This window comes from Azospirillum sp. UENF 112521, assembly GCF_058780665.1.
In genome coordinates this window covers 232501-463186 of sequence record NZ_JBSNCI010000003.1, presented here as the reverse complement: position 1 = coordinate 463186, position 230686 = coordinate 232501, and the positions used below count along the sequence as shown (strand labels likewise).

The following is a 230686-nucleotide window of genomic DNA, read 5'->3' as shown; positions in this document are numbered from 1 at the left end:
GATCACCGACGCGGCGATCAACATCTACCCGACGCTGGAAGACAAGGTCCACATCGTCCAGAACGCCATCGGCCTCGCCAAGATCCTGGGCGTCGCCACCCCGCGCGTCGCCATCCTGTCGGCGGTCGAGACGATCAACCCGAAGATCAACACCACGCTGGAAGCTGCCGCACTGTGCAAGATGGCCGACCGCGGCCAGATCACCGGCGGCATCCTCGACGGCCCGCTGGCCTTCGACAACGCCATCTCCGCCGAGGCCGCCCGCACCAAGGGCATCGCTTCCCCGGTCGCCGGCCAGCCGGACATCCTGCTCGCCCCCGACCTGGAGGCCGGCAACATGCTGGTCAAGCAGCTCTCCTTCCTGGCCAACGCCGACCTCGCCGGCATCGTGCTGGGCGCCAAGGTGCCGGTCATCCTCACCAGCCGCGCCGACAATGTGCGGGCACGGCTCGCTTCCTGCGCCGTCGCCTCGCTGGTCGCCGCCGCTCAACGCCAGCCGAAGCTCGCTCTGGCCGCCGAATAGGACGTTTTCGTCATGGTCGCACTGTCAAACTCCAGCGAGGACGCCTGCCTCGTCATCAATGCAGGGTCCTCCAGCCTGAAATTCTGCGTCTTCCAGGGTGGCAGCGCCGCCGAGATCGCCCCGGTTGTCACCGGCCAGATCTCCGGCATCGGCACCGCCCCCCGCTTCGAGGCGAAGGACGCCGCCCGCAACAAGATCGCCGACCACAGCTGGGCCGCCGGTGAGAATCCGGGCCGTCCGGAGCTTCTGCACCATCTGCTCGACTGGATCGGCGGCACGCTGAAGGGCGCCACGCTGGTGGCCGCCGGCCATCGCGTCGTCCATGGCGGTACCCGCTTCTCCGCCCCCGTCCGCGTGACCCCGGCGGTGCTCGACCAGCTGGAGGAACTGATCCCGCTCGCTCCCCTGCATGAGCCGCACAACATCGCCGCCATGCGGGCGCTGGCCCAGGTCTACCCGTCGCTGCCGCAGGTCGCCTGCTTCGACACCGCCTTCCACCAGACCCAGCCCTGGCAGTCGCAGACCTTCGCCATCCCGCGCGAACTGACGGCGGAAGGCATCCGCCGCTACGGTTTCCATGGCCTGAGCTACGAGTACATCGCCCACCGCCTGCCCCAGGTGGCGCCGGAACTGGCGAACGCCCATGTGGTGGTCTGCCATCTCGGCAGCGGCGCCAGCCTGTGCGCCATGCGCGGCGGGCACAGCGTCGATACCACGATGGGATTTACCGCGCTGGACGGCGTGCCGATGGGCACCCGGCCGGGCACCATCGATCCCGGCGTGCTGATCTATCTGATGCGCGAGAAGGGCTACGGAGCCGACGAGCTGGAGACGCTGCTCTACCACAAGTCGGGCATGCTGGGCGTGTCGGGCCTCTCCAACGACATGCGTGACCTGGAGAATTCCGACCTGCCGGCCGCTGCCGAGGCGGTGGAGCTGTTCTGCCACAACGTCGCCAAGCAGGTGGCGGCTCTGGCCGGCTCGATGGGCGGGCTGGACGCGGTGGTGTTCACCGCCGGCGTCGGCGAGAACTCGACCCTGGTGCGGTCGCGGGTGGCGGAGAAGCTGTCCTGGCTCGGCGTCGCCATCGACCCGGCGGCCAACCGGGCGAAGGCGACCCGCATCTCCGCCCAGGAGAGCCGTGTGCCGGTCTTCATCATCCCGACCGACGAGGAACGGATGATCGCCCGCCACACGCTGGGCGTCATCGCCGCGGAGCAATTGAGCCGGGCGGCGTAAGCGCAGCAGACGCCGGCAGAATTCCCTCTCCCGCACCGGGAGAGGGAGACCTCCCCGGGGCAAGAAAGCGTCATCATGGAACAGATCCCCACACCACCAGCCACACGCCCGGCCGAAAACGTCCGGCTCGGCATCCTGTCGATGCTGCTGGCGATGGCCCTGATGACCATCATGAACGCACTCGCCAAGATCCTGGCGGAGAGCTATCCGCTGGGCGAGGTCACCTTCTTCCGCAACCTGTTCGCCCTGCTGCCGGCGGTCGCCATGGTCGCTGCGGCGGGCGGGCGGAGCTGCCTGCACACCGACCATTGGCAGGGGCATCTGTGGCGGGCCATCGTCGGGCTGGCATCGATGGTGCTGCTGTTCTGGGCCTATCACCTGATGCCGCTGGCCAATGCGGTGGCGATCTCCTACTCCGCCCCGCTGTTCCTCACCGCCCTCTCGGTGCCGCTGCTGGGGGAGAGGGTCGGCGCCTTCCGCTGGGGTGCGGTGGCGGTCGGCTTCGCCGGGGTGCTGATCATGGTCCAGCCCGGTGCCGAGATGATCGACCGCGGGTCGCTGGTGGCGCTGACAGCCGCGGTCTGCTACGCGTTGGCGATGATCGCCATGCGCCAGTTGGGCCGCACGGAAAAGCCGGTGACGACGGTCTTCTATTTCACAGTGGTCTCGACCCTGCTCAGCGCGCTGGCACTGCCGTTCGGCTGGACGACGCCGGACGGCCATGCACTGGCGCTGATGGCGGGGATGGGGATCGCCGGCGGTGGGGCACAGTATTTCAGCACGCGGGCCTATTCGCTGGCCCGGGCGGTGGTGGTCGGCCCCTTCAGCTATGCCAGCCTGATCTACGCGACGATCCTCGGCTGGCTGGTCTGGGGCGATGTGCCGGCCCCGCATGTGATCGTCGGCGCCACTGTGGTGATCGGCAGCGGACTGCTGATCCTCTACCGCGAAACCCGCCACGCCGCGGCGTCCCCATCGAAGCCTTGCACAACACCGTCGGGCGCCGGGCCGATCCGGACCGCCTGACCGGCAAAGAACGAACGACAAGACTGGTTCGAAGAAAAGGACAGGCATCATGCTTACGACCGATGTCCGAGGCAATTCGGCCCCCCGACCGACAGGCCGGCTGCATCTGATCACGGGTGGTCGTGATGCAGCCGACCCATCCCAGCCGACACTGTTCACCCCGGCCCGCAAGGCGGGACGGTCCGACCACGCGGTTTGCGCCATCGTCGGCGGTACCACCCTGTCCGCCAAGCTGGAGCTGCTGGGTCGGCTGGTGACGCGGGTCGACGTTCTGGCGCTGGGCGGCGGCGTCGCCAACACCGTCCTGGCGGCGACCGGCACCGACATGGGCGCCTCGCTGTGCGACTATGGGCTGATCGACGAGGCCCGCAAGCTGCTGGACCGGGCAAAGACCTGCGGCTGCGAGCTGCTGCTGCCGGTCGACGTGGTGGTGGCGAGCGATGCACGGAGCGGAACGGAGGACCGTATCGTCCCCTGCTCCGCCATCGGGCCGGAGGACATGGTGCTCGACATCGGTCCGGCAACCATTGCGCGGCTGACCGCCTGCGTCGAGGCCGCCAGGACCGTGGTGTGGACGGGGCCGCTCGGCGTCTATGAGATCGCCCCCTTCGACGGCGGCACCGACGCGCTGGCCTGGTTCATCGCCCGGCGCACCCGCGACGCCGGCCTGCGGTCGGTGGCTGCCGGTAACGACACCATCGCCGCGCTGACCGCGGCGGGGGTAGAGAACCGCTTCAGCGAACTGACCAGCCGCGACGCCCTGCCGGACTGGCTCGATGCAGCCACCCCGCGCGCCGTCCCCGCCTGATCGCGGGCTTGCGCGCCGATATCGGAATTCCTGCGGGTCGAAACCCGCCTTATGAACGACTGGAGCACATCATGGCTGTACGGGTAGCGATCAATGGGTTCGGCCGCATCGGCCGTCTGGTTCTGCGCGCCATCTACGAGAGCGGCCGCAAGGACGTGGAGGTCGTGGCGATCAACGACCTCGCCGATCTGAAGGCCAATGCGCATCTGCTGAAGTACGACAGCGTCCACGGCCGCTTCCCCGGCACCATCGAAACGGGTGACGGCGTCCTGATCGTCAACGGCCACTCCATCAAGGTCGTGCAGGAGCGTGACCCGGCCAAGCTGCCGTGGAAGGATCTCGGCATCGAGATCGCCATGGAATGCTCTGGCATCTTCACCAAGCGCGCCGACGCCGCCAAGCATCTGGAAGCCGGTGCGCAGAAGGTGCTGATCTCTGCTCCGGCCACCGACGAGGACATCACCGTCGTCTACGGCGTCAACCACGACAAGCTGACCGCCAAGCACCGGATCGTCTCCAACGCGTCCTGCACCACCAACTGCTTGGCCCCGGTGGCCTTCGTGCTGAACAACCTCGTCGGCATCGAAAAGGGCTTCATGACCACGATCCACTCCTACACGGGTGACCAGCGGATCGTCGACACCAACCACAAGGACCTGCACCGCGCCCGCGCTGCGGCGCTGAACATGATCCCGACCTCGACCGGTGCGGCCAAGGCGGTCGGCAAGGTCCTGCCGAAGCTGAAGGGCAAGCTGGACGGCACGGCCATGCGCGTTCCGACCCCGAACGTGTCGGTCGTCGACTTCAAGTTCACCGCCAAGCGCGCCACCTCGGTCGAAGAGATCGTCAAGGCGATCTCTGAGGCCGCCAACGGCCCGCTGAAGGGCGTTCTGGGCGCCTATGACGAGGAGCTGGTGTCGTCGGATTTCAACCACGATCCGCACAGCTCGACCTTCGCATGCAAGGAGACAAAGGTCGTCGACGGCAATTTCGTTCGCGTCATGGCATGGTACGATAACGAGTGGGGCTTCTCCAACCGGATGGCCGATACCGCCGTCGCGATGGCGAACGCCAAATAAGACCAACCAGCCCGACCCAGACCAGAAGGAGCCGGACGATGAGCAAGACGATCATGTGGGCCGAAACCGATGCCAAAGGCTTCGAGTCCGAGTGCCTGTTCAACGAGGACAGCCGCCAGTACGAAGTGATGGTCTGCGCCTCGGGTCGCCGGCTCTGCCGGTCGGAGTCCTTCCCGGCCCAGTCCGACCCCATGCAGGGCATGAGCGACGAGGACCGCCAGCAGGCGCTGCACTGCGCCGAACGGCTGGTGACCGAGATCGAACACGATCTGGGCGACCGCTGAACGCGCAAGCCCGGACATCGTGAAACGGCCAGGGCCGGCATCCTCGCGGTGCCGGCCCTTTCGTCGTCCGGCGTCAGTAGCCTACCGATGGGCGGCGAAGTCCGCCGTCCGTTCGACGAGGTCGTCCAGGTTGCGGCGGAACTGCTCCAGCGCGAAGCCGGTGCCGAACATCCGCCACAGCCAGTCGGTCGGCATGTCGCGCGTCCGCCTTTCCGCCCGCGTGCGGTCGATGCCGGCCCGGTAGCCTGTCAGCGCATCGGCGAGCGCCGTCGAACGGTCGGGCGGCTGGCCGGTGGCGAGGGCGTCGGCCAGACCGCGCAGGGTGGATGCGCCCGCCGCCGCGACCGGTGTCCAGTCGGGGCAGACGTCGCGGTCGGCAATATCCTGCCGGGGTTCCCCCACCGCCCGGCGCAGCATCACCACGTCGTGCCGCAGCCGCATCAGCGTGCGGAGCAGCGGATCGGGGTCGGGCATGTCGGCCAGCCGGCTCCGCCGCTCCCGCGCGGCCTCGCCCACCAGGGTTTCCAGCCGGGCCAGGGCTTGCCGGGTCCGCACCACCAGCCGGTTCATGACGGCCTGGGACGCGTCGTCGGCGACCGCCAATGCCTCCAACTGCTCCGCCATCAGCCGCGCCACCTCCGCTGCCGTGTCCAGCACCGAGCGCGAGGCGCGGGCCGGCACCACCAGCAGTGACACCAGGATGCCGACGATGCAGCCGAGCCCGACCTCCAGCATGCGGTCGGTGGCGAAACTGAGCGGGCCGAGGCTGGCCCCGGCGCTGCCCAGCAGCACGATGATCGCGGTGATCGGCGCGATGCGGAAGCCGGCCGACTTGGCGGCGAGGTAGGACAGCGGCGCCACCGCCGCAAGCAGTGCCGCGGCACGCGCCAGCCCGTCCGTATGCGGGACCAGCATGGCGATCACACCGCCATAGGCCACACCGACCAGCGATCCGAAGAAGCGGTCCAGCGCCGCCTTCAGCGAACCCCCGACATTGCTTTGGGTGACGATCAGCGCGGTTATGACGGCCCAGTAGCCCTGCGGCAGGCCCAGCATCTCCGCCAGCGCAAAGGTTGCGAGGGAGGAGGCGGTCATCCGCAAGGCATGCACCAGCTTGGACCGGTTGCGTGTTATCCACGACACCGGAACGCTCCGCCAATCGCTCATCCCATCAGTCCCGGGCCATCTCCAACTGATGCTCAGTGTCCACCATGACGACGCAGATCGCCAGAGACGGTGCGGCACATCCATCGTCCCGGAGAAAGGGCAGCGGCGGTCGGTTCGCCGCCGCTGCACCGCTCCGTTCAGTTCGCCTGGGCCAGTGTCTTGCGCACCTTCGCCACGTCCCCGGCGCTGACCGGCGGAGCGGCATTGCTCCAGCTGTTGCGGATGTAGGTGACGACCGCCGCCACGTCGGCATCGGTGAGCCGCCAGCCGAGCGGCGGCATCGCCGGGCCGGTCGGACGGCTGTCGGTCGCCACCGCGCGGGAGCCGTCCAGCACCAGCCGGATCAGCGTCGCCGGATCGTCGGCTTGCACCAGACCGCTGCCGGCCAAGGTCGGGAACAGGAAGGTCTGGCCCTTGCCGTCGCCGCCATGGCAGGCCATGCAGGTGTCGGTATAGACCGCCCCGCCCGTCCTCATCCGCACGTCATCCGCCGCCAGCGGCGCCGGCGCCTTCCCCTCGGGCGGCTTCTGGTCGAGCAGATAGGTCGCGATGGCCTTCAGATCGGCGTCGGTCATCTTGGAGCTGGAGTTCTGGATTTCCTCCGCCATCGGGCCGGAGGCGAGCGACTGGTGGTTCGCCCCGGTCTTCAGGTATGCGATCAGCTGGTCGACCGACCAGTTGCCGATGCCCTGCCGCTTGTCCGCGGTGATCGACGGGGCATACCAGGCCTGGAGATTGGCCCCCTGCAAGGCCCGGTCGTTGTCGTCGGCGCCGAGCGCGCTCTTCGGCGTGTGGCAGGTGCCGCAATGGCCCAGCGCCTGGACCAGATAGGCGCCACGGTTCCACTCCTCCGACTTCTGCGGGTCGGACTTGAAGCTCGAAGGCTCGAAGTTCAGCAGGTTCCAACCAGCCATGAGCAGCCGGATGTTGAAGGGGAAGGGCAGCTGATTGGCTTCCACCGCATTGCTCACCGGCTCCAGCGTCTGGAGATAGACCCACAGCGCATGGATATCGTCGTCGGTCATCCGGGTGTAGGCTGGATAGGGCATGGCGGGGTAGAGCCGCTTGCCGCCGCGGCCGATGCCCTCGCGCAGGGTTCGCCGCAGATCCTCTTCGGTCCAGTTGCCGATGCCGGTTTCGCGGTCCGGCGTGATGTTGGGGGCGACCAGCGTGCCGAACGGCGTCTGCAAGGCCGCTCCGCCGGCATAGGGCTTGCCGCCCGGCAGGCTGTGGCAGGCGACGCAGTCGGCGGCGGTGGTGACATAACGGCCGCGCTCGATCAGGGTGAAGTCCTGGTCGTCGGCGAGGGCTGGCGCCATGACGGCGGCAATGACGCTGCATGACGCCGTGACCAGCAGGGCCGCGGCGATGGCGAGACGGATCCTGGTCATGCGTGCACCAAGGGGCCGGGGGATTTCAGGTAGTGGCTGCGGATCGCATCCGCCGCGCGGAAGGCCAGCGCCCCCACCGTTCCGGTCGGGTTGAAGCCCGAATTCTGCGGGAAGACGTTCGCCCCGACGGTGAAGACGTTCGGCACGTCCCAGCTTTGCAGGAACGGGTTCACCACGCTGGTGGAGGGGTCGGCTCCCATCGCCGTGCCGCCGACCACATGGGTGGACTGGTAGGGCACCGTCGACCAGGGCCCGGTGCGCGGATATTCCACCGCCTGCTGGGCGCCCATGGCGCGGACGATCTCCCCCACCTTCTTGGTGACATAGGCCGACATCTTCACGTCGTTCTCGGGGAAGTCGAAGGTGATGCGCATCAGCGGCCGGCCGAGCCGGTCGGTATAGGTGGGGTCGAGGTCGAGGAAATTGCCGCGGTTGGCATAGCTGCTGGCCTCGCAGCCGACGCTGAGATTGCTGAGATAGCTGTCGCGCATCGCCTTCTTCCAGCCCGATCCCCAGGCCGGGGTGCCCGGCGGCGTCGGCCGCTTGGAGATCGGCTCCGCCCCGATGGGCGCGCAGCGCGTGCTGCCGCCGCCGAGGAAGCCCAGCGGCCCATGGTCGAAATTGTCGTTGTTCAGCTCGTCGATCGCCATGCCGGTGGCGCCGCCGCCGATGAAGTTGTTGAAATTGTATTTGGCGGGATCGAAGAAGCCGACGACCTGATTGGCCATCTGGTAGCAGAAATTCCGTCCCACAACGCCAGTGCCGGTGCTGGCGTCGTAAGGCTTGCCGATGCCGGACAGCAGCATCAGCCGCACATTGTCCAGCATGAAGGCGCAGAGGATCACCAGATCGGCCGTCTGCTCAAGCTCTTCGCCAGAAGTATCGACATAGGTGACGCCGGTCGCCTTCTTGCCGGTGGAATCCAGATTGACCTTCAGCACCTCGCACAGCGTGCGCAGCTCGAAGTTGGACTTGCGCATCAGCACCGGCAGCACCGTGGTCTGGGCGCTGGCCTTGGAATAGTTGGCGCAGCCGTAATTGGTGCAGAAACCGCAGAAGGTGCATTGCCCCATCGTCACGCCCAGCGGGTTGGTGTAGGTGCGCGACAGCAGGGAGGACGGGATCGGGAAGGGCTTGTAGCCCATCTTGGCGGCCGTCTCGGCGAACAGGGTCGGACCATAGGTCTGCGCCATCGGCGGGTTGGGGAACTCGCGCTTGCGCGGCCCCTCGAATGGATTGCCGCCCTCCTGGATCCGGCCGTTCAGGTTGCCGGCCTTGCCCGAGACGCCGGCCAGATACTCGAATTTGTCGTAATAGGGCTCCATGTCCTCATAGGTCAGGCCCCAGTCCTGGATCGTCATGTCATTCGGTATGGCCTGGGCGCCATAACGCTCGGTAAAATGAGAACGCAGCCGGAAGTCGGCGGGCGAGAAGCGCCAGGTGATGCCAGCCCAATGCACACCGGCGCCGCCGACGCCGTTGCCGGGATGGAAGGAGCCGAACTGCCGCATCGGCAGCGCCGTCTGGCCGGCGTTGTTGCGGGCGGTGACCGTCGTCTGCGCCGGGCGCAGCATCAGTTCCTGGCGCGAGTTGTAGCGCAGTTCGTCCGCGGCATAGCCGATGTTGAAGTCGGTGGCGGTATCGCGCCAGGGGCCGCGCTCCAGCGCCACCACGTCCAGCCCTTCGTCGCACAGCTCGTTCGCGATGATCGAGCCGGTCCAGCCGAGGCCGACGATCACCACATCCTTGTGGGGTAGTTTGCGCGCCATTCCTCAGCCCTTCCTGGCCCAGTCGCCGCGGCCGCCGATCGACACCGGCGGCAACGTGTATTTCTGATTGTGCTTCAGCACATGGTCCCGGTAGTCGTAACGGGTTCCGGGGAATCCGATCATCTTCCAGCTGACCATGTCGCGGTTGCCGCCATAGATCGGGTCGGCGAAGAACCCTTCCATGGTGTTCTGCAACAGCAGGCTGAAGAGGTTGCCGGAACCGACCGGACCGCCGAACGTCGCGTCGCCCGCTTCCATCGCCGCCAGCAGCTTGTCCTTCTGCTCCGGCGACAGGTCGGTGAAGCTCTTGCCGCCCATCGTCCGACGGCAATGGTCGTCCAGCGCCTTCAGACCCTGGCGGTACGTCTTCGCTGGGGTCAGGTCGGTCTGGTCGCCCTGGGTCGGCAGGCCGGGCTGGAACGGCCCCTTCATGTACAGCCGGTCGGAGGTGCCGTAATGGCCGGACAGCTGCCGGTCGATGAAGACGGCGCAGCCGGCATCCTTGCCGCTGACGCTGAGATCGTCCGCGGGGATCAGCCGTTCGACGATGGCCTCGACCAGTTCGCCCTCGCGCGGGGTGAAGAAGGTCCAGGGGCCGGGAAGGACTTGGCGGGGCGGCTCGATGGAACCGGAATCCCAGGGCAGCCCGGTGCCGAACAGGAGTTTCGCCCGGGCGCCGGAGGCGGTCAGCGCCACCAGCCCCATCGCCGTGGTGGCGAGGAAACGGCGGCGGCTGGTGTGGAACACGCTTGGCTGGCCCGTATTCGGGCTTTTGCTTGGCTTCATGTCTGGATCATCCCGGAATCGTCACAACCGCAGCCGGTGTCGCATTGCACAACAGATCAGCGGTGGAACGATAATTTCCAATGATCGAAAGACATACACCCGGGCTCAATGGCGCACGCCGTCATCATTGGGCGATGATCGAGCACAAACGGTCAGTGCAGGGGGCGCAAATGTAGTGTCCACCGGTGGTAACCGCAGGCGGACACTGACCTGTGGCGACGCAACCTTTCGGTGCCCTCCGTCACTCCTCTTCCTCGTCTTCCTCTTCCTCCGGGACCTCTTCGAAGACGATCCTGTCGCCTACGGCGTAGAGCATGCACTCGTGGTTGCCGCCGGACTGTTCGCACCGCTCCAACGCCGCGTCCTTCGCCTCTTCCTCGCTGTCGCGATCCCAGACGGTCGCCCAGCGCCCGGCCAGCGTCACCGCCAGCGCCTTGTGGCCGGGGTTGCGCTGGTAGTTCACCATGCCGACCTTGCGGGTGTGGTCGCTGACGAAGGGTACGCGCGCCGGATCGAAACGGCCGGCTCCGAGGATTTCCACCGGCATCGGCGTGAAGCCCTTGGCGTCCATCACGACGGCGTCGCCGACCGCATAGAGGGTGCAGGGTTCCTCCGCGCGATACTGGCAATATTGCAGGGCGCTGCGCTTGACGTCATCCTCGGTCCGGCTGTTCGATTTGTTGGAGAAATAGGCGTAATTGCCCTTGGTCGAGATCGCCAGCGCCTTGGGCGAGGGCAATCCGCTATAGATCGCCAGCGTTTGCCGCGACTTGGCGTTGAGATAGGGGATCGCCGCCACATCCAGTGGCCGGGCCAATGGTGCCGCCGGAGCCGGGATTGCCGAGGGGGCCGGGATCGGCGCCGGGGCAGGAGTTGGGCCGGGAATTGGAGCGGGAACCAGCGGGGCGGCGAGTGCCGCGACCGAAAGCTGGGCCCGCTCCGCTGGCACCGTCCCACCCAGTTCGGCGACGCGCGCCTCGGCGATGGGGGCGAAGGTGCCTTGCGGGAACTGCTTCAGATAGGCTTCGAACAAGCCGCGGTTGGAACTGCCCTTGATGCTGTCCCAGAACAGCGTCTCCTTGTCGGCGCTCGCCGCGGAGGCCGCAGGCGCTGCATCGGCGGCAGGCGCCGTCACCACCGTGGTCGGCCCCAGGAAATAGAAGCGCCCTTCGATGGGAGAGGCTGAAACCCAGGGCTGCTGCACCCCGCCGGAATTGCGCTTCACCGCGATGCCGACATCGTTGAAGATATCGAACACCGCCTCGCCCGGCTTCAGCATCGCCTTCGACAGCACCTCGGTATAGGGGCTGTTGGAGCCTGCGCCATCCGCCGCCACGGCGCCCGGCTGGGTCGCATAGGCGATGATGGTCCCGGCGGGGGCCTGCATCTGCGCCAGGCCCGGCAATGCCGCACGCATGCCGCGCCCGCCGAAGGGGTTGTTGCGGCAGGCGTCCAGGATGACGATGTTCAGCCGGCTTTCCGCCAGCGCCATCTCGTCAAGCACCATGGCGACGTCGATCAGTTCGTACCGGACGTCCGCTTCCTTCTCCAGGTTGGCGGAAACCGGCAGCAGGTAATTGGTGCCCCGCGCCTGCATGCCGTGCCCGGCATAGAAGAACAACCCGACATCGGCCCCGACCAGCTTGGCGCCGAAGCTGCGGATCGCCCGTTCCGTTCCCGCCCGGTCCAGATCGAGCTGCGGCGCCCCGCCGATCAGCTCGAAACCGGCCGCGCGCAGGGACTCGGCCATCGCCTTGGCGTCGTTGGTCGGGTTGGGAAGCCGCGGCGCAAAGCGGTAGTCGCTGTTGCCCAGCACCAGCGCCACCCGCCGTTCCGCCGCGGCCTCACCGGAGGCCGCCACCCAGACGAAAAGCGACAGGGCGAGCGCGACGGTGCGTCCCAGGATCTTCAAGGCCGATTTCCTTCGGATCGAAAGCAGTTCCGGCACTTTGCCCAGGCAACGGGGCGGGTTTCAAGGACGGCGACCATCTTCCTGCACCAAGTTGGCATCCACCTTGCCATCCGCCATCGACGCGGCGGTGCGAACCGCGTCGATGAAGGCCCGCAAGGCCGGGGGCATCTGCCTCTGGCGCGGATAGCACAGGAACCGGCCGGGAAAGGCGGCGGACCAATCCTCCAGCAGCGGAACCAGCTTCCCCGCAGCGATAGGACCGGCCACGGCATCCTCGACACAAAAGCCGATCCCGATTCCCCGGAGGGTCGCACGCAATGCCATGTCCTTGTCGTTGAAGATCAGCGGCCCCTCGACCGCGACCTCGAACCAGGACCCGTTTCCGAAGAACTCCCAGGCATAGGGCATCACATGGCCCGGCCAGCGCCAACGGATGCAACGATGGTCGACCAGATCGCGCGGATGTGCCGGGCTGCCATGGCGATCCAGATAGTCCGGCGACGCCACGGCGATCTGCCGCAGGTCCGGGCCGAGACGCACGGCGACCATGTCGCGGTCGATCACTTCGCCGATCCGGATGGCCGCATCGAAGCCACCGGCCACCAGATCCACCACGGCGTCATCCAGCGTGATGTCCAGCACCACATCCGGAAAGTCCCGTGCGAAGTCCACCAGCATCGGTTCGATGTAGCGTTCCGCCGCCGCGCGGAAACTGTGAACGCGCACGGTGCCGGCCGGACGCTCACGATATTGGCGCACCTGCCCGATGGCGTCGCCGAGTTCCGAGACGGCCGGCTGCACGCGCCGAAGCAGATTCTCGCCGGCATCGGTCAGCGCGACGCTGCGCGTGGTCCGGTTGAGCAGCCGCACCCCTACCCGCTCCTCGAACCCGCGCACCAGCTGGCTGAGCGCCGATGGGGAAACACCCAGCCGCTCCGCCGCCCGGCTGAAACTCAGCGTCTCGCCGACGGCGAGGAACGCGCGAAGCTGGTTGTAGTCGCTGCCGGAGAGCAAGGGGTCCATGGGCCGAAGAAAGCATTCTTCAGCCACGCTTACAAGTCTCATCAGAAATCCGGGCATTCTGTAATTCAGCGCTGGGACGTATCTCTGACTGCGAAAGGAGACTCTCCATGACCACATGGTTCATCACCGGCATCTCGCGCGGCCTTGGGCTGGCGCTCGCCAAGGCGGCCCTTGCGGAGGGCGACACCGTGATAGGCACCGTCCGCAGCGGCAGGCCGGACCTTCCCGCGGAACGTGGCACGCTGCATGTCCTCACCGTCGATCTCGCCGACGGCGAGGCGGCCGAGGCGGCGGTCGGTCAGGCCTTCGCTCTCGCCGGCCGCATCGAGGTGATCGTCAACAATGCGGGCTACGGCCTGCTGGGGGCGGTCGAGCAGGCCAGCGACGACGAGGTCGCCCGACTGTTCGCGGTCGACGTGTTCGCGCCCTTCCGCATCATCCGCGCCGCCCTGCCCCGCCTGCGCGCCCAGGGGGCCGGGCATATCGTCAACATCACCTCCATCGCCGGACGGGCACCCGGTGCCGCTTCCGGTCTCTATGCGGCGGCCAAGCACGCCTTGGAAGGATTGTCCTCCAGTCTCGCGCAGGAGGTCGGCCCGCTGGGCATCAAAGTGACGGCGGTGGCACCCGGCGCCTTTCGCACCGACTTCCTGTCCAGCCATTCGATCCGCAAGAGCAGGGCCGAAGACGTGGCCTATGCCGACAGCGTCGGACGCATGTCGTCGGCCTTCGACGGCATGGCCGGACGCCAGCTCGGCGATCCGGATCGCGCAGCACAGGCCATCCTGGCCGCCGTCCGTTCCGACACGCCGCCGCTCCATCTGCTGCTGGGGTCCGATGCGCTCAACCGCGCCCGGTCCAAGCTCGACGCCGTGATCGCGGAAATCGACGCCTGGGAAGCGGTGACCCGCAGCACCGACTTCACCGACCGGGGCTGAGGCGCGGGACGGGCCAAGGGACAGGCCAAGGGGCGGGAAGCTTTGCAAGGCCGGCAAACTCTCCCGCCCCCGGCGCCGACTCTCGAACAGGCATTCACATTCGGTCCGCAAACCGTTCATGACGCTGACTAAGGGCATTCAATGGAATTGCCGAGACTGCGCGCTCCCGCAGGCTGGCACGGGCCGGCCATAAAAAAACGCACTGGGAGAGGAACGCCGTGTTCAAGACCACCACCCGCACTGTGGGCCGCGCCATTGGCCGCAGCATGGGCCGCAAAGTGGCCGCCGCCGGACTTGCCGCGCTGCTGCTGAGCGGAACCGCGACCCATGCCGCCTTCGCCGATGACGGGCTGCCCAACGTCACCATCCTGGCGACCGGCGGCACCATCGCCGGCACCGGCGCCACCAGCACCACGACCGTCGGCTACACCGCAGCCAAGGTCGGCGTCGAGAAGCTGATCGAAGCGGTGCCGGAGTTGAAAAAGGTCGCCAACGTCAAGGGCGAGCAGGTCTTCCAGATCGCCAGCGAGAACATGACCAACGACCATTGGCTGAAGCTGGCCAAGCGGGTCAACGAACTGCTGGCGCAGAAGGACGTCGACGGCATCGTCATCACCCATGGCACCGACACCATCGAGGAAACCGCCTATTTCCTGAATTTGACGGTCAAGAGCACCAAGCCGGTGGTGATCGTCGGCGCCATGCGGCCGTCCACCGCCATCAGCGCGGACGGCCCGGTCAACCTCTACAACGCGGTGACGCTGGCCGGCTCCAAGGATGCCGTCGGCAAGGGCGTGCTGGTCTCGCTCAACGACCAGATCAACGCCGGCCGCGACGTGACCAAGACCAACACCTCGACCGCCGACACCTTCCGCACGCCGGAACTGGGCTTCCTCGGCTACATGCAGGACAACAAGGCGCACTTCTACCGGCAGGTCGTGCGCAAGCACACCGCCGAGGCGGAGTTCGACATCTCCAATCTCGACAGCCTTCCGCAGGTCGACATCGTCTATGGCTATGCCAACAACAACCGCACGGCACTCGACGCCTTGGTGAAGGCGGGGGCCAAGGGCATCGTCCATGCCGGCGTCGGTGACGGCAGCCTGTCCAACGCGATGAAGCCCGGCCTGATCGATGCCCGCAAGCAGGGGGTAGCGATCGTTCGCTCGTCCCGCGTCGGCAACGGCATCGTCGCGCGCAACGGCGAGGCCAACGACGACGAGCTGGATTTCGTCGCCAGCGACACCCTCAACCCGCAGAAGGCGCGCATCCTGCTGATGCTGGCTCTGACCAGGACGACCGACAGCAAGGCCATCCAGAAGATGTTCTACACCTACTGAGCCGGGACATGCAGACAGGGGCCGTCCGGCACTCTCCGGCGGCTCCCCTCCCGTGGCAAAGAATTCTGTCGGCAACAAGCACCCCGCATCGGGCGTTGAGCAGGAGGAAGCGGAAGCCGCACCACCGAGGGAGATGCCGATGCCTGCACCATGCCGCCGCAGCCTGATTGCCCTGTCCGCCGCGGCATTGCTTGCCGCCCTGGCCGGTGTATCTCCCGTCGCGGCACAGGACACGGCCGGCCTCATCGTGCTGATGCGCCATGCGGACGCACCCGGAACCGGCGATCCGGCCGGATTCACGCTGGACGACTGTGCGACCCAACGCAATCTCAGCGAGGATGGCCGCGCCCAGGCGGCGCGGATCGGCGGGCGGCTGCGGCAACTCGGCATCGACCAGGCGCGCGTGCTGTCCAGCCAATGGTGTCGCTGCCTGGAAACCGCCCGCCTGCTGGATCTCGGCGCGGTGAAGGAATTGCCGGTCCTCAACTCCTTCTTCGGCCAGCAGGACGAGGAGAAGGACAGGATCACCCAACTGCGCCAGTTCCTGGCCGATCTGCCGCGCGACGGCAAGCCGGTCGTGCTGGTCACCCATCAGGTCACCGTCACCGCCCTGACCGGCATCTTCCCGGCTTCGGGCGAAGCGGTGCTGCTGCGGGCGAACGGCACCCCCAACCCGGAGCAGGTGGACCGGTTGACCGTCCCCTGATCCGTGCGATCGGGGTGGGTGGTACCGCCCTTCGCGGCGGAGCTGGACATCTGCGCCGTTGACCGGACACCCGTCGTCGGTCTGGATAGGCCGCCCAACGCGGCTGATCGCCGGAAAGATGCCAGGAAAAGGACTGATGTTCGGTGGGCGAACCAAATATTCTTGCAATTCAGAACCGACCCATGATGGCGCATGGCGCCGGCTTTACCGGATCAGGCGGCTGCTTCTATTGAGCATCGTCGGGTTTGGACTGGCCGGCTGCTCGACGTCCCACGTCACCACCCCTGCCCGCTCCGCCACCGAACAGCTGCTGATTTCCACCGCGGCCGATCAGGCCGCCGAGCGCCTGGCCGGCAAGCTGGCGGTGCAGGGAAGCATCTATGTCGATTCCGCCGGTGTCGAAGGCTACGACACCAAATACGCCGTCTCGGCCGTGCGCGACGCGCTGCTGCGCCACGGCGCCGCCATGGCCGAGAACCGCGACAAGGCGGCCACCATCGTGGAGTTGCGGGTCGGCGCCCTGTCGGTGGACAGCGAAAGCTCGCTGCTCGGCATTCCCAGCATCGACATTCCGATGCCGGTCGGCGGCAGTTCTTCCACGCCGGAGATTTCTCTGTTCAAGAAGGAGCTGACCCAGGGCGTTGCCAAGATCGCCGCCACCGCCTACGACAGGAATTCCGGTACTCTGGTGTCCTCCAGCGGGCCGCAATACGGCTTCTCCAACCGGGCGGAATGGGTGCTGTTGTTGATGCTGAGCTGGGACACCAACGACCTGCTGCCGCCCGACACCCGGCCCGACCCGAAACCCTGGGACAACTGAACGCCTCGAAAAGCCGTAGCGTTGTCAATGTCGGTGAAATTCCCTTGGCTTGATGGCTGAAGGGAGCGTGGTATGGGCGGACAATCCGGTCCGTTCGATCTTCAGGAGCGCCACGCGGAACTGAGCAAGAGCGGGGATCCGCTGGGGCGTCTGTTGGCGGTGGTGGACTTCGAGCTTTTCCATCCGACGGTGGAGGTGGCGCCGGTGACGGCGGGTGCAATGTAAGGACCGCATATTTCCGCATTTTCAGCGAAAATCGGAGGTTTTTCCTCCAAAAACGCCGATTCTCCGTGCGCGCGGCCCTCTCCGGCCCTTTCGTCGCCCTCTAAGCGCGTGCAGTGGTGGTTTATTAAGGTATTCGACCGGCAAGCAGGACAGCCAGCAACAGGAACCAGTCCCGGTTTCCCGACGGACCTGCAACCGCCGCCTTCCCGAAGATGGGGTAGAGTTACCCGGAAGGCCGCGCCATTCCGGTCCTTACGCGGTGAAAGCGACGGCTGCGGTTGCGATTTCAAGTTACTCCGGACCTCTTTTGAGAGTTTGTTGGCAAAACAAACAAGATGCCATAATGCGGGCCGTGACCGACGCCGTGGCCGCAGCTATCCGGCCATCAATCATGCTGGAACGACATGCCCGCATGACCGCGACGGTCCTCCAATGATTTCAAAATCCATGGGAGAAAGCGGCGATGGGCATGTGGCAGGGGTCATCCCCGAAAATCAATCGCGTGCTGGTGGGCGAATCACTGGTCGGCGACGGCAACGAGGTCGCCCACATCGATCTGATCATGGGGCCGCGCGGCAGTGCGGCGGAAACCGCCTTCTGCAACGCGCTGACCAACAACAAGGATGGCTTCACCAGCCTTCTGGCGGTCATCGCCCCCAACCTGCAATGCAAGCCTTCCACCATCCTGTTCAACAAGGTCACGATCAAGGGGGCGGAACAGGCGGTGCAGATGTTCGGGCCGGCCCAGCATGGCGTCGCCAAGGCGGTGGCCGATTGTGTCGCCGCCGGCACCATCCCGCAGGATGAGATCGACAACATCTTCATCTGCGTCGGCGTCTTCATCCATTGGGAAGCCAAGGACAACGCCAAGATCCAGGACTACAACTACCGCGCCACCAAGGAAGCCATCGAACGCGCAGTGGCCGGCTATCCAACCCTCAAGGATTTGTTGAACCAGAAGGATTCGGCCAAGCATCCCTTCGCCGCCTGACGCCGGTTCCGGTGGCGTCCTGCCGGATGGCGGTGTCCGGATCACCGTCATCGGGCACGCCACCGGCCGCGTCCGGACCAGCGCGATAGGACCGGATACCGTCCATGCGCCGAACATCTCTTTGCCCGCAAATGGAGGAGAACAACACCTCCGATCATTGCTGGCACTTCATTTATATTTTTAACGAAATAATGTTTATTTTCAATTTTGCAGAAACTCAATGGGCGCCGCATAGATTTTTCTAATTCCAACACCAGGATTCACCCACAATTATTGCTGCATCGCAAAAAAATCTGGTACTTAAATTATTCCAGGACTATCCATTGGGATGATGGTCGACTTGCCGACTCACGGGTACAATTCCCCGGTGGGCTCCCGCGGCAATGTTGCCTGATCGCCCATTCCAGCGGAGGATGCGGACATGAAGACCTGGCGCAAGCCGACGATTGTCGAGATTTCGGTCGGCACCGAAATCAATGCCTACGCCTGCGCCGGTTTGTAACCGGCAAAGGTGATCCATCCCTCGAACATCCTTGCACGTCTTCAACTCAGGCCGGCAGCGGCTCGAAATGGGCGAAGAACTGCCCCGTATCGTCCGGCGTGCCCGCATCGTAGTGCAGCGCGCAGAGCCGCAGCCGGCCGGCATTCCCCAACTCCGGTCCCGACAGCATGGTATGGAAGCTCTCTCCACCGAGCAGGCGATGCGCAGTGGTGAGGTAAAGCCGTGAAAGCACCCGATCACGCAGCATGGTGTCGAGCATCCGCGGCCCCGTCAGCAGATAGATGCTGCGCAGCCCCCGGCTGCCGAGTTCGCGGACCAGAGCCCCACCCTCCACCAACGTGCCGGCACCGGCGACCAGCACCTCATAGCTGGCGCGCCGCCAGTGCGCGACCCGCTCGGGCGAAGCGCCTGCACCGGTGGCGACGATCACACGCTGACCATGCCTTGCAGGCGAGACCGGCATCGGGAAGTCCAGGCTGGCGCTGGCGATGACCACGGCAGGCTGGGGTGAAAGGCCGTTGTCTGCCCGCCACTGCGCCAGATCCCGCATGGCCGCCTGTCTGCCGATTTGCAGCACGTCGTCCAGTCGCCCTGCCGCAAGGTCGCGCAGGTAGCCGCCATGGGTGACCAGACAGTCCGCCTGCGCCTGAAGTTCGAGGAACAGCCGGAAGTCGTTGCCGCTGACCAGCCCGGCCGGCAGCAGGATTTCCCCGGTGGCGGGGTCGCGCAAGGCGATGCGCCCGTCCAGGCTGGCGACGAAGCTGGCATAGACTAACGGCGCGCCGGCACTCCCCTGCTCATGAAGGCGGTGGGCGAGATAGGCGCCGGACAGCGCGATGTCCTCAGGCGCCCCGGGATAGAGGCGCAGCAGGCGGGCGGTCATCGCGGTTCCCTCGATGCAACGGCATCGACCCGGCCCAGGAAATCGGCGGCCAGCGCATCGGCGATGTCGGTCTTGCTGACCGATTGCAGCCCCTGCCATGCCGGCATCGAATTGACCTCCAGCACTAGCCAGCGGTCGCCGTCTCCAGGATTGGCGATCAGGTCGACACCGGCATAATCCGCCCCCACGGCGGCGGCGGCGCGGACCGCCAGATCGGCGGCCGTGCCGTCCGGTGCCATAGCCTCGCAGCGGGCACCCTGATGCACATTGGTGATCCAGCCGCGGCCATGGCGGATCATCGCTGCCACCGCACGCCCTCCCACGACGAAAACTCGGCAATCGCGCCACTCGCCCTCCCGGCGCGGCGGCACGAAGGACTGAAGATAATAGACGCCGGCCACCGCCTCGGACTCCGGCACGTCGTCTGGGGTGGACAGGCGGCGCAGGCCACGTCCCTGGGCGCCGAACAGCGGCTTCAGCACGCAGTCCGGCGTGTTCTCCACCACGGCACGCGCGGTATTGACGGATTGAACGGCGACGGAGGGAGGCGTCGGCAGGCCGGACCGGGCCAGCAGGAAACTGGTGGTGCTCTTGTCCACACAGCGCTCGATGGCGCGGGCGGTGTTGTAGACTGGAACGCCCAGCCGGTCGAGCGCGTGAAGCACCCCTAAGCGCAGCGTGACCTGTTCGAAGCTGCCGTGACCGACCACCCTCACGAAAGCACCGGAGGGCAGGCTGTCGCCGAAACCCGGCAGCAGAAGATCGGTCAGTGTCCGTCCGACGGCGAAGCCGCAGGCGCTCAACGAAACGCGCCGGCATTCGACACCGCGGCGCGCGAATGCCCGCTCCAGGCGTGCGGCGTGCCAATCGGCTCCGTCGGTGAACAAGGCGACTGCGCCGCTCATGCCGCCTCCATCATGGTGAAGAGCGGGCACAGCGTCCGGCCATACCGGCCGGCAAGGCGCCGGGCCCCCAATACGTCGTCTGCGTCGGCAAGCACGGTGCAAAGCGGCGCTCCGGTCGGGACAAGCGCTGGCGTTTGCGGCCGGTCGGCTGTCCAGTCCGGCCAGCGCAAGCCCTCCGGCAAATGGACCGGAGCCGTGGCGTAGACGATCATGGCGGCGCGGCAGCCGGCAAGCGGTGGCAATGCGGCCGGCAGTTGCCCGGCGCAGGCCGCCAGATGCAGGCCGAACAGGCTGGGCATCGGCGGACGGTCGAACAGGTCGAGCGTCGCTCCCGGCCGCGGGTTTATTTCCAGCAGGCACCATCCGGCCGACCCAACCAGGAAATCGGCGCTGTTCAGCCCGACCAGCCCAACCGCTTCGGCGATCGTCGCCGCCGCATCGATCATCGCCGCGTCCATCCTTCCGCAAGGCGGCAACGGGCCGACCGCCCCGCCGTAACGGTAGGGCTGCCTGGGTGCCGGTGCCACCCATTGCCGGCTGAAGCCCACCGGCAGGATGCGACGGCCGTCGGCCAGGAACAGCAGGGACACCGGACGCCCGTCCATGCGGCGCTGGGCATAATGGCCGGCCGGCAGTCTGGAGGCCCGCCGGATGTGGCCGCCACCGCTGGCGCCGACGCGCTTAACCAGCCAACCGTTGCTGTCCGGCAGAGACAGCGAGACCTCCGGATGCGGAATGCCGAAACGGGCGAGCAGGGCTGCGAAAGCGAGAGGATCCTTCACCTGCGCCACCGCGTCCGCCCGGTTGCCGATCACCGGCCGGGCGCGGGCAAGCGCCGCCAGAAGATCGGGTTGTTCCTCGAACCCGGTGCCATAGACCAGCGGCAGCCCGTGCAAATCGGGCGAGGCCAGCGCCCGCCGCAATGCGCCGGCGGAAATGCGCAGCCGACGCGACGGCAGGGTCAGGCAGGGGCTGGCCTTGGCAGCCGTATCCGCATCGGCGAACTGATCGATGGCGGAGACGCTGCGCCCGCCGCGGCAGGCGCTGGCCGCCAGCGCCCGTGCCGACAGCGCTACCACGACGAATTCCGGAATTGCCGTCGGGGTCAAGCTCCACCCCCTCGGAAAAGCATCTTGAACAATCGTTTGCAATGCCAACAATCATGCGCGACCGCTCTCTTTGCAATGACCCTTCCGAAGCATGGCGACCGCCGCCCACCGGATTCGACTCCGGCATCGAACAGGGGCGTGTCCCGGGGAAGACAGGATGTACGAAGCCGCGATCCCTGCAGAGCCTCCGCCGATTCCTGCGATCCATGGCCCTCCCGCCCTGGCGGTGGAGGAATTGAGCCACAGTTTCGGCAAGCGCATGGCGCTGGACCGCGTGTCCTTCGCCGTGGCGCCCGGTGGCTTCACCATGCTGCTGGGCCTGAACGGGGCGGGAAAGACCACGCTGTTCTCGCTGATCACCCGGCTCTATTCCAACCGGACCGGCGCCATCCGCATCTTCGGCTTCGACCTGCGGCGGCAGCCGACCCGTGCGCTGGAGCGGATCGGCGTGGTGTTCCAGCAGCCGACACTCGACCTCGATCTCACCGTCCGGCAGAACCTGCGCTATCACGGCGGCCTGCATGGAATGTCGCCCTCCGACTGCGAAGCCCGAGCGCGGGAGGAACTGGCGCGCATCGGCCTTGCCGACCGCGGCGACGACAAGGTCCGCGCCCTGTCCGGCGGTCAGCGAAGGCGGGTGGAGATCGCCCGTGCGCTGCTGCACCGGCCGAGCCTGCTGCTGCTCGACGAACCGACGGTCGGTCTGGATGCGGACTCGCGCCGCCACATTCTGACCCATGTCCGCGCGCTGTGCCGGGAACAGGGCGTGGCTGTCCTGTGGGCCACCCATTTGATGGACGAGGCGGCCGACGAGGATTCCGTCGTCGTGCTGCACCAGGGTCGGCTGCGCGCCTGCGGCACGGTGCGGGCGGTCTGCACCGAAACCTCCACCGCCGGCCTGCCCGCCGCTTTCGCCGCCCTGACCACAGGGGAGGGCCGGCCATGAGCGCCACAACCTACTGGTACTGCCTGCGCAGCATCATCGTGCGCGAAGGCCTGCGTTTCCTGCACCAGCGCGAGCGCTTCTTCGCCGCCCTGGTCCGGCCGCTGGTCTGGCTGGCGATCTTTGCCGTCGGCTTCCGGGCCGTGCTGGGCGTGTCGATCATCCCGCCTTATGAAACATACATCCTCTATGACGAGTATGTGGTGCCGGGGCTGGTCGCGATGATCCAGCTGTTCAACGGCATGCAGAACTCGCTGTCGATGGTCTATGACCGTGAGATGGGCAGCATGCGGACGCTGTTGGTCAGTCCCCTGCCACGCTGGTACCTGCTGGTCGCCAAGCTGCTGGCGGGTGTCGCGGTGTCGATTGCCCAGGTCTATGTGTTTCTCGGCATCGCATGGCTGTGGGGGGTGGAACCGCCGCCGCTGGGCTATCTCGCGGCCTTGCCGGCGCTGCTGCTCAGCGGGCTGATGCTGGGTGCGCTCGGCCTGCTGCTGTCGTCCTTCGTCCGGCAGCTGGAGAATTTTGCCGGGGTGATGAACTTCGTGATCTTCCCGATGTTCTTCGCCTCTTCCGCCCTCTATCCGCTCTGGCGGATCAGGGAAGGCAGCCCGGCACTCTACCAGATCGCCGCCTGGAACCCCTTCACCCAGGCGGTGGAGCTGATCCGCTTCAGCCTGTATCTCCGAGTTGATGTCGGTGCCCTGCTGTGGGTAGCCGGCTGTCTCGCATTGTTCCTTGGTGCAGCGGTCCTTGCCTACGATCCAGGGCGCGGTTTCTGGGCACGGCGGGGTGGCCCCGCCGCAGAGGCCTGAGATCGGGAGCGTCAGCTTCGGCACTCCTGATCTTCCGGATTACCTATTCAGCCCCTTCCTACCCGTTATTCCGCCTCTTTAGAAAACTTTAGAACGGTGACGGAAAATAATCTTCACAGCCTATCTTTATTTGATCAAACTGATTGTCAGTATCGCCAACATAGTGCGGGGCAGTTTAGAACCCCGCCAACGGTCGTGTCCCGGCATTTAGGACCGGCACGCCTGCGATGCCAAAACAGTTCGAAATCTGAGCGCCGGTAAGCGAACCGCCCGACGTCTCTCAGTTCGACGTCACGCGTCCATCGTCGAGGGAGAACGCCCTCTCTGAAGATCGCCTTTCACGGAAGCCGCCGCCTGCCGCCGCACGAGTTTCTGGGACCACGGACGACCGCCGAAAAAACGGGAGGAAACACATGAACCCCTTTGTGCGCTGTCTGCTCGTCACCGCCGCGATCCAGGCGGCCACCGCCGCCATTCCCACCGGTGCTTTCGCCAACGATGACATTCTGAAGAACCAGAAAGACCCGTCCAACTGGGCATTGCAGCTCGGAAATTATGCCGGCCAGCGTTACAGCACGCTCGACCAGATCACCCGCGACAACGTGAAAAACCTGCGCCCGGTGTGGCAGTTCTCCACCGGCGTGCTTCGCGGCCACGAAGGCGGTCCCATCGTGGTGGGCGACACGATGTACATCTCGACGCCCTTCCCCAACAACGTCTATGCGCTCGATCTCAACGACAACGGCCGCATCAAGTGGAAGTATGAGCCGAGACAGGATTCGTCCGTCATCCCCGTGATGTGCTGCGACACCGTCACCCGCGGTGTTGCGGTCGCCGGCAACAAGCTGTTCCTGGGTCAGGCCGACAACACCCTGGTGGCGCTGGACACCGAAACCGGCAAGGTGCTGTGGTCGGCCAAGAACGGCGACGCCAGCAAGGGCGAGACGCTGACCGCCGCCCCGCTGGTGGTGAAGGACAAGGTCTATGTCGGCATCAGCGGCGGCGAGTTCGGCGTGCGCGGCCACCTGACCGCTTACGACATCAACTCCGGCAAGATGGTGTGGCGGGCCTATTCGACCGGCCCCGACAAGGACGTGATGATCGACCCGCAGAAGACGATGATGCTCGGCAAGCCGATCGGCGAGCCCGACCTCGGCATCAAAACCTGGCCGGCGGATCAGTGGAAGATCGGCGGCGGCACCACCTGGGGCTGGTACACCTACGATCCCGACCTGAACCTGATCTATTACGGCACCGGCAACCCGGGCACCTGGAACCCGGCGCAGCGCGCGGTCGACAAGGACCGGGCCAAGAGCGACAACAAATGGTCAATGACCATCTTCGCCCGCGATGCCGACACCGGACAGGCGAAATGGGTGTTCCAGAAGACGCCCTTCGACGAATGGGACTATGACGGCGTCAACGAGAACATCCTGGCCGACGTCACCGTCGGCGGGACCAAGCGCAAGGCGCTGATCAATTTCGACCGCAACGGCTTCGCCTATACCATCGACCGCACCAACGGCGAATTGCTGGTCGCACAGAAATACGATCCGTCCGTCAACTGGGCGAGCGAGATCGACATGAAGACCGGCCGGCCGAAGGTGAACGACAAGTACAGCACCTTCGCTCAGGGCGAGGATCACAACACCACCGGCGTCTGCCCGGCGGCGCTGGGCTCCAAGGACCAGCAGCCGGCCAGCTACTCGCCCGACAGCGGCCTGATCTATGTGCCGACCAATCACATCTGCATGGATTACGAGCCGTTCAAGGTGGAGTATTCCGCCGGCCAGCCCTATGTCGGCGCGACGCTCAGCATGTATCCGGCACCCGATTCCCATGGCGGCATGGGCAACTTCATCGCCTGGGATCCGTCCGCCGGCAAGATCGTCTGGTCGAAGCCCGAACGCTTCGCGGTGTGGAGCGGTGCCCTGTCGACCAAGGGCGGCGTCGGTTTCTATGGGACGCTGGAAGGCTATCTGAAGGCGTTCGACCTGAAGGACGGCAAGGACCTGTACAACTTCAAGACCTCGTCCGGCATCATCGGCAACGTCAACACCTACATGCACAAGGGCAAGCAATACATCGCCGTGCTGTCGGGTGTCGGCGGCTGGGCCGGCATCGGGCTGGCCGCCGGGCTGACCGGCGAGCAGGAAGGGCTGGGTGCGGTCGGCGCACACAAGGCGCTGGGCGAATACACCCAGTTGGGCGGCACGCTGACCGTCTTCGCTTTGCCGGACACTCAGTAAAGAACAAGCGTGCGCCGGTTCCCAAGGCTGGGGGCCGGCGCACGCACAATTTCCAGGCTGATGGCGCCTACGCATGAAGGCAGTGGGGAGAGAAAGCAAGATGCCCAAATACCTGATCGGGCTGTGCGCCGCCGTCGGGTTCACCGCAACCGTGACCCTCGGCACCGCATTCGGCCAGCAGGATGCAGCACAGAAACCGGAGCAGAGCCCAACACCGCCGAACCAGACGCAAACCGCTCAAACTCCGGCTACGCAAAGTCCAACCACCCAGGCTCCAACCGGCGGGAACGCAGCGCAGGAAGCGAAGGTCGCCGACCCGGAGGAACTGGTGGATGACCAGGGTGTGCCGCTCTATGCGGTGCGGGACGGAAAGGTGGACCAAGGGACCTACAACGGCTATCGGCGCTATGCCTCGTCCTGCCATGTCTGCCACGGGCCGGATGGGCTCGGTTCGTCCTTCGCGCCGGCGCTGGCCGATTCACTGAAGCGGATGGACTATTGGCAATTCACCGACGTGGTGACCAATGGCCGCAAGAACATGGGCGCCACCGGCGACAAGGTGATGCCGACCTTCGGGTCCGACCCCAACGTGATGCTCAACCTCGCCGACATCTACCGCTATCTGAAGGCGCGTTCGGACGACAAGATCGGCCGCGGACGGCCCGAGCGGTTCAAGGCGCCGTCGTGAGTCCGGCATGACCCGCCGGCTCTCCTTTTCCAGGCGTGTCCTGTATCTGGCCGTCGCGCTCTGCGCGGCGGCTGCGTCCAATGGCCAAACCGCCGCCAGTGCGACAGAGGGCATCCCCACCGAGGTGCTGCGCGTCTGCGCCGACGCCAGCCTGCTTCCCTTCTCCAACGATCGTCGCGAAGGCTTCGAGAACCGGATCGCCCAGCTGATCGCCGACGATCTGAAAGTGCCGCTCACCTTTACATGGTGGCCGCAGACCATCGGCTTCGTCCGCAACACGCTGCGCACCCGTCAATGCGATCTGGTGATGGGCACCGCGGTCGGTGAAGAGCTGATGCAGAACACCAATCCCTATTACCGGTCGACCTATGCGCTGATCTATCGGAAGGATTCCGGAATCACGGCGAAGAATCTGGCCGATCCGTCGCTGCAGGGTGCACGCATCGGCGTTGTCGCCCGCACGCCGCCCTCGGCGGTGATGCTGCGCCATGGGTTGATCAACATGGAGCCCTACCAGCTCGACACCGACACGCGCGCCCACCATCCGGCCCAGCAGGCGGTGGAGGACGTGGCGGCGGCACGCACTGATGCCGCCATTGTCTGGGGGCCGATTGCCGGCTATTTCGCCGCCCGGCAACAGGTGCCGCTGGCAATCGTGCCGCTGATGGACGAGCAGGGGGCTTCACCCTTTCAATACATGATCTCCATGGGTATCCGTCCGGACGAACCGGACTGGCGGCACTGGCTAAACGATTTCATCGTCCGTCGTCAGGGCGACATCGACCGTATCCTCGCCGAATACCATGTCCCGCTGGTCAATGCCGATGGAACCATCCGGGCAGAGGTGGCGGAGCCGGACAGCTATCGGATGGCCGATTACCGCTCCCCCACCCCGCTCGGCCTGCGCGGTGCCGAAACGGTGGGAGCGGTGGAGGTGGAACGGCTGGCGAAGGCCGGCGCCGTCCTGGTCGACGTGCTCCCGACGCCACCGAAACCGGCGGGTCTGGCGGCGGACAGCCGTTGGGTGCCGCCGCCGCATCGCAGCCTTCCCGGCGCCCATTGGCTGCCGAATGTCGGCTACGGTGCGCCGTCGGACGAACAGGAAGCCTATTTCCGCACCGGCCTGGAGGCCCTGACCGCAGGTGACCGCAAGCGTCCGCTGGTGGTGTTCTGCCAGCCCGACTGCTGGATGAGTTGGAATGCGGCCAAGCGCGCGGTCGCCCTGGGCTATCAGGCGGTCAAATGGTTCCCGGCCGGGACCGAAGGCTGGACGGCGGCGGGACACGAACTGGTCACGGTCGAACCGGAACCGAACCCTATATCCTCAAACTCAGCATCTAAGGTTGCAAATTGAGTGCTCCGCTCAGGACAGCAACGCCGTCAGCATCCGGGCGATCTGGCCGAGCCGCTGCTCGATCCGTGCCGGCTGCTCGCACACCGCGGTCTGCGACCGGCGGCGATCGTCGAGGATGCGGCGGTCCCAGGCAATAGCGTCCTTGATCTCCTTCGCGCGGGCCGCGTCGCCCGATGCGGCGTCGAGGTCGCGCAGGCTGGCGGCGATGCGGTCGCGCAAGGCCCGCTGGTGCTGGGCGTACCGCTCGATGGAGGCGATGGCGGCGGTGCGCTGACGATCCAGCGTCTGGAAGGTTCCGGCGAACACCAGGGCGAGCCTGCGGTCATGCTCCTGTTCAGCGCCCTGCTTAACCGGCCCCGCCAGCGTCTCGGCCTGCGCTTTCAGCGTCGCGGGATCGACGCTGTCGTCGGCGGCGCGCCGGACCAGGGTGGCGACCGCAGGGTCTCGTTGCCACTCGTCCATCAGGCCGTCGAGCGACGGGCCATCCCAGACCGAAGCCGGGGACAAGCTGGGAACAAGGATTTGCTGGCAGGGCCAGTCTGGGTTCTTCGGGTCCTGCGCAATGGCTGCAGCGGGCAATCCAGCGCCCACGGCGATGGCCAGAGCCGCGGCGAAGGCGGGTCCGAGGACGGAGGAATATCGTTGCATGGCAGGAATGATGGATCCGCCAACGATCCGGCGCAATCGGAACCGCTGCGCAAAAGGAGAAGCCCGATGGATCATGTGGGGAGGTGGGCCGCAGCCGCTATCATCGCCGGTGCGATGGTCACCTTTCCGGCATCGGCACGGACGCTGGTGTTGGATCTCGAACTGGAGGACAGCAGCGGCGAAGCCCCGTCCGCGGAGCATGCGGAGCGGTTGAAGCGGGTCAGCGCGGAATTGCGCCGTGCCCTCGATGCCAAGGGGTATGACGTGATCGGCGATGCGGCCACCGCAGGACTGGTCCCGCCGGGAACGGCGATCCGGTCCTGCAACGGCTGCGAGCGCGACATCGCGCGGGCGGCCGGGGCCGATCTGGTCGTTTTCGGCATCGTCCGCAAGGTCAGCAGCCTGATCCTGTGGATCGGCGTGGTCGTCGAAGACGTCGGCACCGGCCAAGCGGTGACAACGGCGCGCGGCGACATCCGCGGCGACACCGAGACCGCTTGGTCGCGCGGCGTCGGCTGGCTGGTCGATCATCGGCTGGCGGAGTATGCGCCGCAAAAGCGGTAAGCGGGCGGCGGGGAGGACCGAGGAATGCCGGACGAGTCTCAAAGCGGCTACAGCAGCATCATGAATGTTTTGCGACCGCCGCCGCCGCACACGGCGACCCTCATGCGCCGCTACGATCTGGTGCTGCGCGACTACGTCGGCGATTTCCGCATCGGCGTCTGGGACCATGAGAAGACCCGGACCCAGCGCGTGCGGGTCAGCCTGACCGTCACGGTGGAGGTGCCGAACCGGCCCTTCGTCGACGATCTCGACGCAGTCGTCTCCTACGAATACCTGATCAAGGGTGTCGAAGCCTTCACGCAAAGCCCGCACATCCAACTGCTGGAGGTGCTGGCGGAGAAACTGCTGGCACTGTGCCTGTCGCCGCCGCAGGCGGTCTTCGCCCGGGTGCAGGTGGAAAAGCTGGAGATCGTGCCGCAGGCCGCCGGGGTGGGCGTGGTGCTGACCGGCGCACGGGAGCAGCCGTGATGGCCCATCTTGCCGCACACCGCGCGAAGGAGGAGTCATGACCGGATGGCTGGCCAGCGTCGCCGATGCGGCGGAAATCGCCCTGATCCTGCCGGCGGCACCGGACATTCTGGACCTGAAGGATCCTGGTGCGGGGGCGCTCGGCGCCTGGGATGCCGTGGACATCGCCGCGGCGGTGCGGGATTCTGGCAAATCTACCGGGATGGCCGAAGTTGAGCGCCACCGTCGGCGACCACCCAATGCGGCCCGACGCCTTGGTGCCGGCGGTGCGCCGGGTCGCCGCCACCGGCGTCGATTTCGTCAAGATCGGCTTCCCGCCCGAGGGAGCGCCCGAGAAATGCATCGACGCGCTCGCCCCGCTGGCGGCGGAGGGGACGGCCCTGATCGCCGTGCTGTTCGCCGATCTGTGGCCAAGCGATCCCTGCTGCCTGCCCATCGACAGGCTCGCCGCCGCCGGCTTTCGCGGCGCGATGCTGGACACGGCGGGCAAGCGCCACGGCCTGCGCCATCATTGGCAGGACGCGCAGTTGAGTGCCTTCATATCCTGCACGAAAGCACACCGCCTGCTGACCGGGCTGGCCGGGTCGCTGCGGGTTGCAGACATCCCGGCCCTGACCGCCCTGTCGCCCGATTACCTCGGCTTCCGCGGCGCTCTGCGACGGGGAGCGCACCGCCAGCATCGACCCGCAAGCGGTATCGCGGGTCGCCGCCGCCATGGCCCGTTCTACTCCGCCGCCTCGGCCATCTGCGCCTTCTCGATCTTGATCGCGCAGTATTTGAACTCCGGGATCTTGCCGAAAGGATCGAGCTGCGGGTTGGTCAGCACATTCGCCGCCGCTTCCGCGTAGGCGAAGGGGATGAAGACCAGCCCCACCGGCATGCGGTCGTCGATACGCGCCTTCAGGCGGATCGTGCCACGACGGCTCGACACCAGCATGTAGTCGCCGGTCCTCATCCCGGCGCGGGTGAGGTCATGCGGGGAGACATAGGCGACCGCCTCCGGCTCCACCGCATCCAGCACGCTGGACCGGCGTGTCATCGACCCGGTGTGCCAATGCTCCAACTGGCGACCGGTGGTGAGCACCAGCGGGTAGTCGAGGTCGGGCGTCTCCGCCGGGTTGATCGGCCGCGCCGGCACGAAACGCCCGCGGCCCGTCTTCGTCGGGAAGCCGTTGCCAAAGACGATGTCGTGGCCGGGCTGGTCCGGACCGTCGACCGGATAGGTGACGGAGCCTTCGCGCTCGACCCGCTCCCAGCTGATGTTGGCGAGCGATGGCATCGCACCGACCATCTCGGCGAACACCTCCGACACGTGGGTATAGGTCCAGTTCAGGCCCAGCCCGCGCGCCATGTCCTGGATGATCCACAGATCCTGGCGCGCTTCGCCCGGCAGCGGCACCGCCGCACGGCCCATCTGAACCTGACGGTTGGTGTTGATGACGGTGCCGTCCTTCTCCGGCCAGGCCGATGCCGGCAGAACCACGTCGGCGTATTTGGCCGTCTCGGTCAGGAAGATGTCCTGCACAACCAGATGGTCGAGCATCGCCAGCGCCTCGCGGGCGTGGGTCACGTCCGGATCGGACATCGCCGGATTCTCGCCCTCGATATAGAGACCGTTGATGCGGCCGTCATGGATGGCGTCCATGATCTCGACCACCGTCAGGCCGCGCTTGCCGTCCAGCTTGGTCCCCCAATAATTTTCGTAGAAGGACTGGACCTCCGGATCCTCGACCGACTTGTAGTCGGGGTAGAACATCGGGATCAGGCCGGCGTCGGACGCGCCCTGGACGTTGTTCTGGCCGCGCAGCGGATGCAGGCCGGTGCCGGGACGGCCGATCTGCCCGGTGACCAGCGACAGCGCGATCAGGCAGCGGCTGTTGTCTGTGCCGTGGATGTGCTGCGACACGCCCATGCCCCAGAAGATGATCGACGCCTTGGACCGTGCGAACAGTCGGGCCACCGTGCGCAGGGTGGCGGCCGGGATGCCGCAAACCTTCTCCATCTCCTCCGGCGGATAGTCCTTCACCGTCTCGGCCAGCGCCTCGAAATCCTCGGTATTGGCCTGGACATACTGGCGGTCGTACAGCCCCTCCGCGATGATGGTGTGGAGGATGGCGTTCAGCATCGACACGTCGCGGCCCGGCGTGAACTGCAGCATGTGCGTGGCATGGCGCGCCATGGCGAGACCGCGCGGGTCCATGACGATCAGCTTGGCGCCGCGCTCCGCCGCGTTCTTGAAGAAGGTGGCGGCGACGGGGTGGTTCTCCGTCGGGTTGGCGCCGATGATGACGATGACCTCGGCATCCTCCGCCGCCATGAAGGGCGCCGACACTGCCCCCGACCCGACGCCCTCGATCAGCGCCGCGACCGACGAGGCATGACAGAGCCGCGTGCAATGATCGACATTGTTGGTGCCGAAGCCGGTGCGGACCAGCTTCTGGAACAGATAGGCCTCCTCGTTCGAGCCCTTGGCCGATCCGAAACCGGCCAGCGCGTTGCCGCCACGCTCGTCGCGGATCTTGCGCAGGCCGCCGGCGGCCACCGCCAGCGCCTCGTCCCAGCTCGCTTCGCGGAAATGGGTGAAGGGGTTCATCGGGTCGATGTCGACGTCGTACTTCGACACGCCCTCCTTGCGGATCAGCGGCACGGTCAGTCGGTCGCCGTGATGGGCGTAATCGAAACCGAAACGGCCCTTGACGCACAGGCGGTTCTGGTTCGACGGACCGTCCTTGCCGTCGACGGCGACGATCTTGTTGTCTTTGATCTTGTAGGTCAGCTGGCAGCCGACACCGCAGTACGGGCAGACGGAGTTGACTTCACGGTCTGGTGCGTTGGCGTAGACGCCCTTCTCGTCCACCAGGGTCGCCGGCATCAGCGCACCGGTCGGGCAGGCCTGCACACACTCGCCGCAGGCGACGCAGGTGGACTGGCCCATCGGGTCGTCGAAATCGAAGACGATCTTTTCCAGATGCCCGCGCGCCGCCATGCCGATGACGTCGTTGACCTGCACCTCGCGGCAGGCGCGGACGCACAGGTTGCAGTGGATGCAGGCGTCGAGCTGGACTGCCATCGCCGGATGCGACATGTCGTCGGTCTTGGTCGGCCGGTCCACGGCGGGAAAGCGGCTGCCGGCGATCTCGACCTTGTCGGCCCAGTTCCAGAAGGTGGAGTTGGGATCATGCGCGGTCTCCCGCTCCGGCTGGTCGGCCAGCAGCAGTTCGAAGACCAGCTTGCGCGATGCCTTGGCCCGCTCCGACGCGGTGCGCACGGTCATGCCGGGCTTGGGCTTGCGGATGCAGGAGGCGGCGAGCACGCGCTCCCCCTCGATCTCGACCATGCAGGCGCGGCAGTTGCCGTCCGGGCGGTAGCCCGGTTCCGGCCGGTGGCAGAGATGCGGGATCTCGGTGCCGAGCCGGGTCGCGACCTGCCAGATCGTCTCGCCGTTGCGTGCCTCGACCTCGGTGCCGTCCAGGGTGAACGTGATGCCGTTGGACATGTCGGTCTCCTTACCCCTGCGATCCGGTTGCGCCCTGGGCCGCACCTTGTGCCCTGCCCTGGCGCGACACGAAGTCGTCGCGGAAATGCTTCATCACCAGCTTGATCGGATTCATCGCCGCCTGACCCAGGCCACAGATCGAGGCATCGCCCATGACGGTGGCGAGGGCCGTCAGCAGTTCCTCGTCCCATTCCGGTTCGCCGATCAGGCGCACCGCCTTCTCGGTGCCGACCCGGCAAGGGGTGCATTGGCCGCAGCTCTCATCCTCGAAGAATTTCAGCAGGTTGAGCGCCACGTCTCGCATGTTGTCCTTGTCGGACAGCACGACGACGGCGGCTGAACCAATGAAGGAGCCGTGCGCCTCCAGCGTGCCGAAATCGAGCGGAATGTTCGCCATCGACGCCGGCAGGATGCCGCCCGACGGACCGCCGGGCAGGTATCCCTTCAGCGTGTGGCCGTCGGCCATGCCGCCGCAATACTGGTCGATCAGCTCCTGCAAGGTGATGCCGGCCGGGGCCAGCTTTACCCCCGGTTCCTTGACCCGGCCGGAGACCGAGAAGGTGCGCAGCCCCTTGCGGCCGTTCAGGCCATGGCTGGCGAACCAGGAACCGCCCTTCTCCAGGATCTCGCGGACCCAGAACACCGTCTCGATGTTGTTGATCAGCGTCGGGCGGCCGAACAGGCCGACCACCGATGGGAAGGGCGGCTTGTGCCGGGGCAGCCCGCGCTTGCCTTCGATGCTTTCCAGCATCGCCGACTCCTCGCCGCAGATGTAGGCGCCGGCACCGCGACGGAGATGGATGCGGGTGTGGCGGGCGAAACCGGCGGCCTCGACCTTCGGGATTTCGCGCAGCAGGATTTCCCGGCATTGCGGGTATTCGTCGCGCAGATAGATGTAGACGTCCGTCGCCTCGACCGTCCAGGCGCCGATCAGCATCCCTTCCAGGAAGCGGTGCGGATCGCGCTCCAGATGGAAGCGGTCCTTGAAGGTGCCGGGCTCGCCCTCGTCACCGTTGATCGCCATCATGCGCGGTCCCGGCTCCGCGCGGACATAGCGCCATTTCAGGCCGGTGGGAAAACCGGCGCCGCCCAGGCCGCGGATGCTGGAATCCTCCAGCCCCTTCAGCACGGCATCGACGTCGCGCGCACCGTTCAGGCATTCGGCCAGCATCTTGTAGCCGCCGCCGCGGATGTAGTCGTCGAAGCCCAGATAGTCGGGAATGTCCGGGTGGATATGGCCATGGGCCACGGCATCGAGCACGCTGTCGACCGTCGCGTTCTCGTGCGGGGCATGACCGATCGCCACGACGGGGGCATTGTTGCAGCCGCCCATGCAGGGTGCGCGCACGACGCGGACCTCGCGCTCGTCGACACCGGCCTTCAGCGCCTCGTGCAACTGCTCGGCCCCGGCCAGCGCGCAGCTCAGGGAGTCGCAGACACGGATGGTCAGTTTCGGCGGAGCCGGCTCTCCGTCCATCACGATGTCGAAATGGGCGTAGAAGGACGCCACTTCGAACACTTCGACCAGCGCCAGCTTCATCTCTTTCGCCAAGGCGGCGAGATGACGGGCATGCAGGCAGCCGTAATGGTCCTGAAGCAGGTGGAGATGCTCGATCAGCAGATCCGGCTGACGGGACCGGTCGCCGAGAAGCGCCCGTATCTCGTCAAGGCTGAGGGGATCGACCTGACGGCCCTTCTGCTGGTCGCGCGTCTTGCGGCGGCCGGAGCCGGGATGGATGCTGCGGGCGGGAACGCCGCCGGGCGGCGTCGCGCTGATGATCGGAGGGAATGCGGTCACGACGGTTCTGGCCTCTGCTGGGTGGTCCGCGCTTCTGGTTGTCGCGATCCCAAGTTCCTGGCGTTTCGTATACCAGATGCCACGTTAACCGATATTTTGCTGAATGTCAGCATTCTAAATTACTTCCGGCTTTGGCCGGATGGGAATGTCGGATGGGCTGTTGGCGTAAGTCGATATTGCTGCGGACAACAACCACAAGCACGTCCGAACGTTCGATAAGGTAGTGAACCGGGGAGCGCCGCAGAGCCGCGCTGACGCAAAACGCCCCCAACCGCCAAGCAAGCGGTTGAGGGCGTGACCGAGATGCGGGGCCCCGTCGATTCAGCGCCGCCTCCGTCAGTGCGGCGCCATCACCGTCGACGTCCGACGATCCATCGCCGCGAACTCCGATGCCGCGGCGTGGGCGGCCATCCGCTCCAACGGAAGCGGAACGATCCGCTCCGCGTATCCGGCGGATCCGAAGGCTTGGAACCGTTCGCGGCAGAGGCCGCGGGCGGCCCTGGTGGCCTCGGCTAGGAAGCGGCGCGGATCGAATTCCTCCGGTCGCGTCATCAACGCGCGACGCAGGCTGCCGCTCATGGCGAGGCGGATGTCGGTGTCGATGTTGACCTTGCGCACGCCATTGCGGATGCCCTCGCGGATCTCCTCCACCGGGACGCCGTAGGTCTCGCGAATGCGACCGCCATGGGTGCGGATGATCTCCAGCCACTCCTGCGGCACGCTGGATGACCCATGCATCACCAGATGGGTGTCGGGGATGCGCTCATGGATGGCGCGGATGCGTTGGATCGCCAGCACCTCGCCATCCGGGCGGCGGCTGAACTTGTAGGCGCCGTGGCTGGTGCCGATGGCAATGGCGAGCGCGTCCACGCCCGTGCGCGCCACGAAATCGGCCGCCTGCTCCGGATCGGTCAGAAGCTGGTCTCGCGACAGCGTGCCGGCAGCACCGGAACCGTCCTCCTCCCCCGCCTGGCCGGTCTCCAGCGAACCGAGGCAGCCCAGTTCGCCCTCCACTGAAACGCCGACGGCGTGCGCCTGCTCCACCACCCGCCGGGTGACGCGGATGTTGTAGTCGTAGCCGGCCGGTGTCTTCATGTCGTCCAGCAACGAGCCGTCCATCATCACGCTGGTGAAGCCGGAACGGATGGCCTGCTGGCAGACCGCCGGACTGGCGCCATGGTCCTGATGCAGGCAGACGGGAATGTGCGGCCACATCTCTGCCGCCGCCTGCACCATATGTCGTAGGAACGGCTCGCCGGCATATTTGCGCGCTCCGGCCGAGGCCTGGAGGATCACCGGGCTGGCGCAATCCTCCGCCGCCTGCATGATCGCCTGGATCTGTTCCATGTTGTTGATGTTGAAGGCCGGCACGCCATAGCCATGCTCGGCCGCATGGTCGAGGAGCTGCCGAAGGGAGATCAGGGCCATCGGAGAGGTCTCCGGTTCAGGACAGGGGGACGCAAAGGCGTTGTGCGCGGTTGGCCACCGCGTCGGCCGTGATGCCGAAATGGCGGTAGAGGTCAGCGGCGGGAGCGGACTCGCCGTAACGGTCAAGGCCCACCACGTCGCCGGCGAGCCCGACGGTGGCACGCCACAGCCCGGTTGCCCCGGCCTCCACCGCCAAGCGGGGAATGCCGTCGGGCAGTACGGCGCGGCGCCATGACGAATCCTGCCGGTCGAACAGCTCGCAACAAGGCATGGAGACGACGCGGGCGGCGATGCCCTGCTTCGCGAGCAGCAACCGAGCCTCCATGGCGATGGACACCTCCGATCCGGTGGCGATCAACACCACATCGGGCCGCCCATCGTCGGCCAGCACATAGCCGCCATGGGCCGTGTCACGGGCGCGGTCAGTGCCGACGCGCCCCGTTCCCTGGGCCGGCAGGTTCTGTCGCGACAACAGCAGCGCGGTCGGCCCATGCGACCGCTCCACCGCAGCGCGCCAAGCGACGGCGGTCTCCAGGGCATCGCACGGGCGCCAGACGTCGAGGTTCGGGATCAGACGCAGGCTGGCGGCATGCTCGACCGGCTGATGGGTCGGACCGTCTTCGCCCAGGCCGATGCCGTCATGGGTGAAGACGTGGACCACGCGCAGTCCCATCAGCGCCGACAGGCGCAGGCCGTTGCGGGCATAGTCGGAAAAGGCCAGGAAGGTGCCGCCGAAGGGCAGAAAGCCGCCATGCAGCGCCAGGCCGTTCATCACGGCCGCCATCGCGAATTCCCGCACGCCGTAATGAAGGTGGCGCCCGCCGCTCCCCCGCCAGTCGGTGAGGGTGGAGCCGGTCAGGTCCGCCGATCCGCCCAGCAATTCCGGCAGCAGGCCCGCCAACGCACCGATCGCCTGCTGTGACGCCTTGCGCGTTGCCATCGCCTCCGCCCGCGCGGCGACGGCGCCGATCCAGGCATCGGCCGAACTGGCGAAGTTCTCCGGCAGGTCGCCGCGCATCCGCCGCAGGAACTCCGCCGCAGCCTGCGGATGGGCGTCGGCATAGGCGTCGAACCGGGCCTGCCAGTCGGCCTGCGCCGCGGCACCGCGCCGCCGGGCGTCCCAGCCGGCGCGCATCTCCTCCGCCATCTCGAAGGGCGGGGCGGTCCATCCGAGCGCGGCCCTGGTCGCGACGACATCCGCCGAGCCCAGCGGTGTGCCATGCGCCTCGGCCGAACCGGCCCGGTTGGGAGAGCCGTGACCGATCACCGTCCGGCAGCAGATCAGAGTCGGCTTGCCGCAGGGGGTCAGCGCCTCGTCGATGGCGGCGTCGAGCGCGTAGGCGTCGTGGCCATCGACATGCCGGATCACCCGCCAGCCATAGGCCTCGAACCGTTGCGGTGTGTCGTCGGTGAACCAGCCGGCGACGGGACCATCGATAGAAATGCCGTTGTCGTCATAGAAGACCACCAGCTTTTCCAAACCCAGCGTGCCTGCCAGCGAGCAGGCCTCGTGGCTGATCCCTTCCATCAGGCAACCGTCGCCGACGAAGCAGAAGGTCCGGTGATCGACGATCCGGTACCCCGGCCTGTTGAACTCCGCCCCCAGCAGCCGTTCGCCAAGTGCCATGCCGATGGCATTGGCGAGCCCCTGCCCCAGCGGCCCGGTGGTCGTCTCCACCCCCGGTGTGATGCCATATTCCGGATGGCCCGGCGTGCGGGAACCGAGCTGCCGGAAGCGCCGCAGTTCCTCCATCGGCAGGTCGTAGCCGGTCAGGTGCAGAAGGGCGTAGAGCAGCATGGAGCCGTGCCCGTTCGACAGCACGAAGCGGTCGCGGTCAGGCCAGCCGGGGTCGCTCGGATTGTGGCGCAGATGGCGTCGCCACAATGCCTCGGCGATGTCGGCCATTCCCATCGGCATGCCGGGATGGCCGGAATTCGCAGCCTCCACGGCATCGATGGCGAGAATACGCAATGCGTTCGCCAACTGGCGGCGTCCGGAGCCGTGGTCGGGAGTATCGTCGGGCAACTCAGTCGGCGAACCGGCAAGCCGGTCCTGTTCGCGGACCTCAATGGTCGCGCTCATCGATGCGCTCATCTCCGGTATCCTCCCCGATGGGTGTCTTTCCGGCGCCCCGCTCAGAACGCCTTCTTCTTGCGGTCGGCGAGTTGCCAGATCATGGGCGTGAAGATCAGTTGCATCGCCAGTGCCATCTTGTCGCCCGGGCAAACGATTGTGTTGGGCCGGGTCATGAAGCTGTCCTTCAGCATGGACAGCAGATAAGGGAAGTCGATGCCCTTCGGCCGGGTGAAGCGGATGACCAGCATGCTCTCGTCGGAGGTCGGAATGTCGCGGGCGATGAAGGGATTGCTGGTGTCCACCGTCGGCACGCGCTGGAAATTCACGTCGGTGCTGCTGAACTGCGGGCAGATGTATTTCACGTAATCGGGCATGCGCCGCAGAATGGTGTCGACGATGGCCTCCTCCGAATAGCCGCGCATGTTGCGGTCGCGGTGGATCTTCTGGATCCATTCGAGGTTCACGATGGGAACGACGCCGATCTTCAGGTCGGCATGACGGGCGATATCGACACGGTCGGTGCGCACGCAACCGTGCAGCCCCTCGTAGAACAGCAGGTCGGTGCCGGGTTCGATTTCCTCCCACGGGGTGAAGGTGCCGGGTTCCTGGCCACAGGGCCCGGCCTCCTTGGAGTCATGCAGATACCGGCGGGTCCGGCCGCCGCCGGTCTCCCCATAGCTGCGGAACAGATCGTCCAGTTCCTCGAACAGGTTGGCGTCGGGGCCGAAATGGCTGAAGGTCGAATGGGGCTCCTCCTGCGCTTCGGCGACCTTGGCGCGCATTTCCCGCCGGTCGTAGCGGTGAAAGCTGTCGCCCTCGACGATGGCGGCGGCGATGCCCTCCCTGCGGAAGATCTGCTGGAAGGTGCGGGTGACGGTGGTCGTTCCGGCGCCGGAGGAACCGGTGACGACGATGATCGGATGACGGGCCGACATGGTGTGTTCTCCCTCAGCCGAGTGCCGCGGTTTCGGAGGCGAGGAAAAGCGATCGGCTGCCGAACAGCGGGGCGTGGAAGGCCAGTTCCTCCCCGCGGTCATAGGCGGCGTGGTAGGCGACCAGCCGTTCCACCTCCGCCTTCGATCCCAGGATGACCGGCACGCGCTGGTGCAGGGCCATCGGCTTGATGTCGAGGATGCGCTGACGCCCGGTGCTGGCCGCTCCGCCCGCCTGCTCCACCAGCATGGCGATGGGGTTGGCCTCGTAAAGAAGGCGCAGCCTGCCAGGCTTGTGGGTCGGTCTGGCGTCGCGCGGGTAGAGGAAGACGCCGCCGCGGATCAGGATGCGGTAGACCTCAGCCACCAGGGACGCGATCCAGCGCATGTTGAAATCCGCCTCGCGCGGACCGGAACTGCCCTTGATGCATTCCTCCACATACTGGCGCACCGGCGGCTCCCAGAAGCGGGCATTGGAGCTGTTGATTGCGAACTCGCAGACATGATCGGGGATGCGCATGTCCGGGTGGGTCAGAGTGTAGGCGCCGATCTCGCGGTCGAGCGTGAAGCCGTGCACTCCCTCGCCAAAGGTGGCGATGATCATGTCGGCCGGTCCGTAGAGTGCAAAGCCGGCCGCCACCTGTTGCGTGCCGGGCTGCAGGAAATGCTCCACTTCCGGCTCATCCACACCGTTGGGCGCCTTGAGGATGGAAAAGATGGTGCCGACGGTCAGGTTGACGTCGACGTTCGACGAACCGTCCAGCGGATCGAAGGCCAGCAGATAGCGGCCGCGCGGATATTCGCGGGGGATACGGTAGGGCTCCTCCATTTCCTCCGACGCCATGCCGCAGAGCTTGCCGCCATATTCGCAGGTGCGCAGCATGATCTCGTTGGCGACCAGGTCGAGCGGCTTCTGCGTCTCGCCATGAACGTTGACACCGGGTTCGGAAGCCGGACCTGCCGGCTGGCCGGCGGAGGGAGCCAGCGATCCGCGGGCGGCGGCGCTGGCGATGAACTTGCACGCGGTCTGCACGTCGTTGAGCAGAGCCGTCAGATCGGTGTCGGCCCCGCCGCGGCGACGTTGGTCCTCGATGATGAATTTGCTGAAGGTGGTGTGACGGTGCGGCATCGGTTCCCCCTCTCTCGGTGTTATGTGCGGCCGGCTTGCTGTCGGCCTATTGTGTGAAGACGCGGCTTTGGCGGATGTCCTCCTCGGCGATGGTCAGCAGGTCGGTGGCGGCGATGGCACTGCCGCGCGCTTCGAACAGGCGGTTGGCCTGCCGCAGGCGGGCGCGATCCAGCGCGTTGCGGATGGAACGGGCGTTGGCGAATCGAGGCTGGGCCATGCGGCGCAGGATGTAGTCGGCCATCGCCCGCTCGGCCTCCGGCGCCAAGCGGTACTGCATGCCCGCCGTCATCAGCCGGGCGATCTCCAGCAGCTCTTCCGCCTCGTAGTCGGGGAAATCGACATGGTGGGCGATGCGCGATGCCATGCCGGGATTGGAGCGGAAGAAGACCTCCATGCGGTCGCGGTAGCCGGCGAGGATCACCACGAGGTCGTCGCGGTTGTCCTCCATCACCTGAAGCAGGATTTCAATGGCCTCCAGCCCGTAATCGCGCTCATTCTCCGGTCGGTAGAGGTAATAGGCCTCGTCGATGAACAGCACGCCGCCCATGGCGCGCTTCAGCACCTCCTTCGTCTTGGGTGCCGTGTGGCCGATATACTGGCCGACCAGATCGTCACGGGTGACGCCGACCACATGGTCGCGGCGGATGTAGCCCAACCCATGGAGAAGCCCGGCCATGCGCCGCGCCACACTGGTCTTGCCGGTGCCGGGATTGCCGGTGAAGCACATGTGCAGCGACGGCGGCTCCGCCCGAAGCCCGATGCTGCGGCGGGCGCGTTCCACCAGCAGCAGGGCGGCGATCTCGCGGATGCGGGTCTTCACCGGTCTCAGCCCGACAAGGTCGCGATCCATCCCCGCCAGCATTCCGCCGATGCCGGACTCCCGGTAAAGCGCGTCGAGATCGATGGATGGAGCGTCTGACGGCCGGTCACGGGTCTCAAGATCGGGAAGGTCGGCGACCCCGCTCATGCCGCCCTCCATTCCGCTTCAGCCATCAGGGCGGAGCGCATCCGCCCGGCCACGCCGCGATAGCCGCCGTCGGCATCCGCCGCGCCGAAGATGGCGGATCCGGCAACGAAGATATCGGCGCCGGCATCGGCCACGGCACGGATGTTGTCAGGCTTGATGCCGCCGTCCACCTCCAGCCGGATGTCGCGGCCGGTGCGCTCGCGGTGGCGTTCGATCCGGCGGCGGACTTCAGCAATCTTCTCGAATGCGGAGGGGATGAATGGCTGGCCGCCGAAGCCGGGATTGACCGACATGACGAGGATCAGGTCCAGCCGGTCCATCACATGGTCCAGACAGGCCAGAGGCGTGGCCGGGTTCAGCGCCAGTCCGGCACGGCAACCCTCTTCACGGATCAGCGCCAGGGTTCGGTCGGGATGGTCCGATGCCTCGGGATGGATGCTGATGATGTCGGCACCGGCCCTGGCGAACAGCGGCACCAGCGCATCGACCGGGCGCACCATCAGATGGATGTCGAGGATGGCACGGGTGTGCGGACGGATGGCGGCGCAGACCAACGGACCGATGGTCAGGTTGGGGACATAATGATTGTCCATCACGTCGACATGGATGACGTCGCATCCCGCCTCCACCACCCGCTCCACCTCCTCGCCCAGCCGTGCGAAGTCGGCGGAGAGGATCGACGGAGCAAGCAGATATCCGGACCCAAGCTCACGGTCCATGACGGGTCTCCCCGCCATAGCGCTGCCCGGCGGGGCGGCCGGTGGCATAGCTGCGTACCGTGTAGCCGATGCGCCGCCCCGGCCCCTCCGAGCGCAACAGCTCGAAACCGGGTTCCTCCGCCGGGCGGTTGATCAGGAACGACATTCGCACAGTCTCGAAGCCTTGCGAACTATCGAAGGCGAGAACCTTCACATACTGCTCGGGATGCGCGACGCGGCAGGCGTCGATCTCCATCATCACGCCCTTGGCGTCGCGAAGGTCGAACATGGGGTTGCGCCACATCGTCCAATAGCTGTTGCGCGGGTGCGGGTCGTCGGTAAACTCCACCGCCACGGCCCAGCCCTGGTCGAGGGCGTATTGCACCTGTCTGGTGATCTCCTCGTCCGTCAAGTCCGGCAGGAAGGAGAACTGGCCCTGGGTCAGTCGCATGGGAATCGCTCCTTCACATCGCCGCAGTGGGAGTGGGGACGTAATCGACGCTGTCGGTGGAGGCGTAATCGAAGGTCACGTCCTTCCAGGTGTCGAGCGCCGCACGCAGCGGGGCGCACCAGCGGGCGGCCTCGCGCAGAATGCCCGGCCCCTCGTTCCAGAGGTCGCGGCCCTCGTTGCGGGCCTTGACCATCGTCTCCAGAGCGACACGGTTTGCGGTTGCACCGGCCTGAATGCCGTCGGGATGGCCGATGGTGCCGCCGCCGAATTGCAGGATCACATCCTCGCCCAAATAGGTCAGCAGTTGGTGCATCTGCCCGGCATGGATGCCGCCGGACGCCACGGGCATCATCCGTTTCAAACCGGCCCAGGGCTGGTCGAAGAAGATGCCGTGCTGGAGATTCTGCGGGACATGGGCCTCACGGCAGGTGTCGTAGATGCCGCGGATGACATTGGGGTCGCCCTCCAGCTTGCCGACGACGGTGCCGGCATGGATGTGGTCGACGCCGGCCATGCGCATCCATTTGGCAATGACGCGGAAGGACACGCCGTGGTTCTTCTGCCGGGTGTAGGTGGAATGGCCGGCGCGGTGCAGATGCAGGATCATGTCGTTGCGGCGCGCCCATTTCGCCATCGACTGGATCGCGGTGTAGCCGATCACCAGATCGATCATGATGATGACGCTGCCCAGTTCCTTGGCAAACTCGGCGCGCTCGTACATGTCCTCCATGGTGGCGGCGGTGACGTTCAGGTAGGTGCCCTTGATTTCCCCGGTCTCGGCAGTGGCACGGTTCACCCCTTCCATGCAGTAGAGGAAGCGGTCGCGCCAATGCATGAAGGGCTGCGAATTGATGTTCTCGTCGTCCTTGGTGAAGTCGAGCCCCCCCTTCAGCGCCTCGTACACCACCCGGCCGTAGTTGCGGCCGGACAGGCCCAGCTTCGGCTTCATGGTGGCGCCCAGCAGCGGCCGGCCGAAGTTGTTCAGCCTTTCGCGCTCCACCACGATGCCGGTCGCCGGCCCCTGGAAGGTTTTCAGATAGGCGATGGGAATTCGCATATCCTCCAGCCGCAGCCCCTTCAGCGGTTTGAAGCCGAAGACATTGCCGATGATCGATGCGGTGAGGTTGGCGATCGACCCTTCCTCGAACAGGTCGAGTTCATAGGCGATGTAGGCGAAATACTGTCCGGGCGTGCCGGGCACCGGATCGACACGGAAGGCCTTGGCGCGATAGCGCTCGCAGTCGGTCAGGCGGTCGGTCCACACCACGGTCCAGGTGGCGGTGGAGCTTTCGCCGGCGACCGCCGCCGCCGCTTCCTCCGGATCGACGCCATCTTGCGGCGTGATGCGGAAAACGGCCAGAACATCGGTGGCCTTCGGTTCGTAGTCGGGCTCCCAATAGCCCATCTGACGGTATTTCAACACGCCGGACCGGTAGCGGGCCTTGGGGTCGCCAACCACCCTGTCGACTGCCGTCTGATCGGTGGAAAGCGTCGTCGATACGTAATTCATCGCCTTCACCTCGTCGGTGACGTTCGGTTCGTTCGATGAAAACGTTAGCCCTACGTACTATTGAGGAAAATTCAAATATACAGCACAGTATGGTTAGGTATTCCTCGTGAATGGCACCAGCCGATGACCATTCAGCATGCAACGCTGCGCCAGCTCCAGATCTTCACCGCTGCCGCCCGCAGCCTGTCCTTCGCCCGCGTGGCGGAGCGGTTCGGCCTGACGCCCGGCGCCGTCTCGTTCCAGATCAAGCAGGTGGAGGGGCATTGCGGCTTTCCGCTGTTCGAACGGGTTGGCCGGGGCGTCGTCTTGACGGAGGCGGGGCGCGACCTGCTGGAACACGCGACGCTGATCCTCCAGGCTCTGGACAATGCGGACCGGCAAATGCAGGCGCTGAAGGGGGTTACCGGCGGCAACGTCACCATCGGGCTGGTCAGCACCGCCAAATACATCGCGCCGCATATGGTATCCCGCTTCCAGGCGGAGCGGCCGGGCGTCTCCATCCATCTCCAGGATGGCAACCGGCGGGAGGTGAATGCGATGGTGGCGAAGGGCGAGGTCGATCTTGCGATCATGGGCCGACCTTTGGACGCCGACGAATTGCTGGCCGAGCCGTTCGCCCGCCATCCCAGCATCATCATCTGTGCGCCGGGCCATCCGCTGGCCCAGGCCCCGACACTCCGCCTGGCCGACCTGGCCGACAGCGACTTCATCGCGCGGGAGGAGGGGGCCGGCACGCGGGCGCTGACCGATGCCTATTTCCAGGGCCAGGGCTTCTCCCCGCGCATCGTCATGACATCCAGCAGCAACGAGACGATCAAGCAGGCGGTGATGGCAGGAATTGGTGTTGCCCTGCTGTCCCGCCATACGGTGAACCTGGAACTGGCATTGGGCATGCTGCGGGAGCTGAAGGTGGAGGGACTGCCGCTGATGCGGTCCTGGTACATCGCCCATCGCCGCAGCCTGCCGCTGTTGCCGGTGCACGCGCAGTTGCGCAGCTATCTGCTGGAACGCGGGCAGGCGATCATCGACAGCCTTCATGCCGGCCATCGCGCGCTGGCGCCAAGCACCTGAGCCCTGGCCTCAGGCCGGCACGATGCGCACCCCGGCAGCGGCTAACCGTTCCGACCTTGCGGCATCCAATCCGTCGTCGCAGCACAGGAAGTCGAAATTGTCGAGCTTGGCGAAGAAGGCCGGCTTGACCTGGTCGAACTTGCTGCTGTCGATGACCAGCGCCCTGGTCACCGCGTTGGCGATGGCGGTCTGCTTGATCTCCACCTCGTGAAAATTGGAGCAGCTGATCCCCAGCGATTCATGGACGCCGCCGGCCGAGATGAAGGCGGTGTTGATGCCGATGCCGCGCAGCATCTCCAGCGATTCCGGACTGGAGAAGGAGGCCGAGGAGGCGTGGTAAAGGCCGCCCAGCATGACCACGCGCACGCCGGGCTTTTTGCAGACGATTTCCGCGATGTTCATGGCGTAGCAGACCACGGTGATCTGGCTGTCGGCCGGAATGCGGCTGGCGAGATGGGTGGTGGTGGTGCCGCAATCGATGAAGACCGTTTCGCCCGGTTTCAGCAGGCTTGCCGCAGCCTCGCAGGAGGCGCGCTTCATCTCGATATGGGCATCCCGCTCGCGATCGAGGATGTAGCCCATGCCGCCTGCGCTCTCCAGCCCGCCGGCGATATAGCCACCGAGATAGGCGAACCGTCCGGCACAGGACGCGATGTCGCGCCGCACCGTCATTTCCGACACGCCCAGCAACCGCGCCGCATCCTTCAGCCGAAGGTAGCCACCGGCATCCAGGGCGGACTGCAACCTGTTCAGACGCTCGGCCTTTCTCATCGACATGTCCGCATTCCGCACCGTTTCCGCCCTTTTTGACCGCGGCTGCACCTTACAATCCAGAAGGGTTAATCCCAATGGCGCAAAGCCTTGAACAGGAGGGCCGTGGTCAGGATCACAATCGCGTGCATTGATCTTGACACAGCGCGGGACAGCATGAAACTATCCTTTCAGAAAATGTTAGGATGTTAACATCGCAACGGATTTCGAAGCGGTGTCGGCATCCCGGCGACAATCGAGGAGAGCCTGCAAGGACAAGGGGCTCCCCGGGAGGACCAAGATGCCGATACCCAGCGTTCCGGCGGAGCCGGCCGGTCTGGCTCCGTTCATCGACCACACCCTGTTGCGCCCCGATGCCCAGCCCGCCGAGGTCGAGCGGCTGTGCGACGAAGCGCGCGCACACGCCTTCAAGGCGGTCTGCGTCAACCCGGTCTTCATCCCGCTGGTGACCGAACGGTTGGCCGGATCGCCGGTGGCGCCCTGCGCCGTCATCTGTTTCCCCTTCGGCGCCGATCCCACGGCGATCAAGGCGGACGAGGCCGAGTGGGTGGTCCGCCACGGCGCCCGCGAGGTCGACATGGTGATCCCCATCGGCCTGCTGAAAGCCGGACGGACAACCGAGGTCCGCGACGACATCGCCCAGGTCAAGCGGGCCTGCGGCGACGCCCTGCTGAAGGTCATCATCGAAACCAGCCTGCTCACCGACGAGGAGAAGGTCTTGGCCTGCCGCCTGTCGCAGGAAGCCGGGGCCGATTTCGTCAAGACCTCCACCGGCTTCGCCGGGGGCGGCGCCACCACCGAGGATGTGGCGCTGATGCGCCGCACCGTCGGCGACGGCATGGGCGTCAAGGCGTCGGGCGGCGTGCGGACAACCGAGGATGCCCGCCGCATGATCGCGGCCGGCGCCTCGCGCATCGGTGCCAGCGCCAGCGTGGCGATCATCGGCGGCTGATTCCGCCGGCGGCGCACACGCCGTACAGCGTGCCGGTCGGGCGGGAGTTCCGTCCGTCCCACCCGGCACGGCATCATCAAAAACGGAACGCGCAGCGGGTGGCAAACACCCCGGCGCCGGCGGTGGGTCGAGGATTTTTCCCACCGCAGGGCGCTCATCGCCTCTCATGGGAGTCACGCCGACATGAAGAAGTTGCTGTCCTCGCTCATCGTCGCCGCGTCGCTGGTCGCCGGGCCGGCGATGGCCGCCGATCCGGTTCCGACCCCGGATGCCGTCAAGACGCTGAAGTCCGACGCCACCAAGAAGAAATACACCATCGCCACCGTGGTGAAGGTCGACGGCATCGCCTGGTTCGACCGCATGCGCGACGGCGTGAAGCAGTTCGCCAGCGACACCGGCCACGACACCTGGATGGTGGGGCCGAGCCAGGCCGACGCAGCGGCGCAGGTCCAGCTGGTCGAAAACCTGATCGCCCAGGGCGTGGACGCCATCGCCATCGTCCCCTTCTCGGTCGAGGCGGTGGAGCCGGTGCTGAAGAAGGCGCGCGACCGCGGCATCGTGGTGATCGCGCATGAGGCGTCGAACATCCAGAACGCCGACTATGTGCTGGAGGCCTTCGACAACTTCGCCTACGGCGCCAAGCTGATGGAAGTGCTGGGCAAGGCGATGGGCGGCGAGGGCAAGTATGTCTGCACCGTCGGCAGCCTGACCTCGAAGTCGCAGAACGAGTGGATCGACGGCGCCGTCGCCTATCAGAAGGAACATTTCCCGAAGATGCAGATGGTGACCAACCGTCTGGAGACCTATGACGACGCCAACACCGACTACAACAAGCTGAAGGAAGTCCTGACGACCTACCCCGACCTGAAGGGCATCGTCGGCGGTCCGATGCCGACCTCGGCCGGAGCCGGCCGTCTGGTGGCGGAACGCGGCCTGAAGAACAAGCTGTTCTTCTCCGGCACGGGTCTGGTCTCGGTCGCCGGCCAGTATCTGACGCAGGGCGACATTCAGTACATCCAGTTCTGGGATCCGGCGGTCGCCGGCTATGCCATGAACATGCTGGCGGTGATGGCTCTGGACGGCAAGAAGGACCAGATCAAGGCCGGCCTGAACCTGGGCCTGCCGGGCTACACCGCCCTGACCACGCCGCAGGGGGCCAAGGCCAACCTGCTGTACGGCCAGGGCTGGGTCGGCGTCACCAAGGAGAACATGGGCTCCTACGACTTCTGACGATCTGAAGGCGGGCGCCGGCGACCGGGAACGGTGGCCGGCGCCCTCATCTTCATCCCTTCCTCGAACCGCCGGGCGGAAGATATGTCGGACGGTTTCATCGAACTCCGGAACATCCGGAAGGTGTTTGCCGGCGTCGTCGCGCTGGACGCCATGTCGCTGGTCATCAAGCCCGGCGAGATTCATTGCCTGGCCGGCGAGAACGGGTCGGGCAAATCCACCGTCATCAAGATCATGTCCGGCGTCTATCAGCCGGACGGCGGCGAACTGCTGATCGACGGCAAGACGATGCCCGGCATGTCGCCGATCGAGGCCATCGCCCACGGCGTCCAGGTCATCTACCAGGACTTTTCCCTGTTCGGGAACCTGACCGTCGCCGAGAATCTGGCGATGAACGTCCATCTCGGCGAGAAGCGGCGCCTGATGAACTGGCGGCGCACCCGCGCCATCGCCCGCGAGGCGGTCGACCGGCTGGGCGTGGAGCTTGACCTCGATGCCGAGGTCGCCTCGCTGCCGACCGCCGGCAAGCAGCTGGTCGCCATTGCCCGCGCGCTGATGTCGGATGCCCGCCTGATCATCATGGACGAGCCGACCACGGCCTTGACCCGCAAGGAGGTCGAGACGCTGTTCCGCATCGTCCGCGACATCCAGGCGCGCGGCATCGCCATCCTGTTCGTCAGCCACAAGATGCGCGAGATGCTGGAGATCAGCGAACGCATCACCGTGATCCGCAACGGCCGCAAGGTGGCGGAGGGGCCGACCGGCGACTTCGACGAGGCGCTGATCACCCGCCACATGACCGGTGGCGACATCCTCAACCAACCCTATGTCTGGACCCCGCCGCCCGGCCCGCCGCCGGTGCCCCGGCTGGAGATCCGCGGCCTGACCGTGCCCGGCAAATGCGAGGATCTGAGCCTTGCCATCCGGCCGGGCGAGATCGTCGGGCTGTCCGGCCTGCTCGGTTCCGGCCGTACCGATCTGGCGCTGGCGCTGTTCGGCATGGTCCCGCGCTATGAAGGCGACATCCTGATCGACGGCGCGCCGGTCCGGCTGCGCACGACCCAGGAGGCGATCGCCGCCGGCATCGCCTATGTGCCGGAGGACCGGCTGACCGAAGGGCTGTTCCTGCCGCAGAGCATCAAGCGCAACATGCTCGCCACCTCCTACGAGCGGCTGGCACCGAAGCTGGTGATCGACCGTGAACGGGCGGAGGAGATGACGCAGGGCATGGTCCGCGCCATGCAGATCGCCACGCCGACCGCCGAGAAGCCGGTGATGCAGCTGTCGGGCGGCAACCAACAGCGCGTGGTGCTGGCCCGCTGGCTGCTGACCGACGCCCGCGTGCTGATCCTGAACGGCCCGACCGTCGGCGTCGATGTCGGGTCGAAGGCGGAAATCCACGCCAAGATCCGGGAGCTGGCGCAGCATCACGGCCTCGCCGTCCTGATGATCTCCGACGACGTGCTGGAGCTGGTGCAGAACTGCAACCGCATCGTGCTGATGCATCGCGGGCGCTTCATCGAAGACCTGCCCGCCGCCGCTGTCACCGAAGAGACGGTCAGCGACCGGCTCAAGACCTTTACCTGAGGGAGGAACCGATGGCCCTGCTCCGCCGGTCGGAAACGGTCATCGCGGGCATCCTGCTGCTCGCCATGGTCCTCATCGGCACGATCAACCCCGCCTTCTGGCAGCTCGACAATCTGTTCAGCCTGATGCGCAGCAACGTCATCATCGGCATCATGGCGATGGGCGTCCTGCTGGTGCTGATCTCCGGCGGCATCGATGTGTCGTTCCCGGCCTTCGCCGTCGCGGCCATGTATCTGACGATCAAGGGCATGCTGGCGCTGGGCTACAACGGCGTCGTCCTGCCACTGCTGGCCGCCACCCTGATGGGGCTGGCGTTCGGCGCGGTGAACGGCTTCTTCGTCTACAAGTTCCGCATGATCCCGCTGATCGTGACGCTGGGCACCAGCGCCATGGTGCGCGGCTTCCTGCTGGGCGTCGTCGGCACCAGCATGATCAACATCAACAAGATGCCGACGGCGCTGATCGACTTCGCCCGCACCGACGTGGTCAGCGTCACCAAGGCCGACGGCACCACCTACGGCCTGACGGCGATGGTGCTGATCTATCTCGGGCTGGCGCTCGCCATGCATCTGGTGCTGCGCTACACCATGATCGGCCGCAGCGCCTATGCGCTGGGCGGCGATCCGGAGGCGGCGCGCCGCGCCGGCTTCGACCTGCGCAAGACCATCTTCTTCATCTATTGCGTCGCGGGCGCCCTGGCCGGTTTCGCCGGGCTTCTGCACAGCGGCATGATCTGGCTCGCCAACCCGCGCGACTTCGTCGGGCTGGAGCTGGATGTCATCGCCGCGGTGGTGCTGGGCGGGGCGTCGATCTTCGGCGGGCGGGGCAGCGTGCTCGGCACCATGCTCGGCGTCTTCATGCTGGTGATGGTCAAGAACAGCCTGATCATCATGCGCGTGGACACCACCTGGCAGCTCGTCGTCGTGGGTCTGATCGTCATCGCCGCGACCGCCCTGTCGGCGTGGCGCGACCGCCGCCGGGCGGCGTGAGGAGGCGGAAGCATGAAAACGCAAATGAACATCCGCAGCCTGATCAACCGCGACAACAACATCGTCCAGCTTCTGGTGATGACGGTGCTGATCTTCGCCGTGATGACGGCGCTCAGCCCCGACAAGTTCCTGCGCTACTACAATTTCGAATCGATCACATACATCTTCCCCGAGCTGGGGCTGCTCTCCATCGCGATGATGATCGCCATGCTGACCGGAGGCATCGACCTGTCGGTGGTGGGGGTCGCCAATCTGTCGGGCATCCTGGCTGGCGTGCTGTTCCACAAGATGGCCGGCGCCGCCGGCATCGCCGACGCCGGCATCCTGACCGTCCTGCTGGGCGGGGTGATCGCGCTCGGCACCGGGCTGGCGGCGGGGACGGTCAACGGACTGCTGATCACGCGCCTCGGCATCACGCCGATCCTGGCGACGCTGGGGACGGGGCAGGTCTTCACCGGGCTCGCCATCGTGCTGACCGGCGGGCCGGCCATCGTCGGCTTCCCCACCGCCTGGGCCTTCCTCGGCAACGGCAAAATCCTGGGACTGGCGACGCCCTTCGTGCTGTTCGCGGTGATCGCCGTGCTGATCGCCTTCGTGTTGAGCCGCACCGCGCTCGGCATCAACCTGATGCTGATCGGCACCAACCCGAAGGCGGCGCTGTTCGCCGGGCTGAAGCGGGAACGGATGGTGCTGTACAGCTATATGCTGACCGGCGTTCTGGCCTCGGTCGCCGGGATCATCCTGTCGGGGCGGACCAACGCGGCGAAGTCGGATTACGGTACCTCGTACCTGCTGCAGGCGGTGCTGATCGCCGTGCTGGGCGGCACCAACCCGGCGGGAGGGCGCGGCACGGTGCTGGGCATCACCATTGCGGTGGCGGCGCTGATGCTGCTGTCGAGCGGCTTCCAGATCCTGCGCTTCTCCAACCACCTGATCGATTTCATCTGGGGCGCGTTCCTTCTGCTGGTCATCGCCATCAACGCCTACAAGAACCGCACCCGCTAGCCGGTTTCCAGGCCGGCTTTCGTTAGGGAGGAAATCCCATGAGCGTCCGAACCGCAATCCATTTCCGCAAAAGCTTTTTCGGCGAGGCCGAGCGACCGGTCGCCGAGGCGCACGGCATGACCGCCAGCCTGTTCCGCTACGACAGCGGGATCGAGGCGGTGCGGCTGTCCAACCGGCGCGGGCATCTGGTGGTGCTGCCCTATTACGGCCAGATGGTGTGGGATGCGGTGTTCGACGGCGTCGACCTGACCATGGCGAACATGTTCGACATGCCGCGCCCAGCCAGCGAGATCGTCGGTACCTATGGCTGCTTCGCCTTCCATTCCGGGCTGCTGCGCAACGGCTGCCCCGGCCCGCAGGACAGCCACCTCCTGCATGGCGAGATGCCCTGCGCCCCGATGGACGATGCCGGGCTGGAAGTGGGAGAGGACGACGAAGGCCCCTACATGGCGGTTACCGGCCGGCGCGAGTATGTGATGGGCTTCGGCGCCCATTACGTCGCCCGGCCGCGGGTGGTGCTGCGCCCCGGCTCCGCCCTGTTCGACATCGCGATGGTGGTGGAGAACCTGTCGGGTGCGGCGATGGACCTGATGTACATGTGCCACGTCAATTTCGCCTTCGCTGAGGGTGCGCGCATCGTCCAGCCCGCTCCCTTCACGCCGGAGGCGACGGCGGTGCGCACGGTGGTGCCGGCCCATGTGCCGCGCAGCCCGGCCTATGACGCGCTGCTGTCCGACCTCGCCCGCGATCCGGCGGTGATGGAGGTGCTGGACGAGCCCGGACGCTACGACCCAGAACAGGTCTTCTACATCCGCGGCCTGCGCACCGACGACGAGGGCGGCACCGCGGTGATGATGCGAAGGCGGGAAGGCGATGCCTTCCACATCGCCTACAGCACACGGGAGTTCCCCAAGACGGTGCGCTGGGTGCTGGTCAACAGCGACCAGAAGGTCTGCGCCTTCGCCCTGCCATCCACCTGCGAGCCGGAGGGCTACAAGGCGGAGAGCGCGAAGGGCAATGTCCAGACGCTGGCGGGCGGCGAGACGCGGCGCTTCTCGGTGCGGCTGGGCTATCTGACCGCCGACGAGGCCGAAGCCGAGGAATGCGCCATCCGGGCGCTGTGAAAGGAGTAACCGAAGATGGGCAAGATCGCCGTGGTCGGCAGCAACATGGTCGACCTGATCACCTACACCGCCCGCATGCCCGGCCCCGGCGAGACCATCGAGGCGCCGCGCTTCGAGATGGGTTGCGGCGGCAAGGGCGCCAACCAGGCCATCGCCGCCGCCCGGCTGGGCGCCGAGGTGATGATGGTCACCAAGGTCGGCGACGACATCTTCGCCGACAACACCATCCGCAACTTCGAGGCTTCGGGCATCGACACCCGCTATGTCGAGCGGGTGCCCGGCACGTCGAGCGGCGTCGCCCCGATCTTCGTCGAGCCGTCGGGCGAGAACAGCATCCTGATCATCAAGGGCGCCAACGCCCTGCTGTCGCCGGCCGACATCGACCGCGCGGCGGAGGATCTGAAGGGCTGCGACCTGATCGTCATGCAGCTGGAAGTCCCGCTGGAGACGATCTACCACACCATCGCGTTCGGCGCGCGGCACGGCATCGAGACCCTGCTGAACCCGGCCCCGGCCCCCACCGATCTGGACCCCAAGCGGATCGAGCAGGTCACCTTCCTGGTGCCGAACCAGACCGAGTTGGCGACCATCTCCGGACTGCCGGTGAATTCGGAAGCGGAGGCCGAGACGGCGGCGCGCGCGCTGATCGGGCGCGGCATCCGCACGGTGATCGTCACGCTGGGCGCCCGCGGTGCCCTGCTGGTGACCAAGGGCGAGGAGACCCGGCGGATCGAGCCGGTGCGGGTGACGCCGGTCGACACCACCGGGGCCGGCGACGCCTTCATCGGCAGCTTCGCCCGCTATTATGTCGAGAACCGCGACCTCGACGCCGCGCTGCACAAGGCGGTGCGCTATGCCGCCGACAGCATCACCCGGCCGGGCACCCAGAAATCCTACGCCAGCCGCGAGGCGTTCGAGGCCTTCTGCGCCAGCCTGTAAAGGGGACATGCCATGACACGCGCCGTGATCGGGGTGGATGTGGGGACCGGCAGCGCGCGGGCCGGCATCTTCGACCTTGCCGGCCGCCGGCTGGCCGCCGCCTCCCGCCCGATCCGGATGTGGAAGCCCGATCCGGAGTGGGCGGAGCAGTCCTCCGACGACATCTGGGCCGCCGTCTGCGCCGCTGTGAAGGAGGCGCTGGCCGCCTGCGCCGAAAAGCCGGAGGTGGTCGGCATCGGCTTCGACGCCACCTGTTCGCTGGTGGTGCTGGACGCCGCCGGGCGGCCGGTGACGGTCGATCCGGAGGGCGACGATTCCCGCAACGTCATCGTCTGGATGGACCATCGCGCCATCGAGCAGACCGACCGCATCAATGCCGGCGGTCATGAGGTGCTGCGCTATGTCGGCGGGCGGCTGTCGCCGGAGATGCAGACGCCCAAGCTCTTGTGGCTGAAGGAGAGGATGCCGCAGAGCTGGAGCCGGGCCGCCCATTTCTTCGACCTGCCGGACTTTCTGACTTGGCGGGCGACCGGGTCGGCGCGGCGGTCCTTGTGCTCTCTGGTGTGCAAATGGACCTATCTGGGGCATGAGGGGCGCTGGGACGACGGCTACCTCCGCGCCATCGGGCTGGGCGATCTGGTGGATGAGGGGCATGCCCGCATCGGCACCGAGGTCGGCGAGGTCGGCAGCGCCGTCGCCGGCGGCCTGAGCCTTGAGGCGGCGCGCGAGCTTGGGCTGACGCCGGGCATCGCGGTCGGCACCTCGATGATCGACGCCCATGCCGGCGGGATCGGGGTGATCGGGGTGCCGCTGGAGGCGGCGGGCAGCGCCGATTTCGACCGGCGGCTGGCGCTGATCGGCGGCACGTCGAGCTGCCATATGGTGATGAGTCCCGGTGACCCGCGCTTCATCCCCGGAGTCTGGGGTCCCTACCATTCGGCCATGCTGCCGGGGCTGTGGCTGAACGAGGGCGGGCAGTCGGCGACCGGGGCCTTGATCGACCATGTGGTGCAGGGCCATCCCCGCCATGGCGAGCTTGCCCTTGAGGCCCAGCGGCGCGGCACCACAATCTACCAGCTGCTGAACGAGGAGCTGGCGGCGTTGGCGGAGCGCAGCGGCGGGCCGGTGGCGATGCTGACCCGCGACCTGCATGTGCTGCCCGACTTCCACGGCAACCGCTCGCCGCGGGCCGATGCCGGTTTGCGCGGTGCCATCGCCGGGCTGCGGCTGTCGGACGGGCTGGAGGATCTGGCGCTGCTCTATCTGGCGACGGTGCAGGCGGTGGCCTATGGCACCCGGCACATCGTCGCGGCGATGAACGGGCGGGGCTATGCCATCGACACCATCCTCGCCTGCGGCGGCGGCACCAAGAACCCGGTGTTCCTGGAGGCGCATGCCGATGCCACCGGCTGCACCCTGGTCCTGCCGGAGGAGCCGGAGGCGGTGCTGCTGGGTGCGGCCGTGCTGGGCGCGGTGGCGGGCGGCGCCTTTCCCGACATCGCCGCCGGCATGGCCGGGATGAGCCGCGCCGGCCGCCGCATCACGCCGGCCGAGGGGGCGATGCGGGCCTATCACGACGCCAAATACGCCGTGTTCCTGCGGATGCACGAGGACCAGATGGCGTACCGGGCGCTGATGGAGACGGCGATGGAAACGGCCGGCTGAGCCTCACATCACGCATTCGCAGGCCCCCTCCCGCTCCATCGGCGCTTTCTGCTGCTCGCACAGGTCGCCCGGCAGATCCTCGCCCTGGAGCAGCGGGCAGCGCTCGAACAGCTCGGCCAGCCAGTCGACGAAGACCCGCACCTTCGGCGACAGATGGCGGTTCTGCGGGTAGACGGCGGAGATCGGCATCCGCGGCGGCCGCCAGTCCGGCAGGATCTCGCGCAGGGCGCCGCTGCGCAGGTGCGGCAAAACCATGAAGCGGCCGGGCTGCAGGATGCCCTGCCCTTCCAGCCCGCAGGTGACATAGGCGTCGGCGTCGTTGACCGAGATGACGCCCTTCATGGCGATGTCGACCACCTCGTCGTCGCGGCGGAAGCTGAGGTCGAGGTTGCGCCCGGTGCGGTTGCTGAAATAATTCACCGCGATGTGGCGTTCGAGATCCTCGATGGTCTTCGGCACGCCATGCTCGGCGAGATAGGCCGGGCTGGCGCAGGTGACCTGCTGCATGGCGCCGATCCGGCGGGCCAGCAGGCTGGAATCGGCAAGCTCGCCGATGCGGACGACGCAGTCGACCCCCTCCTGCACCAGATCGATGGGCCGGTCGCCCAGCCCCAGCATCAGCTCGATGTCGGGGTACTTGGCGTGGAATTCGTGGATCGAGGGGATGATGACCAGCCGGCCGATGGAGCCCGGCATGTCCACCCGCAACCGGCCGCGCGGCGTCTTGCGGGCGCTGGTGAAGGTGGATTCGATCTCGTCGATTTCCGACAGGATGCGGCTGGCGCCCTCCAGATAGGCGGCACCGTCCAGCGTCAGGTTGAGCTTGCGCGTGGTGCGCTGGAGCAGGCGCACGCCCAGCGCCGCCTCCAGATTCTGGATGGTCGTCGTCACCGAGGCGCGCGGCAGCCCCAGCGTTTCCGCCGCCTTCGAGAAGCTGTTCGCCTCGACCACCCGGATGAAGACGCGCATCGCATGCAGCTTGTCCATACGGACCCCGTCCTTATCAATCGCGGTTCCCGCAAGTGGGGCCTCCCGCAAATGGGGAGAGTGTCCGCCGAAGACGGCCGAATAGCAATCGGGCGGTCGCGGATCAAGGGTGGTGGGTGTGGCGCGGCGGGATGGAACGGTGTGGAACGCTTTCCGGCGGCTGTTCCATCTAGCGCCGGCCGGAGAAGGCACCGATGGCGCGGCGGCTCACCGGGCCGGGGTTGAGGTTGGGATACTCCTCATACTGGTTGAGCGTGTAGGGGAAGAGGCCCTTCGGTCCCGCCGCCTCCGGCTGGGCCAGGACGGCGGCGACCATCGCCGGGTTGGGCGGGCAGCGCTCGCGGATGGCGCCGGGGATGTCGTCGTCGAGTTCGGGGACGGTGACGGCGGGCGGGTCGTCAGGACGGGGGGCCGGCTTCGGGGCCGGAGGAGGGTCGGCCGGCCGGTCGGGGTTGGCGTCCTGCCGCTTGGCCGCGGGCAGGTCGAGGCCGGCGAAAAGCCCGAGCCGCTCGGCCAGCCAGCGCACGGTGGCGGGGTCGCCCGACGTGACCAGCCGCTCGATCTGCTCGGCCACCAGCACCCGCAGCGAGGACAGGCGCAGCTCGGCCTCACGGTTCAGGGCCTGCCGCTCCCACCAAACCCTGTGACGAAAATCCTTGGAGCCGTAATAGGCGCGCCAGAGCGTCGTCCGGCTGCACCCCATGGCGCGGGAGACCTGAAGGAAGCTGTTGCCGCGGGCCAGCATGCCGGCGGCCATGATCCATTGTTCCTCGTGGAACTGCGAACCGGGGACCAGCGCGCCTTCCGACGGCGTCGGCGGCTCCTCCGCCCAGCGGGGGAAATTGTCGGTGGTGAAGCTGCGGGGATCGAGAGGCATGGCGAGGCTCCGCAAGAGGAAGAGACAATTGCGGAGAGCCTATGGGACTTTAGTCCTTTGATGGAGAGTTTTTGTAAAAAGCCCGAGGACGGGTGCGCCGCCGCCGTCCCCGGCAAGGGCCGGGAGGGCGGCGGCGCGGGGTGTCTTGCCCTCAGTGGAGCGTCGCGCGGTCAGGCTGGGGGGCAGGCCCGGAGCCGGTGCGGACGGCCTCGCGCGCCCGGCCGATGCCGAGCAGCTGGTAGAGGCCCAGCGCGGCGATGGTGGCGGTGCCGATGCCGCCGATGGAGAAGCCGCCGGCGGTGACGGTGAAGTTGCCGGCGCCGAGCACCAGCGTCACGCCGACGGTGATGAGGTTGCGCGGATCGGAGAAATCGACGCGGTTGTCGACCCACAGCCGCACCATCGCCGCGGCGATCAGGCCGAAGACGACGGTCGCCAGCCCGCCCAGCACCGGGGCCGGGATGGTCCGCAGCAGGGCGCCGAACTTCGGCGAGAAGCCCAGCAGGATGGCGGCGACGGCGGCGACGACGAAGATCAGGGTGGAGAAGACGCGGGTGACCGCCATCACGCCCATGTTCTCGACATAGGTGGTGACGCCGGTGCCGCCGCCGCTGCCGGACACGATGGTGGCGATGCCGTCGCCGATGAAGCCGCGGCCGATGAAGCGGTCGAGGTTGCGCCCGGTCATGGCGCCGATGGCCTTGATGTGGCCGAGATTCTCGGCGACGAGGATGAAGGCGATGGGAGCGACCAGCGCCATGGCGCCCGCATCGAAGGTCGGCGTGCGGAAGGCCGGCATGCCGAACCAGGGGGCGGCGTCCAGCTCGGCGAAGCTGACCGGCGGCAGCAGGCCCATGCCGTTGGCGAGCACGAGATAGAAGACATAGCCGGCGGCGATGCCGACGAGGATCGACACCCGGCGGATGGCGAGCGGGGCATAGACCGCGATGAGGGCGGTGGCGAGCAGGGTGAACAGGGCGACGAAGATGTGCGGCCCCGTCCCCTCGATGCCCTTGACCGCGACCGGCGACAGGTTGAGGCCGATGGCCGCACCGACGGCGCCGGTGACCGCCGGCGGCATCAGCCGCTCGATCCAGTTGGTGCTGGTGTAGCTGACCAGCAGGCCGATCAGGACATAGACGAATCCTGCCGCGATGATGCCGCCGAGCGCCGGCCCGATGTTCGGGTTCGGCCCCTGGCCGCCGTAGCCGGTGACCGCGATCACCACGGCGATGAAGGAGAAGGAGGATCCCAGATAGCTCGGCACCCGCCCGGCGGTGAGCACGAGGAACAGCAGGGTGCCGATGCCGGAGAACAGCACCGCGAGGTTCGGATCGAACCCCATCAGCAGCGGCCCGAGGATGGTCGAGCCGGACATGGCGACGAGATGCTGGACGCCGAGCGTCAGGGTCGAGCCCCAGGGAAGCCGCTCGTCCGGCTGGACGACGGGGCCGGTCGCGAGCGGCCAGCGCGGGAAGAAATCTGCCATAGAGGGTTTGTCCGAAGAGGGGTGGAACGGCAACGGTGCCGGGGGATGATTGGTCGCCCGCTTTTTGGCGTTTGCGCAGGCGTTGCGCTACATTTTTGTGCGGAAGCGGTAGGAACGTCAGCAACAAGACCGGACGGGGCACATTCAGCGCCACGTCCATGCTTCAAGTCCTGACGGCCACATGATGCACAAGGCTGCGGATCGACCCGCCAGAGGGCTAGGCCGACCCGCAGGAGTGCCCCCGGTTACCGCCTGTACTCAGGGGGACAAACAGGACGCGCACTCCGGTAACGGCGACCATGGACAATATGGTTCACCGTCCCACCATTGAGACCAGTTTGAATTGCCGCTTCAGTCTGCGTTGTGCGTTCTACTTCAATCAGCCACTTAACGTAACAAGCCTTCATGAAGTTGGCGCGACGCGGGGAGTGAAGTTCTGCCTTGAATTCGGTGCGGCTATCGTGGTGAGAGTGCATTAGTTTGCTCCTAAACACATGGTTTACGAGCACTTGACCCTTGAAAAATGCGAGCTCATGCGTTAGCGTAATTCCGCTTTCTCAAAAGCATGAACCGCAAGTCAAGTGCATTTTTGCGGTTAAGTTCTAAAGTGGCTCTCCCCACGAACCGGACTGGAACTCCGGTTCTGGGGAGCGTCCGCTCAGCCGCATATCGCTAGCTGGGCTTCTGACGCCGGACAAAGTTAGGGCGTTGTGGCCTTGCAGCCTCCTTCGTTGCCTAGGGGAATTCGCACCAGCGCTCTATAGGCACGGCGTAGCGACGTGTGTCGCGTTGAGTAGTACATGCAGACAAAAGAGCGAGTCCGCGGGTTGCTGTCAAGCGCCGCCGGTACCAGTAATATTGCTGCTGGTCTCCGCTGCGCCCCACAGGTTGACTACGGGGACTTTAAGAAGCGCAAATGATAATGCTTCTCAAGTTGCAACATATTGATAAATAAGGAATTTATGTCGAATTCGCGGTTTTCCGCGATGCGTACAAGCATAGTTGTGCCTCAAAAGCGCCGCATTCTGCCCTCGTCACTGACAGTGACATGAAGATCGGTCAGGTACCCAAACAAGAACATGATGTTCATTTCGGCATGCTTTTGGTGCGACTCGGAGAAGGCAGAACGAGGCCATCTGAGCGGCAGTGCATACGCTCAGCGAATACAGAGCGGGTGGTCAATATGAGCGAGTCAGTCGGCGTGGCAGCACGCAATGAAAGCATCATCGCTTTCGTGCACGAACGTCGTTCGCAATCCGGCAGCGATTATATCGGCCAATCGCAGGGCGGCTTCAAATGACTGAGCTTTCCCGAGAACGTCGATACCACCGTTGCCAGGGAGATCACTAGCTTCGAAAACAAAGTACCCACTGAACCCAAGGTGCTCTGCACCTGAGTCAACTATCGTCTGACGCGAAAGGGTGGCAATATGAACACTCCGCCCCTCACCGATCTTCGCGCTCATGAGGATATCGTCCATGGCCATCGCTTTCCCCCCGGTGCGGCAAGCGCCCAGGATTTCCACCAACGAACTTGCCCTCTTCATGGTGTCGTCTGACACGGCAAGGGTAAGTATCATTCGAAGGGCCAAGAACCCTCAAACTCCACCTATCATCCGATATCGCGACGCGAGGGCAGCAATCTGCCAATATTTAACAGATATTCGTCGCCCTGTGAATTGCCTTGTTACTGCTGAGAATATGCTTTCTCAACGGATGGATGATCCCTCTGAAAGCAGCATGCGGAAAGAGGATGCACGTCATTCTATTGAAGTCCTGCACGCTATTCAGAGAATGTCCAATAGGCTTTCCGCGTTTCATTTCATTCCTGCCCCAAACAGCCAGCCAAAGCTAGCAATACAAGGCGTCGAAATCTCTGTGCGTGCAGACATGCTGGTCCATGGATCGAGTCGGAGTCAGCAGCAGATAGGGGCAGCAATTCTGAGAATGACTCAGGACGACGCGGACACGGACTCTGCGAGAGCGCGGCGTCAGGAAATGGGCTACTGCGTCGCCGCATTGGCGCGGCTTCACGTTGAGCAACACATCCAATCAGAACGTGTTGCGTCCAATCGACTTTGCATGTCGATAGACGTTCAGCATGGGGAGGTATTCCAAGCCCCTAACAGCAACGTCCGTAGGGTGAATGACATTGAGAGCGCTTGCCGGTTTATAGCGGCAATGTGGGATCAGGTCTGATCCTGATGCGGCGGCAGCACCGCCTTGAAGGCGGCGACGGTGTCATGGCTGAAGCCGCAAGCCATGAAAAACTTAGCCTTCGGGGTGATCGGGTACCAGCAGGTAATGGGTGATCTTCTTAAGGTCCAGCGTCGCCCTGTCGGCGTCAGGCACGTGCATGTCGAATGGCGTCCGGCATGACGGTGGCGACGGTGTGGAAGGGTTTCGCGAACTCGACCTCGTAGGCGGCACCACCCCGGTATATGCCGACGACGGTCCCCATCGACCCGGCAGGCAGCACGCCGTCCTCGGTCTCCACCGGCTTGGACAGCGCCACCCGCGTGAGTTCCTCGGTCGGCTCGTGCGCTCCGGTGTCAGTCGGGCGCTTTTGCGGATTCCACGTGGAGCGCTCCATGGGCACGGACATCACGACCTCCCCTGCCGGATAGCTGCCCTTGTGGCACTCCGGAAGATCGCCCTGGAGCTTGATGAACCGGGCATAGTCCACGTCCCCGCCGAAGGCCCCCTCCACCGCTTCCAGATACGCTTTGTGCCCGTCAGTGGTGATCTGCACCCGGTTGTTCAGCCGGCTGCGCAGTCGCCCATCATCACGATGGCAGACTGCCCAGCGGGCCTTTGGGCAAGGCTCAATTCCCTGCCTGATCGCCGACAGGCAACGGCTCTTTGACGACGTCTCCCGTCTCGATATCAATGATCTGCACGTCGTTGTAGATGCCTTGCTGGCGGAGTTCGTTGGCCTTCTTGAGCGCACCTTCAAGAGTGTCCCGCTTCAGGCCCATAACGCCAACCTGAGAACTCCCCGTGATGTGATAGCGCATTTTCGCTTCCTCCACCGTTATGCTTTCCGTTGAGCATATAGGATCGTGCAGCCGGATGCGAATGCCCTTCGCGCCGGGAGGACATCGGCCCGAATAGCCCATCCCCCACAAACAGCCACCGCCACCCTGCCGCGATTGTTCGTCCCGGCTGAATTCTGTTCCCAGCCGCAGCCGCTTTATCCCACCCGTGCACCTGCACATTATCGCTCTTGCCGCATTGCAGGAGGGGCGCTGGTCGCCGGATCGGGATGGAACGTTCACGCACGTCGCTGACGGTGGAGGGTCGCAAGGTTCCGCTGTGCCTGTTCAGGCCGGCGGTTGCCGGGCCGCTGCCCGGACTGCTGTATTTCCATGGCGGCGGCTTCACCTCCGGCTCCGTCGAGGAGGTGGAGATCACGGCGACGGCGCTGGCGGAGAGCATTCCGGCGCTGGTGGTCGCCGTCGGCTATGCGCTGGCCCCCGCCAATCCCTTCCCCGCCGCCATCGAGGATGCCCATGCCGCCGCCGTGTGGCTGGCGGAGCGGGCCGGGCCGCTCGGCGTCGCCGGCCACGATGCCGGCGGGCATGTCGCGGTGTCGCTCACCCTGCTCGCCCGCGACCGCGGCGGGCCGGAGATCGCGGCGCAGGCGCTGTTCGGGCCGATGCTCGATCCCAGCCTGACGCGGGTCGGGGATGGCGAGGGCAGCGTGACCGACTGCGCGCGCTGTTACCGCGCCTATCTGCCGGAGGCGGCGCTGCGGCTGCATCCCTATGCCGCACCCCTGGAATCGCGCCGGCTCGGCCGGCTGCCGCCGATCCTGATCGCAACGGCGCAGAACGACGTGCTGCGGCCGGAGGCGGAAAGCTATGCCGCCCGGCTGATCGACGCCGGGGTGCCGACCGAGGTCACCCGCTTTGCCGGGGTCAGCCATGCCGGCCTCGCCAACCACCCGCCGGCGCTGGCCGCCGCGGCCGATTTCTTCCGGCGCCGCCTGACCGGCGCCCGTCCCGACACTTCAAGCAGCAGGTAACGTCATGTCCCGCAAGACACTTTCCCTTCTGATCGCGGCCGGTGTTTCCGTGGCGGCGCTGACCGGCGCCGTCACCCTGCGAAGCCCGGCCGAAGCGCAGACCGCCTCCCCCGCCCCGCCGCCGGCCGAGGTGGATGTCGCCACCGTGCTGGCCCGGCCGGTGACGGACTGGCAGTCCTATTCCGGCCGGCTGGAGGCGGTCGACCGCGTCGACATCCGGCCGCAGGTGCCCGGCACCATCGTCGCCGTGCATTTCCGCAACGGCGCGCTGGTGAAACAGGGCGACGTGCTGTTCACCATCGACCCCCGCCCCTATGAGGCGGAGGTGGCGCGGGCCGAGGCGCAGGTCGCGGCGGCGCAGGCGCGGGTGCGCTTCACCGTCGCCGACCTCGACCGCGCGCAGAAGCTGGTGCGCGACGACACCATCTCGCGCAGCACCATGGACCAGCGCGACAACGCCGCCCGCGAGGCGGCGGCCAACCTGAAGGCGGCGCAGGCGGCGCTGGACATCGCGCGGCTCAATCTCGGCTACACGCGGGTGACGGCGCCGGTGTCGGGCCGGGTGTCGCGGGCGGAACGGACGGTCGGCAATGTGGTGGCCGCCGGTGCTGCCGCCGAGCCGCTGACGACGCTGGTGTCGCAGTCGCCGATCTATGCGTCGTTCGACGTCGATGAGCAGACCTATCTGCGCCACATCGCGCCGATGCGCGATTCCGGGACGATCCCGGTCCGGCTCGGCCTCGCCAACGAGGAGGAGTATTCGCGGTCGGGCATGGTCGAGCATGTCGACAACCGGCTGGACAGCGTGTCGGGCACCATCCGCGTGCGCGCCCGCTTCGACAACGGCGACGGCACGCTGGTGCCGGGGCTCTATGCACGGGTGAAGGTGGGGGGCACCAAGCCCTATGACGCGCTGCTGGTCGACGACCGCGCCATCGGCACCGACCAGGACAAGAAGTTCGTCCTGGTGGTGACGGCGGAGAACAAGGTGGAATACCGGCCGGTGAAGCTCGGCACCTTGCAGAACGGGCTGCGCGTGGTGACGGCGGGGCTGTCGGCCGGCGAGCAGGTGGTGGTCAACGGCATGCAGCACGCCCGGCCGGGCATGGCGGTGACGCCGAAGACGGTCGCCATGGGGACGGAGAAAACCCAGACGGCGGCCCGCTAAGACACGAACAAGACGGGTGTGCGCCTTTCCTAACCCTCCTCGCGAAATGCGGGGAGGGATGGGGAGCGTGCAGCCTGGGAGACCCCAGATGAACATCTCGAAATTCTTCATCGACAGGCCGATCTTTGCCGGCGTGCTGTCGGTGGCTCTGTTCCTGGCGGGGGCCATCGCGGTCTTCCGCCTGCCGATTTCCGAATATCCGGAGGTGGTGCCGCCGTCCGTCGTGGTGCGCGCGCAGTTCCCCGGCGCCAATCCCAAGGTCATCGCCGAGACCGTCGCCTCCCCGCTGGAGGAGCAGATCAACGGCGTCGAAGGCATGCTCTACATGCAGTCGCAGGCCAACAGCGACGGCAACCTGGCGCTGACGGTGACCTTCAAGCTGGGCACCGACCCGGACAAGGCGCAGCAGCTGGTGCAGAACCGCGTGGCGCAGGCGATGCCGCGGCTGCCGTCCGACGTGCAGCGGCTGGGCGTCGCCACGGTGAAAAGCTCGCCGACGCTGACCATGGTCGTGCATCTGCTCTCGCCCAACGACCGCTATGACATGACGTACCTGCGCAACTACGCGGTGCTGAACGTCAAGGACCGGCTGACCCGCATTTCCGGCGTCGGCGAGGTGCAGGTGTGGGGGGCCGGCGACTATGCCATGCGGGTGTGGCTCGACCCCGGCAAGGTGGCGCAGCGCGGGATGACCGCGACCGACGTGGTCAACGCCATCCGCGAGCAGAATGTCCAGGTGGCGGCCGGCGTGATCGGCGCCTCGCCCTCGCTGCCCGACGTGCCGATGCAGCTGTCGATCAACGCGCGCGGCCGGCTGAAGACCGCCGACGAGTTCGGCGACATCGTGCTGAAGACCGGCGATGAGGGCGGCGTCACCCGGCTGCGCGACGTGGCGCGGGTGGAGCTGGCCGCGGCGCAGTATGGGCTGCGCTCGCTGCTCGACAACAAGCCGGCGGTGGCGCTCGGCATCACCCAGACGCCGGACGCCAACGCGCTCGCCATCTCCGACGAGGTGCGCAAGGTGATGGCGGAGCTGAAGGGCGACATGCCCGACGGCGTCGACTACTCCATCGTCTACGACCCGACGCAGTTCGTCCGCTCCTCCATCGAGGCCGTCATCCACACGCTCTTGGAGGCAGTGGCGCTGGTCGTGCTGGTGGTGATCGTCTTCCTGCAGACCTGGCGGGCATCGATCATCCCGCTGCTGGCGGTGCCGATCTCCATCGTCGGCACCTTCTCGCTGCTGCTGGCCTTCGGCTTCTCGATCAACGCGCTGTCGCTGTTCGGCATGGTGCTGGCCATCGGCATCGTGGTGGACGACGCCATCGTCGTGGTCGAGAATGTCGAGCGCAACATCGCGTCCGGCCTGTCGGCCCGCGATGCCACCATCCGCGCCATGCAGGAGGTCAGCGGCCCGATCATCGCGATTGCGCTGACGCTGGTCGCCGTCTTCGTGCCGCTGGCGGCGATGACCGGCCTGACCGGCGAGTTCTACAAGCAGTTCGCGATGACCATCGCGATCTCCACCGTGATCTCTGCCTTCAACTCGCTGACCCTGTCGCCGGCCCTGGCGGCGGTGCTGCTGCGCGGCCACGACGAGCCGCAGGACTGGCTGACCCGTGCGATGAACCGGGTGTTCGGCGGCTTCTTCCGGCTGTTCAACCGGGTGTTCCACCGGGCGTCGGAGGGCTATGGCCGCGGCGTCGGCGGGGTGGTGCGGCGCAAGGGCGTCATGCTGGCGGTCTATGCGCTGCTGATCGGCGCCACGGTGCTGCTCGGCCGCTCGGTGCCGTCGGGCTTCGTGCCGATGCAGGACAAGGAGTATCTGATCAGCTTCGCCCAGCTTCCCAACGGCGCCTCGCTCGACCGGACGGAGGCGGTGATCCGCGAGATGACCGACATCGCGCTGAAGCGTCCCGGCGTGCAGAGCGCTGTCGCCTTCCCCGGCCTGTCGGTGAACGGCTTCACCAACTCGTCAAGCGCCGGCATCGTCTTCGTCACGCTGAAGCCCTTTGCCGAACGCAAGGATCCGTCGCTGTCGGCCGGCGCCATCGCCATGGACTTGCAGCAGCGTTATGCCGGCTTGAAGGAGGCCTTCGTCGCCATCTTCCCGCCGCCGCCGGTGATGGGTCTGGGGCAGCTGGGCGGCTTCAAGATGCAGCTGGAGGACCGCGGCAACCTCGGCTACGAGGCGCTGAGCGAGGCGGTGAACGCCTTCGTCAAGCGCGCGGCGCAAACGCCGGAGCTGGGGCCGACCTTCTCCGCCTACCAGATCAACGTGCCGCAGCTGGACGTCGATCTCGACCGGGTGAAGGCCAAGCAGCTGGGCGTCAATGTCGCCGACGTGTTCGACACCATGCAGATCTATCTGGGCTCGCTCTACGTCAACGACTTCAACGCCTTCGGCCGCGTCTACCAGGTGCGGGTGCAGGCCGACGCGCCCTTCCGCGACACCGCCGACGACATCGGGCTCTTGAAGACCCGCAACGCGGCGGGGACCATGGTGCCGCTATCCTCGCTGGTCACGGTGCAGCCGGGCTATGGGCCGGAGATGGTGGTGCGCTACAACGGCTTCACCGCCGCCGACGTCAATGGCGGGCCGGCGCCGGGCTATTCGTCGGGACAGGCGGAAGCGGCGGCGGAGCGCATCGCGGCCGAGGTGCTGCCGCGCGGCGTCAAGCTGGAATGGACCGACCTGACCTATCAGAAGATCCTGGTCGGCAATGCGGGCCTCTGGGTCTTCCCGATCAGCGTGCTGCTGGTGTTCCTGGTGCTGGCCGCACAGTACGAGAGCCTGACCCTGCCGCTCGCCATCCTACTGATCGTGCCGATGAGCGTGCTGTCCGCCCTGTTCGGGGTGTGGCTGACCGGGGGCGACAACAACATCTTCACGCAGATCGGCTTCATGGTGCTGGTCGGCCTGTCGGCGAAGAACGCCATCCTGATCGTCGAGTTCGCCCGCGAACTGGAGCATGAGGGACGCAGCGTGGTGCAGGCAGCGATCGAGGCGAGCCGGCTGCGGCTGCGGCCGATCCTGATGACCTCCATCGCCTTCATCATGGGCGTGGTGCCGCTGGTCACCTCCAGCGGGGCCGGCGCCGAGATGCGGCACGCCATGGGTGTGGCGGTGTTCGCCGGCATGATCGGCGTGACGCTGTTCGGTCTGGTGCTGACCCCGGTGTTCTACGTGCTGCTGCGCAAGCTGGCCGGAGCGGAGCGTCGGGTGGAAGCGCCGGCGGAAGGCGGGGTGCAGCCGGCGGAGTGGAAGATGGGGTGAGGGGGATGGGTGCGGATATCCCCCTCTCCCCCCCGGGGAGAGGGTCGGGGTGAGGGGGATGCATTGCGGAGCGTCGGCAACAGTGCCGGCGCTCCTTTTTCTTTGAAAATCCTCGCGGTGCGTCCCCCTCACCCTAACCCTCTCCCCGGGGGGAGAGGGGATTATCCGCCGGGGCGGGAGAGGGCGCTTGTCGGCCTCCTTTCATTCGTCCGGCAGCATGTTCTTCGGCAGGTTTTCGCGGAAGATCACTTCCGCCCGCGGCGTTTCCACCCCCTGCATCGCCGGGCGGCCGGCGCGCAGGTTGGTGAAGATGCCGACGCAGGCCGACAGGGTGTTGCGCGGATCCTGGGTGATCACCGCGTCCAGCGCCCCGTCGATCAGCAGGCCGCGCGTTTCGGTGGTCAGGCCGTGGCCGATGAAGACCATCTCGCGTTCCCGCCGCGTCTCCTTCAGCGCGCGGGCCACCCCCTCCGCCCCGCCGCCGATATTATAGACCCCGGCAAGGTCGGGATGCAGGCCCAGCAGCATGCGGGTTTGGCGGTAGCTCTTCCCCTCGTCGTCATGGCCTTCGCGCAGGCCAACCACCTCGATGTCGGGGGCGATCTCCTTCAGGACGTGGAGGAAGCCCATCTCGCGGTCCTCATGCGCACGGTAGCTGAGGCTGCCGGCGATCATCGCCACCTTGGCCGGGCGGTGTTTCAAAAAGCGTGCGATCAGGTAGCCGGCGGTGCGGCCGGCCGCGCGGTTGTCCAGCCCGACATAGCCGGCGCGCCGGCAGTTCAGGATGTCGGAAATCAGCGTCACGCTCGGCACGTTGCGGTCGGCCAGCGCGTCCACCGCCTCGCGCACCGCCGGATGCTCCAGCGCCATGAAGGCGACGCCGTCGGCGCGGCGGCCGTGCTGGAACAGGCTGCGCGCCAGCAGGTCCGGATTGAAGCTCCGGATGAACTCCACCTGCGCCTTCACCCCGTGCGGGGCGAGCATGGAGTCGGCACGGCGGATCATCTCGCCCAGCCCGGTCAGGAAGCGGTTGTTGCCGGCGGGCAGCAGGAAGGACAGCCGCATCGGCTTCTGCCCCGCCGCGGCATGGAGGTCGCCGTCGGGCAGATAATCCAACTCCGCCGCCGCCTTCAGCACCCGCTGCACCGTGGCGGCGCGCACCCCCGGCCGGTTGTTCAGCACGCGGTCCACCGTGGCGGTGGAGACGCCCGCCGCCTGCGCGATGTCGACCACCCGCGGCAGCCCGCGGGGTCCGGCGGCAATTTCCGGATCGTCCTTCACTGAAACCATCAAAAACCATCAATTTCGATGTTTGACACTTGTCGGCGATGGACATACCGTCCCTCCAACAATCATCAATTGACATCAGATCACATCAGAAACGCAAGGCCGGAAACAGCAACGTCGGCCGGTAATCCATGGGAGGTTTGAAATGACCAGTCTGAGCCGCCGCACGATGCTGAAGGCCATCGCCGCCACCCCCGCCGCCATTCCGGCGATCGGGGCCGCCGGCGCCGTGATCGGCATGCCGCACATCGCGCGCGCCGCCGAGTTCGAGCTGAAGTACGGCAACAACCTGCCGCTGAGCCATCCGCTGAACGTCCGCGCCCAGCAGGCGGCGGAGCGCATCGCCAAGGAGTCGAACGGCAAGGTCGAGATCAAGATCTTCCCGAACAACCAGCTCGGCGGCGACACCGACATGCTGTCCCAGGTGCGCAGCGGCGGCCTGACCTTCTTCACGCCGTCGGCGCTGGTGATCGCCACGCTGGTGCCGGTCGCCGCGATCAACGCGGTCGGCTTCGCCTTCTCCGACTACGATCAGGTGTGGAAGGCGATGGACGGCAAGCTGGGCGCCCACGTCCGCAACGCCATCTCCAAGGTCGGGCTCTATGCCTTCGACAAGATGTGGGACAACGGCTTCCGCCAGATGACCAGCGGCGACAAGGCGATCACTTCGGCCGCCGACATGAACGGGCTGAAGATCCGCGTTCCGGTCAGCCCGCTCAGCATCGCCATGTTCAAGGGGCTGGGCGCCGCCCCGGCCAGCCTGCAGTTCAGCGAGGTCTATTCGTCGCTGCAGACCCGGATCGTCGACGCGCAGGAGAACCCGCTGCCGATCATCCAGGTCGCCAAGCTGTACGAGGTGCAGAAGTTCTGCTCGGTGTCGAACCACATCTGGGACGGCTTCTGGTTCATCGCCAACGGCCGCGCCTGGAAGGGCCTGCCGGCGGACATGCAGACCATCGTCGCCAACGCCATCAACGACGCCGGCGTGGCGCAGCGCGGCGACATCAAGGCGCTGAACCAGTCGGTCAAGGCCGATCTGGAATCGAAGGGGCTGACCTTCAACCAGCCCTCGCCCGACAGCTTCCGCGCCAAGCTGCGCGACGCCGGTTTCTACGGCGAATGGAAGGGCCGCTTCGGCGACGAGGCCTGGGGCCTGCTGGAAGAGGCGGTCGGCAAGCTCGCCTGACCGTCGCAGCAGTCCATTCAGGTCCTCTTCCATGAAGGAACATCCCGCCATGTCCCACATGTCCGAGCCGGTCCACGGCTTTGCCGAGCCTCCCGGCACTCTGGGTGCCGGCGGCGGCGCCTCGCTGCTGCGCAGGATCGACCACGGCCTGTCCGTCGGGGTCGAGGTCGTGGCGGGCCTTCTGGTTCTGGTCGAGATCGTCGTTCTGCTGGCCGGCGTCACCGCCCGCTATCTGTTCCACACCCCGCTGGTGTGGTCGGACGAGCTGGCCTCCATCCTGTTCCTGTGGCTGTCGATGCTGGGTGCGGTGGTGGCGCTGCGCCGGGGCGAGCATATGCGGATGACCGGGCTGGTCAGCCGCGTCGGCCCGCAGGCGCGCAGCCTTTTGGAATGCATCGCCATCACCGCCCCCATCGCCTTCCTGACGCTGGTGCTCTACCACGCCGTCGATTACGCGATGGAGGAGCAGTTCATCACCACCCCGGCGATGGAGATCTCCAACGCGTGGCGGGCGTCCGCCCTGCCGGTCGGGCTGGGGTTGATGCTGGTGGCGGCGCTGTTCCGCCTGCTGCGCATCGCCAGGCCCCTGACGGTGCTGGTGGCGGCGCTGGTGACCGGCGCCATCGTTGCCGGCTTCTGGGTCGCCGGGCCGATGCTGAAGCCGCTGGGGCAGTTGAACCTCATCATCTTCTTCGTCGGGCTGGTCGCCGCCAACGTCTTCGCCGGGGTGCCCATCGCCTTCTCCTTCGCGCTCGCCACCTTCTCCTATCTGGCGCTGACCACCTCGACGCCGCTGCTGGTGATGGTCGGCCGGCTGGACGAGGGGATGAGCCACCTGATCCTGCTGGCGGTGCCGCTGTTCGTCTTCCTCGGCCTCCTGATCGAGATGACCGGCATGGCCCGCGCCATGATCCAGTTCCTCGCCAGCCTGCTCGGCCATGTGCGCGGCGGCCTGTCCTATGTGCTGATCGGCGCCATGTATCTGGTGTCGGGCATCTCCGGATCGAAGATCGCCGACATGGCGGCCATCGCCCCGGTGCTGTTCCCGGAGATGAAGAAGCGCGGCGCCCCTCCGGGCGATCTGGTGGCGCTCTTGTCCGCGACCGGCGCGCAGACCGAGACCATTCCGCCCAGCATCGTGCTGATCACCATCGGGTCCGTCACCGGCGTGTCCATCGCAGCACTCTTCACCGGCGGCATGCTGCCGGGCGTGGTGCTGGGCGCCTGCCTGTGCTTCGTGGTCTGGCGGCGCTACCGCAACGAGGATCTGAGCCACGTCGAGCGCACCGCAGGGCGCGAGATCGCCCGGCTGGCCATGGTGGCCCTGCCCGCCATCGCCCTGCCCTTCGTCATCCGCGCCGCGGTGGTCGAGGGCATCGCGACGGCGACCGAGGTGTCGACCATCGGCATCGCCTATTCCACCGTGGTCGGGCTGCTGATCTACCGCCAGTTCGACTGGCGCCGCCTGAAGCCGATGCTGATCGAGACGGCGTCGCTGACCGGGGCCATCATCTTCATCGTCGGCTGCGCCACCTCGATGGCCTGGGGCCTGACCCAGTCCGGCTTCTCGTCCGACCTCGCGCGCTTCATGGCCGGCATCCCCGGCGGCGCCTACGGCTTCCTCGCCATCTCCATCGTCGCCTTCATCATCCTGGGCAGCGTGCTGGAGGGCATCCCCGCCATCGTGCTGTTCGGACCGCTGCTGTTCCCCATCGCCCGTGCGGCCGGGGTGCATGAGGTCCACTATGCGATGGTCGTCATCTTCGCCATGGGCATCGGCCTGTTCGCCCCGCCCTTCGGCGTCGGCTATTACGGCGCCTGCGCCATCAGCAAGGTCAATCCCGACGACGGCCTGAAGCACATCTGGGGCTATGTCGGCGCGCTGCTGGTCGGGCTGGTGATCGTCGCCGCCATTCCCTGGATTTCGACCGGCTTCCTGGCCCGCTGATCCGTTTCAACGCCCGCTGAAAGGCGGGCGCCCGGCCTCCTTAAAATTCCCTCTTATCGGAGTTCCCTCAATGAGCCGATTCTTCGGCCAGATCCGTCAGGCTGGCTACGTCGTGCGCGATATCGAAGCCGCCATGGATTACTGGAGCCGCACGCTCGGCATCGGGCCGTGGTTCTACAACGAGCGGGTTCCGATCCGGAACTACAGCTACCGCGGCGAATCCTACGAGGTTCACAATTCGGTGGCGCTGGCCAACTCCGGCCCGTTGCAGATGGAGCTGATCCAGACCCGCAACGACGCGCCGTCGATGTACCGCGACTTCCTCCAGGCCGGGAACACCGGTTTGCAGCATGTCGCCTACTGGACCGAGGATTACGATGCCGATCTGGAGCGCCTGCTGTCGCAGGGCTTCAAGCCGGTGATGAGCGGCGAGGTCGGCGAGAAGGGCCGCTTCATCTATTTCGACACCGAATACCATCCCGGCACGGTGATCGAGCTGTCGGAGGTCGCCGGGCCGAAGGGCAAGATGTTCGACCTGATCCGCGAAGCGTCGATGGGCTGGGACGGCAGCGACCCGGTGCGGCCGTTCCCGGACCTGAGCAAGCTGTAAGGGGCGGCCATCATGCATGCCGACCGCATCGAAGCGACATATCTGATCGAAACCCCCCTCGCCCCGGCCAAGGTGGCCGAGGTGATGGCGGGGGAGCAGTCCTGCGGCACCTTCACCCGCGTCCATGGCGAAACCGACGATCTGCGGGCCCGTGCCCGCGCCATCGTCGAATTGGTGGAGAAGCTGGACGTCGCCGAGACCCCTGCCCTGCCGAACACTTGGCTGGAGCGGCAGCGCAATCCAGGGCCCTGGCAGCGGGCGCGCGTCACCATCTCCTTCCCGACCGCCAACATCGGCGCCAATCTGCCGACGCTGGCGGCGACGGTCGCCGGCAACCTCTATGATCTGGGCGAGGTGACGGGGCTGCGGCTGGAGAGCTTGCGCCTGCCGCAGGCCTACCGCGCGCAGTTCGACCTGCCGCGCCACGGCGTCGCCGGCACAAGGCGGCTGACCGGGGTGGCGGACGGGCCGCTGGTCGGCTCCATCATCAAGCCGAATGTCGGGCTGTCGGCCGAAGAGACCGGCGAGCTGGTCGGCACGCTGTGCGCCGCCGGGCTGGACTTCATCAAGGACGACGAGATCTGCGCCGATCCGGCCCATGCGCCGCTGGCCCAGCGCATCCCGGCGGTGATGGACCGGGTGCGCCGCCACCAGGACCGCACCGGCAAGCATGTGATGGTCGCCTTCAACATCACCGACGAGACCGACGCCATGCGCCGCCACGCCGATCTGGTGGAGCGCGAGGGCGGGTCCTGCATCATGGTCAGCCTGAACTGGTGCGGCTATTCGGCGGTGCAGACCTTGCGCCGGCACAGCGGGCTGGCGCTGCATGGCCACCGCAACGGCTTCGGCGCTTTGTCGCGCCATCCGCTGCTGGGGATCGGCTTCGACGCCTATCAGGCGCTGTGGCGGCTGACGGGGGTGGACCACATGCATGTCCACGGGCTGAACGGCAAGTTCGCCCAGCCCGACGCCGAGGTGATCGAGGGGGCGCGGGCCTGTCTGGCGCCGCTGGCGGCGGATGCGGCGGACGGTTCCGACGCCGTGATGCCGGCCTTCTCCTCCGGGCAATGGGCCGGCACGGTGCCGGTCACCTGGGAGGCGGTGGGGACCGCCGATCTGATGTTCATGTCCGGCGGCGGCATCATGGCCCATCCCGACGGGCCGGCGGCCGGCGTGCGGAGCATCCGGCAGGCCTGGGACGCCGTGCGGGCCGGGCGCACGCTGGACGAAGCGGCTTTGGAGCAGCCGGAACTGCGGCGGTCGATGGACTTCTTCGGAAAGAAGGGCTGAGGGCGATGGCGGCGACTCCCCGACTGGGCTGGTACGGCGACGACTTCACCGGGGCGACCGACACGCTGGCCGCCTTGGCGAAGGCCGGGCAGCGGGCGCTGCTGTTCCTCGACGTGCCGGACGTCGCCCGGTTGGGGGAAGCCGGGCCGCTCGATGCGGTGGGGATCGCCGGGGCGGCGCGGAGCATGGCGCCGGACGCCATGCGGGCGGAGCTGGAGCCGGTCGGCCGCTTCTTCGCAGCACTCGGCGTGGCGGTGATGCATTACAAATGCTGCTCCACCTTCGACAGCGCAGCCCATGTCGGCAGCATCGGCGAGGCGGTGCGGACGCTGGCGCCGCATTTCCCCAACCGCTTCCGGCCGGTGGTGGGCGGGCAGCCGAACATCGGGCGCTATTGCCTGTTCAGCACCCTGTTCGCCGCGGCGGGCACCGGCGGGGTGGTCCACCGCATCGACCGCCACCCGACGATGAGCGTCCATCCCGTCACCCCGATGGCGGAGGCCGACCTGCGCCGGCATCTGGCCGCGCAGGGGCTGTGGGGGATGGCGGCGCTGCATTTCCCGGATTACGGGCTGGATGGCGGTGCGCTCGACCGGCTGATGGAGCGGTTGCTGGCGGAGGGGCCGTCGGCGCTGCTGCTGGACGTGGCGCGGGCCGAGGATCTGGCGGTCGTCGGGCGGCTGATGTGGCAGCGGGCGGTGAGAGAGCCCCTGCTGGCGGTGGGCCCGAGCAGCGTGGCGCAGGCGCTGGTCGCGCATTGGAACGCCGGGTCCGACGCTTCAGTGACGGAAGAGACGCCGCTGGCCGCGGCGGACAGGCCGGTGTTCCTGATGGCGGGCAGCCTGTCGCCGGTGACGCGGCGGCAGATCGAGGCGGCGGCGTCCTACACGCGCATCCAGGCCGATGCGGCGGCGCTGTGCGGCGACCCCGGCTATGCGGAGACGCTGTTGGGCGAGGTGGCGGCCTCGCTGGCGGCCGGGTGCCACACGCTGGTGTGGACGGCGCCGGCGGAAGCCGGGACGGCGGACACCGCCCAGGCCGGGCGGGTCGCGGCGGCGACGGCGGAGTTCGTCGCGGCGGTGCTGCGGCGGGTGGCTCTGCGCCGGGTCGGCATTGCCGGCGGAGACACCTCCAGCCTCGCGGTGCGGGCGCTGGGGTGCTGGGGCTTGTCCTACCGCTGCACGCTGGCGCCGGGGGTCACCGTCAGCCGCACCCATGCCGACGACCCGGCGGTCGACGGGCTGGAGCTGATGCTGAAGGGCGGGCAGATGGGCGGCGAGGATCTGTTCGAGCGGTTGCTGGGGTAGCCCTCTCCTCTTGAGGAGAGGGCCTCTTCTGCGGTCGCCGATCAGACCGCGGCGGTGACGACCACTTCGATCAGGATTTCCGGCTTGCCGAGGTCGGCGACGCCGATGGTGGCGCGGGCCGGCAGGTCGTTGCCGTCCAGCCAGGACAGCCACGCGTCGTTCATCTCGTCCTTCAGGCCCATGTTCGTGATGAACAGCTGGGCGGACAGCAGCTTGGTCTTGTCGCTGCCGGCCAGCGCCAGCACCTGGTCGAGCTTGCCGCAGATCTGCGTGACCTGGCCGCCCATGCCGACGCTGACGTCGTCGGCGATGATGCCGCCGAGATAGGCCGTGCCGTTGTTGACGACGACGCGGTGCATGATCTTGGTCTTCTCGATGCGCTTGATCACGGGGAACTGCTCCTTGGTTTTTTAAGAAGAACTCAGGGGGTGATGGAGAAATCGACGTAGCGGGCGGCGATGCGCGCCAGCGTGCCGTCCTGCACGACCGCGCGGATCGCCTCGTCGAAGGACTGCTTCAGGCCAGTGTCCTCCTTGCGCAGCCCGACGCCGATGCCGGGGCCGAACACCTCGGCGTCGATCACCGGCTGGCCGACCAGCTTGACCGACTTGCCGCCGTCGCCCTTCACCCAGTCGGACGCGGTGGCGCCGGTGGTGATGGCGGCGTCGAGCCGCCCGGCCTTCAGGTCGGCCAGCAGGTTCGACGCGGTGTCGTAGGTCTTCAGCGTCGCGTCGCTGCCGAGATGCTTCTCGACATAGCGGGAATGGGTGGTGGAGACCTGGGCGCCGATGGTCTTGCCGCGCAGGCTGGCCGGCGAGCCGTCGATCGTCGACTTGGCCGGCGCCACGAAATAGGCCGGCACCACCATGTAGGGGGTGGAGAAGCCGATGGCCTTCGCCCGCTCCGGCGTGATGTTCATCGTCGCCATGATGGCGTCGTACTTCTTCGCCAGCAGGCCCGGAATGATGCCGTCCCACTCCTGCGCCACGACGGTGCAGGGACGCTTCATCCGCTCGCACAGCGCATTGGCAAGGTCGACCTCCAGCCCCGCCACCTTGCCGTCGGGCTGGGTGAAGTTGAAGGGCGGATAGGCGCCCTCGGTGGCGATGCGGATCTCCTGCGCGGCGGCGGTCCCGCCGGACGCAAGCAAGAGGAGGGCGGCAACGCCCGTGACGAGGCGCTTCATGGCAGGCTCCGGAAATGGCGAAGGTGGTTCAGAGTCCGTCCGGTGCTTACAGAAGCACCGGACGGACTCTTAGCTTTTGGTTTTCCGTGTGATTCACGCTTCAAGCGATTCCGCTTGAACCGATCACACTCCGTGTTAGAGCCCCGCGACGACCACGATCTCGACCAGGATCGACGGGTCGGCAAGCCGGGCCTCGACCGTCGCGCGGGCGGGCGGGTTGGCCTTGTCGACCCAGGCGTCCCAGGCGGCGTTCATCTCGGGGAAGGTGGCGATGTCGGCCAGATAGACCGTGGCGGTCAGGAGGTTGCTCTTCGACGTGCCGGCCTGGGCCAGCAGGGAGTCGATCTGGCGCAGCACGTCGCGGGTCTGCGCCTCGACCGTGGTCGAGCCGTCATCGACGATCTGGCCGGCGAGATAGACGGTGTCCTTGTGGATGACCATGTCGCAGAGGCGCGGGGTCAGGTGGAAACGCTGGATCGTCACGGGGCAATGCTCCAAAGGGTCAGGCGGCGAAGCGGCCGATGCTGAAAGGGGCGATGGGCAGGTCGGTGGACCCGCCCGTGATCAGGTCGGCGGTGATGCGCCCGACAATAGGGCCAAGCTGGAAGCCGTGCGCGGAGAAACCGAAGGAATGGTAGAGGTCCGGCTCGGTGCCGCTGGGGCCGATCACCGGGATCTGGTCCGGCATCCGCGCCTCGATCCCCGCCCAGGAGCGGACGATGGTGGCGCCGCGCATGCACGGGAACAGGTCCCACACCGTGCGGGCGTTGACCGACACCTGCGAGAAGTCCAGCTCCGTCCGGTTCTCGTCGCGCACCGCCCGGCCGAGCAGCCCGCCGCCGATCAGCACGGTGCCGTTGGGGAACTGCTTGAAGGACAGGGTGCGGCCGGTCGCCCCCACCACCGGCTTGATGAAGGGGGCGACGCGGGCGGTGATCATCAGCATCGGGGCGATGACCTCCAAGGGCACCGGCTCCCCCACCTGCGCGGCGATGCGGTCGGCCCAGGCGCCGGCGGCGTTCACCACCACCGGCGCCTCAAACCGCCCGCCGTCGGCGGTCTCGACGGTCCAAAGTCCGTTCTTGCGAACCAGCCGGGTCACCGCCCCGCCCTCCTGGAAGCGGGCGCCGAGTGCCATGGCCTTGCGGCGGAAGGCGAAGGTGGTGCGGAAGGGGATCGCCGCGCCGTCGCCGCGCGACACCAGCGCGCCGACGCAATGGTCGGCGATGGCCGGCACCAGCGAGCGCAGCTCGTCCTGCCCGACCACCTCCTCGTGGGTGAAGCCCAGCGCGTTGAGTTCGGCGACGCGGGCGTGCGAGGTCGCCAGCTCCGCCTCGCTCTCCGCCACCTTGATCTGGCCGTGGCTCTCGAAGCCGCAATCGTCGTCCACCAGATCGCGGATGCGGTGCCACAGCGCCATCGAGGCGACGGTCAGCGGCACCTCGGCGACATGGCGGCCGAGCTGGCGCACGCCGCCCGCATTGACGCCGGAGGCGTGACGGGCGACATGGTCCTTCTCCAGCACCAGAACGCGGACGCCGCGCATCGACAGCTGCAGCGCGGCGGAGCAGCCGTGCAGGCCGCCGCCGATGACGATGACGTCGGGCTTGAAGGAGGCGGTCGCGGTCATCGGGCGCCTCCGGTCAGTGCTTGAAGACGGCGTCGATGTCGGCGTCGGTCTTCGGCAGTGCCGCCAGCTCGGCCAGCGTGATCGGCTTCACCGGCGGGCGCAGCCGATAATAGCCGACCTCCGCCGGGGAGACGCCGCGCTCCGCCGCGATGACCTCGGTCACGGTCGGGCCGCAGAGCCGGCCCTGGCACGGCCCCATGCCGCAGCGCAGGAAGCTCTTGGCCTGGTTGGGACCGGAACAGCCGAGCCGCACCGCCTCGCGCACCGCACCGGCGGTGATCTCCTCGCAGCGGCAGACGATGGTGTCGTCGGCCGGTGCGCGGAAGGCTTCCGCCGGGGTGTAGAGCGTGTCGAGGAAGGCGCGGCCGGTCAGCGCGCGGTCGAGTGCTGCGCGATGGGGAACCGCCAGCTGGTCGCGCTGCTCGCGCCCGATGCGGCCGAGCCGGTGCAGGGCGTCGAGGGCGGCCAGCCGGCCGGCCTCCTCCGCCGCGCGGGCGCCGCCGATGCCGGCGCCGTCACCGGCCAGCGACACGCCCTCGACCGAGGTGGCGCCCCATTCGTCGGTGGTCGGACGCCAGCAGCGCTGCTGCTCGTCCCAGCGCTGGGCGCAGCCGGTGGCGTTGGCGAGGTTCAGGTTGGGGACGACGCCGTGATGCAGCAGCAGCGTGTCGGCGGGCAGCCGGTGCTCGGTGCCGTTGCGGGTGTAGACGACGCTCTTCAAGGCACTGTCCCCGCCGATGGCACCTTCGGCGCGCAAGGCGGTGACGTTGCCGATGACGGTCAGCTTGCGCCGGACCTCCAGCATCAGCTTCATGCCCTTGCCGAGGTAAGGCGAGCGCAGGAATCCCGGCAGCAGCGGCAGGGCGGCGCGCCAGTTCTCCTTCGGGGTGGTGTCGAGGATGGCGTCGATGCGGACGCCGGCCTGGAGATACTGCCAAGCCAGCAGCCAGAGCAGCGGGCCGCTGCCCGCCATCACCGTGGCGCCCGACGGCACGAGGCCGGAGGTCTTCAGCAACACCTGCGCCGCACCGGCACCCAGCACGCCCGGCAGGGTCCAGCCGGGGATCGGGAAGGGCCGCTCCAAGGCGCCGGTCGCCAGGATGACGTGGCGCACCGTCAGCATGGATGCGGCGCCGTTGCGCGACAGGCCGATCTGGATCGGGCGGTGCCCGTCGCCCGCGTCCTCGCGCGGGCGGGCGACGCTCCACACGATTGTGCCGGGCCAGTGGGCGGCGCCGCTGTCGCGCAGCGGCCCCAGCAGCTCGGCACCATGCCAATAGTCGGGGCCGAGCACCTTGCGGTCACGCACCGGCGTTTCGGTGACGGCGCGGTAGATCTGGCCGCCCGGTTCCGCCTGCTCGTCGAGCAGGACGACCGACGCGCCCTTCGACGCGGCCAGCGCCGCGGCGGCGAGGCCTGCCGGGCCGGAGCCGACGACGGCGATGTCGAAGTCAAACTTGGGGGCGCTCATCGCTCGACCTCGCGCTTGCCGTTCTGGGTTTCCACCGCCATGCCGGGGGCCACGCGCACCTGACAGCCCTGGCGGTTGCCGGTGCCGTCGATGGTGACGAGGCAGTCGAAGCAAACGCCCATCATGCAGTAGGGGCCGCGGGCCGCACCGCTGACCGGGGTGGTGCGGCAGGCGGTGACGCCGTTCGCCAGCAGGGCGGCGGTGACGCTGTCGCCGGCCCGCGCGCTGGCCGGACGGCCGTCGATGGTGAAGGAAACCGTGTGCCCTGCTGCGTTGAGGGCGGTTTCGATCTCAGGCAGCCTGCGGAACATGGAACCTCCGGGCGCTGAAGGGCGTGAAGCTGTCGCCGAGGCCGCCGGCCGCGATCAGCGGCGCCAGCGTCAGCGCATGGTTGGCGGCAAGGGTGACGCCGCTGTGGCAGGTGGCGACGAAGGCGCCGGGCGCCGTCTTCGATTCCTCGTAGATCGGGAAGCCGTCCGGCGTCAGCACGCGCAGCGCCGCCCAGCTCCGCACCACATTCAGCTTGCCCAGCAGCGGGAAGAAACGGATGGCGCGCTCTGCGATGGCCGAGGAAATGCCGGGCTGCAGCGTCGTGTCGAAGCCGACCTCCTCGAAGCTGTCGCCGATCATCACCCCGCCCTCGTCGGTCTGGCGGACATAGACGGTGGGGTGATGCAGGAAGGGGGCGGTCTTCTCGGTGACGATGACATGGCCGCGCTGCGGGCGGACGGGGGCCGACAGCCCGACCATCGGCGCCAGCCGCGCGCTGTCATGGCCGGCGGCCAGCACGATCTTGCCGGCCCGGACTTCGCCGCCTGCGGTGCTCATGCGGAAGCCGCCGTCGCGATGCTCGATGCGCTCGACCCGGTGGTTGGGACGGTAATCGACGCCCAGTAGGCCGATGCCCTTGTGCAGGGTGCGCAGGAGGCGCAACGAGTTGCAGTGGCCGTCCAGCGGGCAATAGGTGCCGCCGACCACGTCCGGCCCGATGAAGGGCAGTTCCTTGCGCAGCGTCTCGCGGTCCATCACCTCGTAGGGGTAACGGATCATGTCGGGCTGGTTGTGCAGCCGCATCATGGTGTTGGCGCGGGCCTGCAAATCCTCTTCCGACAGCATCGGCATGAAGCCGCCGGGACGGCGGTAGGCGACGTCCAGCCCGGTCTGTTCGCGCAGCAGGTCGGCGAAGCCGCTCCAGTCGTCGGAGGACTTCTTGGTCCAGCCGGCATATTCCGGCATGCCAAGGCCCTTGCCCTGCACCCAGACCAGGGCGAAGTTGCCGCGCGACGGCCGCACGGCGATGTCGCCCTCGTCCAGCATGGCGACCGTCTGGCCGGCACGGGCGAGACCCCAGGCCAGCGCCGATCCGACCAGCCCGCCGCCGATCACGGCGACGTCGTATTCTCCGCCCCGACTGGGCTGCGTCATCGTCTCCACTCCCGCCGCCGCCGCACCGTTTCCCGTGCGCATCGGCCGCCGCATTTATCGTGTGGCGCGCATCGCCCCATCCGGCACCCGCATACAGTGTCGAATATTTGACGATACGCCGTAAATCTTTGAGGTCGCGCCGGATCTGCCGGCGTTACACATGGATGTATTGCAAACTGCAGGGTTTTCTTTGCCGGAGCACCGCGGGAGTCTGTCCTATGCTCCCCGACGGTGCCCCCAAGTTCCCGTGATCCTTGCGACAGCATCGGCAGCCAACCTATAACTGTCAAATCAGATCGAAGGGGCGTTTCATGTCTGAATGTTATGATTCGGCGGGGGGTGGTTGGTTTTGGGAGGGAGGGGGTCATCCTGGGCATCTCCCTCTCCCCCCGCTCACGCGCAAACTTCGTTTGCGCTGACGCGACAGGCGGACCTTTGGTCCGCCGAAAGCGGGGAGAGGGTCGGGGTGAGGGGGAGACACAGCGAGGATTCTCGGGATAGCCACGCCATGCATCCCCCTCACCCTAACCCTCTCCCCGGGGGGAGAGGGGATTACGGCCGATTTGGGCTATGGGGCGGGCGCCATGATCAATCCGCGCCAGATCGAGGCCTTCCGCGCCGTCATGCTGACCGGCGGCATCACCGCGGCGGCGGAACTGCTGAACATCTCGCAGCCGGCGGTCAGCCGGCTGATCGGCGACCTGCAATATGCGCTGAAGCTGACCCTGTTCGAGCGGCGCGGACCGCGCATCGCGCCGACCAGCGAGGCGATCTCGCTCTATCAGGTGGTCGACCGCGCCTTCGTCGGGCTGGAACTGATCGAGCAGACGGCGCGCGACCTGACCGCAAGGCGCAGCGGGGCGTTGCGGGTGGCGGCGATGCCGGCGCTGGGGGTGGGGTTCCTGCCGCGCTATGTCGCGCGCTTCCTCAGCGACCGGCCGCGGGTGGACATCGCGCTGCGCGGCAGCACCTCGCCGATCATCCTGGACTGGGTGGCGACCGGCCAGTGCGAGCTGGGCTTCGCCCACACCCCCATCGACCATGCGGCGGTGCTGACCGAGAAGATCCACGGGATTCCCGCCGTCGCCATCCTGCCGCCCGGCCATCCGCTGGCCGCCAGGGACGTGCTGGCACCGAAGGATTTCGAGGGGGAGAGCTTCATCTCCACCACCCCGCCGGCCCTGCTGCGCTCCCGCATCGACACCATCTTCGCCGATCACGACGTGTCGCGGCTGATGCGGGTGGAAACCCAGCTGACGATGAACGCCTGCGCCATGGTGGCGGCCGGCTACGGCATGTCGATCGTCGACCCCTTCACCGCCCAGGATTATGTCCCGCACGGGCTGGTCGTCCGGCCGTTCGAACCGCGCATCGGCTTCGACATCGCCATCCTGCGCTCCGCCCAGGTGCCGCTGTCGATGATCGCCGAGGACTTCCTGGCCGGCTTCATGGAGGAGGCGATCCGCTTCCGCGACAATTTTCTCGGGATTGGCGGCGCCTGAAAGCCCGCTCAACTCGTTCGCAGCACGGAATTATAACATTACCGGATGAATGATGGCGGGAATTCGATTTGACGGTTATGTGACCGCACCATCACCCTTGATCCATGTCCCGGGCGCGAAGCCTCAAGAAGAACAGCCCGCAGCAGACGGCCGGCAAGGTCAAATGCGGTAAAAGCGGTGCTCCGGAGCGCAATCGACATGCGGTCCGCAGATCGGGCTCCGATGAATCCGGGATCGTAAACAGGGACACAGGCTCTAGAGGAGAATGACGATGCGCTCGGTGATGTGCGGGTTGATGGCGACGGCGGCCCTGTGGTGCGGCATGGCCGCGGTGCAGACGGCCGCCGCTCAGGATAGGGCCCAGGAAAAGACGCTCTATGTCGCCGCCTATGGCGGGTCGTTCGAGCAGACCATGCGCAAGGACATCATCCCGGCCTTCGAGAAGGCGAACGGGGTGAAGATCGAGTATGTCGCCGGCAACTCCACCGACAACCTCGCCAAGCTGCAGGCCCAGAAGGGCAACCAGCAGATCGACGTCGTCATCCTCGACGACGGCCCGATGTACCAGGCGGTGGCGCTGAACTTCTGCGCAGACCTGGAGAAGGCGCCGGTCTACGACCAGCTCTACGATCTGGCGAAGATGCCGTCGGGCAAGGCGGTCAATTTCGGCGCGGTCGGCACCGGCATCCTCTACAACAAGGCCTATTTCGACGAGAACAAGATCCCGGCCCCGACCTCGTGGAAGGACATCGAGGATCCGCGCTTCAAGAAGAAGCTGGCGATCCCGCCGATCAACAACAGCTACGGCCTGCACGCGCTGGTGATGATGGCCCGCCTGAACGGCGGCGGCGAGACCAACATCGAGCCGGGATTCAAGGAGTTCAAGGACAAGATCAACCCGAACGTGCTGGCCTATGAGCCGTCGCCGGGCAAGATGACCGAGCTGTTCCAGAGCAACCAGGCCGTCATCGCCGTCTGGGGCTCGGGCCGCGCCAAGGCGCTGGCCGACACCGGCTTCCCCGCCACCTTCGTCTATCCCAAGGAAGGCGGCATCGTGCTGGGCTCCGCCGCCTGCCAGATCGCCGGCAGCAAGAATGCGCCCGAAGCGCAGAAGTTCATCCAGCACATGCTGGGCGTCGAGGCGCAGACCGCGCTCGCCGTCAGCGCCGGCTTCGGCCCGGTGAACAAGACGGTCGAGCTGCCCGCCGAGAAGCAGGCCGGCATCCCCTACGGTCCGGAGCAGGTCGGCAAGCTGCTGGTGGTGGATTGGGACACCATCAACAAGAACCGCGAGGTCTGGAACAAGCGCTGGACCCGCGAGATCGAGCGCTGAGGTAGGGGGCTTATCCCCTCTCCCCGCTTTCGGCGGACCAAGGGTCCGCCTGTCGCGTCAGCGCAAACGAAGTTTGCGCGTGAGCGGGGGAGAGGGGATATAGGGAAAGGGAGACGACGGCATGGCTTATCTGGTTCTCGACCAACTGACCAAGCGCTTCGGAAACTGGACGGCGGTCGACAACGTCTCGCTGACCGTGGAGAAGGGCGAACTGATTTCGCTGCTGGGGCCGTCGGGCTGCGGCAAGACCACCACCTTGCAGATGATCGCAGGCTTCCTCGACGCCGACGGTGGCCGGGTGATGCTGGACGGCCAGGATCTGCTGGCGAAGAAGCCGAACGAGCGCGGGCTCGGCATCGTCTTCCAGAGCTATGCCCTGTTCCCGCACATGACCGCCGCGGAGAACGTCGCCTTCGGGCTGGAGATGCGCAGGATCGCTCGCGCCGACCGCGACCGCATGGTCGCCGACGCGCTGAAGCTGGTCGGGCTGGAGCAGTATGGCGACCGCCACCCGCGCCGGATGTCGGGCGGCCAGCAGCAGCGCGTCGCCCTGGCCCGCGCGCTGGTGATCAAGCCGAGCCTGCTGCTGCTGGATGAGCCGCTGTCGAACCTGGACGCCAAGATGCGCGAGGAGATGCAGATCGAGCTGCGCCGCATCCAGCGCACCGTCGGCACCACCATGATCCTCGTCACCCACGACCAGTCGGAGGCGATGGCGCTGTCCGACCGCGTGGTGGTGATGAACAAGGGCCGCATCCAGCAGGTCGCCACCCCGCAGGAGGCCTACGACCACCCGGCCAACGCCTTCGTCGCCAATTTCCTCGGCCGCACCAACCTGCTGCCGGGCATGGTCGGCGGCGGGGCGGGCGGGACCGTCATCACGGTGGCCGACAGCGTCTGGCCGGTGGCGCAGCCGATGGCGGCGGGTCCGGGGGCGCTGGCCGTGCGGCCGGAGAAGATCGGCTTCGTCGATGCCGGCGGCCTCAGCGGCACCGTGCTGGCCCGCGTCTTCCAGGGCACGCAATGGCTGTTCGAGATCGAGACGGCCGCCGGCCGGCTGATGGTGATCCGCCAGCATGACGGCTCGCCCCTGCCGGCGGAGCGCGAGCGGGTGATGGTCGGCTGGCGGGCGGACGACATGGCGGTGATGCCCGCGGATCCGGATACGGTCTTTAATGCCCAGGAGGCGGCATGAGCATGGCGGCTTCCACCGACACCCAAGTGCAGGCGACTGCCGCGGCTCCGGCACCGCCGCCGCGCCGGCCGCGCCGCTGGCCCTGGACGCCCTATCTGCTGAGCGCGCCGGGTCTGGCGCTGTTCGCGGTGCTGCTGCTGGTGCCGCTGGTCATGACCTTCCTGTTGTCGCTGAACAGCTTCAGCTTCTATGGCGGCATCGAGAATGTCTGGCAGATCGGCAACTATGCCGACATCATCGCCGACAGCTATTTCCACGAGGTGTTCCTGCGCACCTTCCGCATCGCCGCGGTGGTGACGCTGCTGTGCGCGCTGTTCGGCGCGCCGGAGGCCTACATCCTGCGGCGGATGAAGTCGCCCTGGCGCGGCCTGTGCCTGCTGATCGTGCTGGGGCCGCTGCTGATCTCGGTGGTGTCGCGCACGCTGGGCTGGGCGCTGCTGTTCGGCTCGACCGGTCTGGTCAACCAGGGGCTGATGGGGCTGGGGCTGATCGCGACGCCCATCGAGTTCATGTACACCGAGACCGGCGTGATCATCGCGCTGACCCATGTGCTGGTGCCCTTCATGGTGCTGTCGGTCTGGGCCTCGCTCCAGCGGCTCGACCCGCAGGTGGAGAATGCGGCGCTGTCGCTGGGCGCCGGGCCGCTGACGGTGATGCGCCGGGTGGTGCTGCCGCAGATCGTGCCGGGCATCCTGTCGGGCTCGATCATCGTCTTCGCGCTGGCGGCCAGCGCCTTCGCCACCCCGGCGATCATCGGCGGGCGGCGGCTGAAGGTGGCGGCGACGCTCGCCTATGACGAGTTCCTGAACACGCTGAACTGGCCCTTGGGCGCCACGGTGGCGGTGCTGCTGCTGATCGCCAACGTCGTCATCATCGTCGGCTGCAACCGGCTGGTCGAACGTCGCTACAAACAGGTGTTCGAATGAACCGCAACGGCCCGATCGCGCTGATCTTCCATGTCCTGTTCCTGGGCTTCCTGCTGGCGCCGATCCTGATCGTCTGCGCGGTGGCCTTCACCTCGCAGGGCTATCTGTCGCTGCCGACCGAGGGGCTGTCGCTGCGCTGGTTCCGCGCCATCGGCGACAATCCGGAATTCATCCGCGCCTTCAAGGACAGCCTGCTGCTGGGGGCGGTGTCCTCCACCCTGGCGATCCTGGTGGCGGTGCCGGCGGCTCTCGCCATCGCGCGCCACCAGTTCTTCGGACGCGAGGCGATCCAGGCACTGTTCCTGTCGCCGCTGATGGTGCCGCACATCGTGCTCGGCATCGCCTTCCTGCGCTTCTTCACCATGATCGGGCTGGGCGGCACCTTCGCCGGGCTGGTGCTGAGCCATGTCATCATCATCCTGCCCTTCGCGCTGCGGCTGATCCTGGCGGCGTCCACCGGCATGGACCGGGCGGTGGAGAATGCCGCCGCCTCGCTGGGCGCCTCGTCCTGGACCTGCTTCCGCCGGGTGACGCTGCCGCTGATCCTGCCGGGTGTCGCCAGCGGCTGGGTGCTGGCCTTCATCAACAGCTTCGACGAGGTGACGATGACGGTCTTCATCGCCTCGCCGGAGACCACCACCCTGCCCGTCCGCCTGTTCCTCTACATCCAGGACAACATCGACCCGCTGGTGGCGGCGGTGTCGGCGGTGCTGATCTTCCTGACCGTGGCCGCCATGCTGGTGCTCGACCGCGTCTATGGGCTGGAGCGGCTGCTGGTCGGCAAGGGCCGCGACTGACGGCGGCGCTTCTTCCTCAAGGTTTCCTCCCTGGACTGCCCCGCACCTGCCCGGTGCGGGGTATTTTTTTGCGCGGCATCGGAGCCGTTCCGCCGATGGTTGAGAGCGCAAATGATTCGCCCGCGCCATTTTCTGTGTTGACCGCAGGGGGCATGCGGACGTACTTTTAACCAGCCGGTTAAAACATAGCGACCGCCACACTGGTCGCCCCGAGCCCGCCGGCCGGAGGAGACGCATGGAACCCCGCTCTCGCTCGGGCGCAGCATTGCGCCTGCTCAATTCCGACTGGGTCCGCCCCATCCTGCTGATGGTCATCCTGCTGGTTCTGTGGGATTTGTCGGTCCGGGTGTTCGGCGTCCCGGCCTATCTCGTGCCGAAGCCCGGCGACGTCGTGCTGGCGATGATCGACGAATGGCCGCGCCTGCTGGCCGAATCCGTCCCGACCTTCACGGCCACGCTCGGCGGCTTCGCGCTGTCGGTGCTGTTCGGCATTCCCATCGCGATGCTGATCGCCGGATCGCGCGTGGTCGAAGCCTATGTCTACCCGCTGCTGGTCTTCTCGCAGTCGATCCCCAAGGTCGCCATCGCACCGCTGTTCGTGGTGTGGTTCGGCTTCGGCCTGATGCCCAAGGTTATCGCCGCCTTCCTGCTGGGCTTCTTCCCGGTCGTGGTGTCGGCGGTGCAGGGCTTCAAGTCGGTCGACAACGAGATGATGGATCTCGCCCGCTCGATGAAGGCGTCGCGCCTCCAGACCTTCCAGATGGTCAGCCTGCCGCACGCCCTGCCGGCGATCTTCGCCGGGCTGAAGGTCTCGATCACGCTGGCCGTGGTGGGCGCGGTGGTCGGCGAATTCGTCGGCTCCAACTCCGGCATCGGCTTCGTCCTGCAACGCTCCATCGGCAATTTCGAGCTGCCCTTGATGTTCGCGGCGCTGACCGTGCTGGCGCTGATGGGCGTCGTGCTGTTCTGGGTCATCGACGTGGTCGAGCGCTTCTCCATTCCCTGGCACTCCAGCCAGCGCCACAAGGCCAATCTCGGCGCCTGACGGCACCTCGAAACATCCGTTCATCGACAAGAACCCCGACGCCGCGCAACGCAGGCCGACGGGGCGATCCACCACCCATGGGAGGTCACCGGTCGTGATGAAGAAAACCATCGTCGCAGCGCTCTGCGCCTTCGCCGCCTCCACCTTGCCGGCGCAGGCCGCCGACAAGGTGACGCTGATGCTGAACTGGTACGTCTATGGCGAGCACGCGCCCTTCTACTACGGCAAGGACAAGGGACTCTATGAGGCCGAGGGCATCGACCTGGAAATCCAGGAAGGCCGCGGCTCGGCAGTGACGACGCAGCTGGTCGCCAGCAAGGGCGTCACCTTCGGCTATGTCGACGTGCCGACCATGATCAAGGCCGCCATGAAGGGCGCGCCGGTGACATCGCCGGGCGTGCTGCTGCAGACCAGCCCGATGTCGGCGATGGGCTTCACCGAGAAGAACATCCGCAAGCCGGAAGACATCAAGAACCGCATCGTCGCCATGACGCCGGGCGACAGCATGTCCCAGATCTGGCCGCTGTTCCTGAAGAAGACCGGCCTGAAGGAGCGTGACTTCGAGGTGGTGTCGGGCGACGCGCAGACCAAGCTGAACGCCGTCATCAACGGACAGGCCGACCTGCTGCTGGGCTATGTCATGGACCAGAGCATGAAGATCAAGGACGCCACCGGCAAGTCGGTGACGCCGATCCGCTTCGCCGATTACGGCGTCAACATGGTCTCGTCCGGCATCATCGCCAACACCGACATGATGAAGAGCAACCCGGACCTCGTCCGCCGCTTCATGGCCGCCACCACCAAGGCGGTGGAAGAGGCGGAGAAGGCGCCGAAGGATGCCGCCGCGGCGATCCTGAAGGCCAACCCGAAGGGCGGCAAGCCCGACACGCTCCAGGAAGGCTTCGAGCTGACCATCCCGCTCTACCGCACCAAGGAGACGGAGAAGCTGCGGCCCTTCCAGGTCACCGACGCCAACATGAAGGAGACGGTCGATCTGCTGGTCGAATATGGCGGGCTGGACGCGGCGGCCAAGGAGAATCCGAAGCGCTTCTACACCCGCGAGTTCCTGCCGCCCGACCCGGCCGCCGCCGCGGTGAACGCCGCCGCCAAGTGATCGCGAGCCAGACGTGACCGACCGGCCCACCGCACGGCCCACTGCCCAGCCCACTGCCCAGCCCACCGCAGGGAGCGACGAGGAGAGCATGGCACAGCCTCAGTTGAAACTGGTCGGCGAGGCGGCGACGCAGCGCCTGTCCGGCGAGCCGCTGATCCGCATCGACGGCGTGACCAAGACCTACCGCACCCGCGACGGCGAGGTGCCGTCGCTCCGCCCCATCACCTTCGACGTGCGGCCGGGCGAGTTCCTGGTGATCGTCGGTCCGTCGGGCTGCGGCAAGTCCACCCTGCTGAAGATGCTGGCCGGCCTGCTGCCGGTCAGCAGCGGCACGATCAAGATCGAAGGCGACACGGTCACCGAGCCGCACGACGACACCGGCATCGTCTTCCAGAGCCCGACCCTGCTGGCCTGGCGGTCGGTCCTGCGCAACATCATGCTGCCGGTGGAAATCCGCCGGCTGCCGCGGGAACGCTATCTGGAGCGGGCCCACAAGCTGGTCGAGATGACCGGGCTGAAGGGGTTCGAGCAGAAATATCCCTGGCAGCTGTCGGGCGGCATGCAGCAGCGCGCCGCCCTGTGCCGGGCACTGGTGCACGACCCGAAGATCCTGCTGATGGACGAGCCGTTCGGCGCGCTCGACGCCATGACGCGGGAACGGATGAATGTCGAGCTGCAACGCATCCAGCATGAGACCGGCAAGACGGTGATCCTGATCACCCACTCCATCCCCGAGGCGGTGTTCCTGGCCGACCGGGTGATGGTGATGTCGGAGCGTCCCGGCACCATCGCCGCCACCTACGAGGTCCCGCTGCCGCGCCCGCGGACGCTGGACGTGATGGGCGACCCGGTGTTCATCCAGCTGACCCAGACCATCCGCAAGCATTTCGCGGCGCAGGGGCATCTGGACTAAGCGCCGGGCGCCCCGCCGGCACCGCAAACCGGCACCGCAGAAACTGTGCGTCATCCCCGCGCAAGCGGGGATCGAGACAACTTCGCAGCCGACCCGCTGCGCAGGCTGGGGTCCCGCATCCGCGGGGATGACGGCCGAAGACGTACCGAAAGACACTCGCCATGTCCGCCCACCCGGCCGCCCCCCGTCTCCAGATCCGCGCCATCGAGCTGTACGAGCGGCCCGTCCGTTTCGTGAAGCCGTTCCGCTTCGGCGCGGTGACGGTGGAGGCCGCCCCGCAATCCTTCGTCCGTGCCCTGGTCGCGGTCGAGGGGCAGGGGGAAGCCTGGGGGGCGACGGCCGAGATGATGATGCCGAAATGGTTCGACAAGCGCCCGGACCGCAGCCCGGCCCAGACGGTGGACGGCCTGCGCCGCTCGCTGGTCGAAGCGCGCGACGCCTATCTGTCCGACGACCGGCTCGACACCGCCTTCGGCCATCACGCCGCCTACAGCCCGGTGCTGGAGCCGAAACTGGCCGCCGCCTTCGGGCCGGCGCAGATCGACAAGGCGGTGCTGGACGGGCTGCTGCGGGTGCTGAACCTGAATGCCTTCGACGGGCTGGGCGGCAATGTCGCCGGGCTGGACGCGCGGCTGGCCCCCGATCTCGCCGGCTTCGATCTTGACGGGTTCCTGCGTGGGCTGTCCCCGCTCGGCGAGGTCGAGCTGCGCCACACGGTCGGGCTGCTCGACAAGGCTGACGACCTGCGCGCCCTGCTGGAGCGCACGCCGCTGCGCTGGTTCAAGATCAAGCTGGGCGGCGATGCCGCCGCCGACGCCGAGCGGCTGGCGGAACTGGCCGCCGTGCTGGAAAGCGCCGCCCCCGGCTACCGCGCCACGCTGGACGGCAACGAGCAGTATCGCGACGCCGCCCATGTCGCCGAGCTGCTCGACCGCATCGACGCCTCTCCGGCGCTGGCCGGCTTCCGCAAGGCGCTCGCCTATCTGGAGCAGCCGATCGCGCGGGAGGAGGCGCTCGCCCGGCCGCTGGGCGCGGTGGCGGAGCGGGTGCCGGTGATCATCGACGAGTCCGACGACGGCTATGACGCCTTCCCGCGCGCCCGCGCGATGGGCTATCGCGGCGTGTCGTCGAAATCCTGCAAGGGTCTGTACAAGGCGATGCTCAACCGCGCGCGCTGCGCGGCGTGGGGGCCGCCGCACTTCATCTCCGCCGAGGATTTGACCTGCCAGGCCGGGCTGTCGGTGCAGCAGGACACCGCGCTCGTCGCCTTCCTCGGCATCCCGCATGCCGAGCGCAACGGGCACCAGTATGGCGAGGGCTTCGGCAGCGCCGCCGAGGCCGACGCCTTCCTCAAAGCCCATCCCGGTTTCTACGACCGCCGCGCCGACGGCACGGTCAGGCTCGCCACCGGCTCCGGCCGGCTGCCGACCGCCCCGCTGCGCGGTCCCGGTTTCGCCTCTTCAGCGGGGCCCGACCGGGCCACGCTTTCCCCCCTTTCAAACCCGACATCAGCGTTTTCCGAAGGAGTCCTCCCATGAGCACCAAGCGCCTTGGCCTCATCATGCACGGTGTCACCGGGCGGATGGGCATGAACCAGCACCTGATCCGCTCGATCCTGGCGATCCGCGCCCAGGGCGGCGTCACCCTGTCGGACGGCTCGCGCGTCATGCCCGACCCGATCATCGTCGGCCGCAACGCCGAGAAGATGCAGGAGCTGGCCCGCCGCCACGGCATCGAGCGCTGGAGCGACAACATCGACGCAGCGCTGGAAAACCCGGACGACGTGATCTTCTTCGACGCCGGCACCACCCAGATGCGCCCGACGCTGCTGGAGAAGGCGATCCGCGCCGGCAAGCACGTCTATTGCGAGAAGCCCATCGCCACCAACCTGGACGAGGCGTTGCGCGTCGTCCGGCTGGCCGCCGAGGCCGGGGTGAAGAACGGCACGGTGCAGGACAAGCTGTTCCTGCCGGGCCTGGAGAAGCTGCGCATGCTGCGCGACAGCGGCTTCTTCGGCCGCATGCTGTCGGTGCGCGGCGAGTTCGGCTACTGGGTGTTCGAGGGCGACTGGCAGGCGGCGCAGCGTCCCTCGTGGAACTACCGCGAGGAGGACGGCGGCGGCATCATCCTCGACATGATCTGCCACTGGCGCTATGTGCTCGACAATCTGTTCGGCACGGTGAAGAGCATCTCCTGCCTGGGCGCCACCCACATTCCGGAGCGCTGGGACGAGAAGGGCAAGCCCTACAAGGCGACCGCCGACGACGCCGCCTATGCGATGTTCGAGCTTGAGGGCGGCGTGATCGCCACCATCAACTCGTCCTGGTGCACCCGCGTCTACCGCGACGATCTGGTGACCTTCCATGTCGACGGCACCAACGGCTCGGCGGTCGCCGGATTGACCGACTGCGTGATCCAGCCGCGCCAAGGCACGCCGCGCCCGGTGTGGAACCCCGACCAGAAGCAGACCATCGACTTCTACGACACCTGGCAGCCGGTGCCCGACAATGCCGTGTTCGACAACGGCTTCAAGGTGCAGTGGGAGTCCTTCATCCGCCATGTGGTCGAGGACACCCCCTACAATCACGGCCTGATCGAGGGCGCCAAGGGCGTCCAGCTGGTGGAGTGCGCCATGCAGAGCTGGCGCGAACGCCGCTGGGTCGACGTGCCGGCCATCGAGGGCTGAGGCGTTCGCCGGGGAGGGGTGCGGACCGCCCCCTCCCCCACCCCTCCCCCGGCCCCTCCGCTGCGACTTATCCCAGGAATACCGCCCATGCCGACCATCCGCCTCCCCCGCGCCGACCGCAGCATCGAAAGCTACACGCTGGCCCCGCCGCGCGGCTTTCCCGCCCGCACCGAGCGGCCGCTGACCCGCATCGCCTTCGCCGCCGCCCACATGGTCGCCGACCCGCTGGCCGAGTGCGATCCCTGGCTGGCCCCGGCCATCGACTGGGAGCGCAGCATCGCCTTCCGCGAGCATCTGTGGGACCTCGGGCTCGGCGTCGCCGAGGCGATGGACACGGCGCAACGCGGCATGGGGCTGGACTGGCCTACCTCGCTGGAGCTGATCCGGCGGTCGCAGTCGGCGGCCAAGGCGCGCGGCGGGGTGATCGCCTGCGGCGCCGGCACCGACCATCTGCCGCCGGAGAACGCCCGCAGCGTCGACGACGTCATCCGCGCCTATGAGGAGCAGATCGAGGCCATCGAAGCGCTGGACGGCCGCATCATCCTGATGGCGTCGCGCGCGCTGGCCCGCGTCGCCACGGGGCCGGAGGATTACGTCCGCGTCTATGGCCGCATCCTGTCGCAGGTGAAACAGCCGGTGATCCTGCACTGGCTGGGCGACATGTTCGACCCGGCGCTGGCCGGCTATTGGGGCACGGCCGACGTCGACGCGGCGATGGACACCGCGCTGTCGATCATCGGCGACTATGCACCGAAGGTGGACGGCATCAAGATCTCGCTGCTCGACAAGGACAAGGAGATCGTCATGCGCCGCCGCCTTCCGGCGGGCGTTCGCATGTACACCGGCGACGACTTCAATTACGCCGAGCTGATCGCCGGCGACGGGCAGCAGCATTCCGACGCGCTGCTCGGCATCTTCGATGCCATCGCGCCGGCCGCTGCGGCGGCGCTGGCCCATCTGGCAGACGGCGACGAGGCGGGGTTCCACGACATCCTGGCGCCGACCGTGCCGCTGTCGCGCCACATCTTCAAGGCGCCGACCCGCTTCTACAAGACCGGCGTCGTCTTCATGGCCTATCTGAACGGCCATCAGGACCATTTCACCATGGTCGGCGGGCAGGAGAGCACCCGCTCCACCCTGCATCTGGCCGAGCTGTTCCGGCTGGCCGACAAGGCCGGACTGCTGTCCGATCCGGACCGCGCGGCGCAGCGGATGGCGGCGGTGCTGGCGGTGCGGGGGATTTCGTGATGCGGGATTTCTCCACGGACCATCGCTGGCTGTCGATCAACACCGCCACGGTGCGCAAGCAGGGCAATCTGGTCGAGATCCTCGACGCCTGCGCCCGCCGCGGCATCCGCGGCGTGGCGCCCTGGCGCGATCAGGTGGCGGCGGTCGGGCTCGACGCCGCGGTGCAGGCGGTGCGCAGCGGCGAGCTGGCGCTGTCCGGCTATTGCCGCGGCGGCATGTTCCCGGCCGATCCGTCCAAGGCGGCGGAGGTGCGCGACGACAACCGCCGCGCGGTGGACGAGGCGGCAGCACTGGGGGCCGCCTGCCTCGTGCTGGTGGTCGGCGGGCTGCCGCAATATTCCCGGCCCGGATCGCCGGCCAGCAAGGACATCGCACTCGCCCGCTCGCAGGTGGAGGACGGCATCGCCGAGCTGCTGGACTATGCCCGCAAGGCCGGCATGCCGCTGGCCATCGAGCCGCTGCACCCGATGTATGCCGCCGACCGCGCCTGCGTGAACACGATGGCCCATGCGCTCGACCTCTGCGACCGGCTGGATCCGGGGAAGTCGGGGGCGCTGGGGGTGGCGGTCGACGTCTATCACGTCTGGTGGGACCCGGATCTGGAGGCGCAGATCCGCCGCGCCGGCAAGGAACGGCTGATGGCCTTCCATGTCTGCGACTGGCTGGTGCCGACCAGCGACCTGCTGCTCGACCGCGGCATGATGGGCGACGGCGTCATCGACATCCCGCGCATCCGCGGCTGGGTCGAGGAGTGCGGCTTCGCCGGCTATTCGGAGGTCGAGATCTTCTCGCAGAACACCTGGTGGGAAAAGCCGATGGGCGAGGTGCTGGACACCTGCATCGAGCGGCACCGCAGCGTGGTTTGAAATCGCTGGCGGACGCTTCTACCATGGGGGAGAACCAGCCCCCTCCCCCGGACCGCAGGAGCCGGCTTCCCGCATGGACAGCCTGACCGACACCCCCGACCCGGCGCCGTCCGCCCCCGCACCCGCCAGAGGTGCTGCGGCGCCGGCCGCAAACGCCGCAGCGCCGGCCAAGGTGACCCGCGACCCGGAAGGGACGCGGGCCCGCATCATGGCCGCCGCGACGGAGGAGTTCGCCCGCTACGGGCTGGGCGGCGCCCGCGTCGACCGCATCGCCGAGCAGGCCGGCACCAACAAGCGCATGCTCTATTACCATGTCGGCAACAAGGAAGAGCTGTATCTGGCGGTGCTTGAGGATGCCTATGCCCACATCCGCGACACCGAGCGCACGCTGAACCTCGACAAGCTGGCCCCGCCCGAGGCCATCGCGCGGCTGATCGGCTTCACCTGGCAGTATTTCATCGACCATCCCGAATTCATGGCCCTGCTGAACATCGAGAACCTGCACCGGGCCGAGTTGCTGAAGACCTCGGGGCAGGTGCAGTCGATGCACTCCCCCTTCGTGCAGATGATCGGCGACGTGCTGGCGCGCGGGGTGAAGCAGGGGGTGTTCCGCGCCGGGGTCGATGCAGTGCAGCTCTACATCTCCATCGCCGGGCTGTCCTACTTCTACCTGTCCAACGTCCACACTTTGTCGGTCATCTTCGGCCGCGACCTGCTGGCAGACCCGGCGAAGGACGAACGGCTGGACCATATGGTGGAGCTGGTGCTGAAGTCGCTGCGGCCGTGAGAGCAGGCGGTGAGGGAGGTGGTCGGAGTCTGACCACTTCTACTGTTTCGGGGCCGGGCGCAGCAGGGCGATCAGCAGCAGGCCGCCGACGATGAACCAGGCGATGACGACGAAACCGTCGATGTAGGCCAGCACATAGGCCTGCTTGCGCACCGCCGCCGCCAGCAGCGACAGGGCGCGGTCGCTCGCCTCCTCAGGCCCGGTGGAGCGGGCGGCGAGCCGCGCCATGCCGCCGGCCAGCCGGTGGACGGTGTCGGTGCCGCCGGCCACCACGTCGGACACCAGACGGAAGCTGTGGAACTGCTCGCGCACGCGGACGAAGGTCTGCATGAAGGCGGCCCCCAGCTCGCCGCCCAGCAGGCGCGAGGTCTGCAACAGGGCGCCCAGCGCCAGGATGTGGGCCTGGGACAGGTTCTTGATGTTGAAATAGATCAGCGAGGTCATGGCGAAGGACTGGCCGAAGGCCTGGAGCATCTGCGACGGCAGGAAATCGGCGCCGACCCAATCGGCCGTCAGGTGCGAGGCCAGCCAGCAGGCGAGCCCCACCGCGGCGAAGCCGGCCGCCATCACCACCCGCGGATCGGCATGGCGCAGCAGCGTGCCGACCAGCGGCGCCAGCAGGAACTGCGGCAAGGCGATCAGCAGCAGCGTGTCGCCGACCTCCAGCGCGCGGTAATTGTTCACCGTGATCATGAACTGCGGCACCAGATAGGCGGTGGACAGCATGATCAGCCGCAGCAGCACCAGCAGCAGGCACAGAAGCGGGATGTTGCCGCGGAAGAGCGCGCTGAAGGTGATCCAGGGCTTGGGGCAGGTCAGCTCCTGCACGACGAAGGCGCCGACCAGCAGGCCGCCGGAGAGGAAGAGGCCGGCGATCAGGCCGGAATTGAACCAGTCCAGCCGGTTGCCCTGGTCGAGCCCGGCATAGAGCAGGGCGAAGCCGAGGCTGGCATAGGCGATGCCCCACCAGTCGCCGTCCTTCAGCAGGTCGCGGCGCACCGGCTCGGCCGGCATGCCGAAATGGACGCACAGCGCCATCAGCGGAGCCAGCAGGGCGGTGTCCCAGAACAGCCAGCGCCAGTCGAGATGCTCGATCACCCAGCCTTCGACGGAGGCGGCGAAGTTCAGCGACAGCTCGACGTTCATCGCATAGACGGCGATGCCGTAGACGACATAGCGCGGCGGCAGGTTGCGGACGATGAAGCCGATGGTCAGCGGGATGAAGGTGCCCGACGACAGGCCGGCCAGCAGCTGGAAGGTCAGCACCCCGGTCAGCGTGCCGGTCAGCGGCAGGGCCAGCATCGCCAGCCCGTAGGTGAGGGAGGAAATCAGCAGAACCCGCCGCGGCCCGAACACCACGCCGAGGAAGGCGGCGGCCGGGGCGACCAGCATCTGCGCCACCGTGTAGGCGGTGGTGATCCAGGCACCTTCGTCGAAGCCGATGCCGATGGCGCCGCGGATGTCGGCCAGCCCGAAGGTGGTGATGCGCGAGGTCAGGGTGGAGATCAGCGCCCCCAGCATGACGCCGAGCAGCCCGACGATGGGATGGTGGGTCAGGATCGGCTGGGCCGGGCGCAGCAGGATGCGGGACAGCCGCCCGCCGGCCAGACCGACGCTCAAGATTTGCCCTCCTGGCCGCTCTCCCGAACCTCTCCATCCGTATCGATGGTGACGACGACGGACATGCCGGGGCGCAACCGGTCCTGCAAGGGATGGGGGCTGTCGAGGACGATCTTCACCGGAATGCGCTGGACGATCTTGGTGAAGTTGCCGGTGGCGTTGTCGGGGGGTAGCAGGGCGAACTGGCTGCCGCTGGCCGGCGACTGGGCGGCAACCCGGCCGGTCAGCGTCACGTCGGGAAAGCTGTCGATGCGGACGGTCGCCGGCAGGCCGGAGCGGATCCGCGTCATCTGGGTTTCCTTGTAGTTGGCGATCACCCACACCGCCGGCAGCGGCACCAGCGTGACGATCTGGCTGCCCTGCCCGACATACTGGCCGGGGCGGACCTGCCGCTGGCCCACCATGCCGTCGGCCGGGGCGCGGATCGTCGTGCGGTCGAGCGTGATGCGGGCGAGGTCGAGATCGGCCTGCCGCTGCAGCCGGGTGGCCTTGGCTTGGCGCACCTGCACGTCGATGCCGTCGAACGCCGCCTTCTGCTGGTCGACCTGGGCCTGGCCCGCCTCCAGCGCCGCCTGGGCGCGGCGGGAGGTCGCCTGCGCCTGTTGCAGCGCCTGGAGCGTGCCGGCGACGCCCTGCTCGGTCAGGGAGCGCTGCCGCGCCTCCTCCAGCCGCGCCCGCCACGCCTCGGCCTCCAGCCCATGGACGTTCGCCTCGGCCTGATCGACCAGGGCGCGCTGGGTGCGCTTCTGGATGTCGAGCTGGGCGATGGCGGCGTCGGCCGCCTCCAGCGCCGCGTCGGCCTGCTGGACGCGGGCGCGGTAGTCGTCGTCGACGATCATCGCCACCGGGTCGCCGGCCTTAACCTGCTGGAAGTCCTCGACCGGCATGTCGCGGACGACGCCCGCCACCTGGGCCGACAGCGGGGTGATGTCGGCCTGGAGATAGGCGTCGGTGGTGGTCTGGCGCGCGGCGGAGCCGAGCCAGCGGTCCCAGCGCGTGGCAAAGGCCACCAGCAGGACCGCCGCCAGCCCCAGCACCGCCAGCCGCACCAGCCAGGGACTCCAGGCAACCGGCGGGGCCGGCGGGGGAGAGGCCGGAGGCGGTTGCTGGACCGCTTGCAGGCCCACGGGCTGGGGTGGCGCTGCGGCATCGCTCATGCGGGGCTCTCCATCGGAATCGGCCTGTCGAGACGGTCGACCCTACGCGATGGCCCGCGGAAAAGCGCCTTGCACCAAGGTGTAGCTCCGCTTGGGCTCCGTCAGGACAGGACGATGCCGCCGTCGACGTTCAGCGTCTGGCCGGTGACGAAGGCGCTGTCGTCGGAGCAGAAGAAGGCCACCGGCCCGGCGACATCCTCCGGCGCGCCGATGCGGGCCATGGCGGTCTTGGCCTTCCAGCCGTCGCGGATCGCCGGATCGTCGAGATTCACCCGGCCCATGTCGGTCAGGATGATGCCGGGGCACACACAGTTGGCGGTGATGCCGAGCGGCCCGACCTCCTGCGCCAGCACGCGGGTGAAGCCCATCACCGCGGCCTTCGACGCCGAGTAATGCGCCTGCTCCGGCGCGCCGTGCTTGCCGCCGATGGAGGCGATGTTGCAGATGCGGCCATAGCCCTGCGCCTTCATCAGCGGCAGCACCGCCTGGGTGACGAGGAAGGTGCCCTTGGCATTCACATCCATCACCTGATCCCAGGCGGTTTCCGGGCAGTCCTCCACGGTGGCGGCGATCAGGATGCCGGCATTGTTGACCAGCGCGTGGATGGTGCCGAGTTCGGCGACGGCGCGGTCGACCATCGCCTGCACCTCGTCCTTGGCCGACACGTCGGCGTGCAGTTCGACCACCCGGACGCCTTGCGCCCGCGCCTCCCCCGCCGTCTCGGCCAGTGCGCCGGCCTGCCGGGCGATGTCGTTCAGCGCGAGGTCGAAGCCGCGCGCCGCCAGTCCGAGAGCGATGGCGCGGCCGATGCCGCGGCTGGCGCCGGTGACCAGCGCGATCTTTCCGTGTGCCTTGTGGCCCTGTGCCATATCGTTGTTCCCCTTCAAAAAGCGGTGTAGCCGCCATCGACGGCCAGGACGGTTCCGGTGATGAAGCTCGCCGCGTCGGAGGCGAGGAAGGCGACGGCCAGCGCCACTTCGCGCGGCTCGCCCAGCCGGCCCATCGGCGTGGCGGCGAGCCAGCGCTCGAACCATTCGGGGCGGGAGCGGCCGGCCAGGGTCAGTTCGGTGGCGGTGTAGCCGGGAGCGACGGCGTTGACCCGCACCCGGCCGGCCCATTCCACCGCCAGCGACTTGGTCAGCAGATTGACGCCCGCCTTGGCGGCGTTGTAGGCGGCCTGGGGCTGCGGATGGACGACGATCTCGCCGCACATCGAGCCGATGTTGACGACCGATCCCCTGCCCGCCTCGACCATCGGACGGCCGAAGGCGCGGGCGGTGTGGAAGACGCCGTGCAAATTGACGTCGATCACCCGGCGCCAGTCGGCCAGATCGACCTCAAGCGCCGGCCCGTTGTGGACGATGCCGGCGTTGTTGACGAGGATGTGCGGCACGCCGGCCTCGGCGACCAGACGGGCGGCGGTCTCCTCGGCCGCCTCGGCGTCGGTGACGTCAAGGCTGTAGGCAAGCCCGCCGATCTCGTCCGCCAGCCGGCGGGCGGCCTCGCCGTCGCGGTCGAGGATGGCGACGCGGGCGCCGGCCTCGGTCAGGACGCGGGCGATGGACTGGCCGATGCCGGCGGCCCCGCCGGTAACGACGGCGAGCCGGCCGGTGAGGTCGAACTCCTTCATGCCGCAGGCTCCTTGACCGGAGCTGGAGATTGGGCCGAAATCGGCCCGTTCAGCACGCCCTTCAGCGCCGGATAGAGAGCGAGATAACGCTGGTAGATTTCCTGGTAGAGGGCGGATTCGCGCGGGCGCGGTTCGATGCTGGTGCCGGGGCGGACCATCGCGGCGATGCCCTCGTCGATGCTGGCGAAGCGGCCGGCGCCATGGGCAGCCAGCACCGCCGAGCCGGTGGACGGCGCATCGGCGGAGGCCGGGATGCGCACCGGCAGGCCGGCGGTGTCGGCATGGATCTGCATCCACAGCTGCGAGGCGGTGGCGCCGCCGCCGACCGTGATCTCGGTCGAGCTGTAGCCACCGGCCTTGAAGGCGTCGAGGATGGCGCGGGTGCCGAAGCCGATGCCCTCGATGATCGCGCGGAAGACATGGTGCGGTTCATGAGCCAGCGTCAAGCCGACGATGGCGCCGCGGCTGAGCGGGTCGGTGTAGGGGGTGCGGTTGCCCTGGAAATGGTCAAGCACCAGCAGCCCGTCCGATCCCGGCTCCAGCGCCGCCGCCTTGGCGTTCAGGGCGGCAAGGTCGAGCGTGCCGCCGCTGAAGCGGCGCAGCCAGTTGATGATCGAGCCGGTGGAGGTCTGGCCGCCCTCCACGATCCAGCGGCCGGGATAGACGATGTCGGGATAGCTGCCCCAGACGCCGGGGGCATGCAGCGGCGCCTCGGTGACGCCGAACTGCAAATGCGAGGATCCGGTGATCAGTGCCAGTTGCCCCGGCTGGGCGACGCCGAGCCCGATCATGCCGATCAGCGCATCCGCCCCACCCTGCACCAGCTTGACCGACGGCCGCAGCCCGAGGGCGGCGGCGGCCTCGGGCCTCAGCGTGCCGACCACCGCGCCGGGGGCCAGCACGCGGGCCGGCCATTTGCCTTCCAGCTCTTCGAGGTCGAGCGCCTTGAGGATGCCGCGCGCCCAGCCGCCGTCGCGGCTGGAGTAGTGCCAGCGCAGGCCGGCATTGTCGAGGCTGGCCACCCGTTCGCCGGTCAGGCGCAGGGTGAGGAAATCCTGGTACTCGCAGATGGTGTGGGCGGCGGCGAAGGTCGCCGGCTCGTTCCGCTTCAGCCACAGCGCCTTGGGGATCATCCACTCCGCGGAGACCGGGCCGCGCCCGGCGCCGTTGATCTTCAGCGCCGGGTCGCCGGTGGCGAGCACCGCCTCCGCCTCGGCATGGGCGCGCACGTCCATCCACAGCAGCGCCGGGCGCAGCGCCCGGCCGTCGGCGTCGAGCGCCACGACGGTGCAGCAGGTGGTGGCGAAGCACATCGCCTCGATGTCGGCGGCGTCGATGCCGGCATCGGCGACGGCACCGCGGGTGGCGTCGGCCAGCGCCCGCCACCAGTCCTCCGGATCCTGCTCCGCCCGCGCGCCCGGCCCGAACTGCGTATCGTAGGCGACGGCCTTCTGGCCGAGGCAGCGTCCGCTCAGGTCGTAGATGCGCGCCCGCAGGCTTTCGGTGCCGCCATCGGCGGTCAGGTAATACATTCCCTTATCCTCCCTGAAGACACGCAGCCCTTTGCAGGCCGCCTTATGATTGCCGAGATCCCCTCTCCCCCCGGGGAGAGGGTTAGGGTGAGGGGGGCGCGTGGCGAGGATTTTCAAGAACCGCGCACTTTCCGCTATCCGATAAATCCACCCCGTGCATCCCCCTCACCCCGACCCTCTCCCCGGGGGGAGAGGGGGACGTGCCGGGGGAGAGGGAGATTCCCCTCCCCTCAGCCGAGCGAGCGGAAGGCCGCCAGCGCCTTGCCGGCATACATCACGGCGGGACCGCCGCCCATCTCGACCGCGACCTCAAGCGCCTCGACAAGCTCGGCCTCGGCGGCGCCGTGCCGGCGGGCGCCATCGACATGGTAGAGGATGCAATCCTCGCAGCGGGTGGCGACGGAGATCGCCACCGCCATCAGCTCCTTCTGGGCGGGGGTGAAGGAGCCGGCGGCGCTGGCCGTGCGGCTGACCTCGGCGAAGCCCTTCATCAGGGCGGGGGAAGCCTTGGCGAAGGCGCCGAGCCGCGCCTTCGCCGCCGCCAGATCGGTCTTTACGTCATCCATGATGGGTCTCCTCGTCGATCAGGGCCGCGACCTCGCGCGGGGCGTCCCATTGCGGCATGTGGCCGGACGGCAGGAAATGAGCCGCCACGCGCGGCGGCAAATTGAGCGCGTCGGTCGGCGACACGATGCGGTCGTCCAGGCCGAAGACGGCGCGGACGGGGATGCGCTCCGCCAGCTCCGCCAGCGGGCGCAGCAGGTCGATGCGCTGGCGGCCGTCGGCGGTGGCGACTGCCGTGGCCAGCGTGCGCAGGCGTCCCCGCCCCATCTCGCGCGCCATGGCGGCAAGCGCGGCATCCGACAGCTGGCCGCCGCGCGGTCCCAGCAGGCGCAGCAGATGCGAGACCTCTCCCGTGGTCTCCGCCGCCGCCATGCCATGGACGAAGTCGGCGCCGATCTTCGGCCCGCAGCCGGCGGGGGTGAGCAGGACGAGGCGCGCCACCCGGCCGCCGAGCCGGCGGGCGGCGTGGACGGCGGCGGCGGCGCCCAGCGAATGGCCGACCAGCACCAGCGGTCCGGGCAGGCTTTCCGCCAGCGCCGTCACCGCGGCGGCCAGACCGTCCACATCCGTCGCCTCGATGGCGGTCGCGCCATGGCCGGGGAGATCCGGCATCACCACGCGCTTGCCCGAGCGGGCGAGACCGGAGGCCAGATTGGCCCAGGCGGTGCGGTCGCCGGCAAAGCCATGGACCAGCAGATGCACCGGGCCGGTGCTTCCGGCCTGCGCATAGGCCAGCCGACCGGCGGGCGTGTCGAGCCAGCGCAGATCGGCCGGCGCCGGGCCGGCCGCACCGGCAGCGCTTTCGACATCGGCACGCTCGATCCGGCCACGGCGACCGCTGCCGTGGAGCGTCTCCAGGGCGACGCCCTGCTGGCGGGCCAGCCGCCTTGCGGTCGGGGTGGCGCGCAGCCGGTCGTCGGTGGAGCGTTCCGGAGCCGGCGTGGCGGCGCTGTCCGAGGGGGCGTCGGCTTCCGCCGGCACCTGCTCCGTCGCGGCGACGGGTTCGGCGCTGTCGGGCAGGGCGGCGGCCCAGTCCTCGGCCGACAGGACCGCGGCGCGGGCAATCGGGGCGCCGACCGGCACGCGGTCGCCGGCCGACACCAGCGTTTCGTCGAGGCGGCCGTCGCCCAGGGCGGGATATTCGACGACGGTCTTGTCGGTTTCCAATTCGAGGATGGCGTCGCCGCGGCGGAACTGCTGTCCCGGCTCGACCAGCCAGCCGACGATGACGCCCTCCTCCATCGTCTCGCCCAGCCGGGGCATGGTCAGGGTGAGGGTCGTGGTACTTGCGGTCGTCATGCCGGCACCCGTCCGGCCAGCATCCGGAGAGCGGTGTCGGCGATCAACTGCGGGCCGGGCACCGATCCGGCTTCCAGCGCGGTGGACACCGAGATCGGGATGTCCTCGCCGGCGACGCGGACGACCGGATCCTCAAGGAAGTCGAAGCATTCCTCGGTGATCCGCGCCGACAGTTCGGCGGCGACGCCCGCGGTCATCACGCCTTCGCTGACCACCATGGCGCGGCCGGTGCGCTCGACATGGGCGCGGATGGTGTCGAAATCGAGCGGGTTCAGCGTGCGGATGTCGATCACCGTCGCCTCGATGCCCCGGGCCGACAGCTGGCGCGCCGCCTCCATGCAGTAATGAAGCTGGCGGGAATAGGTGACGATGACCAGATCGCGCCCCTCGCGCCGCACCGCCGCCTTGCCCCAGGCCAGCGGCTCGGCATCCAGATCCACGCTCTCCTTCATGGTGTAGAGCGCCTTGTGCTCGATGAAGACGACCGGGTCGGGCTTGGTCAGCGCCATGCGCAGCAGGTGATAGGCGTCGGCCACCGTGGCGGGCATCGCCAGCCGCAGGCCCGGCGTGTGCATCACATAGGCTTCCAGGCTCTGGCTGTGCTGGGCGCCGGCCGAGCGCCCGGTGCCGCCCTGGGTGCGCAGAACCATCGGCACGCCGATCTGGCCGCCGAACATGTAGCGGATCTTGGCGGCCTGGTTGGCGAGCTGGTCCATGGTCATGCCGATGAAATCGACATACATCAGCTCCGCCACCGGGCGCAGGCCGGTCATCGCCGCCCCGACCGCGGCGCCGACGATGGCCGGTTCGGAGATCGGCGTGTCGATCACCCGCTCCGCCCCGAACTCCTTGATCAGATCCTTGGTGACGCCATAGGCGCCGCCATAGCGGCCGACCTCCTCGCCGAGGATCACCACGTCCGGGTTTTCGGTCATCGCGTCGGCCAGCGCCTTGCGCAGGGCGTCGCGATAGGTCAGTTCCTGAAGTGCCATTCTGGGTCTCCTCAGTCCCGCGCCAGAACGCGGTCGATGCGGGCGCGCACCGGTTCGGGTTCGGGTTCCTCGGGCGCATAGACGTCGCGGAACATCGAGGCGAGCGGCGGCTCGGTCTGCGCCACGGTGAAGTCGATGGTCGCGTCCATCTCGGCGCCGATCTCGCCGTCCAGCCGGTCCAGCTCGCTCTCCGACTCCAGCCCGCGGTCGATCAATGCCGCGCGGGCGAAGGCGACCGGATCCTGCCGGCGGCCGGCCTCCTCCTCCGCCGGGTCGCGGTAGGGCGACTTGTCCTTGCGGGCATGGCCGTAGAAGCGGTAGCAGGACACCGCCAGGAAGGCGGGCTTGCCGGCCCGCGCCCCTTCGACCAGCCGTTCGGCGGCTTCGGCCACCGCCTCGACATCGAGGCCGTCCACCGTTTCCGCCGCGAGGCCGAAGGCGGCGGCGCGTTCGTGCAGGTTGGGGTTGGCGGTCGCCTGGGCGATGTTGGTGCCCATGCCGTACTGGTTGTTGATGCAGACGAAGACGCAGGGCAGGCCCCACAGTGCGGCCATGTTCATGCTCTCGTACAGGATGCCCTGGCCGGTGGCGCCGTCGCCGAAGAAGGCGACGCTGACGGCGCCGGTCTTGTGGTGGCGGGCGGACAGGCCGGCGCCGACCACCGCCGGGATGCCGCCGCCGACGATGGCGTTGGCGCCGAGATGGCCCAGCCCCATGTCGGCGATGTGCATCGACCCGCCCTTGCCGTGGCAATAGCCGGCTTCCTTGCCGCCGATCTCCGCCATCATGCGGGCCGGGTCGGCGCCGCGGGCGAGGAAGATTCCGTGGCCGCGGTGGTGGGTGGTGAAGCTGTCGCCGTCGCGCAAATGTGCGCAGACACCGGCGGCGGCACTCTCCTCGCCGATGGACAGGTGCAGCATGGAACCGGCCGACTGGCCGCGGACGAACAGTTCGCCCACGCGCTCCTCGAAGGTGCGGATCCGGCGCATCGTCCGGTAGAGTTCGGGAAGGCGCGTGTTGGCGCCCGCTCCGACCCGGCCCGCCATGCTGTGGCCGGCCGTGGCCCGGAGGTCAGCCTCGTACATCGAAGACTCCGATTTCAAAGAAGGTTGAGTTTGGTGCTGCGCGAGACGACGGCGACGGCGGCAAGGATGATGACGCCCTTCACGATCGCCTGGATGTAGGTGTCCATCCCCATCAGGTTGAGGCCGTTGTTGATGACCCCGATGAAGAGCGCGCCGAAGAAGGTGCCGAGCACGGTGGCCGTGCCCGGCCGGAACATGGTCATGCCGATGAAGACGGTCGCCAGCCCATCCAGCAGGTAGCGTTCGCCGGCGTTCGGCTGGCCGGAACCGAGCCGGGCGGCGAGCAGCGTGCCGGCCATCACCGCGAACAGCGAGCAGACGACGAGGGCGGCGGCGCGGTACTTGCGCACGCGGATGCCGGACAGCTCCGCCGCCTTCTGGTTGCCGCCGACGGCGTAGATGTAGCGGCCGAAGATCGTCCGCTCCATGACGAACCAGGCGACCAGCACGGCGGCCAGCATGAAGAAGGCGAGGACCGGGATGCCGGCGACGCGCCCCTGGCCGAGCCAGAGATAGACCTCGTCCAGCCCGCCATAGATCGCCCGGCCGCCGGTCATCAGGAAGTTGATGCCGTAGAGGATGGAGCCGACGGCCAGCGTCGCGATCAGCGACGGGATGCCGACCAGCGTGACGAGGATGGCGTTCGTCGCCCCGACCGCCAGACCGGCGCCGAGCCCGGCCAGCAGGGCGAGCGGAAGCGGCACGCCCTTGACCAGCAGCAGCGGCACCAGCACGCCGGCAAGGCCGACGGTGTAGCCGACCGACAGATCCATCTCGCGGGCGGCGAAGCCGAAGGTCAGGCCGGCGCCGACGATGGTCAGCATCGAGATCTGCTGCGCGATGTTCAGCAGGTTCTGCCCGGTCAGGAAGCGGTCGACGCCGAGCGAGAAGACCAGGAACATGGCGACCAGCACGACCAGCGTGCTGTAGCGCTGGACATGCTCCTTGCGCAGCCCGAACAGCCGGTCATGGCTGGGAAGGGATCCGGTGGCGGTGTCGGTCATGCGGGAATTCCTGATTGTGCAGTCTCCGGGACGGCTCCGGAGATGGCGGCGATGAACGCGCTCTCGGAAAAGCCGGTGCCGGGGATCTCCGGGCCGGGCCGCAGGTGATGGAAGGGGATGACCCGGTGCGCCAGCGCCTCGATCTCCAGCAGGTCGGAGGAGGCGATGACGATCCCCACGCCGCTGGCGGCAAGCCGCCGCATCTCGGCATAGATCTCGGCCTTGGCGCCGATGTCGACGCCCTCGGTCGGCTCGATGAAGATCATCACGCGGTAGCGGCCCTCGGCGCCGTAGAGCCATTTGCCGATGGAGATCTTCTGCTTGTTGCCGCCCGACAGCGTGCGCAGAAGCTGGCTGGAGGAATGGGCCTTCACGTTGAGAAGCCGCATGATGCGGCGGGATTCGGCCTCCTCCCGGCCGGGCGACAGGATGCCGGCGGCGATGGCGCCATGGCCGGGATGGACCATCGCCAGATTCTCGCGCAGGGTCCATTCGCCGATCAGCGCGTATTCCATGCGGTGGTCGGGGACCAGCGCGATGCCGGCCGCCTGCATGTGGGCGGGCGGTCCTGGCTTCACCGGACGGCCGCCGACCGCCAGCCCGGCGCAGCGCACGCCGGACGGGCTGTGCAGCGAGCGGGCGAAACCGAAATGGCCGGCACCGGTCAGGCCGATCAACCCGACGATCTCGCCGGCATGCAGGGTGAACCGCGGCACATGCAGCCGCCCGACCCGCCAGTCGCGGATGTCGAGCACCACCTCGCCGCGGCTTGCCCGCGCCGCCTCTTCCGACTTGCGCTGCGGGGCGGAGCCGCTGCGGCGCAGCATCATGTCGACCAGCATCTGCTCGTCGAGCGCGGCGGCGGATTCGGTGCAGATGCGCCGGCCGTCGCGCAGAACGGTGATGCGGTGCGACAGTGCCTTGATTTCGGAGAGGAAATGGCTGATCAGCACCACGCCGACGCCGCGGGCGGGCAGCGTGCGGATGATCGCCCACAGCTGCTCCTTCTCGCGGGCGGGCAGAGTCGCCGTCGGCTCGTCGAGGATGACGATGCGGGCGGAGCCGCGCAGCGCGCGGACGATCTCGATCACCTTGCGGTCGGCCATCGGCAGCTCGGCCACCGGGCAGCCGAGGTCGATGGCGACCTGCGGAAACCACGTCGCCAGCAGCGCCGCGGCCTGGGCCTTCAGGGCCGAGGCGCGGATCATGCCGCCGATACGGCGCGGCTCGACGCCGAGCAGGATGTTCTCCGCCCCGGTCAGGCCGGGGACGAGGCTGCCCTCCTGGCTGACATGGGCGATGCCCTGCGACAGCGCGTCCTGTGGCGAGCCGAAGCGGACGGTGCGCCCGTCGATGGAGAGGCTGCCGCCGCTCGGCTGAAGGCTGCCGCCCAGGATGCTGACCAGCGTCGATTTGCCGGCGCCGTTCTCGCCGATCAGGCCATGCACCTCGTCGCTGCGGAAGACGACGTCCACGCCATCCAGCGCCCGCGTTCCCGGAAACTGCATGACGATGTCGGCCAGATGGATTTCCATGGCGACCTCCAGGGAATAAAGCCTGCCGCCGCGGGTCCGGAGGCGGAGGGATCCGCAACCCCGGACCCGCGGCACCCGGTCACATGAACTGTTTGCAGTTCTGCTTGGTGATCAGCGGCGCGTCGAGATAGACGGTCTTGGTCGGGATCACCTCGGCGGCGGGCTTGCCCTTCACCACCACGTCGTCGAGCCACTGGCCGACGGTCTTGCCCATCTCCTCGAAGGGCTGGCGCACGGTGGCGATCATCGGGCTGTCGGGCTTGCAGACCTCGGCGACCGCCTGCGGGTGGCCGTCGATGCCGATCACCTTGACGTTCTTCAGCCCGGCGCCCTTGATCACGTTGACGGCGGCCTGCGCCGGCTCGTCCCACGGCGCCCAGACGGCGTTGATGCTGTTGCCGAAGCGCGCGACGTAATCCTCCATCGTGCGGTTGGTGTCCTCGAAGAAGGCGGTGTAGTTGATGTTGTGCTCCGCCAGCACCTTCACGCCGGAATATTCCTTCAGCACCGTCGCCATCACGTCACCGCGCTTGCGGGTGCCGTGATGCTCGGCCATGCGCAGGAAGACGAGGTTGCCCTGCCCGCCCATCTGGTCGAGCAGATAGACCGAGACGTTGGCCGACATCGCCCAGTTGTTGGTGGTCACATCGACCAGCACCCCGTCGACATAGCCGGAATCGACGGCGAAGACCGGGATCTTGGCGGCCTTGGCTGCGTCCAGCGCGGCACGGCTGGCGCGCAGGTCGGCCATGGTGATGACGATGGCCTTCACGCCGCGGTTGGCGGCGTCCTGGATGTTCGACGCGGTCGCCTCGCCCGAGCCGCCGCTGTCGAGAACGCTGATCTTCCAGTCGGTCTTGCCGCTCTGCTTGGCCCAGGCGTCGAAGCCGGCCTTCACCCGCTGTTCGGACTGCGCGGCGGCGTTGGCATGAACCCAGGCGATGTCGAGCGCCTGCGCCGCACCCGCGGCGGTCATCATCGCGACCATCGAGACAGCCGCAAGCATTCCGGAAAGCCGGTTTTTCATTTCCATTCTCCTCCCATTGCCAGCTATCTGGCTGGCGAATTCTCGATGCCGGTCTTGCGCCGACGACGATGAGCTTGTGGTGGGTCGTGACAAATGTCAACACCAGATACATTTGTCACCTGACAGGGGTAGAGGGGGAAAGCGCGCGATGCGGAACGGGACCAGCGAGGGGCCGGAGGACGAGGTGCTGATGGCGCGGGCGGCCTGGCTGTATTATGTCGGCGGCCTGAACCAGGAGGCGGCGGCGCGCCGGCTGGGCGTCACCCGGGCGCGGGTCAACAAGCTGCTGTCCGATGCCCGCGACAGCGGCATGGTCAGCATCACCATCAACTCCGCCAATGTCGGGCTGCTTCCGGTGGAGGAGGCGATCCGCGAGCGCTACGGGCTGGACGTCTGCATCTGCACGCCGGCGCTGACCCAGGATGCCGGCGGCGACCGCGACGACGCGCTGCTCGCCCCCTTCGCCTTCCGGGCGGTGGGGGCCGCCGCCGCCGCCCATCTGCGCCGCCATCTGGCGGAGACGGAGGAGGCGGTGGTCGGCACCGGCTGGGGCCGGACGCTGGAGCAGATGACCTTGCAGATGGCGGGGGTCAGCGCGCCGCGGGCAAAATTCATCAGCCTGATGGGGTCGCTGACCGCGCGCTCGGCCTACAACCCGTTCGACGTGGTGCATGCGCTGGCGCGGACCACCGGGGCGGAGGGTTATTTCCTGCCGGTGCCCTTCATCGCCGACAGCCTGGAGGCGCGCGACGTGCTCTTGTCGCAGCAGTCGGTGCAGACGGCGCTCCAGCTCGCCCGCTCGACGACGGTGGCCTACATCTCCATCGGCGAGCTGCGCGAGGCGTCGCTGTTGCGGACGCAGGGCATGATCAGCGCCGAGGAACTGGCGGAGCTGCGGGCGGCCGGGGCGGTCGGCGACACCAACGGGCTGTTCTTCGACCAGGACGGCAAGGCGGTCGATCATCCGCTGAACCGCCGCACGCTGGCGCTCGGTCTCGACGGGCTGAAGCAGACCTACACGGTGGCGCTGGTCGCCGGCCGGACCAAGCTGCAAGCCGCTCGCGCCTTCCTCGCCAGCGGGGTGGCGCGCGCGTTGATCATCGACGGCGACACCGCGCTGGAACTGGTGAAGTGAGCGAGCGCCCGCGCTGCCATCCGGTGGAAAGCGCCGCCCTGCTCCCTTGACAGCGGCGGTTCGGTTGCGGAATGGTGGGCGGGTCGACCGATCCCGGTCGGCGAACATAGGCTTGTTCTCAGGGCAGGGTGAAACTCCCGACCGGCGGTATCCCTTCGACAGAAGGGGAGCCCGCGAGCGCTCAGCGGCTTTTGGCAGTCCCAAGAGGCGGTGAGGTCAGCAGACCCGGTGTGAGGCCGGGGCCGACGGTTACAGTCCGGATGGAAGAGAATGAGCAGACCGCGCCGGTGGCTTGCCGCGAGCAGGCCCGCCGCCGTCGGTTCGCGCCAACGCGTCGGGTTCCGGTCCGGCGCGCTGGAGGTCTCTTTGCGCCCTGATTCAGGCTCACCCTTCAGTGGATGTGAGAACCATGAATCAGATTTACCGTCAGAACGACCTTCTCGCCCGCTTCGGCACGCCGGGCGAACGCGTCGCCCGCGCCCTCGACAGCCTGCGGCAGGGGCAGGGAGTGATCGTCGTCGATGACGACGACCGCGAGAATGAAGGCGACATCATCTATCCGGCCGACAGCATCACCGTCGAGCAGATGGCCCTGCTGATCCGCGCGTGCAGCGGCATCGTCTGCCTGATCCTGCCCGACGAGCATCTGCAACGGCTGGAACTGCCGGCGATGGTGCCGGCCAACAGCTCGCGCTTCGGGACGGCTTTCACCGTGTCCATCGAGGCACGGGACGGCGTCACCACCGGCGTTTCGGCGGCCGACCGGGTGACGACGATCCGCACCGCGATTGCCGACGACTGCCGTCCGGAGGATCTGGCGCGGCCGGGCCATGTCTTCCCGATCCGCGCCCATCCGCAAGGGCTGGCGGCCCGCCGCGGCCACACGGAGGCCACCATCGAGCTGATGGCGCGGGCCGGACGCAAGGCGGCGGGCGTTCTCTGCGAGGTGACGAACCCGGACGGCAGCATGGCCCGCCTGCCGGAGCTGATCGTCTTCGCGGAAGAACAGTCGATGCCCATCGTCAGCATCGCCGATCTGGTGGCGGAGAGCGGCCTGCAATCGGAGCGTTGAGCGGGTCCGGCCACAGGCGAACGGGGACCGCCCTGTCGGATGCGTTCGCTCCGGCAGGGCGCCTCGGCCATCGGTTACACGCGTCAGGAAGAGCGGTTGGTTACAGGGAGTCGAGAAAGGCGCCGATGACGGTGCACTGTGCCTCCGGGATCGTCATGTCGATCAACAGGCGCCTGACGTGAGCACGGTCGAGATGGCGGACACGATGGTACTCGCGGATGAAATCCTTGTCCTTGTCGCGCAACGCCAGCAGCTTCGAAACGATCAGGTCGGTCATCGTCGGCGCAATGGCGCGCACGGTGATGCCGTTCACCTCGACCTCGCGCGTAACCGCCCGGCTCTTCCAACCGGAAGGCAGTTTGGCGGTGCCCTCATCGACGCCGTCGATGTAGAAGCCATGCGCATGGTGAAAGGACGAGCCCTGTCCAAAGCGGGCAAAGATCTCCTCGCTCGCCTCTATGTCATGGCCTTCAGCGCGTCGCTCCGCTTCCCATTCGCGTGCGTTCCCCGGATAAGCGTCGATTTCGGGCGATGTGCGAAACAGGATTGGGGCGTCAGGCCAGCCGACAAGGGTCGCCTGACTGCCGACGATGACCGTGGTGTCGCATTTGAAGTGGGTGGCTAAAGCGCGGACGGCGCGGTCGAGGTCGTCAAGAGTCCGTGCTTCCTGGCCTTCCGCCACATCCGCCTCCTCGTCTGCTCGTCCTGTACCGAAAGCTCGGGCAGCATAGGGAACGGAGACGTGATGCGCAAACGGGTGGCGTCCTGGTTCCGCGAGACGATGAAGTGCCGGACCTTTTCGCTGGGTTGCGCCAGCAGGGCTTTCCATTCAAAAACATGCGAGCGCTGGTCCGGCTTGGCCGACAGCTCCTCGACGATCTTGCGTGCACGCTCGATCAATTCCGGGTCGCGCCTGATTTGGCGCGCCACCAGACGATGATACATCAGCTTCACGCGGTCGTCGGTCGTTTCCATGCCAAACACCAGTTTTGCCCAGGCAGGATAACCACGTCCCGTAGCAGCCTCAAGCGCCGCGAGCCGAGGGGGCATGGACTGTGAATTGCAACAGCAGTTTCAACTCATTAATGGCGCCCCAAATGGAAACCGCCGGGCCGGAAGCGTTCGCTCCGACCCGACAGTCCCCGCTGTTTGGCGTCGCTTCGTGGAAGATCCGTTACTCTGCGGCGGTCTTCTGGCCGACGACAGTCAGTTCCGCCGGGGTGTGCTCGCCTGCCGGCTCGACATAGGCGCGTCCATAATAGCTGTCGATCAGCAGCTGCCTGATCTCGGCGACCAGCGGATAGCGCGGGTTGGCGCCGGTGCATTGGTCATCGAAGGCCGCTTCGGCAATCGCATCGACCCGCGCCAGGAAGGCTGCCTCCGGCACCCCCGCCGCCTGGATCGAGGCCGGGATCTCCAGCGCCCGCTTCATCTCCTCGACCCATTGGATCAGCTTCTCCACCCGCTCATGGTCGCGGCTGCCGCCGAGATCCAGATGACGGGCGATCTGCGCATAGCGCGCCACACCCTTGGGACGGTCGTACTGGCTGAACGCCGTCTGCTTGGTCGGGATGTCCGCCGCGTTGTAGCGGATTACGTTGGCGATCAGCAGCGCGTTGGCGATGCCGTGCGGGATGTGGAACTCCGCCCCCAGCTTGTGCGCCATCGAATGGCAGACGCCCAGGAAGGCGTTGGCAAAGGCGATGCCGGCCAGCGTCGCCGCATTGTGAACCAGCTCCCGCGCCTTCGGATCCTGGCACCCGTTGCGGTAGGCCGACGGCAGATGCTCCTTCAAGAGCTTCAGCGCCTGCAACGCCTGCCCGTCGGAATACTCGTTCGCCACCACCGAGACATAGGCCTCCAGCGCATGGGTCACCGCGTCGATGCCGCCCGCCGCCGTCAGACCCTTGGGCATCTCCATCACCAGGTTGGCGTCGACGATCGCCATGCTCGGCGTCAGCTCGTAATCGGCAATCGGGTACTTGGTCCCGGTGCGCTCGTCGGTCACCACGGCGAAGGGCGTCACTTCCGACCCGGTGCCCGACGTGGTCGGCACCGCCACCAGCTGCGCCTTCACGCCGAGCTTGGGGAAGGTGTAGATGCGCTTGCGGATGTCCATGAAGCGCAGGGCCAGATCCTCGAACGCCACCTCGGGCGCTTCGTACATCACCCAGATGATCTTGGCCGCGTCCATCGGCGAGCCGCCGCCCAGCGCCAGGATGACATCGGGCTGGAAGGCGTTGGCGAGCGCCACACCCTTGCGCACCACCGCCAGCGTCGGGTCGGCACTGACCTCGAAGAAGGTCTCGACCTCCAGCCCCAGCGACTTCAGCACGCGGACGCTGTCGTTGACATGGCCGTTCTCGAACAGGAAGCGGTCGGTGACGATCAGGCAGCGCTTCTTCCCGCGCAGCTCCTCCAGGGCGAAGGGCAGGCAGCCGCGGCGGAAATAGATCGACTTGGGCAGCTTGTGCCACAGCATGTTCTCGGCCCGCTTGGCCACCGTCTTCTTGTTGATCAGATGCTGCGGCCCGACATTCTCCGAGATCGAGTTGCCGCCCCACGAGCCGCAGCCCAGCGTCAGCGACGGGGCCAAGCGGAAATTGTAGAGGTCGCCGATGCCGCCATGGGACGACGGCGTGTTGATCAGGATGCGGGCGGTCTTCATCTTGTCGCCGAAATGGCGGATGCGCTCGGCCTGCCGGTCCTGGTCGGTATAGAGCGCCGAGGTGTGGCCGATGCCGCCGAGCGCCACCAGGGCGGCGGCCTTGTCGCAGGCTTCCGCGAAGTCCTTGGCGCGGTAGAGCGCCAGGGTGGGCGACAGCTTCTCGTGGGCGAAGGGCTCGCTGTCGTCGATGTCGGTGACTTCGGCGATCAGCACCTTGGTGGCGAGCGGGACGTTCAGGCCGGCCATGGCGGCGATGGCGTGGGCGGGCTGGCCGACGATGTCGGCGTTGAGATGGCCGTCGGTAAGCAGCACCTTGCGCACGGCGTCGGCCTCGCGGGGCGACAGGATGTAGCCGCCATGATGGGCGAAGCGGTCGCGCACGGCGTCATAAACGGCCTCGACCACCACCGCCGACTGTTCGGACGCGCAGACCACGCCATTGTCGAAGGTCTTGGACATCAGGATGGAGGCGACGGCGCGCTTGATGTCGGCGAACTCGTCGATGACGGCGGGGGTGTTGCCGGCGCCGACGCCGATGGCGGGCTTGCCGGACGAGTAAGCGGCCTTGACCATGCCCGGCCCGCCGGTGGCGAGGATCAGGTTGATGGCGGGATGGTGCATGACGGCGTTGGAGAGTTCGAGCGAGGGCTCGTCGATCCAGCCGATGATGTCGTCCGGCGCACCGGCCTCGACCGCGGCGGCGAGCACGAGGCGGGCGGCCTCGCAGGTCGATTTGCGGGCGCGGGGATGGGGGGAGAGGACGAGGCCATTGCGGGTCTTCAGCGCGATCAGCGCCTTGAAGATGGCGGTGGAGGTCGGGTTGGTGGTGGGGACGATGCCGCAGATCAGGCCGACGGGCTCGGCGATGGTGAGAATGCCGGCGTCGTTGTCTTCGGACAGCACGCCGCAGGTCTTGTCGTCCTTGTATTTGTTGTAGATGTATTCGGCAGCGAAGTGGTTCTTGATGACCTTGTCTTCCATGACGCCCATGCCGGTCTCCGCCACCGCCATCTTGGCGAGCGGGATGCGGGCGTTGGCGGCGGCCAGAGCGGCGCTGCGGAAGATCAGGTCGACCTTCTCCTGCGGGTAGTCGGCGAAGCGCGCCTGCGCCGCCTTCACCCGCGCGATCAGGGCGTTCAGGTCGGAAAGGGTCGTGACGGTCATGGTCATCATCCACTTGCTGTCCGGGGGTGCGCCGTTCGGGCGCGCCGCTGCGCTCCGGGACGCTGAGGCGTTCGGTGCGCAGCCAGAATTTTGAAAAGAAGCGATGGGGGGGTCAGAAGCCGCCGGCGAGGTCGGCCAGGGCGTCGCGGTCCAGCAGGTCGAGCTTGCCGCCGACCAGGATGCGGATCAGGCGGCTCGACTTCAGCTTGGTCAGGGTGCGCGAGACGGTTTCGGTGGTCAGGCCCAGATGGTCGGCGATGTCGCTGCGGCCCATCGGCAAATCGATGGTCTGCTCGCCACCCTTGCGGTCGCTGAGGCGCAGCAGGAAGGTGGCGACCTTCTCGGCGGCGGTCTTGCGGCCGAGCAGAACCATCTGGTCCTGTGCGGCCATCAGCTCCGAGGTGGTGGCCGACAGCAGCTTGCGGGCAAAGGCCGGCTGGGCATCCATCAGGGCGTCCAACTCCAGGCGCGGGATGCGCTGGATGGTGGTCGCCGTCACGGTTTCGGCGGTGTAGAGATACTGGGCGGCGAAGGCCAGACCCATCATGTCGCCGGCCTGCAGGAAGCCGATGATCTGGCGGCGGCCGTCGGGCAGCATCTTGTAGAGGCGGACCATGCCGCTCATCACCCGGAACACCGAACCGGCGGCGTCGCCCTCGGTGAAGACCGTGGTCTCACGCTCGTAGACCTTGGCGTGGCCCAGGCTGGCGAGCGGGTCGGCGGGGTTGCGCGGCTGGATGGCGGCACCGACGCCGGTATTCGGCGTCATCGCCAGGGCGGAGACCAGATAACCAGGGACGGCGCGGTTGGCGTGAGCGGCAATGGCGGCGTGCGTGGACATGGTGACCTCGGCCTTGACGGTGCGATGCGGTCCGGTTCGTTCCGGTGTGCATCCGATGGCCCGAAGCTAACTTTCCACCGCCGGCCTGTGCAGTTCGGTGATGTACCTAAGGAAGTTTGCGTACGTAAGTGTACCTACATACCGGGTGGCAATATCAGGCGGCGGCCGGCATCAGGCCGTTCAGCATGTCGATCAGCTGGCCCTCGTCGAACGGCTTCTCCAGCACGGCGATGACGCCGGCCTCGCGGGCACGGGCGAAGGTGGCGGGATCGCCGCGGCCGGACACCATGATGACCGGCATTCCGTGCAGGTCGCCGCGATGGCGCTCCAGGAACTCCAACCCGCTCATCACCGGCATGTGCAGGTCGAGAACCAGGCAGCCCTGCGGGTTTCCGTCATAGCGGTCGAGGAAGTCGCGGCAGGACGAGAAGTCCCGCACATCGAAGGAAAAGGCTTCCAACAGCGCTTTCAGCGAGTCGCGGACCGGCTCGTCGTCGTCGACGATGTGGACGATGCCGGCGCCCGGCATCCCGCCCGGCCCGGTGCCAGACCCGTTGCCCGGCTCATTCCCCAGGCGATCCATGACGGCCTCCGAACTTCCATAACAGACAACAGCGCCGACGGTGCGGCGCGTCATGGAAGATAAAAGGAGGCCGGGGGCGCCGATATAAGGAGCAATGCGTATGCGGCGCGCTTTTGATGCAGATCAGCCGCCGCCGGGAACGACGCCGGCGGCAATCGCCATGCGGACCAAGGTGGGCAGGCTGTCGGCCTGCATCTTCTCCATCACCCGCGCGCGGTGGATTTCCACGGTGCGCGGGCTGATCGACAGCTCGAAGGCGATGACCTTGTTCGACTTTCCGGCCACCAGCCAGCGCAGCACGTCCAGTTCGCGCGGCGTCAGGGCCGACAGGCGGGCCAGCACCTCCGGCGGGGCGGAGGCGGCGGGCGGGGGAGCGGGCTGTTCCGGGGCCGTGGCCGGCGGGGCGGCGGGCGCCGTCCGGCTTTCCGCCGCGCGGGCCAAGGCGGAGCGGACGGCGGCGAGCAGCGCCTCCTCCTCGAACGGCTTCTCGACGAAATCGACCGCGCCGGCCTTCATGGCGCGGACGGCGAGCGGCACGTCGCCATGGCCGGTCATCACCACCACCGGGATGGCGTGGCCGTCGCGGGTCAGCCGTTCCTGAACGTCGAGGCCGCTCATCTGCGGCATGCGGACGTCGACCAGCAGGCAGCCCGGCCGCGACGGCGCGTCGGAGCCGAGGAAGGCGAGCGGCGTGGCGAAGCTTTCCGCCCGGAAGCCGGCGCATTCCAGCAGGACCTGAAGGGAATCGCGGATGGCGTCGTCGTCGTCGACGATGAAGACGGTGAGGTCGGCGGTCATGTCGGACACTATAGCATGGGCTTGGGCATCAGCTGGCATCGTCGGCATCCGCAGCGGACAGGGAGGCGGACAGCGGCACGGTGAAGGCGAAGCTGGCGCCGGTGGATGGCGGCTCGGCCGGCGGTTCGGCCGGCGGTTCGGTGGACGGTTCGGCAGCCGGCTCCAGCCACAGGCGGCCGCCATGGGCCTCGATGATCGAGCGGCAGATCGACAGGCCCAGCCCCATGCCGCTGCTCTTGGTGGTGACGAAAGGCTGGAACAGCTGGGCGCGCACCGTCTCCGGCACGCCGGGGCCGCTGTCGGTGACGGAGACGCGGCGGAAGGCCTCGTCCGCCGGCTCCGGGCCGGTGCGGACGGTCAGCACCCGCGGCCCGCCCTCGGTGCCGCCCATCGCCTCGATGGCGTTGCGGACGAGGTTGAGGATCACCTGCTGGACCTGCACCTTGTCGATCAGCACCTGCGGGTCGGCGGGCTCGAAATCGAAGCGCACATGCAGGCCGCGATCCTTGGCGCCGACGAGGGCGAGCGCGCTCGCCTCCTCCACCACCTTGTTGAGGGATTCGACGGAGCGGTGGGTCTTGCCCTTCTCGATGAAGCTGCGCAGGTGGCGGATGATCTGGCCGGCGCGGGTGGCCTGGGCGCTCGCCTTGTCGACCATGTCCATCGCCTTAGACACCGTTTCCGGGCGTTCCATCAGGCGCTTGGCGGCCTTGGCGTAATTGATGACGGCGGTCAGCGGCTGGTTCAGCTCGTGGGCCAGCGTCGAAGCCATCTGGCCCATGGCGCTGACCCGGCTGACATGCAGAAGCTCCGACTGGAGTTCCTGCAAACGCCGCTCGGTGGCCTGACGCTCGGTCAGGTCGCGGACGAAGCCGGTGAAGCAGCGCCGGCCGGCGAGCAGCACCTCCCCCACCGCCAGCTCCATCGGGAAGACCGAGCCGTCGCGCCGCTGGCCCGACACGATGCGGCCGATGCCGATGATGCGGCGCTCGCCCGTCCGGCCGTAGCGCTCCAGATAGCCGTCATGCTGCTCGCGGTAGGGGGACGGCATCAGCATGCTGATGTTGCGCCCGGCCACCTCCGCCGCCGCATAACCGAACAGCCGCTCGGCCGCCGGGCTGAAGGATTCGATCAGCCCCGTCTCGTCGATGACGATGATCGCTTCCGGCACCGTCTGGAGGATGGAAGCCAGCCGGGCCTCGCGCTCGCGCAGCGCGGACTCGGCCTGCCGGGAGGCCGTCAGGTCGCGGATGATGCCGATATAGACCGGCGGGCCGTCCTGGCCCGCCTCCCCCACCGACAAATCCATCGGGAAGCAGGAGCCGTCCTTGCGCTGGCCGGTCACCTCGCGGCCGATGCCGATGATCCGCCGCTCTCCGGTGCGGTGATAGCGCTCCAGATAGCCGTCATGCTCCTCGCGGTAGGGGGCGGGCATCAGGATGTTGACGTTGCGGCCGACCACCTCGGCCGCGGTCCAGCCGAAGAGGCGCTCGCAGGCGGGGTTGAACGAGGTGATCCGGCCGCGGTCGTCGATGATCACGACCCCGTCGGGCACGGTGTCCAGCATCGCCTGCAACTGCGACAGAGCACCCAGGTTCTGTTCCCGGTCACCGGCCCGGCTATCGTCCGCCACGTCCCACCCTCGACCTCTCGTCCTTCGTCGGCAACAGAGTAGTTGAGTACAACCGTGGGTCAAGGCTGGCGATCGGGGCCGGCGATCAGGGGCCGGCGGAGGCCGGGGCGGAGATGGCACCGCTCAGCAGGGCGTCCTGCTCCAGATCGTCGACGGCGAGATTCTTGGCCTTGGCCTCCACCTCGAAGTCGGCCCAGGAGAGATGATCCGCCACCAGCCGGTTGACCGCATGGTTCCACATGCGCTGGGAGTGCGCCCGCAGATCCCTGGTCGTCAGCCCGCGCGCCGCCAGCGCGGCATAATCCGGCAGGCTGTCGGCCGGCCAGCCGGCCAGCAGATCCTCGCGCGACACGCTGATGTGGGCGACCGGCCGCACCCCGCGCCAGGAGCCGGCGACCACGGCGATGCGCGGATCGTCGGGGCGCAGATACTCACCCTGGGTGCGGACCCAATGGTGGTGGAGGTCGAGCACGATGGGCACGATGTCGGCCAGCGGCAGCAGGTCGTCCAGGCCGAAGGACATCTCGTCGTTCTCGACCGTCAGCAGGTTGCGCGCCTCCTCCGACAGCAGGGCATGGCCGCGGCGGAAGCCGGCGATCCCCTCCCCGCGCCCGCCGCCATGGATGTTGACGTGGGCGCCCCGCGGGTGCCAGCCGCCGGTCAGCCCCATCGTCCGCAGGATGTCGGCATGGTACTCCAGCTCCGCCACTGCATTGTCGAGGGTGGAGGGGTTGGCGCTGTTCAGCACGCAGTACTGGTCCGGGTGCAGCCCGATGCGGATGTCCGCCTCTGCGGCCTTGCGGCCGGCATGCTCCAGCCCGCTCCGCACCAGCGCCTGGACACCGGGCAGGCGGTAGAGCGGCCGCCCGACCTCGTGCGTATAGGCCGGCAGCAGCCCGCTGTTGACGCGCAGCAGGCGGCGGTAGGCCGGATGCCGGGCGACCTCGTCCAGTTGCAGATGCAGGGACTGGAGGTTGCGGCGCAGGACCTCCGTCAGCTTTTCCTCGGCACGGGCCGGGCTCAGCCTGCTCAACGTCGCGATGGTGACGGTGCCGGGATTCATGCGCTTGGCAAGTCCGGCGTCGCCATCGGGCGGAACATACTGGCAGCACCAGCCGAAACGGGCGGCGGACGGCGGCATCGGAGCGGAGGTGTCGGGCATCGGTCGGCATGATGAAGCGGACGGGCCGCTTAATATGGACCGCGGATCCGGCGCTTCCACCGCAAGCCGGGTGCGGACGGTCTCAGCCCATGCGGCGCAGCGCTCCCGTCGCCATTGCACGCGGATCCGGTGCCGCCGCCTCACACGGTGCCGCGTCGGCAAGGGCTTGCAGCTGGTCGGCCAAGGCGCGTTCCGGGGCGCAGAGTTCCTCGCACAGGGCGCGCATCTCGGCGATGGAGGGGCGCCATTTCCGGCTGCGGCGCCAGTGGCGCGCGGCGGCATCGAGCACCCAGGCCGGGTATTCCCCGAATCCTCCGCCCAGTCGAGCGCCATCATCCGCTCGACCTCGGGCGACAGCCCCTTGGCCGGGAAATGGCTGAGCAGTGTCAGGACGCGGCCGAGCAGATGGTCGCTGTCGGCGGGGGCCAGCACGGTCTCGGACAGTTCCTCAAGGGTCTGGCGAGCGAGTGCCGCCTCAACGGCGGTGACGCCGGCCGGGGGAAACCATTGTTCGATCATGCCGTCGAAGCCATCCTCGCCGAAGCGCGGGCGCCGGTCGGTTCGGCCCTGGGCCAGCAGTTCCCGAAGCGGCGGCGGAAGTGCCGCGGTCAGCCGGATTCGGCGCTGGGGAGCCGGCAGGTTCGGATCGAAGGCCGCGGCCGGCGAGGCCGGAAGATGGGGCCGCGGCAGAGCGGTGACGGTCGCCTTTCCGGGGGCGGCGCTTCTGGATCCTGCGGTCATCGGTCGTCCCTTCATCGCCAGGCGGGAGCGGTGGCGGAGCGACGGCGCAGTTCGTCGGCGGCAGCACTCCAGGCACCGAGGCGCTGTTCGGTCGCGGTGGATTTGTGGGCGGACTTGCGGACGGGTGCGGCGAAGGCCGGGCCGTTGCCGGAAAGGGGGGAGCCTTGCCGACGGCGGCGTCCTGCGACAGCCATGCCCTCCAGGCCGATGAGATGTCGCGGTAGCGGTAGCCATGGGCCCGGCAGCGCAGGATGAAGCCTTCGACATGGCGGCCGAGGTTGATCTCGGCATGGCGGGCCGTGGCCCAGGCGAGGTCGTCGGCGGTCGGCATCCAGCCTTCCGGAACCTCCTGCGGTCGTGACTGAGCGCCTGCCTGTGCGTCCGTGGGCTCGCCCGAAGCGTGCGAGTCCGGAATCTGTTTGAATTGGACCTGTTCCTGACTCGCCGGCGGACAGGGGATGTGCGTGGCGGAGTCATCCCTGTCGGCCATCGGAACAGGGCGATCCGCGGCGGCGGCATCCCGCTGTTCCGTTTCCTGGCCGCTGCCGTCCAGCGGGGTGAAGCGCAGGCGGTAGAGGCAGGACAGGCGGGCGCCGTCACGGCCGCGGCGGTGTTCGATGCCGACCAGCCCGAGGTCGCTCAATGACTGGATGATGCGGTTGACGGTCGGGCGCGAGCGCTTGAGTTTGGCGGCCAGCGTCGATTGCGACGGCCAGCACAGGCCGCTGTCGTCGGCGAAGGTGGCGAGCGCCGCCAGAACGGCGAAACCGTCGGCCTCCAGGCCGGGATGGTCCAGCCACCAAGCGGGAATCCGCCCCCATCGGCGGGTGTCGAGAGGGTGTCCGTCCGTTGGCGGCGAGGGGAATGGCGACGATTTGGGAGACGGTTTTGGCAACATGGGGAAACTCCGCAAGGCATGGGGACCGGCCGGCGGCCAGCGGGGGAGGCTGCCGGACGGCCGGTGAACTTGCGGGGAAGGATTCCGCCGGTCGTGCCGGCCGTCGAATCGCGGGCAAATGGGACAGAGTCCTTTGTGTCCCGTCGGCTCGCGATTCTGTCCCATCGGCCCGCGACCCTGTCGCCTTTGCCCGCGGTTCGGTCAGCTTTGGCCGCGCCAGCGCTGCGAATCGGATCCGATCCCGTTTGCCCGCGCTTCGCCGGAATCCCACCGTCGGTCCCCTGGACAGCTTGTCCCATTTGCTCGCGTTTGGGGCGGTTTCCCGCGGTTCGCAGGACGGACTGTCCCGGCCGGCAGCGCCCCCTGCCCTGCGGCAAGGCTGATTCGGCGCGGCATCGGTCCCATTTGCCCGCGGTTGGGCGGTCCATCGCAGGATGTGCGGTCCGGCTTGTATCCCGAATCCCCGCGTTTGGAGACCGCCGCACCTGGGGCTGTCCCATTTGCCCGCGCTTCGTCGCTCTGGCGCGGCGGGGCGCGGCGGAATCGGCGGACCCGAGTCTGTGTCCCGAATGCCCGCGCTTCGCCGGTTCAGCCGCGATTCGCGGCGGGCGGGACCAATCCGGCGGCGTCGGACGGGGGCGGTCCAATCCAACCGCGGGCATTCAGGACACAGGCGCGGCCAATTCCTACACAAGCGCGGCCAAATGGGACACAGGGCTTGGGCTTCAGTCCTCCCCGCCGGTTGCCTCCGTCCGATGCCAGCCCCTATCGTGGCCTTTGGCGAGGAGGGATGAGCCATGAGCAAGGCGAACGCGGTCCAGCTGACTCTGTTCGAGATGGAGGACCGCAGTCAGTCCCATATGATCGCGCTTTACGACACGGCGCCGCGGTTCGTGTTCGTGTCTAAGGGCCGGGGGACCGAGCCGGAACTGCCGGCCGCCAACGCGTTCGTCCAGTCGGTGCACAAGGAGTTTCCCTTCAAGGACGCCCTGTTCTCGCTGACCTTGCAGCCCGCCCGCATCTACCGCCCGGCCAAGCCCGGCCCCGGCGAGGATCCGGCCGAAAAGCGCATGGTCGAGTATGAGGTGTTTCCGTCGGAGCGCGAGCAGATCGTCGAGCAGGTGGTGCGCCGCCTCGCCATGGACCGCTCGCGCCTGTCGCTGATGGGCGACAAGCAGGACCGCGTGCGCGTGCATTTCTCGCTCTACGAGATCCGGCGGGAGCTGCGCGCGGTCAACCGCACCATGGACACGGCGGAGATCCGCGAGGCGCTGGAAATCCTCGCCCGTACCCGGATGATCATCAGCAAGATGCCGGAGAACGGGCGCAAGTCGGCGCGGCCGGTGCTGGAATCCTCGGTCTTCCCCACCCTCTACATCCGGCCGCGCACCGGCGAGGGCGGCGAGGAGGACGAGAACGACACCTATCTGGAATTCAACGCGCTGGTCGCCTCGGCCATCCGCAACCTGGAATTCAAGCCGATCTCCTACCAGTGGATCATGCGGCTGAAGAGCCCGGTGGCGCGCTGGCTCTACAACCGCCTGTCCATCGAATATGGCGATCTCGACCTCAGCCGCCTGCCCGACGGCGCCCACGACGTGCCGCCGATGACGCTGTCGGCCGACGACATCATCAACAACAGCGGCATGAACGAGTGGAGCCGGCGGCGCGACACGCTGCGCACCGTGACCTCCGCCGTCGATTCGCTGGTCGAGGAGGGCATCCTCGATCAGGTCGAGAAGACGGTGTCGAAGGATGGCCGGCGCATCAACGACATCGAATACATCATGATGCCGAGCCGCAAATTCCTCGATCAGGTCCGCCGCGGCAACTTCGTTCAGGAGGCGAACGCCGCCACCTTCCGCGCCATCGCCGGCAGCGACGAACGCCCCAAGGAGTTCCTGCCCATCACCCCCGGCCAGAGCGTCGAACTGCGCCGCCGCCGCAGCACCCTGCTGGGCGCGCGCAGCGGCCAGGGCGAAGGCTGACATTTTCGAGCGTAAAGCCTGGTGCATCAGGCTTTACGCTTGCCGTCAATCGCCGGGCGCGGCCATCCGGCCGCTTGCCTTCGGGAGGCAAGGCGGCCTCAGCGGCGCCATCCTGTTCAAGTGACCGGAGACGATCGAGCGGTTACTGGCAAGTCGCCTGGTATTTCGGAGTGCTCGTGCCGATGTTGAGGGCATAAGCGTGGCAGGTCTTGGTCCACTTGTTGTCTTTGTAGATTCTGACGGTGATGTGATAATAGGTCTGGTCGAGGGTCGTGCTGCCGCCCTTGTGCCACCATTTGGTAATGCCAAGGTCGGTCTTCGCGACGCTGTTGTAGCCATTCTTGATCGACTCGTCCGCCGATTGCTGCAGCGCCATTTGGACGGTGATCTTCGTATCGGGCGCGGTGAGCGCCAATTGCGCCGCCGTGATCGGAGTATAATTGTCGCAGTTGGTTTCGGAGGCGCAGACATAAGTCGCCGCCGGCGCCGCGGTTGCGAACAGACCCGACAGGCCGACGGCAAAGGCGAACGCCAGACCAAACCGTTTTTTCATCGCTGATTCCTCCTGCACGTGACCGGGGAGCATGAACGCGCGCACCCGCCCGCGAGGTTGTGATGAGAACGCGCGTGAGGGTGACGTTAGTTGCGCTTCAGGTTGTTCTCAAGCGAAAGATGCATTTTTAGGAATATAAAGACGAGATACATACAAGCATAAGTATGTGGTGTCCTGTGAGGATGGCGCGCAGCAGCGCGCGCCCTGGTCGAGCGGCTTGCCGGCGTTCCGCGACGCTCGACGGTGCAAGACATCCCGAAGCGTCGGCGCATGGCCGGTCGACATCTGCTCTAATCGCCTCCCCCCGGCGGACAACCGCCGGCTGGCCTGCGACTTGGGAGATGAGCGATGCAGACGTCCGATGGACGCAGCGAAAAGGAAAAGATGCTGGCCGGCGATCTCTATGACGCCTCGGCCCCGGAAATCCAGGCGGATCAGGCCGCCGCCAAGGAGTGGATGGTCCGCTACAACGCCGCCCTTGCCCTGCCCGCCGGCGACCGGCGCAAGCTGCTGCTGGAGCGGTTCGCCGCGGTGGGCGACGGGGCGGTCATCCGCCCGCCTTTCCATTGCGACTACGGCTACAACATCAGCCTCGGCGACGGGGTGTTCCTCAACTTCAACTGCGTCATCCTGGACGTCGTCGCGGTGACCATCGGCGACAAGACGCAGATCGGGCCGGGCGTCCAGATCCTGACCGCCGACCACCCGCGCGACTTCGCCACCCGCGAGGCCGGGCTGGAGTTCGGGCGGCCCATCCGCATCGGCCGCAATGTCTGGATCGGCGGCGCTGCGCTGATCCTGCCGGGCGTCACCATCGGCGACGACGCCATCGTCGGTGCCGGAAGCGTGGTGACACGCGACGTGCCGGCCGGCGCCACGGTGATGGGAAACCCAGCCAGGGTGCGCTGAACCGTTTTCCGTTTTTTCACAAGCGGTTCGTTTCTTCACAAGACGGGGTGCGGCCACGACCGGTGGTGGCACCCCGTTCCGGCGGCGGATGCCGCGGCCGGAGCCCAGCCCTCTCCACCCGGTGCGGATCCGAAGATTACGAAGTAATCCTCCCTTTGCGGTAAAACGGGAAACGCCCTCTACGGGATGGTTGTTTTTCTTTGTTTGCCCCTTAAAATAAAACGATCCCGAGAGATCGGTAAGATAACAAATAATTAGAAACAATCGACGGCGTAAAACATCGCCGCATGTCTTTCAAAAGTCCCGAATTCGATCTGCCGGCAAGGCGGAGTTTGAGGGATTTTTTCCGGGAGGATGCCACATGCGCGAGACGCAGCCCCGTTTTCTGCGCCGTTTCCTATCCCATGCCGATTTTCTGCATCGCCGCCGCGGACGGGAGGCCGGGCAGTCCTTGGCACCGGGCCCGGGCAGCGTCCGCCCCTGCTTTGCGGTGCTGACGGTTCTGGCGCTGCCGATGCAACTTGACGGGGTGACCGGGCGGCTCGACGGGAGGGGCGATGCCGCAGGCTCCGGGGCGGGCGGCGGCTGTTGCCTGCTGGTGGCCGGGGAGGAGTCCGGCGAGGATGGCGGGGCCGGCAGCACGCTCGACTCCTGGCTTGTCGTGCGCGAGAAGCCGCATGCCAACAACGCCCGGCAGGTCGACACCGTCGCCACCCATACGACGGTGCTGCCGAAATCCGGCGAGGCGGCGACCGACTGGCGGCTGATGCCCTTTGTCGCCGCCCAGACGTCGGGCGGCCTGCCGGGGCAGCCGATCCCGCTGTCCATCGTCGTCACCTCTCCCTACGGCCAGCCGAACCCGCAGTACGAGGCGATCACCTTCGTGCTGATCGACAATCTGCCCGACGGTGCCAGCCTGTCGCGGGGCCAGCGGAGCAGCGACGGGGCCTGGAAGGTGCCGCAGGAGGAACTGTCCGACCTGACCCTGAGCCTGCCGGCCGAAACCGCCGGCCCGCTGTCGCTGCGCATCACGGCGGTGACCGATCACGGCGGCGGCGTGGTCGCCAGACAGGCAGTGACGCTGGCAGTGCCGGTCGTTCAAGCCGGTGTGGCCGACAATTCCGCTGCCGACCCTCCGGCGCAGGGCGGCTCGTCTCAGGGAGGCCCGGCGGAGGTCGTGGAGGCGGCGGCGAAGCCGGACATGGCGGAACCGGCGGTGTCCGGAAGCTCTTCTCCTCCGGTGGCGCCGGAGCCGCAAGAGCCGGAGCCGCAGCAAGGCGAACCGGCGGTTGCCGAGGCACCGGCCAATCTTCAGGCCGACCCGCCGGTCAACCCGCCGGCGGAGGCCCTGGCAGCCGTTCAGCCGCCGCCGGATCCGCCGGCTGCCCCTGTGGCCGTCACCATGCCCGTTACCACCGCCACCCCCGCGCCGGCCTCCGTCGCCGTTGCCGCCGTTCCGGCGGTAGCCGCTCCCCCGCCGGAGCCGCCGCGGGCGGAGAAGCGGGAAGAGGTGGTGCACAAGCCGGCCAAGCTGCCGTCCAGCATCCCGGAGGCGGCGCTGATGAAGCGGGGCGACGACCTGTTCGCCCAGGGCGATCTGGCGGGCGCGCGGCTCTATTACGAGATGGTCGCCGAAACCGGCAATGCGAAGGCGGCCCTCGCGCTCGGCCGGACCCACGACCCGCTGGTGCATGAGCGGCTGCATGTCCGCGGCTTGGCCCCCGATCCGGAGCAGGCCGCCGCCTGGTACCGGCGGGCGGTCGCCGCCGGCAGCGGGGATGCCGAACAGCAACTGAAGAAACTGACCGACTGGCTCGCCGGAAAATCGAGATAGTTGGGCGCAGCCATCGAGGGGGGAAAGCACCATGAAGGCATCGTTGGTCCGCATGCTTGCGCTGGGAGCCTGCATCGCCGTCGGCCTTGCCGGCACGGCGTCGGCCGCCGATCCGCGCGGCGTCACTGCCAACAGCGGCACCGTCGGCATCGTGTCGGGCGGGGTCGAGGGGACCTATGTGCGCATCGCCGCCGATCTGGCGTCGGTGCTGGACGACGGCGACACGCTGCGCGTCCTCCCCATGCTGGGCAAGGGTTCGGTCCAGAACCTGAAGGACGTCGTGCTGCTGAAGGGGATCGATGTCGGCATCGTGCAGTCCGACGTGCTGGCCTATGCCAAGCGCGAACGGCTTCTGCCCAACCTCGACCGGCGCATCAAATACATCGCCAAGCTCTACAACGAGGAACTGCACATCCTCGCCGGACCCGAGGTGACGCGGATCGAGGATCTGGCCGGCCGCAAGGTCAATGTCGATGTCCAGGGAAGCGGCACTTCGATGACCGCCTCGCTGGTGTTCGACATGCTGGGCATTCGGGTGGAGCCTCAGGCGAACGACCAGGCGCTGGCGCTGGAGAAGCTGCGCCGGGGGGAGATCGCGGCGATGGCCTATGTCGCCGGCAAGCCGACCCGGCTGTTCCGCGACCTGAAGGCCGGGGACGGGCTGCATTTCCTGTCGGTCCCGATGAGCGCCGCGCTGCTCGACACCTATCTGCCCTCGCGTCTGACCAGCGCCGACTATGACGGGCTGATCAAGCCCGGCGAGCAGGTCGACACCGTGGCGGTGGGTGCCGTGATGGCGGTCTATGGCTGGGAGCGCGACCTGGAGCGCCATCGCAAGGTCGCCCGCTTCGTCGATGCCTTCTTCAGCAAGTTCGACGAGTTCCTGAAGCCGCCGCGCCATCCGAAATGGAAGGAGGTCAATCTGGCGGCCGACGTGCCGGGCTGGACCCGGTTCGAGCCGGCCGAGCAGTGGCTGCGTCAGGCGTCGGCGGCGAAGGAGCCGCAATCCGCCGCCGCCAGGAAGGAGGAGTTCCGCAGCTTCGTCGAGCAGCGCGGGGTCCCGCCCCAGCAGGCGGAAAAGCTGTTCGAGCAGTTCCTGCTGTGGCAGGCGCGGTCCCCGCAATAGGAGGCGGCATCAGGCGCGCAGTTCCTCTGCCAGGAAATCGGTGAAGCGCGGATCGTCGGCATAGGCGATGTTGATCCGCATGGCGGGCGCGGTCGGCGTCTTCACCGGCATGAACAGGCTGCCCGGCGCCAGGAAGATGCCGCGCTCCGCTGCCCGGTGGGTCAACTCCAGCTCGTCGATGTGTCCGGGCAGCTCGCCCCACAGGTAATAGCTTCCCGAGGCGGCGGGCGGCAGCCGCACCCCGATGCGGCCCAGCGCCAGCATCGCCTTTTCGGCATGGTCCTCGATCCGCGTCTTCAGCCGGCGCAGGTGGCGCAGGTAATGGCCCGACGCGATGAAGCCGTAGACGATCCGCTCGACGTAATCGGAGGTGCTGACGATGGTCAGCATCTTGACGTCGCACAGCCGGTCGATCAGCGGGCGCTTCGCCGCCACATAGCCGACGCGCAGGCTGGCCGACAGCGTCTTGGAGAAGGTGCCGACATAGATCACCCGGTCCAGCTGGTCGAGTGCGGCGAGCCGCGGGCTGGCGGCCGGCAGCACGTCGGCGAAGGGATCGTCCTCCACCACATAGAAGCCGTGCTGGCCGGCGACCTGAAGCAGGCGGTGGGCGACGGCCGGCGTGATCGAGCCGCCGGTCGGGTTGTGGGCCAGCGACTGGGTGAAGAACAGCTTGGGCTTGTGGGCGGCGGCCTTGGCGGCGAGATCGTCGAGGTCCGGGCCGTCCTGGCGGCGCTGCACGCCGACGATGGCGATGCGCGACAGCCGCAGCTTGCCGAACAGCGGGTAATAGCCGGGGCTGTCGACCAGCACCGTGTCCCCCGGCTCCAGCATCTGGCGGGCGACGAGGTCGAGCGCGTGGTTGGCGCCCTGGGTCAGCAGGATCTGGTCGGGCGACGCCTTGATCGAGCGTTCGCCCAGCGTCAGCGCCAGCCTTTCCCGCAAGGGCAGGAAGCCCCAGGGGGAGCCGTAGCCGTGTTCCGACGCCAGCCCGCGCACCGCCGCCATGAAGCGCGGGGCGCTGCCGATCTCGAACCGCTCCATCCAGCTGGGCGGCGGCCGGCCGTCGCCGATGCGCACGGCGTAGCTCTGCACCAGCTGCTCGCGCAGGAGCGAGACGAAATCCACGGCTTCTGCGACATGGGCCGGCTGTTGTTCGGCCGAAGCCCGGCGCACGCGCGCGACGTAATAGCCGGAGCCCTGCTTGGCTTCCAGATAGCCCAGCGCCACCAGCCGGTCGTAGGCCTCCGCCATCGTGTTCTTGGAGACGCCATGCTCGACGGCGCCGGCCCGGACCGACAGCAGCCGCTCCCCCGGTTTCAGCAGCCCGTCGCCGATCAGGCCGGTGATCCTGTCGACGATGCTGGCAACCCTGGTCATCCCGCGCGTCATCCGGCAGCCGGCCTTCCGTTACAGTGTCCCATCGGAACCACTGGGACAGTGTCCCGGAGATTCCGGCAAACTGTCCCTTGATCTGTCCCTTTGTATCACTGATCATTCCGCCTGCGAACGGCGTTCCTGCGGCACTCCGCCGGGAACGTCTTCCCTCATATCCTCAACCGACCGTCCCCTTCGGCGGACGCCCCTTCAAGGCGTCCGGGGACGGTTCCATGCCCGGCTCCATGGCCTCTGTTCCGCAGACGGCCCGGCAAGACAGCAAGGTTCAGCAATGTCCAACCCCCACCGCAGCTCCCGCATCTCCGGATTCCACAAGAAGTCGCCGGCGGAGCGGCTGGCCATCGTCTCCAAATTCGCCGGTCTCGACGGCGCGGCTGCGGCGAAGCTCTCCGACACCGGCAACCTGGATCTCGACCTCGCCGACCGGCTGGTCGAGAACGTCGTCGGCTCGATGAACATCCCGCTCGGCATCGCGACCAACATGAAGGTCGACGGCGAGGATCTGCTGATCCCGATGGCGACGGAGGAGTCCTCGGTCGTCGCCGCGGTCTGCAACGCGGCGCGGCAGTGCTATGACGCAGGCGGCTTCACCAGCTCGATGTCCGGCACGCTGATGATCGCCCAGATCCAGGCCATCGGCGTCGCCGATCCCCATGCGGCGCGCCTGCGCATCCTCGGCCGGCGCGACGAGATCAAGGCGGTGTGCGACGGCTGCGATCCCATCCTGCTGAAGTTCGGCGGCGGCTTCCGCGACGTCGAGGTGCGGGTGATCGACAGCCAGGGCGGGCCGATGCTGATCACGCACCTGATCGTCGACACCCGCGACGCCATGGGCGCCAACGCCGTCAACAGCATGGCGGAAAAGCTGGCGCCCCACATCGCCGAATGGACCGGCGGCCGCGTCTATCTGCGCATCCTGTCCAACCTCGCCGACCGGCGGCTGGCGCGGGCGCACGCGGTGTGGACCCTCGACCAGATCGGCGGCGAGGCGGTGCGCGACGGCATCGTCAGCGCCTATCATTTCGCCGATGCCGACCCCTACCGCGCCGCCACCCACAACAAGGGCATCATGAACGGCGTCAGCGCCGTCGTGCTGGCCACCGGCAACGACACCCGCGCGGTGGAGGCCGGCGCCCATGCCTATGCCGCCCGCGACGGCCGCTACCGCAGCCTGACCCGCTTCGAGGTCACCGCCAACGGCGATCTCAGCGGGTCCATCGAGCTGCCGATGGCGGTCGGGCTGATCGGCGGCGCCACCAAGGCCCACCCGACGGCACAGGCCTGCCTGAAGATCCTGGGCGTCGCCAGCGCCGAGCGGCTGGCCCGCATCATCGCTGCGGTCGGTCTGGCGCAGAACTTCTCGGCGCTGAAGGCGCTGGCGACCACTGGCATCCAGAAGGGCCACATGGCGCTGCACGCCCAGAACATCGCAATGATGGCGGGTGCCGTCGGCGGCGAGATCGACCGCGTCGCCCGCATCCTGGTGGAACGCGGCACCGTCCGCCAGGACGTCGCCCAGGCGGTCCTGGAGGACATGCGCGCGGCGGCCCAATAGGCGGGGCCAAACAAGCAGGTCCGTTCAAAGGTCCGTTCAAGGACCCGGCAGGGAGCCCCCGTGACCGGGGCTCCCGCCCCATGAAGAGGAAACGCAATGAAGACGGGACGATTGATAGAGGTCTGGGGCGATACGGTCGACAGCGTCCATCTCGGCCTGGCGATGGCCATCGGCTGCGCCATCAGCCTGGGGGCCTTCCTGCTGGCCAACCGCATCCTGGCCGGCCTCGTCACAGCACCGGAGATGGCGCGGGCCTATTCCATGCTGGTCGGGCTGGCCGGCTGCCTGGTGGCCGGCGCGCTGTGCGCCCGCCTGTTCCCGCCAAAGCGCGAGGTGATCGACCGGGCCGCCGATCCGGCCTGGCGGGACACGCTGATGGCCGAGCTGCGGGCGGAACCGGGCGGTTTCGGCCGGCTTGCCGACCTGCCCCCGGCGGCGGTCGCCGAGTTGAAGGAAATGGGGCTCTACGACCTGTTCGCGGCGGAGGAGAAAGAGGCAGTGGCGGCCGCTCAGGCCGGGCCGGCCCTCCGCTCCGACAGCCTTCGTGCAGATCCGGCGGCGCGGGAGGCGCGGGCGTGATGGAACTTCTTCTCAACGACTTTCTCTGGGCCGCCGGCATGGGGCTGGTCGGTGCCGTGCTGTTCGCCGGCATCGGGCTGGTGTCCGGCACCGACGAGACCACCACCATCGCACCGCTGACCCTGCTGGTCGTCCTGCTCGGCGTGCCGCCGGCCGGCGTCTTCACCTTCTTCCTCGCCAGCGCGGTCGCCAAGCACATGACCCACGCGGTGCCGACGGCGCTGCTCGGCATTCCCGGCGACACCATGGCGATCCCGCTGATGCAGCAGGCGGGTGTGCTACGCAATTTGGGCGTTCCGCACATCGCCCTGCGCAAGATGGTGTCGGGCGCCATCATCGCCGCCTTCGTCGCCGTGCCGCTGGCGGTGCTGTTCGCCGTCCTGCTGGCGCCCTTCGGGCCGTCGATCACCAAGGCGGCCCCCTGGATCTTCGTCGCCGCTGCGGTCGCCATCGCCTATTTCTCGGCCGGACGCTGGGCGTCGGTCGTCGCCCTGTTCCCCTTCGTGCTGGTGATCGTCGCGTTGCAGGGGCTGACCGCGAAGTTCGGGGTGAAGCTGAGCATCAGCTATTTCCTCGGCATCGCCATCGGGCCGCTGGTGGCCGACCTCTTCTCCGTGCTGTCGCCGGCCGACCGCAAGCGGATCGAGCGCGACCGGGTCCGCAGCTTCGCGCTGGCCCCCGACGTGAAGAGCTGGGGCGGCTATTTCCCCAACCCCTTCAAGGTGCTGGACGCCTCGCAGGTCCGCTGGACGCTCGGCACCGCGGCGGTGTCCAGCGCCACCTTCGTCTTCAGCCCGGTCGCCATGACCGTGCTGCTGGGCGAGGTGGTCGGCTCGCGGGTCCGCCATGTCTACCACCGCATGACCACCGTGCTGACCGCGCGCAACGGCGTCACGGAATCGACCTACATCGCCGAGGCGCTGATCCCGCTGATCGCCTTCGGCCTGCCGCTCAGCCCGGTCGCCGCCGGTCCGGCCGCCCCGCTGTTCAACGCGCCGCCGCGCTTCAGCGTCGATGCCGCCACCGGGCAGGTCAACAACCTGCACAATCTGCTGACGAACTGGGAGTTCCTCGGTTATGGGCTGCTGGCGGTCGCGCTGGCGGCGCTGGTCTCCTACCCCTTCGCCATGAACTACGCCCGCAGCGCCGCGGCCTTCGTCGCCCGCCGCCTGAGCCACGAGGCGATCATCGCCACCTTCTCGGGGCTGATCCTGGTGATCGGCGTGTGGGAAGGCGGGCTGATGGGGCTGCTGGTGATCCTCGCCATCGGCCTGATCGGCGGGCTGCTCTACCGGACGCTGGGCTTCAACACCGGTGTCCAGTTCATGGGCTATTACACCGCCGTCCTGACGGTGCCCGCCCTCACCAAGCTGATCGGCGTCTGACGCCGGAGCCGTCATCGCACCCTGTCTTCGTAAGGACCGGCAATCCCGTAACCGCACGGGATCGCCGGTCCTTGCGGCAGTCCGCCAAGAAGCGAGAGTTTCCATGCCTGTGCCCGCATCTGTCCGCATCGTCGATGTCGGCCCGCGCGACGGTCTCCAGAACGAAAAGCAGCCGGTGTCCGCCGCCGCGAAGATCGCGCTGATCGACCGGCTCGGCGCTGCCGGGCTGCTCACCATCGAAGCCGGCAGCTTCGTCTCGCCCAAATGGGTGCCGCAGATGGCGGACAGCGCCGCAGTGCTCGCCGGCATCCATCGTCTACCCGGCGTCTCCTATCCGGTGCTGGTCCCCAACATGACCGGCTTCGAGGCGGCGCTGGCCGCGCAGGTGGAGGAGATCGCGGTCTTCGCCGCAGCCTCGGAAAGCTTCTCCCGCCGCAACATCAACTGCTCGATTGCCGAGAGCCTTGACCGTTTCGCGCCGGTCGTCGCGGCGGCGGGGCGCGCCGGCATCCGGGTCCGCGGCTATGTGTCCTGCGTGCTCGGCTGCCCCTATGAGGGTGCGGTCGCCCCGTCGGCGGTGGCGGAGGTGGCGCAGCGCCTGGCGGCGCTCGGCTGCTACGAGATCTCGCTGGGCGACACCATCGGGGTCGGCACGCCGGCCGCCGCCCAGGCGATGGTCCGCGCCGTCGCGGAGCGGGTGCCGGTGGAGCGGCTGGCGGTGCATTTCCACGACAGTTGGGGACAGGCGCTGGTCAACATCCATGCCTGTCTCGAACTGGGCGTCGCCGTGGTGGACGGCGCCGTCGCCGGTCTCGGCGGCTGCCCCTACGCCAAGGGGGCGAGCGGCAACGTCGCGACCGAGGATGTCGTCTATCTGTTGGACGGGCTCGGCATCCGGACCGGTGTGGACCTTGCGGCGGTGGTGGCCGCCGCCGACTTCATCTCGCGGGAACTCGGCCGGGAGCCGGGCTCCAAGGTCGCCCGCGCCTTCCTTGCCGGGACCGCTCGGGACCGCGCGGCCTGAGGTGTCAGCCCGTCGCCCCCGGTCCGGGAACGGCGCCGGGCGGGCATTTGCCGAGGATGATCATGCCCAGCACCTCGTCCTGCGTCACGTCGGCGACGCGGGCGGTGCCGACCAGCTTGCCGTTCTTCATCACATGGATGCGGTCGGCCAGATCGAACACGTCGTGGATGTCGTGGGAGATCAGGAAGATGCCGATCCCCTCCTGCTTCAGCTGCTTCACCAGCTCGCCGACCTGCCTTGTCTCGGCGGGGCCAAGTGCCGCGGTCGGTTCGTCCATGATGAGGACGCGGGCGTCGAAATGGATGGCGCGGGCGATGGCGACCGACTGGCGCTGGCCGCCGGACAGCGCCTTCACCGGCTCCTTGAAGCGGCGGAAATGCGGGTTGAGGCGGCCCATCACCTTGCGCGCCTCCGCCTCCATCGCGTGGTCATCCAGCGTGCCCCAGGCGGTCAGCTTCTCGCGGCCGAGGAAGATGTTGGCGGCGGCGTCGACATTGTCGGCCAACGCCAGCGTCTGGTAGATCGTCTCGATGCCGCAGCGCTTGGCGTCGCGCGGGCTGGTGATGTGGACCGGCTCGCCGTTCACCCGGATCTCGCCATGGTCGGCGGCATAGGCGCCGGACAGGATCTTGATGAGCGTCGATTTGCCGGCGCCGTTGTGGCCGAGCAGCCCGACCACCTCGCCGGGGTAGAGGTCGATGCTGACGCCGTCCACCGCCTTGATGCCGCCGAAGGCTATGGAGACGTCGCGCATCTCCACCAGCGGGGTGCTGGCCGTCTGCGGGACTGCCGTTGCGAGAGCGCTCATTTCAACCCCCGGCGATAGAGCGTGTCGACATAGACCGCGGCGACCAGCACGAGGCCGACGACGATGTTCTGCATCGGCGCGTCCACCCCCAGCAGCACCATGCCGGACTGCAAGGACTGCATCACCATGGCGCCCAGCATCGCGCCGAGGATGGTGCCGACGCCGCCGGCCATCGAGGTGCCGCCGATGATCGCCGCGGCGATGACGTACAGCTCGTCGAGCGTGCCGTTGGCGTTGGTGGCGGCGTTCAGCCGGGCGGTGGCGATGCAGGCGGACAGGCCGCACAGCGCCCCCATCAGCCCGAACACCATCACCATCACCCGCCGGGTGTTGATGCCCGACAGCTCCGCCGCCTCCGGGTTGCCGCCGATGGCGAAGACGTAGCGGCCGAAGCGGGTGCGCCGCGACAGGAAGGTCATCCCCACCCCCACCGCCAGCGCGATCAGCACCGGGATGGCGAAGCCGTGGGCGACGAAGGGAAGCCCGCCGTCGGTCGACAGCCCTTGCGCCTCCATCATCCGGCGCACCACCGGGACGGGAAGCGGGTAGCTATTGACCACCAGCACCGCGCCGACGATGGCGGCGGCGACCAGCAGGATCACCACCCCCTCCGCCCACAAGGGCCGGACGGGGAAGCCGAAGCCGGCCCGGCGCCGCCGCGTCACCAGGATGGCGGCGACCGACAGCAGGACGGCGGCGATGCCGACCGCCCAACTGGGGCCGGCGCCGATGGCGCCCTCGAAGCCGCCGCCCAGCCGTTTGAACAGGCCGTCCATCGGCGCCACCGTCTGGCCGGTCGTCACCCACCACGCCGCCCCGCGCCAGACCAGCAGACCGCCCAGCGTGACGATGAAGGACGACACGCCGAGATAGGCGATGATGGCGCCCTGCACCGCCCCGACCGCGCCGCCGACGACGATGGCCGCCAGCACGGCGACCACCCAGGTCAGCGGATTGTCGAAGCCCCAGATCTCCGGCAGGATCCGGGCCTGGAGCACGCCGACCACCATGCCGGTGAAGCCCAGTATGGAGCCCACCGACAGGTCGATGTTGCGGGTGACGATGACCAGCACCATGCCCGTCGCCATCACGCCGACGGACGCGGTCTGCACCGACAGGTTCCACAGGTTGCGCGGGGTCAGGAAGGCGCCGCCGGTCAGGATGTCGAAGCCGATCCAGACGATGGCCAGCGCCCCGATCATCCCGACCATGCGGGTGTCCAGCTCCAGCGCGCGCAGGGCGTCGCCGATGCCGGCCCGCCGTCCGGCCGGCGCTTCCGCAGGAGGCGCCGGGGACAGCGTGGTGGACGGCTCTGCCATCAGTTGCAGGCCTTGACGCTGCCAGGCTTCACGCCCTGGCACACCACGTCCTTGGTCACCCAGCCGGCGTCGATCACCTGGCCGAGGTTGTCCTTGGTGATGGCGATCGGGGTGAGGAACAGCGAGGTCATCTTCTGCTTCTTCGGACCGCCGTCGAAGGTGGCGGCACCGGCGATGTCGGTCATCTTCTTGCCGCCGGCCAGCTCCATGGCGATCTCGGCGGCGCGGCGGCCGAGTTCACGGGCGTCCTTCCACACCGACACCGTCTGGGTGCCGAGCGCGATGCGGTTCAGCGCCGCCTTGTCGCCGTCCTGGCCCGACACCGGCACGGTCCCGGCAAGACCCTGCGCCGCCAGCGCCGCGACCGCACCGCCGGCGGTGCCGTCGTTGGAGGCGACCACGGCATCGACCTTGTTGCCGTTCTTGGTCAGGATCTGCTCCATGTTCTGCTGGGCGATGGCCGGCAGCCACTTGTCGGTGTAGGCCTCGCCGACATTCTTGACGTCGCCGCGGTCCATCGCGGCCTTCAGCACCTCCATCTGGCCGGCGAACAGGAAGTCGGCATTCGGATCGGTCGAGCTGCCCTTGATGAAGGCGTAGTTGCCCTTCGGCTTCATCGCGAAGACGCTGCGCGCCTGGAGCCGGCCGACCTCCTTGTTGTCGAAGGTGATGTAGAAGGCCGACGGGATTTCGATCAGCCGGTCATAGCCGACGACCGGGATGCCTTCCGCCGCCGCCTTCTCCACCGCCGGGCGGATGGCGTCGCTGTCCTGGGCCAGGATGATCAGCGCGTTGGCGCCGCGCGAGATCAGCGATTCGATGTCCGACAGCTGCTTGGCCGGCGAGGACTGGGCGTCGGCCGACAGGTATTTGCCGCCCGCCTTCTCGATCACGGCCTTGATCGCCGCCTCGTCGGTCTTCCAGCGCTCTTCCTGGAAGTTGGACCAGGACACGCCGACGGTGGTGCCGGCGGCCAGTGCCGCCGTCGAGGTCATGGTGGTCATGGCAGCCAGCGTCAGGAACAGGCCGGCGGCGGTCGCGGTGAGGCGGTGCTTCATCGTGTTTCCTCCTTATGTGGCCGTCCGGTCATGGCGGCCTTGTTGATCGACGAGAAGTCTCCGATTTCCCCCCTCTCCCCCGGGGAGAGGGTCGGGGTGAGGGGGATGCAATGCTGTGGATCTGGTGGAGAGCGGAGAGTGTGCGACTTTTGAAGATCCTCGCCGCGCGACCCCCTCACCCTAACCCTCTCCCCGGGGGGAGAGGGGATATCGCTATGGGGCTCAGACGTAGCGGTTGACGATGTTCTCCAGATACTCCTGCCGGCCGGAGCGCGGCTGGGGGTTAAGGCCCGAGGTGAGTGCCCGCTCGGCAAGCGTGGCGAGGTCGCGCTTGCCGGACAGGATCGCCTGACCCTCCGCTCCGTCCCAACCGGCGTAGCGCTCGGACAGCGGCTTGGTCAGGGCGCCGTCCTCCAGCATCTGCGCCGCCTGCAGCAGGGCGCGGGCGCAGGTGTCGACGCCGCCGATGTGGCCGTGCAGCAGGTCGGCGGGGTCGAGCGACTGGCGGCGGATCTTTGCGTCGAAATTCAGGCCGCCGGTGGTGAAGCCGCCGCCCTTCAGGATGTCGTGCATGACCACCGTCAGCTCGCCGACGTCGTTGGCGAACTGGTCGGTGTCCCAGCCCAGCAGCGCGTCGCCGCGGTTCATGTCGAGCGAGCCGAAGATGCCCAAAGCCAGCGCCAGACCGACCTCGTGCTGGAAGCTGTGGCCGGCGAGGATGGCGTGGTTCTGCTCGATGTTCACCCGCACGTCGGCCAGCAGGTCGTAACGCTCCAGGAAGCCGTAGACGGTGGCGACGTCGAAGTCGTACTGGTGCTTGGTCGGCTCGCGCGGCTTCGGCTCGATCAGGATCGGGCCGTCGAAGCCGATCCTGTGCTTGTGCTCCACCACCATCGCCAGGAAGCGGCCCATCTGGTCCAGCTCGCGCTTCAGGTCGGTGTTCAGCAGCGTCTCATAGCCCTCGCGCCCGCCCCACATGACGTAGTTGGCGCCGCCCAGCGCATGGGTGGCCTCCAGCGCGGCGCGGACCTGACCGCAGGCGTAGAGGAAGACGTCCGGGTCCGGGTTGGTCGCCGCACCCGCCATGTAGCGACGGTTGGAGAACAGGTTGGCGGTGCCCCACAGCAGACGGACCTTGGCGGTCTCCATCTTCGCCGCGAACAGCTCGGTGATGGCCTTCAGGTTGTCGACGCTCTCGGCCAGAGAGTCGCCCTCCGGTGCGGCGTCGAGGTCGTGGAAGCAGAAGAAGGGGATGTCGAGCAGGCGGAACATCTCGAAGGCGACATCGGCCTTGGCGCGGGCCGCCGCCATCGGGTCCTGGCCGGGGCGCATCCATGGGCGCTGGAAGGTCTCGCCGCCGAAGGGGTCGCCGCCCGGCCAGCAGAAGCTGTGCCAGTAGCAGGCGGCCAGCCGCAGATGGTCCTCCATCCGCTTGCCCAGAACCACGCGGTCCTTGTCGTACCAGCGGTAGGAGAGCGGATCGCGGCTGTCCGGCCCGCGGTAGGCCACCGGGGACAGGTCGCCGAAGAAAGAGGCGGTGCTCAAGACGCGAACTCCTTGGCAAGGGGGTAGAGCCGGCGCCAGCGCAGCCAGGCCTGGCTGTACGCCTCGGCGCGGGCCGGATCGGGGGTGAAGGTCTCCAGACGGCGGGGCTTCCGGCAGACAGCGGCGGGAGATTCTCCCGTCGCCGCCATGCGGCCGAGATGGGCGGCACCCAATGCCGCGCCCACCTCGCCGTCCTCGATGCGGTGGATGGTGACGCCGAGCGCGTCGGCGCAGATGCGCGCCCACAGCCGCGAGCGGGAGCCGCCGCCGGCAAGGTCGAAGACGGTCGGGGCGCCCTCCCCCAGCGCGACGAGGTTGTCGCGGGAGGCGAAGGCGACGCCCTCCAGCACCGCCTGCACCATCGCGTCGCGCGTGGTCTCGGCCGACAGGCCGGCGAACAGGCCGCGCACGGTGGCGTCGTTGTGCGGGGTGCGCTCGCCCGACAGATAGGGCAGGAAGGCGACCGGCGAGGGGCCGTCGACGGCATCGCCGAGCGGGGCCAGCAGCGCCGCCTCCGGCGCGCCGAGGGTGGAGGCGGCCCAGGCCAGCGAGGCGGCCGACGACAGCATGACGCCCATCTGGTGCCAGACGCCGGGCAGCGCGTGGCAGAAGGCATGGACCGCCATCGCCGGGTTGGGCAGGAAGCGGTCGGTCGTCCGCCACACCACACCGGAGGTGCCGAGGCTGAGGAAGCCGTCGCCCGGCGCGATGGCGCCGAGCCCGACCGCGCTGGCGGCGCAATCCCCTGCTCCGCCGGCCACCACCGGCGGATTGCGCATGCCCCAGCGGCGGGCGAGATCGGGCGACAGCCGGGCGACGGCGTCGGAGCCTTCGGCCAGATCGGGCATGTGGGCGTGGGTCATCCGGGTGGCGGCGAGCAGATCGTCCGACCAGTCGCGCCGGGCCACGTCGAGCCACAGCGTGCCGGAGGCGTCCGACATCTCCTCCACCATTGCGCCGGTGAAGCGCCAGCGGACATAGGCCTTGGGCAGCAGCACCTTGGCCAGCGCCGCGAAGATTTCCGGCTCCTCCTCCGCCACCCACAGCAGCTTGGGCGCGGTGAATCCCGGCATGGCGATGTTGCCGCTGATCGCCCGCAGCGTCGGGAGGGTTTCCTCCAGGGTCGCGCATTGGCGGTGGGAGCGGCCGTCGTTCCACAGGATGGCGGGACGCAGAACCCGGTTGTCGGCGCCCAGCAGCACCGCGCCATGCATCTGGCCGGAGAAGCCGATGCCGAGCACCCCGGCGAGCGCGTCCGGCTGGCGGGCTGCCAGCTCGTCCACCGCGGCGACGGCGGCGGCGACCCAGTCCTCCGGCTCCTGCTCCGACCACAGGGGATGCGGGCGCGAGACGGTGCAGGGGCGGGACGCGCTGCCGGCGACGGCCCCGTCGGCGTCGGTCAGGACCGCCTTGACGCTCGAGGTGCCGATGTCGATCCCGAGAAACATGACTGTCGACCTTTTCTGATGCCCTGGTTCCGATAAGGTCAGGGCAGGTTGTCGCGCAGGATGACCTGGACCCTGATGTGTTCCTGCGCCGCGACGATCTCCTGGCCGGTGACCAGGGCGTGGAGCACCCGGCCCATCGAGCGCACCTCGTGCCCCGGATCCTGGGCGACCAGGGCGGCGAAGCTGCCGTCCAGCAGCATGCGGCGGGTGGCCGGCGTCAGCTCGTGCCCGACGCAGAGGATCTTGCGGGCGAGCCCGGCCTCGGCCAGCGCCTCGCCGATGCCGACCGAGCCCTCGCCGGTGTTGTAGATCGCCACCAGATCGGGGGTGCCGTCCAGCATGCGGCGGACCAGATCGCGGTTGCGCTCCGGGTCATCGCGGCCCTCCACCGGAGTCAGGCAGGTCAGATGAGGATATTCCTCCGCCAGCACCTGCCCGAAGCCGAAGCGCCGTTCGGCATGGTCGCGCAGGCTGCCCGATCCGGTGACGATGCCGACAGAGCCTCCTGTTTCCCCGTTTCGGGGCGGGCCGAGGAAGCGGCCGACCAGCGACCCGGCGGTGCGGCCGGCGGCGATGTTGTCGATGCCGACATAATGCTGGCGCCGCGAGGACGGGGCGTCCGACACCAGCGTCACCACCGCCATGCCGCCCTCGACCAGATCGTCGATGGCGGCGCGGATGCGCGGATGGTCGAGCGCCACCAGCGCCACCCCGTCGAAGCGGCCCGGCAGGGCGGCCAACTGCGCCGCCAGCGTGTCGGCGTCGAACACGTCGGCCTCGACGATCTTCACCCCGATGCGCCGGGCGCGGAACCAGCCGGCCTGGGCGCGGATGGTGTCGGCGATGTCCATCATGAAGCGGTTGCCGCCGCCGGGCAGGATCACGGCGAAGCGCCAGGAGCGTGCCCGCGCCAGCTCCGCCGCCGCCGCCAGCGGGCGGAAGCCCAGCCGCTGCACCGCGTCCTGCACCTTGCGCGCGGTCTTGGCGCTGACGCCGGGCCGCCCGTTGACCACCCGGTCGGCGGTCGCAAGGCTGACGCCGGCCGCGGCCGCGACGTCGCGCAGGGTCATGGGTCCATCGCTGGCGTGATTGTTCATGCCGCGAACATATTCCTGCGGTTTGAGGTGCGCAACTCAAATCTTGAGGTCAGGCTCAAGCTCTGCCATTTGGTGGAGAGTTGCGATGTTGGGCCAGTTCGCACATGCGGAAATTAAGGTGCGTACATCAGATTGCCGCGCGGCGAGCCGCTCATAAGGCTTAGGAACCGCGAATCGCCCTCCCCAGCCGGTGGCGGCAGTACTCCGCCTGGGCGCCGTTACCTACGATTGCGCTCAAGACCGGAGAACTCGCGGCACTTTAGGCTTGCTCCTCCCTCGTGCCACAGCCAGCAGGGTGGAATGCCGCAGCTGAGAACCCATCAGCAACTGGTCAGCGCCATCGCCGACGCCATCGGCCAGCAGCAGACGGAGGTTCGCGACGTTCTGGCGGCGGTGACGCCCGGCGGGGGGAAATCGCTGTTGCCGGTGATCATGGCGGCGGCGCTGCACAAGGCCGGGCGGATCGACCGGGTCTGCTGGATCGTGCCGCGCGACAGCCTGCGCCAGCAGGCGGAGGAGGCCTTCGTCGATCCGCGCTGGCGCGAGGTGTTGGGACACAGCCTTGCCCTGCGCGCCGCGGAGAACGGGCGCGACCTCTGCCGCGGTTTGCAGGGCTACGTCACCACATATCAGGCGGTGGCCGCCGCACCGGACCTGCATCTCCAGGAGTTCCGCCGCCACCGCTACCTCCTGGCGGTGGACGAGCTGCACCATCTGCCGGCGGTGTTCGACACCGACCGCATGGCGGCGGTGGAGGAGGAAACCGCCTGGAGCCGGTCGATCCTGCCGCTGCTGGAGAATGCGTCGGCCCGTCTGCTGATGAGCGGGACGCTGGAGCGCGCCGACGGCCGGCCGATCCTGTGGCTGCCCTACCGGGCGCCGCAGGGAACGCGGAAGATGCGGGAGATCGATTTCAAGGCGCCGGGCTGGGCGGTGGTGGGATATTCGCGGCGGCAGGCGCTGGCGGAAAAGGCGATCCTGCCGGTGACCTTCGGCGCGATGGACGGGACGGCCTCCTGGCTGGATGCGGAGCGGACCAACCGCTGGGTCGATTCCCTGTCCAAGGCGGGGGAAAACACGCGCGACGCCCTGTTCACCGCACTGCGCACCGGCTTCGCCCAGGCGATGCTGCGCGAGGCCTACCGCTCCTGCCGGGAGCATCGGGCGAAACGGCGGGCGGAGCTGAAGCTGCCGGCGGGGCGCGACGATCCGGGGCTGGGCAAGCTGCTGGTGATCGCTCCCGACCAGGGGACGGCGCGCTTCTATCTGGAGACGCTGCAAGGCTGGATGCCGATGGCGCAGGCCGGACGCATGGCGCGGCTCGCCATTTCCGAGTGCCGCGACGCGCAGGAGGTGGTCGCCGCGTTTCGCCTGCGCCCCGAACCGGCGGTGCTGGTCTCCGTCGCCATGGCGTACGAGGGGTTGGACGCGCCGTCGATCACCCATGTCGCCTGCCTGACGCACATCCGCTCCCGCCCCTGGCTGGAGCAGGCGATTGCGCGGGCGACGCGGGTGGACCCGCATGGCGGTCCCTACGACCGGCAGCGGGCGCTGATCTACCACCCCTCCGACGCGCTGTTCGAGCAGTTCCGCACCATGGTGGAGACCCAGCAGGGCACCCGCGCCATGGTGAAGACCCGCCGTCCGCAGCAGGAGCTTCCCTTTGAGCGCTCGACGGAGCGCGAGCCGGAGATCATCCCGCTTGAATCCAACGCCACGGCGCTGAGCTTCGCCGTGGTGGCGCCGGGGCCGGACTTTGGAACGCAGGGCAGGGATCCGGGGGAATTGCCGCTGACGCCGAGTGCGGCGGAGCATCACCTGCGCCAGCGCATCGGGCAATTGGTGGCGGCGCAGGTGATCGAGGACGAGGACAACAACCTCGTCGCCGAGGGGCCGACCGGCTACCACATCTACAACGCCGTGCTGAAGCGGCTGATGAAGAAGGCGCGCTCCGAAATGACGCTGTCGGAGCTGGAGGCGACGGTGGGCTGGCTGGAGCGCAACCGGCTGTCGGACCACCGGCACCTGATCCTCGACGATCCGCAATTCACTTGGTCGACACGGCGGCGGGGGCAGCCGGCACGGATGCAGATGCCTCGCGGACGCGACACCGGAAGAATCCCCTCTCCCCCCGGGGAGAGGGTTAGGGTGAGGGGGATGCGCTGCGGCCCTTATCCAAAAATCCGGCATGTGCGTCCCCCTCACCCCGTCCCTCTCCCCGGGGGGGAGAGGGGGAAATCGGGGAGGGAGAGGGGCAACGGACAGCGCCCTTCCAGCAGGTCGCGGTCGCGGGTCAGGGCGTCGGCCATGAAGTCGAGGAAGGCGCGGACGCGGCCCATGTGGCGCAAATCCTCGTGGGTCAGCAGCCAGAGCTTCGCGTCGGCCTCCTGCACCGGCTCGCCGATGCGGCGGAAGGCCGGGTCGCGGTCGACCACGCCGCAGGGCAGCAGGCCGAGCCCGATGCCGGCCCGCACCGCCTCCACCGCCCCCGCCACCGAATTGACCCGGTAGCGGACCGAGCCGGCCGGGACCATCCGCTTCATCCAGTGGGCGAGGTTGGTGTGGTCGAAGGACTCGTCCAGCCCGACCCAGGGATGGCGGTCGAGATCGCCGCCGGTGCCCGCCTCCTCCAGATAGCTGGTGCCGCCATAGACGGCGAAGGCGAGGCCGGACACCGCGCGGCCGACCAGATTCTCCGGCGGGCTGGTGGTGGCGCGGATCGCCACGTCGGCTTCGCGCCGGGTCAGGCTGAGCGACGCCTCCGCCGCCACCAGATCGACCCGCAGGTCGGGGTGGCGGCGGCGGAAGGCGGCGATGTGGCGCGGCAGGACGTAGAGCGTCAGGATGTCGACGGTGGTCACGCGCAGGCTGCCGCTGATCCGGGTGTCGCGGCCGGACAGCAGGCGGTTGGCGGCGGCCAGATCCTCCTCCATCTTCTGCGCCACCCGCTGCATCTCGTCGCCCGCCGCGGTCAGCACATAGCCGCCGGGCAGCTTGTCGAACAGCCGGGCGCCCATCGCCTGTTCCAGCGCCGTCACCCGGCGCAGAACCGTGCTGTGGTTCACCCCCAGCACGCGCGCCGCCGCCGACAGCGACCCGTGCCGCGCCACCGCCAGCAAATAGCGAAAATCATCCCAATTGCTGCTACCTAGCATTTATTCCCGCTCATTCTTGCATATGCTTTTTGCAAAACTCCCGAATTTGCGCTTACCAGAGCACAGGTTAGGGTCCCCGCCAAGCGCAGCCTGCGCCATCCCATCGAGACCCGGCTTTCTCCCATGTCCGAGCTGCTTCAAGACCCCTTCGTCCAATCCAGCGTGCTGCCGCTGCTGGTCGGCCTGATCCTGGTCGGCGCGCTGCACCTGCTGCGCCGTTCGCTGGCGGCGGCCGGCATCGCCGCCGGCTTCCTGGTCGTCTTCGCGATGGTGATCGGCCTGCCGGCCCTGCCGCCGCCGTCGAGCATGGGCAAGCTGTTCTGGGCGTCCGCAGCCGGGCTGCTGATCGGCGTGGTCGCCGACGTGGCGGGGATCCGCGGCCGGATCGCGTCGGCGGTGCTGGCGGTCTGGCTGGCCGCATCTCTGCTGTGGATCGCCCTGCCCGCGCTCGACTCAGCGGCGGCAATCGTCAGCCTCGTCGTCCTGCTCGGCACGGCGGCGTGGGTCGCTTTTGCCCGCGTTTCGCAGACGCAAGGGGCCGAAAGCCCGATGGCGCCGGCCGCCTCGCTGCTGGCGCTGGCGCTGGCGGTCGGCGGCACCGCGCTGATCGGCTCCTCGGCTTCCATCGCCCAGATGGCGCTGGCGCTGGCGGCGTCGGCCGGTGGGTTCCTGCTGTGGAACTGGCCGGTGGAGCGCCATGGCTGGGGCCTGTCGGGCCGGGTCGCCACCGGCATCGCCGTCCTGCTGGCCGCCGTGCTGGCCCTGTTCACCCAGACCCAGGCCGCGGTTCTGTTGCTGGCCCTGCCCGCCCTGTTCGCCGGCCATGTCCGCCGCTTTCTTCCCCAGGGCGACGGCCCGGTCGGCCGCGCCGCCTCGTCGGCCGCCGTCACGGTGGTCGCAGTCCTTCCGGCGCTGGTCGCCATCGGCGCGGCCTTCGCGCTGAGTGGCGGTGAAGCGTCGCCCTACTGATCCTTCCTTCCAGTCAATCCTGTTTTCCGGAGTTCCGTTCATGAAGAAGACCCTGTTTGCCGCCGCCCTGTTCATCGCGACGGCGACCGGTGCCGTTTCCACCGCCTTCGCCGCCCCGGTCAGCTACAAGATCGACCCGGCGCACACCGCCGTCGCCTTCATCGTCAACCATGTCGGCTTCTCCAACGTGATCGGCCGCTTCAACACGGTCGGCGGCGAGGTCAGCTTCGACAAGGACGCCGTCGAGAAGAGCACGGTCACCGTCACCATCGACACCACCAGCGTCGACACCAACCATGCCAAGCGTGACGAGCATCTGCGCTCGCCGGACTTCTTCAATGCGAAGGAGTTCCCGAAGATGACCTTCAAGAGCACGAAGATCGAGAAGACCGGCGACAAGACCGGCAAGCTGCACGGCGACCTGACCATGTTGGGCGTGACCAAGCCGGTGGTGCTGGACGTCACCTTCAACAAGGACGGCGTCAGCCCGGCCAGCAAGCTGGAGACCGCCGGCTTCTCCGCCCGCGGCACGGTCAAGCGCACCGAGTTCGGCATGAAGTACGGCGCCCCGGCCATCGGTGACGACATCCAGCTGCTGATCGAGGTCGAAGCGGTCAAGTCCTGATCGCCGGCAGTCTTCGACTGTTGCAGAGTGGGAGGGGCCGGTTCGCCGGCCCCTTCGCCTATGTGCCGATTGGAATGGAGGAACCGCGATGCCGCAGCTTGTGAACGGTGTTTGGGAAAAGGGCGACATCGCGGCCAGCGAGATCAAGGGCGGCGCCTTTCACCGCGAGCCGACCCGCTTCCGCGACTGGATCACGCCGGACGGCGCGCCGGATGCCGATGGGAAGCCGACATTGCCGGCGGTGGCCGGACGCTATCATCTCTATATTTCCTATCTGTGTCCCTGGGCCTCGCGCACGCTGATTTTTCGCGCGCTGAAGGGGTTGGAGGGGGTGATCGGCATGTCCGCCGCCGAGCCGGTGCTGGGCGAAGACGGCTGGGTCTATGGCGAGGAGCAGGATGGCGGACCGGGCGTCGGCCGTTTCCGCCACCATTACAGCCTCTATACGGCGAGTGACCCGACCTACACCGGCAAGGTGTCGGTCCCGGTTCTGTGGGACCGGCAGGAAGGCCGCATCGTCAACAACGAGTTGGCGGACATCATCCGCATTCTGAACAGCGCCTTCGATGGGCTGACCGGCAACCGGCTGGACCTCTATCCCGAGCCGCTGCGGCCGGAGATCGACCGCTGGAACGAGCTGGTCTATGCCAACGTCAACAACGGCGTGTACCGCTGCGGCTTCGCCAAGTCGCAGGCCAGCTACGACGAGGCGTTCGACGCGCTGTTCGCCACGCTCGACCGGCTGGAGGAGCGGCTGTCGGCCAGCCGCTATCTGGCGGGCGAGCATCTGACCGAAGCCGACTGGCGCCTGTTCGTGACGCTGGTGCGCTTCGACGCCGCCTATCATGGCGCCTTCAAGTGCAACCTGCGGCGGATCGGGGATTATCCCAACCTATCGGCCTATCTGCGCGAGCTGTACCAGTGGCCGGGCATCCGCGAGACGGTGAAGATCGACCATATCAAGACCGGCTACTACACCAACCCGGCGATCAACCCGACGCTGATCGTGCCGAAGGGGCCGGCGCTGGATTTCGAGCGGCCGCATGATCGCGACCGGCTGCCGGGCAAGGGCATCTGGCAGCGCGGCTGATACAGCGACGACAGGAAAGGCGGTTTCCATGAGCGGCAACACGACAGACGGTTCCGGTGAGGTCCTGCGCCTGGCCCCCGTCTCCGGGACGGCGGCAAGGCGGCTGGTCATCCTGCTGCACGGCGTCGGGTCGTCCGGCGCCGACCTGATGCCGCTGGCCCAGTCCTGGCGGGGGGCGCTTCCCGACGCCGCCTTCGCAGCGCCAAACGCACTGCAGCCCTTCGACATGGGCAACGGGCATCAATGGTTCAGCATCGCCGGGGTGACGGAGGCGAACCGCCCCGCCCGCGTCGCCGCTGCCCTGCCGGCGCTGGTCGAACTGATCGAGGCCGAACGGCAGCGGGTAGGCGTCGCTCCCGCCGACGTGGTGCTGGTCGGTTTCAGCCAGGGCAGCATCATGGCGCTGCATCTCGCCATGACCGCTCCGGAGCGCTGCGGTGCCGTCGTCGCCTTCGCCGGCCGCATCGCTGCACCGGTCGAAACGCCGGATAGGGCGGGGCACCGTCCGCCGATCCTGATGGTCGGCGGTGCGGCGGACAGCATCATGCCGCCCGCCGTGGTGCAGGCCGCCGCCACCCATTTCCGCTCCGCCGGCTTCGCGGTGGAGGAGCATCTGCTGCGCGGCGTCCCGCACACCATCACCGCCGCCGGTGCGCAGCTCGGCCTAGATTTCCTGCAACGCGTCCTGCCGTCGGCGTGACCGCCGCGGCCGGGTGAGCAGAACCCCGGCGGTCAGCAGCTGGCCGAGGGTCCAGAAGACCGCCGCGGCGGTCAGCAGACTCATCGACGGCCACCAGACCGCCGCCACGCGCAGCGCCGCCGCCAGGGCGATCAGCCCGACGGCGACGCTGGCGGCGGGCGGGAAACGCTCCGGCTCCGCCTCGCGCTGCAGGGTGGTGCGGATCGTCATGGCGCTGGCGAGGATGCCGAGCGCGCCGACCCCCAGCAGGTGCCAGCCGGCGGCGGGCGGCAGGCCGAGCAGCGCCGTGCCAGCCGACAGCAGCCAGCCGGCGCCGAGGCAGAGATAGCCCAGATGCAGGCTGGCGATCTCCGGCCGGCGCAGCAGCAGATGCGGCTTCCAGCGGGCGAGCCGCAGCAGTGCGCTCGTCCCGGCCATCGCGGCCCCGACGGCGCCGGCGAGGGGCAGCAGGCCGGTGGCGGCCGACAGCAGGCAGAGGGCGGCCCCGGCGATGCCCATCGCCTCCAGCCTCGGCTGGACCCGGTGCGCGAGGGTGATCCCCTGGCGGCGCAGGGCTCCGGCGGTCGCGGCGGGGATGACCCGCCCGCCCATGGTCAGCAGCAGCGTGGCGATCAGCAGCAGGGCGACGGGCTGGCCGCTGCCGGGGACAAGGCCCAGCTCCCCCGCCCAGAACAGCGCCTCGGCACCGAGGAAGGCGCCGATCAGCGGGCCGAACACCGCGTTGTGGCCGCTGCGGCCGGTGCGCAGGAAGGGAAGGCCGGCGACGACGAACAGCAGCAGCGGATAGGCGAAAGAAAGCGGCAGGGCCAGCAGCGGCGGCAGCCCGGCCAGAAGGGCCAGCCGTCCGGCGAGCCAGGACAGCAGGGCCACCGCCAGCATCGGGCGCGACAGCCGGGTCATCAGGAAGCCGCCGACCACCGCCAGCGCATAGCCCAGCGTCATCTCGTGCGCATGCACGGCCGGCGACCAGCCCGTCGGCAGCAGGCCACCGACCTGTGCCAGCAACAGCGGGACGGCGAGCGCTGCATAGAGGGCGGCGGCCGGGTACATCGTCCGGTGGGCGCTGGTGGAAGGGGTGGGCATGGCGGGGACCTTCGCTGGAATGCTGCGGTCATTCTGGCGGCATGCCGGATTTCGCGCTTTGAGCCGCAACAAACTCGTGCACGAATGGATGGAGATCACGCCCAGCGCGCCAGGACGACCGCCATGCCTCCGCCCCCAGACCCTGCCGTACTGCGCGGCATGCCGCTGTTCGCCGGGCTGGATGCCGATGCGCTGGGGGAGGCCGTCGCGCTGGCGCGGCCCCGGCTGCATGTCCGCGGCACCGCCCTCTTCAGCCAGGGGGAAGCGGCGGCGGCCGGCCATGCGCTGATCGACGGGCGGGTGAAGATCGTGCAGACCGGTCCCGACGGGCAGCAGGTGGTGATGCGCTTCATCGGCCCCGGCGAGATGTTCGGCACGCTGGCGATCTTCACCGACGGGTTCTATCCGGCCGATGCCGTCGCGGTGGCCGATTGCGTCGAGCTGTCCTGGCCGGCCGCCGCGATGACCGAGCTGATGGATCGCCATCCCACCATCGCCCGCAACGCGCTGGCGATCGTCGGCGGGCGGCTGCGCGAAGTGCAGAACCGCCTGCGCGAGGTGGCGACGGAGCGGGTGGAGCGCCGCATCGCCCACGCCCTGCTGCGGCTGGTGCGCCACGCCGGGCGGCGGGTGGAGGCCGGGGTGGAGATCGACTTCCCGCTGTCCAGGCAGGACGTGGCGGAGATGACGGGCACGACGCTGCACACCGTCAGCCGCACCCTGTCGGCCTGGGAAAGCCAGGGCATCGTCGAGAGCGGCCGGCAGCAGGTGGTGATCCGCAAGCCCCATGCGCTGGTCGCCATCGCCGAGGATTTGCCGTCCCTGCCGCTGCCGGCTGAGCGGGATTGACTGCGACCGGATGCCGGACCGGCGGGACGCCCCTCGTTCCGGGGTTTGTGCTGGAGCAAAGAAGGGGGCGGCGATCCGGGCTACAGGGGGGCATGGCGATCCTGCCGCTCCCCCACAGACCAGACGGACGACGATGCCGACCATGACCTCCCCCGCCGCGCCCACCGCCCCCCACGCCGAGCGGGCCGAACCGGTTCTCGATCTCCGCGCCATCCCGCCCTACCAGCGCCACCAGCTGATCTTCGCGTCGGTGCAGGACCTGACGCCCGGCGACGGCTTCTCGCTGGTCAACGACCATGACCCGCGTCCGCTGCACCACCAGCTGCTCAGCCTGTTCGGCGCCGGCTTCGCCTGGGAGTATCTGCAACAGGGGCCCGAGGTCTGGCAGGTCCGCATTTCCCGGCCCGAGGGGGCGGCGGCGACCAGCCTGCGCGTGCGCATCGACCGCAACGGCGACGTGACGGTCGCCACCGGCGACGCGCGGCTGGGGCCGGACGGCAATGGCGGCTCGGTCTGCGAGGTGATGGATGTCCCGCCCGGCACGGCGGAGGGGGACGTGCTGGCGCTGTTGCAGGGGGTGATCCCGCCGGCCGGCGTGGTCAGCATCGCGTATGAGCGGCTGCTGGCCCGGCGCAACGGGTCCTGCTGCGGCGGCATGTGCGGCTGAGGAGCCCGCTCCGCCGATGGCCCCGCTCCGCTGATGGGCAGGGTTGCGGCAACCATTTCCGTCCCCGTCCGGTTCTGTGTGCGAGGCATCGCCGCATCGCACACAGACCGCCGGATCAGGAGACAGGCATGGACCGCAAGGACGACACCGTCACGCCGCAGGACCCCCGCACGAAATATCCGCGCCCGCCCTTCAACGGCCAGTCGCAGCCCTGGCCGGGGCTGGCCCGCGACATGGATCCGCCGCCCGACCATGGCGAGACCAGCTACAAGGGTTCCGGCCGGCTGGCCGGGCGCCGGGCGCTGATCACCGGCGGCGATTCCGGCATGGGCCGGGCCGCCGCCATCGCCTATGCCCGCGAGGGCGCCGACGTCGCCATCAACTATTTCCCGACCGAGGAGCCGGACGCCCAGGACGTCGTCGCCCTGATCGAGGAGGCCGGCCGCAATGCGGTGGCGATCCCCGGCGACCTGCGCGACGAGGCGTTCTGCAAGAAGCTGGTGGCCGATGCCGTCGCCGGGCTGGGCGGGCTCGACATCGTCGTCTGCAACGCGGCGCGCCAGCAGGCCTTCCCGTCGATCCTCGACATCAGCAGCGAGGAGTTCGACGCGACGATGAAGACCAACATCTACGCCCCCTTCTGGATCATCAAGGCCGCCCTGCCCCACCTGGAGCCGGGTTCGGTCATCATCGGCACCACGTCGGAACAGGCCTACGACCCGACGCCGGACCTCTACGCCTATGCCCAGACCAAGGCGGCGACGATGAACTACGTCAAGTCGCTGGCCAAGCAGCTGGCGGACAAAGGCATCCGCGTCAACGGTGTGGCCCCCGGCCCGATCTGGACCCCCCTGCAGGTCAGCGGCGGCGCCAGCCAGGAGAAGCTGAAGCAGTTCGGCAGCCAGACCCCGTTCGGCCGTCCCGGCCAGCCGGCCGAGCTTGCCAGCATCTATGTCCAGCTCGCGGCGGAGGATGCCAGCTTCACCACCGGCCATGTCTATGGTGCGGCGGGCGGCAGCGGGCAACCGTAAGGGAGGGCGCTTCAGGGGGGATGGAACGGCGTGGAACAGGGTTCCGGGTGGTGTTCCATCCTGCCCGGTTCCTTTCCCTCCCCCGATGTCAGGCCTTCAACGGCATCGTGAAGGTGAAGCATGTCTCGTCGGCGTCGGACCGCACGTCGATCCTGCCGTCATGGGCCTGGGCGATCTGGGATGCGATGTAGAGCCCCAGGCCCAGCCCCCTGCTTTCGGTCCTCCCCTCCCCCCGCCTGAAGGGCAGGAAGAGCGTATCGACCTGTTCCGGCGGGATGGGCCGTCCCGCGTTGGTTACGCGAATGGTCAATTCGCCCGCGACGGCGGCGGCGGCGATCCGGACCGGCATCGTGGCGGAGCCGTGGGTGACGGCGTTCGACAGCAGGTTGGATGCCATCTGGGCAAGGCGGGGATGGTCGGCGGTGACGGTCGCGGGCAGGTCGAACAGTGCGGCTATCTTACGGCCGGGATGGGCGATCCGCATTTCGTCGACGACGTGCTGGAGAGTTGCCGCGAGATCGCCCTCCGCCACCGCAAGGGCGATCCCCCCGCCCATCCGTGCCCTCGCCAGATCCATGACGTTCTCGACGAGACCGGACATCCGCGAGAGGCTCGCCTTCATCAGCCTGAGCACCAGCGGGCTCTGGTGGGTCCAGCCGCCATTCAGGAGAAGGGTCGTCCCGGCGTCCAGCGCCGCGATGGGGTTGCGCAGGTCGTGTCCCACCACCGCGACGAACTGTTCACGCAGGTTCGCCAGTTCACGTTCCCGGTCGAGCGACGCGGTCGTCGATCTGAGGTGGGCCTCCGCGTCGAGATGATGGGCGATGAGTTCGGCGAAAAGCCTGAAGGCGCCCAGCACCTGCGGGTTGTCCACCTTGGCCGGGTTCGGGTCGATGGCGCAGAGCGTGCCCCAGAACTCGCCGTCCGCCAGGATGATCGGTTCGGAGATATAGCTCCCCAGCCCATAGATCCGGGGGGTATGGTGGTCGCAATATTGCGGATCCGCGCTGGCATCGTCGAAGACGATGGTCCGGCGATGACTCCGGATCTCGTTGCAGAGCGTGCTCTCGACCGGCAGTTCGTCGCCGGGCTTCAGACCGAAGCCCACCGGGTCGAGCACCTGACAGGCGACCCAACGTGTCTCCGTCACACGGGCGACGGCCGCGAAGCCCATGCCCGTCATGCGCAGCACGACATCGAGGATGGTCGGTACGGCCGCGATTCCGGAGACCTTGCCAACGGTCCCGGCGAAGTCCTCTGCAGCGGTCTTCTGCCCCAATATGCGGGGCTGCGCCTGCTGGCCGGCCTTCAGCGCCGCAATGACCTCGGTGGTCTCAAGGGCCGTCGCGGCGGCTTCCGCCAGCGCTTCGAGCGTTTCGACTTCCCAGCCATCCGGGTTGTAGGGCTGCGACCAGTAGGCCCCAATCGCCGCGATGGGGTCATCGGCACGCACCGGCACCATCGCGACCGCGCGCACGAAGGTTTCGCGGTACAGTTCATGAGGGATCCGCTCGTCAAGCGAGATGTCGGGAATGACGGCGGTTTTCCGGTTGATCATCGACCATCCGCTGATGCAGGCGGAGGCGGGAAACTTCTGCCCCTTCCACAGCGGACCGATCGCGTCCTCTTCCACATAATGGCAGAGGTCGCCCTCCTTCAGGACGATGGCGATCCCCTGGCAGCCGATCAGGGACCTCGCGCTGGCCCGGATGGTCGCGACGACATCGTCCGTGCTTCTGGCCCGCGAGATCTGCGCGAGCGCTTTCGTGAGCGTGGCGAGTGGCGTGGATGGCCTGGAGCGCTGATCCATCGCGGTACGGTCCTCTCCGGCGAAGGCCGTTTCTGCAAGTCGGCACTTTCGCACGAATCCCGTTCCGAAGGATAGGAACATCGACGAAGACCTGATCGCGACCGGGGGCATGGCGCGGTCGGGCCGTTGCAAGGGCCGGGGATCGGCCGGGCTTCAGCCCATCATGTCCTCGCCGGACCGGCGGCGGGCGGGTGCAGCGGCCCTTGCCCCGGCGGTTTTCGGCGGCAGGGCGACGCAGAGGTCGAACCCGGCCAGCAGACCCAGGCTCAGGATCGAGGTGGCGGCGCTGATGCAGAGGATGGTCATGGGATCGCTCCGTCCGAAAGGGCTGACATCTCGGTGCCGTTCAATCGACCGGGGGATGGTCGGCGGCGATGGGGCGATCCTGGACGCATCCGGCCTCCGGGTCTGTGAGCGGTGCCACAGCCCGGCTCATTGCGAAGCGCGGATCGAGCGGAAACCGGCAGCGTCGGCGGGCGCTTACCGCCTGCCGGCTTCGTTGTCCTTCTTCGCCTGTTCCTCCTTCGCCCGGTCGTGATGCCACTTGATGGCGAAGAACATCCCCGTGCCCAACACGATGATCTTGAACGGGAAGAAGACCAGAGGGAACCAGTCGTACATCTTGAACATCTCCCTGCGAATAACGTCAGGACAGGACGCCGTCCTTCGTCAGCGGATGCCGACGGCGGTCGGGTCGGGCGCGGGGCCTTGTCTGCCGCGCCTGCGCGCGGAAGACAGACGGCTGGGTTGGCGTGGCTGTACCGAAGAGGCGGCCACGCCTGCTTGGATGGCATCGCTTGGTTCCCCGAGAGGAAATCCAATCAATTCATCCATACAATGCGTGACTGTATGCTCCGTTGAGGCCTACAATGTCAACAGACATGCATGCAATGCACCGTTGAGATTCATACAGCCATCGAAGACACAACGGATGCCCCGGCCGGAAATCGGCCGCTCGGTGTGATCCCGGGGGCGATCCCCCGGCGCGATCCCGGGCGTGATCCCCTGGCAGGCCCCGGCGGTCCTTCGGGGCGCTGCGCTGAAACACCGCATCGGCCGGGAGAAGCGCCGGCTGTACGACCTTGAGCGGCCGCTCCTGTGCCGGCGAGCGCGGCCTGACGCCAAGGGCTTTTTCAAGCTTGAACTTGACCGAGGTCAATGACGTCAGGCGGTTGCCGGCTTTCATGGGCGGCGGAATGACCGATGAGGAGGGAAGCCGCCCATGCGCGATCCCGATGCCGCACAGACTGTTTCCGTTTGCAATTCCCCCGCCGGCGAGCGTGCCCGCCGGTTCGAGACCGGATTGAGCCGGGCCGGGCTGGGGCTGGTGCCCAGGCTGGGGCGGCGGGCCAGCGATGCGCTGCTCGCCCGGCTGCTGCGGCTGCTGGCCGACCGTCATCCGCGCGCCTTCGAGGCCCTGCGCGAGATGCCGGACGCCCGCGTGCTGATCGAGCCGGTGGACGCGCCGGTCGCCCTGCTGATGCGCGTCGGGCCCGAGATGTCGCTGCACGCCCTGCCGCGCGGCGCCGACGGTGTGGGCGAGGCGTTGGGCAAGGCGGGGGCCGATGCGGTGGTGCGCGGGCCTTATGACAAGCTGCTCGACCTGCTGGAAGGGCGGATCGACGGCGATGCGCTGTTCTTCCGGCGCGAACTGAGCATTTCCGGCGACACCGCGCTGATCCTCGCGCTGCGCAACACGCTGGACGGCGAGGACGAGATGGATCTGGTGGCCGACGCCGCCTCCATCGCCGGGCCGCTGGCCCGCGCCCTGCCGGTGCTGCGGCGCAATGCCGGGCCGGTGCTGGACCGGATCGACGCGGCGCGCCGGCTGCTGCCGCCGCCGCTGCGCCGCGGGATCGAGCGGCTGGAGGCACGGCTCGCCGGGACGGCGGGGACGCCGCCCGGCGGGCTGCCGGGGAAGCTGCCGGGCATGGGGGCGTAGGGGATCATGGACAATTTCGAGCTGATCTGCCCGGCGGGGACGCCGGCCGCCTTGCGGGCCGCCGTCGATGCCGGGGCCGATGCCGTCTATCTCGGCTTCCGGGACGAGACCAACGCCCGCAACTTTCCGGGGTTGAACTTCACCCGGCAGGATGTGGCCGACGCGGTCGATTACGCCCATGCGCGCCGCGTCGAGGTCTATGTCGCCATCAACACCTACCCGCAGGCGGGCAATCTCGGCCCCTGGCGGAAGGCGGTGGACGATGCGGCGCGGCTGAAGGTGGATGCCGTCATCCTGGCCGATCCGGGGCTGCTGGACTATGCCGCGAAGCGCCATCCCGATTTGCGCCTGCATCTGTCGGTCCAGGCGTCGGCCGCCAATGTCGAGGCGATCCGGCTCTACCGCGAGGCCTTCGGCGTGCGCCGGGTCGTGCTGCCGCGGGTGCTGACGGTGCCGGAAATCGCCAAGCTGAACGCCGAGATCGACATCGAGACCGAGGTGTTCGTCTTCGGCGGCCTCTGCCCGATGGCGGAGGGGCGCTGTTCGCTGTCCTCCTACGCCACCGGCCTGTCGCCCAACAAGCAGGGCGTCTGTTCGCCGGCCAACCATGTCCGCTACGAACAGCGGGGCGGCGCGCTCGCCTCGACGCTGGGCGGCTTCACCATCAACGTCTTCGGCGAGGGCGAGCAGGCCGGCTATCCGACGCTGTGCAAGGGCCGCTTCGTTGCCGGGGAGGGGCCGGCCTACCTGTTCGAGGAGCCGACCAGCCTGAATGCCATGGACCTGCTGCCGGAGCTGAAGGCGGCCGGGGTGCGGGCGCTGAAGATCGAGGGGCGGCAGCGCGGCAAGGCCTATATCGCCGCGGTGGTCCGCGCCTATCGCGAGGCGCTGGAAACCTTCGCCGCCGGCCGGCCGGTGCCGCACATCGATCTGCAGGCGATGGTCGAGGGCGGGACCCAGACCACCGGAGCCTATACGCGCGCGTGGCGATAAGGAGTTTTTCGGAATGACGGCGTCACTCACTTTGGGCCCGGTGCTGTTCAACTGGCCGGTCGACCGCTGGCGCGACTTCTATGCCCGCATCGCCGACGAGGCGCCGGTGGACACCGTGATCGTCGGCGAGATCGTCTGCTTCAAGCGGGCGCCCTTCTTCGCCGAGGCGATGGGCGAGGTGATCGAACGGCTGGCCGCCGCCGGCAAGACGGTGTGGCTCGCCAGCCCGATCCTGGTCGGCAGCGAGCGCGAGCGTTCGGCGATGCGCGATCTGGTGGGGTCGGATGCCGGCCTGCCGGAGGGCGGCCTGATCGAGGCGAACGACATGGGGGCGCTGGCCCTGCTGGCCGGGCGGCCCCATGCGGTCGGGCCGACGATCAACGTCTACAACGAGGCGACGCTGGGCTGGATGGCGGAGCGCGGCGCGGTGGCGGTGTCGCTGCCGGCGGAACTGCCGGCGGCAACCGTCGCCGTGCTGGCGAGGGCCGGGCGGGAGCTGGGGATCGAGACCGAGGTGCAGGTCTGGGGGCGGGCGCCGCTCGCCATCTCGGCCCGCTGCTATCACGCGCGCGCCCATGGGCTGCACAAGGACGGCTGCCAGTTCGTCTGCGGCAACGACCCGGACGGCATGCCGGTGACGACGATGGACGGCCAGCCCTTCCTGACCGTCAACGGCACCCAGACGATGTCGCACGGCTGCCTGTGCCTGGTGGCGGAGATGCCGGCGCTGGTGGCGATGGGGGTGGACCGTTTCCGCCTGTCGCCGCAGGCGATGGACATGGTGCGGGTCGCCGAGGCCTTCCGGGCGGTGCTGGAGGGGCGGCGCGACGGGGCGGAGGTCGCCGCCGAACTGGGCGGGCTGATCGACGCGCCGCTGGTCAACGGCTTCTACCACGACACCGCGGGGGCTCTGCGGGTGGCGTGAGGGGGGCTCCCCCTCTCCCCGGGGGGAGAGGGGGTTGCCGCAGCCTCGTCGCCGTACTTCAGGCGGGCAGCCGCAGGATGCGGCCGTCGGGGTGGGTGAAGCGGGCGGTCACGCCGGGATAGGCGGCCAGGATGGCCGGAGCCCGGTCCGCCGGCACCACCGACAGGGCGGTCGACAGGGCGTCGGCCGTCGTCGCGTCCGGCGCCTGCACGGTGACCGCCAGCCATTGGGCGGCACAGGCGCCGCTCGCGGGATCGAACAGGTGGGTGAAGCGGCCGGCGGCGTCGAACTGCGTGCCGTAGCCACCCGAGGTCGCCATCGCGCCGTCGGTGAGATCCACGGTCTCCGTGCTGCGGTCCGGCGCCCTGGGATCGGCGAGCCCGACCGTCCAGGGGCGGCCGGAGGGATGATGGCCGAGCGCCCGCAACTCGCCCATGTCCACTAGGACGTTGCCGATGCCTTCGGCCTTCAGGCGCTCGGTCACGCGGTCGGTGACGTAGCCCTGGGCGATGCCGTTCAGCGTCACCGCCATCCCCTTGGCGGCGAAGGCGATGCGGTCGGGCTCCACCCGCAGGGCGCGGACATCGACCAGCGCGCGGGCGGCGCGGACGGCGCTCTCCGGCGGGCCGGCGGGGTCGGCATTCGCGCGCCCGAAATGGCCGGCATAGAGCTGCCATAGGGGCTGCACCGTGGGATCGAAGGCGCCGCCGGTGGCCCGGCCGAAGGCGGCGGCCTCGGACAGCAGGCGGACGAGGTCGGCGGGCGGGTCGTCCAGCCGGCCGTCGCGGTTCAGGCGGCGCAGCGCGGAGTCGGGGCGGTAGAGGCTGAAGACCCGCTCAAGCCGCTCCACCTCCTCCAGGCTCAGCGCGATCAGGCGGTCGGCTTGCGCCCCGTCGGGGTGGGCGATGGTCAGGCTGGCATCGGCGCCGAGTGCGACGCCGCGCCAGACGCGCACAGGGACGCCTTCGGCGCGCAGCAGCCGGTGCGGCAGAAGCGACAGGCCGGCGGCGACGGCGCCGATGGCGAGGAAGCGGCGTCTGTTCAGCATCAGTGCTCTCCCTCGGCCATGGTGGCGGCGGGCGGGGTGAGGATCCGGTCCTCGTGCACGTCGGCGAAGCGCAGGACCGTGCCGCCGTTGGCGGCGGCGAAACGCTCGGCGGCGGCCTTGTCGGAGAAGGGATAGGGCTCCGCCTCGCCCATTCCGCCGCGCAAGCGGCTGCCCAGCACGTACCAGGCCTTGCGCGCCTCCACCCAGGCCGTCATGTCGGGGGCGGCGGGGTCTGTCGCCTTGGCGACGTCGGTGACGTAGATGGCGCCGATCTCCTTCGGCTCTTCGGGCAGCATGGTGAAGGCGAAGGTGTCGCGGACGGAGGACAGCCAGATCGGCCGCTCCTGCCCCTTCACCAGGATCTGGCCCTTGGGGCCGGAATGGTCGGCGAGGTTCATGCCGCAGTAATGGCCGACGGCGTCGGCGGTCAGGGTGGCGGGCGGCGGCGGGGCGACCTCCGCCCTCTCCTGCTTGCAGGCGGCGAGCGGTGCCAGGAGGGCGGCGGCGACAAGGAGGGTTCGGAGGGTGCGCATCAGAATCTGCTTCCTCGAAAAGAGGGCGGCGGCCAGCGCCAGCGGGGCGGCGATCCAGCCGGCCATCACCGCCAGCAGCAGCGGGACCGAAAGCTGGACATGGGCGGCGAGCCCGGCGGTGCCGGCGAAGGCGCTGACGCCCTTGAAGCCGGTCAGGTTGAACAGGCGGTAGGCGTCGGCCGGGTTGGCGAGCAGCAGCCAGTTCAGCGTCTCCACCCCCAAGCCGCTGCCGCTGGCGAGGATGCCGAGCAGCGCCATGTCGTAGAGCAGGACGAATCCCAGCCAGACCGCCACCGCGATGCCGGCCGCCGTGCCGCGGTCGCGGACGATGGTGGAGGCGAGATAGCCGAGCGCGGTGAAGGCGGCGCCCAGCATCACGCTGGACCCGATCATCGCAGCGAAGGCGCGCCAGCTGTCGCTCCCGATGGCGGTGCCGCCCATCGCCAGCGCCACCCCGGCGGCGCCGTAGCCGACCACGGTGGCCAGCGCGATCACCGTGGCATGGCCGAGGAACTTGCCGAGCAGAAGCTGCCAGCGTGCCACCGGATAGGACAGCAGCAGGGTCATGGTGCCGCGGTCGATCTCGCCCACCACGGCGTCGAAGGACAGCAGCAAGGCGATCAGCGGCAGCAGGAAGATGGTCAGGCTCGACAGGCTGACGATGGTGACCTCGACCGGGCCGACGCCGACCGTGCCGGTGGGGACGGAGCCGAGGAAGCTGAGCGTCAGGGCGAGTGCGGCCATCAGCAGGGTGGTGGCGACGACCCAGCGGTTGCGGGTCGCCTCGCGCAGTTCCTTGCCGGCGATGATGAGCAGCGTGTTCATTCGGCAGCCTCCCGGCGCAGGAAATGGGCGTACATCTCGTCCAGGCTGGGCTGGAGGATCTCGATGTCATCGACGGCGAGGCCGTTGCAGGAAATGCGGCGGACCAGGGCGACCTTGTCGTCGTTGGCGCAGGCCAGTTCGACCACGCCGCCGGCCAGCCGGGTCAGCGCGGCGCCCTCCCCCACCCGTGCGGCGAGCGCGTCGATGTCGCCGGTCGGCAGGGTCAGGCGGATGCGGATCGGCAATTGGGCGAGGCTGCGCAGGGTGGCGAGCGAGCCGTCGGCGACCTTGCGGCCGCGGTTCATCACCACGACGCGGTCGGCCTGCCCTTCCAGCTCGGTCAAAGCGTGGCTGCACAGCAGGATGGTGGTGCCGCGGTCGCGCAGCTCCGCCACGATGGCGTAGAAGCTCTGGCGCAGGGCCGGGTCGAGGCCGGTGGTCGGCTCGTCGAGGAACAGCAGCTTCGGGCCGCCGAGCAGGGCCTGGGCCAATGCCAAGCGCTGGCGCATGCCCTTGGAGTAGGTCCCGACGCGGCGCTTGATGGCGGCGGGCTCCAGCCCGACCCTCTCGAACAGCGCGTCGTTGTCGCGGCAGGGCGCGCCCTTCAGACGGGCGTAGAAGTCCAGCGTCTCCCGCCCGGTCATGCTGGGGTGGAAGGCGACATTCTCCGGCAGGAAGCCGATCCGGCGGCGGATGGGGGAGCAGGCGGCGCTGGCCGGGTCGCCGCCCAGTACGCGGATGCGCCCCTCCGTCGGGGTGGTCAGGCCGAGCATCAGCTTGATCAGCGAGCTTTTGCCGGCGCCGTTGTGGCCGACCATCGCCACGCATTCGCCGGGCGCCAGCGTCAAATCCACGCCGCGCACCGCCTCGGTCTCGCCATAGCGCTTGGTGACGCCCTGCACCTGTGCGGTGAAGTCGGTCATGGCTGTTTCCTTTCGGCAGTCTGGAGCAGGCTCGGCATGGGGGGAGGCGTCATCAGGGGCGCGCTGTCGATCACGCCGCCGGGGTGCAGGGCCGGGAACTGCTTCTGCGCCCAGCGGATCACCTGGACGCCGGGGCTGTTCATCAGCAGCTTGGCCGCCGGGTACTCCCACATCACCCGGTCGACCACGTCGTTGGGGCGATAGGGCTCGTCGGAGATGCCGTCGCCATTCAGGTCGAAGGCGGCGTTGTCGGACCAGTAGTTGCCGCGCCCATTCTCCGACCAGTCGAGATAGCGGGTGCCGACATACTTCACCTGGGTGCGGTTGCCGATGAAGGCATTGCCGGTCAGGCTGTTGCGTTCCGATCCGGCGGTGAAATGGACGCCGATCTCGCAGCCCTCGAACCGGTTGCCGGTGAAGCGGTTCTTGTTGGCGTTGTAGATGAAAACGCATTTCCAGGTGCCGCTGCGCAGCCGGTCACTCATCGCCTCGCTGTCGCGCGGAATGTCGCTGTCGGGCAGCGCCTCGCCGGCGTCGGACAGCGCACCGGCGAAGCGGCCTTCGATCACGTTGCCCTCGATGCGCGCGCTGTTGGCGTTGTTCAGCATCAGCCCGTGTTCGCGGTCCGCCCTGGAGCGGTTGTTGCGGATCAGCAGGGTGTTGGAGAACATCACCGCATAGCCGACATTGTTGCCGACGGAGACGTTGTCGGTCAGCTCGGACTCGTTGGTGTACATGTAGTGGACGGCGAACCGGACATGCTCGAACCGGTTGCCGGAGAAGACGTTCTTGCGGGACGAGGTGGTGAACAGCCCGTCGCGCCCTTCGCGCACGCTGTTGTCGAGCACACGGGTCCCCGGCGCGTTCCACAGCTGGATGCCGTTGCCGCGTTCCGACACGCGCAGGTCGGTGCGGCCGACGATGTCGTTGCGGCGGACCAGGCTGTCGGCGGCGCCCCAGATATAGACGCCGATCAGGTTGTCGCGCAGGCGGTTGTCCTCGACCACCGCGCCGCGGGCCTCCTTGCCCAGGAAGATTCCGGCATTCTGGTCGATCAGGCTGAGGCCGGAATTGCGGATTTCCAGATGCCGCAGGGTGACGTTGGGGGCGAGGATGGTGAGCGTGCTGCCGTTGCCCTGCCCGTCGATGATTGCCCCCGGCTCTCCGGTCAGGGTGACCGGGGTGCGGACAGTCAGCGGGCCGGGATGGACCCCGGCAGCCAGCACCAGCGTGTCTCCCGGCGCCGCGGACGCCAGCGCCGCCTCCAGCCCGCCGGGGGCGACCGTCGCCGTGGCGGCGAGCGCCGGGGCCGGCAGGGCCAGGGCGGCGGCGAGGAGTGTCGCGGAGCGGAGGAACATGGTGGGAGTCCGATGGTGGGGGGATCCCCTCTCCCCCCGGGGAGAGGGTTAGGGTGAGGGGGACGCGTGGCGAGGATTGGCTGGGATCGGAAGCTCCTGCGCACCAAGCGACGCCACGCCTTGCATCCCCCTCACCCCGACCCTCTCCCCGGGGGGGAGAGGGGGAACGCAGGGGGAGAGGCGATCAGGTCGAGGACGGCTCGACGATCATGCGGCCGGCCATCTCCATGTGCAGGGCGTGGCAGAACCACTGGCAGTAGTACCAGTAGACACCGGCCCGGTCGGCGGTGAAGGTGACCGACGCGGTCGCCTGCGGGCCGACCTCCATGCAGACGCCGTAGTTGGTGATGCTGAAGCCGTGGGTCAGGTCGTCGATGTCGTCCATGTTGGTGACATAGACGGTGACCTCGTCACCCTGCTTCACCGTGAAGTCCTCCAGACCGAAGGCCGGGGCGCGCTGCCACATGTAGACGCGGACCTTCTTGCCGTCGCGGATGACCTTGGCGTCGTCCTCCAGCACCACGCCGTCCTTCTTGGCCTGCTGGCGCGCCTCTTCCCACAGCGGGTCGTTGCGGTCGTAGACCGAGCGCGGGTTCACCTTGGAGCGGTGGACGATCAGCGTGTCGTGCGGCTCGGCGAAGGTGGGGCCGTCATGCACCAGCTTCATCTCGTCGCCGGAGATGTCGATCAGCTGGTCGTTCTCCGGCTTCAGCGGGCCGACATTCAGGAAGCGGTCCTTGGAGAACTTGTTCAGCGACACCAGCCACTTGCCGTCGGCCTCCTTGGTCTCGCCCATCGAGCTGTGGTTGTGGCCGGGCTGGTACTGGACGTCCAGCTTCTGGACGATGGGATCGACCTTCTCGCCCTTGAAGGCACGCCGCGCCTTGTCGATGTTCCACTTCACCAGCTGGCTGTCGAGGAACAGGGTGGTGTAGGCGTTGCCGCGGCCGTCATAGGCGGTGTGGAGCGGGCCGAGGCCCAACTGCGGTTCGGCGACCACCACGTCGCGCGGCTTGATCTTGTCGTCGAACAGGTCGTCGAGCAGCCGCACGTCGAAGACGGTGACAGTCGGCGACAGCTTGCCGTTGACGGTGACGTGGATGCCGTCGGGGGCGGCGTTGATGCCGTGCGGGTTCGCCGGCACCGGGATGTAACGGGTGTAGGGGCTGCCGTGGCGGCCGTCGACCACCGGCACGCCGTTCACCGCCTGGATCTTGCCGGCCTTCACCGCCTCGTCGATGCGCTTCAGGTTGAAGACGACGACCCAATCCTGCTCGCCGCTGGTCATCTCCGCCGCGGTGACGCCCTCTTCGGAATCGTAGCAGGTGGAGAAGGCGTATTTGCCCTGATAGTCGGCGTCGGTGTTGTCGAGGTTGCCGTCGACCCAGACCTGCCACGCGATCTTCATCGTGTCGCCGTCGATGGCGGTGAAGTGCGACTTGTAGGCCTTGGTGGCGGTCAGGTCGCGGCCGTCGTTCGGGGTCGGCACGCGCTGTTCGCCGTTGGCGAAGACGTAGCCGGTCCGCGGATAACGCTGCGGGCGCAGACCGTGGATGGCGGCGGCGTTGGGGATCTCGATGATGGTGTCGGTCTTCATGATGTCGCAGCGGATGCGCGCGACACGGGTGTTGGCCTTGTCGTTGATGAAGATGTAACGGCCATCGTAAGTGCCGTCGGTGAACGACATGTGCGGGTGGTGGGCGTCGCCGTTCAGATAGATGCCGCCGCGCGTCTCCAGAAACTTCCTGGTTTCCGGCAGCATATGCTCGGTCAGGATCTTCCGGCTCTCGTTGGTCATGCCCCAGCCGGTGGCGGAGCAGCGGTTGAAGACCGGAATGCGCATCAGCTCGCGCATCGACGGCAGGCCGAGGATGCGGACTTCGCCGGAATGCCCGCCGGAATGGAAGGCGTAATATTCGTCGAGGTCGCCCGGCTTCACCTCGGCGTTGAGGTGGCCGGCCTGGGCATTGGCGGCCATCGCTTCGGTGGCGCCGAACAGGGCACTGCCCGCGATGCCGCCGGCGGTCGCCCCGCCCACGGCACCGCCGAGGCCGGCAAGGGCCGCCGCCTTCGCCGTTCCGCCCAGAAGCGCGCGGCGGTTGACGCCTGCGCTGTTGTTGGTCTCGCTCGACATGGTCTGCTCCTTCGCTGCCCCCGCCTTGCGGGGTGTCATGGGGCCCGTTGCGACCGGGTCCCGTTATCGGGGTGAGGGTGTGTGGCTCAGGATCCGTGCGGCCGGATCGTCAGCCGGCCGGTGGCCGGGTCGGCGGTCGCCGCCGTGCTGCGGGCCGGGGCGCTGCGGGCGGCTGCCTCCTTCTCGGCGGCCAGCTTGGCCTCGGCGGCCTGCCACTTCTCGCGCTTCTGCCGCTTCTGGATCATGACCGGGCATTTGTGGTCGTGGTGGTAGAGCATCTGGCAGTGCAGGCACTGGATGCATTCGTTGGGGTTGATCGAGCCGTCGGGGTGGATGGCCTGCACCGGGCATTCGTTGCCGCAGCGCTGGCACGGGCTGCCGCATTCCTTGTAGCGGCGCAGCCAGTCGAACATCCGCAGCCGGCCGGGGATCGCCAGCGCGGCACCCAGCGGGCAGAGATAGCGGCAGAAGAAGCGTTCGATCACCAGCCCGGCGGCCAGCAGCGCCACGGCGAAGGCGACGAACCACCAGTCGCGGACGAAATGCAGGATGATGGCGGTCTTGAACGGCTCGATCTCCGCCGCCTTCTCCGCCGTGCCCAGCGATTGCAGCGACACGCCGAACAGCAGCAGGAAGACGATGTACTTGATCGGCCACAGCCGCTGGTGCAGGGCGAAGGGGACGGTGATCTGGCGGATGCCGATCCTTTTGGCCGCCTTCGACGCCAGTTCCTGAAGTGCGCCGAACGGGCAGAGCCAGCCGCAGAAGGCGCCGCGGCCCCAGAACAGCAGCGACGCCGCCACCGAGAACCACAGGATGAACACCAGCGGGTCCATCATGAAATAGTCCCAGCGGAAGTCGGTGCGCAGCGCGTTGGCGAAGGTCAGGACATTGACCACCGACAGCTGGGCCGTGGCGTACCAGCCGAGCCAGACGAGCGTGAAGACCAGATAGGCGGTGCGCACCCGCTCGTACAGCTTCGGCCGCTTGGTCAACTGGTCCTGGAAAAAGAAGATGCCGGTCAGCAGCAGGATGGCGGAGGTCAGCACCGCGATGTCGGCCTGCCGGTTCTGCCAGATGCGCTGCCACAGCGGGACTTCGGCGGCCTCCTCCGCGGCCTCGGCACCGGCGGCCCGGATGGCCGGGCTGTGGCTGGCGGACGGATCGGGAGATGCGGCGGTGGGAGCCGGCTGTTCGGTCTTCAGGTATTTGTCGGGCGGCTGGTAGCCGAGGTCGAAGGTGACGAACACCTTGTCGAGTGCCGCGATGGCGCGCTGGACCAGCAGCTGGAGCCGCCAGGGTTCGGCCGGGTTGAACTCGGTGCCCTCCGGCAGGACGAACAGGCCGATTTCCGGGAAATCGGGGGCACCGGCGGCGGCGACGCTGCCCAGCCGCTTGTGCATCTTGTCGCGGAAGCGGATCGAGCCCTCATGCTGGATCATCTCGACCCGGTCGAAGATGCCGCCACGGACATAGCCCGATCCCTTGAAGGAATAGCGGCCCTGCCCCGCCACCCACACCGCCTGCTGGCCGGGCTTCAGCCGCCTGGTCAGCGTCTCGTACTCGGCATCGCCCAGCAGCGAGCGGCCGATGGACGGGATCGACACCAAGGCGGCGTAGAGGTCGATGAAGGTCTCGTCGGGGCTGCCGGCCTCGGCGCGGGCGATGGCCTCCGCCCTGCCCGTCTTCTCGAAGGCGGCGTTGACCTCCCCCACCGTCAGGGTCAGGCGGCGGACCGAGCCGTCGCCGATCAGGGTCGTCCAGTCCTCCACCGCCGTCTTCGACAAATCGACGGATCTGACGATTGCGGGGGCGGTGTCCGGCCCGGCCTTGCCCAGCGTCTGCATCACCTTCTTGCCGGAGCGGATGATGGAATCGCCGATCACCATCACCGTCACCGTGGCGCCCGACACGATGTCGACCGGCGGGCTGGCGGCGCTCTGGGTGGCGAGCGTCAGCACGTTCTTGCCGACATAGCCGTCGATGAAGCCGTTGATGCGGGCCGGCGGGATGCCGATCAGCACGATGGGCTCGTGATGGTCCATCAGCCGGGCGCCGGTCACCGTGCCGTCCGCCGTCAGCCCGACGACCACGTCGATGGGGCGGCCGGAATAGCCGGTGGTGTTGACGAAGTCGGAGGTCAGATAGGCATGGCCCACCAGCGCAGCGCCCTTGTAGACGGGAACGGTGGGGGTGTTCGGGGTGGGCTGGCCGAAGCGGTCGGCGCCGGGGACGAGGTCGGCGGGGTGCAGCTTCGCCAGATAGGGCAGCAGCCGGCCGCTGTCGGCGGCGTCCGCCGTGGCGATGCCGGGGGCGATCCCGGTCAGCAGCAGCAGGACGGCGACGAGCGCCGATCCCACCCAAGATTGTACGCGCCTGAACCCCACGACGGCCATCCTCCGGCGTTCGCCACCTTGCGGCGGTGTCTGCATTGGTGTCTCGGAGGGCATGAAAGCGCTTGGCGGCGGGGGAGTTCTTGACCGCGGTCAAGTGCGCCGGGGGGCCTTGTGCGAATTGCGCCAGATCAACAACTTTTGGGGGAAGGGGCGGACACAGCCTGCCCGACATTCACGGCGTGCCCCGGGCTGGGGCCAGAAGTCCCCTCTCCCCCCTGGGGAGAGGGAGATTCAGATGGGAGAGTTCATCTCCCGGTCGGAATCCGACCATCCGTCCTGCGGTGGTCGGATTCCGACCGGTCTTACTGTCCGGCCGCGGCCAGGATCGCGTCGATGGCGCTGCGCATGTCGGCCAGCGCCTGACGGTCGGTGTCGGACAGCGACTGCGGCTTGGCCTGGAGGTCCCGCAGCACGTCGCGGGCCTGGAACACCGGCTTGGCGGTCCGGGCGGGCAGGGCGCTGGAGGCGATGCCGGCGGGCGCGCTGACCGGCTCGCGCCGGGACGGACCGGCGGTGGGTGCCGCCGGGGAGGAGGGCGGGGGGCCCATCTCGGCGCGCTTCAGCTTTTCCCAGGCGCGGAGCTGCTCGTCCCGGTCGTCGATGGCGGCGAGCGCCTCCAGCTTCGCCTTGGTCGGGCGCAGCAGGGGATAGTCCTCGCGGATCGCCGGGGCCAGACGCTGGAAGGACAGCATCATGGTGACGTAGGTCTTCTTGCGGCCCAGCGCCTCGGCGAGCTGGCGGTGGGAATAGCCGTGCCGTTCGGCCAGCCGGGCCAGCGCGTCCGATTCCTCCAGCGGGTTCAGGTCGCTGCGCTGGAGGTTCTCGACGATGGCGATCTCCTCGTCGTCGTCGCCGGTGAACAGGATGCCGAAGATGGTCTCCCGCCCCAGCAGCCGCGTCGCCCGCAGCCGCCGCTCGCCATAGACCAGCTGCCAGCGGTCGTCGGCGGTCTGGCGCACGCCGATGGGCTGTTGCAGCCCGTGACGCTCGATGGAGGCGGCCAGGCCGCGCAACTCCTCCTCGTCGAACTCGCGGCGCGGCTGGTTCGGGTTGGGGGCGATGCGGTCGACCGGCACCTCCACCAGATGCGGCGCATGGCGGCTGAGGCCGAACAGCGCGTCCTTCATCCTGGCGGTTGCGGTGGCGCTCTGCGCCGGCTTGGTTGCCTTGCCGAGAAGACTACGCGACACGGTCGACCTCCTTGATGCGGGCGGTGCGTTCCTCGGCCAGGGCGGACGCGACATCGCGGTAGACGGCGGCGCCGGCGACGTCCGGCATCGCTTCCACCGCCGCACGGCCGACCGAGGTCGCCTGGGCATAGACCGACGCCTTCGGCACCGGATCGAACACCCGCAGATGCGGGCCGTATTCCTCGTGGATCTGCTCCAGAACCTCGCGGTCGTTGCGCTCCCGCTGCTTGAAGATGGTCGGCACGATGCCGAGCACCGACAGGCCGGTGTTCATCCGGCGGCGGATCTTGGTGACGTTCTCCAAGAGGAAGGCCATGCCGAGCAGGCTGAACTTCTCGGTCTGGCAGGGGATGACTGCGGTGTGGGCGGCGACCATGGCGTTCTTGGTCAGCTCGCCGATGTTGGGGGGCGTGTCGATGACGATGAAGTCGAAGCTGCGCTTCGCCGCGGCGATCTTCTCCTTCATGATGAAATCGCCGCCGGCCTCCTTGCCCAGCTCCACCTCGGTCTCGGCGAGACGGATGGAGGAGGGGGCGACGCGCAGGCCGCTTTCCGGCACGGTGACGAGGATGTCGTCCAGCTCCAGGTCGCCATGCATGACGTAGTAGAGGGTCTTGCCCTCCGTCTCCATGGTGTAGGAGTCGATGCCGAGATGCTGGGTGGCGTTGGCCTGCGGATCGCAGTCGATCAGCATGGTGGCATAGCCCTTGATCGCCAGCGCCGAGGCGATGTTCACCGCCGACACCGTTTTTGCGCAGCCGCCCTTCTGGTTCGCCACGACGACGACCAGGGCCGGGCCGCCCAACCTTTCCGGCTCCGGCCCGTTGATTTCGCGCGTCATCAGGGCATCGACCGCCGCCGGGATGCGCTCCGCGTCATTTTCCCAGCGGCTGATCTTCTGCTTGTCGTAGCGGCGTTGCAGCCGTTCGTTCAGCCAGACGGCGAACTCGGACTGCGACAGTCCTTTCGCTTCCCGATGGGTCCGCAACTCGTCGCCCTTCACCGTCCCCTCCCCAGCATGAACCGGGCCGGAGGGTAGGGGTAGACGCTACAATGGTCAAGGAAACGCTCCTCGGCCTCGGCGGGAGGAATGGAGCGGGAAATTCGATTTTCTGCGTTGCAGCAGAGATTCCAAAAGATATGAGGTGACCTTGAAGGGAAATGCATGCTCCAGTATGAATAAAATTTACGATTTCCAAGTTAAAATTGCCACCAATACCGTTTGACGCCCTGAATATTATCAAACTACCTTTGGGGCGTAAACGAAGAAACAGGGCTCTGGCCAGCCTCCACAACGGAAATTCATTCCTTTTCCGAAGGCCGATTGCCCATTGACGTTGCTTTTCCCCAATATGGATTGCAAAAGGATAATAGTGTCATGACCGAGCATGCCAACCGGCCGCAGCGCAACGGCGCGCAGCCCAACATCCTGCTGATTTCCGTCGATCAATACCGCTACCCGCGCTTCTCCTATGGCCCCAACGGCGGGCTGGCGGAACCGCTGAAGCGCATCCTGGGCTTCCGGGGCGAGGCGGATGTGGGCGAGAACGACTATGCCCGCTTCTTTCCCGGCCTGACCCGGCTGCGCCGGAACGCGGTGGCGCTGCACAACCACACCATCGGGTCCAGCGCCTGCACCCCCAGCCGCGCGGTGATGTTCACCGGCCAGTACGGCAACCGCACCGGCGTGACCCAGACCGACGGCATGTTCAAGGACGGCAACGCGGCGCGCTTCCCGTGGCTGGAGGCCGACGGCCATCCCACCATGGGCCATTGGATGCAGGCCATCGGCTATTCCTCGCATTATTTCGGCAAATGGCATGTCAGCAACCCGGCCGGCCATTCGCTCCAGCGCTACGGCTTCTCCGACTGGGAGCTGTCCTATCCCGAGCCCCATGGGGCGGCGATCAACAACCTGGGCCTCTACCGCGACGCCGGCTTCGCCGACAACGCCTGCCTGTTCCTGCGCCGCCGCGGGCTGGCGCTGCCCTACAATTACGGGGTTTCGGCGGACGAGGCGCGGCCCGGTTCCAACACCCCGGCCACCGACGCGGCGGAGCGCCCGTGGTTCGCGGTGGTGTCCTTCACCAACCCCCACGACATCGCGACATACCCCACGGTGATTTCGCAGGCGCTGCCGCCGACCGACGGAAGCGCTGCGAAGACCCAGCCGGTGTTCGGCCCGCTCGACGTGCCCCTCCAGGGCCAGTCGTCGTACCCGCCGACCGAGGGCACCATGGCGATGCCGCTCAACCCGCAGGGCTTCCCGCAGGATTGCGCTGGTCGGATTCCGACCTGGGACGAGGATTTGTCGACCAAGCCGTCCTGCCAGTTCGATGCCGCCTACAAGATCGGCCTCGCTTTGTCCGCCAAGGCGAGCCATGGCGCCGTCAGCGCCGCCGGGGACGTGGCCGGGTCCGCCGACTGGGAAGCCGCGGTGGCGATGGCGCTGAAATTCACCATCCCGTTCCAGCTCTCCGAGGATCCGGAGGGGTACAGCATCCAGCTGCTGCAATTCTATGGCTGGCTGCATTCCCAGGTCGATCCGCAGATCAACCGCGTGCTCCAGGCCCTGGAGGATTCGGGCCAGGCCGACAACACCATCGTGATCTTCGTGGCCGACCATGGCGAGCTGGGGGCCGCCCACAACATGATGCTGGAGAAGTGGCACGTCGCCTATGAGGAGGCCGTGCATGTGCCGATGGTGGTGCGGTTCCCGGCCTCGATGGGCGGCGACGGGACCTCGCTGCGGCATGTGGAGGCCGTGACCAGCCACGCCGACCTCGTGCCCACCGTGCTGGGCCTGACCGGCGTCGGCCGCAGGGCCCTGGACAAGGCGGCGGACGAGCTGGCCAAGCGCCACACCATGGCGCCGCTGCCGGGCGTCGACCTGACCCCGGTGCTGAAGGCCCCCGGCACGCCGGTGACCTATCCCAACGGCGAGCCGCGCGAAGGCGTGCTGTTCATGACCGACGACGAGGTGACACAGCCCTCCGAGGGCGGCCGGATCACCGAGCCCGACTATTACGGCGCCTACGAGGTGTATTGCCGGACCGTCGAGGCGGTGCGTGCCGGCGACTTCAAGGTCAAGCCGGTGCCGGACCTGTCCCCCGGCCCGGTGCGCCAGCCCAACCACATCCGCTGCGTGCGCACCGACACCGCCAAGCTGGCCCGCTACTTCGACCCGGCGAACCCGCTCCTGCTGGAATGGGAGATGTACGACCTGAACCGGGATCCGAACGAGGAAACCAACCTCCTGGAGGTGACCGGGCAGGCCCCGACGGCGCGCACCGACCTGGACAACCTGCCGGGCTGGTACGACGTGGCGGCGGTCCAGGCGGATGCCGACCGCCTCGCCGCCCTGCTGGCGGATGTGGAGCGCCGGGCGGGGCTGGAGCCGTTCGTTCCGGCCGAACAGCCGGTGCCGGCGTAACGGGAATGCGGGGGCCTGGGAAACCGGGGCCCCCGCAGGCCGCCGGGGGCAGCGCCGGAAGGGGCCGTCAGCGCTCGCGGTTCCGCCAGGACCAGGCTGCGGCCAGCACGGGCACCGACAGCGCCGCCCAGGACAGGGCGTCCACCAGCCCGTCGTCCAGCAGGGCGGTGACCAGCCCGGCGGCGGTGACGAGCGCGATTGCGGCGGGAATGCCGAAGATCGCCAGCAGGGGGAGGGGCGCGCGCGGCTTCATTCCGCAGCGTCCCCGACGGCGCTGCGCAGGCCGGGAGCGGCGGCGGCGTGGTCCTGCGCGGTGCGGCGGCGGGCGACCCAGAGATAGAGGCCGCTGCCGAGGATGACGATGGTCAGCACGTCAAGCACCGCCCACAGGATCTTCATCGGCAGCCCGCCGTAATCGCCGAAATGCAGCGGCTGCGACAGCCGCAGCGCCAGCATGTACCAGGGCATGGAGCGCATGTCGGTGAAGGCCCCTGTCTCGGCGTCGATCAGGGCTGGGGTCAGGATGCGGTTGGTGGCCGGCGTGGCTCCCTTCAGCCAGACCGCGTAATGGTGGTTGCTGGAGAAGCGCACGCCGGGGAAGGCGATGAATTGCGGGCGCATGCCGGGAGCCGCCTCCATCGCGGTGCGGACGGCGGCATCGACGGAGGCGAAGCGCTCCGGGACCGGCTTGCCCTGATAGGGGGCGATCATCGCCGCCAGCTCGTTGGAGCGCCAGTAGGCGACCAGCGGCACCGACAGGGTGTTGATGACGCCGGTCAGCCCGACCACCACCACCCACATCAGCGTGACGATGCCCAGCATGTTGTGCAGGTCGAGCCATTTCAGCCGCCTGCTGCGCCCGGCCCGCACGGTGCCGAAGGACAGCTTGCGCATGAAGGGGGCGTAGATCACCACGCCCGACAGGGTGGCGACGAACAGCAGGAAGCCCATGAACCCCAGGAACAGCTCGCCGGGCAGGCCGGCGAACATGTCGACGTGCAGGCGCAGCATCACATGCATGAAGCCCTTGTCGTCGTTCAGGTCGGCCAGGATCCGCGTGCTGCGCAGGTCGATGGCGGAGATGTGCATCTGCGACACCGGCGGGCGGGCGCCCGGTCCGGTGGTGACGTTCACCACCGGCCGGTCCTCGTCGAAGCTGAGGAACAGCGGACGCTCGCCGGGGTAGGTCGCCAGCGCCGTCGCCACCGCCTCGTCCAGCGACTTCAGCGGCGTTTCGGCCGGCATCGGCGGCAGGGTGTGTTCCGCCGTCAGCGCCTCGATCTCGTCATGGAAGATCAGCGGCAGGCCGGTCAGGCACAGCAGCAGCATGAAGACCGTGCAGATCAGGCTGGTCCATTTGTGGATCAGCGTCCAGGCCCGGATGGTTCGGTTGGTCATCGCAAGCTCCTCATGCCGCCGTCAACACTCTGCCGGCCGGTCAGAAATCGACCGAGACGGACAGCTTGGCCGTCAGCGGGGCGCCCTGGCTCAGGTAGCCGCCGTAGGCGGACGCCCAATAGGCCTTGTCGGTCACATTCTCCACCGCCGCGCGGATGGTGACCGGACGGTTCTGGACGTCGGCGATCATCCGCGCGCCGACGTCGAAGCGGGTCCAGCTCGGGATCTTCAGCGTGTTGGCGGTGTTGAGATACTGCGCCCCGGTGTGGATCACGCGGCCGGTCAGCGTCACGGTGGGGAAGGAGGCGGGCAGGAAGGGCAGGTCCCATTCGACGTTGGCGTTGAACTGGTGGCGCGGCACGCCGACGGCGTCCTTGCCTTCGGTCGCGGCGTTGCCGGTGTCGGTCAGTTCCGGATCGATGAAGGTGGCGCCGCCCAGCAGCCGCAGGCCCTGCACCGGTTCGCCATACAGCATCAGCTCGACGCCGCGGTTGCGCTGTTCGCCGGACACGCTGTAGAGGCGGGTGAAGGCGTCGGTGACGCCGCTGGGCTGGGTGGTCTGGAACAGCGACAGCGAGCCGCCGAAGCTGCCGAAATCGAGCTTGCCGCCGACCTCGTACTGGACGGAGCGGTAGGGCTCGAAGATCTCCCCGGCATTGGCCGCGGTGGACGGGGCGGTCGGACCCTGGGCCAGCCCTTCGATCCGGTTGGCGTAGAGCGACAGTTCCTTCAGCGGCTTCACCACCAGCCCGACCACCGGCGTCAGCGCCGACTGGTCGTAATCGGAGGTGCGGGCGCCGTTGGCCCGGTTGTAGCCGCGGACCTGGATGTTCTGCTGGCGCAGGCCGGCGGTGAGCATCACCCGGTCGTCCAGGATCGACAGCGTGTCGGAGGCGTAGACGCTGCGCAGCACCGACTCGCTGACCTTCGGCAGGTCGCCCGTCATGCCGCTGGCCGAGGTCGTTGCCGAACGCGGCATGCCGACCATGCGGTAGAGGTTGATGGCGGTGGTGGTGCCGAACTCGAAGCCGTTGTTGTTGGTGGTCCGCAGCGCCGAGGCGCCGGCGTTCAGCTGGTGGCGGACCGGGCCGGTGTGCAGGTCGGCGCGGACGCCGGCCTGGCCGGTGCTGGTGAAATCCTCGCGCGGGACGGTCAGGCGCCTGACCGTGCCGGTGCCGTCGGGCCGCGTGACGGTGGGGGAGCCGTAGTCGCCGTCCTCGCGCATGCTGCGCAGGCCGAAGGCGCCGTAGGCGGTCAGGTTGGGCAGGATGTCGTATTCGGCGCGGACCTGCCCGAAGGTGTCGCGCATCTGCGAATAGGTCCAGGGCTGCGCGTAGTTCTGCGAGGCCGAGGGCACGGCCGGCACGAAGCTGCCGAAATAGACCACCGGGCGGCCCTGCTCCACCCGCTGGGTCTGGGTGCCGACGTCGAGCGTCACCCGGGCGCGCTCGCCGCGGTAATCCAGCGCCAGGGAGCCGAGCTTCAGCGTCCGCTCCTCGTCGTTGACGGCGGTGTCGCCGCCGCGGACCGCGGCGTTGACGCGCACGCCGAACTGGTTGGCGTCGCCGAAGCGGCGGCCGACATCGGCGGACAGGCCGAGCCGGCTGTCCATGGCATAGCTGGCGGTCAGGCGGGTCAGCGGTTCGTCCTCCGCCCGCTTGGGCACGAGGTTGACGCCGCCGCCGATGCCGGAGCCGCTGGGGGCCGCCCCGTTCAGGAAGGCGTTGGCGCCCTTCAGGACCTCAACCCGTTCGAACATGTTGGTGGCGACGATCTGGCGCGGCGCCGTACCATAGAGGCCGTCGACCGACAAATCCTCGCCCGCCAGCTGGAAGCCGCGGATGACGAAGCTTTCCGCGAAATTGCCGTAGCCGAGGCTGCTGCGCACCGCCGGGTCATTGGCCAGCACGTCGGCGATCGTCTCCGCCTGCTGGTTGCGGATGGTCTCGGCGGTGTAGCCGGTGACGGAGAACGGAACGTCCATCGCATCCTGGTTGCCGAGCGCGCCGATCCGCCCGCCGCGCGCCACCTGCCCGCCGGCAAAGGCCAGGGGCAGGGCGCCGGGGCCGCCGGCGGTCCGGTTGCCTTCGATCTGCACCGGGTCGAGCTGGACGGCGCCACCCGCCGCCACGCGTTCGACCGTGACGGTTTCGGTGTTGAGGAAGCGGGCGACCAGCCCGGTGCCGGACAGCAGGCGGTTCAGCCCCTCGCGCGCGGTCATCGCCCCGCTGACGCCGGGGGAGGCGACGCCCTGGGTCACGGCGCCGGGGGTCAGCACCTGGATGCGGGTGGCGGCGGAGAAGGCGGCGAGCGCCCCGTCGACCGACTGCGGCGCGATGGCGAAGCTGACGGCGTTTGCGGAGGTGCCGGCCGGGTTCGTTTGCGCCATCGCCGCGGGAATGCCGGGCAGCAGCAGCCCCGGCGCGATCAGCACCGTCGTCGCCAGCAGCCGCCCCAGGAACCGCCGCTTCTGGAACCGCCGCTTCAGGACCAAGCGGCCGGACGGACCACCATGGTCACCGCCCCGAGATCCGCTCTTCATGCCAAACCTCGCCCCAAACTTCGCCAATGCCATCGCTCGCCTCTGATATCCGGTGAGAGACCGCGCCGCGTTCTGCGACTGCGTCTCATTCTCTTCTTTCCCGGACATGACGATGGGACGGCGGGGATCCCTGGGAGGTTTTTTCAGGCCTGCCGATTTTTTTCAGGCCAGCAGCATTTTTCAGCGCAGCAGGGTCAGATAGGGGGTGATGCGGGTGGCGTGGACGCCGAGGCCGCGTTCCAGCGCATCGAAGACGGCATCCGGGCGGTCTAGCGCGAAGACGCCGGAGACCACGCGCTCCGCCGCCTCGTCGTTCAGCAGGACCACCCGGCCCGGCCATTGCGCGTTCAGCGCGGCGATGACGGAGGCCAGCGACTGCTGGCGGAAGACGATCTGCCCCTGGCGCCAGGCGAAGGCGACGGCGGGATCGGCCGCCCGTGGCCCGCTCAGGCCGAGCGGACCGGCCTCCGCACTTTCGCCGGCGCGCAGGCGGACGCTGTCGGGCCAGGGGGCGTGGCTGTCGGTGCCGGGATGGGCGGAGACCTCCACCAGCCCGTCGCCGACGGTGACGGTCGTGCGCCCGTCCTCGCGCCGGACGCTGAACTGGGTGCCCAGCACGCGGGCGGCGCCGGCCCCGCCATCGACGACGAAGGGATGGTCGGGGTCGCGGGTGACGTGGAACCACGCCTCCCCGCGCAGGATGCGGACGCGCCTCTCGCCGTCCCGGAAATCGAGCGCCAGTGCGGTGCCGCCGTTCATCTCGGCGGTGGAGCCGTCTGGCAAGGCCACTGTCCGGCGCTGTCCGGCCGCAGTGACCTGATCGGCGACGGCATCCTGGTAGAGCGTCGGTCCACGCCAGACGCCGAGCCCGCCGACAACCAGCAGGACCGCCATCGCCGCGGCGAAGCGCCGGACACCGCCAAATGCCGCCGGGCGGCGGGACGGCGCGCTGCGGGATCCGGCATAGGCGGCGCGGTGGGCCGCACGGGCCGGCTCCTTCAGGTCGTGCAGCAGGCTTTGCACGTCGGTCCAGGCATCGGCATGGGCGGGGCTGCGGGCCAGCCATTCGGCGAGGGCGGCACGCTCGGCCGGCGTGTGGTCGTCGGATTGCAGGCGGAAGAACCACGCGTTGGCTTCGGAGAACAGCCGGTCCTCATTGGATCCGTCAATGTCGGACCCATTCTCTGGCGCTCCCCTGCGCTGGTCATCCCAATGATCCGTCACGTCCTGCCGCAAGCTCCTGTTTGCCTCGTATGATGGAAGACGATCGGCGCAGCCCGATCCCTCAAAGAAAATGACCCGACGGGACGCGGGCTCCGCCCGTCAGCGCAGCGGACGCCGTTTCATGTGGGCGCGGCACTGCTCCAGTGCGGTGCGCAGATGGTACTCCACCGTGCGCGGCGAGATGCCCAGCCGCTCGCCGATGGCGCGGTAGGGCAGCCCTTCGACATGGTAGAGCAGGAACACCTCGCGGGTCTTGGGGGGCAGGGCATCGATGGCGCCGCGCAGCCGGGCCATGGTCTGGGTCCGCTCGACCAGCGCGTCGGCAGCGGGGCCGGCGGCCGGCAGATCGTCGCCGGGCGGCCCGGCCTCGCGCAGGCGCTGGCGCCGGGCGGCCCGGCAATGGTCGAGCGCGATGCGGTCGGCCACAACATAGAGCAGGCCCGCCGGATTCTGGACCGCCTCGCCGTCGGGCAGGCGGGCCAGCCGCAGGAAGGCATCCTGCGCCAGATCGCCCGCCGTCTGCGGATCGCCGGTCCGCCGCGCGATGGCACGCTCCACCCGCAGCCGATGCGCATCGAACAGCTCGGCGATCTTGCGCGCCCATGTGCCGACGGCGCCTGTCATCGGGCGCGCCGGGGCCGGGTGTCGTCGAGGAGGGGAGGGCGGAGGGTGTCGGTCACGGATGCGCGGATTGCCGGGGGCGGGGAAGCCGGCAGCCATCGGGCCATCGCCCGGAACGCCGGCCCCACCGGTATAGCCGCACCGAGCTTAGAATGCGAACCATTCTTATTAGCGGGAGACGCCCGGTCCGGACATCCCCCGTTCCCATCCCAGGCTTACCAGCTCGCCCGCAGGGACAGCATCGCGTTGCGCGGCTCGCCGTAATAGCCGTAGGACTGGATGCTGGTCATGTATTTCTTGTCGAACAGGTTGTTGACGTTCAGCGTGGCCGAGACCTTCTCGGTGATCTGGTAGCGGGTCATCAGGTCCACCACGGCGTAGCTGCTCTGCTCGGTGCGCCGGCTGCCGGTGCCGTTGTAGATGTCGCCCTGCCACTTCACATTGCCGCCGACGGTCAGGCGGTCCCAGGAGCCCGGCAGCCGGTAGGTGGTGAACATCTTCAGCGTGTCGCGCGGCACATAGGTCGTCAGGCGCTGGCCGCTGGCGTCCTTCACGGTGGTGTGGGCGAAGCCGCCGCCGACCTGCCAGCCGGGCAGCATCTCGCCGGTCAGCTCCAGCTCGAAGCCCTTGCTCTTGGCGCCCTTGGCCGCCTTGTAGGCCTGCCCGCCGTCCGGGGTGAAGCGGCCGCTGTCGGCGACGGCCAGATTGTCCTGCTGGATCAGGAACACGGCGGCGCTGGCGTTCAGGCGGCCGCCGAAGAACTCGGCCTTGACGCCGGCCTCATAGGCGTCGCCGTCGATCGGGTCGAGGTTCTTGCCGCTGACATCCTTGTAGTCCTGCGGCTTGAAGATGCTGGTGTAGCTGCCATAGACCGACCAGATGTCGGTCACGTCGAAGACGATGCCGGCATAGGGGGTGAGCACGCCGTTCTGCGAGCGCTTGTCCGCGGTGCCGGCAGCGTCGTACGGGTGGCTTTCCTCGCTCTGCTCCCAGCGGCTGATGCGGCTGCCGAGGATGACGGACAGGGCGTCGGTCGGCCGCAGCCGCGTGGCGAGATAGGCCGCCATCTGCCGTTCGTTGGTCTGCGACCAGCCTGTCGGGTTCAGCGTCGGTTGGGCGATGCGGCCGTTCCAGCTGTAGTAGTTGGAAATCGAGGTGTCGTAGCCGTCGATGTACCAGAGCGGATGGTCGAGCCCGCTGCGCTTGGCGTAATAGCCGCCGACGCCGGCCATCAGGTCGTGCGTCCGCCCGAACAGCTCGTAGGGACCGGTCACGTCGGCGTTGATCGAAGTCTGCTGCAGGGTCGAATTCCAGCGGCCGGGCCAGATCCCCATGCCGCTGCCGTCGCGGTTGAGGCTGCCGCGCACGCCGTAGCCGAGCAGGCCGTCATACTCGCGCGTGCTGTGCTCGACATTCAGTGTCGCCGTCCAGCCATTGCCGAAACGGTGCTTCACGTCGCTGAAGACGGTCAGGTTGTCGTGGGTGAAATAGGCCCAGTCGGCGCCGCTGTTGAAGGAGCGCGAAAAGTCCGTCCTGCCGCCGTCGGCGAAGAACAGCGGAAAGCCGGCGCGCGAGGCGTCGTCCGACCTGTGCTTCTGGTATTCGATCCCGACGGTCCACAGCGTGTCGTCGCTGACGTCGGCCTCCAGAACGCCGTAGAGCACCTTCTTGCGTTCGTGCAGCCGGTCGATGAAGCTGTCGCCGTCCTGATAGGCGCCGACGACGCGCCCGCGCAGGCGGCCGTTCTCGACCAGCGGGCCGGACAGGTCCGCTTCGCCGCGGTAGCGGTTCCAGGAGCCGCCCTGTCCCTGGACATAGCCCTGGACGGTCGGGGTCGGACGCTTGCGGACCAGATTGACCGCCGCGGAGGGATCGCCGACGCCGTTCAGCAGGCCGGCCGCCCCGCGCACCACCTCGACACGGTCGAACAGCGCCATGTCGGAGATGCTGTCGCCGAAGCCGTACACCGTCGAGCGCGGGATGCCGTCGACCTGATAATTGCTGACGGCGAAGCCGCGGGCATAGATCTCGGAACCGTCGGCGCCGAGTGCGCCGGACTGCTGCCGCGACACGCCGACGGTCTGGTTGAGAACGTCGCGGATCTCGTTCAGTCCCTGGTCGTCCATGCGCTGGCGGGTCATCACGCTGACCGACTGCGGCGTCTCGCGCAGAGTCAGGTCGAGCTTGGTGGCGCTGGTCGACGGGCCGGCGGCGGCATAGGAGCCGCTGCCCTCGCTGCGGCCGCGGTCGCTGGAGGCGACGCCCTGCACCGTCATGGTGTCGAGCATCGTCGCGCCGTCGCTGCCGCTGACCGGCTTTTCCAGCGTCACCGTGTCGGCGTCGACGAAGCGCGCGGTCAGTCCGGTCCCCGCCAGCAGACGCACCAGCGCCTCGCGCGGGGCCATGGTTCCGGTCACGCCGGGGGAGGAGAGGCCCTGCGCGATGTCGGTCGGATAGAGGACCTGAAGCCCGGCGGCCTGCCCGTAGGCGGCGAGCACGCCCGGCAGGGGACCGCCGGCGATGGCGAAGGCGCGCGTGCCGGTCTGCTGCGCCACCTGCGGAACGGCCGCGGCGCTGGACGTCGCCTGTGCGCCATGCAGCGCGGTCGACGCCAGCAGCATCCCCATCAGGATCGGCTTCCAGCCGATCCGGCCACCCGTTTGTCTCCTGTCCATCCAGCCCGCCGGGCGCCCCCCAGTACCAACCATCGCCATGACCCCCAAAAAATGCGAATGAGTTGCATTTGCCATTCGGTGAGACAGGACGCTGGCCGAAGGGCGGTCCCTCACCTCCCTTCGCAAAAAAACTCTGCGGAACCGGCTAGACGGAACGGATGATGACCAAGCCGGGAAAAGGCCGCATCGTGCGCACGGGCAAGGTGCGGACGATGGCGTTGAGTGCGGCGTCCGGACGGGCGATGTCGACACTGCCGTCGACCTTCAGGGCGGCGAGCGGACGGTCCCACAGCAGGATGCGGGCGGGATGGTAGCGGTTGAGGTCGGCGACCACTGCATCGAGCGGCTGGGCCTGGAAGACCAGCCGTCCCTGCCGCCAGGCGGTCTCCGCCGCCAGCCCATCGCGCAGCAGCGGGCCGGGTCCGTCGGGACCGTAGCTGCGGCAATGGCCGGCGGCGAGATGGACCGGCGGCCGGTTCCCCGCCGCCAGCGTGGCCGTGCCCTTTTCGACCGCAACCACCACATCGTCCGGCCGGCGGTGCACGGTGATTGTGGCGTCCATCATGGTCACGCTGCCGTCGGCGCAGGCCACGGCGAAGGGGCGCCCCGGATCGGGCGCCGCGACGAAGCGCGCCCGGCCATCGATCAGGCGGACCCGGCGCTCCGCGGCGGAAAACTCCACGGCGAGCGCGCTGCCGGCATCGAGCTCGACCGACGAGCCGTCGGCAAGCGCCAGCGAGCGGCGCTCGCCGGTGCCGGTGCGGATCTCGCCCGGCCAGCCGGTCAGGACCACCGTGCCCCCGATCCCGGCGGCGCAGGCCGCGGCCCCGCCCACGCCGAAGGCCAGCAGGCGGCGCCGGGTCGGCAGCGGGCGGACGGCCCTGCCCTGGTTGGGCATACGCGGGTCCGGCAGGCGCGGGTCCGGCAGGCGGCCGAGATCGCTCCAGACGCCGGACAGCCGGTCGAACTCCTGCCGATGGGCGGGATCCCGCGCCAGCCAATCGGCGAAGGCGGCCCGGTCGGCGGCGTCCGCATCGCCGGACTCCAGCCGGACGAACCATGCCAGCGCCGCCTCGCGCGGGTCGCCGGACGGCTCCGGCGGTCTGCCGTCGCGACCGGTCACAGAGCCAGCCGGTCGCGGCAATGGGCCAAGGCCTTCATCACGTGCTTCTCCACCATGCTGCGCGAAATGCCCAGGCGCGCGGCGATGTCGGCATGGCTCAATCCGTCGAATTTGTGAAGCAGAAACACCTCCCGGCAGCGAGGCGGCAGTTCGGCCAGCGCGTGGCTCAGCCGTTCCAGCCGCTGCTTGTGCTCCAGGGCGGTTTCGGCGTCGGGCTCCTCCAGCGGGCGCTCCATCCCCAGCTCGGCCGGGGCGAAGCGGCGTCCGCGCCGGGTCTCCGCCCGCAGCCGGTCGAGCGCGATGTTGTCGGCCATGCGGAACAGGTAGGAGCGCGGGTTGTCGATCTCCGGCAGGGCGGCCAGGCTGCGCAGGCGCAGGTAGGTGTCCTGCACGACGTCTTCGGCGAGGCAGAGCGATCCGAGGCGCCGGGCCAGATGGCCGGTCATCTCCTCGTAATGGACGATCAGCAGACCCAACAGGGAAGACCGGTCTCTTTCAGCCATGACCTCGGCGACACCCGTTCCAGCGATCCATCGGAAATCCAGTGCTAACCATGAATGAGAATCATTCGCAATCTATAGATCGCCCTTTGCGAAAAACTTTGCGGAACGGGGGTGAGGGGGTGGCCGGCGGCGGTCGTCATGACGTGAAGGCGGTCTGTGCGCCGGTTTCCGCCGTCGGGATGGTGTCGCTTCGGGGGTGAGGATCGAGCATCCGCCAAACGTCTATGGTTGAGAACGACACGCATTCGCGTATTTCAATTCCACAGGGACAGCGACCGCCGCCATGACCAGATCACCCCCGCCCGCCCGCCGCCGGTACAGGGCCGTTTTTGCCGTCGGGGTGGTCGTCGCCGGCTTCGCCACCGCCGCCCTGCTGCGTCCCGGCGATCCGGCGGCGTCCGCCGAACTGGCGGCGATCGGGCGCGGCACGGTCGAGGATACGGTGACTGCACTCGGCAAGATCCAGCCGCGCGCCTATGTCGATGTCGGCGCCCAGGTGTCGGGACAGCTGATGCGGCTGCACGTCAAGGTCGGGCAGATGGTGCGCGAGGGCGATCTGCTGGCCGAGATCGACCCCGCCCTGCAACAGGCCAAGGTCGAGGCCGGCCGGGCCGAGCGCGCCCGCCTGACCGCCCTGCTGGACGAGCTGCGGGCGCGCGCCGATTTCGCCCAGGCCCAGCTTGCCCGCCAGACCGCGCTGCGCCGGGTCGAGGCCGGGCGCGGCGAGTCCTACGATCAGGCGCGGATGGAGGCGCGCACCGCCGCCGCCCAGGTCGACGCCACGCTCGCCCAGATCCGCCAGACGGACTCGACCCTCCAGGCCGACGAGGCGCAGCTCGGCTACACCCGCATCTACGCGCCGATGAGCGGCACGCTGATCGCGGTGGACGCCCGCCAGGGCCAGACCATCAACTCGACCTACGAGGCGCCGGTCCTGATGCGGATCGCCGACCTGTCGGCCATGACCGTCTGGACCCAGGTCTCGGAGGCCGACATCACCCGGCTGACCGACGGCATGCCGCTCTATTTCACCACGCTCGGCCATCCCGGCCGGCGCTGGACGGCGCGGTTGCAGCAGATCCTGCCGGCGCCGCCCAAGCCGGTGACGAGCGGCTCCGCCAACGGCGCGGCATCGTCGGGCGGCGGTACAGGGGCAAGCACCGTCGTGCTCTACACCGCCCTGTTCGAGGTCGCCAACGAGCGCGGCGATCTGCGCCCGGAGATGACCGCCCAGGTCTTCTTCGTCGCCGCCGAGGCGAAGGATGCGCTGACGGTCCCGGTCGCCGCCCTGACCGCGACGGACGAGGCGTCCGGGCGGCACAGCGTCGCGATGATCGGGGAGGGCGGCGCCGTCGTGACGCGCGAGGTGCGCATCGGCGTGCGCGACCGTTTCAACGCCCAGATCCTGCAAGGGCTGAGCGAAGGCGAGCGGATCGTGGTGGGCTGGCGGACCGACGACGGCCGGCCGCCCCGCATCGGGTTCCGGCTGTGAGCGCCCCCCTCCTCGTCCTGGAGGACATCCGCAAGACCTACGCGACCGGCGGCGTCGTCGCGGTGGAGGTGCTGCGCGGCGTCTCGCTGACCGTCGAGGCGGGGGAGTTCGTCGCCATCGTCGGCAGCTCCGGCTCGGGCAAGTCGACGCTGATGAACATCCTCGGCGGGCTCGACCGCCCGACCTCCGGCAGCTACCGGGTCGGCGGGCGCGACGTGTCGGAGCTGGAGGGCGATGAGCGGGCGGCCCTGCGGCGCGACGGCTTCGGTTTCGTCTTCCAGCAATATCACCTGATCCCCGGCACCTCGGCGCAGGAGAATGTCGAGATGCCGGGCCGTTATGCCGGCCTGCCCGCCGCCTTGCGGGAAAGCCGCGCCGCGGCACTGCTCGGCCGGCTCGGGCTGGGGGAGCGGCGCCACCACCGGCCCAACCAGCTCTCCGGCGGCCAGCAGCAGCGCGTGTCGATCGCACGGGCGCTGATGAACGGCGCGCCGGTGATCCTGGCCGACGAGCCGACCGGCGCGCTCGACAGCGCCAGCGGCGCCGAGGTGGTGGCCCTGCTGCGCGAACTGGCCGCCGAGGGCCGCACCATCGTCCTGATCACCCACGACCGCAAGGTGGCCGAGGCCGCCGACCGGGTGGTGGAGATGCGCGACGGGCGCATCGTTTCCGACAGCGCAACCGATGGCGGCCGGCGGTCCAGACCCGCCGCCCCTGTTTCCGCTGCGGCCACGGCGGAGCATCACACTCCCGCGTCCGTCTGGACCAGCGCCGGGGAGGCGTTCACGGCGGCGCTGCGCTCGCTGGGGGCGAACGGCTTCCGGACGGCGCTGACCCTGCTCGGCATCGTCATCGGCGTGGCGTCGGTTATCGCGCTGCTCGCCATCGGCGAGGGCGCCAAGCGGGCGGTGATGGCGCGGGTCGGCGCGCTGGGGGTTAACCTGGTCTATGTGCTGGCCGGCAGCGGCGATCCCCGCCTGCCGACCACGCCGCTGACCGAGGCGGACGGCGAGGCCATCCTAAGGCTTCCCAACGTCGAGAGCGTCATGCCCTATCTCGACATGCCGGTGATGGTGCGGTACGGCAACATCGACCACCGGACCAGCGGGCTGGCGACCTCCGCCTCGCTGCCGCTGACCCACCGCTGGCCGGTGGCGGCGGGCTCCTTCTTCACCACCGCCGACGAGCGGGCCGGGGCGGCGGTCGCCGTGCTCGGCCACAATGTCGCGAAACGGCTGTTCCCGAACGGGGAGTCGCCGCTCGGCCGGCATGTGCAGGTCAACAACATTCCCTTCCAGGTCACCGGGGTGATGGGGCAGAAGGGCGATCTCACCGGCAGCCAGGACACCGACGACTGGGTGTTCGTGCCGCTGTCCACCGGGGTGCAGCGGCTGGTCGGCAAGCCCGACCTCCAACTGATCCTGGTGTCGGTCCACACTGTCGGGCGCATCGCCGAGACCCGGGACGCCATCGGCGCGCTGATGACCAAGCGGCACGGGCAGGAGGATTTCCAAATCCGCGACGTGACCGCCCGCATCAGGACGGCGACCGAGACGCAGGACACCATGACGTTGCTGCTCGGCAGTGCGGCGGTGGTGACGCTGCTGGTCGGCGGCATCGGGGTGATGAACATCATGCTGGTCAGCGTGACCGAGCGGACCCGCGAGATCGGCATCCGCATGGCCGCCGGGGCGCGGGCCGCCGACATCGAGCGGCAGTTCCTGATGGAGGCGGCGCTGGTCGCCGGGCTGGGCGGGCTGGTCGGGGTGGCGCTGGGGCTGGCGAGCGGGGCGCTGGTCGGGCTGTTCGTGATGCCGGTGCTGTTCACCGCGACCGCCATCGCCGGGGCGGTGACCTCCGCCGTGGTGACCGGGCTGGTCTTCGGCCTGATCCCCGCCCGCCGCGCCGCCCGCCTCGACCCGGTGGCGGCGCTGTCGAGCGAGTAGGGCGGGGAGGGGGCGCGACAAGCCCTTCTCCCCTTGTGGGAGAAGGGCCCGTCGGGACGCCTATGCGCGGAAAGAGAGGGAACTTCAGCGGCTCAGCGCAGCCCCGCCTCCAGCTGTTCGGCGATCTTCGCCAGGGCGGTGTCGATGGCGGCGGGGGGGCCGCTTTCCAGGCTGTCCAGCACGATCAGGCGGGCACCGCCGTCGGCGACGGCCTGGGCGATCTCCGGGGCGGGCCGGCGGTGGTGGAGCACCGCCGGGATGCGTTCGGCCCGGAGGTAGGCGGTCAGTTCGGCCAGACGCTCCGGCGTCCAGTCGCGGTCGTCGCGGGTCCAGACCTTGCGCAGGTCGAGGCCGAAATCGGCGGCGAGCATGGCGAAGCGGTCGGACAGCGCCGCGACCGACGGGTCGGGCAGTGCTGCGAAGCTCTGCGCCGTCCGCGAGGACAGCGCCAGCAGGCTGCGCTTCATCGTGGCGAGGTTGGCGTCGATGGCAGCGGCCGAGGCCGGGTAGAGGCGCCGCAAATCGGCGGCCAGGATGTCGGCCATCCGTCCGGCATTGGCGACGCCCAGCCAGGGGAAGGCGGCGCCGTCGCGCAGCGCGATGCCGGGCAGGGCGCCGTCCACCGGCCGGGCGGCGTCGATCTCGACCAGCCGGATGTTGGCGCGCCGCGCCAGCGGATAGAGCGGATCCTCCGCCCAGACCGAGCGCAGGGTCAGCACCGCGTCGGCCTTGCGCGCCGCCTCGGCGAACTTGGCCTCGCCGCGCCCGCTGAGGAAGGAGTGCTGGCGGCCCATCGGGATGGCGGGCGGCACCGCCGCTTCGACCTCCACCGCCGTGCCGCGGGTCAGCGCCTGGGCCAGCCCGGCGGTGACCGGATGCCCGGCCAGCACGGTTTCGGCGCCGGCGGTCGGTGCGACCGGGGCCGTCGCCAGCAGCAGGAGCGCTGCGAGCGTGACACGTCTCATCCCTCGTCCCCTCTCATGACCAGACGCGCCAGCAGCGCGCCGAGGAACAGCAGCCCGGCCGCCAGGATGATGGCGCCGCCCGACGGCACCGGCAGGGCGAACTGCACCGGCAGCAGGATGCCGGCCACCGCCGCGATGCTGGCAAAGGCGACCGACAGCAGGAAGAAGCCGCGCAGCGACGAGGCGACGACGCGGGCGGCGGCGGCCGGGATCACCAGCAGGGCGCCGACCAGGATGGCGCCGATGATCTTGACCGAGGCGACGGTGACCACCGTCACCAGCACGATGAACAGATAGTCGAGCCCCTTCACCGGCACGCCGCGCACCCGCGCCAGCGCCGGGTTGAAGCTGGCCAGCAGCAGACGGTTGAACAGCGCCAGCATCGGCAGGGCGACGCCCAGCGCCACCGCCAGCAGCACCGTCAGGTCGCGGTCGTCCACCGTCAGCACCGAGCCGAACAGCACGTTTTCCAGAATGTGGATGTTGACCCGGCTGGCCAGGACCAGCAGCAGGCTGGCGCCGAGCGCCAGCGACACCGACAGGAAGACGCCGATCAGCGTGTCGGAGGTCAGGTTGCTGCGGTTGCGGGTGTAGTTGACCAGCAGCGCGAACAGCAGGCAGTAGCCGAACAGGCTGGCATAGGGGCCGGTGTAGGGCTCCCCCACCAGAATGCCGATGGCGACCCCGGTCAGGGCGGCATGGCCGACCGCCTCTGAGAAGAAGGCCAGCCGCTTGGTCACCACCAGCGTGCCGAGCCCGCCCAGCACCGGGCCGATGACCAGGCCGGAGAGCAGCGCGTTGATCAGGAAGCCGTGGGTCAGCCCGGCGGGCAGCCACCCGGCCGCGGCCCAGCCCTGGATCAGGGCGCGCAGGGTCTCGAAGCTCATGACGCCATCTTTCGGGGAGCGGCGGAGAACAGGCCGAGCACCCGGTCGGGCGACAGCATCTCCGGCGGCGGGCCGTCGAACAGCACGCGCCGGTTCAGCCCCGACACCCGCGTCGCCAGCCGCCGCACCTGGGCGAGGTCGTGCTCGACCCACAGGATGGTGGTGCCGGCGGCGGTCAGCTCGGCCAGCAGGGTCTCGAAGATGGCGACGCCGGCCTCGTCGAGTGCGGTCATCGGCTCGTCGAGGACGATCAGGTCGGGCGCCGGGATCAGCGCCTGGGCGAGCAGCACGCGCTGGCGCTCGCCGCCCGACAGGGCGCCGAAGCGGCGGCGGCCCTTGCCGGCCATGCCGACGCGGGCCAGCGCCTCATCGTAGCCCTGCCGGCGGTCCGGCCCGAGGAAGGCGGGGCGGCGCTGGCACAGCACGGCCAGGAAATCCTCCACCGTCAGCGGCAGGCCGCGGTCGAACTCGACCGCCTGCGGGACGTAGGCGATGATGCCAGGCGCATCCCGTCCGCCATCTCCCGGCCAGTCGAGCCGGATGGTGCCGCGGTGCGGCGCCTGTCCCAGCAGGGCGCGGATCAGCGACGACTTGCCGCCGCCGTTGGGGCCGACCACGGCATGGACGGCACCGGGAGCCACGGCGAGCGAGACCTGTTCGAGGATGGCGGTGCGGCCGAGCGTCAGGTCGACCCGGTCGAACAGGATGGCGGGGCCGTTCGCTCTCCTGCCGCTCATGGCTTGGCCTCCAGCATCGCCTGGACCAGCGTGTCCAGGTTGCGGGTCATCTCGCGCTCGAACCGGTCGGCGGCGTAGTCGCCATGCGAGATGTGGGAGAAGCTGTAGAGCCGGATGCCGGTCTCGCGGCGGATCGTCTCGACATAGGCGCTGGGAAAGTTCAGCTCCGAGAAGATCACCTGCACGTCGAGCCTGCGCATCGTCGCGATGGTCTCGGCAAGCTGGGCCGGGCTCGGCTCGATGCCGTGTGCCGGCTCGACGACGGCGGAGACCTCCAGCCCGAACTCGCGCAGCAGGTAATCGTAGGCGCCGTGGATGGTGGCGACCCTGAGGCGGGTGTCGCCGGCGCTCGCCAGCCTGCCCAGCGCGTCGGCACGCAACTGGCGCAGCCGGCGGGAGTAGGTCCGGGCGTTGGCGGTGTAGGCGTCGGCGTTGGCCGGGTCGAGCCGCCCCAGCTCGCGGGCGATGGTGGCGACCTGAAGAACCGAGCCGGTGATCGACAGGAAGCTGTGCGGGTTGACGACCTTGCCTGCGCCCCGCGCCGCCGACTGTGTCATGGACCCGGCTGCGGGCAGCAGCGGCACGTCGGCGTTGGCCTCGACCACCGGCAGGCCGGGCTTGGACGAGGCGGCGATCATCCGTCCGGCGAAATCGTCGTGGCCGATGCCGTTCAGCACGATGGCGTCGAGGCTGCCGATGCGCTGGATGTCCTCCGGTCGCGGCTCGTAGGCATGCGGGTTGAAGCCGGCGGGGATGATCGGCACCACCTCGGCCCGGTTGCCGACGATGTTGGCGACATAGGAATAATAGGGGTGCAGGGTGATGCCGAAGCGCTTGCGCTCGGCGGCGCCGGCAGCGCCGGCGGGAAGAACGCCGGCCGCCAGGGTGGCGGTGAGGAAGCGGCGGCGGTTCAGGGAAAGGCTCATAAGGGCACACTCATCGGGTCACGCCGGCGGTGAAGGTGGAGGTGATCCGCTTCCAGCCGGCGGCGGCCAGCGACGCCTCGTCGAGGCGGGCGGGCGGTGCCTCGGCGGCGCGCTTCAGCCAGATCCCAGGGCCATGGCCGTCCCCGTCGCCATGCCGGTCCAGCAGCAGGAGCAGCGACCCCGCTTTTCCGGGATCGGCGGACAGGCCGGCATAGGCGACCGTCCCGCCGGCTTCCACCAGGGTCCAGGCATGGCCGCCGCGCGCCGCGGCGCTGGCGTCGGCGGCGAAGGGCGGCAAAGCCTGGGCCGCCAGCTCGGCCGGGGACGGCGCCCGGCCCTTGGATTTGCCGTCGGCCTTGCGCAGGGCGGCGATCTCGTCAGCGATCTGGACGGCGATCTCGGCGGCGGCCATCTTCAGGTCGGCGTGCAGTCCCTGTTCGGCGGCGGTCAGGGCGGTGCGGGAGTCGATCTGGTGGGCGGCCGGGGCGGCCTCGGCTTCCGGTGCCGGCCGCAGCCCGACCGCCGCCGTGGCGGTGGCGAGGATCAGGCCGGCGGCGAGCAGGACCCACAGGGTCTCGCGCTCGGCGCCGGCGCGGCGGACGATCTGGCGATGCATGGGGTGGGGAGCCCTATTTGATGGCGCCGTGCTCGATCTCGACCGTGTGGCCGGGGCCGGCATCGAACAGCACGTAGAAATCCTGGGCCGGGCGCGGGAAGGACAGGGTGGAATCCGCGCCCAGCCTGCCCTTGACCAGCACCTGCTCGTCGTAGCCGATCACATCCAGCACCACGCCGGGCGCCTTCGAGCCGTCGGAGAAGCCGCCGGTGCAGACCACCGTCTGTCCGTCCGCCATCCTGCAGTCGCAGACCGGGTAATGGGCGTGGGCGGCGGTGGCGGCGCACAGGGCCGACAGGGCGGCGGCGACCGCCAGGGCATGAATACGGGCAGTCATCGCTTTCCTCCCAGAAAACCGGCCAGCGGGGTCGAGGTCTGATGGATGCGTCCGCTCCAGTCCTCGACCGTCACCCACAGCTCCTCGGTTCCGGACGGCTCGCCCGGCACCGCCACCTCGGCCTCGCGCTCGTACGGGTTGCCGAATCCCAGCGCGCCCGCGGCGCGCAGGTTCCGCGGCTTGCCGACGCGCAGGAAGACGCCGCGCACCTTGTCGATGTCGGCCGGGCGGAGATGGATGCGGTATTCCTTCATCCACTCGCCGTTGCCGGCCCAATGCGGCGACTCGTCGTAGGTGACGAGCGTGATCGGGAAGGGGCCGGCGCCGATGTCCCGCCGGATCTCGGGCGGGGCGAAGATCGGCTTCGGGCTGAAATAGTTCGGCAGGAAGGGAAGCGGCACCAGCATCATCAGTGCGCTGAGATGGAATTTGCCGCGATGCCAGAGTTTACGCATTGGAGGATGCCCTCGCCGTCCTCAGCCCGCGCACCGCCTCGACCGTGGCGCGCGCCGTCCGCTTGGTCCAGATCAGCATGCCGCTGAACACCAGCAGGCTCATCAGCGAGCCGAAGGCGAACCAGATCAGCTTGACCGGCAGGCCGCCGAAATCGCCGGTGTGGAGCGCCCGCATGATGGTGCGGGTCAGCTCGACGCCCGACGCGCCCTCCAGCCCGCCCTCCACCACGATCACCTCGGCGGTGTAGGGGTTGACGCGCACGATGTCCGGCAGCAGCGGCACCTGCCCGCTGGAGCCGATCACCGATGCCGTGTCATAGGCGGTGTCGGGCAGCCGCAGGTAGCGCAGCCGCATGTCGGGCAGGGCGGTCATGGCCGCGGCCACCACGGCGTCGGCGTCGATCTTCGGCCGGACCGCCGACACGGGGATCCGGTCGCGGGCGACCATCACCGGCGCCTTGCCGCCGCCCAGACCGATGCCGAGATGGAACAGGGCGATGTAGATCAGGAACCACAGGCTGGTGACGGCGATCACGGCGATGAACCAGATCGACCAGGTGCCGGCGACGCGGTGCAGGTCGCCCCACAGCACGCGGGGCGCCTGCTTCCAGCGGATGCGCGGCTGGTAGAAGGATTTCCAGAAGCGCTTGTAGACCACCAGCCCGGTGACGAGCGAGCCGGCCAGCGGGATGGCCAGCGCCGTCACCAGATACCAGCCGGTCGGAAAGGTCATCAGCCAGCCGTGCAGCGCCCGGATGAACTGGCGGAACGAGGTGCCGGGGGACAGGCCCTGGACCACGCCGGTCACCGGGTTGACCCAGGCGGTGGTGAAGGTGCCGTCGGGCAGCGCCATCTCGGCGCCCACCGCCATGTGGGATCCGCCCCAGTTCAGCGATTCGACCCGCCCGCCGGGCGCCGCCGCTTCCGCCGCGGCGATCAGCGCGCCCGGCGGCAGCGGCTGCCCCCCGCCCGACGCCCGCATCGACGGATCGACCAGCCAGGTGATCTCGGTGCTGACCACGGCGATGGTGCCGGTGACGCAGATGAAAAATAGGAAGGCCCAGATCGGCATCGCCAGCCAGGAATGCCACAGGAACCACAGCCGCGTGCGCGACTTGCCAGCGCTCATCTCGATCCTCTCCGCACGGGACATCCTCGCCCTTTCCCCTCAGACGAACGGGCGGACCCCGAGCCTCAGGGTGAAATGCGAAGGATTCTCATTTTTTCGGATGCGGGTCGAAATTCGGGCGCAAGCCCGTCCGGGGCGGCCTCCTCCTATTCAACGGCCCATTCAGCGGCCCATTCAGCGGCTGGGCGGCGGCACCAGCGCATCCATGCTGCGGACGATGCGGGGCGCATAGTGCAGCGAGGCCATCGTGGCCATGCCCTTGGCCACCATCCGCAAGGGGGCCGGCATCGGGCGCGCGACGTCGATCATGAGGATCGCGCGCAGTTCCGGGCTGTCGTTGACCACCTCGTGATCCCAGGAATCGTCGAACAGCACGCTTTCGCGCTCCTTCCACTGATGGATCCGGTCCTTCACCCGGATGTGCGGCGGCCGGACCGTCGGCACGCGCAATGCCAGGTGATAGCGCAGATACATGCGCGACGGCCCTTCATGGGCGCGGACGCTCTTGCCCGGCTCCAGAATCGAGAACATCGCCTGATAGACGCCGGGAATATCCCGGACCAACTCCAGCGTGCGCGGCGCCAGCGTCCGGGCGGCCCGCGGCACGCGGCCGAAACAGGTCAGCATGAACACGCTCCACCGCCGGTCGCGCTGCAGCCGGCCCGAGGAGTGGATCACGTCGGTGTCGATGCTGTGGTAGGAGGGCAGCCGCTCGTAGGCGGCCAGCACCTGGTCGAATTCCGCGCGGATGGTGTCGTAGGCCGCATCGATCCGGCGCAGAACGGGCATTTCCCGGTCGATGTCGTGAAACACCGGACGGGCCGCGCCGCCGGTGTGCAGGTCGAACAGCGGGTTGAACAGCGCTCCCGATTTGTAGAGCGACATGTTGCGGCGCCAGCGCCGCAGGGTCGGGATCAGCCCGTTGGGATCGGTCTTCTGCAGGGTCAGCATACTGGAGTCCCCTTGGAAACAAGGATGTGTGGGAGGCGGGCGGCCGAAACACCGCCCCTCGCGGCCTCCTGACCGGCCGGGTTGCGCGCTCCTCTCCACTATATAGACATATGTTTTGCTTCGATGTCCATGGGATGTGGGAGAATTTCGTAAGCATACACAGGCATTAATTTCATTAATTTGCCCACATTGGTGTGATTTTAAAATGGTACATGTGCGTGTAAATGAATTTTGAGTTTCAAATTGTTGTCACGGTTCTGATAATCGAAAAATTATGTTTGTTTGTTATTGACACAATAAGAGCATCAATTGCACAATTCGCCTGCACATAAGAACAAATACTTTCCCACGAGAGCCGAAAGCCGATCGTCAAGCACAGGCTTGCCGAATCGCGAAGCATCGGCGTGTGTCGGACAAACATCCATATACTAATGGGAGAATAATCGTGAGCTTTGCCTCGTACCGCGAGCAGCACGTCGCATTTCTGAACAAGGCGGTGAAGCCCGTCGACCTGACCCTCGATCAGCTCGAAGGCCGGTCTTACGGCCCGGAGACCCACAAGGGCCCGATGGTGATCTCCTCCGACCCGTCGGAGGACAATCTGGGCTCCAAGCTGGTCACCCTGCAGTCGGTCCAGCAGCTGAAGGACATCGCCGGGATTTCCGACGATCACTTCGCGGCGAACCCGCATGCCGACCGCAGCGTCCGCTATCCGACCGAGCCGGTGCAGACCGATTTCGACAAGGCGATCGAACGGGCGCGCAACGACAACTGCGCGCTGGAGAGCCTGATCCATCCCGCCGACCAGAAGACCATCGGCCAGGCGATGATGGCGTTCATCCACGGCAACAGCCAGAAGGTCAAGGCCTTCGAGCCGGTGATCAACGCCCTGCGCTTCCCCAACCAGGTTCTGCTGACCACCGGCCAGGACATCACCGTCACGCCGGGCAACCCCCTGGTCATCGGCCCCAACAGCCCGTACGTCACGCAGGACCCGGTCCTCGGCGCGGTCGCCATCTTCGGCACCGTCACCGTGCAGCAGGGCGGACAGATCCAGATCCTCATCCCGGTGACCTTCAAGGCCGCCCAGATCAATATGCTGTGAGGGCTGCCCAATGGGTGTCATCTACAACATCACCGTGACCGGCACCAATGGGACGACCGGCACCAGCGGCAGCCCCGGCGGACAAGGCGCCTCGGGCGGAAATGCGACCGGAGGCGTCTGCGGCGGCAAGAACAACGCGTCCTGCGTCACGGCGCCGACCAGCGCGACCAACGGCTACACCGGCGGCAACGGGACGTCCGGCTCGCCCGGTAGCGACGGCAGCTGCCCGGCAAGCCTGACCTTCCTGGTCGGGACCGTTTCCGGCGCCTTCAATGCCCTGGTCACCGGCGGCAACGGTGGAACTGGCGGCAATGGCGGCAATGGCGGTGCCGGCGGCAGCGGCGGTGCCGGCGCCAGCGTGGTCGGCTGCTGCCAGGGCCAGTACGGGTCCAACATGCCGGCCGGCCAGACCGGCAACGGCGGCAACGGCGCCAATGGCGGCGCGGGCGGCAACGGCGCGTCCATCGGCACCGCCATCGTCGTCCTGTACGACGAGATCGTCGGCTCGCCGACCTACAGCCTCAACGCGACGACGTTCGGCCAGGCCGGCTCCGGCGGGTCCGGCGGCTATGCCGGCGGTGCCGGCGGCAGCCCGGGATCGCCCGGCGCCACCGGCAAGAACACGCCGGCCGGCCAGGGACCGACGATGACCATGCGGCCCAACAACGGCTGACGCCACCCCACGACCATCGTCGAGAACGGACTCCTGACATGACGAACTCGATCAACGCTCAGATCCTGATCAGCGGATCCAGCGGAACCAACGGGGCAGCCGGAACGCCCGGCGGCGCCGGACCTTCGGGCGTGCCCGGCAGCCCCGGAAGCGCCACTCCCAAGAAGGGCTGCTGCGGCACCACCTACACCTGCACCTGCGCCACCAACGGCACGGCCGGCGGCAGCGGCGCGGTCGGGGGCTCCGGCACCGCCGGCTCCTCCGGAGGGGCGCCGCCGCCCTTCATCCTCCACTATGGCAGCCTGTCCGGCTCGCTCACCGTCCTGGCGCAGGGCGGCAATGGCGGCAATGGCGGCGACGGCGGTGTCGGCGGCACCGGCGGCACCGGCGGCGACGGCGGGAAGAACCAGGCCGTCTGCACCGACAGCAGCGGCAAGAATCCGCAATGCCCCACCTCCCAGGGCGGTGCCGGCGGCAATGGCGGCACCGGGGGTGACGGTGCGAACGGCGGCAATGGCGGCAATGGCGGATCGGTGACCGTCTATTGGGACACCGATCCGGGCGACATCCTGGTGCTGACGCCCGGCGGCAGCGGCGGGGCCGGTGGCTCTGCCGGCATGGGCGGCACCGGTGGCGCCGGTGGCGCGAACGAGGCCGGCGGCAACGCCGTGTCTGGTGCGAACGCCGGCGGCGGCCGTGCGGGAACCCCCGGCAATCCGGGCCAGTCCGGCACCCAGACCATCGTCAAGTATCCCACCGCGGCTTCGGCTGCCTGATCGGCTGCCTGATTTGGGGGCCGGGAGGCATCGGGACGCCGTGACCGGCGCGCCCGACGCCTCCCGGCGGAGTCCCGCCGCCCCCCTTTCCCCATTCCTCCGCCCACATCCTCACGCCGGGAGCCCTGGTGCCATGGGAACCGTCAGCCAGTATTCCTCGACCACCGCCAACGCCCTGCTCGATCTGGTCGACATCGCGAGCGGCGACCTCAGCCAGGCCTATCTCCCGGCGACCCTGAATCTTGTGACCACCTTCGCGAACGGCTCCGTCACATCGGGCGGCGGCCAGGGATTGCTCGCCACCGGCACGGTGGCCGGCATCGACGGGCCCGTCGCGGTGCTGGCGGTGGGGGTCAATTGGCCCACCTTCATCTCGTTCTTCGAGCAGTCCTTCCTCGCCACCACCACCACGCCGCCGCCCTATCTGAATGCCGGCGGCAACGACTCCCTGATCACCCAGGGCTATTACCTGGCCTACAACGCCATCCACACGCAGATCTGGAGCGCCGTCGCCAAGCTGAAGCTGGTGCCCGGATACGCCTCGAACGTGCCGCTGCTGGTGGTCGGCATGGGGCCGGCCGGGCCGCTGGCGCAGATGGCCGCCCTCGACCTGCGGCCGGGACAGACCGGCCCGGACGGCAGCGGCGGCTCGATGACCAGCCCGGTCGGCGCGGCCGGCTGCTACTCCTTCTCGACCCCGGCCTACGGCAACGCCCCCTATGCGGCGGCGGTGACGGCGGCGCTGGCGTCGGTCTTCCTGTGCAACCTCGATGGCATCGATTTCTATCCGTCGATCGCCGGGGCTCCCGACGGCTTCGCGTTCAGCGGAGCGGCCCAGACGCTGACCGCGTCGGTCCCTCCCTCCGACACGCCCTGGCTGGAACGCACGCCGGCCTTCTACCAGACCGCCTACGGCGCGCCGCAGCCGCAGCTGTCCCACGGCGGGACGGTGACGCCCGTTCCCACGGGCTACAGCGGCGACCTCGCCTACACGCTGGCTCTGCTGACGACGGCGGCCTATGGGCGCTTCCAGCATCCGGATCTGTCGCAGCCGCTGCCGTCGGGCTACTCGCGGGCGGCCGACGTCGTGGTCGGCGGCGTCACCTGGGCGTCGATCTACACCTCCCTGGACCGCACGGTGGTGGCGTCGCGCGGGGCCTGCTCGTGGATCGAGCTTCTGGCCTTCATGGGCAACGGGTCCCTGATGCCGTTGCCCTGGTTCACCTCCGGCGGCCGTATCCTGCAGGGGCTGTCCAGCTTCTATCCGAGCTATGCAACGGCGCTGTTCGCCGCCCTGTCGGGCGTTCCCGGCGTGGCGGGCAAGCCGCTGGTGTTCGCCGGCCATGACTTCGGCGGCGCCCTGGCCGCGCTCGCCGCCTACAATCTGGCGCTGGTTCCCTATGGCGGGCTCCCCGCCGCCGCCGCGGTCTACGGCTTCGGCACCGTCCGCTTCGGCGACTACAGCTTCCAGGGCGCCTACCAGTCGGCGCTCGGTGCCGTCAGCTACCAGATTCTGCGGCCGAACGACGTGATCGCGGCCAATCAGGGACTGTCGCTGATGGCTCCGCTGCCGACGACCATGAAGCTTTCGGGAGGAATGCTGAGCACGGTCAACAGCACCACCGGCCATGCGCTCGCCCTCTACACCTCGCTGCTGAACCCCCGGATATCGGCGAATGCGGAATCCTTCGCCATGCAGGCCGCTGCCGGACCGGTGGCCGCCTTGCCGGCGAACGCGCGCCGGCTCGGCCTGCTCCCCGCCACCGCCGCGCCGCGCATCGTCGCGGCGACCGAGCCGGAGCTGACGCCCTTCCTGTCCCGGATGCTGGAGTTCCACGGGCTCCATCCCGGGCATCTGGCCGGTCCGGTCCTCGACACCGCCGCTCACCAGGGCCGCATCGTGCTGTCGGCCGACCCGAGGGTCAGCACGCTTGCCCCGGCGCAGGTCTTCGCCGGAGGAAGCCGGGTTTTCGCCACCAACGCGATCCTGGTCCGGGCCGGACAGGCCCTGCATGTCGGCTCGCCCGGCAGCCCGGCCTTCCGCCTGCTCGCCCGCTCCATCCTGCTGGAGCCGGGTGCGACCCTGTCGGTCGAAAGCCCGGTGCAACTTGCCGTCGGCTCGATGACCTCCCTGGCGGCGAGCGCCGCCGCCATCCCCAACATCACCGTGCTGGGAACCAACGGAGCCGACGGCGCCGCGGGATGGCCGGGTGCCGCAGGTGCCTCGGGGGCCCCCGGCATTCCGGGCGGGAGCGGCAGTTCGGGAGGCAACGGGTCGTGGGGGGCCAACGGCATCATGCCCTCGTCCCTGACCTTCCTGGTCGGCTCCATCAGCGGCACGTTCGTCGTCCGCGTCACCGGCGGGCAGGGCGGCAACGGCGGTCAGGGCGGGGCCGGAGGTGCCGGCGGCACCGGCGGCTCGGGTGCGGCCGGCGGCAGGGGCGGCACCGGCGGCAATGGCGGCCAGGGCGGCAATGGCGGCCAGGGCGGCACCGGCGGCAACGGCACCACGATCCTCATCAGATACGACAGCATGGATCCGGGAACCACCGTCGTGTTCCAGGATTTCGGCGGGCTGCGGGGGGCCGGCGGAGCCAGTGGCGCAGGCGGGCAGGGCGGTGCCGGGCAGCCCCCCGGCACATCGGGAATTTCGGGCAATCCGGGCCTGCCGGGGCAACCCGGCACCCCGTCGACCCTGCAATTCGTCCCCTCCTCGTCCTGACGGCCGGTCCGGAGCGCTGCCATGCCCACCAAGACCCTGCCCGGCGCAGCCGAGGCGTCCGCCGCCATGCCTGCCGCCCTGCCCGACAGGCCCGCCGTGAAGGCCGGCGTGGTCTCCAGCTGGCCCAGGCCGGCGGGGAACCGGGTGATCGATCCCTTCAACCCGCCCCTGCCGCGCTATTCCGGTCCGCAGACCATCGCCCACGAGGAGATGCCGGCGGACGCCCGCGCCTTCATGGACCGCCAGCTGTCCTTCCACGGCATCGACCCGGAGAGCTTCCGGCGGCGCTGGCTCGACAGCGCCCGGCACGGACGGGCGATCCGGATCTCCTGGGTGCCGGAACGCTCCTTCGTCGAACCGGCGCAGACCTTCCGCCACACCTGGGTGCGCTATGCGCTGGACAGCATCATCCTGCGCCCCGGCGCCGAACTGACGCTGGAAACGCCGTTCGGCGACCCGGTGGAGCTGTATGTGCATCGGCTGACGCTGATGGAGGGCGCGCGGCTGACGGTGCAGGGCGGGGCGGCCCGGCTGGTGGTCGGGCAGCTGGTCGGCGCGCGGCCGGAAACGCTGGACAGCGTCGAACCGGCGACGCTGCTGCTGGCCAGCGCCGACGGCCGCGACGGCGATCCCGGTGCCCGCGGCGGTGCCGGCCCGATGGGCGACACCGACCGGCCGGACGGCGGAGGGGGCAGCGGCGGACAGGCCGGCGAGCCGGGTCTGAACGGCATGCCGCTGCGGGACATGGCAGTCACCATCCACACGGTGACCGGCCGGTCCCGGCTGCTGGTGCGGCCGGGCAGCGGCGGCAATGGCGGCAGCGGCGGCAGCGGCGGGCCGGGGGCCTACGGCCATGCCGTCGCCTTCCACCGGATGGGCCGTGGCGGCGACGGCGGCCATGGCGGCGACGGCGGCGAGGGCGGGGCCGGCGGCGATGCCGGGCTGCTGCGGCTCGACCTGCATGTCCGCCAGCCGGGATCCGCCTTCGACCTCGACGTCGCGGACGGCGCGCCCGGCGCCGGTGGCGAGGGCGGCGGCGGCGGGGCCGGGGGGATCGGCCTTCCCGACGGACTGACAGGACATGCCGGACGCGACGGAGCGCCGGGCCGGCCGGGCCGGCCGGCGCTGGTGCAATGGCTTCGCACAGGGGAGTGACGCCCGTGACCATAGAGCCCGAGACCACAGAGACCGCGCGCACCGGCATCGTTCCGGCGCGCTCCAACGCGCTGCGGGGAGCTGCGGCCGCGGATCTTATGGCCGATAATCTTCTGGCCGTCGACCTGACCAGTGCTTCCAGCCCCATCCTGATCGAGGCGGCGGGCGTCGAGGCTCCGGCCATCCAGCTTGCGGTCGCCTGCGGGCTGCTGCTGCCGGTGGACGGGCAGGAGGGCGTCTATCAGCTCAACCCCGACTGGTTCACCGATCCGGTGGGCAAGACCGGCCAGGGCATGAGCGAAAACGCCGTCACGCTGGCCCTGGTGATCGCCCAGCTGATCGGCCAGGCCTCGGGCAGTTCGCTCGGCATTCCGGTGCGGGAGCCGGGGGCGCTGGGAACATGGTATCCGATCAACAAGCCCGGCACCGACACGCCGAGCGGCCTCTATCTGGCGACCCAGCCGGTGTCGTCCGACAGCAACGGCAGCGGCGAGCCGCCGACGGTGTTCGGCCTCGGCGTGATGTACACCACCACGGTGACGCTGGGGACGGATGAGAAGGCGGAGCTGGATCTGGTGGCCGACGGCCCCTCCAGCATCGACCTGAAGGTCTGGGGCATGGTGCCGGTCGCCCTGCTCGGCAACGGCGGCGTCGAGGTGGTGGTCGGGCAGGCCGGCCATCCCTTCACCATGGGCTTCGAGGTCACCGGTGGCGACGGGCCGCTGATCGACGCCGCCGGCTTCTCCTTCACCGGCGTGCGGCTGACGGTCGACCTGTCGCCGGCGACCGACCCGGCGGTGACCGTCTCGCTGGTCATCACGCAGCTGACCCTGCCCACCGCGCCGGGTGCGCGCGATTTCACGCTGGCCGACCTCCAGGCGATCAGCGGCGCCGAGATCCTGGCGACGGCCGCGGCGCTGGCGGTGACGGCGCTGGGCAAGCTGGTCGGCGACCAGCCGTCGCTGTCCTACCTGCTGCCGGCGCTGGGGCTGGGCGCCAGCGTGCCCGGCGTCGACGGCGTGCTGCTGCCGATCCTGCGCTGGGACAGCTTCATCGCCCTGGCGGTGAGCGGCGGCGACGTGGCGCGGCCCTTCGTCGACTGGTTCACCGCACTCGCCACCGACGGGCCGACCCTGTCCGCCTGGATGAAGGCGGTGGGCGGGGCGGTCGGCGGGCTGACCGGCACCGACGCCACCGTGTCGGGAAGCGGAACGCGCGACGATCCCTTCGCCGTCCCCGTCCTCAGCGTGAGCAGCGTCGGCACCCTGCGGCTGACCGCGGCAACCGGAACCGACACGGCGGGCTTGCGCCATTTCTATCCCGGTCTGGCCTTCGCCTCCACAGCCCTGGTGCTGGGCAGTTCCAGCGCGGCGGTGACCGGCAGCGCCGGGCTGGAAATCCTCGATTTCACGCTGGCCACCGGCGGCGGGGTGCAGGGCGTCGCCCCCGGCCGCTTCAAGGCCGGCATCCTGCTGGCCAACAAGGACCTGACCCAGCCGCTCTACAGCGGGACCATCCTCGGCGGCACCTACAGCTTCGGCGCGCTGGCCGGCGGCATGTCGGTCCTCGTCGCCGACGGCGGCGCCACCGTTCAGCCCGCCTTCTCGCTGCTGTCGGTGACGACGCCCACCGGCAGCTATCCCACCATCGACCTGACCCAGCCCGGCGACCTCGTCGCGGCGGCCGAGGCCGAGCTGAACGCCGCCATCGGCGATGCCTTCAATGCGCTGTTCGGCCTGGGCACCGACAGCGAGGTCGGACCGTCGCTGGCGGCACTGCTCGGCGTCGCCCCGCCGCCGGGGGCCACCGCCTGGCCGTCGTCGCTGACCCCGCCCTTCAGCCTGTCCGGGCTGCCCAACTCCATCCAGTTTCCCGTCGAGGCGCTGAGCCGCTATTGGGCGGCGCTGATCCGCGGCGACGTCGAGGTCGACGGCCAGCCGCCCTTCTATTTCATGGTCGAAGCTCTGGGCACCGTGCTGCGGCAGGTCGGCGGCGGCAGCGGCGGCGTGACCGGGTCCGGCACCAACAGCGACCCTTGGAGCATGACGCTCGGGCCGGCGGGCAGCCCGGCGGCGCTGGTCGCCTACATCGCCGATGCCCAGACCCCCAACAATGCCGGCAACGGTGCGGCCAAGCGGCTGGTGCTGGGGCTCGGCGTCGGGGCGACCCTGCCGATTGCCGGCAACACGCTGGACCTCGCCTTCCGCATCGAGGCGCTGGGGCTCGATGCCGGCACCTCCGCCGGCCAGGGCATCCGGTCGGCGCAGATCCTGCCGGGCATCGGCGTCTACGGCGCGCTGCCGTCCGGCGTCTCGACGCCGGAGGTGGCCGGAGCCTCGTTGCAGATCGACAAGGGCGGGCTGTCGCTCTACTGGAGCCCCTACGACGGCTGGCACTGGTCGATGTCGGTGGCGGCCCCGACCCTGGTGGTCGACGGCGTGGCCGAGCCGGTCGGCACCGACATGAACTATTCCGACGCCACCGCGCTGTCGCAGCTGGTCACCGAGCAGGCCGCCACCTTCGGCGCCATCCTGACCGGGGTGCTGGGCGTGGCGCTCTACCGCGCGCAGCGCCGCGGCGGGCTGGCGCTCGACGGCTGGCTCGGGCTGCTGCCCAACCTGGGGCCGTTCATGCCGCAGGGCATCGACTGGCCCGACGGCATGCCGGTGCTGGCCCCCACCAGCTTCACCGATCCCATCGGCCAGGTCCGGGCCCAGCTCAAGTCGGTGCTGTCCACCCCGGAGAGGGCCGCCGCGGTGCTTGGCCTGCTGGGCTGGGCAATCGACGGCACGGCGGAGGCCGCGGCAACCATCGCCGGCACCGGAACGCAGCTGGATCCCTACCGGGTGCCGCTCGACGTGCCGTGGAACCTGCAAGGCACGCTGTGGCAGGATTCCGGCCAGACCATGGCGGTGCCGGGACTGTCGACGCTGCTGTCCTACACGGCGGGCGACGTCACCGCGGTGACCAGCGTGCGGCTGGACCCGATGGGCATCTCCTGGAGCACCGGCGAGCCGGTCGCCGCGTCCGGCGTGCCGGGCCTGTCGGTGCAGACCGTGCTGAGCGGCACCGATGGCACCCTGGTCACGGTCGACGGCGTCGCCGTCGAGAGCGTGACGCTGGGCGTCGTGCTGACGATGGACCTGTCGGGCGGAAGCTTCGCCGCGACCCCGGTGCTGGCGGCGAAGCAGACCGACGGCACGGTGATCGTGCTGGACGGCACGCTGGATCCGTCGGCCAACAGCGCCCTGCTGTCCATCGTCAACGCCGCCATCGGCGTCGCCGCCGCGGCCTTCAAGGGCGACGACACCTTCCAGCTGGTCTATGGCGTCCTCGCCGACCTGGGGCTGGCGGTGCCGGCGGCCGGCGCCGACGGCCCCTACGGCATCGACCCCGGCGGCTTCACGGCGCTGGTGTCCAGTCCCCTGGGCTTCCTGACCGACCGGCTGATGGCGGCTCTGGCCGACGCGACGGTGCAGCCGCTGCTGTTCCAGGCCATCGACGCGACGCTGGGCTTCTCGCTGCCGGCGATGCCGGAGCCGCTGCTGGCGATGCTGGCCGGGCTCGGGCTGGTGGCGGACGCGGATCACGGCTATGCCGCCAATGCCGAAGCGATCCTCGCGGTCGCCCGCGCCCCCGCTTCCCAGCTGTCGCAGCGTCTGACCGCCCTGTTGTCCGATCCGGATGCCCGCTCGTCGGTCATCGCGGCGATGACGCACGGCTCGCAGAGCTTCACCGTCGGCCCCTGCACCCTGACCACGGCCAATGGCCGGATCATGACGCTGACGCTGCCGCGCGGCGGCTTCACGGTGGGATCGTTCCTCGACCCCTCAATGACCGTGCGCGTCGATCTGCAGACCGGCACCATCACCGCCACGCTGGACTGCTTCCTGCCCGATGCGGGGTTCAGCGTCCTTTCCACCTTGACCTACACGGTCGGCGGCAGTGCGCCCACGGTGACGGTCTCGTTGGTCTGGGGCGACGGTTCGGTCCCGCAGCCCACGCCGCTGGTGATCTGGCCCTTCGACCAGAGCGCCTTCATCGACCAGCTGGCCGCCGTCGGCCCGGCCTATGTGCTGGCGACCTTCGTGGCCGAGGTCGTCGACGACATGCTGCTCGCCAAATATCCGCTGGCGCGCAGCCTGTTCCAGGCGTTCGGGCTGGCCGACCCCGATCCCGACACCGGCGTCTGGCAGATGAAGTCGGCGCTCGGGCTGTTCGAGGATCCGGTGGACTGGCTGCTGTCCGACGCGGTGGTCGGCCAGGACGGGCTGCTGAACATCGCACAGATCCAGAAGGTGCTGGGCAGCCTGCCGTCGGGCAGCGCGGGCGGGCTGACCCTGGCGCAGGCGCCCGGCGGCGTGCTGCTGTCCGGCCTGCCCTATGGCTTGCAGGTTGCGGTGACAGCGGACCCGGCGACCGGCCTGTTCACGGTGGCGCCGTCCCTGAGCGAGGCGATGCCCCTGCTGGCCGGGGCGGAGTTGCAGTCGATGGGCTTCGGCCTGTCGCTGACCGCCAACTACCAGCCGGGCCTGAGCGGCAGCGGCCGGCTGACCGCCGCCATCCCCGGCCTGGACCAGCCGCTGTTCCTGCAGGGCGGCTACGACAAGGGCTTCACGCTGACGGTCGGCGAGGAGGGCGACGGCAAGCCGGTGCTCGACCTCGTGCCGTTCGGCGGCTGGCAGACCTTCGTCCTCCAGGTCGCCGCCGAGGTGGCGCAGACGCTTTTGCAGACGCTGACCCAGCAACTGCTCGACCAGCTCGCCGCCGAGGGCGACACGACGCTGACGCAGTTCGTCACGGCGCTGCGCAGCACCGCGGCCTCGCTCGACATCACCGGGCTGGTACAGTCCCTCATCGCGGCGCAGCCCGACGCGGCGGCGCTGGAGGCGGCGGCGCTGGCATGGCTGCGCGAAAGATTGCAGCCGGAGCAGGCGGCCGCCACCGCGTCGGCCGTCGCCAGCCTGTTGCAGCTGGCGCTGAGCGGCGTGACGAGCGACGGCGGCCTCCTAGTCTATGCACCCTCCAAGTCGGTGCCGGTCACCGTCTTGGCCGGCGTGCGCACCGTGGGCGCCGAGACGCTCGCCGGCATCTGGGCGACCCTGTCTGTCACCGCCGCCGACAGCGTGGTGGTGGCGCTGACCCCGACCGGCGTCGGCGTGCCGCTGACCGGCACGCCCGAGGCGCGCGTGCAGTTCGGGCTGTCGGCCCAGGCGATCATCGCGCTCGGCCAGGGGCCGGGCCTGACGGTGACCTACGACAGTGCCGGCGGCGGCGTCTCCGCGGCGGTCGATCCGCTGATGACGGCCGGCGTCTCCAGCAGCCTGAACGCCGAGCTGCTGCCGCTGCCGTTCGGGGTGGCGACGGGCGACGGCTATGCCGGCCGGCTTGAGGCGGCGCTCGCCGTCTGGCTGGAAGGGGTGATGGTGCAGGCGCTGCCGCGCTACGTCTCGGTGGTGGTGCTGAACACGCAGACGGTGGTCGGCTGGCTGAACGCCCCGCTGTTCACCGGATCGACCCTGACGGCGGGACAGGTGCTGACCGCCTCGCAGCTTCTGGTCAGCGAGAACGGGGTCTATGCGCTGAACGATCTGGCCTCGTTGCAGTCGCTCGGCGTCGAGGGCTTCCTGGCCGGCTTCCTCAAGGCGCTGACCCAGACGCAGATCCAGGTGCTGTCCTTCCCCGACGGCGGCGGCATCTGGCTGGAACCCGGACCGGACGGCAGCTATGGCGTGCGCTTCGCCGCCACCGGCCTGTCCTTGAAGCAGGTGCCCTATCTGGTCTTCCAGTTGGGCGCCACCGACACCGAATGGATCGCGCTGACCGGGGCGGACCCGTCGCAGTACCAGCCGGGCGTCGCGGCCTATCTGCCGGTCGACGGGCTGATCCCCGACTTCAGCGCGGTCAAGCTGCGCCTGATCAACATCGGCGTCGATTTCCAGGGCAAGGCGGGCGCCCCGCTGGTCGATTTCAGCCGCTTCCAGCTGGCCAAGATCAAGCCGCGCGGCCTGCTGACCTTCGACTTCGCCCAGTCCGATCCCATCACCGCCTATGGCGGCGGCGTCGATGTCGAGGACATCGCCATCTCGCTGGCCCCCGACACGCTGACGCCGGGCGCCAACACCAACCCGGTCGCGCAGAACCTGCTGGGGTCGGGCGATGCCGCCTCGGCCGGCAATCCGGCGGCGAACCCCGGCTTCTCGATGCGCGCCGGCTGGATGTCCGGCGAGGATCTGGGCGTCGAGCTGTACGACAGCAACGGCGGCAGCCAGACCCGCATCTGGCTGCCGGTGCAGCGCAGCTTCGGCCCGGTCCATGCCAACAAGGTCGGGATCGGCTGGGACAACCCGACGAAGATCGGCAGCGTGCTGTTCGACGGCGGCCTGACGCTGGCCGGGCTGGACGTCGAGTTGATCGACCTGTCGGTCAGCGTCAACGTCACCCAGATCACCGACTACAGCCAGTACAGCCTGGATCTGGCGGGATTGTCGGTGTCCTTCAGCGGCGGCTCGGTCAGCGTGTCGGGCGGGCTGCTGAAGCAGAACGACCCGCTGCGCTACGACGGCCAGCTTCTGGTCAAGGCGGGCCGCTTCTCGCTCTACGCCGTCGGCTCCTTCGCGCTGATCCCGGTCGATCCGGACAAGCCCGACGGCGACAAGGCGGTGTCCTTCTTCGTCTTCCTGAACCTGAACGCGCCGCTGGGCGGCGTGCCGGCCTTCTTCGTCAACGGCGTGGCCGGCGGCTTCTCGGTCAACCGCAACATCATCGTTCCCGATGCCGGGAACATCATGTCCTTCCCGCTGATCCAGGGCGCCATTTCCCAGGCGACCTTCGGCAGCGACCCGACGCCGGCCAGCGCGCTCGCCGTGCTGTCGCAGGACGTCTATCCGCAGATCGGCAGCTATTGGGTCGCCGCCGGCCTGAAATTCTCCAGCTTCCAGATCCTCGATGTCTTCGCCATGCTGCTGGTGAAGTTCGGGCGGGAGTTCGAGATCGACGTCATCGGCGTCGCCACCGCCACCCTGCCGCCGCAGGTCACACCCTCCTCGGCGCTGGCCTACATCGAGCTGGCGCTGGTCGCCTCGTTCAAGCCGGACGAGGGCGAGATCTCGGTCACCGCCCAGCTGACCCCCAGCTCGTTCCTGCTGGCGAAGGACTGCAAGCTGACCGGCGGCTTCGCCGCGAAATACTGGTTCGGCTCGAACCCCTATGCCGGCGACTTCGTCATCACGCTGGGCGGCTACAACCCGTCCTTCCAGCCGCCGGACCATTACCCCAACGTGCCGCGCCTGGGCTTCGACTGGCCGGTGCTGAGCACGTCGGCCATGACGGTCGGCGTGTCGGGCGGCACCTATTTCGCCCTGACGCCGTCGATGATCATGGCCGGCGGCTATCTGAAGGCGCTGTTCAAGGCCGGGCCGCTGAAGGCCTGGTTCAACGCCGGGGCCGACTTCCTGATCGCCTGGCAGCCCTTCTATTACTATGCCGGGGTGCAGGTGTCGGTCGGCGTGTCCTTCGGCTTCGAGGTCGCAGGCGTCAAGGTGACGCTGACCGCCGAGCTGGGGGCCGGGCTGGAACTGTGGGGTCCGCCCACCGCCGGCAAGGTCAAGGTCAGCTGGTACGTCATCTCCTTCACCATCCCCTTCGGCGACCAGGATCAGGACCTGTCCAGCACCCAGCCGCTGAGCTGGGAGGAGTTCGAGGCGCGCATGCTGCCGCAGCCGGACTCGCAGACGGCTCCCCTGGCCTCCGCGCGCACGGCGTCGATGATGCTGGCGGCGGCGGAGGGGGACGGCAGTTCCTCCGGCAACACGGACGGTGCGGACGCCACCCAGGTGGTCGTCAACATCCAGGTCAGCAGCGGCCTGCTGAGCGAAACCGGGGAGTTCGGGCCGACGGTCCAGTCCGCCCCCTTCGCCATCGATTTGCGGTCGGTGATGCCGGCCTCCACCGTCACCGTGGCGGAGTCCAGCTATCAGGCCTCCAGCCCGTCGCTGGGCATCCCGCCGATGGATTTGCCGGACATCGCGACCGGGATGGCGGTGACGCTGGAATCGCAGGACGACCAGGGGGCCTGGAGCACCCTGTCCATCGACCGGCCCGGCCTGACGCCGGCAACCCTGTCGGGCGGTGCGGCGGCGGCGATGTGGTCGACGCAGGCCTTCGACCCGGTGGGCAAGCCGTCCTCCGACTTCATCGCCGGTGCCGCCTTCGGCATGACCCTGGCCGCCACCGGCGACCATGTGGTCGACACGCTGGCGCCGATGGACCTGCTCACCTCCTTCGGCTACGAGCAGGCCGACCCGCTGCCGCTGCCCTTCGCCGTCACCCCCGTCTACACCGCACCGGCGGCGCTGTCGCAGGACGGCCGTTTCGCCGTGCTGATGGGAAGCATCATGGCGCCGACGCCCTCGACCCTGCGGGGCCAGGTGATGCAGGCGCTGGAGGACGCCCAGGTCGCGGTCATCGTCGACCAGAACCTGTCGGTGATGGCCAGCTTCGCCGACCAGATCTTCCAGGCCGCCCCCAGCCTCGCCAAGCTCGGCTTCGACCTTGCGACCTCCGGTCCGCAGGCGCTGGCGGCGCCGCAGCCCAAGCGCGCCGCCAGGGTTGCGGCGGTTGAGGGGCCGCTCGCTCCGCGGCTGCTCGGTTCCTCGCAGGCCTATGCGCTGCCCGCAACGGCGCCCCGGCGCATCCAGTTGGCCGGCGCTGCGGCCGGTAAGGCATCGGTGCTGCTGCCGGCGCCGCGGGTGGCGATGCGCTGGGCCGACGCCGACGTCCGCCCGACGCGCGGCGGTGCCCGGACGCTCGCCGGTGCGGGAACTGCGCCGTCCGCGATCGAGACTGGCCTGAGCCTCCAGCCCGGATCCGTCGCGGTGTTCGATGCCGGACGGGGTGCGGGGGCGCCGATGCTGGAACTGACGGGCGGAACGCCGGTGATGGTGCATGCCTTCGACAAGGCCGGCCGCATCCTGTCCAGCCGTCTGGTTTCGCCGGCCGGCAGCGCTGCCGAACCTCTGCCGACCGACACCGCCCAGGTGACGCTGGTCGGGGTGGACAGTGCCGGGACGGCGCCGGTCGCGGGCTGGAACCGGCACAGCACGCTGGTCCAGGTCGGCCGTTACACCCTGCTCGGCAGCGGCTGCACCGTGCGGCCCCAGGCCGGACCGCGCCCGCAGCGCGGCTCGCGCGATGCGGCACCGGTTGCAGCGCCCATCGGGACACGGGGGCCGGTGGAAGGTGCGGCGATGCTGACCCGCAACCGCGTCCAGACCGGCGTCGGCAGCACCGCGCCGGGCTGGGTGGAGACGGTCTTCAGCCACACCGTCGGAACCGTCGCGGTGGTGCTGGACCGCGGGGCGGACGCCGATGCGGCGACGGTGAAGATCGCCGCGACCGGTTCCCCCTGGACGGTCGAGTACGGCGTCGCGGCGACCCCGGCGGCGCGGATCGCGGCCGGCGACGGCACCATCCTGCTCTACGACGCCGCGGCTCTCGCCGGTGACGGGGAGCGGCATGCCGTCCTGGTGCGCGGCGTCGAGGGGCTGGCCGGCGTCTACGGGCTGGCCGGAACGCCGGCCGAGGTCGAGGCCGGCTGGGACGGGCTGTCGCTCCCGGCGCTGGGACGCAGCGTGGCGCCGCGTCCGGGCCAGGGCCTGGGACGGGCGGGAGCGGCGAAGGCCGGCGGCCCGACCCTGTTGCGGTTCGTCCGCAGCGAGGCGGCGTAGCGGTGCGGATGCCCCCGCTCCGGCGGGGTGGGGGCGATTGGCAGGACAGGTTCGTGAGGAAGGGGATCCCACATGTCGAACGCGATCGCGCTGGCCGATGACGGCGACGCGCTGCAACCCGGCCAGATCCGGTTCAGCCAGGCGGCCCTGCCGCCGCTGCCCGCCGGGACCTATCGGCTGAGCGCCACCCAGACCGTGGATGGCATCAAGGATCAGGACACGCCCCCCACCTACACGGCGGTGCAGACGTTGCAGATCCAGGGGCCGCGCTTCGCCCTGGCGCCCGGCGACCTGCAATCGGTGATGCCGCCGGCCAACCAGACGGGCTCCTGGGAGAACACGCTGCCCAATGTGGTGCTGCGCCGGCGCACGCTGCCATGGGAGCGCACGCTGGACGGCAGCGTCCCGCCCGCGGACAGCGTTCCGGCGCCGTGGATCGGCCTGCTCACGGTGACCGCCGCCGAGCTGGGTGGCGAGGCCGGCGCGGTCGCCGCACCCTCGCCCGTGCACAGCGGGACGGTGTCCGATCTGGTCCAGCCGACCGACACGGCGGTGTTGGGACCGCAGCTGTCGGGCGTCTCGCAGGCCGACATGCAAACGGGGCTGCTGCTGCTGGACTTGCCGGTGACGCTGTTCCAGTCGGTGGCGCCGACGCTGGCCGACCTGTCCTGGCTGGCCCATGTGCGCGAGGTCAACACCGACCACAAGGAGATCCTGGGGCTCGACGAGGACGGCACCTTCTCCATCGTCGTCGGCAACCGGACGCTTCAGCCGGGGGCGGTGAACTACCTGTTCCTGGTCTCGCTGGAGGGGCACCAGGACCATCTGGCGGGCAGCACCATTCCCGCCTCCTACACCACCATCCGCTTCGCGTCGCTGGCGTGGTGGAAGGTGCAGGCCGATGTGTCGAAGGGCGACTTCATCGAGATCATGCAGGCCCTGCCCGACAATGGCGGCGTCGATCTGGTGCAGATGCCCCATCTGCCGATCCCGGCTTCCGGCAACGGCTCCGGGGACACCAGCGACCCGTCCGCCATCGCCGCCAAGGGGCTCGGGATGGGCTATGTGCCGCTGACCTACCGCATGCGGGTGGGTGAACAGGCGACGGCCTGGTATCGCGGCCCGGCCAGTGCCGTGCCCACCAAGTCCGATGGGCTGGGACCGTTCGTCTTCAGCGATCAGGCGATCCGCTACGACCCGACCACGGCGCTGTTCGACGTGTCGCAGGCCGCCGCCTGGCAGATCGGCCGGCTGCTCGCTTTGTCGGATTCCACCTTCGCCCGGCTGATGTTCCTGTGGCGCAAGGAGTTCCACCAGGCGGTCGCCGCCAATGTGGTGCTCGGGCAGATCGCCGATGCGCTGCCGGTCACGGCGGAGACGATGCGCGCGCTGCCGGCCGCCGGGCCGGGGAGCGGTGGGCGCACGCTGGCCCTCTCGCACCAGACCGCCGCCGTGGCGCTGGCCGAGGCGTTCGCCGGGCTGGCGGGGCGGGAGGCCACGGTCCCTGCCGCCGATGGCGGAACCCTGTCCGGCATTCCCCGCCGGATCCGCCGCGAGGACCGGCCGCCGGTCGCGGCGGCTCCCGGCCTGAGGAATAACGGCCTGAGGACCGCCGTCGCGGCGGGTGCGGCGACGGTCTCCGCGACGGCCCCTGCCGATCCGCTGGAGGCGCTGCTCGACCACGTATTCGGCCCTTCCGCGGAGTGATCGTCATGGACCGTGCCATCAGCAACCGCGCCGCCACCTTGCAGGCGCTCATCGACACGGCGACCGCCCCGGCGCTGGCCGCGCTGCGCTCCGGCCCGGCGCATGCCCGCGTTGCCCTGCCGGCCGCCGTCGCTCCCGCCGCCTCCGGTGCGGCGGCCACGCAGCCCACCGTCGAGCTGCCGGACCCGCCGCCCGCCGTCATCGACTGGCTGGCCCGCGCGGCGCTGCTCTACGGCGTGCCGTTCGAGTACATCACGCCCGACGGGCGGATGCTGCCTAAGGAATCGATCCGCTTCTTCTACGTCGACCTCAACTGGATCCACCGGCTGCTGGAAGGCGCGGTGAGCATCGGGCTGTCGACCAGCGCCGATTCCGTGCAGATGATGGCGACCATCGAACAGCTGGTCGATCAGGCGCTGTCGCACAGCTCGACCGTGCGCCCGTCCTTGCGCGCCAAGGCGACCAGCGGCCACAGCCGGGCCGGTGCCGCGCTGAAGGCCGCGGCGGCCCAATCCACTGCCGCGGGCGGAACGGCGACCGGCCCGATCACCGGGCTGCTGATCCGCTCGGCCGCGGTTTCCGGCTGGCCGGGGGTGGAGGTCAGCGCCTATGCCGACGATGCCGCCACCCAGAAGCTGCCGCTCCTGCGGCTCGACCGCCTGTCGGACGATGTGCTGATCGCCCTGTTCGACGGGCTGCCCCGGGTGGTGAACTTCCTCCAGCCGCCGGAAAGCCTGCATTTCGGCGTCCGCCCGACCACCAGCTTCGCCAGCGGCTACATGAGTTTCCTGCGCGGCCTCGGCTATGGCGGCTATCCCGCCGGCCAGCAGATCCAGGGCCAGCAGGCGGCGGTCGCCATGCGGAGCGGTGCTGCGGCCGGCGTGCTCGACGTCGCCGCCTCGGCCGCGTCGCTTCAGACGGCCATGAAGACGCTGGGCGCGCTGGACAGTGCCGGCACCTTCACCGCCGCCGAGTTCGCCGTGCAGATGGTGCGGGCGGCCGGCATGCAGTCCTTCCAATGGGGCGTCGCCGCCCAGACGGGCCAATGGGGCGCCAGCGCCCCGGCTGAATCCACCGCCCCCGTTGTGGGCCGGATCGCGGGTTGATCGGAGCGCAGACCATGACGGATACCCAACCCAACACCGCCTCCGCCGCGTCCGACACCATCGTCGACCCGCTGTGGCCCGGTCCCTGCCTGTTCGTGCCGATCAGTATCGAATGCCTGCTGGTCGGCGTTCCCAACCAGCAGGGCAACTGGGCCGACCTCGCCATCGACTACCGCAAGGTTCCGGCGAACGTCGATCCCGAGCCGCAGCCCTTCCAGCTCCGTCCCGCCAACGCCCCGCCCGGCACCGGCGCCCATTTGCAGGTGACCCTGCCGATGGGTTACCGCCAGGGGCACCAGCAGCCCGACGGCTCGGTCCTGTTCCCGCCGATCCCGAACCGCTGGCTGGTGGCCCGCTCGGTGGTCGCCACGCCCGGCGCCGCTCCGGTGTTCACCGTGTGGGTGTTGCAGGGCGATTTCCTGGGCGACATGGGGGAGGGCAGCAACACCTACCCCGACCCCGTCCAGACCGGCAACACCCAGTGGGTCGGCCGCGCCTTCGCGTTCGACACCTGGACCAATCCCGCCGGTCCGGCGCAGCCGCTGCTGCGGTCGGTCGGGCCGGGCTCCGTCAGCTGGGTGGTCACCTACGACAACACGCTGAATGTGCTGAGCTTCTACGACAGCCTGTCGGACGTGTCCGCGGGTAATGTCACCTACGCCATGCTCGGCTGGTACAACCCCTCGGGCTTCGATCCGCTGCTGGGCGTCACCGACGCCGACCCGCAGGGCTTCACCACCCAGGACGAGTGGCAGTCGATCCTGAACACCCTGCTGCTCAACGTCCATGGCGAGTCCGGGCTGGCGGCGGCGGAGGCGGCTTGGCAGGACTGGCAGGCAGCCAATCCGATCAGCGGGGGTGCGACCATCCCGGCGATCCAGATGCAGCTCGCCAGCCAGACGCTGTGCCACGGCATGGTGTTCGGCATGGCGTGGAACGGACCGCAGCAGAGCTACCCGCGCGACCCGGTGCTGAACGGCCAGAATCCGGTGTCGGTCGCCGTCGGCGGTACCGGCGTCGAGGCGATCGCCGCCTGGATGGCGAATATCCTGAAGCAGCCCGATCTGGAGGATTTGATCCTCGCCGTGCAGCAGGATCTGGTGTTCGACTATCTCCAGCAGCCGTCGGTGTTCGCCACCCGGACGCTGGAGGCGCGCTTCGCCAAGGCCGACGGCGGCACCGTCTGGCTGGTGGCGCGGCCCGACTACGATCCCTCCGACCGCGGCCGGACCTTGCAGACGGTGGACCTGTCTCCGGCCCAGACCCAGGCGCTGACCGCGCTGAACGACGATCAGGCGGCGCTCGACGGCACCAGCCAGCTGATCGCCTCGAATGTCTGGCAGCTCTTCGCGCTGGTCTACAAGCTCCAGCAGCTCGGACCCTTCTCGCCGGATAGCCAGGCGGTCCAGGACGCCATCGACGCCGTCATGGCCACCCTGACGACGCTCGACGCCCAGCGCACCGCCCAGGCCGCCGCCGTCGAGACCGACAAGACGGCCCTGCTGGGCCTGCTCGGCACCGCGTTCGTGCTGTCCAGCAACGGCGACACGCGGTTCCACGCCCCGGCGGCGACGACGGTCATGGTGGCCGGCGCCCAGCAGGACACCCGCCTGCTGCCGCCCGGAACCGACGGCGGCCCCGAGGACAGCCTGTTCAGCCGTTTCACCGGCCAGACGGTGTCGGCGCTGACGGTGATCGAGCCGGTCGGCGGCACCACCCAGACCATCGACGCCACTGACCTGACCAGCCGCGTCCCCACCCTGCCGCCGGCCAATTCCGGCGTGCCGAAGGAGATGACCGACTATCTGGTCGAGGTGATGCTGTTCGACACGTCGAACGCCCGCTTCCTGGCCGCCATCGCCTATCAGAAGGCCGGGGTCACGCCGACATCCGCGCAGCTGGACACGCTGGCCGCGACCATCGCCGCCCAGCAGACCGCACCGTGGAACGCCACCCCGGCCACCCCCTACAACGAGGAGACGGTGGGGGCCGCCGTCGGCTTCACCGGCGTCGTGCCGCTGAAGCGGTCGGTGCTGCCCTGGTCGCCGCCCTGGACGCCGCTCTACATCGACTGGCAGGTCACCTGGTATCCGACCGCGGACACCGCATCCGGCATGCTCGACGGCTGGACGCTGGAGGGCTTCGACTACAGCTGGACCGGCACAGCCATCGGCGCCAAGAGCGAGGTCATCAGCGGCCGGTCGCTGGTGGGAACCCAGATCGCCGCCGGGCTGGCGGAGAAGCTGAACGATCTGGTCACGCTCAACCCCAACTTCGACGAGTTGCCGCAATACCAGCAGGACGCCCTGACCCAGGCCGCCGCCGACATTGCCGAGTATGACATCGTCACCGAGGCGCTGAGCGGCTTCGGCGGCTTCATGCTGATGCAGCAGGGCCAGATGACGGAGCTGACCAGCGACGATCCGGCCATCGAGAGCTGGCTGGAGCTGGCGCCGTCCGTCGTGCCGCTGCCGGGCAGCGGGACCGACGGCAGCGCGCCGGGCTTCTACCCGGTGCGGTCCGGCCATTACGTCATCAACCAGCTTTGGGTGGTGGACGCCTTCGGACAAATCCTGCGCACCACCAACCCCGGCCAGGACGTGCTGCCGATCCGCTCCAAGAGCGTCACCACCCCCGACGCCGGCGGCCAGGACAACAAGCGCTTCGTCCAGGTGGCGCCGCGCATCCAGCAGCCGGCCCGCGTGGCGCTGAGCCTGCTGGACGCCGAGGACGACGAGATCCCCACCAACTCGTCCAACCTGACCAGCCCGGTCGCCGGCTGGCTGCTGCCCAACCATCTGGACAACAGCGTGCAGGTGTTCGCCGCCGACGGGACGCCGCTGGGCGAGATCCTGCCGGTGGAGACCGACACCGGCCGCGGCATCCGCTGGGATCCGGCGCCGGGGCTGAACCTGCCGCTGGGGTCGCCGCCGGCCATCGGCAACGCCCATCTTCTGGGCTTCGTGCAAGGGCTGCTGGCCCAGGGGCCGGTCTCCGGCGATCAGGCCTTGCAGGATCTGCTGGACGTCATCGACGTCACGCTGTGGCGCACCACGGCGACGCCGCAGCCGGACGGCGACAATCTCGCGGTGCTGATCGGGCAGCCGGTGGCGGTGGTGCGGGCGGATATCGCGCTTCATCTCGACGGCGACCCGGCCTACGACCAGTCCTGGGCGGCCACCGGCCAGAACGACGACGGCGGCGTCACCGCCATGCCCTTCCCGGTCTATGTCGGCGACATCGCCTATGACGGCAACGGCGCGCTCGGCTTCTTCCTCGACGACGATTACTCGCTGCTGAACCCGTTGCGCGGCTTCGACACCGCCTTCGGCACCGTGCGCCGCGCCCTGTCGTCGCGGACCGGCAACCCGCGCGGCAACCTCGGCCGGGCGATGGCGCGGCTGCCGGCCCTGCTGGCGGGGGACAGCCCGGCCACCGCCTCGGGCTATCTGAACCCCGACCCGTCCTTCACCCTGCTGCCCGACGGGCCGGTCCACCGGCTGACGGTGCTGATGGACCCGCGCGGCTCCATCCCCGCCGTCTCGGGCATCCTGCCGGTGGAGACGGTCTCGCTGCCGCCGGGGGTCGTTTCGGCGATGAACACCCTGCTGGCCACCTTCCGCGTCGGCCCGCTGCTGATCGACCCGCGCGAGGTGCAGATGCCGCTGCCCGGCAACGTCTCCGGCACCTGGTCGTGGATCGCCAGGACCGGCGTCACCGTCTGGGAGACGGTCGCGAACCTGAAGAGCAGCCAGCCCCAGGCGCTCCTGCCGACGGCCATACCGGCGGCGCGCGAAGGCTGGCTGGGGCTGGTGCCCACCCCATCCAGCGGCCAATCCGGCGGCCCGCTCGCGGCGGCCCGGCCCGTCGCCGACCGGACGCTCGCCCACATGCAGTTCCATGAGAGGTACAAGACCATGGCAGCAGCGGCCCCGACGGCGACCACGCCGGCCTATTACCAGTACCGGTTCGACCCCAACAGCCTGATCATCGGCGCGACGACCGCGCCGACGCTGACGATCACCAACCCCAACGCGTCGTCCGCGCTGACGGGCACCCAGACCATCTACGTCAAGATACCGGTCGGCACCGGCGCCGACGCCATCGCCACCAGCCTGGGCGGGGTTTCGGTGACCACCAGCACGCCGACGTGGCTGGCACTGCCCTTCTTCAGCACCAACCCGCCCTACATCAAGCTGACCGGCCCTGCCCTGGCGGCGGGTGCCAGCCTGTCGCTCTACCTCAACAGCCTGGTGGTCAACGATACGGTCGGAACCGCCGCCTTCCCGATCCAGGAGAGCTTCACAAGCGGCGGGACCACGGCCGTCACCATCGTCAAGACCAACCAGCCGCTGGCGATCCAGCAATTCTACGCCAACCCGATCACCGTCGCGCAGGGACAGTCGACGACGCTGAACTGGACGGTTTCGGGCGGCAGCTACGTGCTGATCCAGCCCGGCGGCATCAAGCGCCCGGTGCAGGGCAGCAGCTTCACCGACAGCCTGCAAATGCCGGTGTCGCAGGCGCAGACGATCTACACGCTCCAGCTCTACACCGACGACCGTCAGTTCAAGCAGGCCGTCGCCACCGCCTATCTCGGGCCGGTCAGCGCCACGCTGTCCTGCGATCCGACCGGCCCGATCGACACCGACGCCAGCGCGGTGTTGAGCTGGAGCAGCAGCTACGCCGTCACCCCGCTCTATCTGTCCAGCCCCAGCGGCGCGCAGCGCGTCGGCGCCCAGGGGCAGCAGACCGTGGTGCCCGGCAGCTACCTGACCGGCAACCAGTCCAGCGTGACCTTTTCGTTGCAGGCACTGGGCTATCAGGGGCCGGTCGACCGGACGGCGACGGTCACCTTCAATCCGGTGCGGATCCGCTGGTTCCGCTACACCGACTCCACCCTGACCCAGGTCACCTACAACGTGGCCAATCCGTCTCCGGGATCGCCGACCCTGAGCACCAGCGGCCAGGACTACACGCTGACCGCCTATGGTCCGGGTGCGGGAAGCGGGCCGCTGGTCGCCCATCTCGGTCCGGGGCCGTATCTCCAGGTCCAGCTCCTCAGCGCGACGCCGAGCCCCGCCGCTCCGGGCGCCAGCGTGACGGTCAGCTACCAGACATTGAACGCGACGTCGGCGACCCTGGCAGTTGGCAACCAAAACGCGATAGCTGTTCCGCTCGACACGACAAAACAGACGGGTCAGGCAACCATTACAGCGCCATCGGCCTCGACTGTGCTAACATTGACCATCTCCGGTAACGGGCAGGCGCCGGTCTCCAGCGAGCTGGACCTGCCGGTCACCACCGGCTGATCCGGCCCCGCGCCGCCGCCGTCCCGCCACCCAATCGACCTCAACCGAAGGAACGCCGATGCCCGACTCCACCCCCTTCGCCGACAGCCCGGTCTGGGGCGGTATCAAGGACTGTATCGTCAAGGTCGTGCCCAGCCTGCGCGAGACCGAGTTCACGCCCGACACCCGTTTCGACCGGCTGGGGCTGGCGTCGATCCAGGTCATCACCATCACGTTCGAGATCGAGGAGATGTTCGGCGTCGGCATCGTCGACGAGGGGCTGGACGTCTTCGAGACCTGCGGCGAGCTGGAGGTGCTGGTCCGGCGTCTGGCCGCCACCAGAGAGGTGACGGCATGACAGGCGGTCGGTACCGCCGCCCCGACGGCTCGCACCGGGTGGTGGTGACCGGCGTGGGCTCCGTCACCGGCTTCGGCGTCGGCCTTCCCGCCTTCTGGCAGGGCGTGACCGAGGCGCGCACGGCCATCCAGCCCACCCGCCGGACCTTCGAGGCGATGGAGGTGATCCGTCCCGCCGCGACCGTCGCCGGCTACCGGCCGCTGGATCATTTCAGCGAGGCGCAGCTGCTGACCTGCGAACCTTTCGTGCAGTATGCGCTGCTGGCGGCACGGGAGGCCATCGCCGCCGCCGGCCTGACCTCCGCCGACCTGACCGATGCGGCCATCGTGCTCGGCTGCGGCGGCGGCGGCGAACTGTCGCGCCAGGAGACGGCCATCCACCTGTTCGCCAACCGCCGGCCGCGCGCCCATCCGACCACGGTGCCGCGCACCAACCATCAGGCCGCCTGCGGCATGATCGCCATCGAGCATGAAATCCTCGGGCCGTCCTTCGTCGTCGCCACCGGCTGCGCCTCCGGGTCGCACGCCATCTCGCAGGCGGCGATGATGGTGCGCCACGGCTATGCCGAACGCGCGCTGACCGGCGGGACCGAGGCCAACGTCATCTATGCGGTGATGCGCTGCTTCGATGCGGCCCGGACCATCGCCTCCGACACCTGCCGCCCCTTCTCCTCCGGCCGTTCCGGGCTGGCGCTGGGCGAGGGCTCCGGCATCCTGGTCATCGAGACGATGGAGTCCGCCGATCGGCGCGGCGCCCCGGTGCTGGCCGAGATCGCCGGCTTCGGCATGTCGAGCGACGCCACCGACACCGTGCAGCCGACGATCCGCGGCCCGGTCCGGGCGGTGATGCAGGCCCTGGCCGATGCCGGACTGCGCACCGACGAGATCGGCTATCTCAATGCCCACGGCACCGGGACGCCGCTGAACGACCGGGTGGAAACGCAGGTGGCCCATGCGGTGTTCGGTCCCCATGCGGCGCGGCTGATGATGTCCTCCACCAAATCGCAGATCGGCCACACCTTCGGCGCCGCCGGCGCGCTGGAGCTGATCGCCACCATCCTCGGCCTCACCCGCGGCGTGGCGCCGCCGACCGTCAATTACCAGGGGGCCGACCCCGACTGCGACATCGACTGCGTGCCGAACGAGGCGCGCGCCCATCGCTTCGACGCCGCCGTCTCGCAATCCTTCGCCTTCGGCGGCGTCAATGCGGCCATCGCCGTGCGGGCGGTGTGAGGCGGCGATGACGGGGCTTCTGAACTGGCTCGATCATGGCGGGGCCGCGGGCGACCCGCTGTGGCATTTTCCCGCCGAAGGGATGGACCGGCGGCTTTCGGAGCTGCGGACCCGCTCCGGCGTCTTGGCGGCCGGGCTGGCGGCCCGCGGTATCCGGCCGGGCGACCGCGTGGTGATGCTGCTCGACACCGGATCGGCCGCTGTCTGCCTGCTGCTGGCGCTGTGGCGGCTGCAAGCCGTGCCGGTGCCGCTGCGGCCCTGGTCGGGGACGGCTTCGGGAACGGCTTCAGATGCGGCCGGCGGCAGCGACCGGGCGGGCGGCTTCCTGCGCTTCCTGCTGGAGGTGACGCGGCGAAGCGATGCCCGGCTGGTGGTGACCGACCGTCCCGCCGCCGTTCCGCAGCTCGACCCTTTGCTGACCAGTGTGGAGGCGCTGGAGGCGCCGCTCGAGCGGTCGCCTCCGGCCGGCGGCGATGGCGAGTGCAGGGCCGACGGGCTGGCGCTGATCCAGTTCAGTTCGGGCAGCACCGGGCAGCCCAAGGGCGTGATGGTTACCCACGCCATGGTGATGGCGCAGCTCCGCCAGCTTGCCGACAATTATGCGGCCGCCGGCAGCGGCCGGCCGCCTCGCTCGGTTGCGTCCTGGCTGCCCTTCTATCACGACATGGGGCTGTTCATCGGCATCCTGCTGCCGCTGTTCACCGGCGCCGATGCCATGGCCGCACCCCCCGCCTGGTACATGCGCAATCCGGCGCGCTGGTTCGCCGCCATGGCCGCGCGGGGCAGCGATCTGACTTTCTCCACCAGTTCGGTGCTGGCGGCGACGCTGCGCGGGGTGCGCCGCCTGCATGGCCGCGGCTGCGACCTGTCGGCGCTGATCCTCTATGTCGCCGCCGAGAAGATCAGCCCGGCGGTGCTGGACGAGGCGGCGGCGGTGCTGGCGCCGCTGGGGATGCCGCCGTCGCAGCTGCGCGCCGGCTATGGCATGGCGGAATACACGCTGGGCTGCACCCACAGCCGTGAACCGGGGCTGCGCCGGCTGCGCGTGCGCATCGCTCCGGGGGGCCGGGTGCGGACCGAGGACGGGGACGGCGACGCGCTGGAACTCGTCTCGGTCGGCAGGCCCAACGACGCCTGCGACCTCGTCGTGCGCGACGAGGCGGGATGTCCGCTCGGCGAGATGAGGCTGGGCGAGATCACGGTCGCCGGCCCCTGCCTCACCCCCGGCTATTGGCGGGACGAGGCGATGACGCAGCGGGCGCTCGGCCGGGGATGGATGCGCTCCGGCGATCTGGGCTTCCTGCACGATGGCGAGCTGTTCTTCGTCGCCCGCAAGGACGAGATGCTGGTGGTGGGCGGCCGCAACGTCATCCCCGCCGATGTCGAGCTGGAGGTCGAATCCCTGCCGTTCGTCGGTCCCGGACGCGCGGTGCTGTTCGGTGCCGACGAGCCCGGCGGGCCGCGTCAGGTGCTGCTGGTCGAGGGCAACGCCACGTCGCCGCCGCCGGTCGTGAGCGGACGGCTGACGGCGATCCGGCGCTGCATCCTCGACGGCTTCGGCTTCGTGCCGACCGACATCGCCGTCGTGCCCAAGGGAACCATCGAGAAGACCTCCAGCGGCAAGAAGCGCACCGCGGTCATCCGCCGCCGCTGGCAGGCCGGAGCGATTCCGCAGCTGGCCTGACCGGCCTTGCCGCGGACCGCCCGACACGGCGGATGCTCAGGCTGAGGGTGACTGGGGTTGGAGGACGATCCGCTCCCCCGGCTGGGCGAGACGCATGCGTGTGTCGGCGGCGCAGGCGGCGGCCAGCCGGTCGCGTTCGCCCATGCGGACATGGTAGAGGCGCATCTCGCCGACGCCGAGCCGCTCGGGGAAATCGGACAGCTGGCTGAAGGCGGCGTGGAAGGGCTGGAGCGGATCCGGCTCCACCGTCAGGCACTCGTGGAACAGCAGGTCGGCGCCGCGGAACAGCGCTTCGGAGTCCGCCGTGGCACGGCCGTCGCCGGAATGGGCGAAGGCGACGCCGCCCGCCTCCAGCCGGATGGCGCGGTTGGGCATGGAATGGCGGGTCAGCGCGGTGCGCAGGCGGAAGGGGCCGAGCGTGCCGTCTTCCGGGGTTTCGATCCAGCGCAGCGGAAAGGAGAGTGACCGCTCGGGATCGGTGGCGCCGGCCTGGAACAGCAGGGCCAGCTGCTTCCAGCCGCCGACGGTGGTGACGATGTCCAGCGGCTTGCTGCGGCGGTCGTCGGTCCAGCGGATCAGCGTGGGGATCAGGCCGAAGCAATGGTCGGGGTGATGGTGGGTGAAATAGAGCGCGTCGATGGCGTCGGGGTCCGGCATTTCGCGCCACAGCACCGGTGGCACCGAATGGCCGCAGTCAATCATCAGGCGGAAGCCGTTGGCGGCGACGATCAGCGAGGAATTTGCGAAGGAGGGGTCGGCCGCTTCGCCGACGCCCAGAACCTGGATGTCCATAGGGGTCAATGTCCGACTTTGGCCAGCACGTCGGCCTTGAGGAAACGTTCGATCACCAGCATGAAGCCCACCGAGGGAACCAGCAGGATCAGGGCGGTGATGGCGGCGATCTGGAAATTGCCGCCCATGCCGGCGTTGAACATGAGCAGCGGCAGGGTGGAGATGTCGGGCACCCCGACGAAATAGGTGCCGGTGAACTCGTCCAGCGATTCCAGGAAGACGAAGATGGAGCTTGCCATCACTCCCGGCGCCGCCTGCGGCAGGGTGATGCCGAAGAAGGTGCGCAAGGGGCCGGCACCCATGTCGCGCGCCGCCTCCTCCAGCGAGCGGTCGACGGCGGCGAAGGCGGCGGCGGTGATCCAGACGGAGAAGACCAGCCCATGGACGGTGTGGACGAGAACCACGCCGGCCACCGTGCCGTTCAGCCCCAGCGTGTAGAAGATGCGCGCCACGTTGATGTAGACGGCGACGCTGGGAAAGGCCTGGGGCAGCAGGAAGGCCAGCAGGATCGCGCCCCGCCAGGGCAGCCGCAGCCGGGCCAGCGCATAGCCGGCGGGAACCGACACGGCGAGGCAGGCCGCCACCGTCAGCAGCGCGATGGTGACGCTGGTCGCCAGCGACGCCATGGCGTTGGAGCGCGGGGCGAACACCCGCTCCCAGAAGGAGAAGCCGTAATGTAGCGGCAGGGTGTGGGGGAAATACCATTTCTCCGCCACCGCCCACAGGCCGAGATTGGTCAGCGGCCCGAAGATGACGAAGGCCAGCAGCCCAAGGACCAGTCCGCGCGGAATCCAGGCGAGGGCCCGCGCCGGTGCAAGAGTGGTGATCATCGCGCACCGCCCTGGCGCACGCCGTGACGCAGATAGACCCAGCCGACCAGACCGGCCATGGCGTAGGAGACGAAGCCGAGAGCGTTGGCGACGCCGTAATCGCCATGGGCGTTGATGCGGTAGGCCATGTCCACCGTGATCATCGTCGGGCTGTTGGGGTTGATCATCATCGGCACCGACATCACCGACAGCATGGTCACGAAGCTGAGGATCAGCCCGACGGTCAGGGTCGGCCGGACCTGGGGAACGACGATCTCGGTCAGGATGCGCAGCCGGCCGGCGCCGAGGTCGCGCGCCGCCTCGATGGTCGAGCGGTCGAGCGAGGCCATGGCGCCCGCCACCATCAGCGCCACGAAGGGCGTCTGCTTCCAGACGAAGGTCACCACCACGCCGCGCCAGTCGAGCAGGCTCGCCGCCTGCAACGGCTCGATGATGCCGCCGCCGATCAGCAGGTTGTTCATCAACCCGTTCTTGGCGAGGAAGGAGCGCATCATCTGGGCGGCGACGATGAAGGGGATGAACAGCGGCCAGCGGTAGAGCCAGCGCAGCAGGGTGACCGCCAGCCGGTTCTCGCCGAGCGTCAGGTAGCCGCCGATGGCGACCGACAGCACCGCCACCAGCGCCGAGGACAGCAGCACGATGGCCAGCGTGAAGGCCATGTCGAGGCTGTACAGCTCGAACGCCTTGGCGATGTTCGCCAGCGTCCAGCCGCCGTCGCGGCCCTGGAAGGCGCTGACCGCCGACAGGCCGAGCGGATAGAGGAAGAACAGCGCCACCATCGCCAGCGCCGGCAGGACCAGAAGCACGCCCCAGACCCAGTCGGGCAAGGCCGCGGTGACGGGCAGGGCGGTGGCGTCCCTTCCCCCGCCTTTGCGGAGGAAGGGGGCTGGCCGGTTGGCCTCAGTTGGCAACGGTGCGCTCATAGGCTTCCATGATGTCGGTGAAATAGCCCGACAGCGGGAAGGGCTTGCCCTTGCTCGCCAGCTCGTCCGGCTTCACGTCGGTGAACAGCTTGGCCCAGGTCTGCGCGTCCAGCTTCGGCTGCACATAGGCGGCGTCGATGCCCGGATACCAGTTGAAGCGCTTGACGATGCCGTCGGCCTGCACCTCGGGGCTGGTCGCCAGCTCGATGAACTTGCGGGCGGCGTCCTGGTTGGCGGCCTTGGCCGGGACGGCGTAGTACATCGGCTGGCCGGGCATGCCCGGACCGATCAGCTGGAGCTTCATCGCCGGGTTGAGGCGGCCGTCGGCCTGCCAGCTGTAGAACATGTCGACCCACACCGGACCCATGGCGATCTCGCCGCGGTTCAGCATGTCGAGCGTGCCGGCATTGCCGGGGGTCAGCGTGACGCTTTTGTTGAACTCCCTCAACCCGGACAGCGCCTTCTCGATCGCCGGCTTCATCGCCGCGTCGTAGGGGCCCTTCTCCAGCCGGGCGGCGTCGCCGATGTTGGCGGCGGTCCAGCCGGTGACGAAGCCGACGCCCGACATGCCGCCCTTGATGCCGTTGTAGCCGAAGGATTTCGGGTTGGCCTTCACCCACTCCGCCAGCTCGGCGTAGGTCCTGGGCGGCGCCTTCACCAGCTCCGGGTTGTAGGCCAGCGCGATCTGGCTGTGGAACATCGGCAGGACATAGCCGGTGACGTCGGTACCGAGCGCGTTGCGGGCGCTGTCGCGGCTGGCGAGCGTGCCGGTCTTGACGTCGCCGACATAGGCCGCGAGCATCTTCTCCTGCACCATCTGGCCGGCCATCTTCTGGTGGATGACGGCGACGTCGACGTCCCACTTCGCGGCCCCGGCGGCGGCCTCGGCGCTCAGCTTCTCGTAGATCTTCTGCGACCCGCCGTCGCCCGGCCCGGTGCCGGCGGCACGCACCTTGACGCCCGGATTCTGCGCCTCGAACTTCGGCGCCAGATACTCGTTGACGTAATCGACCATGTTCTGGTCGCCGGCGGTGAGCACGGTCAGCACCGTCTCGGCCTTCAGCGGTGCGGCGGAAAGACCGGCGGCGAGTGCCAGACCGGCGGCCCCGGCGAGCAGCGTCCTCAGCGTCGTGAGCGTCATGGAAAAATCCCCCTTCTGTCCCGATGGTGGACCGGATGGTTGAGATCGCCTCAGGCCGTTCCCGCCGCCTCCCGGCGGAGCGGGAAGCAATGCAGGGCCGAAGGCGGGATGACGATGGCGACGGCGTCGCCGACCGCGCGGCGGTCGTCGTCGTCGACCAGAAAGACCGTGCCGCCGACCGCGACGCCGTAGCGCCAGCGGCCGCCGGGATAAGCGGCCTGCGTGATGCGGCCGCGCAGGACCAGCGCGTCGGGCGGGGTGTGGCCGGCTGACGCCAGCCGCACGGATTCGGTGCGGAAATGCGCGGCGACCGGGCCGCTGCCGGGCATCTCGACCTGTGCGCCGTCCTGTGCGCCATCGCCGCCGAGCGGCAGGCTTACGGCGTCGTGGTCCGGGCCGGCGGCGATCTCCAGCGTCCGCTCCGTCCGTGTCGCCTGCAAGGGCACCACATTGTCGGCGCCGAGGAAGCTGGCGACGAAGGCGCTGGCCGGACGGCGGTAGATCTCCTCGGGCGTGCCGATCTGGGCAATGACGCCGGCGTTCAGGATGACGATGCGGTCGGCCATCACCATCGCCTCCTCGCGGTCATGCGTCACATGGACAGCGGTGATGCCGAGCCGCTGTTGCAGTGCGCGGATCTCGTGGCGCAGTTCGAGCCGGATGCGGGCGTCCAGGTTGGACAGCGGTTCGTCCAGCAGCAGGATGTCGGGATCGATCGCCAGCGCCCGGCCGAGCGCCACGCGCTGGCGCTGGCCGCCCGACAGCTGGGTGACGTTGCGGTCGGCCAGCCCGTCGAGCTTCAGCAGCCGCAGCATCTCGGCCACCCGCTCGGCGATGCGGGGGCGGGTCCAGCGCCGCAGCTTCAGCCCGTAGCCGATGTTCTGGGCGGTGGTCATGTGCGGCCACAGCGCATAGGACTGGAAGACCATCGCGGTGTCTCGGCGCTCCGGCGGGGCCTTGGTCACGTCCCGCCCGGCGATGGCGATGCGCCCGCCATCCACCGGCACGAAGCCCGACACCGCCCGCAGCAGCGTGGTCTTGCCGCAGCCCGACGAGCCCAGCAGCGCCACGAACTCGCCGGGGCGGACATGCAGGCTGACGCCGTTCAGCACGCGCGAGCCGCCATAGGCGACGGTCAGATTCTCGACATGCAATTCCGACATCGCCGCAGACTTCCCGCATTTCCCGAAATGGTCAGCGTCGTTGCATGCGTATGCAAAGCCGCTGACCCAGGGTTTAGGCGGGAAGCGTGAAGTGCGGATGATGGAATTGTGATGCTTTGGTGAATGCGGCTCCGCCGCTTGGGGTGAATGCGGCTCCGCCGACTGTCAGAGGCGGGCCGATCCGCGCCTGACCAGCAGCGGGGGCGGGCGGTGCAGGACCGGCGGGGCGTCGGGATCCGCCATCCGGCGCTCCAGCATGTCGAGCAGGGTCGCCACGATCTCGTCGACCGGATTGCGGATGGTGGTCAGGGAGAAGCTCGGCCAGCCCGCCATCGGCACATCGTCGAAGCCGACGATGGACACCTCGTCCGGCACGCGAAGGCCGAGGGCGGTGCGGGCGGCGTCGAGCGCGCCGAAGGCCATGGCGTCGTTGCCGCAGAACAGGGCGTCCGGACGGTCAGGACCGGCCAGCAGCCGCAGCGCCTCGCGATGGCCACTGTCGTAGCTGTAGTCGCCCTCTCCCACGGCGGCCAGCGGCAGCCCCAGTTCCGCCAAGGCCGCCCGGAAGGCGCTGCCGCGCTCCTGCTCGGAAAAGGCGGTGGGGCGTCCGCCGAGATAGGCGATGCGGCGATGGCCGGCCGCGACCAGCGCCTGCGCCACCAGACGGGCACCGAGCGGGTTGTCGCAGCAGATGCTGTCCACCCCGTCCGCCTCCACCGCCCGGCCGTAGAGGAGCAAGGGAACGCCGAGCGCCATCAGGCCGCGGACCGCCGCCGGGGACACGCTGCCAGCCGTCACCACCACCGCATCCACCTGATAGTCGAGAGCGGCCATCGCCGTGCCGTCCAGCGCATCAGCCGGGTCGCCGCGCACCAGCAGCGGCTGCCTGCCGCGCGAGGCCAGGCCGCGGGTGAGCGTCTCGAACAGATAGGGCTGGAACGGCCCGTCCAGATCGCCCATGACGACGCCGATCAGGTTGGTGCGCCGGGTCGTCAGGCTGCGCGCGATGGCGTTCGGGCGGTAGGACAGCCGCCGTGCCGCCTCCAGCACGCGGCTGCGCGTTTCCGCCGAAACGCTGGCCCCCTCGGTAAAGCACCGTGACACGGCCGACTGCGATACCCCCGCCAGCCGCGCCACATCCACTGCGGTCGCCCGCCTCCGCTCCCCCGCCACTGTTCCTCCGGCCGCTCGGTCGCGGGGCGAGTGTAAGGGCTTCGTGGCCGGGGTGCCAGACTGCCGTCGCCCGGACCGCCGGCCTCAGTCGTCCGGCTGCACCGGAATGCCGTGCTTGCGCAGTTTCGCATAGAGGTTGGTGCGCGACAGGCCGAGGCTGCGGGCGGCCTCCAGCTTGTTGCCCCGGCAGTCGGCGAGCGCCTCCTGGATCAGCGACCGTTCCAGATCGTCCATCGCCGCGGCCAGCGGGCGTCTTCCCTCCACCGCAGCGGGACGGTCGAGGGGAGCGTCCGGCAGGATGTCAACGAAATCGTCGGCGAGGATGCGGTCGCCTTCTGTGCGCACATAGACCTGTTCGATGACATTCGCCAGTTCGCGGATGTTGCCGGGCCAGTCATGGCGCCGCAGCGCATCGAGCGCCGAGGGCGTGAGGTCGCGCATCGGCTGGTCGAGGCTGAGCGCGACCTTTTCCGAAAACAGCGAGGCGAGGATTTCCAGATCGTCCCGGCGGTCGCGCAGCGCCGGCAGCTGGATCGGGAAGACGTTCAGCCGGTAATAGAGGTCCGGCCGGAAGGCACCGTTGCGCACCATCTCGGCCAGCGGCCGGCTGGTCGCCGCGATGATGCGGACATCGACCTTGACCACCTGGTTGGATCCCAGCGGCTCGACCTCGCGTTCCTGCAGGGCGCGCAGCAGCTTGGCCTGCAACGGCAGCGGCATGTCGCCGATCTCGTCGAGGAACAGGGTGCCGCCGTCGGCCAGTTGGAACTTGCCGGGGCGCGGCTGGCGGCCGGCGCCGGTGTAGGCGCCGGGGGCCACGCCGAAGAATTCGGCCTCCAGCAGGTTCTCGGGGATGGCGGCGGTGTTGACGCCGACGAAGGGGCGGTGGGCGCGGTCGGAGCAGGCATGGATCGACTGCGCCACCAGCTCCTTGCCGGTCCCGGTCTCGCCCAGCAGCAGCACCGCCGAATTGATCTGGCCGGCGCGGCGCACCAGCCGCTTGACCTGAAGCATCGCCGGGCTGAAGCCGATCAGGTTTTCGACCGTGTATTTCGATGCCCGGCTGGCGGCCAGTTCCTGCTCGACCCGGGTCAGCCGGGATTGCAGCTTGTTGAAGCGGTCGGCGATGGGCCGCAGATAGGTCAGGCTGTTCTTCAGGGCGAAGGCGAGGGCGCCGATGACCTCGCCGGTCTCGTCGCGCAGCGGCAGGCGGCTGACCAGCAGCGTGTGTTCGCCATAGCGCATGATGTCGAGCGGCATCGACCGGCCGGTTTCCACCACCTCGCGCATCCGGCTGTGCGGGATGACGCGCTCCACCGGCTGGCCGATGGCGTCCGCCCGCGACTGGAGCCCCAGCTGCGCCATCAGCTTTTCAGTGAACCAGACATGCTTGTCGTTCGACCAGACGATGCGGGCGTCACGGTCGACCAGCAGCGCACCGTCGATCATCTCGTCGACCATCGCCATCAGCGCGCACGCCGCCGCGAACTGCTCGCGTCGATCCGTCGGCATTCCCAGTCCTCCCCAATACGGACTGTCAATATTACGCACATTATCTGTCAGAAAAATGAACACGATGGAAGGGCTGATTTCCTGGGAAACCGGGCTTCCCGGCGGGCCGGACTGTGCGCACTCGCAAACACCGGGCCAGCATGCTTGAGCAGGCTTTCAATAAAATCGTGACTTAACAAGCGCTTGGCTGTCTGGCACAGCCGTTGCTTACCAAGCTTTCCAAACAGCGTCCATAACGAACAATCAGAGCAACGCTCAATGGGCTCCGGTCACGCGGGACGAGGGAATGCACAGACCATGACACAGCAGCGCATCGCCATCATCGGCGCCGGGATGATGGGGCAGGGGATCGCGCAGGCTTTCGCCGCCGCCGGCCATCGCGTCGAGATCCAGGAGCCCGATGCCGTTCGCCGGGCCGGCATCCTCGACCGCATCCGCCAAACCCTCGGCGAACAGGCCCTCGGCGATCCGGGCAAGGACATCGCCATCGTCGACCGCATCCGGCCGCAAGAGACGCTGGAGGAGGCCGTCGCCGCCGCCGACATCGTCATCGAGGCGGTGCCGGAGGATCTCGCCCTCAAGCAGCGCGTCCTGGCGGCGGCGGAAGCGGCGGCGCCGTCCCATGCGCTCCTTGCCAGCAACACGTCGGTCATCCCGATCACCCGGATCATGGAGCCGCTGCGCGACCGCACCCGTGCGCTCGGCACCCACTGGTGGAATCCGGCCCACCTGATCCCGCTGGTCGAGGTCGTGCGGACGCGCGACACCGCCGATGCGGCGGTCGCCGCGATGACCGGCCTGCTGAGGTCCGTCGGCAAGCTGCCGGTGGAGGTCCGCAAGGATGTGCCCGGCTTCATCGGCAACCGCCTGCAGCATGCGCTGTGGCGCGAGGCCATCGCGCTGGTTCAGGACGGCGTGTGCGACGCCGAGACGGTCGACACCGTGGTCAAGGCCAGCTTCGGCCGGCGGCTCGCCGTGCTGGGGCCGCTGGAGAACGCCGATCTGGTCGGCACCGACCTGACGCTGGCGGTCCACGGCCATGTCCTGCCCGATCTCGACCGCACGCCGGGCCCGCAGCCCCTTCTCAGCGAGCTGGTCGCCTCCGGGCGGCTCGGCATGAAGTCCGGCGCCGGCTTCCGGGTCTGGAGCGAAGGGCAGCGGGAGGAGGTCGCCGCCCGCCTCGCCGCCCATCTCCGGCGCCTCGACCTCCCCGAACGCGGATAGCCGCCCCCCGCCGAACATTTCGAACCGTCCGGGCCTTCCCGCCCGGACCAGCACAGGAGGGCCTTGCATGGCCGCATCGAAGAAAAAGGTCATCATCAGCTGCGCGCTGACCGGATCGATCCACACCCCCACCATGTCGGACGCCCTGCCGGTCACGCCCGACGAGATCGTCGAGCAGGGCGTCGGCGCGGCGGAGGCCGGGGCGGCGATCCTGCATCTGCACGCCCGCGACCCCCGCACCGGCCAGCCGACGCCCGACCCGGCGGTGTTCATGGAGTTCCTGCCGCGGCTGAAGCAGTCGACCGACGCGGTGCTGAACATCACCACCGGCGGTTCGCTCAACATGACGGTGCAGGAACGCCTCGCCGCCCCGCTGCTGGCCAAGCCGGAGATGTGCTCGCTCAACATGGGGTCGATGAATTTCGGCATCTTCCCGCTGGCCGACCGCTACAAGAACTGGAAGCACGATTGGGAGGAGCCCTATCTGCGCAGCACCGACGACTTCATCTTCCGCAACACCTTCCGCGACATCGCCTATATCCTCGAACATCTCGGCGAGGGCTGCGGCACCCGCTTCGAGTTCGAGTGCTACGATGTCGGGCACCTCTACAATCTGGCGCATTTCCTCGACCGCGGGCTGGTGAAGACGCCGCTGTTCATCCAGACCATCTTCGGGATCCTCGGCGGCATCGGGGCGGAGGAGCGCAACCTCGTCTTCATGCGCGAGACCGCCGACCGCCTGTTCGGCAAGGATTACGAATGGTCGGTGCTGGCCGCCGGCCGCCACCAGATCCCCTTCACCACCATGGCCGCGGTGATGGGCGGCAACGTCCGCGTCGGGCTGGAGGACAGCCTCTATCTCGCCAAGGGCCGGCTGGCCCGCAACAGCGCCGAGCAGGTGGCGAAGATCCGCCGCATCCTGGAGGAGCTGTCGCTGGAGGTTGCCACCCCGGAAGAGGCGCGCGCCATGCTCGACCTCAAGGGTGCCGATCAGGTGGCGTTCTGACGCGCAATCATCCGACCGAGGAACGAAGAGACATGCAGAACAGAATTGCTGTCGTCACCGGCTCCACCAGCGGCATCGGGCTGGCGACGGTGCGGGCGCTTGCCGACCGGGGCTGCGACGTGATGGTCAATGGCTTCGGCGACCGCGCGGAGATCGACCGCAACTGCGCCGCGATCGCGGAACAGAGCGGCAGCCGCATCGTCTATTCCGCCGCCGACCTCAGCCGGCCGGAGGAGGTGCGCGCCATGATGGCCGACGCCGCCGACCGGCTGGGACCGGTCGACATCCTGGTGAACAATGCCGGCGTCCAGCATGTCGCGGCACTCGACGAGTTCCCCGACGACAAGTGGGACCTGCTGCTGGCGGTCAACCTCAGCGCCGCCTTCCATGCCATCAAGGCGGCGGTGCCGTCGATGCGGGAGCGGGGCTGGGGGCGCATCGTCAACACCGCGTCGGTGCTGGGCATGGTCGGCGCGCCGCACAAGCCGGCCTATGTCGCCGCCAAGCACGGCCTCATCGGCCTGACCAAGTCGGTGTCGATCGAGGTGGCGCCCCACGGCATCACCTGCAACGCGATCTGCCCGGGAACGGTGCTGACGCCGATCATCGAGCGCCAGATCGCCCAGCAGGCGCAGGTCACCGGCCTGCCGGAGGATCAGGTGCTGCGGGCGGTGTTCCTGGAGCGGATGCCGACCGGCCGGCTGATCGCGCCGGAGGAGGTCGCGTCCGCCATCGCCTTCCTGTGTTCCGACGCCGCTGGGTCGATCACCGGAGCGGCCCTTCCCGTCGATGGCGGCTATACCACCCACTGATTTCCGCCTCCCGGCCCGCCAGCCGGGGTCCAAAACAGCAGAACCAAAACACCAAAAACCGTCATATTGGGGAGCGAACCATGCGTAAACCGCTTGTTGCCGGACTTCTCGCCGGCACCATCCTGGCCTCCGGCGCCGCCCAGGCCCAGATGTCCGACAGCGTCATCAAGATCGGCATGCTGTCCGACCGCTCCGGCATCTATGCCGACATCAACGGCGAGGGATCGGCGGTGGCGGCCCGGATGGCCGCCGAGGAATTCGGCAATGCCATAAATGGCACGAAGATCGAGATCATCGTCGGCGACCACCAGAACAAGGCGGACATCGCCGCCAACCTGGCCCGCCAGTGGATCGACACCGAAAAGGTCGATGTCGTCGCCGACGTGCCGAACTCCGCTGCGGCGCTGGCGGTGCAGGCGATCACGCGCGACAAGAAGCGCCTGTTCCTGATGTCCGGCCCCGGCTCGACCGACCTCACCGGCAAGGAATGCAGCCCCTACGGCTTCCAGTGGACCTGGGACAACCACGCCGTGGCCTCCGCCACCGCCCGCGCCCTGGTCGAGCAGGGCCGCAAGAGCTGGTTCTTCATCACCGCCGACTACGCCTTCGGCCATTCGCTGGAAGCCGAGGCGGCCAACACGGTCAAGCAACTGGGCGGCACCATCAAGGGCAGCGTGCGCCATCCGCTGGGGGCGTCCGACTTCTCCTCCTACCTGTTGCAGGCGCAGGCATCGGGGGCCGAGGTGGTCGCCTTCGCCAATGCCGGCGGCGACACCATCAACGGCGTCAAGCAGGCGGCCGAATTCGGCATTCCCCAGGGCGGCCAGACGCTGGCGGGGCTGCTGCTGAACATCAACGACATCCAGGCGCTCGGGCTGGATACCTCGCAGGGCCTGATGCTGGCGAACTCCTTCTACTGGGACATGACCGAGGAAACCCGCGGCTGGTCGAAGAAGTTCGAGGAGCGGACCGGCCGCAAGCCGTCGATGAACCAGGCCGGCGTCTATTCGTCGGTCCGCCATTACCTGAAGGCGGTGCAGGAGCTGGGCACCGACGATCCCGACAAGGTGGCGGCGAAGATGCGCGCCATGCCGGTCACCGACATGATGATGAAGGAGGTGAAGATCGCCGCCAACGGCCGGGTCTTCGACGACATGTATCTGGCGCAGGTGAAGACGCCGGCGGAGTCGAAATACGCCTGGGACTACTTCAAGATCCTGAAGACCGTTCCCGGTGCGCAGGCCTACATCGACCCGAAGGACAGCGGCTGCCCGCTCGTCAAGTGACGCCCGGCAAAGAATGGTGATGCCACGGGCTGTCCGGACGGCGGCCCTTGGCCTTCCCGCCGCTCTTGCGGGTAACGCCGGTTTCAATGGCCGGCACCGTCCCCATGTCTACGGCTCCCGGCCGCGGCTCAAGGCCGCAGTTCCAGGCCGCAGCCGGGGCGTGTCATCCGCAGCCGGTAGGGAAGGGAACGATGAGCAACCTGAGCAAAGTCCTCGGCGTCATCCTGGCCAACGGTCTGGCCGGCCGCACCGGTCGCGGGCCGGCCTTCGCCGCCGCCATGCCCCTGCTCCTCGGCAAGAAGGGCAAAAAGAAGATGAAGGGCTATCACGGCCACGGCCATGGCATGCCCCATGTCCCGGCCGCCGGTTCGGGGTTGCTGCAGAAGGCGGGCCTCGCCTCGCTCGCCTATCTCGCCTACCGGGCTTACCAGGACGGCAAGGCACCCGCTGCGCCCGGCCATCCGCCGTCGGGACCGGCTCCGACCTCGGCTCCCGCTGCGGGTGGACCGCTGGGAGGGATTCTCGACCGGCTCGGCCTTGGCGGTGTGGCCGGCGGCGGACCGATTGCCGGTTCCGGGGGCGGTGCGCTCGGCAGCGTGCTGGGCGGTGTGCTGGGAGGGGCCGGCGCGGCCGGTGTTGCCGGCGGTCTGGGCGACCGTCTGGCCGGGGTGCTGCGTGGCGGCCAGCCGGAACCCGATCTCGGCGACGCCAAGGCGCTGCTGCTGATCCGCGCCATGATCGCGGCGGCCAATGCCGACGGCC

191 protein-coding genes, 5 pseudogenes and 1 riboswitch (2 of these 197 running past the window's edge) are annotated in these 230686 nt (G+C 68.6%); of the genes and pseudogenes, 95 read left to right on the top strand and 101 right to left on the bottom strand.

What is annotated here, in order from left to right; translation table 11 throughout:
• The 6 genes from ACWPN8_RS17835 to ACWPN8_RS17810 form a co-directional block, all read left to right on the top strand.
• Positions 1-523: the 3' end of a bifunctional enoyl-CoA hydratase/phosphate acetyltransferase gene (locus ACWPN8_RS17835; RefSeq protein WP_492241671.1), read on the top strand. It extends 920 nt beyond the left edge of the window; the window shows 523 of its 1443 coding nt (coding positions 921-1443); its start codon lies off the left edge, out of view; the stop codon is at positions 521-523.
• Positions 524-535: 12 nt separating this feature from the next.
• On the top strand, positions 536-1762 hold the full coding sequence (locus ACWPN8_RS17830; RefSeq protein WP_492241670.1) for an acetate/propionate family kinase: 1227 nt from the start codon (positions 536-538) through the stop codon (positions 1760-1762).
• Between the two features lie 75 nt (positions 1763-1837).
• The gene (locus ACWPN8_RS17825) at positions 1838-2788 is read left to right on the top strand and encodes a DMT family transporter (RefSeq protein ID WP_492241669.1); all 951 of its coding nucleotides are present in this window, start codon (positions 1838-1840) and stop codon (positions 2786-2788) included.
• A gap of 49 nt (positions 2789-2837) precedes the next feature.
• Entirely contained in the window at positions 2838-3596 is a 759-nt protein-coding gene (pgk, locus tag ACWPN8_RS17820; protein ID WP_492241668.1) for a phosphoglycerate kinase, read from the top strand.
• Positions 3597-3667: 71 nt separating this feature from the next.
• Entirely contained in the window at positions 3668-4675 is a 1008-nt protein-coding gene (gap, locus tag ACWPN8_RS17815; RefSeq protein WP_492241667.1) for a type I glyceraldehyde-3-phosphate dehydrogenase, read from the top strand.
• Positions 4676-4713: 38 nt separating this feature from the next.
• Positions 4714-4959: a hypothetical protein gene (locus tag ACWPN8_RS17810; protein WP_109450837.1), complete on the top strand. Its 246-nt coding sequence runs from the start codon at positions 4714-4716 to the stop codon at positions 4957-4959.
• 81 nt (positions 4960-5040) lie between these two features.
• Here ACWPN8_RS17810 and ACWPN8_RS17805 read toward each other — a convergent pair whose 3' ends face one another.
• The 6 genes from ACWPN8_RS17805 to ACWPN8_RS17780 all read right to left on the bottom strand — a co-directional run bounded on the left by ACWPN8_RS17805 (position 5041) and on the right by ACWPN8_RS17780 (position 13064).
• Positions 5041-6102: an FUSC family protein gene (locus ACWPN8_RS17805; protein ID WP_247873230.1), complete on the bottom strand. Its 1062-nt coding sequence runs from the start codon at positions 6100-6102 to the stop codon at positions 5041-5043.
• A 161-nt stretch (positions 6103-6263) separates the two neighbouring features.
• Positions 6264-7517 carry a c-type cytochrome gene (locus tag ACWPN8_RS17800; protein WP_492241666.1) on the bottom strand — a complete coding sequence of 418 codons (1254 nt, stop codon included), beginning with the start codon at positions 7515-7517 and terminating at the stop codon, positions 6264-6266.
• Complete coding sequence (locus ACWPN8_RS17795; protein ID WP_492241665.1) at positions 7514-9286, bottom strand: GMC family oxidoreductase; 1773 nt, start codon at positions 9284-9286, stop codon at positions 7514-7516. Before ACWPN8_RS17795 ends, ACWPN8_RS17800 begins: the two co-directional genes overlap by 4 nt.
• A 3-nt stretch (positions 9287-9289) precedes the next feature.
• Positions 9290-10072 (bottom strand): gluconate 2-dehydrogenase subunit 3 family protein, encoded by a 783-nt coding sequence (locus tag ACWPN8_RS17790; protein ID WP_492241664.1) that lies wholly within the window; start codon positions 10070-10072, stop codon positions 9290-9292.
• 241 nt (positions 10073-10313) lie between these two features.
• Positions 10314-11984, bottom strand: a complete 1671-nt coding sequence (locus ACWPN8_RS17785; RefSeq protein ID WP_492241663.1) for a caspase family protein — start codon at positions 11982-11984, stop codon at positions 10314-10316.
• Positions 11985-12044: 60 nt separating this feature from the next.
• Complete coding sequence (locus ACWPN8_RS17780) at positions 12045-13064, bottom strand: LysR family transcriptional regulator (protein WP_492241662.1); 1020 nt, start codon at positions 13062-13064, stop codon at positions 12045-12047.
• Positions 13065-13114: 50 nt separating this feature from the next.
• On the opposite strand from ACWPN8_RS17780, the gene ACWPN8_RS17775 reads away from it, so the two are divergent.
• The 7 genes from ACWPN8_RS17775 (at position 13115) to pqqA (ending at position 18529) form a co-directional block, all read left to right on the top strand.
• Positions 13115-13945 carry an SDR family NAD(P)-dependent oxidoreductase gene (locus ACWPN8_RS17775; protein WP_492241661.1) on the top strand — a complete coding sequence of 277 codons (831 nt, stop codon included), beginning with the start codon at positions 13115-13117 and terminating at the stop codon, positions 13943-13945.
• A gap of 218 nt (positions 13946-14163) precedes the next feature.
• On the top strand, positions 14164-15285 hold the full coding sequence (locus ACWPN8_RS17770; RefSeq protein ID WP_492241660.1) for a type II asparaginase: 1122 nt from the start codon (positions 14164-14166) through the stop codon (positions 15283-15285).
• Between the two features lie 139 nt (positions 15286-15424).
• Positions 15425-15991 carry a histidine phosphatase family protein gene (locus ACWPN8_RS17765; RefSeq protein WP_109453179.1) on the top strand — a complete coding sequence of 189 codons (567 nt, stop codon included), beginning with the start codon at positions 15425-15427 and terminating at the stop codon, positions 15989-15991.
• A 229-nt stretch (positions 15992-16220) separates the two neighbouring features.
• On the top strand, positions 16221-16811 hold the full coding sequence (locus tag ACWPN8_RS17760; RefSeq protein WP_109450847.1) for a DUF6655 family protein: 591 nt from the start codon (positions 16221-16223) through the stop codon (positions 16809-16811).
• 72 nt (positions 16812-16883) lie between these two features.
• Positions 16884-17036, top strand: coding sequence for a hypothetical protein (locus ACWPN8_RS17755; protein WP_158285435.1), 153 nt, complete (start codon positions 16884-16886; stop codon positions 17034-17036).
• 502 nt (positions 17037-17538) lie between these two features.
• Complete coding sequence (fae, locus tag ACWPN8_RS17750; protein WP_282188139.1) at positions 17539-18027, top strand: formaldehyde-activating enzyme; 489 nt, start codon at positions 17539-17541, stop codon at positions 18025-18027.
• Positions 18028-18448: 421 nt separating this feature from the next.
• Entirely contained in the window at positions 18449-18529 is an 81-nt protein-coding gene (gene pqqA / locus ACWPN8_RS17745) for a pyrroloquinoline quinone precursor peptide PqqA (protein ID WP_085083035.1), read from the top strand.
• 46 nt (positions 18530-18575) lie between these two features.
• Here the strand turns inward: pqqA and ACWPN8_RS17740 are convergent, their stop codons facing one another.
• The 3 genes from ACWPN8_RS17740 to ACWPN8_RS17730 are packed head-to-tail and all read right to left on the bottom strand — an operon-like array spanning position 18576 to position 21426.
• Positions 18576-19412 (bottom strand): RibD family protein, encoded by an 837-nt coding sequence (locus tag ACWPN8_RS17740; protein ID WP_492241659.1) that lies wholly within the window; start codon positions 19410-19412, stop codon positions 18576-18578.
• Entirely contained in the window at positions 19409-20317 is a 909-nt protein-coding gene (locus tag ACWPN8_RS17735; protein ID WP_492241658.1) for a RimK family alpha-L-glutamate ligase, read from the bottom strand. The genes ACWPN8_RS17740 and ACWPN8_RS17735 overlap by 4 nt, the downstream gene beginning before the upstream one ends.
• On the bottom strand, positions 20314-21426 hold the full coding sequence (locus tag ACWPN8_RS17730) for an ATP-grasp domain-containing protein (protein ID WP_492241657.1): 1113 nt from the start codon (positions 21424-21426) through the stop codon (positions 20314-20316). The genes ACWPN8_RS17735 and ACWPN8_RS17730 overlap by 4 nt, the downstream gene beginning before the upstream one ends.
• Before the next feature lie 157 nt (positions 21427-21583).
• On the opposite strand from ACWPN8_RS17730, the gene ACWPN8_RS17725 reads away from it, so the two are divergent.
• The 5 genes from ACWPN8_RS17725 to ACWPN8_RS17705 all read left to right on the top strand — a co-directional run bounded on the left by ACWPN8_RS17725 (position 21584) and on the right by ACWPN8_RS17705 (position 27475).
• A complete protein-coding gene (locus tag ACWPN8_RS17725) occupies positions 21584-22372 on the top strand; it encodes an ABC transporter ATP-binding protein (protein WP_109450853.1) in 789 nt (262 codons plus the stop codon).
• A complete protein-coding gene (locus tag ACWPN8_RS17720; protein ID WP_109450854.1) occupies positions 22369-23184 on the top strand; it encodes an ABC transporter permease in 816 nt (271 codons plus the stop codon). The genes ACWPN8_RS17725 and ACWPN8_RS17720 overlap by 4 nt, the downstream gene beginning before the upstream one ends.
• A 413-nt stretch (positions 23185-23597) precedes the next feature.
• Positions 23598-25433: a methanol/ethanol family PQQ-dependent dehydrogenase gene (locus ACWPN8_RS17715; protein WP_492241656.1), complete on the top strand. Its 1836-nt coding sequence runs from the start codon at positions 23598-23600 to the stop codon at positions 25431-25433.
• A gap of 73 nt (positions 25434-25506) precedes the next feature.
• Entirely contained in the window at positions 25507-26121 is a 615-nt protein-coding gene (locus ACWPN8_RS17710) for a c-type cytochrome (RefSeq protein WP_492241655.1), read from the top strand.
• 7 nt (positions 26122-26128) lie between these two features.
• Positions 26129-27475, top strand: coding sequence for a quinoprotein dehydrogenase-associated putative ABC transporter substrate-binding protein (locus ACWPN8_RS17705; RefSeq protein ID WP_492241654.1), 1347 nt, complete (start codon positions 26129-26131; stop codon positions 27473-27475).
• A gap of 9 nt (positions 27476-27484) precedes the next feature.
• Here the strand turns inward: ACWPN8_RS17705 and ACWPN8_RS17700 are convergent, their stop codons facing one another.
• The gene (locus ACWPN8_RS17700) at positions 27485-27982 is read right to left on the bottom strand and encodes a hypothetical protein (protein WP_492241653.1); all 498 of its coding nucleotides are present in this window, start codon (positions 27980-27982) and stop codon (positions 27485-27487) included.
• 207 nt (positions 27983-28189) lie between these two features.
• On the opposite strand from ACWPN8_RS17700, the gene ACWPN8_RS17695 reads away from it, so the two are divergent.
• The 4 genes and pseudogenes from ACWPN8_RS17695 to ACWPN8_RS17680 form a co-directional block, all read left to right on the top strand.
• Positions 28190-28687 carry a DUF3280 domain-containing protein gene (locus ACWPN8_RS17695; RefSeq protein WP_492241652.1) on the top strand — a complete coding sequence of 166 codons (498 nt, stop codon included), beginning with the start codon at positions 28190-28192 and terminating at the stop codon, positions 28685-28687.
• A gap of 24 nt (positions 28688-28711) precedes the next feature.
• The gene (locus ACWPN8_RS17690) at positions 28712-29155 is read left to right on the top strand and encodes a dihydroneopterin aldolase (protein WP_492241651.1); all 444 of its coding nucleotides are present in this window, start codon (positions 28712-28714) and stop codon (positions 29153-29155) included.
• A gap of 37 nt (positions 29156-29192) precedes the next feature.
• Positions 29193-29276 (top strand): annotated as a pseudogene (locus ACWPN8_RS17685) ((5-formylfuran-3-yl)methyl phosphate synthase); the annotation flags it as partial.
• A gap of 31 nt (positions 29277-29307) precedes the next feature.
• Positions 29308-29775: pseudogene (locus ACWPN8_RS17680) on the top strand ((5-formylfuran-3-yl)methyl phosphate synthase); the annotation flags it as partial.
• Positions 29776-29879: 104 nt separating this feature from the next.
• Here ACWPN8_RS17680 and fdhF read toward each other — a convergent pair.
• The 10 genes from fdhF to ACWPN8_RS17630 all read right to left on the bottom strand — a co-directional run bounded on the left by fdhF (position 29880) and on the right by ACWPN8_RS17630 (position 43641).
• Positions 29880-32651 (bottom strand): formate dehydrogenase subunit alpha, encoded by a 2772-nt coding sequence (fdhF, locus tag ACWPN8_RS17675; protein ID WP_492241650.1) that lies wholly within the window; start codon positions 32649-32651, stop codon positions 29880-29882.
• Positions 32652-32661: 10 nt separating this feature from the next.
• Positions 32662-34449 carry an NAD(P)H-dependent oxidoreductase subunit E gene (locus ACWPN8_RS17670; RefSeq protein WP_492241649.1) on the bottom strand — a complete coding sequence of 596 codons (1788 nt, stop codon included), beginning with the start codon at positions 34447-34449 and terminating at the stop codon, positions 32662-32664.
• A gap of 336 nt (positions 34450-34785) precedes the next feature.
• Positions 34786-35877, bottom strand: a complete 1092-nt coding sequence (fba, locus tag ACWPN8_RS17665; RefSeq protein ID WP_492241648.1) for a class II fructose-bisphosphate aldolase — start codon at positions 35875-35877, stop codon at positions 34786-34788.
• 16 nt (positions 35878-35893) lie between these two features.
• Positions 35894-37960 carry a transketolase gene (gene tkt / locus ACWPN8_RS17660; protein ID WP_492241647.1) on the bottom strand — a complete coding sequence of 689 codons (2067 nt, stop codon included), beginning with the start codon at positions 37958-37960 and terminating at the stop codon, positions 35894-35896.
• A 53-nt stretch (positions 37961-38013) separates the two neighbouring features.
• The gene (locus ACWPN8_RS17655) at positions 38014-38889 is read right to left on the bottom strand and encodes a phosphoribulokinase (protein WP_492241646.1); all 876 of its coding nucleotides are present in this window, start codon (positions 38887-38889) and stop codon (positions 38014-38016) included.
• A 13-nt stretch (positions 38890-38902) separates the two neighbouring features.
• Positions 38903-40015, bottom strand: a complete 1113-nt coding sequence (locus ACWPN8_RS17650) for a class 1 fructose-bisphosphatase (RefSeq protein WP_492241645.1) — start codon at positions 40013-40015, stop codon at positions 38903-38905.
• Between the two features lie 46 nt (positions 40016-40061).
• On the bottom strand, positions 40062-40982 hold the full coding sequence (gene cbbX / locus ACWPN8_RS17645) for a CbbX protein (protein ID WP_492241644.1): 921 nt from the start codon (positions 40980-40982) through the stop codon (positions 40062-40064).
• Positions 40979-41701: a ribulose-phosphate 3-epimerase gene (gene rpe, locus ACWPN8_RS17640; RefSeq protein WP_109450871.1), complete on the bottom strand. Its 723-nt coding sequence runs from the start codon at positions 41699-41701 to the stop codon at positions 40979-40981. Before rpe ends, cbbX begins: the two co-directional genes overlap by 4 nt.
• Complete coding sequence (locus ACWPN8_RS17635) at positions 41691-42131, bottom strand: ribulose bisphosphate carboxylase small subunit (protein ID WP_492241643.1); 441 nt, start codon at positions 42129-42131, stop codon at positions 41691-41693. Before ACWPN8_RS17635 ends, rpe begins: the two co-directional genes overlap by 11 nt.
• A 13-nt stretch (positions 42132-42144) precedes the next feature.
• Positions 42145-43641: a form I ribulose bisphosphate carboxylase large subunit gene (locus ACWPN8_RS17630; protein WP_492241642.1), complete on the bottom strand. Its 1497-nt coding sequence runs from the start codon at positions 43639-43641 to the stop codon at positions 42145-42147.
• Between the two features lie 123 nt (positions 43642-43764).
• Here ACWPN8_RS17630 and ACWPN8_RS17625 point away from each other — a divergent pair, with 123 nt between their 5' ends.
• Complete coding sequence (locus tag ACWPN8_RS17625; RefSeq protein ID WP_492241641.1) at positions 43765-44712, top strand: LysR family transcriptional regulator; 948 nt, start codon at positions 43765-43767, stop codon at positions 44710-44712.
• Positions 44713-44721: 9 nt separating this feature from the next.
• Here the strand turns inward: ACWPN8_RS17625 and ACWPN8_RS17620 are convergent, their stop codons facing one another.
• The gene (locus tag ACWPN8_RS17620) at positions 44722-45489 is read right to left on the bottom strand and encodes a DeoR/GlpR family DNA-binding transcription regulator (protein WP_109450878.1); all 768 of its coding nucleotides are present in this window, start codon (positions 45487-45489) and stop codon (positions 44722-44724) included.
• A gap of 274 nt (positions 45490-45763) precedes the next feature.
• Here ACWPN8_RS17620 and deoC point away from each other — a divergent pair, with 274 nt between their 5' ends.
• The 8 genes from deoC to ACWPN8_RS17580 all read left to right on the top strand — a co-directional run bounded on the left by deoC (position 45764) and on the right by ACWPN8_RS17580 (position 54974).
• Entirely contained in the window at positions 45764-46435 is a 672-nt protein-coding gene (gene deoC, locus ACWPN8_RS17615) for a deoxyribose-phosphate aldolase (protein WP_492241640.1), read from the top strand.
• Positions 46436-46618: 183 nt separating this feature from the next.
• Positions 46619-47665, top strand: a complete 1047-nt coding sequence (locus ACWPN8_RS17610) for an autoinducer 2 ABC transporter substrate-binding protein (RefSeq protein ID WP_109047330.1) — start codon at positions 46619-46621, stop codon at positions 47663-47665.
• A gap of 84 nt (positions 47666-47749) precedes the next feature.
• Positions 47750-49252 (top strand): sugar ABC transporter ATP-binding protein, encoded by a 1503-nt coding sequence (locus tag ACWPN8_RS17605; RefSeq protein WP_492241639.1) that lies wholly within the window; start codon positions 47750-47752, stop codon positions 49250-49252.
• 11 nt (positions 49253-49263) lie between these two features.
• Positions 49264-50241 carry an ABC transporter permease gene (locus tag ACWPN8_RS17600; RefSeq protein WP_012977088.1) on the top strand — a complete coding sequence of 326 codons (978 nt, stop codon included), beginning with the start codon at positions 49264-49266 and terminating at the stop codon, positions 50239-50241.
• Positions 50242-50253: 12 nt separating this feature from the next.
• Positions 50254-51246 (top strand): ABC transporter permease, encoded by a 993-nt coding sequence (locus ACWPN8_RS17595; protein WP_109450882.1) that lies wholly within the window; start codon positions 50254-50256, stop codon positions 51244-51246.
• A gap of 38 nt (positions 51247-51284) precedes the next feature.
• The gene (locus ACWPN8_RS17590; protein ID WP_492241638.1) at positions 51285-52370 is read left to right on the top strand and encodes an aldose 1-epimerase family protein; all 1086 of its coding nucleotides are present in this window, start codon (positions 51285-51287) and stop codon (positions 52368-52370) included.
• Positions 52371-52385: 15 nt separating this feature from the next.
• The gene (gene rbsK / locus ACWPN8_RS17585) at positions 52386-53309 is read left to right on the top strand and encodes a ribokinase (RefSeq protein WP_492241637.1); all 924 of its coding nucleotides are present in this window, start codon (positions 52386-52388) and stop codon (positions 53307-53309) included.
• 12 nt (positions 53310-53321) lie between these two features.
• Entirely contained in the window at positions 53322-54974 is a 1653-nt protein-coding gene (locus tag ACWPN8_RS17580; protein ID WP_492241636.1) for an FGGY-family carbohydrate kinase, read from the top strand.
• Positions 54975-54977: 3 nt separating this feature from the next.
• On the opposite strand, the gene ACWPN8_RS17575 is transcribed toward ACWPN8_RS17580, so the two are convergent.
• The 3 genes from ACWPN8_RS17575 to ACWPN8_RS17565 form a co-directional block, all read right to left on the bottom strand.
• On the bottom strand, positions 54978-55961 hold the full coding sequence (locus ACWPN8_RS17575; RefSeq protein WP_109450888.1) for a LysR family transcriptional regulator: 984 nt from the start codon (positions 55959-55961) through the stop codon (positions 54978-54980).
• A gap of 169 nt (positions 55962-56130) precedes the next feature.
• A complete protein-coding gene (locus ACWPN8_RS17570; RefSeq protein ID WP_492241635.1) occupies positions 56131-56838 on the bottom strand; it encodes a hypothetical protein in 708 nt (235 codons plus the stop codon).
• A gap of 151 nt (positions 56839-56989) precedes the next feature.
• Positions 56990-58327, bottom strand: a complete 1338-nt coding sequence (locus ACWPN8_RS17565; protein WP_492241634.1) for a solute carrier family 23 protein — start codon at positions 58325-58327, stop codon at positions 56990-56992.
• Positions 58328-59375: 1048 nt separating this feature from the next.
• Between ACWPN8_RS17565 and ACWPN8_RS17560 the strand changes: the two genes are divergently transcribed.
• Positions 59376-59627: a hypothetical protein gene (locus ACWPN8_RS17560; protein ID WP_492241633.1), complete on the top strand. Its 252-nt coding sequence runs from the start codon at positions 59376-59378 to the stop codon at positions 59625-59627.
• Positions 59628-60955: 1328 nt separating this feature from the next.
• Here the strand turns inward: ACWPN8_RS17560 and ACWPN8_RS17555 are convergent.
• Positions 60956-61138: pseudogene (locus ACWPN8_RS17555) on the bottom strand (IS1 family transposase); the annotation flags it as partial.
• Between the two features lie 13 nt (positions 61139-61151).
• Positions 61152-61343 carry a hypothetical protein gene (locus tag ACWPN8_RS17550; protein WP_492241632.1) on the bottom strand — a complete coding sequence of 64 codons (192 nt, stop codon included), beginning with the start codon at positions 61341-61343 and terminating at the stop codon, positions 61152-61154.
• Positions 61344-61591: 248 nt separating this feature from the next.
• Here ACWPN8_RS17550 and ACWPN8_RS17545 point away from each other — a divergent pair, with 248 nt between their 5' ends.
• The 3 genes from ACWPN8_RS17545 (at position 61592) to ACWPN8_RS17535 (ending at position 66798) form a co-directional block, all read left to right on the top strand.
• Positions 61592-62353, top strand: a complete 762-nt coding sequence (locus ACWPN8_RS17545) for an alpha/beta hydrolase (RefSeq protein ID WP_109450896.1) — start codon at positions 61592-61594, stop codon at positions 62351-62353.
• A 4-nt stretch (positions 62354-62357) separates the two neighbouring features.
• Positions 62358-63521 carry an efflux RND transporter periplasmic adaptor subunit gene (locus tag ACWPN8_RS17540; protein ID WP_098736866.1) on the top strand — a complete coding sequence of 388 codons (1164 nt, stop codon included), beginning with the start codon at positions 62358-62360 and terminating at the stop codon, positions 63519-63521.
• 88 nt (positions 63522-63609) lie between these two features.
• Positions 63610-66798, top strand: a complete 3189-nt coding sequence (locus tag ACWPN8_RS17535; RefSeq protein WP_492241631.1) for an efflux RND transporter permease subunit — start codon at positions 63610-63612, stop codon at positions 66796-66798.
• A gap of 201 nt (positions 66799-66999) precedes the next feature.
• Here ACWPN8_RS17535 and ACWPN8_RS17530 read toward each other — a convergent pair whose 3' ends face one another.
• Complete coding sequence (locus ACWPN8_RS17530) at positions 67000-68088, bottom strand: LacI family DNA-binding transcriptional regulator (RefSeq protein ID WP_109450899.1); 1089 nt, start codon at positions 68086-68088, stop codon at positions 67000-67002.
• Between the two features lie 142 nt (positions 68089-68230).
• On the opposite strand from ACWPN8_RS17530, the gene ACWPN8_RS17525 reads away from it, so the two are divergent.
• The 5 genes from ACWPN8_RS17525 (at position 68231) to ACWPN8_RS17505 (ending at position 74429) form a co-directional block, all read left to right on the top strand.
• Positions 68231-69271, top strand: coding sequence for a TRAP transporter substrate-binding protein (locus tag ACWPN8_RS17525; RefSeq protein ID WP_492241630.1), 1041 nt, complete (start codon positions 68231-68233; stop codon positions 69269-69271).
• 49 nt (positions 69272-69320) lie between these two features.
• Positions 69321-71219 carry a TRAP transporter large permease gene (locus tag ACWPN8_RS17520; protein WP_492241629.1) on the top strand — a complete coding sequence of 633 codons (1899 nt, stop codon included), beginning with the start codon at positions 69321-69323 and terminating at the stop codon, positions 71217-71219.
• 70 nt (positions 71220-71289) lie between these two features.
• Positions 71290-71829: a VOC family protein gene (locus tag ACWPN8_RS17515; protein WP_252140874.1), complete on the top strand. Its 540-nt coding sequence runs from the start codon at positions 71290-71292 to the stop codon at positions 71827-71829.
• Positions 71830-71841: 12 nt separating this feature from the next.
• Positions 71842-73122 carry a ribulose-bisphosphate carboxylase large subunit family protein gene (locus tag ACWPN8_RS17510; protein ID WP_492241628.1) on the top strand — a complete coding sequence of 427 codons (1281 nt, stop codon included), beginning with the start codon at positions 71842-71844 and terminating at the stop codon, positions 73120-73122.
• A 5-nt stretch (positions 73123-73127) separates the two neighbouring features.
• A complete protein-coding gene (locus tag ACWPN8_RS17505; protein WP_492241627.1) occupies positions 73128-74429 on the top strand; it encodes a four-carbon acid sugar kinase family protein in 1302 nt (433 codons plus the stop codon).
• Between the two features lie 41 nt (positions 74430-74470).
• On the opposite strand, the gene ACWPN8_RS17500 is transcribed toward ACWPN8_RS17505, so the two are convergent.
• The 7 genes from ACWPN8_RS17500 to ACWPN8_RS17470 all read right to left on the bottom strand — a co-directional run bounded on the left by ACWPN8_RS17500 (position 74471) and on the right by ACWPN8_RS17470 (position 80141).
• Positions 74471-74818, bottom strand: coding sequence for a RidA family protein (locus ACWPN8_RS17500; protein ID WP_098736858.1), 348 nt, complete (start codon positions 74816-74818; stop codon positions 74471-74473).
• A 32-nt stretch (positions 74819-74850) separates the two neighbouring features.
• On the bottom strand, positions 74851-75615 hold the full coding sequence (locus ACWPN8_RS17495) for a transporter substrate-binding domain-containing protein (protein WP_492241626.1): 765 nt from the start codon (positions 75613-75615) through the stop codon (positions 74851-74853).
• Positions 75616-75750: 135 nt separating this feature from the next.
• Entirely contained in the window at positions 75751-76098 is a 348-nt protein-coding gene (locus ACWPN8_RS17490) for a RidA family protein (protein WP_109450909.1), read from the bottom strand.
• A gap of 19 nt (positions 76099-76117) precedes the next feature.
• Positions 76118-77245, bottom strand: a complete 1128-nt coding sequence (locus tag ACWPN8_RS17485) for an NAD(P)/FAD-dependent oxidoreductase (RefSeq protein ID WP_492241625.1) — start codon at positions 77243-77245, stop codon at positions 76118-76120.
• Between the two features lie 13 nt (positions 77246-77258).
• A complete protein-coding gene (locus ACWPN8_RS17480) occupies positions 77259-78716 on the bottom strand; it encodes an FAD/NAD(P)-dependent oxidoreductase (RefSeq protein ID WP_109450913.1) in 1458 nt (485 codons plus the stop codon).
• Positions 78713-79027 carry a (2Fe-2S)-binding protein gene (locus ACWPN8_RS17475; protein ID WP_109450915.1) on the bottom strand — a complete coding sequence of 105 codons (315 nt, stop codon included), beginning with the start codon at positions 79025-79027 and terminating at the stop codon, positions 78713-78715. The genes ACWPN8_RS17480 and ACWPN8_RS17475 overlap by 4 nt, the downstream gene beginning before the upstream one ends.
• Positions 79008-80141 carry an NAD(P)/FAD-dependent oxidoreductase gene (locus ACWPN8_RS17470; protein WP_492241624.1) on the bottom strand — a complete coding sequence of 378 codons (1134 nt, stop codon included), beginning with the start codon at positions 80139-80141 and terminating at the stop codon, positions 79008-79010. Before ACWPN8_RS17470 ends, ACWPN8_RS17475 begins: the two co-directional genes overlap by 20 nt.
• Positions 80142-80725: 584 nt before the next feature.
• On the opposite strand from ACWPN8_RS17470, the gene ACWPN8_RS17465 reads away from it, so the two are divergent.
• The 13 genes from ACWPN8_RS17465 to ACWPN8_RS17405 all read left to right on the top strand — a co-directional run bounded on the left by ACWPN8_RS17465 (position 80726) and on the right by ACWPN8_RS17405 (position 94553).
• Entirely contained in the window at positions 80726-81643 is a 918-nt protein-coding gene (locus ACWPN8_RS17465) for a LysR substrate-binding domain-containing protein (protein ID WP_109452273.1), read from the top strand.
• A gap of 271 nt (positions 81644-81914) precedes the next feature.
• Positions 81915-82976: an ABC transporter substrate-binding protein gene (locus ACWPN8_RS17460; RefSeq protein WP_492241623.1), complete on the top strand. Its 1062-nt coding sequence runs from the start codon at positions 81915-81917 to the stop codon at positions 82974-82976.
• 121 nt (positions 82977-83097) lie between these two features.
• Positions 83098-84171 carry an ABC transporter ATP-binding protein gene (locus tag ACWPN8_RS17455; RefSeq protein WP_492241622.1) on the top strand — a complete coding sequence of 358 codons (1074 nt, stop codon included), beginning with the start codon at positions 83098-83100 and terminating at the stop codon, positions 84169-84171.
• Positions 84168-85097: an ABC transporter permease gene (locus ACWPN8_RS17450; RefSeq protein WP_492241621.1), complete on the top strand. Its 930-nt coding sequence runs from the start codon at positions 84168-84170 to the stop codon at positions 85095-85097. Before ACWPN8_RS17455 ends, ACWPN8_RS17450 begins: the two co-directional genes overlap by 4 nt.
• Entirely contained in the window at positions 85094-85894 is an 801-nt protein-coding gene (locus tag ACWPN8_RS17445) for an ABC transporter permease (protein WP_109049671.1), read from the top strand. Before ACWPN8_RS17450 ends, ACWPN8_RS17445 begins: the two co-directional genes overlap by 4 nt.
• Before the next feature lie 235 nt (positions 85895-86129).
• Positions 86130-86939, top strand: coding sequence for an ABC transporter permease (locus ACWPN8_RS17440; protein ID WP_098736847.1), 810 nt, complete (start codon positions 86130-86132; stop codon positions 86937-86939).
• 97 nt (positions 86940-87036) lie between these two features.
• Entirely contained in the window at positions 87037-88053 is a 1017-nt protein-coding gene (locus ACWPN8_RS17435; RefSeq protein ID WP_174469704.1) for an ABC transporter substrate-binding protein, read from the top strand.
• Between the two features lie 88 nt (positions 88054-88141).
• Positions 88142-88966 carry an ABC transporter ATP-binding protein gene (locus ACWPN8_RS17430; RefSeq protein ID WP_109095749.1) on the top strand — a complete coding sequence of 275 codons (825 nt, stop codon included), beginning with the start codon at positions 88142-88144 and terminating at the stop codon, positions 88964-88966.
• Positions 88967-89127: 161 nt separating this feature from the next.
• The gene (locus ACWPN8_RS17425; RefSeq protein WP_492241620.1) at positions 89128-90504 is read left to right on the top strand and encodes an enolase C-terminal domain-like protein; all 1377 of its coding nucleotides are present in this window, start codon (positions 89128-89130) and stop codon (positions 90502-90504) included.
• On the top strand, positions 90501-91652 hold the full coding sequence (locus tag ACWPN8_RS17420) for a Gfo/Idh/MocA family protein (RefSeq protein WP_109095751.1): 1152 nt from the start codon (positions 90501-90503) through the stop codon (positions 91650-91652). Before ACWPN8_RS17425 ends, ACWPN8_RS17420 begins: the two co-directional genes overlap by 4 nt.
• 87 nt (positions 91653-91739) lie before the next feature.
• Entirely contained in the window at positions 91740-92900 is a 1161-nt protein-coding gene (locus tag ACWPN8_RS17415) for a dihydrodipicolinate synthase family protein (protein WP_492241619.1), read from the top strand.
• The gene (locus ACWPN8_RS17410) at positions 92900-93766 is read left to right on the top strand and encodes a sugar phosphate isomerase/epimerase family protein (protein ID WP_492241618.1); all 867 of its coding nucleotides are present in this window, start codon (positions 92900-92902) and stop codon (positions 93764-93766) included. Before ACWPN8_RS17415 ends, ACWPN8_RS17410 begins: the two co-directional genes overlap by 1 nt.
• 73 nt (positions 93767-93839) lie before the next feature.
• Positions 93840-94553 carry a TetR/AcrR family transcriptional regulator gene (locus ACWPN8_RS17405; protein ID WP_492241617.1) on the top strand — a complete coding sequence of 238 codons (714 nt, stop codon included), beginning with the start codon at positions 93840-93842 and terminating at the stop codon, positions 94551-94553.
• Positions 94554-94592: 39 nt separating this feature from the next.
• On the opposite strand, the gene ACWPN8_RS17400 is transcribed toward ACWPN8_RS17405, so the two are convergent.
• The 12 genes from ACWPN8_RS17400 to ACWPN8_RS17345 all read right to left on the bottom strand — a co-directional run bounded on the left by ACWPN8_RS17400 (position 94593) and on the right by ACWPN8_RS17345 (position 107998).
• A complete protein-coding gene (locus ACWPN8_RS17400; protein WP_492241616.1) occupies positions 94593-96173 on the bottom strand; it encodes an MFS transporter in 1581 nt (526 codons plus the stop codon).
• Positions 96170-97330 carry an HlyD family secretion protein gene (locus ACWPN8_RS17395; RefSeq protein WP_492241615.1) on the bottom strand — a complete coding sequence of 387 codons (1161 nt, stop codon included), beginning with the start codon at positions 97328-97330 and terminating at the stop codon, positions 96170-96172. The genes ACWPN8_RS17400 and ACWPN8_RS17395 overlap by 4 nt, the downstream gene beginning before the upstream one ends.
• A 101-nt stretch (positions 97331-97431) precedes the next feature.
• Positions 97432-98199 (bottom strand): SDR family NAD(P)-dependent oxidoreductase, encoded by a 768-nt coding sequence (locus tag ACWPN8_RS17390; protein ID WP_492241614.1) that lies wholly within the window; start codon positions 98197-98199, stop codon positions 97432-97434.
• A 14-nt stretch (positions 98200-98213) separates the two neighbouring features.
• Positions 98214-98960 carry an SDR family NAD(P)-dependent oxidoreductase gene (locus ACWPN8_RS17385; RefSeq protein ID WP_492241613.1) on the bottom strand — a complete coding sequence of 249 codons (747 nt, stop codon included), beginning with the start codon at positions 98958-98960 and terminating at the stop codon, positions 98214-98216.
• Positions 98957-100492: an FGGY-family carbohydrate kinase gene (locus ACWPN8_RS17380; RefSeq protein WP_492241612.1), complete on the bottom strand. Its 1536-nt coding sequence runs from the start codon at positions 100490-100492 to the stop codon at positions 98957-98959. Before ACWPN8_RS17380 ends, ACWPN8_RS17385 begins: the two co-directional genes overlap by 4 nt.
• Before the next feature lie 230 nt (positions 100493-100722).
• The gene (locus tag ACWPN8_RS17375; RefSeq protein ID WP_492241611.1) at positions 100723-101058 is read right to left on the bottom strand and encodes a carboxymuconolactone decarboxylase family protein; all 336 of its coding nucleotides are present in this window, start codon (positions 101056-101058) and stop codon (positions 100723-100725) included.
• Complete coding sequence (locus tag ACWPN8_RS17370; RefSeq protein ID WP_492241610.1) at positions 101051-102355, bottom strand: acetoin dehydrogenase dihydrolipoyllysine-residue acetyltransferase subunit; 1305 nt, start codon at positions 102353-102355, stop codon at positions 101051-101053. Before ACWPN8_RS17370 ends, ACWPN8_RS17375 begins: the two co-directional genes overlap by 8 nt.
• Positions 102352-103347: an alpha-ketoacid dehydrogenase subunit beta gene (locus ACWPN8_RS17365; protein WP_109095761.1), complete on the bottom strand. Its 996-nt coding sequence runs from the start codon at positions 103345-103347 to the stop codon at positions 102352-102354. Before ACWPN8_RS17365 ends, ACWPN8_RS17370 begins: the two co-directional genes overlap by 4 nt.
• A gap of 11 nt (positions 103348-103358) precedes the next feature.
• Positions 103359-104432 carry a thiamine pyrophosphate-dependent dehydrogenase E1 component subunit alpha gene (locus ACWPN8_RS17360; RefSeq protein WP_492241609.1) on the bottom strand — a complete coding sequence of 358 codons (1074 nt, stop codon included), beginning with the start codon at positions 104430-104432 and terminating at the stop codon, positions 103359-103361.
• A gap of 14 nt (positions 104433-104446) precedes the next feature.
• Positions 104447-105436, bottom strand: a complete 990-nt coding sequence (locus ACWPN8_RS17355; protein ID WP_109095762.1) for an ABC transporter permease — start codon at positions 105434-105436, stop codon at positions 104447-104449.
• Positions 105433-106971 carry a sugar ABC transporter ATP-binding protein gene (locus tag ACWPN8_RS17350; protein ID WP_492241608.1) on the bottom strand — a complete coding sequence of 513 codons (1539 nt, stop codon included), beginning with the start codon at positions 106969-106971 and terminating at the stop codon, positions 105433-105435. Before ACWPN8_RS17350 ends, ACWPN8_RS17355 begins: the two co-directional genes overlap by 4 nt.
• Before the next feature lie 79 nt (positions 106972-107050).
• Entirely contained in the window at positions 107051-107998 is a 948-nt protein-coding gene (locus ACWPN8_RS17345; protein WP_199228664.1) for a sugar ABC transporter substrate-binding protein, read from the bottom strand.
• A 148-nt stretch (positions 107999-108146) separates the two neighbouring features.
• Here ACWPN8_RS17345 and ACWPN8_RS17340 point away from each other — a divergent pair, with 148 nt between their 5' ends.
• Both ACWPN8_RS17340 and ribB read left to right on the top strand, forming a co-directional pair.
• Positions 108147-109133: a sugar-binding transcriptional regulator gene (locus ACWPN8_RS17340; protein ID WP_492241607.1), complete on the top strand. Its 987-nt coding sequence runs from the start codon at positions 108147-108149 to the stop codon at positions 109131-109133.
• A gap of 110 nt (positions 109134-109243) precedes the next feature.
• A riboswitch (FMN riboswitch) is annotated at positions 109244-109409 on the top strand.
• A 133-nt stretch (positions 109410-109542) separates the two neighbouring features.
• Positions 109543-110205 (top strand): 3,4-dihydroxy-2-butanone-4-phosphate synthase, encoded by a 663-nt coding sequence (gene ribB / locus ACWPN8_RS17335; RefSeq protein WP_492241606.1) that lies wholly within the window; start codon positions 109543-109545, stop codon positions 110203-110205.
• Positions 110206-110305: 100 nt separating this feature from the next.
• Here ribB and ACWPN8_RS17330 read toward each other — a convergent pair whose 3' ends face one another.
• The 9 genes from ACWPN8_RS17330 to ACWPN8_RS17290 all read right to left on the bottom strand — a co-directional run bounded on the left by ACWPN8_RS17330 (position 110306) and on the right by ACWPN8_RS17290 (position 119989).
• Complete coding sequence (locus ACWPN8_RS17330; RefSeq protein ID WP_492241605.1) at positions 110306-110887, bottom strand: DUF6036 family nucleotidyltransferase; 582 nt, start codon at positions 110885-110887, stop codon at positions 110306-110308.
• Positions 110827-111180, bottom strand: coding sequence for a hypothetical protein (locus ACWPN8_RS17325; protein ID WP_109095765.1), 354 nt, complete (start codon positions 111178-111180; stop codon positions 110827-110829). Before ACWPN8_RS17325 ends, ACWPN8_RS17330 begins: the two co-directional genes overlap by 61 nt.
• A 199-nt stretch (positions 111181-111379) precedes the next feature.
• A complete protein-coding gene (adhE, locus tag ACWPN8_RS17320) occupies positions 111380-114037 on the bottom strand; it encodes a bifunctional acetaldehyde-CoA/alcohol dehydrogenase (RefSeq protein WP_492241604.1) in 2658 nt (885 codons plus the stop codon).
• A 112-nt stretch (positions 114038-114149) separates the two neighbouring features.
• Entirely contained in the window at positions 114150-114878 is a 729-nt protein-coding gene (locus tag ACWPN8_RS17315; RefSeq protein WP_109451173.1) for a helix-turn-helix domain-containing protein, read from the bottom strand.
• A gap of 154 nt (positions 114879-115032) precedes the next feature.
• Complete coding sequence (locus ACWPN8_RS17310; protein WP_247873258.1) at positions 115033-115461, bottom strand: response regulator transcription factor; 429 nt, start codon at positions 115459-115461, stop codon at positions 115033-115035.
• Positions 115462-115584: 123 nt separating this feature from the next.
• The gene (locus ACWPN8_RS17305; RefSeq protein WP_492241603.1) at positions 115585-116259 is read right to left on the bottom strand and encodes a response regulator transcription factor; all 675 of its coding nucleotides are present in this window, start codon (positions 116257-116259) and stop codon (positions 115585-115587) included.
• Between the two features lie 28 nt (positions 116260-116287).
• Positions 116288-117892 carry a PAS domain S-box protein gene (locus ACWPN8_RS17300; RefSeq protein ID WP_492241602.1) on the bottom strand — a complete coding sequence of 535 codons (1605 nt, stop codon included), beginning with the start codon at positions 117890-117892 and terminating at the stop codon, positions 116288-116290.
• Positions 117893-117977: 85 nt separating this feature from the next.
• Positions 117978-119795: an apurinic/apyrimidinic endonuclease family protein gene (locus ACWPN8_RS17295; protein ID WP_492241601.1), complete on the bottom strand. Its 1818-nt coding sequence runs from the start codon at positions 119793-119795 to the stop codon at positions 117978-117980.
• Positions 119796-119806: 11 nt separating this feature from the next.
• Complete coding sequence (locus ACWPN8_RS17290) at positions 119807-119989, bottom strand: hypothetical protein (protein WP_492242109.1); 183 nt, start codon at positions 119987-119989, stop codon at positions 119807-119809.
• 230 nt (positions 119990-120219) lie between these two features.
• Between ACWPN8_RS17290 and ACWPN8_RS17285 the strand changes: the two genes are divergently transcribed.
• A complete protein-coding gene (locus ACWPN8_RS17285; protein ID WP_492242108.1) occupies positions 120220-120441 on the top strand; it encodes a hypothetical protein in 222 nt (73 codons plus the stop codon).
• Positions 120442-120477: 36 nt separating this feature from the next.
• Here ACWPN8_RS17285 and ACWPN8_RS17280 read toward each other — a convergent pair.
• Positions 120478-120693, bottom strand: a pseudogene (locus tag ACWPN8_RS17280) (helix-turn-helix domain-containing protein); the annotation flags it as partial.
• Between the two features lie 797 nt (positions 120694-121490).
• On the opposite strand from ACWPN8_RS17280, the gene ACWPN8_RS17275 reads away from it, so the two are divergent.
• Positions 121491-122681, top strand: a complete 1191-nt coding sequence (locus tag ACWPN8_RS17275; RefSeq protein WP_109451160.1) for a plasmid replication protein — start codon at positions 121491-121493, stop codon at positions 122679-122681.
• 142 nt (positions 122682-122823) lie between these two features.
• Here the strand turns inward: ACWPN8_RS17275 and ACWPN8_RS17270 are convergent, their stop codons facing one another.
• Positions 122824-123234: a hypothetical protein gene (locus tag ACWPN8_RS17270; protein WP_109451158.1), complete on the bottom strand. Its 411-nt coding sequence runs from the start codon at positions 123232-123234 to the stop codon at positions 122824-122826.
• A 348-nt stretch (positions 123235-123582) separates the two neighbouring features.
• On the opposite strand from ACWPN8_RS17270, the gene ACWPN8_RS17265 reads away from it, so the two are divergent.
• The 3 genes from ACWPN8_RS17265 to ACWPN8_RS17255 all read left to right on the top strand — a co-directional run bounded on the left by ACWPN8_RS17265 (position 123583) and on the right by ACWPN8_RS17255 (position 127103).
• Entirely contained in the window at positions 123583-124143 is a 561-nt protein-coding gene (locus tag ACWPN8_RS17265; RefSeq protein ID WP_109451156.1) for a sugar O-acetyltransferase, read from the top strand.
• A 361-nt stretch (positions 124144-124504) separates the two neighbouring features.
• Positions 124505-125977 (top strand): hypothetical protein, encoded by a 1473-nt coding sequence (locus ACWPN8_RS17260; RefSeq protein WP_492241600.1) that lies wholly within the window; start codon positions 124505-124507, stop codon positions 125975-125977.
• Positions 125978-126008: 31 nt separating this feature from the next.
• Entirely contained in the window at positions 126009-127103 is a 1095-nt protein-coding gene (locus tag ACWPN8_RS17255) for a TAXI family TRAP transporter solute-binding subunit (RefSeq protein ID WP_492241599.1), read from the top strand.
• 9 nt (positions 127104-127112) lie between these two features.
• On the opposite strand, the gene ACWPN8_RS17250 is transcribed toward ACWPN8_RS17255, so the two are convergent.
• On the bottom strand, positions 127113-128483 hold the full coding sequence (locus ACWPN8_RS17250; protein ID WP_492241598.1) for an aminotransferase-like domain-containing protein: 1371 nt from the start codon (positions 128481-128483) through the stop codon (positions 127113-127115).
• Positions 128484-128772: 289 nt separating this feature from the next.
• Here ACWPN8_RS17250 and ACWPN8_RS17245 point away from each other — a divergent pair, with 289 nt between their 5' ends.
• From ACWPN8_RS17245 to ACWPN8_RS17230, 4 genes are all read left to right on the top strand, one after another.
• A complete protein-coding gene (locus tag ACWPN8_RS17245) occupies positions 128773-130056 on the top strand; it encodes a hydroxymethylglutaryl-CoA reductase, degradative (protein ID WP_492241597.1) in 1284 nt (427 codons plus the stop codon).
• A gap of 96 nt (positions 130057-130152) precedes the next feature.
• Positions 130153-130635 (top strand): hypothetical protein, encoded by a 483-nt coding sequence (locus ACWPN8_RS17240; RefSeq protein ID WP_492241596.1) that lies wholly within the window; start codon positions 130153-130155, stop codon positions 130633-130635.
• A complete protein-coding gene (locus ACWPN8_RS17235; protein ID WP_492241595.1) occupies positions 130635-132020 on the top strand; it encodes a tripartite tricarboxylate transporter permease in 1386 nt (461 codons plus the stop codon). The genes ACWPN8_RS17240 and ACWPN8_RS17235 overlap by 1 nt, the downstream gene beginning before the upstream one ends.
• Before the next feature lie 103 nt (positions 132021-132123).
• Positions 132124-133044, top strand: a complete 921-nt coding sequence (locus ACWPN8_RS17230) for a hydroxymethylglutaryl-CoA lyase (protein WP_492241594.1) — start codon at positions 132124-132126, stop codon at positions 133042-133044.
• A 4-nt stretch (positions 133045-133048) separates the two neighbouring features.
• Here ACWPN8_RS17230 and ACWPN8_RS17225 read toward each other — a convergent pair whose 3' ends face one another.
• The 6 genes from ACWPN8_RS17225 to ACWPN8_RS17200 all read right to left on the bottom strand — a co-directional run bounded on the left by ACWPN8_RS17225 (position 133049) and on the right by ACWPN8_RS17200 (position 140319).
• The gene (locus ACWPN8_RS17225) at positions 133049-133852 is read right to left on the bottom strand and encodes an ATP-binding cassette domain-containing protein (RefSeq protein WP_492241593.1); all 804 of its coding nucleotides are present in this window, start codon (positions 133850-133852) and stop codon (positions 133049-133051) included.
• The gene (locus ACWPN8_RS17220) at positions 133849-135171 is read right to left on the bottom strand and encodes a sugar ABC transporter permease (protein WP_492241592.1); all 1323 of its coding nucleotides are present in this window, start codon (positions 135169-135171) and stop codon (positions 133849-133851) included. Before ACWPN8_RS17220 ends, ACWPN8_RS17225 begins: the two co-directional genes overlap by 4 nt.
• On the bottom strand, positions 135171-136229 hold the full coding sequence (gene xylF / locus ACWPN8_RS17215) for a D-xylose ABC transporter substrate-binding protein (RefSeq protein ID WP_199237708.1): 1059 nt from the start codon (positions 136227-136229) through the stop codon (positions 135171-135173). The genes ACWPN8_RS17220 and xylF overlap by 1 nt, the downstream gene beginning before the upstream one ends.
• Positions 136230-136451: 222 nt before the next feature.
• Positions 136452-137774 carry a xylose isomerase gene (gene xylA / locus ACWPN8_RS17210; protein ID WP_492241591.1) on the bottom strand — a complete coding sequence of 441 codons (1323 nt, stop codon included), beginning with the start codon at positions 137772-137774 and terminating at the stop codon, positions 136452-136454.
• Positions 137771-139222 carry a xylulokinase gene (gene xylB, locus ACWPN8_RS17205; protein WP_492241590.1) on the bottom strand — a complete coding sequence of 484 codons (1452 nt, stop codon included), beginning with the start codon at positions 139220-139222 and terminating at the stop codon, positions 137771-137773. The genes xylA and xylB overlap by 4 nt, the downstream gene beginning before the upstream one ends.
• 38 nt (positions 139223-139260) lie before the next feature.
• The gene (locus tag ACWPN8_RS17200) at positions 139261-140319 is read right to left on the bottom strand and encodes a LacI family DNA-binding transcriptional regulator (protein WP_492241589.1); all 1059 of its coding nucleotides are present in this window, start codon (positions 140317-140319) and stop codon (positions 139261-139263) included.
• Positions 140320-140619: 300 nt separating this feature from the next.
• Here ACWPN8_RS17200 and ACWPN8_RS17195 point away from each other — a divergent pair.
• Positions 140620-141096 (top strand): annotated as a pseudogene (locus ACWPN8_RS17195) (DEAD/DEAH box helicase); the annotation flags it as partial.
• Positions 141097-142520: 1424 nt separating this feature from the next.
• Here the strand turns inward: ACWPN8_RS17195 and ACWPN8_RS17190 are convergent.
• Positions 142521-143474, bottom strand: coding sequence for a LysR family transcriptional regulator (locus tag ACWPN8_RS17190; RefSeq protein WP_492241588.1), 954 nt, complete (start codon positions 143472-143474; stop codon positions 142521-142523).
• A gap of 123 nt (positions 143475-143597) precedes the next feature.
• Between ACWPN8_RS17190 and ACWPN8_RS17185 the strand changes: the two genes are divergently transcribed.
• The 4 genes from ACWPN8_RS17185 to ACWPN8_RS17170 all read left to right on the top strand — a co-directional run bounded on the left by ACWPN8_RS17185 (position 143598) and on the right by ACWPN8_RS17170 (position 146858).
• Positions 143598-144443, top strand: a complete 846-nt coding sequence (locus ACWPN8_RS17185) for a hypothetical protein (RefSeq protein WP_492241587.1) — start codon at positions 143598-143600, stop codon at positions 144441-144443.
• Positions 144444-144483: 40 nt separating this feature from the next.
• Complete coding sequence (locus ACWPN8_RS17180) at positions 144484-145068, top strand: YceI family protein (protein ID WP_492241586.1); 585 nt, start codon at positions 144484-144486, stop codon at positions 145066-145068.
• A gap of 88 nt (positions 145069-145156) precedes the next feature.
• Positions 145157-146158, top strand: coding sequence for a glutathione S-transferase family protein (locus ACWPN8_RS17175; RefSeq protein ID WP_492241585.1), 1002 nt, complete (start codon positions 145157-145159; stop codon positions 146156-146158).
• A 28-nt stretch (positions 146159-146186) separates the two neighbouring features.
• Complete coding sequence (locus tag ACWPN8_RS17170) at positions 146187-146858, top strand: alpha/beta hydrolase (protein WP_492241584.1); 672 nt, start codon at positions 146187-146189, stop codon at positions 146856-146858.
• Here the strand turns inward: ACWPN8_RS17170 and ACWPN8_RS17165 are convergent.
• The gene (locus ACWPN8_RS17165) at positions 146823-147941 is read right to left on the bottom strand and encodes an NnrS family protein (protein ID WP_492241583.1); all 1119 of its coding nucleotides are present in this window, start codon (positions 147939-147941) and stop codon (positions 146823-146825) included. The genes ACWPN8_RS17170 and ACWPN8_RS17165 overlap by 36 nt on opposite strands.
• A gap of 123 nt (positions 147942-148064) precedes the next feature.
• On the opposite strand from ACWPN8_RS17165, the gene ACWPN8_RS17160 reads away from it, so the two are divergent.
• The 3 genes from ACWPN8_RS17160 (at position 148065) to ACWPN8_RS17150 (ending at position 150488) form a co-directional block, all read left to right on the top strand.
• Positions 148065-148790 (top strand): Crp/Fnr family transcriptional regulator, encoded by a 726-nt coding sequence (locus ACWPN8_RS17160; RefSeq protein WP_492241582.1) that lies wholly within the window; start codon positions 148065-148067, stop codon positions 148788-148790.
• Between the two features lie 142 nt (positions 148791-148932).
• Positions 148933-149457: a DUF2249 domain-containing protein gene (locus tag ACWPN8_RS17155; protein ID WP_492241581.1), complete on the top strand. Its 525-nt coding sequence runs from the start codon at positions 148933-148935 to the stop codon at positions 149455-149457.
• A 128-nt stretch (positions 149458-149585) separates the two neighbouring features.
• Positions 149586-150488, top strand: a complete 903-nt coding sequence (locus tag ACWPN8_RS17150; RefSeq protein ID WP_492241580.1) for an SDR family oxidoreductase — start codon at positions 149586-149588, stop codon at positions 150486-150488.
• 88 nt (positions 150489-150576) lie between these two features.
• On the opposite strand, the gene ACWPN8_RS17145 is transcribed toward ACWPN8_RS17150, so the two are convergent.
• The 3 genes from ACWPN8_RS17145 to ACWPN8_RS17135 all read right to left on the bottom strand — a co-directional run bounded on the left by ACWPN8_RS17145 (position 150577) and on the right by ACWPN8_RS17135 (position 152919).
• Positions 150577-152298: a sensor histidine kinase gene (locus ACWPN8_RS17145; protein WP_492241579.1), complete on the bottom strand. Its 1722-nt coding sequence runs from the start codon at positions 152296-152298 to the stop codon at positions 150577-150579.
• 153 nt (positions 152299-152451) lie between these two features.
• On the bottom strand, positions 152452-152604 hold the full coding sequence (locus ACWPN8_RS17140) for a hypothetical protein (protein ID WP_158285439.1): 153 nt from the start codon (positions 152602-152604) through the stop codon (positions 152452-152454).
• A 174-nt stretch (positions 152605-152778) separates the two neighbouring features.
• Entirely contained in the window at positions 152779-152919 is a 141-nt protein-coding gene (locus tag ACWPN8_RS17135) for a hypothetical protein (RefSeq protein WP_167421690.1), read from the bottom strand.
• 601 nt (positions 152920-153520) lie between these two features.
• Here ACWPN8_RS17135 and ubiT point away from each other — a divergent pair.
• Genes ubiT through ubiV form a run of 3 tightly spaced genes read left to right on the top strand, consistent with a single transcriptional unit; the run spans position 153521 to position 156158 of the window.
• Positions 153521-154240 (top strand): ubiquinone anaerobic biosynthesis accessory factor UbiT, encoded by a 720-nt coding sequence (ubiT, locus tag ACWPN8_RS17130; protein WP_492241578.1) that lies wholly within the window; start codon positions 153521-153523, stop codon positions 154238-154240.
• 6 nt (positions 154241-154246) lie between these two features.
• Positions 154247-155233, top strand: a complete 987-nt coding sequence (gene ubiU, locus ACWPN8_RS17125) for a ubiquinone anaerobic biosynthesis protein UbiU (RefSeq protein WP_492241577.1) — start codon at positions 154247-154249, stop codon at positions 155231-155233.
• A 13-nt stretch (positions 155234-155246) separates the two neighbouring features.
• Positions 155247-156158, top strand: coding sequence for a ubiquinone anaerobic biosynthesis protein UbiV (gene ubiV / locus ACWPN8_RS17120; RefSeq protein ID WP_492241576.1), 912 nt, complete (start codon positions 155247-155249; stop codon positions 156156-156158).
• A 58-nt stretch (positions 156159-156216) separates the two neighbouring features.
• Here the strand turns inward: ubiV and ACWPN8_RS17115 are convergent, their stop codons facing one another.
• The 8 genes from ACWPN8_RS17115 to ACWPN8_RS17080 all read right to left on the bottom strand — a co-directional run bounded on the left by ACWPN8_RS17115 (position 156217) and on the right by ACWPN8_RS17080 (position 167568).
• Positions 156217-157206, bottom strand: a complete 990-nt coding sequence (locus ACWPN8_RS17115; protein ID WP_492241575.1) for an FAD:protein FMN transferase — start codon at positions 157204-157206, stop codon at positions 156217-156219.
• Entirely contained in the window at positions 157206-158564 is a 1359-nt protein-coding gene (locus ACWPN8_RS17110; RefSeq protein ID WP_492241574.1) for a DUF2705 family protein, read from the bottom strand. Before ACWPN8_RS17110 ends, ACWPN8_RS17115 begins: the two co-directional genes overlap by 1 nt.
• Positions 158561-159487: an ABC transporter ATP-binding protein gene (locus ACWPN8_RS17105; RefSeq protein WP_492241573.1), complete on the bottom strand. Its 927-nt coding sequence runs from the start codon at positions 159485-159487 to the stop codon at positions 158561-158563. Before ACWPN8_RS17105 ends, ACWPN8_RS17110 begins: the two co-directional genes overlap by 4 nt.
• Positions 159484-160845 carry a nitrous oxide reductase family maturation protein NosD gene (locus ACWPN8_RS17100; protein ID WP_492241572.1) on the bottom strand — a complete coding sequence of 454 codons (1362 nt, stop codon included), beginning with the start codon at positions 160843-160845 and terminating at the stop codon, positions 159484-159486. Before ACWPN8_RS17100 ends, ACWPN8_RS17105 begins: the two co-directional genes overlap by 4 nt.
• A gap of 184 nt (positions 160846-161029) precedes the next feature.
• Positions 161030-162979, bottom strand: a complete 1950-nt coding sequence (nosZ, locus tag ACWPN8_RS17095; RefSeq protein WP_109453225.1) for a TAT-dependent nitrous-oxide reductase — start codon at positions 162977-162979, stop codon at positions 161030-161032.
• A gap of 86 nt (positions 162980-163065) precedes the next feature.
• Entirely contained in the window at positions 163066-165375 is a 2310-nt protein-coding gene (locus ACWPN8_RS17090) for a 4Fe-4S binding protein (RefSeq protein WP_492241571.1), read from the bottom strand.
• Between the two features lie 302 nt (positions 165376-165677).
• Positions 165678-166565, bottom strand: coding sequence for a ParB/RepB/Spo0J family partition protein (locus ACWPN8_RS17085; protein WP_492241570.1), 888 nt, complete (start codon positions 166563-166565; stop codon positions 165678-165680).
• Complete coding sequence (locus tag ACWPN8_RS17080) at positions 166555-167568, bottom strand: AAA family ATPase (protein ID WP_109451103.1); 1014 nt, start codon at positions 167566-167568, stop codon at positions 166555-166557. Before ACWPN8_RS17080 ends, ACWPN8_RS17085 begins: the two co-directional genes overlap by 11 nt.
• A gap of 375 nt (positions 167569-167943) precedes the next feature.
• Between ACWPN8_RS17080 and ACWPN8_RS17075 the strand changes: the two genes are divergently transcribed.
• Entirely contained in the window at positions 167944-169998 is a 2055-nt protein-coding gene (locus ACWPN8_RS17075; protein WP_492241569.1) for a sulfatase-like hydrolase/transferase, read from the top strand.
• 67 nt (positions 169999-170065) lie between these two features.
• On the opposite strand, the gene ACWPN8_RS17070 is transcribed toward ACWPN8_RS17075, so the two are convergent.
• The 8 genes from ACWPN8_RS17070 to ACWPN8_RS17035 form a co-directional block, all read right to left on the bottom strand.
• Complete coding sequence (locus ACWPN8_RS17070; RefSeq protein ID WP_109451099.1) at positions 170066-170251, bottom strand: hypothetical protein; 186 nt, start codon at positions 170249-170251, stop codon at positions 170066-170068.
• Entirely contained in the window at positions 170248-171396 is a 1149-nt protein-coding gene (locus ACWPN8_RS17065) for a PepSY-associated TM helix domain-containing protein (RefSeq protein ID WP_492241568.1), read from the bottom strand. Before ACWPN8_RS17065 ends, ACWPN8_RS17070 begins: the two co-directional genes overlap by 4 nt.
• A 40-nt stretch (positions 171397-171436) precedes the next feature.
• Positions 171437-173938 carry a TonB-dependent siderophore receptor gene (locus ACWPN8_RS17060; protein ID WP_492241567.1) on the bottom strand — a complete coding sequence of 834 codons (2502 nt, stop codon included), beginning with the start codon at positions 173936-173938 and terminating at the stop codon, positions 171437-171439.
• Positions 173939-174118: 180 nt separating this feature from the next.
• The gene (locus ACWPN8_RS17055; RefSeq protein ID WP_492241566.1) at positions 174119-175162 is read right to left on the bottom strand and encodes a FecR family protein; all 1044 of its coding nucleotides are present in this window, start codon (positions 175160-175162) and stop codon (positions 174119-174121) included.
• Between the two features lie 99 nt (positions 175163-175261).
• Positions 175262-175786: an RNA polymerase sigma factor gene (locus tag ACWPN8_RS17050; RefSeq protein WP_492241565.1), complete on the bottom strand. Its 525-nt coding sequence runs from the start codon at positions 175784-175786 to the stop codon at positions 175262-175264.
• A gap of 212 nt (positions 175787-175998) precedes the next feature.
• A complete protein-coding gene (locus tag ACWPN8_RS17045) occupies positions 175999-178458 on the bottom strand; it encodes a TonB-dependent siderophore receptor (protein ID WP_492241564.1) in 2460 nt (819 codons plus the stop codon).
• Between the two features lie 145 nt (positions 178459-178603).
• Positions 178604-179581: a FecR family protein gene (locus tag ACWPN8_RS17040; protein ID WP_492241563.1), complete on the bottom strand. Its 978-nt coding sequence runs from the start codon at positions 179579-179581 to the stop codon at positions 178604-178606.
• Positions 179578-180084, bottom strand: a complete 507-nt coding sequence (locus ACWPN8_RS17035; RefSeq protein WP_109451093.1) for a sigma-70 family RNA polymerase sigma factor — start codon at positions 180082-180084, stop codon at positions 179578-179580. Before ACWPN8_RS17035 ends, ACWPN8_RS17040 begins: the two co-directional genes overlap by 4 nt.
• 283 nt (positions 180085-180367) lie before the next feature.
• Here ACWPN8_RS17035 and ACWPN8_RS17030 point away from each other — a divergent pair, with 283 nt between their 5' ends.
• Both ACWPN8_RS17030 and ACWPN8_RS17025 read left to right on the top strand, forming a co-directional pair.
• Positions 180368-181576 carry an efflux RND transporter periplasmic adaptor subunit gene (locus tag ACWPN8_RS17030; RefSeq protein WP_492241562.1) on the top strand — a complete coding sequence of 403 codons (1209 nt, stop codon included), beginning with the start codon at positions 180368-180370 and terminating at the stop codon, positions 181574-181576.
• A complete protein-coding gene (locus ACWPN8_RS17025) occupies positions 181573-183522 on the top strand; it encodes a MacB family efflux pump subunit (protein WP_492241561.1) in 1950 nt (649 codons plus the stop codon). The genes ACWPN8_RS17030 and ACWPN8_RS17025 overlap by 4 nt, the downstream gene beginning before the upstream one ends.
• A gap of 92 nt (positions 183523-183614) precedes the next feature.
• On the opposite strand, the gene ACWPN8_RS17020 is transcribed toward ACWPN8_RS17025, so the two are convergent.
• From ACWPN8_RS17020 to ACWPN8_RS16980, 9 genes are all read right to left on the bottom strand, one after another.
• On the bottom strand, positions 183615-184487 hold the full coding sequence (locus ACWPN8_RS17020) for a metal ABC transporter substrate-binding protein (RefSeq protein ID WP_492241560.1): 873 nt from the start codon (positions 184485-184487) through the stop codon (positions 183615-183617).
• The gene (locus ACWPN8_RS17015) at positions 184484-185374 is read right to left on the bottom strand and encodes a metal ABC transporter permease (RefSeq protein ID WP_492241559.1); all 891 of its coding nucleotides are present in this window, start codon (positions 185372-185374) and stop codon (positions 184484-184486) included. The genes ACWPN8_RS17020 and ACWPN8_RS17015 overlap by 4 nt, the downstream gene beginning before the upstream one ends.
• Positions 185371-186111 (bottom strand): metal ABC transporter ATP-binding protein, encoded by a 741-nt coding sequence (locus tag ACWPN8_RS17010; protein ID WP_492241557.1) that lies wholly within the window; start codon positions 186109-186111, stop codon positions 185371-185373. The genes ACWPN8_RS17015 and ACWPN8_RS17010 overlap by 4 nt, the downstream gene beginning before the upstream one ends.
• A complete protein-coding gene (locus ACWPN8_RS17005) occupies positions 186108-187037 on the bottom strand; it encodes a metal ABC transporter solute-binding protein, Zn/Mn family (RefSeq protein ID WP_492241556.1) in 930 nt (309 codons plus the stop codon). The genes ACWPN8_RS17010 and ACWPN8_RS17005 overlap by 4 nt, the downstream gene beginning before the upstream one ends.
• 10 nt (positions 187038-187047) lie before the next feature.
• Complete coding sequence (locus ACWPN8_RS17000; RefSeq protein ID WP_492241555.1) at positions 187048-187653, bottom strand: DUF6162 family protein; 606 nt, start codon at positions 187651-187653, stop codon at positions 187048-187050.
• Between the two features lie 13 nt (positions 187654-187666).
• Entirely contained in the window at positions 187667-187990 is a 324-nt protein-coding gene (locus ACWPN8_RS16995) for a hypothetical protein (RefSeq protein ID WP_492241553.1), read from the bottom strand.
• The gene (locus tag ACWPN8_RS16990) at positions 187987-188445 is read right to left on the bottom strand and encodes a PA2404 family protein (protein WP_492241552.1); all 459 of its coding nucleotides are present in this window, start codon (positions 188443-188445) and stop codon (positions 187987-187989) included. The genes ACWPN8_RS16995 and ACWPN8_RS16990 overlap by 4 nt, the downstream gene beginning before the upstream one ends.
• Positions 188438-189574, bottom strand: a complete 1137-nt coding sequence (locus tag ACWPN8_RS16985) for a PepSY-associated TM helix domain-containing protein (RefSeq protein WP_492241551.1) — start codon at positions 189572-189574, stop codon at positions 188438-188440. Before ACWPN8_RS16985 ends, ACWPN8_RS16990 begins: the two co-directional genes overlap by 8 nt.
• A gap of 174 nt (positions 189575-189748) precedes the next feature.
• On the bottom strand, positions 189749-190525 hold the full coding sequence (locus ACWPN8_RS16980; protein ID WP_492241550.1) for an aspartyl/asparaginyl beta-hydroxylase domain-containing protein: 777 nt from the start codon (positions 190523-190525) through the stop codon (positions 189749-189751).
• Between the two features lie 445 nt (positions 190526-190970).
• Here ACWPN8_RS16980 and ACWPN8_RS16975 point away from each other — a divergent pair, with 445 nt between their 5' ends.
• From ACWPN8_RS16975 to ACWPN8_RS16920, 12 genes are all read left to right on the top strand, one after another.
• Complete coding sequence (locus ACWPN8_RS16975; RefSeq protein ID WP_109451075.1) at positions 190971-191630, top strand: hypothetical protein; 660 nt, start codon at positions 190971-190973, stop codon at positions 191628-191630.
• 10 nt (positions 191631-191640) lie between these two features.
• Positions 191641-192303: a hypothetical protein gene (locus ACWPN8_RS16970; protein ID WP_158285437.1), complete on the top strand. Its 663-nt coding sequence runs from the start codon at positions 191641-191643 to the stop codon at positions 192301-192303.
• A 38-nt stretch (positions 192304-192341) separates the two neighbouring features.
• Positions 192342-193079 (top strand): hypothetical protein, encoded by a 738-nt coding sequence (locus ACWPN8_RS16965; protein WP_492241548.1) that lies wholly within the window; start codon positions 192342-192344, stop codon positions 193077-193079.
• Between the two features lie 133 nt (positions 193080-193212).
• A complete protein-coding gene (locus ACWPN8_RS16960) occupies positions 193213-195801 on the top strand; it encodes a lipase family protein (RefSeq protein ID WP_492241546.1) in 2589 nt (862 codons plus the stop codon).
• 21 nt (positions 195802-195822) lie between these two features.
• A complete protein-coding gene (locus ACWPN8_RS16955; protein WP_492241545.1) occupies positions 195823-196956 on the top strand; it encodes a hypothetical protein in 1134 nt (377 codons plus the stop codon).
• 5 nt (positions 196957-196961) lie between these two features.
• Positions 196962-206684: a DUF6603 domain-containing protein gene (locus ACWPN8_RS16950; protein WP_492241544.1), complete on the top strand. Its 9723-nt coding sequence runs from the start codon at positions 196962-196964 to the stop codon at positions 206682-206684.
• Between the two features lie 72 nt (positions 206685-206756).
• A complete protein-coding gene (locus ACWPN8_RS16945; RefSeq protein WP_492241542.1) occupies positions 206757-208391 on the top strand; it encodes a hypothetical protein in 1635 nt (544 codons plus the stop codon).
• A gap of 5 nt (positions 208392-208396) precedes the next feature.
• Positions 208397-209497 carry a hypothetical protein gene (locus tag ACWPN8_RS16940; RefSeq protein ID WP_492241541.1) on the top strand — a complete coding sequence of 367 codons (1101 nt, stop codon included), beginning with the start codon at positions 208397-208399 and terminating at the stop codon, positions 209495-209497.
• A 14-nt stretch (positions 209498-209511) separates the two neighbouring features.
• The gene (locus ACWPN8_RS16935) at positions 209512-214809 is read left to right on the top strand and encodes a hypothetical protein (RefSeq protein ID WP_492241539.1); all 5298 of its coding nucleotides are present in this window, start codon (positions 209512-209514) and stop codon (positions 214807-214809) included.
• A gap of 58 nt (positions 214810-214867) precedes the next feature.
• Positions 214868-215146, top strand: coding sequence for an acyl carrier protein (locus tag ACWPN8_RS16930; protein ID WP_098736733.1), 279 nt, complete (start codon positions 214868-214870; stop codon positions 215144-215146).
• Positions 215143-216378, top strand: coding sequence for a beta-ketoacyl-[acyl-carrier-protein] synthase family protein (locus ACWPN8_RS16925; RefSeq protein WP_492241538.1), 1236 nt, complete (start codon positions 215143-215145; stop codon positions 216376-216378). Before ACWPN8_RS16930 ends, ACWPN8_RS16925 begins: the two co-directional genes overlap by 4 nt.
• Before the next feature lie 7 nt (positions 216379-216385).
• A complete protein-coding gene (locus ACWPN8_RS16920; protein ID WP_492241537.1) occupies positions 216386-218062 on the top strand; it encodes an AMP-binding protein in 1677 nt (558 codons plus the stop codon).
• A 36-nt stretch (positions 218063-218098) separates the two neighbouring features.
• On the opposite strand, the gene ACWPN8_RS16915 is transcribed toward ACWPN8_RS16920, so the two are convergent.
• The 7 genes from ACWPN8_RS16915 to ACWPN8_RS16885 all read right to left on the bottom strand — a co-directional run bounded on the left by ACWPN8_RS16915 (position 218099) and on the right by ACWPN8_RS16885 (position 225596).
• On the bottom strand, positions 218099-218854 hold the full coding sequence (locus ACWPN8_RS16915; protein WP_492241535.1) for an MBL fold metallo-hydrolase: 756 nt from the start codon (positions 218852-218854) through the stop codon (positions 218099-218101).
• A gap of 5 nt (positions 218855-218859) precedes the next feature.
• Positions 218860-219684 (bottom strand): ABC transporter permease, encoded by an 825-nt coding sequence (locus tag ACWPN8_RS16910; RefSeq protein WP_492241534.1) that lies wholly within the window; start codon positions 219682-219684, stop codon positions 218860-218862.
• Entirely contained in the window at positions 219681-220607 is a 927-nt protein-coding gene (locus ACWPN8_RS16905; RefSeq protein WP_492241533.1) for an ABC transporter permease, read from the bottom strand. Before ACWPN8_RS16905 ends, ACWPN8_RS16910 begins: the two co-directional genes overlap by 4 nt.
• A complete protein-coding gene (locus ACWPN8_RS16900) occupies positions 220585-221748 on the bottom strand; it encodes an extracellular solute-binding protein (RefSeq protein ID WP_492241531.1) in 1164 nt (387 codons plus the stop codon). Before ACWPN8_RS16900 ends, ACWPN8_RS16905 begins: the two co-directional genes overlap by 23 nt.
• Before the next feature lie 50 nt (positions 221749-221798).
• Positions 221799-222911: an ABC transporter ATP-binding protein gene (locus ACWPN8_RS16895; protein WP_492241530.1), complete on the bottom strand. Its 1113-nt coding sequence runs from the start codon at positions 222909-222911 to the stop codon at positions 221799-221801.
• Between the two features lie 165 nt (positions 222912-223076).
• Positions 223077-224048 (bottom strand): LacI family DNA-binding transcriptional regulator, encoded by a 972-nt coding sequence (locus ACWPN8_RS16890; protein WP_492242096.1) that lies wholly within the window; start codon positions 224046-224048, stop codon positions 223077-223079.
• Between the two features lie 120 nt (positions 224049-224168).
• Positions 224169-225596, bottom strand: a complete 1428-nt coding sequence (locus tag ACWPN8_RS16885; protein ID WP_492241529.1) for a sigma-54 interaction domain-containing protein — start codon at positions 225594-225596, stop codon at positions 224169-224171.
• Between the two features lie 297 nt (positions 225597-225893).
• On the opposite strand from ACWPN8_RS16885, the gene ACWPN8_RS16880 reads away from it, so the two are divergent.
• The 5 genes from ACWPN8_RS16880 to ACWPN8_RS16860 form a co-directional block, all read left to right on the top strand.
• Positions 225894-226820 (top strand): 3-hydroxyacyl-CoA dehydrogenase family protein, encoded by a 927-nt coding sequence (locus tag ACWPN8_RS16880; RefSeq protein WP_492241527.1) that lies wholly within the window; start codon positions 225894-225896, stop codon positions 226818-226820.
• 67 nt (positions 226821-226887) lie between these two features.
• Complete coding sequence (gene kce / locus ACWPN8_RS16875; RefSeq protein ID WP_109451048.1) at positions 226888-227826, top strand: 3,5-dioxohexanoate:acetyl-CoA acetone transferase; 939 nt, start codon at positions 226888-226890, stop codon at positions 227824-227826.
• Positions 227827-227858: 32 nt separating this feature from the next.
• On the top strand, positions 227859-228638 hold the full coding sequence (locus tag ACWPN8_RS16870) for a 3-hydroxybutyrate dehydrogenase (RefSeq protein WP_492241525.1): 780 nt from the start codon (positions 227859-227861) through the stop codon (positions 228636-228638).
• An 80-nt stretch (positions 228639-228718) separates the two neighbouring features.
• Positions 228719-229924 (top strand): ABC transporter substrate-binding protein, encoded by a 1206-nt coding sequence (locus ACWPN8_RS16865; RefSeq protein WP_492241524.1) that lies wholly within the window; start codon positions 228719-228721, stop codon positions 229922-229924.
• A 191-nt stretch (positions 229925-230115) separates the two neighbouring features.
• A protein-coding gene (locus ACWPN8_RS16860) for a tellurite resistance TerB family protein (RefSeq protein WP_109451043.1) crosses the window boundary here: on the top strand, positions 230116-230686 show its 5' portion. It continues 281 nt past the right edge of the window; the window shows 571 of its 852 coding nt (coding positions 1-571); its start codon is at positions 230116-230118; its stop codon lies off the right edge, out of view.

Coding starts and splice junctions, on each gene's coding strand:
- ACWPN8_RS17830 (WP_492241670.1), top strand. CDS start 536: ATGGTCGCACTGTCAAACTCCAGCGAGGACGCCTGCCTCGTCATCAAT.
- ACWPN8_RS17825 (WP_492241669.1), top strand. CDS start 1,838: ATGGAACAGATCCCCACACCACCAGCCACACGCCCGGCCGAAAACGTC.
- pgk (WP_492241668.1), top strand. CDS start 2,838: ATGCTTACGACCGATGTCCGAGGCAATTCGGCCCCCCGACCGACAGGC.
- gap (WP_492241667.1), top strand. CDS start 3,668: ATGGCTGTACGGGTAGCGATCAATGGGTTCGGCCGCATCGGCCGTCTG.
- ACWPN8_RS17810 (WP_109450837.1), top strand. CDS start 4,714: ATGAGCAAGACGATCATGTGGGCCGAAACCGATGCCAAAGGCTTCGAG.
- ACWPN8_RS17800 (WP_492241666.1), bottom strand. CDS start 7,517: ATGACCAGGATCCGTCTCGCCATCGCCGCGGCCCTGCTGGTCACGGCG.
- ACWPN8_RS17795 (WP_492241665.1), bottom strand. CDS start 9,286: ATGGCGCGCAAACTACCCCACAAGGATGTGGTGATCGTCGGCCTCGGC.
- ACWPN8_RS17790 (WP_492241664.1), bottom strand. CDS start 10,072: ATGAAGCCAAGCAAAAGCCCGAATACGGGCCAGCCAAGCGTGTTCCAC.
- ACWPN8_RS17780 (WP_492241662.1), bottom strand. CDS start 13,064: ATGCCCGGATTTCTGATGAGACTTGTAAGCGTGGCTGAAGAATGCTTT.
- ACWPN8_RS17775 (WP_492241661.1), top strand. CDS start 13,115: ATGACCACATGGTTCATCACCGGCATCTCGCGCGGCCTTGGGCTGGCG.
- ACWPN8_RS17765 (WP_109453179.1), top strand. CDS start 15,425: ATGCCTGCACCATGCCGCCGCAGCCTGATTGCCCTGTCCGCCGCGGCA.
- ACWPN8_RS17755 (WP_158285435.1), top strand. CDS start 16,884: ATGGGCGGACAATCCGGTCCGTTCGATCTTCAGGAGCGCCACGCGGAA.
- pqqA (WP_085083035.1), top strand. CDS start 18,449: ATGAAGACCTGGCGCAAGCCGACGATTGTCGAGATTTCGGTCGGCACC.
- ACWPN8_RS17740 (WP_492241659.1), bottom strand. CDS start 19,412: ATGACCGCCCGCCTGCTGCGCCTCTATCCCGGGGCGCCTGAGGACATC.
- ACWPN8_RS17735 (WP_492241658.1), bottom strand. CDS start 20,317: ATGAGCGGCGCAGTCGCCTTGTTCACCGACGGAGCCGATTGGCACGCC.
- ACWPN8_RS17725 (WP_109450853.1), top strand. CDS start 21,584: ATGTACGAAGCCGCGATCCCTGCAGAGCCTCCGCCGATTCCTGCGATC.
- ACWPN8_RS17720 (WP_109450854.1), top strand. CDS start 22,369: ATGAGCGCCACAACCTACTGGTACTGCCTGCGCAGCATCATCGTGCGC.
- ACWPN8_RS17715 (WP_492241656.1), top strand. CDS start 23,598: ATGAACCCCTTTGTGCGCTGTCTGCTCGTCACCGCCGCGATCCAGGCG.
- ACWPN8_RS17710 (WP_492241655.1), top strand. CDS start 25,507: ATGAAGGCAGTGGGGAGAGAAAGCAAGATGCCCAAATACCTGATCGGG.
- ACWPN8_RS17705 (WP_492241654.1), top strand. CDS start 26,129: ATGACCCGCCGGCTCTCCTTTTCCAGGCGTGTCCTGTATCTGGCCGTC.
- ACWPN8_RS17695 (WP_492241652.1), top strand. CDS start 28,190: ATGGATCATGTGGGGAGGTGGGCCGCAGCCGCTATCATCGCCGGTGCG.
- ACWPN8_RS17690 (WP_492241651.1), top strand. CDS start 28,712: ATGCCGGACGAGTCTCAAAGCGGCTACAGCAGCATCATGAATGTTTTG.
- fdhF (WP_492241650.1), bottom strand. CDS start 32,651: ATGTCCAACGGCATCACGTTCACCCTGGACGGCACCGAGGTCGAGGCA.
- fba (WP_492241648.1), bottom strand. CDS start 35,877: ATGGCCCTGATCTCCCTTCGGCAGCTCCTCGACCATGCGGCCGAGCAT.
- tkt (WP_492241647.1), bottom strand. CDS start 37,960: ATGAGCGCGACCATTGAGGTCCGCGAACAGGACCGGCTTGCCGGTTCG.
- ACWPN8_RS17655 (WP_492241646.1), bottom strand. CDS start 38,889: ATGTCGGCCCGTCATCCGATCATCGTCGTCACCGGTTCCTCCGGCGCC.
- ACWPN8_RS17650 (WP_492241645.1), bottom strand. CDS start 40,015: ATGCCGCACCGTCACACCACCTTCAGCAAATTCATCATCGAGGACCAA.
- cbbX (WP_492241644.1), bottom strand. CDS start 40,982: ATGAGCGGGGTCGCCGACCTTCCCGATCTTGAGACCCGTGACCGGCCG.
- rpe (WP_109450871.1), bottom strand. CDS start 41,701: ATGGACCGTGAGCTTGGGTCCGGATATCTGCTTGCTCCGTCGATCCTC.
- ACWPN8_RS17635 (WP_492241643.1), bottom strand. CDS start 42,131: ATGCGACTGACCCAGGGCCAGTTCTCCTTCCTGCCGGACTTGACGGAC.
- ACWPN8_RS17630 (WP_492241642.1), bottom strand. CDS start 43,641: ATGAATTACGTATCGACGACGCTTTCCACCGATCAGACGGCAGTCGAC.
- ACWPN8_RS17625 (WP_492241641.1), top strand. CDS start 43,765: ATGACCATTCAGCATGCAACGCTGCGCCAGCTCCAGATCTTCACCGCT.
- ACWPN8_RS17620 (WP_109450878.1), bottom strand. CDS start 45,489: ATGTCGATGAGAAAGGCCGAGCGTCTGAACAGGTTGCAGTCCGCCCTG.
- deoC (WP_492241640.1), top strand. CDS start 45,764: ATGCCGATACCCAGCGTTCCGGCGGAGCCGGCCGGTCTGGCTCCGTTC.
- ACWPN8_RS17610 (WP_109047330.1), top strand. CDS start 46,619: ATGAAGAAGTTGCTGTCCTCGCTCATCGTCGCCGCGTCGCTGGTCGCC.
- ACWPN8_RS17605 (WP_492241639.1), top strand. CDS start 47,750: ATGTCGGACGGTTTCATCGAACTCCGGAACATCCGGAAGGTGTTTGCC.
- ACWPN8_RS17600 (WP_012977088.1), top strand. CDS start 49,264: ATGGCCCTGCTCCGCCGGTCGGAAACGGTCATCGCGGGCATCCTGCTG.
- ACWPN8_RS17595 (WP_109450882.1), top strand. CDS start 50,254: ATGAAAACGCAAATGAACATCCGCAGCCTGATCAACCGCGACAACAAC.
- ACWPN8_RS17590 (WP_492241638.1), top strand. CDS start 51,285: ATGAGCGTCCGAACCGCAATCCATTTCCGCAAAAGCTTTTTCGGCGAG.
- rbsK (WP_492241637.1), top strand. CDS start 52,386: ATGGGCAAGATCGCCGTGGTCGGCAGCAACATGGTCGACCTGATCACC.
- ACWPN8_RS17580 (WP_492241636.1), top strand. CDS start 53,322: ATGACACGCGCCGTGATCGGGGTGGATGTGGGGACCGGCAGCGCGCGG.
- ACWPN8_RS17575 (WP_109450888.1), bottom strand. CDS start 55,961: ATGGACAAGCTGCATGCGATGCGCGTCTTCATCCGGGTGGTCGAGGCG.
- ACWPN8_RS17570 (WP_492241635.1), bottom strand. CDS start 56,838: ATGCCTCTCGATCCCCGCAGCTTCACCACCGACAATTTCCCCCGCTGG.
- ACWPN8_RS17565 (WP_492241634.1), bottom strand. CDS start 58,327: ATGGCAGATTTCTTCCCGCGCTGGCCGCTCGCGACCGGCCCCGTCGTC.
- ACWPN8_RS17560 (WP_492241633.1), top strand. CDS start 59,376: ATGAAGATCGGTCAGGTACCCAAACAAGAACATGATGTTCATTTCGGC.
- ACWPN8_RS17550 (WP_492241632.1), bottom strand. CDS start 61,343: ATGCGCTATCACATCACGGGGAGTTCTCAGGTTGGCGTTATGGGCCTG.
- ACWPN8_RS17545 (WP_109450896.1), top strand. CDS start 61,592: ATGGAACGTTCACGCACGTCGCTGACGGTGGAGGGTCGCAAGGTTCCG.
- ACWPN8_RS17540 (WP_098736866.1), top strand. CDS start 62,358: ATGTCCCGCAAGACACTTTCCCTTCTGATCGCGGCCGGTGTTTCCGTG.
- ACWPN8_RS17535 (WP_492241631.1), top strand. CDS start 63,610: ATGAACATCTCGAAATTCTTCATCGACAGGCCGATCTTTGCCGGCGTG.
- ACWPN8_RS17530 (WP_109450899.1), bottom strand. CDS start 68,088: ATGGTTTCAGTGAAGGACGATCCGGAAATTGCCGCCGGACCCCGCGGG.
- ACWPN8_RS17525 (WP_492241630.1), top strand. CDS start 68,231: ATGACCAGTCTGAGCCGCCGCACGATGCTGAAGGCCATCGCCGCCACC.
- ACWPN8_RS17520 (WP_492241629.1), top strand. CDS start 69,321: ATGTCCCACATGTCCGAGCCGGTCCACGGCTTTGCCGAGCCTCCCGGC.
- ACWPN8_RS17515 (WP_252140874.1), top strand. CDS start 71,290: ATGAGCCGATTCTTCGGCCAGATCCGTCAGGCTGGCTACGTCGTGCGC.
- ACWPN8_RS17510 (WP_492241628.1), top strand. CDS start 71,842: ATGCATGCCGACCGCATCGAAGCGACATATCTGATCGAAACCCCCCTC.
- ACWPN8_RS17505 (WP_492241627.1), top strand. CDS start 73,128: ATGGCGGCGACTCCCCGACTGGGCTGGTACGGCGACGACTTCACCGGG.
- ACWPN8_RS17495 (WP_492241626.1), bottom strand. CDS start 75,615: ATGAAGCGCCTCGTCACGGGCGTTGCCGCCCTCCTCTTGCTTGCGTCC.
- ACWPN8_RS17485 (WP_492241625.1), bottom strand. CDS start 77,245: ATGACCGCGACCGCCTCCTTCAAGCCCGACGTCATCGTCATCGGCGGC.
- ACWPN8_RS17480 (WP_109450913.1), bottom strand. CDS start 78,716: ATGAGCGCCCCCAAGTTTGACTTCGACATCGCCGTCGTCGGCTCCGGC.
- ACWPN8_RS17475 (WP_109450915.1), bottom strand. CDS start 79,027: ATGTTCCGCAGGCTGCCTGAGATCGAAACCGCCCTCAACGCAGCAGGG.
- ACWPN8_RS17470 (WP_492241624.1), bottom strand. CDS start 80,141: ATGACGCAGCCCAGTCGGGGCGGAGAATACGACGTCGCCGTGATCGGC.
- ACWPN8_RS17465 (WP_109452273.1), top strand. CDS start 80,726: ATGATCAATCCGCGCCAGATCGAGGCCTTCCGCGCCGTCATGCTGACC.
- ACWPN8_RS17460 (WP_492241623.1), top strand. CDS start 81,915: ATGCGCTCGGTGATGTGCGGGTTGATGGCGACGGCGGCCCTGTGGTGC.
- ACWPN8_RS17455 (WP_492241622.1), top strand. CDS start 83,098: ATGGCTTATCTGGTTCTCGACCAACTGACCAAGCGCTTCGGAAACTGG.
- ACWPN8_RS17450 (WP_492241621.1), top strand. CDS start 84,168: ATGAGCATGGCGGCTTCCACCGACACCCAAGTGCAGGCGACTGCCGCG.
- ACWPN8_RS17445 (WP_109049671.1), top strand. CDS start 85,094: ATGAACCGCAACGGCCCGATCGCGCTGATCTTCCATGTCCTGTTCCTG.
- ACWPN8_RS17440 (WP_098736847.1), top strand. CDS start 86,130: ATGGAACCCCGCTCTCGCTCGGGCGCAGCATTGCGCCTGCTCAATTCC.
- ACWPN8_RS17435 (WP_174469704.1), top strand. CDS start 87,037: ATGAAGAAAACCATCGTCGCAGCGCTCTGCGCCTTCGCCGCCTCCACC.
- ACWPN8_RS17430 (WP_109095749.1), top strand. CDS start 88,142: ATGGCACAGCCTCAGTTGAAACTGGTCGGCGAGGCGGCGACGCAGCGC.
- ACWPN8_RS17425 (WP_492241620.1), top strand. CDS start 89,128: ATGTCCGCCCACCCGGCCGCCCCCCGTCTCCAGATCCGCGCCATCGAG.
- ACWPN8_RS17420 (WP_109095751.1), top strand. CDS start 90,501: ATGAGCACCAAGCGCCTTGGCCTCATCATGCACGGTGTCACCGGGCGG.
- ACWPN8_RS17415 (WP_492241619.1), top strand. CDS start 91,740: ATGCCGACCATCCGCCTCCCCCGCGCCGACCGCAGCATCGAAAGCTAC.
- ACWPN8_RS17410 (WP_492241618.1), top strand. CDS start 92,900: ATGCGGGATTTCTCCACGGACCATCGCTGGCTGTCGATCAACACCGCC.
- ACWPN8_RS17405 (WP_492241617.1), top strand. CDS start 93,840: ATGGACAGCCTGACCGACACCCCCGACCCGGCGCCGTCCGCCCCCGCA.
- ACWPN8_RS17395 (WP_492241615.1), bottom strand. CDS start 97,330: ATGAGCGATGCCGCAGCGCCACCCCAGCCCGTGGGCCTGCAAGCGGTC.
- ACWPN8_RS17390 (WP_492241614.1), bottom strand. CDS start 98,199: ATGGCACAGGGCCACAAGGCACACGGAAAGATCGCGCTGGTCACCGGC.
- ACWPN8_RS17385 (WP_492241613.1), bottom strand. CDS start 98,960: ATGAAGGAGTTCGACCTCACCGGCCGGCTCGCCGTCGTTACCGGCGGG.
- ACWPN8_RS17380 (WP_492241612.1), bottom strand. CDS start 100,492: ATGTATTACCTGACCGCCGATGGCGGCACCGAAAGCCTGCGGGCGCGC.
- ACWPN8_RS17375 (WP_492241611.1), bottom strand. CDS start 101,058: ATGGATGACGTAAAGACCGATCTGGCGGCGGCGAAGGCGCGGCTCGGC.
- ACWPN8_RS17370 (WP_492241610.1), bottom strand. CDS start 102,355: ATGACGACCGCAAGTACCACGACCCTCACCCTGACCATGCCCCGGCTG.
- ACWPN8_RS17365 (WP_109095761.1), bottom strand. CDS start 103,347: ATGGCACTTCAGGAACTGACCTATCGCGACGCCCTGCGCAAGGCGCTG.
- ACWPN8_RS17360 (WP_492241609.1), bottom strand. CDS start 104,432: ATGTACGAGGCTGACCTCCGGGCCACGGCCGGCCACAGCATGGCGGGC.
- ACWPN8_RS17355 (WP_109095762.1), bottom strand. CDS start 105,436: ATGACCGACACCGCCACCGGATCCCTTCCCAGCCATGACCGGCTGTTC.
- ACWPN8_RS17350 (WP_492241608.1), bottom strand. CDS start 106,971: ATGGAAATCCATCTGGCCGACATCGTCATGCAGTTTCCGGGAACGCGG.
- ACWPN8_RS17345 (WP_199228664.1), bottom strand. CDS start 107,998: ATGAAAAACCGGCTTTCCGGAATGCTTGCGGCTGTCTCGATGGTCGCG.
- ACWPN8_RS17340 (WP_492241607.1), top strand. CDS start 108,147: ATGCGGAACGGGACCAGCGAGGGGCCGGAGGACGAGGTGCTGATGGCG.
- ribB (WP_492241606.1), top strand. CDS start 109,543: ATGAATCAGATTTACCGTCAGAACGACCTTCTCGCCCGCTTCGGCACG.
- ACWPN8_RS17325 (WP_109095765.1), bottom strand. CDS start 111,180: ATGGAAACGACCGACGACCGCGTGAAGCTGATGTATCATCGTCTGGTG.
- adhE (WP_492241604.1), bottom strand. CDS start 114,037: ATGACCGTCACGACCCTTTCCGACCTGAACGCCCTGATCGCGCGGGTG.
- ACWPN8_RS17315 (WP_109451173.1), bottom strand. CDS start 114,878: ATGTCCACGCACGCCGCCATTGCCGCTCACGCCAACCGCGCCGTCCCT.
- ACWPN8_RS17310 (WP_247873258.1), bottom strand. CDS start 115,461: ATGGATCGCCTGGGGAATGAGCCGGGCAACGGGTCTGGCACCGGGCCG.
- ACWPN8_RS17305 (WP_492241603.1), bottom strand. CDS start 116,259: ATGACCGCCGACCTCACCGTCTTCATCGTCGACGACGACGACGCCATC.
- ACWPN8_RS17295 (WP_492241601.1), bottom strand. CDS start 119,795: ATGACCGCAGGATCCAGAAGCGCCGCCCCCGGAAAGGCGACCGTCACC.
- ACWPN8_RS17290 (WP_492242109.1), bottom strand. CDS start 119,989: ATGGCTGTCGCAGGACGCCGCCGTCGGCAAGGCTCCCCCCTTTCCGGC.
- ACWPN8_RS17275 (WP_109451160.1), top strand. CDS start 121,491: ATGAGCAAGGCGAACGCGGTCCAGCTGACTCTGTTCGAGATGGAGGAC.
- ACWPN8_RS17270 (WP_109451158.1), bottom strand. CDS start 123,234: ATGAAAAAACGGTTTGGTCTGGCGTTCGCCTTTGCCGTCGGCCTGTCG.
- ACWPN8_RS17265 (WP_109451156.1), top strand. CDS start 123,583: ATGCAGACGTCCGATGGACGCAGCGAAAAGGAAAAGATGCTGGCCGGC.
- ACWPN8_RS17260 (WP_492241600.1), top strand. CDS start 124,505: ATGCGCGAGACGCAGCCCCGTTTTCTGCGCCGTTTCCTATCCCATGCC.
- ACWPN8_RS17255 (WP_492241599.1), top strand. CDS start 126,009: ATGAAGGCATCGTTGGTCCGCATGCTTGCGCTGGGAGCCTGCATCGCC.
- ACWPN8_RS17250 (WP_492241598.1), bottom strand. CDS start 128,483: ATGACCAGGGTTGCCAGCATCGTCGACAGGATCACCGGCCTGATCGGC.
- ACWPN8_RS17245 (WP_492241597.1), top strand. CDS start 128,773: ATGTCCAACCCCCACCGCAGCTCCCGCATCTCCGGATTCCACAAGAAG.
- ACWPN8_RS17240 (WP_492241596.1), top strand. CDS start 130,153: ATGAAGACGGGACGATTGATAGAGGTCTGGGGCGATACGGTCGACAGC.
- ACWPN8_RS17235 (WP_492241595.1), top strand. CDS start 130,635: ATGGAACTTCTTCTCAACGACTTTCTCTGGGCCGCCGGCATGGGGCTG.
- ACWPN8_RS17230 (WP_492241594.1), top strand. CDS start 132,124: ATGCCTGTGCCCGCATCTGTCCGCATCGTCGATGTCGGCCCGCGCGAC.
- ACWPN8_RS17225 (WP_492241593.1), bottom strand. CDS start 133,852: ATGAGCGCTCTCGCAACGGCAGTCCCGCAGACGGCCAGCACCCCGCTG.
- ACWPN8_RS17220 (WP_492241592.1), bottom strand. CDS start 135,171: ATGGCAGAGCCGTCCACCACGCTGTCCCCGGCGCCTCCTGCGGAAGCG.
- xylF (WP_199237708.1), bottom strand. CDS start 136,229: ATGAAGCACCGCCTCACCGCGACCGCCGCCGGCCTGTTCCTGACGCTG.
- xylB (WP_492241590.1), bottom strand. CDS start 139,222: ATGTTTCTCGGGATCGACATCGGCACCTCGAGCGTCAAGGCGGTCCTG.
- ACWPN8_RS17200 (WP_492241589.1), bottom strand. CDS start 140,319: ATGAACAATCACGCCAGCGATGGACCCATGACCCTGCGCGACGTCGCG.
- ACWPN8_RS17190 (WP_492241588.1), bottom strand. CDS start 143,474: ATGCTAGGTAGCAGCAATTGGGATGATTTTCGCTATTTGCTGGCGGTG.
- ACWPN8_RS17185 (WP_492241587.1), top strand. CDS start 143,598: ATGTCCGAGCTGCTTCAAGACCCCTTCGTCCAATCCAGCGTGCTGCCG.
- ACWPN8_RS17180 (WP_492241586.1), top strand. CDS start 144,484: ATGAAGAAGACCCTGTTTGCCGCCGCCCTGTTCATCGCGACGGCGACC.
- ACWPN8_RS17175 (WP_492241585.1), top strand. CDS start 145,157: ATGCCGCAGCTTGTGAACGGTGTTTGGGAAAAGGGCGACATCGCGGCC.
- ACWPN8_RS17170 (WP_492241584.1), top strand. CDS start 146,187: ATGAGCGGCAACACGACAGACGGTTCCGGTGAGGTCCTGCGCCTGGCC.
- ACWPN8_RS17165 (WP_492241583.1), bottom strand. CDS start 147,941: ATGCCCACCCCTTCCACCAGCGCCCACCGGACGATGTACCCGGCCGCC.
- ACWPN8_RS17160 (WP_492241582.1), top strand. CDS start 148,065: ATGCCTCCGCCCCCAGACCCTGCCGTACTGCGCGGCATGCCGCTGTTC.
- ACWPN8_RS17155 (WP_492241581.1), top strand. CDS start 148,933: ATGACCTCCCCCGCCGCGCCCACCGCCCCCCACGCCGAGCGGGCCGAA.
- ACWPN8_RS17150 (WP_492241580.1), top strand. CDS start 149,586: ATGGACCGCAAGGACGACACCGTCACGCCGCAGGACCCCCGCACGAAA.
- ACWPN8_RS17145 (WP_492241579.1), bottom strand. CDS start 152,298: ATGGATCAGCGCTCCAGGCCATCCACGCCACTCGCCACGCTCACGAAA.
- ACWPN8_RS17140 (WP_158285439.1), bottom strand. CDS start 152,604: ATGACCATCCTCTGCATCAGCGCCGCCACCTCGATCCTGAGCCTGGGT.
- ACWPN8_RS17135 (WP_167421690.1), bottom strand. CDS start 152,919: ATGTACGACTGGTTCCCTCTGGTCTTCTTCCCGTTCAAGATCATCGTG.
- ubiT (WP_492241578.1), top strand. CDS start 153,521: ATGCGCGATCCCGATGCCGCACAGACTGTTTCCGTTTGCAATTCCCCC.
- ubiU (WP_492241577.1), top strand. CDS start 154,247: ATGGACAATTTCGAGCTGATCTGCCCGGCGGGGACGCCGGCCGCCTTG.
- ubiV (WP_492241576.1), top strand. CDS start 155,247: ATGACGGCGTCACTCACTTTGGGCCCGGTGCTGTTCAACTGGCCGGTC.
- ACWPN8_RS17115 (WP_492241575.1), bottom strand. CDS start 157,206: ATGCTGAACAGACGCCGCTTCCTCGCCATCGGCGCCGTCGCCGCCGGC.
- ACWPN8_RS17110 (WP_492241574.1), bottom strand. CDS start 158,564: ATGAACACGCTGCTCATCATCGCCGGCAAGGAACTGCGCGAGGCGACC.
- ACWPN8_RS17105 (WP_492241573.1), bottom strand. CDS start 159,487: ATGACCGACTTCACCGCACAGGTGCAGGGCGTCACCAAGCGCTATGGC.
- ACWPN8_RS17100 (WP_492241572.1), bottom strand. CDS start 160,845: ATGTTCCTCCGCTCCGCGACACTCCTCGCCGCCGCCCTGGCCCTGCCG.
- nosZ (WP_109453225.1), bottom strand. CDS start 162,979: ATGTCGAGCGAGACCAACAACAGCGCAGGCGTCAACCGCCGCGCGCTT.
- ACWPN8_RS17090 (WP_492241571.1), bottom strand. CDS start 165,375: ATGGCCGTCGTGGGGTTCAGGCGCGTACAATCTTGGGTGGGATCGGCG.
- ACWPN8_RS17075 (WP_492241569.1), top strand. CDS start 167,944: ATGACCGAGCATGCCAACCGGCCGCAGCGCAACGGCGCGCAGCCCAAC.
- ACWPN8_RS17070 (WP_109451099.1), bottom strand. CDS start 170,251: ATGAAGCCGCGCGCGCCCCTCCCCCTGCTGGCGATCTTCGGCATTCCC.
- ACWPN8_RS17065 (WP_492241568.1), bottom strand. CDS start 171,396: ATGACCAACCGAACCATCCGGGCCTGGACGCTGATCCACAAATGGACC.
- ACWPN8_RS17060 (WP_492241567.1), bottom strand. CDS start 173,938: ATGAAGAGCGGATCTCGGGGCGGTGACCATGGTGGTCCGTCCGGCCGC.
- ACWPN8_RS17050 (WP_492241565.1), bottom strand. CDS start 175,786: ATGACAGGCGCCGTCGGCACATGGGCGCGCAAGATCGCCGAGCTGTTC.
- ACWPN8_RS17045 (WP_492241564.1), bottom strand. CDS start 178,458: ATGGACAGGAGACAAACGGGTGGCCGGATCGGCTGGAAGCCGATCCTG.
- ACWPN8_RS17035 (WP_109451093.1), bottom strand. CDS start 180,084: ATGGCTGAAAGAGACCGGTCTTCCCTGTTGGGTCTGCTGATCGTCCAT.
- ACWPN8_RS17030 (WP_492241562.1), top strand. CDS start 180,368: ATGACCAGATCACCCCCGCCCGCCCGCCGCCGGTACAGGGCCGTTTTT.
- ACWPN8_RS17020 (WP_492241560.1), bottom strand. CDS start 184,487: ATGAGACGTGTCACGCTCGCAGCGCTCCTGCTGCTGGCGACGGCCCCG.
- ACWPN8_RS17015 (WP_492241559.1), bottom strand. CDS start 185,374: ATGAGCTTCGAGACCCTGCGCGCCCTGATCCAGGGCTGGGCCGCGGCC.
- ACWPN8_RS17010 (WP_492241557.1), bottom strand. CDS start 186,111: ATGAGCGGCAGGAGAGCGAACGGCCCCGCCATCCTGTTCGACCGGGTC.
- ACWPN8_RS17005 (WP_492241556.1), bottom strand. CDS start 187,037: ATGAGCCTTTCCCTGAACCGCCGCCGCTTCCTCACCGCCACCCTGGCG.
- ACWPN8_RS17000 (WP_492241555.1), bottom strand. CDS start 187,653: ATGCATCGCCAGATCGTCCGCCGCGCCGGCGCCGAGCGCGAGACCCTG.
- ACWPN8_RS16995 (WP_492241553.1), bottom strand. CDS start 187,990: ATGACTGCCCGTATTCATGCCCTGGCGGTCGCCGCCGCCCTGTCGGCC.
- ACWPN8_RS16990 (WP_492241552.1), bottom strand. CDS start 188,445: ATGCGTAAACTCTGGCATCGCGGCAAATTCCATCTCAGCGCACTGATG.
- ACWPN8_RS16985 (WP_492241551.1), bottom strand. CDS start 189,574: ATGAGCGCTGGCAAGTCGCGCACGCGGCTGTGGTTCCTGTGGCATTCC.
- ACWPN8_RS16980 (WP_492241550.1), bottom strand. CDS start 190,525: ATGCTGACCCTGCAGAAGACCGATCCCAACGGGCTGATCCCGACCCTG.
- ACWPN8_RS16970 (WP_158285437.1), top strand. CDS start 191,641: ATGGGTGTCATCTACAACATCACCGTGACCGGCACCAATGGGACGACC.
- ACWPN8_RS16965 (WP_492241548.1), top strand. CDS start 192,342: ATGACGAACTCGATCAACGCTCAGATCCTGATCAGCGGATCCAGCGGA.
- ACWPN8_RS16960 (WP_492241546.1), top strand. CDS start 193,213: ATGGGAACCGTCAGCCAGTATTCCTCGACCACCGCCAACGCCCTGCTC.
- ACWPN8_RS16955 (WP_492241545.1), top strand. CDS start 195,823: ATGCCCACCAAGACCCTGCCCGGCGCAGCCGAGGCGTCCGCCGCCATG.
- ACWPN8_RS16945 (WP_492241542.1), top strand. CDS start 206,757: ATGTCGAACGCGATCGCGCTGGCCGATGACGGCGACGCGCTGCAACCC.
- ACWPN8_RS16940 (WP_492241541.1), top strand. CDS start 208,397: ATGGACCGTGCCATCAGCAACCGCGCCGCCACCTTGCAGGCGCTCATC.
- ACWPN8_RS16935 (WP_492241539.1), top strand. CDS start 209,512: ATGACGGATACCCAACCCAACACCGCCTCCGCCGCGTCCGACACCATC.
- ACWPN8_RS16930 (WP_098736733.1), top strand. CDS start 214,868: ATGCCCGACTCCACCCCCTTCGCCGACAGCCCGGTCTGGGGCGGTATC.
- ACWPN8_RS16925 (WP_492241538.1), top strand. CDS start 215,143: ATGACAGGCGGTCGGTACCGCCGCCCCGACGGCTCGCACCGGGTGGTG.
- ACWPN8_RS16920 (WP_492241537.1), top strand. CDS start 216,386: ATGACGGGGCTTCTGAACTGGCTCGATCATGGCGGGGCCGCGGGCGAC.
- ACWPN8_RS16915 (WP_492241535.1), bottom strand. CDS start 218,854: ATGGACATCCAGGTTCTGGGCGTCGGCGAAGCGGCCGACCCCTCCTTC.
- ACWPN8_RS16910 (WP_492241534.1), bottom strand. CDS start 219,684: ATGATCACCACTCTTGCACCGGCGCGGGCCCTCGCCTGGATTCCGCGC.
- ACWPN8_RS16905 (WP_492241533.1), bottom strand. CDS start 220,607: ATGAGCGCACCGTTGCCAACTGAGGCCAACCGGCCAGCCCCCTTCCTC.
- ACWPN8_RS16900 (WP_492241531.1), bottom strand. CDS start 221,748: ATGACGCTCACGACGCTGAGGACGCTGCTCGCCGGGGCCGCCGGTCTG.
- ACWPN8_RS16895 (WP_492241530.1), bottom strand. CDS start 222,911: ATGTCGGAATTGCATGTCGAGAATCTGACCGTCGCCTATGGCGGCTCG.
- ACWPN8_RS16885 (WP_492241529.1), bottom strand. CDS start 225,596: ATGCCGACGGATCGACGCGAGCAGTTCGCGGCGGCGTGCGCGCTGATG.
- ACWPN8_RS16880 (WP_492241527.1), top strand. CDS start 225,894: ATGACACAGCAGCGCATCGCCATCATCGGCGCCGGGATGATGGGGCAG.
- kce (WP_109451048.1), top strand. CDS start 226,888: ATGGCCGCATCGAAGAAAAAGGTCATCATCAGCTGCGCGCTGACCGGA.
- ACWPN8_RS16870 (WP_492241525.1), top strand. CDS start 227,859: ATGCAGAACAGAATTGCTGTCGTCACCGGCTCCACCAGCGGCATCGGG.
- ACWPN8_RS16865 (WP_492241524.1), top strand. CDS start 228,719: ATGCGTAAACCGCTTGTTGCCGGACTTCTCGCCGGCACCATCCTGGCC.